Consider the following 227857-nt stretch of genomic DNA (forward strand, 5'->3'; position numbering starts at 1 on the left):
TGAGACTGGTCCATTGGTGCGGGGGGGCGCAGGAGCGGGGCCCAGGTGGGGCCGCGTGTTAGCCGCCGTTGCTGGCGGCTGCGCTTCGGACGCAACGGCGGCTAACTCGCGGCCGGGCCGTTACCGCCGCTGCGCGGCGGGACCCTCCTCGAGGTCGGGTCGTGCGGGGCTGGGAGGGTGCCTACCCGCGAGTAGGTAGGGGTTCCGGTGCGGACTATTCTCCCCTGTATGCCGTATTTGGAGCGCTCTGGTGATGTCTTCGTCCTGTACCTCGGCAACGAGGGCGAGACCGACAACGAGAACCGTTTTTCGCCGGACTGGATCGATGCCTTCCACGCAGCACTCGACAAGGTGGAGGCGTCCGAGGGTGCCGCCGCACTGGTCACCGTCGCGACCGGCAAGTTCTACAGCAACGGCCTCGACACCGACTACGTCTTCGGCAACCTGGACAAGATCCACGGCTACCTCGACCGCGTGCACTCCCTCTACACCCGCCTGCTGACCTTCCCGATGCCGACGATCGCCGCGGTCAACGGTCACGCGTTCGGCGCGGGCGCCATGCTGGCCACCTCCCACGACTTCCGGGTGATGCGCGGTGACCGCGGCTTCTGGTCGCTGCCAGAGGTGCACCTCGGTATGCCGTTCACGATCGGCATGAACGGCTTGCTGAAGGGTCGCCTGAGCAACCAGGTGTGCGTCAAGGCGATGACCACCGGCCACCGCTTCGGCGCCGACGAGGCCATCGCCGCGGGCATCGTCGATGCCAAGGCCGACGGCGACGAAGTGCTGCCCACCGCGATCGCCCGCGCCGCCGCGCTCACCAGCCTGCGCAAGCCGATCACGCCGATCATCAAGACCGCGCTGCACGCCGAGACCCTCGCCGCGCTGGCCACCCCGGTCACCCCGGAGAACCTCCCCTTCGGCAACTGACCTGGCTCGCCGGTGCGCCGCTGTCGGGCACTGATGCAAGACTGGGGGTATGGCACCCTCGCGCACCGGCGAACTCACAGCCACCGCCTCCGACGCCGCGATCGTGGCGGCCACCGGCGAGCTGATCGGGCTCTCGCACGCGATCCACGCCGAGCCCGAACTGGCCTTCGCCGAAACCCGTAGCGTCGCCAAGGTGCTCGCGCCGCTGGTCGAGCGCGGATTCGCCATCACCACGGGCGTCGCCGGGCTGTCGACGGCCTTTCGCGCGGTGTACGGCAGCGGCCCGCTGACCGTCGGCATCTGCGCCGAATACGACGCGCTCCCCGAGATCGGGCACGCCTGCGGGCACAACATCATCGCCGCCTCCGCCGTCGGCGCCGCGATCGGTCTGGCCGCGGTGGCCGACACCCTCGGCCTGACCGTCGTCGTGCTCGGCACGCCCGCGGAGGAGAGCGGCGGCGGCAAGGTGCTCATGCTGGAAGCGGGCGCTTTCGACGACATCGCGATGGCGATGATGGTCCACCCCGGCCCCGCCGATATCGTCGGCGCGCGTTCGCTGGCACTGGCCGATCTGGCCATCACCTTCCACGGCCGCGAGGCCCATGCCAGCGCCGCACCCGAACTGGGCCGCAACGCGGGCGACGCGGTGACGCTGACCCAGGTTGCTGTCGGCTTGCTGCGGCAGCATTTGCGACCCGGTCAGCAGCTGCACGGTATAGTGTCCGACGGTGGTGTAGCCCCCAATATCGTGCCCGGACGCGCGGAGTTGCTGTACTACCTCCGTGCTGCCGATTCCGGCTCACTCGACGACCTGATGCGCCGAGCGAAGGCGTGCTTCGAAGCGGGTGCCCTGGCGACCGGCTGCACCCACGACATACGGACGCTCGCGCCCACCTATACCGAGCTCACCCCCGATCCGGTTCTTTCCGCTGCCTACCGCGCGCAGATCACCGGACTGGGCCGGGTGCCGATCGCGCCCGAGCTCGAGGTGCTGCGACCGCTCGGCAGCACCGACATGGGCAACGTCACCAACGTGATCCCCGGTATCCACCCGGTGATCGGCATCGATGCCGGTGGCGCGGCGACCCACCAGCCCGCGTTCGCCGCGGCCGCCGTGAACGCCTCGGCGGACCGCGCGGTGCTCGACGGGGCACTGGCGTTGGCACGTACCGCTGTCGCCGTAGCAGGCGATGAAGTACACAGGGACAGGTTGTTGCAACGGCTGATCGACCGACAGGAGGATATTCGGTGACCATTTCCGGCCATCCGGGCACCGCGCGCGCAGGCTCCGAGGCGCTATCGATGAGTGTGGGTACGCACTCGATCGCGCGGGAGAACGCAGCGTGTCCGACCACGCCGGACACCGAACCAACTCTGATGATGTCGGGAACCGAGATCGTTGACGCATGGCTGGCCGAGCACACCGGTGACCTGGTGCAATGGCGTAGGCACATCCACGCCAACCCCGAACTGTCGCGCGCGGAGTTCGCCACCACCGAGTTCGTCTCCGGCTGGCTGACGAAGGCCGGGCTGAGCTGGGAGGTACTGCCGGGCGGTACCGGGATCCTCTGCGATTTCGGGCCGACCGACCGTCCTCGCATCGCCTTGCGCGCCGACATGGACGCGCTGCCGATGCAGGAATTCACCGGGCTGACCTTCGCCTCGACAGTGTCGGGTGTGTCGCATGCCTGTGGGCACGACGCGCACACCACGGTGCTGCTGGGCGCCGGGCTCGCGCTCGCCGAGGCGCAGGACAAGTTGCCGGTGGGCGTGCGGTTGGTGTTCCAGCCCGCCGAGGAAGTGATGCCCGGCGGCGCGCTCGATGTGGTCGCGGCCGGTGGGATGACCGGGGTGGACCGGATCTTCGCGCTGCATTGCGATCCGCGGCTCGAGGTCGGCAAGGTCGGGCTGCGGACCGGGGCCATCACGTCGGCGGCCGACACTGTCGAGTTGGTGCTCGATTCGCCCGGTGGGCATACCTCGCGACCGCATCTGACCAGTGACTTGGTCTACGCGATCGGAACGGTCATCACCGGGTTGCCCGGACTGCTGAGCCGGCGCGTCGACCCGCGCACCAGCACGGTCATGGTCTGGGGTGCGGTGAGCGCGGGCAAGGCGCCCAACGCGATTCCGCAGACGGGCATGCTCACGGGCACGGTTCGCACCGGTGATCACGCGACCTGGCTGCTGCTGGAACCGTTGGTTCGCGAGATCATCGACGGGTTACTCGCGCCGACGGGCGTGCGCTACCAGCTCAATTACAAGCGTGGGGTGCCGCCGGTGGTCAATGATCCGACGTCGGCGTTGATGTTCGAGAACGCGATTCTCGCGATGGGAGAGGATGCGCTGGCCGACACTCCGCAGTCGGGCGGCGGGGAGGATTTCTCCTGGTATCTGGAAGAAGTGCCTGGTGCGATGGCCAGGCTCGGCGTCTGGTCGGGTGTGGGGGAGCAGTTGGACCTGCATCAGCCGACTTTTGATATCGATGAGCGTGCGTTGGCGGTGGGTGTTCGGACGTTGACGAATATCGTGCTGCAGAGTCCGGGGTTTGTGTAGTCCTGGGACGGGTTGTCTGGCAGAGCTTCGGGGTTTGGGTGGTCCTGGGACGGGTTGTCTGGCAGAGCCCGGGGTTTGTGTGGTCCTGGGATGGGTTGTGTGGCAGAGCTTCGGGGTTTGAGTTGTCCCAGAGGTTTGACGCTGTGTTTTTGGAGCGCTGGCGCGCTCGAGCGCGGCCCCTGGGGGGCCGCGAGTTAGCCGCCGTTGCTGGAGGCTTCGCCTCGGACGCAACGGCGGCTAACTCGCGGCCGGGCCGCTACCGCCGCTTCGCGGCGGACCCTCCCTATGGGTCGGGTGTGCGGGGCTGGGAGGGCGGTCATGGCGGAACAGGGGTGTGGCGGGTGTGGTTGGGGTGCTGGGGTGGGCTAGTTGGGGGGTGTGGGTGTGGGGTGTAGGGCGGGGAGGGGCTGGGATTTCGGGGTGTCGGTGGGGGTGGGGTGGCGGGTGCGGCGGGACCACCACTGCAGTAGGGCGATGCCGATCAGGGCCAGTAGGGCGGTGGTGAGGCTGATGGATAGGCCTGGTGGGCGCCAGGTGATGGTGAGGGTTGCGTTGTGGGTGCCGGGGGGGATGTCGACCGCGACGAAGGTGCCTGCTACTGCTCGGATGGGGATTTCGCTGTTGCCGAGGGTGGCGGTGTAGCCGGGCCAGGCCAGGCGGGACAGTACGATTCGGCCGCCGGTGCCGGAGGAGACGGTGGCGCGGTTGGTGAGGCCTGCTTCGGGCATGACGGTGGCGTGGACGCCGGATTCGTGGGCGATCAGGTCGCCGGGGGAGGGTAGGGGGTTCAGGCGTTCCAGTACCCAGATCTGGTGTTCGTGGCCGGGGTAGCGGACGAATTTCCAACCGGCGGGGGCGGGTTCGTTTCCGGCGTTGGGGTATTGACTGCGTTGTAGGACAACGCGATCCATGCGCATCAGGTCGACGACCGGTGTGTCGGTGGACGGTTCGACGGCGAACACCCGTCGGTAGGCGTCGGGGCAGGTGCCGCCGTCCCATGCCATGCACAGCAGGCCGGCGAAGGCCGCGTGGCCGACGGGGGTGTAGCCGTTCACGTATTGCAGGCCGAGGTTCTTGGCGTAGCTGCCGAGGGCGATGGAGCCGTAAGTGTCTGCGAGCGTGCGCTCTTCGTCGCGCACCATGATGCGGTCCGCCAATTGCAGTGTGCGCCCGTCGAAGTCGGGGAACGCGGCGGTCATTTCCGAGCGCTTCTCGGCGAATCCGTACGACAGCGGGGTCCGCGGTGCCGATGCCACCTGGACGAACGCGATCGGGAAGGTGGCGACGATGGTCAGCGCGGCCGCGGCGGCGATTCCGCGGGTGCGTGCCAACCACACCGCTCCGGCACCGAGTCCGACCACCGCGAACACCGCGAGGGCATGTCGTTCGACGAGTTCCGGTGCGGCCGAGAACGATCGGATGAACAGCAACCCGATCAACGCCCCCGCCGCCGCGTATCGCCGCCGCGAGGGCGCGAAATCCCCGTAGCGACTGATCAGCACACACACCAGCACCAGCAGCGCGATCGCGAGCATCGGCAACACCCGCGCCGGCCAGCGCAGCGGCCCGATCGCTCCGGGCCCGGCTGTCCACATCAGAGTCGCCACCGCGAACAGCGCGATCCCGCTCCACGACGCGGCATGACGGGCCGCGGCCTTCCAGTCGATGAACGCGAGCGCGGGTATCACGAACCACGCGATATAGACCATCGGCAGCGGCTGCACGTGGCCCCACCACCCGGTGAACGCGGGCACGGTGCTCGGCAGGCTCGCATTGAGCGATTCCGACCACGGCACGGTCAGGAAGGGGTCGTTGTGGATGGTGGACACGTCACCGCGCCAGGTGGCCTGTGAGGACAGCAGGATCGGCAGATTCGCGATCATCGACGCGAGTACCGCGAGACCGGATGCGGCGAGCAGTCGCAGCACGGGCGCCCACCGGCGCTGGTACAGGTACTCGCCCGCGGCGACGGTGGCGATCATCAGCCCGGCTTCGACCGCGGGAAAGGCGTATTGGATGGTCAGCGCGAGGTAGAGAAAGACGAACACCGGAATCGGCCCGCTGCGTCCCCGCGCGTAGAGCACGGCCGAGGCCCAGGCGTGCACCAGCCAGGCGGTGCCGGTCTGCGAGGTGAACCAGCTGGCCTCGTCGAAGAACAGGAACCAGCCGCTGAACGGAAACGCCACACCGGCGACGGCGGCCCACGGCGCGCGGGCGCCGTAGGCCAGGCAGATGCGGAACACGCCGAGCGCCGCGATCGCCGAGAACACGAACTTCACGGCGGTCGCGTACAGCGCGAGATTGTCGAACGAGGGCGCCAGCAGGTACACCAGCAACTGCGCGGGGTTGTAGAGCCCGGCTTCCTCGAGGCTGTAATTACCGGCCATCCATTCCCACGGCACCATCGCCGGGAATCGGCCCGCCCGCAATTCGGTACCGAGCAGCTGCCACATCGGCACATATTGTGCTTCGGTGTCGTCGGTATAGAAGTGCCGCGAATCGCCGAGCAACACAGCGAGATACCCGACCAAGACGGCGGCGACGACGACACCGGCCCACTGCGCGATTTGTTTTCGCGGTTCGAGCTCCGCGCGTACCCACACGAGCGCGGGAGCTTAGGGCATCGAGATGAATCGGACAATAGCGCGCCGTATCCACATCGCAGTGGTGGACGTTTGTCCAGCTCAGGTGAGGTCAGTCTGGGGTTTGATAGCATGGCGCAACCCGAGCACGACCTTCGAGAGAGTCATCAATTGCAGTTCGAATTCGTCGAGCGGGACGAGACCTGGGTGGCCGGGCTTCCGGTCCGCAGTCCCAAACGCGCACTCGGTGAGCTGCGCGACCGCGACCTCGAGGCCGCCTGGTCGGCGGTCCTGCACCAGGATCTCGGCGGGCCACTTGCCAGCGCCTACACCGACTACACCGGCGAGCTGAGCACCTACAACACCCAGATCGTGGGTTATCAGTGCGATTCGCTCGAGCAGGTCACCCGGGGACATCTGGCGGCGCGCCTACCGCGCGGCACCTACGCGCGCTTCTCCTCGGTCGGTAACTTCCCGCAGGTGATGACGGATCTGTGGACCCAGATCGCCTACGCCGAAGAGCACAACCAGATCAAGCGCACCTTCACCGGCGATTTCGAGTGCTACCCGCACGCCTACAAGATCGACCTGTACCTGGCGGTCGATCCGCGATGACGTATTCGATCGTGGTCCGTGGCGCGGCGCTGTACGGCGGGCTCGCGGTGCCACGGGTGCATCCGAGCTTCAAGGTGAGCAACAGCGATCTGATCGAGTTCCTCAAGGACCGCCTGCGTGAACGTGGCGGCGGCGAACCGCTGCACACGGTCTACGTCCCCGACCCGGCGGGCAACTGGAACGCGCTGGTCGCGCGCGAATACGCGACCCCCGCCGACGTGCCGGTCGGCGATCTCATGCTGCGCGTCCCCAAGGGCATCTACGCCCGTTTCGCGCCCAACGGCGACTACCACGATCCGGTCGAGGACGTCTGGGCTCAGGTCGACGACGCGACCGCCTCGGCCGAGATCTCGCGCGCCTACGGCGAGGAGATCGAAGTGTGGCACGGCCCTGATTCGGTCGAGCTTTTCGTGTCGATCACCGTTGATAGCTAGAAGTTAGCCGAATTCGAACCGATCGGTCTGGAATCGCCCCGCTCTCGTGTATACACCCGTTCTGACCTGGGATTATTTCAACTGGCTCAGAAGGTTATCGGAAAATTAGCCACTCGTATGGTGCATTCGTTCCGAATGACGGATACTGCACCAGTTGGCATCGGTAGGAAGCCGACCGCGCGCGGGCGTTGAGCACGGAGTAGGAACACGATGGCTGTCGAAGTAAAACTGGCTGGAGTGTGGTTGCGGAGCATTCACCGTCGCACCGAATCGGTCGAGGTGCTCCCGACGCGGGGGCGGCACGCTCGGTGACCGGCCCTGACTATCCGGCGATGGACCACCGCCCCCTCGTCCTCGATCCGACCGACCCCGCCGACGCGGCAACTCTGCGGCAGCTGGCGGGCCAGGCCGACATCCGCACCGACGACCTGCGGGCGGGGCTGCGTGCCGAGCTGGACCGGCTCATCGGCGTGCCGCCCGGCATCGACGCGCGCGAGGAACGCTGGATCTACTACCCGTGGCGGCGCGCGCTGGTCGCGGTCCTCGGGCCCGCGGCGTTCCAGGCGATTCGCTCGGACCGCAACCGCAACAAACTCACCAGGGACGAGCAGCAGCGCCTCGCTCAGTTGACCGTCGGCGTCGTCGGGCAGAGCGTCGGCCACTCGATCGCCTACACCCTGGCTCTCGAAGGGGCCTGCGGGCTGCTGCGCCTGGCCGACTTCGACACGATCGAACTGTCGAATCTGAATCGGGTGCCCGGCGGGCTGTTCGACGTCGGCGTGAACAAGGCGATCGTCACCGCGCGCCGGATCGCCGAACTCGACCCCTACCTGCCGGTCGAGATCTGGCCCGCGGGCGTGCTGGCCGACACGGTCGATGAGTTCCTCGACGGGCTCTCGGTGGTGGTGGAGGAATGCGATTCCCTCGACATCAAGTTCGCGGTCCGCGAGGCCGCGCGCAGGCACCGGATGCCGCTGCTGATGGAGACCAGCGACCGCGGCCTGTTCGATGTCGAGCGCTACGACCTCGAACCCGACCGCGAACCCTTCCACGGCCTGCTCGGCGCGACCACCGGCGAGCAGCTGGCCGACCTCGACACCAAAGCCAAGGCGCCGCACGTGCTGCGCATTCTCGATCCCGGGCAGTTGTCGTCGCGGATGGCGGCCAGCCTCGCCGAGATCGGGGAGACGATAACCACCTGGCCGCAACTGGGCAGCGACGTACAGCTGGGCGCCGCGATCGTGACCGCTGCCGTGCGCCGGATCGGGCTCGGCGCCAAGCTGTCGTCGGGCCGAACGCGCATCGACCTCGACGCCACGCTGGACTCGCTCGCCGAACCCGGCTACCTCGACGACGGCATCGACTCCATCGTCGACGCTCCCGTCGAGCCGCCGCCTGCCGACCCGGCCGAGGCGATTCTCGCCTGCGCCCAGCGCGCGCCGTCCGGCGGCAATGTCCAGCCGTGGCAGCTGCGCGGTGACATCGCGACGATCGACATCACCCTCGATCCCGCCGCGACCACCGCCATGGACCTGCACCTGCGTGGCAGTGCGGTCGCGGTGGGCGCCGCGCTGCACAACGCCAGGGCCGCCGCCGCCGCGCACAACCTGCTCGCGGATCCAGAACTGATCGTCGACGACCCGACGGCACCCTTGATCGCCCGATTGCGACTGCGCGCGGGCACCGACCCCGACCTGGCCGCCGACTACCCGCTCGCCCTCGCCCGACACACCAACCGCCGCCTCGGCGCCCCGATGCGGCTGCCGGGAACGGTGCTGCCCGCGCTGGCCGTCGCCGCGGCGGCCGAGCGGGCGAGCGTGCGCGCGATCACCGGCGCCGACGCGTTGGCCGAGGCGGCGCTGCTGCTCGGTGCCAGCGACCGCGTCCGCTACCTCACGCCTCAGCTGCACGAACAGCTCTACGCCGAATTGCGGTGGCCGGGTGAGGAGCTCAGCACCGGCATCGATGTACGCACGCTCGATCCGGCCCCGGACGAACTGGCGAAGATGCAGGTCGGCCGCCGCACCGATGTGATGGATCAGTTGCGCGAGTGGTCGGCGGGTTCGGCGCTCGGCGAGTTCACCGTCGACCGGGTGCGGGCCAGCTCCGCGCTGGTGGCGATCACCTTCGGTACCGGCGACGGCGAGGCGGATCTGGCCGCCTACGCGCGGGCCGGCGCCGCGGTGGAAAGGGTGTGGCTACGTGCGCAACTGCTCGGTCTTGCGGTGCAGCCGGTGTCGCCGGTGTTCCTCTATGCCGACCGGCCCGATGATTTGCGCAGCGTTTCTCCCGAGTTCACAGATACACTTGCCAGCATTCAGAGACGTTTCCTGGACCTGCTGGGAATCCCTGAGGATGAGAACGTGGCATTGGTTCTTCGTCTGAGCTACGCCGCGGCTGCGAGCGTTCGCAGTCGACGGTTGCCGGTGCCCGGCAGTAGGACTGTGCCGGTGCCCGGCAGTAGCAACGACGGATAGCGCGGATCGGAGACAACGTGCCTCGGCAAACGCTCGACTCACTGGTGACCCAGGTCGCCTCCGAGTTGATGGGTGTCGACGCCACGACCATGGTGGCGGCGAGCGAGCGTGTGCTCGCCTCCCTGGTCGAGCACTTCGATGTCGACGTGAGCTATTTACGCCACACCGACCGTGCACGGCGTTCGACCGTCCTCATCGCGGAGTGGCCGCCGCGCGCCGACATTCCCGATCCCGATCCGCTGCGCGAGGTCGAATTCGAGCACGCCGATTCCGTCTTCCGTGCGCTCGAATACGCCGTCGAACCGATCATCGTGCGCCCCGATACCGACAGCGCCGACTACCAGGAGACGATCCGCAAGTCCTCCGGCATCCCCGAGGTGGCCATGGCCTGCGTGCCGTTGGTCTCGCGCGGTGAGTCGACGGGCGTGCTCGGGTTCGTGAAGATGGGTGACCGGGCTTGGACCAAACGCGAGCTCAACGTCCTCAAGGCGATCGCCGCGCTGTTCGCGCAGTTGCAGGCGCGCGTGGTGGCCGAGGAGAAGCTGCGCTACATCGCCCTGCACGACGACCTCACCGGCCTGGCCAACCGCCGCGCCCTGCTCGAGTACATGGAGCAGCGGCTGCAGCCGGGCAACCCCGGACCGATCGCCACCTTCTTCCTCGACCTGGACCGGCTCAAAGCGCTCAACGACTTCCTCGGCCACAGCGCGGGTGACAACTTCATCCGCACGCTGGCCCACCGGTTGCGCGAGAATCTGGAACCCGACGACATGATCGCGCGCCTCGGTGGCGACGAGTTCGTGATCGTGCCCGCGGCGCCGATGGACGCCGTCGCCGCCGAACTCGAGGCGACCCGCATTCAGGAGCTCATCGGACGACGCGTCTCGGTGGGGCGCGAATCGGTCAGCCGAGGTGTGAGTGTCGTTGTGGCACTTGGCATTCCGGGGGAGACCCTGGTCTCGGATGTGTTGCGCCGCGCCGATCACGCGCTGTTGTCGGCGAAGTCCGGCGGCGGCAACGGGGTCGCGGTGTTCACCGATGCCATGCGCGCGCAGTTCGAACTGCAGGACGACGTGGAGCTGAATCTGCGCAGCGCGGTGTCGGACGGGTCGCTGGTGCTGCACTATCAGCCCGAAGTCGACCTGCGCACCGGCCGGATCGTGGCGCTGGAAGCGCTGGTGCGCTGGCAGCATCCCACCCGCGGACTACTGCCGCCCGGCGCATTCGTCTCGGTGGCAGAGGCCACCAACCTGGCGGGCGAGCTCGGCCGGTGGGTGATCCGTTCCGCCTGTTCGCAATTCGCCGACTGGCGCAGGCGCGGACTGGCCTCGAACGTGGTGATCCGGATCAATGTCTCTCCGGTGCAGCTGGTTTCGGTCGATTTCGTCGAACGCATCGAAGATGTCCTGCGCCTGTTCAATATCGACGGCAGTTCGGTGTGCCTGGAAATCACCGAACATGTTGTGGTGCAAGACCTTGTCCGCACCCGGCTCACCCTGCGCGGGCTCAAGCGGATGGGTGTGCAGATCGCCATCGACGATTTCGGTACCGGCTACAGCTCGCTGTCGCATCTCAAGGCGCTGCCGGTGGACGCGGTGAAGATCGACCGCGGGTTCGTGCAGCGCCTCGGCGACAGCAACGACGACCTCGCGATCGTGAAATCGATTATCGGACTTGCCGGTTCGTTCGGACTCGGGGTGGTCGGCGAGGGCGTCGAGACGGCGATGGCCGCGCGCACGCTCGTCGGACTCGGCTGCTATCGCGCGCAGGGCTTCCTGATCGCCCGGCCGATGCCCGCCGAGGAAGTCGAGGCGCAGCTACGGGAGGGCCGCATCCCGCTGGACCTCGACCTGCCGCGCGCCGGACGTGGCGTGGCGCCGAGCTGATCGCGGACATGTCGCTCGGTAGATGGCTGCTGTTCGAGTCCCTCACCGGGGATCATGACCCCACGCTCGTCGCTGACGACGCCCACATCAAACCGTGGACCGCGCCCGCGCGACTGCACCGCAGCGTCGGTCCGGCGCGCGCCCGCGTAGTGCTCGACGCGGTCCGTCGATGCGCGGCCTGCGGGGACTCCGAGCGCGTCGACGTAGGTGACAGCGTGGTGCTGGCCGAGCCGGTTCGGTGCGCATTCGACGGAATCCACGGTGTCCAGATCTGGGTGGGTCCGGCGGACGCGCCGGTGCGGCCGAGACGGCGGGTCGCCGCGTGGGATTGGGACGCGGTCACCGAACTCGCCCACCACGGGCCCGGTTTGGAGGAACTCGTCTTCGCGAGGGAGTCCGATCAGGTGCAGGTGGTGCGTACGCCGCCGGACGCGTTCGGGCGGATGGTTCGCTTCGACGGCAGGGTCGACTACTTCGAGATGGCTACTCGGCTGGAACCGGGCGGGCACTGGCAGGGCGAGGTCGACATGCTCGGCGACGACGACGGCGTTCGCCGATTCCAGATGGTGACAAGGGCACGGCCCGACCAGCGCAGGGTGAGCGCGTTGATGCACGCGATCCCCGAACTCCGCGACGGCACCACGGCTGTCGACCTCGACGTCGCCATGTTGCGCGCGGTGTCGCAGCGCAGCGGGGTCGGAGTCGGCATCATCCTGTTGTCCAGCGGGGTCATCTACGAATGGGTCGCGGATCCGCCACCGCCCCTCGACCGGTGGGCGGTGGAGCGACCGACCATCGACCCCGCCGACTTCGCCGCGCTGCGCTCCGCCTGCGCTGCTGTCGCCGCAGAACCGGGTGCCACCCGGCGGCTAGACCTTCGGGTCCGGTTCGCCGAGGGCGAGTGGATCCGCGCGCAGGCCGAGCTGGTGACGATCACCACGGCCGCCACCGGGCACGGTTTGCTGCGAGTCCGGTCAGCCGATGGCCGGGCCACCGACGCCTGACGGCGGCCGCCTGTTCTCGTCACTGCGGTCCTGAGATCCGGTTGATCGTTGTCGCGGCTGCGTGCCGGTCTGTCCATTGACCCCGACTATCCCACCACGCGCGGGTGTTGGTGCTGACCGTGTCCATCGCGAGGACGGGCACCGGCCACCCCCCGCTGAGCACGCGCCCGGCGACATCGGCTGCCAATCGCCGCCGTCGACGAAGAACGCCGCGATTCGGTGATGGTGTCGCAGTGGCCGGTTCGTCGCATCTTTCGCCGCTGTTCACTCCTCGTTCCTCGGGCGGGACCCGTAGGTAACCCGTGCGGCGCGACGATCGGCAGGTGCGCATCGTGCAGCTAGCCAATTTCTATGGCCCGCGGTCGGGTGGGTTGCGCACTGCCCTGCACCATCTGGGTGAGGGATATGTGGCGGCCGGGCACGAAGTGGTGCTGATCGTGCCGGGGTCACGGCGTTCGGAAGAGGTACTGCCCACCGGTGCGCTCCGAATCACCTTGCCCGCGTTGGGCATTCCGTGGACCGGTGGTTATCGGGCGGCCGATCCGCGGCGCGTGGCCGATGTGCTGTCCGGGTTGTCACCGGACGTCCTGGAAGTGTCCGACCGGCTGACGCTGCGCGGATTCGGCCGGTGGGCGGGGCGACGCGGGGTGGCGAGTGTGATGATCTCGCACGAACGCCTCGACCGGCTGCTCGGCCAGTTCCTGCCAGGGTCGGTCGCGCGCCGCTGCGCCGATGTCGCCAACCGGCGCACGGCCGACGACTACGACATGGTCGTGTGCACCACCGATTTCGCGCGCGAGGAATTCCTGCGGATCGGCGCGCCCAACGTGGAACTGGTGCCGCTCGGCGTCGACCTCGACCTGTTCAGTCCCCGCCGCCGTGACCTGGGCTTACGCGCCGATCTCGGCGTCGCCGGGCATCCGATGCTGGTGCACTGCGGACGGCTGTCGGTGGAGAAACGCGTTGACCGCAGCATCGAAGCCGTCGGCGCCCTGCACCGCGCCGGTGTCCCCGCCCGCCTGGTCGTCGCCGGTGACGGCCCCCGCCGCGAATCCCTCGAACGCCGCGCCCGCACCCTTCCCACCCTCCCCGGCGGCGAACCCGCGGTCCACTTCACCGGCTTCATCAACGACCGCGCGATGGTAGCGAAACTCCTTGCCACCGCAGACGTTTCACTCGCACCCGGCCCTCACGAAACCTTCGGCCTCGCCGCCCTGGAAGCCCTGGCCGCAGGCACCCCGGTAGTAGCCAGCCGCTCCTCGGCCCTCGCCGACATCGTCACCACCGACTGCGGCGCCATCTCCGCCGACCGCCCCCGAGCCTTCGCCCGAGCTGTCACCGAAGTCCTCGCGATGCCGACCCCCGGCCGCCGCCGAGCCGCCCGCTCCCGCGCCGAACAATTCGGCTGGCCCCGGGCTGTCGCGGGAATGCTCGCGGTTTTGGGACGCTGAAACCACTCAGCTGAGGGTTTCCTCGATGCCTACTTCCAGGCCGCCAGCAGGTTTGTTGCCTCGGTGCCCAGTGCCGCCTGGAGGAAGGGGCCGAAGCTGATGCGGGCTACGCCGAGGTCGGCGAAGTGGGCCTTGACGGGGGTGCCGGGTTGGGCGATCGCGTTGATCGGGAGGGGGAGGTCGGTGGTGAGGCGGCGCAGGGCGGCGTCGGGGTGTCTGCCTACGGGGTACAGCACGTCGGCGCCGGCTTCGGCGGCCAGGGTGAGGCGGGCGATGGCGCGGTCGAGGCGGTCGGATTCTTCGCCGTCCTCGCGGAGGAACAGGTCGGTGCGGGCGTTGACGACGACGTGCACGCCCGCTGCGTCGGCCGCGTCGCGCAGGCCACGGACCAGGTCGGCGTGTTCGGTGGCGCTGCGCAGGCGCTTGCCCTCGCTGTGGACGGTGTCCTCGATGTTGAGGCCGACAGCGCCCGCGGCGAGAAGGCCGTCGATGAGCTGGAGAGGCTCCAGTCCGTAGCCGGATTCGATATCGACCGAGACCGGGATCTCGACCGAAGCGGTGACCTGGCTGACGCGGGTGAGCAGTTCGTCGAAGCTCATGCCCTCACCGTCGGCGCGACCGATCGAGTCGGCGACCGGATGGCTACCCATGGTCAATCCCGAAAACCCGGCCGCCACAGCGATATTCGCCGACCACGCGTCCCACACGGTCGGCAGCACCACCGGATTTCCCGGCTGGTGCAGTTCGAGCAGGGTCTTGGCCTTGGTCGCGAGAGAAGTCATACCGCGATGATGCCCCAGGCCTCCGACAACATCTAGACGCAGCCGGATTTCGGCGGGCAGTTCACCTGAACATCGAGCACGCGCGCGCCGGGGCCTTCCGCGCCGAGCCGGTCGTGCTCGTTGACGAGTTTGCACGAGCCGAGCGAGAGGCAGCCGCAGCCGATGCAGCCGGTCAGGTTGTCGCGCAGGCGGACGAGCTGGGTGATGCGGTCGTCCAGGTCCTCGCGCCAGGTCGTCGACAGATTCTCCCAGTCGCGGCGGGTCGGGGTGCGGCCTTCTGGGAGGCGATCCAGTGCCGAGCGGATCTCACTGAGCGGAATGCCGACGCGCTGCGAGATGCGAATGAAGGCCACCCGGCGCAGGGTCTCGCGAGAATACCGACGTTGATTGCCGCTGGTTCGACGGCTCGATATGAGACCTTCGCGTTCGTAGAAGTGCAACGCGGACACTGCAACTCCACTACGATCGGATAGCTGCCCGGGGGTCAGCTCCTTCGTTTGCCAATCGGCCATCGTCATCTATTAGCTCCTCCCACTTCCACCTAAACAATACTTCAGGTATTCGTGTCCTGTACGAAAAATGAGCGGAACACCTACGCACGACGAGCCGAACCAGCGCGTTGCGGCTCGCAGACACGCCGTCCTCGCATTACGGTTTGCAGATGGGAACCGCCCCCGACTCGCGCCTGACCGTCACCTCCGAGGTCGGCCGACTACGCACCGTGCTGCTGCACCGCCCCGGCGCGGAACTACGCCGACTCACCCCGAGCAACAACGATCAACTACTTTTCGACGGCATCCCCTGGGTCGAACGCGCCCAAGAAGAACACGACGCCTTCGCCACCGTACTGCGCGAGCGCGGCGTGGAAGTGCTGTTACTGGCAGATCTGTTGACCGAAACTCTCAGTGCCAGTGGGGCAGCCAGGATCCAGGGCATCTCCGCAGCGGTCGACGCCCGCAGGCTCGGTCACGGCCTGGCCGACCAGCTCGCCGCCGAACTACGCAAATTCGACGCCCCCGATCTCGCCGACATCCTGATGGCCGGGATGACCTTCGACGAACTGCCGTTCGGTCCCGACGCCGCATCGCTGGTGCGGCGCATGCACCACGGCGGCGATTTCGTCATCGATCCGCTGCCGAATCTGCTGTTCACCCGCGATTCCTCGTTCTGGGTCGGCCCCAAGGTCGCGATAACCTCGCTCGCGCTGCCCGCCCGCAGTCGCGAGACCTCCATCACCGACCTCGTCTACGCGTTCCATCCGCGCTTCCTCGGCGTGCGGCGCGCCTACGAATCGCATACCGCGCCGATCGAGGGCGGCGATGTGCTGCTGCTCGCCAAAGGCGTTGTCGCCGTGGGTGTGGGCGAACGAACCACGCCCGCGGGTGCGGAAGCCTTGGCGCGCAGCCTGTTCGATGACGATCTAGCGCATACAGTGCTGGTGGTGCCGATCGCGCAGAATCGGGCGACCATGCACCTCGACACCGTGTGCACGATGGTCGACACCGACGCGGTGGTGATGTATCCGGGCGTGCGGAAGTCGTTGGAGGCGTTCACGATCCGTCGCGAGGACGGTTTCACCGGACGCGGCGATCTCGAGCGCATCAGCATCACCGGACCCGAACCGTTCCTGCCCGCCGCCGCCGCGGCGATGGGCATCTCCAAGCTGCGCGTGATCGACACCGGTCGCGAAGGGCCCGACGCCGAACGCGAACAGTGGGACGACGGCAACAACACCCTCGCCCTCGCACCCGGCGTTGTCGTGGCCTACGAACGCAACGAGATGACCAACTCGCGCCTGACCGAGGCGGGGATCGAGGTCGTCACCATCAGCGGCTCGGAGTTGGGTTCCGGCCGGGGTGGCCCCCGCTGCATGTCCTGTCCACTCTCCCGAGACGAGGCGTGATGTTCCACGTCGAGCTGTCCACCGATTCCACCCAGCCGCCCTACGAGCAATTGCGAATGGGCGTGATCGAACAGGTCCGCGCTGGCACGCTCACCGCGGGCACCAAGATCCCCACGGTCCGCGCGCTGGCCGCCGACCTCGGCATCGCCCCCAACACCGTCGCCCGCGCCTACCGCGAACTCGAAGCCGACGGCGTGCTCGAAACCCGTGGCCGCCAAGGCTCTTTCATCGCTTCTTCCGGCGATCCGACCCGTGATATCGCCAGCCGAGCCGCCGTCGACTACGTGACGACGATTCGCCGCCTAGGACTCGAGGACACCGACGCGATCGAGTTCGTCGAACGAGCCCTCGACACCTAACGCCAGCTGGGGAGCCAGAGGTGGTCTTGCCAGTTCTGTGGTGTGATCGCCTGACCTGTGAGGATCGGCCACAGCCACACGAAATTCGCGATCACCAAACCCAGATAGATGCTCACGATCAGCAATCCGAGTGCGTATCGCTCGTTCACCGGGGCCGGTAGGTAGGTGCCCGTCGGACTGCGCGGTATCCCCGCGGGTCTGGCCGACCCGAGAGTATCGCCGAGCGCAAGCGCCATTCCCATCACCAGGAACGGCGCGAGCACCACCGCGTAGAAGAAGTACATCTGCCGGTCCAGCGTCAGGAACCACGGCAGCAGCCCGGCGCCGTAACCCACCAGCACCGCCGCGTAGCGCCAGTCGCTGCGCACGACCGAACGCCACACCATCCAGCCGATCAGCGGCAGCGCCAGCCACCACAGCGCCGGCGTGCCGACGGCCATCACGGCCTTCACGCACTGCGCTTCGCCGCAGCCGGTGACCGTGCCGTCGGCGTAGTAGTAGAGCATCGGGCGTAGGCCCATCGGCCAGGTCCACGGCTTGGATTCCCATGGATGGTGGTTGCCCGCCGAATTGGTGAGGCTGGAATGGAAGTCGAGAGTTTCGCCCTGGTAGTACCAGAGCGAACGTAACGCGTCGGGCACGAACGCGAACGCACCGCCGCTGCCGACCTGATTGCCGACGGCGTACCGGAACACCCCGTTCTCGCTGGCGAACCACGCCCAGTACGAGGACAGGTACACCACCAGCGGGATCACCACCAGCGCGTACAGCGCGGGCCCCACATCGCGCACCGCGGTGCCCAGCCACGGCCTGCGCACCCCGTAGGCGCGGCGCGCGCTCACGTCGAAAGCCACGCTCATCAGGCCGAAGAACATGATGTAGTAGATGCCCGACCACTTGGTGCCGCACGCCAGCCCGAGCAGCACGCCCGCGCCGAACCGCCACCAGCGCACACCGAGTCGCGGACCCCAGTCCGAGACGCCGACCCGACCCGCCAGGTCCGCGCGAGCCATCCGCTCGCGGACTTCGTCGCGGTCGACTATCAGACAGCCGAAAGCGGCGGTGACCAGCAGCGACATGAAGATGTCGAGCATGCCGATGCGCGAGGAGACGAAGGTCAGGCTTTCGGCGATGAGCAGCACGCCCGCGAACGCGCCGATCAGCGTCGACCGGGCCATCCGCCGCACGATCCGCACCACCAGCAGCACCAGGATCGTGCCCGCCAGCGCCGCGGTGCCACGCCAGCCCCACGCGTTGTAGCCGAAGATCGCCTCGCTGATGGCGATGAACTGCTTGCCGACCGGCGGGTGCACGACCAGGCCGTAGGCGGGGTTGTCCTCCACGCCGCCGCCGGTGACCATCTGCCAGGCCTGTGGCGCGTAATGCTTTTCGTCGAAGACGGGGGTGCGCGCGTCGGTCGGGTAGTTCAGGTTGGCGAACCTGGTCAGCGCCGCGATGAAGGTGAGCACACCGGTGACCACCCAGCCACGCGCGGTGTCGAGCGGTCCGAAATCGGGGGCCGGGCGCAGTGGCGCCGGACTGACCACCGCCGACACGGGACGCGACGGGGGCATCGCGCGCTCATCGGTCACCGGGATCACGCCCCGATCGTAGGCGGTGACACCCACGAAGTCCGACCCGACACTTGTGCCCCCTCGTTTCCCCACCTACGCGCCCTCGGGCGCGGCTTCCCCGCCTGACACAATGAGCAGGCGCCATCTACTTACGCGGCTTTTCCGGGCAACCGAGTACCGTCCGGCCGCACTCACTCGCCTGCGGGGAGAACTTACCGGAGAGGTCGGACAACACTGTGTTGGTCTTAGCGGCAACCCCCATGGGCGATATCGGCGACGCGTCGCAGCGACTGCGCGACGCGCTCGGTTCGGCCGACGTGGTCGCCGCCGAGGACACCCGCCGCACGAAATCGCTCGCGAAGGCGCTCGGTGTCGAGATCACCGGCCGCATCGTCAGCTTCTACGACCACGTGGAGACCGCCCGCATCCCCGCGCTGCTCGACGACATCGAGAGCGGACTGCAGGTCCTGCTGGTCACCGACGCGGGCATGCCGTCGGTGAGCGACCCCGGTTATCGACTGGTCGCGGCGGCCGTCGAACGCAACCTGCCGGTCACCTGCCTGCCCGGCCCGTCTGCGGTCACCACCGCCCTTGCCCTGTCCGGCCTCCCGGTGGAACGCTTCTGCTTCGACGGTTTCGCCCCCCGCAAGGGCGGCCAGCGTCGAGAGTGGTTGCGCACCTTGGCATCCGAACAGCGAGCCATCGTCTTCTTCGAAGCCCCCCACCGCCTCGCCGACTGCATGGCCGACGCGGTCACCGTCCTCGGTCCCGACCGCCGCGCCGCCATCTGCCGCGAACTCACCAAAACTTACGAGGAAGTAGTCCGCGGCACCCTCGGCGAACTGGCCGCCTGGTCCGCCGACGGCGCCCGCGGCGAGATCACCGTCGTCCTCGAAGGCTCCCAACCGGTTTCGGCCGAACCCGCCGAATTGGTCGACGAGGTCGAAACATTGGTGTCCGGTGGTATGCGCCTCAAGGACGCCTGCGCCGAAGTCTCCGCAGGCCGAGGCGCCTCCCGCCGCGAACTCTACGACGCGGTACTCGCCGCCCGCTCGGAAACCTGAGCGGTCGAAATATGGTTGCGAATTTTTCGAATTTAGGCCATGCTGAAGCCTATGACGGGCGCGCATCGAGAGACGTTGCGGAAGGGAGCGGTGCTCCCTCCGGAGGACTTGCGTGAGCTACTCGATCTCTCCAGATTCCTCGAGCAGCACACCGAGCCCGCAGCACTACTCGGCCCTGACGGCGAACAGATTCCGCTGCCTGTCGAGGTGTACGAGGTGCTGGTCCGGGTTGTCGGCGCCATGCGCAAGCGTCGCGCGGTCACCATCGCACCGCTGGAGCAATACCTGACCACGCAGCAGGCTGCCGACCTGCTCGGGATCAGTCGCCCGACCCTGGTGAAACTGCTGGAGGCGGGCAAACTGCCCTGCGAGAAGCCATCTGGTACGCGACATCGACGGCTGCTGCTCAGCGATGTGCTCGAATACCAGGAACGCCGACGCGCGGAACGCACCGATGTACTCGACCAGTTGGTACGTGAAGCTGAGGAGGACGGCCTCTACGACCCGCCTGCCGAGGACTATCTACAGGCAGTCCGGGAAGCCCGCGCCGCGGTTGACTCCGAGACCTGATGTCAGGATTTCGGGTGGTCCTCGACGCGTGCGTGCTCGTCCCCATCGTGAAATCCGATCTACTTCTCACGCTCGGCAAACGCCATGCGTTCTGTCCGCTGTGGAGTCAGCGCATTCTCGGCGAGGTGTCGCGGGCGGTTGTCAAGGTCAATCCGCAGATGTCCTGGGGCCTGCCGGATGTTGGCGATCGACACGTCGTTGCCGCCGCCGTTCGGGGGAACGCCGCAGCGATTGCCACCGACAACATCAAGCATTTTCCCGACGATGCGCTCCGGCAATGGGGGATGCACGCCATCAGCTCCGATGATTTTCTACTCGATGTGCTCGATCTGAGTCCGAGCATGGTGCTGTCGAGCCTGATCGAGATGGTCGGTCGACGGAAAAATCCGCCCGTCACTGTGGACGATATTCTGCACGCACTCAGCTTGGCGAACGTGCCGAGGTTTGTGCACGAGATACGGGCGATCCTCGACGAGGGAATCTGAACTTGCTGTGGCGCTCCTGTGCGCCACCGGCTCGTTCGGCGATGGCCACCGGGGCGAGGCGCATCTGCTGGGCGTCGAACTCGGTGCGGTACTTGGCGAGTAGACCGTTTGCGCGATTGGGCACGACACGGTCTCATCGGTGATCGCGCAGGTCTGGTCGGCGAGTACCGAGGAGTTTGGATCGGTGGACTGATCAGATCCTGACCGCCCAGCATCGAGGACACCCTTAGCTGAGATTTGCCGTCGGGATTGCCCCGGTACGCGGGGTTCTTGGAGACAGCGTCGAGCGGGCTACCGCGCAACTGTGGCGCACAGTGAAACACCATGCGCCACCGTGCGTTCGACTATTCCTTCGGCTCGAGGTAGCGCGGGAAGATCGGTTCCGGGGTGGGGAGGTCGAGGCCCGGGACCAGGGGAGTCGCGATGTCGGCGAAGGTGCGGCCTTCCTGGGAAAGGAGGTCCAGGATTTTGGCGGCGGAGCCGGGCATGACCGGTTGGACCAGGATGGCGACGATGCGGATGACCTCGAGGGTGACGTAGAGGACCGTGGCCATGCGGGCCAGGTCTTCTTCGGTGCCTGATTTGCGCAGGGCCCAGGGGGCGTTGGCGGAGAAGTAGCGGTTGGTTTCGCCGAGGGTGAGCCAGATGGCTTCCAGGGCGAGGTGCATCTGCTGGGCGTCGAACTCGGTGCGGCACTTGGCGAGTAGGCCGTTCGCGCGGTCGAGCAGGGCGCGGTCTTCGTCGGTGAACTCGCCGGGGGTGGGGGATTTGGCGTCGCAGTTCTTGTTGACCATGGTCAGGCTGCGCTGGACCAGGTTGCCGAACTCGTTGGCCAGGTCGGCGTTGATGCGGCCTGCGATGGCGTCGTTGCTGTAGCTGCCGTCCTGGCCGTAGGAGATCTCGCGCAGTAGGAAGAAACGCACCTGGTCGAGGCCGTATTTCTGGACCAGCTCGAGCGGGTCGACGACGTTGCCCGTCGACTTCGACATCTTCTCGCCCTTGTTGTAGAGGAACCCGTGCACGAAAACGCGCTTGGGCAACTCGATCCCGGCCGACATCAGGAACGCGGGCCAGTACACGGCGTGGAAGCGGGTGATGTCCTTGCCGATGATGTGCAGATCGGCCGGCCAGAGCTTCTTGAACTGCGCCGAGTCCGTGTCGGGGAACCCGGCGCCGGTGAGGTAGTTGGTGAGCGCGTCGACCCACACGTACATCACGTGATCGGGGTCGCCGGGAACGGGCACACCCCAGTCGAAGGTGTTGCGCGAGATCGACAGATCCTTCAGACCGCCCTTGACCATGCTGACGATCTCGTTGCGTCGAGTCGCGGGCTCGAGGAACTCGGGGTTGCTCTCGAACAGCTCGAGCAAGCGGTCCTGGTAAGCGGACAGTTTGAAGAAGTAGTTGGATTCCTCGGTCCAGGTGACCGGGGTCTCGGACTCGGTGGAGATGCGGGTGCCGTCGTCGAGGAGGGTGGTTTCCTCTTCGGTGTAGAAGGCCTCGTCGCGGACCGAGTACCAGCCCGCGTAATGGCCGAGGTAGATGTCGCCGTTGGCGCTCATCCGGTTCCACAACTCGATCGCCGCGATGTGATGGTCGGCGTCGGTGGTACGGATGAACCGGTCGTAGGAGACATCGAGGGCCTTGTCCGTCGCCTCGAACACCCCGGAGTTGCGCGCGACCAGCTCCTGGACGGGAATGCCCTCGGTGGCCGCGGCCTGCTGCACCTTCTGGCCGTGCTGGTCGTTGCCCGTCATGAAGAACACGTCGTAGCCGTCGAGTCGCTTGAACCGGGCGAGCGCGTCGGTCGAGATGTACTCGTACGCGTGGCCCATATGCGGCGCACCGTTGGGGTACGCGATGGCCGTCGTGATGTAGAAGGCGGGCGCCTCGGCGCCTTCGGCTGCACTCATGATGGGAACTACTGTAATCCGGGTGGCAAACACGAATCGTCCGGCTCCGCCAGTTCCCGCGCCGCTCGCACCCCTGATCGACGCGCATACGCACCTCGATGCCTGTGGCGCAACCGATGCCGTGTCGACCACGGCCATCGTGGACCGCGCAGCCTCGGCCGGTGTCGGCCATGTGGTGACCGTCGCCGACGATCTCGCGGCGGCGCAGTGGGCCGTGCAGGCCGCGCAGTGGGATCCACGGGTGTACGCCGCAGTCGCGTTGCATCCCACCCGCGCCAACGCCCTCGACGACAAAGCCAAGGCTGAACTCGAACACCTCGCCGCCGACCCGCGGGTGGTCGCGGTGGGGGAGACCGGCCTCGACTACTACTGGCCCGGCAAGCTCGACGGCTGCGCCGATGTCGAAACCCAGATCGAGGGGTTCCGCTGGCACATCGATCTGGCCAAACGCGTGCGCAAACCGCTGATGATCCACAACCGCGAAGCCGACCACGACCTGCTCACGGTGCTGCTCGACGAGGGCGCTCCGGACACGGTGATCTTCCACTGCTTCTCCTCCGACGCCACGATGGCGCAGGCGTGCGTGGCGGAGGGGTACGTGCTGAGTTTCTCCGGCACCGTCAGTTTCAAGAACGCGCACGAACTTCGCGAAGCCGCCAAGCTGGTCCCCGACGATCAGATCCTGGTGGAAACCGACGCGCCGTACCTGACGCCGCACCCGTATCGCGGGGCGCCGAACGAGTCGTACTGCCTGCCGTACACGGTGCGCGCGCTGGCCGAAGTGCGCGAGCAGGACCCGCAGGAGCTGGCCGAGATCACCACCGCCAACGCGCGCAGGCTGTATCGGATTCGATAGTCCGTTTCGTCTGGTCGGAAGGGGGCTGGACATTAAACGTGTTCCGGCTCACATTTAGCCCACCTGGCCGTTATCTACCAGCGGCGTCTATATCGAATCGTGATCTGCAGTCCCGCTGATCGGGCAGTTGGTGTTGTCTGGCGCCAACCTTGTCGTTATCGTTCTGTAACCATGTCAGCTTTCGCACGGATCAACTCGTCACGTTCACCGCTGCTGTTCGCAGCGGTGGCGGCCATGCTGCTGATTCTGCTCGTCGGCGCCTCACTGGCCATCGTCAATCACAAGACGGTCGCCCTTGTCGTCGACGGCGAACGCACCGAGCTCACGACCATGTCCCGCGATGTGCGCGCCATTCTGGCCGACGCGGGCTACGAGATCGCCGAACACGACGAGGTGATTCCGGCCGCGAGCGCCAAGGTGGGCGACGGCGCCACCATCACCTTCAATCGTGGCCGCGAGATCACGGTCACCGTCGACGGTGTCGAGCGCAAGGTGTGGACCACCGGCACCACCGCGGGCGACGCGCTCGTGGCGATGCAGATCCCGTCCGACACGCACGTGTTGCCCTCGCGCACCGAGAAGCTGCCGCTGGCCGGTGCTGCGCTGAGCGTCTATACGCCGCGCAACATCTCGTTGATCGACGGTGCCGCCGCCCCGGTCGACGTGCGTCTGGCCGCCGCGACCGTCGGTGAATTCCTCACCGCCGCAGGCATTCCGCTCGCAGCCGAGGACTTCTCGACACCTGCCGCCCATACCCCGCTCGCCGAGGGCATGCAGGTTGTCGTCACCCGCCAGCGCATCGAGCACCGCACCGAGACCCTGCCGCTCGATCCCGCCGAAACGGTGATCGAGGACGTGACCATGAACATGAGCCGCACGGTGATCGAGAACCCGGGCTCGGCCGGTCTGCACGAGGCGACGTTCGCGGTGAAGATGGTCAACGGGGTGGAAGAGTCTCGGGTGCAGGTGCATTCGAATGTGCTCACCCCCGCCCAGCCGAAGACGATCCGCAAGGGCGCCAAGCCCGGCACCGAGGTGCCGCCGGTGCGCGACGGTGCGGTGTGGGATGCGCTGGCGCAGTGCGAGTCGACGGGGAACTGGGCCATCAACACCGGCAACGGTTACTACGGCGGAATCCAGTTCGACGAGAGCACATGGGCACGACAGGGTGGCCTGAAGTACGCCCCCCGCGCCGACCTGGCCACCCGCGAAGAGCAGATCGCGATCGCGGAAGTGACCCGCGCCCGCCAGGGTTGGGGCGCATGGCCCGCGTGCACCGGTCGTTTGGGGCTCAGCTGATTTCGCAAGTACCTGACCCGGGCACGCCAGGGTTGGGGCGCGTCGCCCGCGTGCACCGCACGCTGGGAACTACGCTGATTTCGCAAGTACATGGGTAACTCCCCAACCCCCTCCAACCAGGTGCGCACTGTCCGCGAGGCCGAGAACTAACGGTTGAGCTACCGGACGGCACGCTGAATACGCGGAGAGGCGGAACAGCGGCGACGGGTGGTTTTCTGATGCGTTCGAGTTCGGCGTGGTTGCGGGCGGCTGTTGCCGCAGCGTTGGCGGCGGGTGTCGGGCTCGGTGGGGCTGCTGTCGCGCACGCCGAGACGCCAGGAGTGGTGATCGCGGTCGAGCGGGCCGACGGGTTTCGGGGGATGGGTGAAACCCAGATCATCGACTACTGGACTCGGGGCGTCGGTGGGGTTGCGCAGCCTGCCAGTGGTGCGGTGTTCGTGCCCGCGGGGCAGGCGCCGGCGGGCGGGTGGCCGATTGTCGCGTGGGATCACGGGACGACGGGGCTCGCATCGGGGTGTGGGGGCATGTCGAATGCGGGTGGGACCGCTTGGCCGGTGACTCAGGACGAGTTCTTGCGGCGGGCGGTGAGCAAGGGGTTCGCGGTTGTCGCGCCCGACTATTTGGGGCTGGGACGGTTCGATACCGGGCCGCATCCCTATCTCGGGATCGACACCGAAGCCACCGCCACCATCGACTTGTTGCGGGCGGCGCGGTCGGTGCGATCGGATCTGTCGCCGGTGTGGGTGGCGGCGGGGATGTCGCAGGGTGGTCAGGCGGCGCTGGGGACGGGGCATCGGCAGGCGAGTTACGCACCGGAGCTGGATTTCCGGGGGACCATCGCGATCGACCCGGAATCGGATGTGGAGAAGGTGGCCCAGGTGCTCGTTCCGGGTAATCCGGACCGGCTCGGCGGGGGCATTCTCGGGTTCTCGGCGAGCATTCTGGCGGGGATGCGGGCGTCGCGGCCGGATGCGCAGGTGGACAGCTTTCTCAGTCCGCTCGGTCGGCAGGTCGTCGACGAGATCGGCACGATGTGCCAGGACGACATCGATGCGAGGGTCGCGGGTCTGACCTTGGGTCAGTTGCTCGCGAAGCCGCTGGGCGAGGAGCCGATGCGGTCGGCGATGGCCGATTACATGACCGTCCCGACCAGTGGGTACGACGCGCCGATTCTGCTGCTGGTCAATGCCACCGACGAAACGGTGCCCTCACCGCTGCACGCCTCCCTGGCCGCACAGTTCACCGCGGGCGGCGTGAACTACACCCCGGTGGTCGGATTCGGTCGTCACTGCGACCTGAACCCAGCGATGTGGTCAGAGATCGATACGTTCCTGGATCGGGTTCACTCGTGAATAGCGCAGACCTTGGATTTTCAGAGATCGATACGTTCCTGGATCAGGCCCACTGACTACTTCCATTGCGAGTCACCTCACAGCTTGTCAGCGTTACTGAGAATTTCTCAGACGGCCCACCACTCGACATAACTCCTGGACGGACCCCCATTTCGGGGGTTGCCGAAAGGTTGCGAAGGACTCTTTTCTCTCAGGATCTCTCCTGTACGGTCGTCCAGGTCAATGCGCCCGATCAACCCGAAAGACGTCTCCCGATGCCGAAAACCCTGAACCGCGCTGCGTTCGCAGCCACCCTCACCGCTGCCGCGCTGGTGACCGCCACCTATGCGCCCGCGTCGGCGGAGCCGGGTGGTCTGCTCGCCACCGAAACGCAGCCGGCGGACTGGCACAACGGACTCGGCGGCTCGGTGATCGAGTACACGACCACCGATTCGAGCGGTGCCGAGCGCCCCGCCAGCGGCGCGCTGTTCCTGCCAGAGGGCGATGCGCCCGCCACCGGCTGGCCGATCATCGCCTACGACCACGGCACCCTCGGTTCCGGACCGAGCTGCGGTGGCCAGGCCGATCCCGATCTCGCCCCGCTGCCGGTCAACCGGGCCGCCGAGGACGAGCTGATCGCGCGCCTGGTGGACCAGGGCTTCGCCGTCGTCGCGCCCGACTACCTCGGCTTGGGCCGGTTCGACACCGGTCCCCACCCGTATCTCGAGGTGCGTAGCGAGGCGACCGCCACGATCGATCTGGTGCGTGCCGCCCGCGCGTCGAACGCCGACCTCTCGCGCACCTGGAGTGCCGTCGGCGCCTCGCAGGGTGGGCACGCGGCGCTGAGCACCGCGTCGGTGCAGGCGAGCTACGCACCCGAACTCGACTTCCGTGGCACCGCCGCGGTGGACCCGGCCTCCGACGTGGAGAAGGTGCTGCCGCTGCTCGGACCGGGGATCCCGGCGATGGAGGGCACCGCGGGCCTCACCGGTTTCACCGTCAGCATCCTGGCCGGTCTGCGCGACACCCATCCCGAGGCGCAGGTCGACTCCTACCTCACGCCCAAGGGCAAAGAGGTCCTCGACGCGGCAGGCGGCCAGTGCATCGACGAGATCGTCGCCGACGTGAAGGGCCTCGGCCTCGGTGACCTGTTCGCCCGGCCGCTGTCGGACGGCCCGCTGCGCGCGGCTCTCACCGAGTACATGACGCTGCCGACCACCGGTTACGACGCGCCGATCCTGTTGCTGGTCAACGCGACCGACACGGTGGTGCCCTCGCCGCTGCACGCTGCGCTGATCGCCCAGTTCGCGGTCGGTAATGTCGACTTCGAGACGGTGACGGGATTCGGGCAGCACACTGTGCTGACGTCGGAGATGTGGACCGCGCTCGACAGCTTCGTCGAGCGGATCAACGCCACGCCGCCGCAGCGCTAGTCAGCGAAGGACGCTGACCTGTAGGGAGACGAAAAGTTGTGCTGAAGAACCCGATCCGGACGACGGTTGTCGCCACGTTGGCCGCGAGCGCGTTGGCCGCCGCCTGCTTCGCGCCCGCGACAGCCGAAACCCCCGGTTCGCTCATCTCGGTGCAGGCCGAGCCCGCCGGCTGGCACGGGCTCACCAAGGGCTCGTCGGTCGAGTACTGGATGACCGACTCGGCAGGCGTGCAGCGCCCGGCCAGCGGCGCGATGTTCCTCCCCGAAGGTGACGCCCCGGCCGGCGGCTGGCCGATCGTGGCCTACGCCCACGGCAGCACGGGTGCCGGTCAGGGGTGCGGGGGTCAGGCCAACCCGGAGATCGGGCCGCTGCCGCTGCACCGCGCCGCCGAGGACCGGCTGATCAAGCGGTTCGTCGACCAGGGCTTCGCCGTGGTTTCCCCCGACTACCTGGGCCTCGGCCGTTTCGACACCGGCCCGCACCCGTATCTCGAGGCGCGCAGCGAGGCGACCGCGACCATCGATCTGGTCCGTGCCGCCCGTGCCGCCAGCCCTGAACTGTCGCGGACCTGGAGTGCGGCGGGCACTTCCCAGGGCGGTCACGCGGCGATGAGCGCGGCGCACGTGCAGGCCGAATACGCCCCCGAGCTGGACTTCCGTGGGACCGTCGCCATCGATGCGGCCTCCGATGTGGAGAAGGTCCTGCCGTTGCTCGGGCCGAATGTTCCGCCGGTGCCCGCGCTTTCGGGCACCACCGCGTTCGTCGTCAACATCCTGGCCGGGCTGCGCGCCACCCATCCGGAACTCGACGTTGACTCCTATCTCACCGAGCGTGGCAAGGGGCTTGTCGACGACGGGGGCACCCAGTGCCTGGACGAGATCGTCACCGCCACCACGGGTGTGACCGCGGCTGATCTGCTGGTGCGCCCACTCGCCCCGCTGCGGGACGCGCTCGCCGCGTACATGACGCTGCCCTCCAGCGGCTACGACGACCCGATCCTGTTGTTGATGAATGTCACCGACACGGTCGTGCCGTCCCCGCTGCACGCGGCGCTGGTGGCCCAGTTCGCGGCCAACGGCGTCGACCAGCAGGTGGTCGTCGGTACCGGCAGGCACGGCTCGGTCTCGCCCGAACAACTCGCCGCCATCGACGGTTTCCTCGCGCGCGTCAACGCGGCCCCGACACAGCGCTGAGCTGCCCCATCGGTGAGGTTGGTAGGTTCTAGCAGTGTCCGAACCAGAGAATTCCGCTCGAGGTAACCGTGCCGCACTGCTCGGTCCCGCCGAGGTGCGGACGCTGGCCGAACGTTTCGGCGTGCGACCGACCAAGCAGCTCGGACAGAACTTCGTGCACGACGGCAATACGGTGCGTCGCATCGTGTCCGCGGCCGGTGTGGGTGCGGGTGACACCGTGCTCGAGGTCGGCCCTGGTCTCGGCTCGCTGACGTTGGCGCTGCTCGACGTGGTCGACCAGGTGGTCGCCGTCGAGATCGACCCCGTGCTCGCCAACTACCTGCCCGAAACTGTTGCCGATCGCGCGCCCGGCCTGGTCGACCACCTGAAAGTGGTCGAAGCCGACGCGCTGCGGGTGCGTCCGGAGCAGCTGCCCGCCGTGCCGACCGCGCTGGTGGCGAACCTGCCGTACAACGTGGCGGTGCCGGTGCTGTTGCACCTGCTCGCCATCTTGCCGAGCATCATGGTGTCGCTGGTGATGGTCCAGGCCGAGGTGGCCGATCGGCTGGCCGCCGAGCCCGGTAACCGGGTGTACGGGGTGCCGAGTGTCAAGGCCGGTTTCTTCGGCAAGGTCCGGCGCGCCGGCCATGTGGGGACGCAGGTCTTCTGGCCGGTGCCGCGGGTGGAATCGGGTCTGGTGCGGATCGACCGGTATGTCGAACCGCCGTGGCCGATGGACGAGGCGCATCGTCGGCGGGTGTTCGAGGTGATCGACGCGGCGTTCGCGCAGCGGCGAAAGACGTTGCGGGCGGCGCTGTCCGGGTGGGCGGGTTCGCCCGCCGAGGCCGAGCGTCGGCTCGTCGCCGCGGGTATCGATCCGACCGCGCGGGGCGAGACCCTCGAAACCGCGGCATTCGTCCGGTTGGCGGCGACGACTTAACTCGGCGAATCGTGGGCTCCCGCAGGGGAACCCGCAGTACACCGGCCGTTCATCGGGGCAGCTCGCGTGGCGCCTGTGAAAGCAATTGTGGACAACCGGTTTTCGCCGCGTCTGCAGTTGATCATGATCTGCGGGCAGCGCTCCCGGTGGCGCCCCGGAATCGGTGTCTCACCAGGCCTGGGGAGCGCTGTGGATGATTCTGTGGATGATTCGATCTGCGTCAGCGGCAAGGGTGAACCGCTGGTGAACGTAGCGGTGTCGAGCAGGCGCGCCACTGTGCTGGGCGAGAACGCATCTCGCCCAGCACAACCTCGCGTCGGCGGTCGTGCGATCACGCGCTCAGTGCGTAACCCGCTTCGTCGACCGCGGCGGCCACCTCGGTGTCGGCGAGTTCGCTCGCGCTGTCGACCCGGACGAGGCCGCTGGCGAGGTCGACATCCACGCTGGTGACGCCGTCGATCTTGCCGATCTCCTGCTTGACCGAGCTCGCGCAGTGTCCGCAGGTCATCCCCGTGACGGTGTAGGTGCTTGTGGCCATGGCCGACTCCTTCGCTCATACGGTCCAGGGGTATGTCCCCGACGGGAACGAACATACCCCCCATGGGTACCGAGCGCAACCCCGAGACCGGGCGGTGCGCGTTCGGCGTACGTACTAGTCGGTAGAACCTATTACGCTTGGCAATCGTGCTGTCAGTTGTGCCCAGCCCGGTCGTCGTGCGAGCTCCGTCGAAGGTGAACCTGCATCTCGGAGTCGCTGATCTGCGCCCGGATGGATACCACGACCTCACTACCGTTTTTCAGGCGTTATCCCTGGCCGACGACCTGCGACTGGCCCCGGCCGCCTCGCTCACCGTGCGCGTCACCGGTGAAGGCGCGGCCGAGGTGCCCACCGACCGCACCAACCTGGTCTGGAAGGCCGCGGTCCGGTTGGCCCATCTGGCAGGCAGGGCCCCGCTGGTCGAGATCGCCATCACCAAGGGCATCCCGGTGGCAGGCGGCATGGCGGGCGGCAGCGCCGACGCCGCCGCGACCCTGGTCGGCCTGAACGAATTGTGGGATCTCGGCCTCGGCCGCGACGAGCTGTCCACCATCGCCGCCGAACTCGGCAGCGACGTCCCGTTCTCCCTGCACGGCGGCACCGCGCTCGGCACCGGCCGCGGCGAACGCCTGCTTCCGGTGTTGTCGCGCAACACTTTTCACTGGGTGCTCGCGCTCGCCAAGGAAGGCCTGTCGACACCGTCGGTCTTCCGTGAACTCGACCGCCTGCGCGCCGAAGGTGAGCCGCCGCGCCTCGGCGACCCCCAGAAACTCATGCAGGCACTGGCCGCGGGCGACCCGCACACCCTCGCCCCGCTGCTCGGCAACGACCTCCAGGCCGCGGCGCTGTCGCTGAAACCGGAATTGCGCCGCACCCTGCGCGCGGGCGTCGGCGCGGGCGCCCTGGCCGGGCTGGTCTCGGGGTCGGGCCCCACCTGCGCGTTCCTCTGCGAATCCGAGGAAGCCGCGATCGGTGTCGCCGCCGAACTGGCAGGCGCGGGCGTGTGCCGCAGCGTGCGCACGGCGAGCGGTCCGGTTCCGGGCGCCCGCGTGCTCGACGGTTCCTGACCAAACCCTCATTCGGAGCCAAGCGGTTCTGAAAAATACGTCCATACCTTGGTGTTCGTCGAAGCGATCAACGTGTTCGGCGCAAACCGAAGGAGCAATGGATATGCGTAAGACCCTCACCACAGGCACCGTTCGTCGTCGCGTCGGAATGGCCGCCCTCGGCGCCGCCGCCCTCGCCGCAGTGGCCGTTCCCGGTGCCGCATGGGCGAACGACGACGCCGCGAGCCCGGTGGCGCAGGACCACAGCGTGACCATCGACAGGGGTGAGAACGTCGACTTCCGAGAAGGAACCGCGGCCAACGCGAAGCCGCTGGACATCTCGCCCGAGGAATTCCAGCAGATGATCGCCGACGGGCAGTTCCGCTCGGCCACCCCGTCCGTCCAGGGCGACGAGTACGGCAACACGAAGGTGCTCGAAGTCTCCGCCGAGGAGTTGGAGCGGATGATCGCCGACGGCGAGGTCGTCCCGGCTACCCCGCTGCGCTGACCGACCGCAAGGACGCGAATCGGTGCCGCGCGGGCTGTTAGCGCAGCGCGCGCGGCAACGCGTCCGATACGGCAAGTAGGCTCGTCCAGGCCGGATAGTCACGCGAAAGGCGGGCGAGCTTCACTTATGTCGAACCTGATCAACCTCGAACAGGTCTCCAAGAGCTTCGGCGTCAAGCCGCTGCTGGATGACGTCTCCCTCGGCATTCACGCCGGGGAACGGATCGGGGTGGTCGGCCTCAACGGTGGCGGTAAGACCACGCTGCTCGAGGTCCTGACCGGACTGGAGCCGCCCGACAAGGGCCGAGTCAGCCGGGTGGGTGGACTGCGGATGGCCGTGGTCACCCAGCGCGGCGTGCTGCCCGAGGGCGCGAGCATCGGTTCGATCGTGTTCGCCGGGCTTTCCGACGACCTGTCGACCGCCGACATCGCCGACCACCAGTGGGCCGCCGATTCGCGCGTGCGCTCGATCCTCGAGGGCATCGGCATCGCCGATCTGGGCCTGGACACTCTCGTCACGAACCTCTCCGGTGGTGAACGCCGCCGCGTCGCCCTGGCGGCCGCCCTGGTGCGCGACCTTGACCTGCTGGTCCTGGACGAGCCGACCAACCACCTCGACATCGAGGGTGTGCAGTGGCTGGCCCAGCACCTGGTCGCCCGGCGCACCGCGCTCGTCGTCGTCACCCACGATCGCTGGTTCCTCGACACCGTCGCCAACCGCACCTGGGAGGTCGTCGGCGGCAAGGTGGAGGTCTATGAGGGCGGCTACGGCGACTGGATCTTCGCCCGCGCCGAGCGTGCCCGCCAGTCCGACGCCTCCGAAGCTCGCCGTCAGAACCTGGCCCGCAAGGAACTGGCCTGGTTGCGTCGCGGTGCCAAGGCGCGCACCTCCAAGCCGCGCTATCGCGTCGAGGCCGCCGAGGCCCTGATCGCCGATGTGCCCGCGCCGCGTGACTCGGTCTCGCTGGCCGCGTTCGCGCGCAAGCGCCTCGGCCGCGTGGTGATCGAACTCGAGGATGCCTCCCTGACCACCCCCGACGGCCGCGTGCTGGTCGACGACCTCACCTGGCGGCTCGCGCCGGGCGAGCGGGTCGGCCTGGTCGGCGTGAACGGGTCGGGCAAGACCACCCTGTTGCGCGCGCTGGCCGGGGAGACCGAGCCCGCCAAGGGCAAGCGGATCCAGGGTCAGACCGTGCAGATCGGCTGGTTGCGTCAGGAACTCGACGACCTGCCCACCGATATGCGCGTGCTCGAGGCCGTGCAGCAGGTCGCGCAGCGAATCATGCTGGGCGACAAGGAGATCTCCGCCGGTCAGCTCGCCGAACGGCTCGGTTTCACCCCGGCCCGCCAGCGCACCCCCGTCGGTGATCTCTCCGGTGGCGAACGCCGCCGCCTGCAGCTCACCCGCATCCTGATGGCCGAGCCGAACGTCCTGCTCCTCGACGAGCCGACCAACGACCTCGACATCGACACCCTGCAGCAGCTGGAGGATCTGCTCGACAACTGGGCTGGCACGCTGGTGGTCATCAGCCACGACCGCTACCTGGTCGAGCGCATCTGCGATTCCACCTGGGCCCTGTTCGGCGACAGCAAGCTCACCAACCTGCCCGGCGGCATCGATTCCTACCTGGCCAAGCGCGCCACCATGGCGGGCAACACCAAGCCCCTCACCGCGAAAACCGGTGGTACCTCGACGGATTCGTCCGATCGTCGCGCGGCCCGCAAGGAACTGTCGAAGGTCGAACGCAGCATCGCCAAACTCGACGAACGCGAACAGAAGCTGCACAAGCAACTGGCCGATGCCGCGACCGACCCGGACAAGCTGGTCAAACTGGGAGCAGAGCTGAAGGAAGTTGTCGCCGAGAAGGAAGCGGCAGAAGAGCGCTGGATGGAATTGGCAGAAGCCGCCGACCAGTGATCTCGTACGCACATGGGTAACTCCTGGGGTACGGGCTGAACCGGCCAGGAGACCTGCTGTCAGCCGCCGACGCTGCGTGACCCCGCGCTCGGGTCTGGCCCGAAGTCGCGGAGAGGCGGATCAGCGATGACGACCGGTATACATGTCTGGACGAAATCGGCGCCGAATTCGGTGAGGACGATGCTGCGGTAGCTCACCTTCGTCCCGAAACCGGGGCGCTTCATCGCTTCTCGCACCTGCTCCTGGGCCTCGATGACCTGGTAGCGGTGCGGGTTGCCGACCGGTTCGCGGGTGGTCTCGATGAGCCCCAACCGGCGCAGATTGGGCAGGTACTGCGGCACCCGGTTCGGAAACCGAAGGCCCGCATGCTCACCCAGCATCGTCAGCCCGCTGATCAGCCGCTCGCCGCCGAACGCGCGCTGGCGGCCGGTGCGCACGTCGAGGGACGGCTGTGCGCCGTCGACGTGCAGAAACCGCAGGATCCGGGCCTCATCCGGGGTGATCTCGGCGAGGATGCCGGGGTAGGCCGGATGGGTGTCGGGCTGGGTGGCATGGGTGCTGACGGACAGTCGCAGCAGTTCGGCGCCCTGTTCGCGCAGAGTCGGCATACCCGCGTCGCCGGCCTGTTCGGTGCCCGACGGTAAGCCGAGCGCGTGCCGAAGCCGTTCGCGCACTTCGGTTTCCGCTTCGGCGAGCACCTCGTTGGGCGGGTTGCCCGCCATGCTGCCGCGCAGGACCGTGGCGGTCACGCCGAGGGCAGTATCGAGGGTCCACAGCGTCATACCCGAGGCGGCGGTGAGGGCGACCCGGGCGACACCGGTCGCCACCCGCACTGTCCGTACCGGCGAGACCGGGAGCAGCCCGCGCTTGTCGCCGGAGACCTCGAGCGGCGGTACCGATCGTCGCACCATATCGGTGGACGGGGTCCCGTCGTCTACATCCATGTCGTAGCTACTCCTGTGCCGAAGACCAGGATATGAGCGTATCCGGCGAGCAGTCCCAGCGCGCCGCCGTGGACGAAAAGCAACCATTCGTCCTGTTTGATCGCCGAACGCAGCATGTCCACGAAGTCGTGCGGCGAAAGTGCGGACATTTGCCGGGCGATGTACTCGTTGACCTGCCTGCCCTGTTGGGCGTTGAACGCGGGGTCGGCGAAGGCCAGCGGCGCGATCGCCATGGCCTGCGCGGTGAGTGTTGTTTGCAGCGTGTCGTATTCGCGGCTGCCGAGCATGAACTTCACCGCGGGCCGCGCGGGTCCGAGGGCCCGATCGGCGGCGGGGCGCAGGGTGTCCTCGAGCATCTGCAGCGTGCGATCCGAGCGCGGGCCGTTGAGCAGTTCGTCGCCGATATTGGCGACGGTGACGACCTCGGTGGACACCAAAGCCGCATAACCGGCGGTGATTTCGGGCTGACGCTTGATCAGCAGACCCTGCCGCCACGGGCACCACCACTTCGGCGTGGCGGGCGCGAAGATCATGTTGATGCCGACCCAGTTCACCACCCAGCCGATGATGATCCCGCCGACCGGCAGCACGATCAGTGGCGAGAGCCCGGTGGTGTGCAGCGCCAGTACCAGCAGCAGCCCGCACGGTGCGCCGAAGTAGAAGCCGAAGTTCTGCATGAACCGCAGTTCCTTGGCGCCGAGTACCTCGAACAGTTGGTTGAGCAGTTGCGGTCGGGCCTGGAAGTAGCGGATCACCATCTGCTTCACATCGAGCAACTGGTCGATGTTGGCGCCGAGCTCGATCGTCAAGTCGCGCAGAATCTCCGGCAGTTGCGAGCGCACCCGCTCGTGGATCATCTCGCGCACGCCCGCGGGCAGGTTGTACCAGAGCTGCGGATGTTCGCGGCGCAGGATCACCTCGACGATGTCGCGGATCTGCGCGTCGGCCACCTCGGCCAGATGTTCGGCCAGCTTCTCCGGATCGAGCTCGCGGTAGAAGTCGGAAACACTGCCGAGCTTGGACAGCCCCTTGTCGACCGCGATGCTGGCCATCTTGTCGGCGCGCGAGGGCACGATGCCCTGCCAGCCGATCCGGCCGTCATAGCTGAGCAGCGGCAAAATCTGGATTCGCTTGGGCAGATAGGGGAAGACCGCGCGCAGACCGGGCAGCCGGAAACCGTGGAATTGGATCGGCTGGAACAGCATGAGAATGCCGGACCAGTTGGTTATGTAACCGATAATTCCTGTGAAAAGAGGAATGGTCAGAATTTCCAGCAGGAGTGTCGGGTGTAACCCGAACACACTCTCCAACACGACACGCCCTCCTGCCGATACCCGGTGACCACCGCCTCACCGAGAACCAAAATTTATCACCCCCGCGGCGAGGTGACCCTACTGTGAGATGGGGAACTGGGTCCATTCGTCGTGCGTCAGGCCACAGGGTAGTGTCTGAGACATCAGTCACAGAACCTGTCCCGAATGCCCTACTCGCCCTGGCGAGTCGGACACAATAACCACCACCACCTTTCGTGACAGGCCACAAATATCGTGCAGAGGGGACGCGCGATAGCTGGCAGCACTGTTCACATGGCGAGACTTCGGAGTAGGACGTGACAGACGACAGGACCGGACAGGACCTGGCCCGTGCCGGTACCCGCGCCGTCGAGCGCAGCTCGGATGTCGAGCAGCGCCAGATCAGTAATGAGGCACGGTTGATCCGTGGCGTCTTCCGCGCCGCCGGATTGGCCGCCGGTACCGCGGTGCGCGGCAGCCAGTGGGCTGTCGGCACCACCTACGAGGTCACCAAGGAACTCGCCCAGGCCGCACTCGACGGGGAATCCTCCGCCGATATCGCCGAGCGCACCGGCAATGCCCTTCGCTCCATCGCGCGCAGCGCACTCGGCGTCACCGAGGGGTCGGTGCGCGAGATCGTCAGCTATGTGCCGACGCCCAACGGCGCGAACCAGCAGGCCATCACCGTCGGCCCGTACCTGCGTTCGGCCACCACCGATGACCTGCGCCGACGCGGTGACGCGCTGCTGGCGCGCTCGGCGGATGTGTACTTCACCGAGGACGTGCACCCGGCGTATGACCGCATCCTCGACGAGGTCGCGCCCGACGAGGCCCGCATCCTGCGGTTCATGGCCCTCAACGGTCCGCAACCCTCGGTCGACGTGCGCACCAACCGTCCGCTCGGCATCGGCTCGGAACTGGTGCAGGGCGACCTGACCTCGGTTCCCGAGCAGGCCGGCGTGCGCTACCCGGACCGTTCGCGGTCCTACCTGATCAACCTCAACCGCCTCGGTCTCACGCTCACCTCCGACGATCCGGTGGTCCTGAGCCGGTACATGGTGCTGGAAGTGCAGCCCGTCGTGGAGCAGGCGCTCAAGAAGGCCGGGCGCGCGCCGAAGATCGTGCGCAAGAGCTTGCGACTGTCGGAATTCGGTGAGGATTTCTGCCGCACCTGCTTCACCATGGGGTAGCCCAGACAGCCGGGGCAGCCGGCGCCGGAGGTCACACTCCGGTGTCGGCAGTGATAGCGATCTGATACAGAACGGGCGGCGAGCCGTTTCTGGTGGGATCGTGGAGAGATGGATCAGGGTCCGGAATCTCCGAACGTGCACGTCGACGAACCTGTCGCGGCCGCGTGGGTAGGCCCTGTGCCGTTGCTGCCCGGTGACGACGAGCCGTTGGTCGCCGGGGCGGACCCGGGGGAGGCGTGGATGGCATCAGCGCCGTCTGAAGACGAGCAACAGCCGACGCCGATCGAGCGACCGCCGGATCACCCCGACGATCTCATCGCGATCAGCAGGCTGAAGTACCGCTACCTGCGCAGCCTCGACACGAAGTCATGGGACGAGTTCGCCGACACGTTGACGCCCGAGGCGACCGCCACCTACAGCGAATACCTGCAGTTCGAATCACGCGAGGCCTTCCTGGCCTTCCTGCGCAACACCCTCGGTCCACACGTGATCACCGAGCACCGCTGCGATCACCCCGAGATCGACGTCGACGGCGACACCGCCACCGGCACCTGGTACCTGGCCGACACCGTGATCATCCCCGAGCACAACATGTGCCTACGCGGCGCCGCCTTCTACACCGACAGCTACGTGCGCTGCGACGACGGGCACTGGCGCATCTCGCATACGGGCTACGAGCGCACCTACGAGGTAGTGCTCTCGCTCAGCGACTTACCGAGCCTGCGGCTCACCGCGAGTCGCTGGGGGATGATCGCGCAGGAGAACCACATCTCCTCGGTGGAACGCAACCCCGGTCCGGCCGCCTGACAGGCGCCGACGCTCAGCTGCGCACGGCCGGAGCGAAGGCGTAGGTACGCGTAGCCGACCCAGACAGCCTCAGTCCGCGGTCGCGACGAGCGGTTCGAGGGTGAGCTTCGGGTGTTCCTTCTCGATGTACTGCAACCGCCACTTGTCGCTGAACAGTGCCAGAATCACGCCGTCGGTGCGGGTGAACACCTCGACCCCGCGCTGACGATCGAGCTCGGCCGCCGACTCGGCATCGGTGCGCCGGGCCAGGGTGAAGGGCAGGAAGTCCAGCTGGGTCTCGACGTTGAACTCGCCCTGCATCCGGGCGGTGACCACCTCGAACTGCATCGGACCGACCGCGGCAAGCACCGGGGTGGCGTCACCGCGGGCGTCGTTGCGCAGCACCTGCACCACGCCCTCGGAATCCAGCTGGTCGATGGCCTTGCGGAACTGCTTGTACTTGCCCGCGCTCTGGGCGCGCAGCGTCGCGAAGTGCTCGGGCGCGAAGCTCGGGATCGGCGGGTATTCCACCTTCTTCTCGACGAACAAGGTGTGGCCCGGTGCGAGCGCGGTGGCGTTGACCAGGCCGACCACATCGCCGGGGTAGGCGGTGTCGACCGTGGTGCGTTCGCGACCGAAGACCGTCAGCGCGTACTTGGTGGCGAAGGGGCGACCGGTCTGCGCGTGGGTCACCACCATGCCGCGTTCGAATTCGCCGGACACGATCCGCATGAACGCCAGCCGGTCGCGGTGGGCGGTGTCCATGCCGGCCTGCACCTTGAAGACCACCGCGCTGAACGGGTCACCGGTCGCGCGTTCCTTGCCGGTCACGTCCTCGCGCGATCCCGGCGCGGGCGCCAGCTCCACCAGCGTCTCGAGCAGTTGGCGCACACCGAAATTCAGCATCGCCGAGGCGTAGATCACCGGTGAGGTCTGGCCCGCGAGGAACATTTCCTGATCGTGGTCCTGGCCCGCGGCCGAGAGCAGTTCGCTCTCCTCGGCGGCGGTCGTCCACGGTTCGCCCTCGCGCGCCTCGGCTTCGTCGGCGGTCAGGTATTCCTCGGGTGCGATGGTCGCGCCACCGGCGGTCCGGGTGAAGTGGATGTACTGGGCCGCCTCGCCCTCGGGCCCGCGGCGCAGCAGACCACGGAAATCGCCCGCGATGCCGACCGGCAGGAAAAGGGGAGTGGGCGTGAGACCGATCCGCTCGCTGATCTCGTCGAGCAGGGCGAGGGGGTCCTGGCCCGGCCGGTCCCACTTGTTGATCACGGTGATCACCGGGATGCCACGGTGACGACAGACCTGGAACAGTTTCAAAGTCTGCGGTTCGAGGCCCTTGGCCGCGTCGATCAGCATCACCGCGGCGTCGACAGCGGTGAGGACGCGGTAGGTGTCCTCGGAGAAATCCGAGTGACCGGGAGTGTCGACCAGGTTGATCACATTGTCGATATCGGACCCGGCGACCCGGTAGTTGAACTGCAGCGCGGTCGAGCTCACCGAGATACCGCGCGCCTTCTCCATCTCCATCCAGTCCGACACCGTCGACTTGCGACCGGCCTTACCGTGGATCGCGCCGGCTTCGGAGATCATCCTGGCGTGCAGCGCGAGTGCTTCGGTCAGCGTCGACTTACCCGCGTCGGGGTGCGAGATCACGGCGAACGTACGCCGACGGGCCACCTCGGCGGGCAACCCGCGTGGGGTGGTGGCGACGACTTCTCCGGACTCGGTCAACGGATGAGACCTTTCGCAGTGGGCGGCAACCTATCCAGCCTAGAGGGCGGGTCTATCGCCAGGTCGCCGGGGTGGTAGCCCTGATTTTTACCGGCGATGCAGGTGCGGTATGGTTGGCGGGTTGTCTCGGCGAGGGTGAGTGCCCGTTTGGTGCGCACACCGTGATCGACGCGGCTCGGCTGAGTTCTTTGGGCCGTCCTCGTTCGTTCTTTCGTCCGACGAGCAGACCTTGACCCCGCCAGGTGGGTCACCCATGACCAAGCCGTAGGAGCGCATTCGTATGTCCGACGCCAATCTGATCGAAGCCGCCGTCCGCACCGAATTCGGTAAGGGCGCCGCTCGCCGTACCCGTCGCGACGGCAACGTGCCCGCCGTGCTGTACGGCCACCACGCCGAGCCGCAGCACCTGTCGCTGGACGCCAAGGCGTTCGCCAAGATCCTGCGTCTGCACGGCACCAACGCCATCCTCAACCTGCAGATCGACGGCCAGCCGCAGCTGGCGATGACCAAGTCGGTCGTCGTCCACCCGATCCGTCGCTACATCGAGCACGCCGACCTGCTGATCGTCAAGCGTGGCGAGCGCGTCACCACCGACGTCAACGTCGTGGTCGTCGGCGACGCCGTCTCCGGCGCCCTGATCACCCAGGAACTCAACACCCTGTCGATCGAGGCCGACGCGATGAACCTGCCCGAGACCATCGAGGTCTCGGTCGAGGGCGTCGCCACCGGCACCCAGATCCTGGCCGGCGCCATCACCCTGCCCGAGGGCGTCACCCTCGCCGGTGACCCGGAAGCGCTGATCGTCAACGTCATCGAGGCGCCGTCCGCCTCGCAGATGGACGACGAGGGCGAAGGCACCGCCGCCGACACCGTCACCGCCGAGACCGCGCCCGCCTCCGAGTAGGACTGCGCTACGGTTCGGCCTGTGACCGAATCCATCGGGCCCGCGCTCGTAGTCGGACTGGGTAACCCCGGCCCCGAATACGAGCGCACCCGCCACAATGTGGGCTTCCTGGTCGCCGATGTGCTCGCTGAGCGCGTCGGCGGCCGTTTTGCCGTGCACAAGAAGTCCGGCGCCGACCTGTTGCAGGCGCGACTGGACGGCCGTCAGATCCTCATCGCGAAGCCGCGCACGTACATGAACCTGTCCGGGCGGCCGGTTGCCGCGCTGGCTAAGTTCTTCTCGGTGCCGGTGGACCAGGTGATCGTGGTCCACGACGAGCTGGATCTGCCGTTCGGGACGCTCAAGCTCAAGCAGGGCGGCGGCGAGGGTGGACACAACGGTCTGCGGTCGATTTCGCAGGCGTTGACCACCAAGGAGTACCTGCGGACGAGGATCGGGATCGGGCGTCCGCCGGGGCGGCAGGATCCGGCCGATTATGTGCTGAAGGCGTTTTCGGGGCCGGAACGCAAAGAGGTTCCGGTGATCGTGGAGCAGGCGGCCGATGCGGTGGAGTTGCTCCTGAAGGTCGGGCTGGAAGCAGCCCAGAACAACTTGCACTGAAACACTCGGCGCGCCAAGGCTCTTGGCGCGCCGAGTGCGTTCTCAGCGCAGGTGGACCGCGGTGGCAGCGCGGCGGAGTTTGCCCGAGGAGGTTTTCGGGAGGGCTCCTGGGCCGAGGACTGCCACCGTGCGGGGGCGTGAACCCACCTCGGCGAAGACCTCGTGGACGATCTCCTTTTCGATGCGTTTCACCTCGTCGGGGTTCTGGTAGTCGTTGGATTCGACTACCACCGCGAAGCTTTCGCGTTTCTCGCCTGCGTCCAGGCGAACCGCCACCGCGTTACCGGGGCGCACGCCCGCCACGCGAAGCGCGGCTCGTTCGATGTCGGTGGGGTAGATATTGCGCCCGCCCATGATGATGACGTCCTTCATGCGCCCGCACACCACCATCAGGCCGTCTTCGGTGAAGTAGCCGATGTCGCCGGTGTCGAGCCAGCCGTCGGCGTCCTGGGCGGGGCGGAAGCCGTCGACGGTGACGTAGCCCGAAGTGACGGCGGGACCGCGCAATTCGATGACGCCGACCGAGCGAACCGGCAGCGGTTGGCGTTCGGCGTCGACGACGCGGCCTTCCAGGTCGTCGACCAGGTGGCCCAGGGTCGGCAGTCTGCGTGGGGTGCCGTGGTGGCCGTCTTCGGCGACCGGCACCGCCTTGCCGACGGCTTCGAGCAGGTCTGCGTCGATCACGTCGAGCACCTGACCGTGGCCGGGGTCGGGGATCGACACGGCCAGGGTGGTCTCGGCCATGCCGTAGACCGGTGTGAGGGCCATCGGGTTGAGCCCGAACTGCTTTCCCGCCGCCGCCAGTGCCGTCATGGTGTCGGGGTCGACCGGTTCGGCGCCGTTCCACATGTAGCGCACGCTCGACAGATCCAGGTTGGCATCCTCGGCCTGCCGCAGTCGCCGCGCCAGCAGGGAATAGGCGAAATTCGGTGCGGCGGTGACGGTTCCGCGATATTTGTCGATCAGTTCGGCCCACAGCAGTGGCCTGGCCAGGAAGTCCAGCGGCGTCACGCACACCACTTCGGCGCCGAATTGCATTGGCACGCTGAGGAAACCGACCATGCCCATATCGTGGAACAGGGGCAGCCAGCTGACCATCACGTCGTCGTCGGTCTGGAACTTGACCCGGTTGAACATGGCGTAGGCGTTGACGTAGAAGTTGCCGTGGGTTATTCGCACCGCCTTGGGCGATCCGGTGGACCCAGAGGTCAACTGCTGCAATGCGATATCGCCCTCGGTGGTGGCCACCGGGTCGGCGTCAGGACCGTTGTGCAGGTCTTCGATCCGCACCACAGTGATCCCGCGTTCCAGCAACACCGGTTCGGCGGCCGCGAACGGCGCGCCGAGAACCACGGCCTTCGCCTCGATCATGCGCAGCACTGTTTCGGTGTCGCGCACCCAGACCTCGAGGTCGGTACGCGGGGTCGGTTGATGCAGCATCGTGATCGACGCGCCACGCATCCAGATGGCCTGGCAGGCGGGCGCGATGTCGACGGGCAGGCCTGCCAGTACGCCGACCGCGTCGCCGTGTCCGATCCCGGCGGCCGCGAGACCACCCGCCATCCGCCGTGCCTGCCGATGAATCTCCCCCCAGGTCTGCCGCAGTGGCGCCTCCGGCTCTCCGGTGACCAGCCCCTTCGAGCTGGTCAACGCTGTGCCAAACATTTCGTCGGTGAACCTGCTCAACGTCGGTCTCCCTTTACGCCAACGATCGGTTACGGCCGTGCTAGTGCAATCCCAACCCTGTGCACTCTCAACAAAGAAATCCCGCTCCGCTCCGCGCGTGTTAATCGGGCTGACACGTCCAGCACCCCTGCTGATCAGCTCTCGACAGCGAAGGAAGCTGCGTAGCGGTCTACATATGGTCTACCCGATAGCGCGGCAATTTCCCGCATCAGCAGATCTGTTGCCACTCTGACCTGGGCATGATGACCTGCTGCGGAATAGCGTCGCGCCGGGTGGACAGTGATGCGTACCTTGGTGAAACGCAACAGTTTCCGACCGCGAGGATTCATGCGATCAGTACCGTCCAGGACCACAGGCACCACCGGTGCCCCGGTGGCCATGGCAACGCGCAGCGCCCCGGTTCGACCACGATAGACCCTGCCATCCCGTGACCGTGTGCCCTCTGGGTGAATTGCCCAGACACCGCCGCGTTCGAGAATTCCGACAGCCGCCGCCAGCGCGTCGGCCGCCGCGTCCCCACCGGTCCGATCCACCGGCACCTGCCCCGCGAGCACCTCGCGCGGCTCAGCTGGTGAGTTCGGCCAGCGTCGCGACGAATCGGTCGAGGTCGTCCTGGCTGACGAAATAGTGCGGGGAGGCGCGCAGGATGGCGGGTAGGGTGCGCTCGGTCATGTCGAGCAGGGTGGAGCCCGCGTGGCTGACGGTGACGGTGATGGCGTGGTCGGCGAGGCTGTCGCGTAGCTGCTCCGGATCGTGGCCGTCGACGGTGAACGAGACGATGCCGCTGTGTTCGATGCCGAGATCGCGCACGGTTACCCCGGGCAGTTCGGGCAGGGTTTTACGCAGGTACTCGGCACGGGAGGCGACCGCCGCGTAGACCTCGTCGGGGCCCTGTTCGAGCAGGTAGTCGACCGCGGCGCCGAGGCCGAGGCGGGCGGCGACACCGCATTCCCAGAATTCGAAACGGGACGCGTCCTGCGCCAGGCGGTATTCGCCGGGGCTCACCCACTGGGCGCTGTGCAGGTCGAGGCGGGCCGGTTCCATCGTCTGCGCCAATTCCGCACGGACATAGAGGAATCCGGTGCCACGGGGCCCACGCAACCACTTGCGGCCGGTGCTCGACATGGCGTCGACCCCGAGTTCGGTGACGTCGATGGGCAGCTGACCGGTCGATTGGCAGGCGTCGAGCAGCACAAGCGCACCGGCTTCGTGGGCGATCGCGGTGGCCTCGGCGATCGGGTTCACGAGGCCGCCGTTGGTCGGTGCGTGCTGCAGCGAGACCAGGCGCACGCGGTCGTCGAGCATGTCGGCGAGTGCATCGGTGTCGAGGCGCCCGGTGTCGTCGCTGGGAATGCGCTCGACCACCGCGCCGGTCTGCTTCGCCCGCTGCAGGGCGGCGATCGCATTGCTGGCGTAATCGGCGCCCGAGATCAGGATCCGGTCGCCGGGGTGCAAGGGGACCGAGTAGGCGAAATCGGCCCATGACCGGGAAGCGCTGTCGCTGAGGGCGATGGTGTCGGGGGTGGCGCCGATCAGGGTGGCGAGCGAGGTCTTCACCTTCGCGAGGTCGTCGAGGCGTTCGTTAGCCGCACGGTAGCCACCGATCTCGGCTTCGCGGTGCAGATGGCCGATCATCGTGTCCAGCACGACCTGCGGGGGTAGGGATGATCCGGCGCTGTCGAGGAAGATCTGACCGTTGGCAAGTCCTGGGGTGGCGGCTCTGATCGCGGCGAGGTCAAGCATGGTGACGACGATAGCGCCGTCGGGCCGTTCGCCTTTTCGTCACTTTTCCTGTCGGTGGTTCTCGCTACTCTGGAATGAGCGAAACGCAGGTTCCCCGGCAGCACACAGCACGCGGAGGTTGGTATGGCGGTCACCCTGGAACGTTCATCGTGGCCCGATTATGCCCCCGACCAGGGCGAACTGTCGTCCAGGGCGGCTGCGGAGGCCTATGTCGGCGGGGTCTGTTTCAAGCTCGGGCCACCCGCGCTGATCGGCGCCGAACTGGAATGGCTCACCGCCGGGCCCACCGGTTCACGGCCCTCGCTCGACCAGCTCGCCGCGGCCCTCGGGCCGCACGCTCCTACCTCCATCGCTCCCACTTCGCCCGCGACACCCCTGCCCGGCGGGAGCCTGGTCACCATCGAACCCGGTGGTCAGATAGAACTTTCCAGCGCACCGTTCGCCGATCCGGCCGCGCTGACCCAGCATCTGCGCGCTGATGCAGCCCGTTTGCGGGACTTGCTCGCCGCCCGAGAGATCAGCATCTTCGCCGCCGCCGCCGACGCGGGCCGTCCCCCCGAGCGACTGCTCCGATTGCCCCGCTACGCCGCGATGGAACGTCGTTTCGACGGCGTCGGCCCGTTCGGCGCCCTGATGATGTGCAATACCGCCGCCACCCAGGTCAGTGTGGACGCGGGCGCCGATCCCGCCGAGGTCCGGGCCCGCTGGACCGCCCTCTACGTCCTCGGCCCCACCCTGATCGCCGCTTTCGCCTGCTCACCGCGCCTGCACGGCGTTCCGCGCGGGGATTGGGCGTCGCAGCGAATGCGCACCTGGTTGCGCCTCGACCCTTCCCGCACCAGACCCCCGGTGGCCGACTGGGCCGACCCGATCACCTCCTACGCCCACTGGGCACTCGACGTGCCCCTGCTGTGCGTGCGCTGCACCGACATCGACGCCGACTGGTCCCCGCCGCCCGGCGCCACCTTCGCCGACTGGCTGTCCGGCGCGCTCGACGACGAAGTCGGCCGCCGCCCGACCCGCGCCGATCTGGACTACCACCTGACCACGTTGTTTCCGCCGGTTCGAGCCTCCGGTCATCTCGAGGTCCGCTACCTCGACACCCAACCCGGCGAAGCATGGACCACGCCGATCCACCTGTTCGACGCGCTGTTGTCGGCCCCGGCGGTAGTCGCCGAGGCGACCGCGCTTGCCGCACCCACTGCGGGGGAGTGGTTGACGTCGGCCCGCTGCGGGCTGCTCGATCCGCAATTGCGCCGCGCGGCAGTCGATGTGCTGGATCTGGCCGCAGCCCATGCGCGAACATCCGCTGCCGCTGCCGAATTGGCGAGCGCGGCCGGCCGATGTCGGGCCGGTCGTAGTCCGCTCGCCGAGGTGGACTCCGCGCGCGACGGCTCGGGCGAGGTCCGATGACTTCGTTGTCGGCCGGGCAACTGAAGCGCTCGGCCGCTGATCGCCTGAAGCGCGCAGCCGATGATCGCCCGTCTCGCACTCGTTGTCGCGTGTCCGCAATTGCGCCGCGCATCCGTGTACTCGGCCTGAGGCCCGCTGCCTCGCTTCCGCCCGAAGTTGTTGTCGACCCGTCTGTTTCGGAGCTTCTCTCGTGACTCTTTCCGTCCCCACCGACCACAGCGACCGCGACCGTACGCGTGCCAGGATCGCCGAGGTCTTGCAGCGTGCTCGCCGCCGGACCGCCTTGCTGACCGACAGCGTGGACGAAGCCGATCTCGTCGCGCAACATTCGCCGTTGATGTCACCGCTGGTGTGGGATCTGGCGCATATCGGAAACCAGGAAGAACTGTGGCTGGTGCGCGATGTCGGTGGGCGCGAGGCGGTTCGGGCCGATATCGACGAGCTCTACGACGCGTTCAAGCACGCCAGGTCCAACCGCCCCGCGCTGCCGCTGCTGAATCCCGAGCAGGCGCGGGGTTACGTCGGTTCGGTGCGCGAAAAGGTTCTCGATGTCCTCGATTCCAGTGATCTGGCCGGTAATCCGCTGGTCGACAACGGTTTCGCTTTCGGCATGATCGCCCAGCACGAGCAGCAGCACGACGAGACCATGCTCGCCACCCACCAATTGCGTATCGGCACGCCGGTGCTGTCGGCCCCGCCCGCGCCCGTCGCGCCGGTGCCGGTCGGTGGCGAAATCGTCATCGAGGCAGGTGAATTCCTGATGGGTACCTCGGCGGATCCGTGGGCGCTGGACAACGAACAGCCCGCCCATCCGGTGCACGTCGACGGGTTCGCGATCGATGTCGCGCCAGTGACCAACGGGCAGTTCCTCGCCTTCATCGACGACGGCGGTTACGACCGTCGCGAGCTGTGGTCGGAGCGTGGCTGGGCGCATCGGCAGGAAGCCGGCCTGGTCGCGCCGCAGTTCTGGGAGCGCGACTGTGACGGATGGACGCGCACGGCATTCGGCGTCCGCACCCCGCTGCGGCTCGATCAGCCTGTGGTGCACGTGTGCTGGTTCGAGGCCGAGGCCTTCGCGCGCTGGGCCGGTAAGCGGTTGCCGACCGAGGCCGAATGGGAGAAGGCGGCGCGCTTCGACCCGGAAACCGGTGTATCGCGGCGCTATCCGTGGGGCGAGGAGCAGCCCGACGCACACCGGGCCAACCTCGGCCAGCAGCACCTCGAACCCGCCGAAGTCGGCGCCTACCCGGCAGGCGCCTCGGCCACCGGCGTGCACCAGCTCATCGGCGACGTCTGGGAATGGTGCTCCTCGGGTTTCGAGGCCTACCCGGGCTTCCGCGCGTTCCCCTACCGCGAGTACTCGGAAGTCTTCTTCGGCGGCGACTACCGCATCCTGCGCGGCGGCTCCTTCGGCACCGACGAGGTCGCCTGCCGTGCCACCTTCCGCAACTGGGATCACCCGATCCGCCGCCAGATCTTCGCCGGTTTCCGCCTCGCCAGAGACCTCCGCGAGGACGAACGCTGATGTGCAGACACCTCGGTTACGTCGGCCCACCGGTCGGCGTCGGCGAACTCGTCATGCGCGGCCCGCACTCGCTCTACGCCCAGTCGTGGGCGCCCACCGACATGCGCGCGGGCGGCACCATCAACGCCGACGGCTTCGGCGTCGCCTGGTGGCGCCGCGCCGACGTCGGCATCGAGAGCGCCCGCGACGCCGTCACCCGCTACCGCAACCAGGCCCCGATCTGGACCGACCCCGCCGTCGCCGAAGTCCTCGGCCAACTCGAATCCCGCTCGGTGCTCGCCGCCGTCCGCTCGGCCACGGTCGGCATGCCGGTCGAACGCTCCGCCTGTGCCCCGTTCACCGACGAACACTGGGCCTTCAGCCACAACGGAGTGATCCCGGATTGGCGAACCACTCTTGTCGCCGTTGTCGCCGACCTGAACGAAGCCTTCGCTGTCGGCGCGGACACCTCGGCCCGATCGGATAGCGGCGAGGTATCGGGGGCTTCTGTGTCGGTCGCGGATGAGATGCCCGCCGCCGCAACGCTCGGCACGGATACATCCGTCCGGATGCGGCCGAGCGCGAGGTCTGCCGATGTGCCGTCGGTGGTGGCCGAATCCGCTGAGGCCGACGCACCGGAATGCGATGGCCTGCCCAGCTCCGCCGTGCTGTTCGGGTCGCCCGCGGTCCTTTTGCGAGCTGAGGCGCTGACGGATTCCGCCGCGCTGTGGGTGCTGCTACGAGGACTCCTCGGGGCGATCGATCCCGACGGCCCGGTCACCTCCCCGGCCGACGCCTTGCAACTTCTCGTCGCGGCTGTGCTCCGGCACCAACCGAAAGCCCGCTTGAACCTGTTGCTCGGCAACGGAATCCAACTGTGGGCCACCACCTGCTGGCATGCATTGTCGGTGCTCGTCGCCGACGACTACACCGTGCTGTCCTCCGAACCCTACGACGCCGACCCGCGCTGGCAATCCATCGCCGACCACCAGCTGGTCACCGCCACGCCCGGCCACTGCACCACCACCGAACTCCCCGCCACCGAAAGGGCTCGTTCATGACCGCGCCGCTGCTGGACATCCACCTCACCGACGACGATCTCACCACGGCCTTGCGCACCGACGCCCGCACCGGCCTCACCGCCATCCCGAAGTCGTTGCCGCCCAAGTGGTTCTACGACGCCCGCGGCAGTGAACTGTTCGAGCAGATCACCGAACTGCCCGAGTACTACCCGACCCGCACCGAACGCGCCCTCCTCGAGCGCGTCGTCGGCGAGATCGCCGCGGCGGCCCATGCCGAGGTGCTGGTCGAACTCGGCTCGGGCTCAGCCGCGAAGACCCGCCTGCTACTGGACGCCCTCACCGCCGAAGGCTCACTGAAAACCTATGTACCGCAGGATGTCTCGGCATCAGCACTGCGCGGCGCCGCCGATGAGATCGCCGCCGAATACCCGAACCTGTCCGTGCACGGCGTGGTCAGCGATTTCACCGACACCCTGCACAACCTGCCCCGGGGCGGGCGCCGCATGATCGCCTTCCTCGGCGGCACCATCGGCAACCTGGTCCCCGCCGAGCGCGCCGACTTCCTGGCAGGCATCCACGAAGTCCTCGAACCCGGCGAACTACTCCTGCTCGGCGCAGGCCTGGTCATCGACCCCGCGATCCTGGTCCCCGCCTACGACGACGCCGCGGGCGTCACCGCCGATTTCAACCGCAACGTCCTACACGTCCTCAACAACCGCCTGGACGCCGACTTCGCCCCCGAGAAATTCGACCACATCGCCCTCTGGGACCCGGAAAACGAGTGGATCGAAATGCGCCTGCGAGCCACCGAACCGATGACCGCCACCATAAAGGCTCTCGACCTCACCGTCGACTTCACCGCAGGCGAAGAAATGCGCACCGAAATCTCCGCCAAATTCCGCCCAGAATCCCTGTCCACCGAACTCCACACCGCGGGCTTCACCCCCACCAACACCTGGACCGACCCCGACCACCGGTTCATCCTCACCCTGGCCGAACGCCGCTGATCAGAAGACGCCAACCGGCTCCCCGCCGACGCCGACAAGGCACCGGTCGGCGCATGACCGGATATCGGTCGCGTTCGCGTCGAAACTTCCCGTCGCCGGGACGGTGCGCCGACGGTCCGGGACCACCGGTCGCCGCGTCGCGGGAACTAGAGGTCGAGTTCGTCGGCGAGGTAGTCGCCGCTGATGAGGTTTTCGTCGCCCTCCAGGTCTTTTTCGACGCCTTCCTCGCCGTCGATGGCATCGTCGTCGAAGAGGTCGCCGTCGACGCTGTCGTCGCCGCGTACACCCATCGCGACTTCCTCGGCGGGACGTTCGTCCTCTTCCATCGCCTCGTGGCGGGAGCCTCGCTCGGTGTATTCCTCGGCGACTTCCTCGTTGATGCCGAGGAAACCGTCGGCGTCGGCTTCGTGATTGCGGATCACGTAGTCGGCGGGTGGGTCCTCCACATAGCGCTCGTATTCGACGATGTCGTCGGCTTGATCGTCATCGCCCATGTCCATGTCCAGCGGTTCACGGCTCATGGTTTCCAGTATCGGCCTCCGATCGCTGTGCGTCACGAGCCACGCTCGGGTGTCGCTCAGGGGCGTCGGCCGCTCGTGTCCTCGGAGACGCCCTCGAGGACGGCGGCGAACCATTCGACGAGCGGGCGCAGCTCGTTCCAGGCGCGGCGGATATGGGTGGCGGCGGCGGGGGTGGTGAGCCAGTCGGGGGCGCCGAATTCGCGATGTACGGTCAGTGATTTTTGGCGGAGCAGGTCGATGCGAGGGTGGTCGATGGGGTAGCCCCTCGGCTTGGTTTTGAGCTTGTCGCCGCCGAGGGTGTAACCGGCTGCGGTGGTCGCGGCCAGGATCTTTTCGAGTTCCGGGCCGCGCACGTCGTCGTCGATTGTGGTGCGCAAGACGGCCAGGGCCGTGGGTGAGGGTTGGAAGCAGCCGCCCGCGACGAACAACCCGGCCGGCCCGATCTGCACGTACCAGCCGACGCCCGGCGACACCCCCGCCACCGCACCCTGACGGGTCTTGTAGGGCAGTTTGTCGGCGGAGAACCGCACATCACGGTAGGGCCGAAAGATCTTGGCCTGCCCGAATTCCGCGGCCAGTTCGGCACACAGCGCGGTCATCGGGGCGCGCACAGCCTCGTCGTAGATGTGTTTGTGCGCGTTCCAGAAGGCCTTCGAATTATCGGCCTCGAGGTCTTCGTAGAAGTCGAGGCCGGCGAGCGGGAATCCGGTGAAAGCGTCCATCGGTGCGGTGATTCTCAGTTCTGTTCGGGGATCAGGGTGGCGTCGAAGAAGAAGATCCGGATCGCGAGCCCGGCCAGCAACGCGGTGAGCGCGGCGATCGCGGACCAGTAGCCGAGTGACTCGCCCTTCTTGTGGGCGTAGAGGCCGAAGCCGATGCCGAGCACGCCGAAGATGATCGGGAAGAACAGCAGCGCGATCACGGCGAACACGAACCCGACCGTCGACCAGGTCTGGCGCTTCGGGCTGTCGGATTCCGGTGTGTCGATCGGCAAGCCACCGTAGTCGACACCGGGTCGACCCTGCGGGTTTCCCTCGTGCGGCTGGTCGGGTGATTTCTCGGTGGGGGAGTCGTCGAGCAGCGAATACGACACCTCGGGCCGGCCCGGCTTGTCAGCGGCGGACTTCGGCGGCGCGTCATCGAAGATCGAAAAGGTCACCTCGGACTGTCCGGCAGCACTCTCCTCGGTCGCCTCGGGCAGTTCTGGTTCCGGTTTGGCGTGGCGGGGCCGGTGCTCGGATTCCGAACCGGGGTCCTGCGGTGTGCTCATCGAAACCTCCCTGGTCGGGGCGATCGGTGTGGCTACCGCTTACCAGTATCGCGCGCCGCGGTTCAGAGACCGCCCAGCAACGCCACGAACACGAGCACGAGCAACGCGGCCAGTGCGGCGATCGCCCCGTTGACGATCGCGGCCCACTTGCCCATCTCCTCGCCCTTGGCATGCCCGACCAGCCCCAACGCGATCCCTGTCGGCGCGGTGACCAGCACCGGCAGCCCACACATCGCCAACCCGCCGAACACCGAAGCCGCGGCGCAGCAAAAACTGAAGATCGACCACAGCGGCGTGGTGTCCTTGTATCCGTAACCCGGCTGCGGCGGATACGGCTGATAGGGCACAGCACCGTACGGCGCCCTGGGATAGCCAGGCACGGGATTGCCTGGAACGGGATAACCAGCGGCGGGATAACCAGGAACGGGAAACACCGGCCCCGGCGGTGGCGGCGGATAAGGCGGCAACTCGACAGCAGGCCCCGGATGTGCGATCCCACCCCACGGCTCCCCGCCCGACGGCTCCGGCGCATCCTGCACCCGAGGCACATCCTTACCGAGTTCGACCCGCCGCTCCGGCTCAGTCCCCATACCGCCCCCTCACATCAATACCCATGCCTACCACGCAAACGGCCCACGCACCACAAACGGCCCCCCGGGCGAATACCGGAGGGCCGTAGGTGAATTCGAAAGACTAGGCGTTGCCGTTGAACAAGCCCGTGACCGAGCCGTTCTCGAAGACCTCGCGGATGGTGCGGGCCAGCAGCGGCGCGATCGACAGCACGGTCAGCGTCGGGAACTTCTTGTCCTCGCTGATCGGCAGCGTGTTGGTGATGACCACTTCCTTGGCGCCACAGGTGGCAAGCCGCTCGGCGGCCGGATCGCTGAGCACACCGTGGGTGGCCGCGATGATCACATCGCCCGCGCCTGCTTCCTTGAGCACCTTCACCGCACCGGCGATGGTGCCACCGGTGTCGATCATGTCGTCGATCAGCACGCAGGTGCGGCCTTCGACGTCACCGACGACGCGGTTGGACTTCACCTGGTTGGGCACCAGCGGGTCGCGGGTCTTGTGGATGAACGCCAGCGGCGTGCCGCCGAGCGCGTCGGCCCACTTCTCGGCGACCTTCACGCGGCCCGCATCGGGGGAGACGACCGCGAGGTTGTCGGACGGGTAGTTGGTGCGGATGTAGTCCGATAGCTGCACCAGCGCGTGCATGTGATCGACGGGGCCGTCGAAGAAGCCCTGGATCTGGTCGGTGTGCAGGTCGACGCTGATGATGCGGTCGGCACCGGCGGTCTTCAGAAGATCAGCAACCAGGCGAGCGGAGATCGGCTCGCGGCCACGGTGCTTCTTGTCCTGGCGCGCGTACGGGTAGAACGGCAGCACCGCGGTGATCCGCTTGGCCGAACCGCGCTTGAGCGCGTCGATCATGATGAGCTGTTCCATCAGCCACTGGTTCAGCGGCGCGGGGAAGCTCTGCAGCACGAAGGCGTCGGAACCGCGAACCGACTCCTCGAACCGCACGAAGATCTCGCCGTTGGCGAAATCGGTCGCGGTCTGCGGCGTGATGTCGACGTCGAGTTCCTTGGCGACCTGCTCGGCCAGCTCAGGATGTGACCGGCCGGCGAAGAGCATCAAGTTCTTCTGGTTGTCGATCGAGAACGCGGTCACTGCTGGTTGCCATCCTTTTGCTCGATTGTCTTCGAAGACGTCTCGTCTGCCGCGATGGCTTCCGCCGCCGCGCGCGCCGCAGCGGTTCCTGGACGGTAGCGCTGCACCCAGTTATCGATAGTTCGCTGCGGACCGCCCGACACAGCGAGTGCACCCGGTGGAACGCTTCTGCGCAGTACAGTACCCGCACCCGTATAGGCGCCGTCACCCACGGTGACCGGCGCGATGAACATGGTGTCGCTACCGGTCCGCACATGTGAACCGACCACGGTGTGGTGCTTGTTCACCCCGTCATAGTTCACAAAAACACTGGACGCGCCGATGTTGCTGTACTCGCCGATCGTGGCATCGCCGACGTAGGTGAGGTGCGGCACCTTCGAGTGCGCGCCGATCGAGGCGTTCTTGGTTTCGACGAACGCGCCGAGCTTGCCTGCTTCGCCCACGACCGTGCCGGGCCGCAGATAACTGAACGGTCCGATGGTCGCGCCGTCACCGATCTCGGCGCCATGGCCGTGGGTGCGGATCACGCTGGCGCCCTCGCCGACGACCACATCGGTGAGCGTGGTGTCGGGTCCGATCTCGGCGTCCTCACCGATGTGGGTCTCGCCGAAGAGCTGGGTACCGGGCCGAAGCACGGCGTCGCGCCCGATCCGAACACTCGCGTCGATCCAGGTCGTGGCGGGGTCGATGATGGTGACGCCCGCGCGCATGTGACGTTCGAGAATGTAGCGATTGAGGGTGGCGCCCGCCTGCGAGAGCTGCACCCGGTCGTTCACGCCGGTGACCTTGTTCGAGTCGATCAGCCGCGCGCCGTGCACGGGATGACCGGCCTCGCGGGCCAGCCGCAGCACATCGGTGAGGTAGAGCTCGTGCTGGGCGTTGGCGGTGGACAGCCGCCCGATCATGGTCCGCAGCACCGACGCGTCGAACGCGTAGACACCGGAGTTGACCTCTTTGATCTTGGCCTGGGCGGGCGTCGCGTCGGCGTGCTCGACGATCTCGGCGACCTGACCGTCGTCGTCGCGCACGATCCGGCCGTAGCCGTTGGCGTCGTCGGGGACGAAGGTCAGCACCGTCACGGCGGGCCGGTCGGCGTAGCTGCGGTGCTCGTCGAGCAGCGCGGAAAGAGTGTGTCCGTCGAGCAACGGCACATCGGCCGAGGTGACGAGGAGGTCGCCGTCGAAGTCCGCCGGGATCGAGCCCAGTGCGCACTGCACCGCGTGACCGGTTCCCAGCTGCTGTTCCTGCAGCGCGCACACGATCTCGCGGCCGAGCTCCTTGCCCACCTCCGCCACGGCGGCGCTGACCTTCTCGCGGTCGTGCCCGACAACGGTGATCAGGTGGGTCGGATCGATCTCGACGGCGGCGTGCAGCGCGTGCGAGAGCATCGAACGGCCTGCCAAGGGGTGCAGCACTTTCGGAGTCTTCGACCGCATTCGCGTTCCTGCACCTGCTGCGAGAACGACGACGGCGGTCTGCGGTGGCATGGATCTCCCTCGGCTGCCTGTCAGCGAGTGTGCTGTGGCGGGTTCGGTCGGTAGATGGTGCGGGCCGACGATACGTCACTGTGTGTCCGTGTGCTCCGCCGCCAGGACTCGAACCTGAACTATCTGAACCAAAATCAGAGGTGCTGCCATTACACTACGGCGGATCGCTACACCAGTGGGCTGTCCTAGCCCACCACTGTGCTACGGCACGCCACAGATCCTCGCACACGATCCGGTCCCCAGGCGAATCTTGTGCACGCCTGTCGCGCACTGCGTTGCGAGGCGTTGCTAGCCTTCTGGAACGTTCGTACAGATCTCGCGAGTACACGGGTAACTCCTCGGGGACGTCCAACAGTTCGACCGCGCATGTCCGTCGGCCCGGCGCGGAACTGGACCAACACGTGAAGACCGGCAAGAGACACGGAGAGGCGGGGGAGCGCTCATGTCCTCTGGTGAGCCAGTTCGGGCAACCAGGCCCAGGATGACCGGTACGCAGCGGCGGCAGCAGTTGATCGAGATCGGGCGCGCGTTGTTCGCCGAGCGGGGGTACGACGCGACCTCGATCGAGGAGATCGCGCAGCGCGCGCAGGTGTCCAAGCCGGTCGTCTACGAGCACTTCGGTGGCAAGGAAGGCCTCTACGCGGTGGTCGTCGATCGCGAAATGTCGATGCTGCTGGAGATGGTCACCTCCTCGCTCACCCGCAATCGTTCGCGGGTGCGATTAGAGCAGGTGGCACTGGCCTTGCTCACCTACATCGAGGAACGGACCGACGGGTTCCGGATCCTGGTGCGCGACCAGCCCGCCGCCAGCTCCGACGGCCGCTACTCGAGTCTGCTCAACGAGGCCGTCAACCAGGTCGCCCATCTGCTCGCCGGCGATTTCGGTCGTCGTGATCTCGACACCAGCCTCGCCACCCTCTACGCCCAGGCCCTGGTCGGCATGGTCTCGACCACCGCCACCTGGTGGCTCGACGAGCGCACCCCGCCCAAGGAGGTGGTCGCGGCGCACCTGGTCAACCTGTGCTGGAACGGTTTGAGTCATTTGGAAGCCGAACCGGGTCTCAGCTCCGAATGGAATACGGGGACTACACCGACCATCGGTGGAGTAACCGGACGTTAGCGCGCGCTGGGCGGACCGAATCCATGATTCGGCAGCCGTTTTGCGGCCTGGTGGTACGGTTCACACATCCTTTTGGGTGCTGCCGGGCGGTATGTCGATCAAATTTCGGGATGTCGGTCTACTTCAGGATGGCTGGATTATTGGATGACAGGCGGATCTGATGGCTAGGCAAGCACGCGCGGAGATCACCCGCGACTCCGTCCTTGCTGGTGCTGCCGATGTCTTTCTCCGTTTGGGCTACGCCAACGCGAGCTTGAGCGAAATCATCGCGCAGTCCAATGTGACCAAGGGCGCCTTGTACTTTCACTTCGGCTCCAAGGAGGAGCTGGCCCGTGCGGTGGTCGATCAGGGCAACGAGCGCCTGATCGGATCCTGCAAGGGCTTCTTCGACTCCCGGGTGCCCGCGCTGGAAGCGGGCATCGGGATCACCTATGTGGTGGCCGATCTGTCGATGAACGATCCGATGGTGGGGGCGATGCTCAAGCTCACCCACCAGATCGGCGACTATCGCGGCGCCCAGGGCGACAATATCGCCAAGACCTGGGGTGAGACCTACCGTTTGCTGTCGGAGCGGGCCATCGCCCAGGGCGATCTGATCGCCGATCTCGATCCCGATGTGGTGGGTGTGCTGCTGCAGGAACTGACCGCGGGCGTGCACATCGTGGCGGTCGGCACCGAGTCGATGGATCAGATGGCGGCGCGGATGGAACGGGCCTGGTATTTCCTGCTGCCCTCGCTGGTGCCGCCGGAGAAGCTCTCGTACTTCCGGGAATTCGCCGCGCGCAGGCTGCGTCGCTACATCGTGTAGTTCAGACGCTGCGGTCGGTGGCGAGCACGGCCCGCACGTCGGCGTCGGCTCCGGTCGCGGTGATCCGGACTTCGTCGCGGCCGAAGGCGTGCAGTAGCAGTTCCGAGGGGGTTCCGGTGAGGACCACCTCGGCGCCGTCGCCGCGATGGGCGGTGATCGTGTCGCCCTGCGGTGTCGCGAGGACGACCGGGAGCGGCGCCTTGCGGTAGGCCGCGCGGGCCATGGTGCGAAGAGTGCGCCACAGGCGATCTTCGTCTTGCTGTGCCAATTGCCTTGGCTCCCAGCCCGGTTCGGCCCGGCGGACGTCTTCGTGGTGGACGAACATCTCGCTGAGATTGGCGACCGCGTCGACCGGGCGCAGCGGCGACCACCACGGTGGGCCGGTGCGGACCAGTTCGAGCAGTTCGGTGAACGGGCGTTGCGCGATCTTCGCCTGAGCTTTTTCGAGGTAGCCGGCCAGCGGGCTCACGACGATGCCGAGCGAAGCGTCGGGCCTGCGTTCGCGGACCACCAGGTGGGCGGCGAGGTCGTGCACCGTCCAGGTGCCGCACAGGGTCGGCGCGGCCGGACCCGCCTCGGTCATCGTTTCCACAAGGGCATGACGTTCACGTCTGGCCAGGCTCACGACTCGACCCTACGTGTGGCGGACTCGACCGGCCCGTGTACGCCGAGCGGATCCGCTCGAGCGTCCGCACGAGGATGCGCCGGTCGGTCGGACAAATCCTCGCGCCCGACCGCGTCTGGGCGGGCGCTACCGGCGGCACGTGACCTGTCGGACCCGGTGGCTAGACTTCGAGACGGCTCGTCCGCCCACTCGTCTGCGCATTCAGGAGCGAACAATGTCCTCCCTTCGTCCCCCGCTCGCCGGTCTGGCCGAGGCGGTCGCGGGTGACGCCGCGCTGCGGATGGTCACCGACCTGGTCGGCAAGTCCGGGGTGGAACTGGTCGCACCGTCGGCGGTGCGGCCGTTCGTCGCCGCGACGATGGCCGATCAGCGCCCGCTCGTGGTGGTGACCGCGACCGGTCGCGAGGCCGACGATCTCACCGTGGAACTCACCGAGATGCTCGGTCCGTCGGTGGCCATGTTCCCGTCGTGGGAGACCCTGCCCCACGAACGCCTCTCGCCCGGCCCTGACACGGTGGGCCGCAGGCTCGAGGTGCTGCGCCGACTCGCCCATCCCGAAGACTCCGTCTATCCCGATCCGTTGCGGGTTGTGGTCACCACGGTGCGGTCGCTGATGCAGCCGATGACGGCCGGGCTCGGCGATATCGAACCGGTCGTGCTGCGGGTCGGCGAGGACTACGACTTCGACGAATTGCTCTCCCGCCTGGTCGAATTCGCGTACACCCGGGTCGATATGGTGGGCAAGCGTGGCGAGTTCGCGGTGCGCGGCGGCATCCTCGACCTGTTCGCGCCGACCGCGGATCATCCGGTGCGCGTGGAGTTCTGGGGCGACGAGGTGAGCGAGATCCGTCCGTTCTCCGTCGCCGATCAGCGCTCGATCGGCGAGAGCACCGTCGATGTCGTGGTCGCGCCGCCGTGTCGCGAACTGCTGCTCACCACGCCCGTGCGCGAGCGTGCCGCCGCGGTCGCCGCCGACAACGAGGCCGATGCCTCCCTGGTCGAGATGCTGGACAAGATCGCCGAGGGCATCCCGGTGGACGGCATGGAAGCCCTGCTGCCGGTGCTGGCGCCGGGCAAACTCAGCCTGCTCACCGAGGCGCTGCCGGAGGGCACCCAGCTGCTGCTGTGCGATCCGGAGAAGATCCGTACGCGCGCAGCCGATCTCGTGCGCACCGGTGAGGAGTTCCTCGAAGCCTCTTGGACCGCAGCCTCTTTCGGTAGCGACGCACCGCTGGGCGCGAAGGGTCTCGACCTGGCCGCGTCCGGCTACCGCAGCCTGACCGAATTGCACACCAGCGCAGACCAACTCGGCCTGCCGTGGTGGACGTTGAGCCCGCTCAGCTCCGGTGACCCGATCGAGGTGAACCTGCCGGTGCAATCGGGGCCCACCGCGCGCGGGTCCGAGGAACTGGTCGCCACCATCTTCGCGTCGCTGCGCGCGCACGTCGCCACCGGCGGGCGCGCGGTCGTCGTGGTGACGGGCCACGGCACGGCGCAGCGTGTGCTGGAACGGCTCGGTGAGGCCGAAGTGCCCGCCGCGCTGCTGCCCGCCGGTGCGGTCCCGGAGCCGGGCGTCGTCGGCGTGCTGTGTGGTTCGCTGCACGACGGCCTGATCTTCGACGACGCGGGCCTGGTGGTCGTCGCCGAATCCGACCTCACCGGCAACCGGGTCACCGCGCCCACCGAGGGCAAACGGCTGCCAGCCAAGCGCCGCAATCAGGTCGACCCGCTGGCGCTGACCTCCGGCGACATGGTGGTGCACGACCAGCACGGCATCGGCCGGTTCGTCGAGATGATCGAGCGCACCATCGGTGGTGCCCGCCGCGAGTACCTGGTGATCGAATACGCGCCCGGCAAGCGCGGCCAGCCCGGCGACCGGCTGTTCGTGCCGATGGAATCCCTGGACCAGCTCTCCCGCTATGTCGGCGGCGAACTGCCGAGTCTGTCCAAGCTCGGCGGCTCCGACTGGGCGAACACGAAACGCAAGGCGCGCAAGGCCGTTCGCGAGATCGCGGGCGAACTGGTGCAGCTCTACGCCGCCCGTCAGGCCGCGCCCGGTCACGCCTTCGCACCGGACTCCCCGTGGCAGCAGGAGATGGAGGACGCGTTCGCGTTCACCGAGACCGTCGACCAGATGACCGCCATCACGGATGTGAAGTCGGATATGGAGAAGCCGGTCCCGATGGACCGCGTGGTCTGTGGCGATGTGGGTTACGGCAAGACCGAGATCGCCGTGCGCGCCGCGTTCAAGGCGGTGCAGGACGGCAAGCAGGTCGCCGTGCTGGTGCCGACCACGCTGCTCGCCCAGCAGCACCTGCAAACCTTCACCGAACGTGTCGCGGGCTTCCCGGTGACGGTGCGCGGCCTGTCGCGATTCACCGATGCGAGCGATTCCAAGGAGATCTTGGCCGGGCTCGCCGACGGCTCTGTCGACATCGTGGTCGGCACCCACCGCCTGCTGCAGACCGGTGTGCGCTGGAAGGACCTCGGCCTGGTCGTGGTCGACGAGGAGCAGCGCTTCGGTGTGGAGCACAAGGAACACATCAAGGCGCTGCGCACCCACGTAGACGTGCTCACCATGTCGGCCACCCCGATCCCGCGCACCTTGGAGATGAGCCTGGCGGGTATCCGCGAGATGTCGACCATCCTCACCCCGCCCGAAGAACGCCACCCGGTGCTCACCTATGTGGGTGCCTACAACGACAAACAGGTCACCGCCGCCATCCGCCGCGAGCTGATGCGCGACGGCCAGGTGTTCTACGTGCACAATCGGGTGTCCTCGATCGACAAGGCCGCCAAGAAGATTCGCGATCTCGTGCCGGAGGCGCGGGTGGTCGTGGCGCACGGTCAGATGAACGAGGACCAGCTCGAGAAGACCGTGCAGGGCTTCTGGGAGCGCGAATACGACGTGCTGGTCTGCACCACGATCATCGAGACCGGCCTCGACATCTCCAACGCGAACACGTTGATCGTGGAACGTGCCGACTCGCTCGGTCTTTCGCAGTTGCACCAGCTGCGTGGACGTGTCGGTCGTTCTCGTGAGCGCGGTTACGCCTACTTCCTGTATCCGCCGGAGAAGCCGCTCACCGAGACCGCTTACGACCGCCTGGCCACCATCGCGCAGAACTCCGATCTCGGCGCCGGTATGGCCGTGGCGATGAAGGACCTCGAAATCCGTGGTGCGGGCAATGTTCTCGGCGCCGAACAGTCCGGCCACGTCGCCGGTGTCGGTTTCGATCTGTATGTGCGACTGGTCGGTGAGGCCGTGGAGGCCTACCGCGCCGCCGCCGACGGCAAGCCGATCGTCACCGAGGAGAACAAGGAAGTGCGCATCGATCTGCCCGTCGACGCGCACATCCCGCCCGACTACATCGCCAGCGACCGCCTTCGCCTCGAGGCCTACCGCAAACTTGCTGCCGCCCAGGACGATACGGCCCTGTCGGCAGTGATCGAAGAACTCGTCGACCGCTACGGACCGCTGCCGGTGGAGGTCGGGCGACTGGTCTCGGTGGCCAAGCTGCGTCTGCTCGCCCGCGAGTACGACGTCTCCGAAATCGTGGTCACCGGTTCGTCGCTGAAGATCGCACCGCTGAATCTCCCCGATTCCAAACAGCTTCGGCTCAAGCGCCTCTATCCCGCCGCCACCTACCGCCCCGCCAGTGGCCTCATCCAGTTGCCACTGCCACGCATCACCGACAGCGTCGGTGCCGACCGGGTACGAGACGTGGCCGTGCTGCAGTTCGTCGCCGATTTCCTCCTCGCGATGGACGGCAAACCGCAAGGGATGGTGGATCTTTCGGTTCCCACGGAAGCCGGAGCGCCGCGATGAGCAGCTCGCAGGAACAAGCCGACACCGCCGTCGTCGCCGCGAGCCTGGCCAACGCCGTCGAGGTGATGGACCGCCTCTGGAACTTCGGCGGCTGGGAACGCACCCAAACCCACGACTCCCTACGCCCCTACCTCCTCGAGGAAACCTACGAACTCCTCGACGCCATCGGAGCAGGCGACGCCGAAACCATCAAGGAAGAACTCGGCGACCTGCTACTCCAGGTCCTCTTCCACTCCCGAATAGCCGAACACGCAGGCGAATTCACCGTCGATGACGTAGCAGCCACCCTGGTGGACAAACTCGTCCACCGCAGCCCCTACCTCACCGACGACACCTTCTCCGAAGGCACCTCGGTAGCCGCCAAGATCGCCGCCCAGGAAAAAGCTTGGGAGGAGCGCAAATCCGCAGAAAAATCCCGCCGCTCCTGCCTCGACGGCATAGCCATGGCCCAACCCGCCCTGGCCCTCGCTGAAAAGATCCGCACCCGCAGCGCCAACGCCGGCCTCCCCGCCGAACTCGTCCCCGACACCCTGCGTGTGATCGAACTCGGCGGCCCCGATTCGGCCGAAGAACGCCTCCGCAAAGCCTCCCTCGACTTCGCCACCGCCATCCGATCGGCCGAGGACTCCGCAGAAGCCGCACGCGGCACCCGCCAGGCGTTGACATCCGACGACTGGCGCGCGTTCTGGCCGGGGTCGACCGACGCTGGTTAGCGCGCGGATCAATCCGACCGCTCGCTGACGGCCCCCTGTGGGGGATGTGGATGAGGATGATGGAGCTATTGGAGTGCGGCCATGTCGCGCTGACGGGAAACTCACGGTTGTGCCGTCATCTGATCAGCGAAACACCGGTGTCCTGTGTACGGCTGTTGACCGGTGTCGGGGTGGATTTCGATCTCGCGTGCGCGGACTGCGCGCCCTCGCCATCGCTGCTCGCCGCGTGCGAGGGATGTGTGGACCGGGCGAAGGAGGAGGCGACCACCTGGCGCGGCACCCCGGAAGTCCGGCACGCCGATCGTGAGGTGAGGGGAACGTGGCACACCATCGCGTGGGATGTGGTGCCGATCAACGAACGCTGTCTGGCTCCGCTGCCCGACAGCTGGCTCGCTCTGACCGCAGACGGTCTTGTCGATCTGCGCTCGGGTTTTGTGTGTACCTCGCCGCTGACCGAGGTGGTCGACGAGGTCGCCCGCAGATGGCACGAACCGGGCCCTGCCGTGCACACCTCGGCAGACGGCCGATTCGCGGCGGTGGTGACGGATTACGGGAATCTGGGCGCGATCATCGATCTACGGTCCGGCGATGTGGTGTTTCGGCTGGACCGCAACCACATACACACTGCGGCCGTGACACCGTTTCCCGTGGTGTTCCTTCCGGGCGATCGCGTCATGGCGGCGACCGGTGTGCGCAGGCTCGACGTGATCGACCTGTCAACCGGCACGGTCGTGACCGAGCGCGAGACCGACGAGGATCTGTATCGAGGGCGGCTGACGCTCGACCCGTCCGGGCGCTGGGTGGTCGATGACTGCTGGGCCTGGGGTCCGAACGGTGTGCCCGCGCTGATCGATGTAGAACAGTGGCTGCGCGGAGGTGGCGATCCGCGGGGCTTGATGTTGTCGCTGCGCGAGTACGCCTGGGATCAGCCTGTCGCGTGGGTTTCGCCCGAGGTCGTGGCGATTGCGCGGATCGGTACCGACGACGAAGCGATGCTCGACGGCGTGGAGCTGTATTCGGTTCCCTCGGGGCGGCAGTTGTCGGCGTTCGCCGGGCCTGCGGGTGCGATGTGGGGCCATGGAGGGCTGCTGTATGTCTGTGCGGCCGAGGGATTGGAGGTCTGGGACCCCGCAGCGGGTGCGCGGATCGGTGTCGTCGCGGGATTTCGTCCGACCGCGCACCGCGGCGGAACGTTCGTCGCGCTTCGGGAGGGCCGTCTCGACAGCTTCGATGTCGATGACCAGCTACCGATGGGCTAACGATGCTCGCGAGTGGCGGTCGCTGTCTGCGCATCTGAGACGTTGCTGAGATCTTGTGGACAATCGTGCGCGTGCCAGCGGGCAAGGGGCGCACCGCTTTAGACTCGAAGGAGCTCGTCGTGCGCGGCGGGGAGCAGGGGTCCGGCGATTGTCGAGGTGGCATTTATGGGTACAGAGGTAGATCCGGCAGGACAGGACGTGATGACCGATCATCCCGAGCTGGACGTGTTGCCGGTGTGGCCGCAGGAGACCATCGCGGTGCTGGTGACCACTGATCCGGCGCCCCACGCGATCCCCGTTTCGTGGCCCGTGCGCGCGGGGGATCGGCGCATTCTCATCAGTTTGAAGTCCGATCGTGGGTCGTTGGCGCGGCTGCGGGCGCGGCCGGAGGTGGCGTTGCTGATTCTGGGCGGCGGCAATGTGGCGTTGTGCGCGCGCGGGCGGGCGACGGTCGTCGCTGAGCAGATGCCGGATGCGCAGGACTACACAGCGGTGCAGCTGGATGTGGACGTGATCGACGACCATCGGCAGTCCGCGTTCGCCGTCGACCGCGGCATCCAGCGCACCGTTCTCGACGACACCGAATTGCGGGCGCTGGAGGGTCGGGTCGAGACCCTGCGAACCTGGGCCGACAACGGACCCGCAGCGTAAGTTCTTCTACGGCACACCATCTGGACAGAAGGGTTCCCATGACCGTCACACTTGCCAAAGGCGGCAATGTCTCGCTGTCGAAGCAGACCGACAACCTCACCAAGGTTGCGGTCGGCCTCGGCTGGGACGTGCGCACCACCACCGGTGCCGACCACGACCTCGATGCCAGCGCGCTGGCCACCGGCACCAACTTGAAGGTGCTCTCGGACCAGCACTTCGTCTTCTACAACAACCTGCGCTCGCCGGAAGGCACCATCGAGCACACCGGTGACAACCTGACCGGTGAGGGTGACGGCGACGACGAGATCATCAATGTCGACCTGGCCGCCACGCCGCCGACGATCACCAACATCTTCTTCCCGGTCTCGATTCACGACGCCCAGGCCCGTGGCCAGTCGTTCGGCCAGATCCGCAACGCCTACATCCGCGTCACCGACGGGAACACCGGCGTGGAGCTGGCCCGCTACGACCTGTCCGAGGACGCGTCCACCGAGACCGCGATGGTCTTCGGTGAGCTCTACCGCCACAACAACGAGTGGAAGTTCCGTGCCGTCGGCCAGGGCTACGCCTCGGGCCTGGCGGGCATCGCTCGCGATTACGGCGTGAATCTCTGACGAACAAAGACTGAGGCGGGCGACATCACGTCGCCCGCCTTTCTCGTGTCTGCCCTTATCGCGATTGGCTGACGGGCACGCGCGGCGGCCGCGCCGTACTGGCCTGATCGAGCAGCGCGAAGTACTTGCGCAGCATGAGCGCGGCGGTGGTCGCCAGGCCTGCCGTCAGACCCCACCACACGCCCGCCGCACCCAGATGCAGCGGAAACGCGAGCAATAGCGCCGCCGGAAGACCCACGCCCCAATAACCGACGAGTGAGAGCCGGAAGCCCGCGGAGGTTTCCTTGAGCCCGCGCAGGAGTCCGGTGCCGATGTTCTGGGCGGCGTCGAAGAACTGCAGCACGATGCCGATCAGCAGCAGGGTGTGCGCGATGGCGACCGTGTCGGTGTCGGTGGCGTCGAGGAACGGCGCAAGCACGATGTCGGGTGCGAGCACGTAGACCACACCGGTGACGATCGCGATCACCGCGGCCATCCGCAACGCCAGCCAGGCCAGCGCCCGCGCATGGCTGTATTCGTCCCGGGCCACGGCATGGCTGACCAGGATCGACGCACCGTGCGAGAGCCCGATCGCCATCTGGAACACGATGTAGATGATCTGGTAGACGACACTGTGCGCGGCCAGCGCGGCGGGCCCGAAACTGCCCATCACCAGCGCGAGCACCGAGAACATGCCCGCTTCGGACCCGTAGGTGAGCGCGATCGGCGTGCCGAGGCGCAGTTCCTCACGCACCGTCGCCCAGCGCACCGGCCACGGCGTCGACGGCAGGGTTCGCCCGAGCTGTTCGTCGTGGCGCACCATCGCCCAGAACACCCCGAAGGTGATCAGGAAAACCAGCGAGGTCGCGATACCCACCCCCGTCAGACCCATCGCCGGAATCCCGGCCCAACCGTGGATGAAGGCCAGCGCGAGCATCAGGTTCAACGCCACCGAACCGAGCGTGACCAGCAGCAACGCCTGCGGACGCTGCATCCCGACGGTGTACTGCCGCAACACCTGGAACCACAGACACGGCAGCAATCCGGGCGCGAGCGCGATCATCATCGGCCGCGCCAGCTCGAGCACCGCCGCGTCCTGGCCGAGCCAGGGCAGCACCCACCCGAGCCCGATCAGCAGCGCCCCACCGAGCAGGCCGGCGAGCGTCGCGATCACAAACGCCGCCCGCACCACCGCGCGCACTTCGTCGTCGGCCGAGTCGCCGCGCTTGCCTGCCGCGCCGAGCGCACCCGCGATCTGATTCCCGGTCCCGGTGATCAGCCCGACGCACATCGTGCGGATCTGGTTGAACAACACCAGCGCCAACCCACCCGCCGCGACCTCGCGCACCCCGAGCGTGCCCATCAGCGCGAGATTGGTCGTCGACACCGCGATCTGCGCCAACTGCGTAAGCGCGATCGGCGTCGCCAGCTTCGCCAGCGCGCTGCCGTCAGCCCGTGTGCCGCTCATCGGGTCGCCCCGACGCTATGCCGGTGGCAGATGGCCGGTTCGCTCCGGCTCGGTGCGGTGGCGCGAGTAGTCACGTTCACCTGGCCGCTCCGGGGCAGATGTTCGGGTGGCGCGCGATCGCGCTCACTAGACCTCCATCAATTCGTCCTGGCGCCGCAGCGGCGAATACCGGCGCAGCATCGTGGTGACCTCCGCTTCGGCGTCGGCGTCGAGCAGGTCGCGCGCGCGCATCCAGTCGTCGTCGAACACGGTGTCGAGGTACTTCTCGCCACCATCACACACGATGGTCACCACGGTGGACCCGGCCGGGAACTCCTCGAGCCGCGCCAAGGCATTGTGCACCGAACCGCCCGCCGAACCGCCGATCAGCAGCCCGTGTGTCCTGGCGACGGCACGGGCGGTGGCGAAGGCGTCGATGTCGCTGACCTTCACACCCTCGTCGAGCAGCGCGTAGTCGACGGCCGTGCCGATGGTCGCGCCGGGCGGGGTGCCCGTACCCGACTGCCAGTACGGTCCGCCTTCGCCGCCGAACGCGATGGACCCGACCGGTTCGACGCCGATCACCCGGGCGGGCAGACCGAGGTCGCGCAGGCGGGTGGCGGTGCCGAACAGCGAGCCGCCGGTGCCGACCGCCGAGAGCAGGATGTCGACCCGGTCGACCTCGGCCAGCAACTCCTCGGCGACGGCGTAGTAGCCGACGGCATTGGCGTCGTTGTTGTGCTGTTCGGTGAAGTACGCGTCGTCGCGGGCGGCCGCCATCGCCTCGGCGAGGTCCTCGCGTGCCGAGGTGGCCAGTTCGTCGCTGTCGTCGTCGGCGACGAACACCAGGTCGGTGCCCATGGCTCGCATCGCGCGCAACTTGTCCTTACAGGCGTGGTTGTCGACCACGGCGGTGAATCGGTAGCCACGTTCGGCCGCGACCACCGCCAAGCCGAGTCCGGTGTTCCCGGACGTCGACTCGATGATATGCCCGCCATCGCGCAGCAAACCCCGCCGCTCCGCGTCGAGCACCATCGACCGGGCCATTCTGATCTTGGCGGCGCCGGTGGGATTGAACTGTTCGAGCTTGAGCAGCAGCCGGGTGCCGGTGTCGGTGACGGCGAGTTCGAACAGGGGGGTGCGGCCGATCAGGTCCGTCACGCGCGTGACGAGAGCCATGGGGTGTTCCTCCATCGGATTTGTCGAGCTCGGATCAGCGGGCGGTGTGGTCGAGACTCCAGCGCAGCCGGTCGGCGTCTGCGCGCAGCACGACCTTCGGCGGGAGCGGGAGTTCGTGGAACGGGGATTCGTTGGAATCCATCTGGTACCCGGCGGTGTTCGGGTAGACGAGCAGGTCGCCGGTTCGCGCGCGGCGGGGTAGCGGGATCCGCCTTCTGCTCAGCAGGTCGGACTCCAGGCAGGTGGTGGCGCCGACGCAGGTGGGGGTGAGATGGCCGGGGGTGTGCGGCCACAGCACGGGATCGGGGAGGTATTCGCTGTCGAACCATTGTTCGGACAGGCTGAGGCTGGTGCCGTCGACGGTGAGGATGTCGTACGGGTTTCCTTGTGTAGTACGGGCTTTGATGCCTTGAACGCGGAAAACGGAGCTGCCCGCACGGTCGAGCAGTGCCCGACCCGGCTCGACAGCGAGTCGTATTCCGTTGTCGCGCAGAAGTTCGGCGAGATCGTTGTGAGCGAGAATCGCGTCGAGCATTGCCGCGCCCGGAACCGGGAAGTGGTAGGGGTAATAGTCGCCGGGCGGGTTCGTGTGAAACCAGTTGTCACTGTGGGCATTCTGGAACTCGGCCCAGGTCGAGGCGTCGACATAGTCGACACCGAAGCCGCCACCGATCGAGATCGTGTTCGCCGGATGGCCGTTGGCCCGTGCGCGCCTGCAGTGTCCGAGCAACGCCGCCGCCTGTTCGGCGCGAGCGACGGCATCGTAGCCGGAGAGGTGGAAACTGAAGCCCGACAGTGTGATCGGCGCTCGCATGGCTTGGATCGCTTGCTCGAGCTCCATCGGATCGAGCCCGAACCTGCTGGTCGAACCTTCGGGAAGCACCCTCAGCAGCACCCGCACCGGCAGGCCGAGAGCAGTCAGCCGGTCGAGTTCATCGAGCGCGTCGATCGCGATCAAGGCCCGCTGCCGAGCCGCCAACCACAGCAACTCATCGGATTTCGCGGGCCCGGTCACCATCAGATCCTCGCCACGCACCCCTTGGGCCATGGCCGCGACCAACTCACCGGTACTGGCGACATCAACGCCCGCACCGTTCTCCGCGCACGCCCGAGCCACACACGCCGCCTTGTTCGCCTTCTTCCCGAAGTACACGAACCCGTCGACGTCCGCCGCGGCGAACACCTGCTGAAAAGCCCTGATATTCAGCGCAACTCGCTCAGGGAACAGCACATGAAACGGCCCGCCGACAGCGTCGGCGATATCTGCGAGCAAGACCGGATCGGCGAGCAGGCGCTGCTCGATTGCCTCGATATACGCGGGCATCGGCGGCGCACAATGCCACGGACGCTCCCGCACCGACGCGGACCGAACCGGGTGCGACGCTGCTGGGTCCGGCTCCGCTGGGCGCGACTCGGCTGAGTCCGGCTTCGCAGGGTCCGGCTTCGCAGGGTCCGGCTCCGCCCGGCGCGGCTCCGCCGAGAGACGCTCCGCCGTGCGCGGCCCGCCGCTGTCACGCGGCTCGGTGCTGTCACGCGGCCCGCCGCTGTCACGCGGCCCGCCGCTGTCACACGGCCCGGTGCCGACTTCGTGCGAATCTGGGCGTATAGGAGTCGGGCGGTGTGCGGGCACCCTGCGCTCGGCAGCTCCGGCAGCTCCGGCAGCTCCGGCAGCTCCGGCAGCTCCGGCAGCTCCGGCAGCTCCGGCAGCTCCGGCAGCTCCGGGAGTTCCGACAGCTCCGGGAGTTCCGGCGGCTCCGGGAGTTCCGGCGGCTCCGGGAGCTTCCGCGCATCCCGTGCCCGCGCCCGCAACCGTGTCATGCGGAGCGAGATCGGCCCCGTCACCGGCTAGTCCCACAGCGGCACCTCGGTACCCCGGCCCTCGGCGATTGCCCTGGCCGCCAACGCGTGCGCGACCGCGATGTCAGTGAGGACCAGCCCGCTGTTGTAGACGAAGATCTTCTCGTCCTCGGTGCGACGAGCCACCGCAGCCCGGGTGAGAATCTGCGGCAGTTCGGCGTCCACCGATCGCATCGTGCCGTCGGGCCCGGCCATGTCGGTGCCCGTCAGCGCCATCTGCGCGGCGCTGGTGGCCACCACTCGATCGGCCTCGACCAGCGTCGACGGCGCTAGCCCGTAACCGACAAGTACCGCCACCGAACCCGGTGCCAGATGCGAGGATTCGAGCGCGACCTCGGTGCCGGGTCCGGCCGTGGCCAGCACCACATCGGCGGTGGCCGCGGCCGCGTACGGGTCGTCGACCACATCCAGCAGCGCGTGCGGCGCCGCGTCGGCCAAGTGCGAATGCACGGCGGCCAGCCCCTCGGGATGCGTGCCGTACACCATCAGCTTGCGCAACTGCGGATTCGCGGCGAGCAAGTGCGGCAACGCATTACGCCCCTGTGTACCCGTGCCGATCAGCAGCACACTCTCCGCCCCACGCCGCACCGTCTCGCGCACCAGTAGTGCCGACACCGCGGGTGTGCGCAACGCACCGACCCGAGCGCAGTCCATCATCGCGATCGGCGCACCGGTGGTGTCGTCGTAGAGCGTGATGGTCGTGTAGTACCGCTTGGTGCTGCGGTCGTGGCCGGGATCGAACTTGTAGGAGGTTTTCATCGCCACCACGCGCCGCCGACCGTCGCGGCCGAGCATGGCGTAGGACACCGATGAGCCGCCCGGATCCGCGACGCTCAGCTTGCGTGGGTTGTCGGATTCGCCCGCCGCGAAGGCGAGGTAGGCCTCCTCGACCGCGCGTACCACTTCGGCGGGCGTGATCGGCACGTCGGCCAGGTCGCTGCGGGAGAGTACGCGCAGCCCGATGCCGCGGTCACGGTTGTTCAACGGATCCTCGTTCATCTGCAATGCCCCGCTCTGCTGTCCGATCAGTGGTCGCCCGGAACGGCGCGACCACTCGTTGGCCATACCCATTCTCGGACGACTCCTGCGCGCGCCGACGGCGTTCGGGCAGCCGGATGTTGACGCGTTTGAGCCAGCGGTCGGTGCCGTCGTAGCGGGCGCGGAACGGCACCCGCCCGTGTACGGCCACGTCGTTGTCCACCAGCAGGAGCTCTCCGGGGGCCAGCGCGGGGGCGTGACTGACCCTGGCCAGTTCGGCGGTGAGCCTGGCGTAGGCGGCACGGAAGACCGCGTCCGCATCGTCGAGCGGAGTGTAGGCGGGGTCGTAACGTGCTGTGGCAGCGCCATTTTCGTCGAGCCACAGGGTCGGTAGCGGCGCGAGCTGATCGAAGCCGGTGCCGTAGGAGACATCGGGCAGGATCGGCAGCGTCGGGGTGGTGAGCGTGTGCACCTCGTCGGCGGACAGGCGAACCTGGCGCACCGAGGAGACCGTGGTGGCGACCCGGTCGGGGTTGCGCAGGCAGGTCAGCATCAGCAGGTTGGCGCGCTGGGCGTGGAAGGCATCTTCGGTGTGCGGGCTCAGCAGGGTGGAACTGCTCGCGCCCGACTGTTCGTCCTCGTGGCCCGCGGCGGGCACGATGTTGTTGACCAGCCTGCCGTTCTGCTGCCCCTGCCAACCGAACGGTTCGCCCACGCAGCGAGCGAGCAGCAACATCGCGATATCGAGTTCGAGCGAACCGCGGTGCGCGTGCTCGGCCGCGGTCTGCCAGTCGGCCGGTGTGGGACCGAAATCGGCATCATCGACGGGCAACCCGCGCACCACGGTCGCGCCCGCCGCGGTGGCGGGGGGTCGAACGGCGTGGCGCACGCTGTCGGGCACTTCGGCGACGCGCTCGACGATCTGGGCGATCCACGCCGGATCGTGCAGAGCGGTGGTGTGGGGTGTGTCACCTAATCGGTGACGGATGTCGGTCGCGAGCGAGCGGAGCGCTGTGGCGGCTCCGGGGTCGAGCTCGCGGTATTCGATGTCGTGCTGGTGAAGCGTCATACGTTCGGAGAGAACGCTTTTCACCGGTTTCCCTTCTTCGCATCAGTCGAACTCGGGTGATCTTCAGGCTCGATGTGCGAAGGTAGTGCCTGCCATCTGATTAGGCAAGACTTACCTAATGTTGCGGCCGGGAAATAGCCGATTTATATAACGTAGCTTTCTACCCGCGTGGCCGCTGTGAGCGCAGACCGGGGTGTCGCGGGCCGCTGCGGTTCGGTGACGGTCGACGGGAAGCTCCCCACCCGGGCCCGGTTTTAGGCTAGCCTCGCCTAGGTTTGCGGCGTCGGGAAAGGGGTTTCGGCGCGCGCGGTTCGAGGAGGAAAACGATGGGTTTCACTCGCAGGCAGCTCTTCCGGTCCGGCGTCGGCGTCACCGCACTACTACTGGCGGCCGGGTGCACCAGCGATGACCGCTCGGGCACCGCGCAACGCGGTGGCACACTGCGCGTCGGCGCGCTCGGCACCGCCGCCCGCAGCGAACGCGACCCGCACGCCAACCTCAGCAACGACAGCGATTTCCTCATCACCTCGCTCGTCTACGACGCACTCACCGTCCCCGGCACCGACCCGACCGTAGCCCCGCGCCTCGCCTCGAAGTGGGAGCCCAGCGCCGACAACCGTCGCTGGACCTTCACCATCGCCGACGGCGCGACCTTCCACAACGGCGCGCCCGTGACCGCCGACGATGTGGTGTGGTCGATGCGGCGCCTGCGCTCGGTCGGTGGCGCGTCGAAGATGCCGGTGGCCGAGAACGACATCGTCGCCGACGGCCCGAACCGCGTCGTGTTCACCGTGCCGGAGCCCAATGCTCAACTGCCACTGCTGCTTCGGCTGATGACCTTCACCGTTCCGAAGGACACCACCGACTTCGCCGCCGCGATCGGCACCGGCCCGTTCAAGCTCGAATCCTACCAGGGCGGCAACGCCAGGCTGGTGCGCAACGAGCGCTGGCACGGCACGCCCCCGCTGCTCGACGCCATCGAGGTCACGATGTTCGACAGCGTCACCGCCCTTGGCAACGCGGCCCTCGGCGGCCAGATCGACCTCGCCTCCAACGTGGGCGCGATCGCCGGTCGCACCGCCGCCGGACGCGGTGACCTGCAGGTGATCCGGCGCGCCGACGACACCATGCTCGGCGTGGCCATGCGCGCCGCCGACGGCCCGTTCGCCGATGCCAGGGTGCGTTCGGCGCTGCGCCTCGGCGTCGACCGGACCGCCCTGGTCAACCAGGTGCACTCCGGCTACGGCACCGTCGCCGCCGACGTGCTCGGCACCGCCGACCCGCTCTACGACACCTCACTGCGCCGCGACCGCGACGTCGAGCGCGCGAAAACCCTGCTGCGCGAAGCCAATTTCGACACCGGACGCAGCTACCCGTTCGTCACCAAAGCTGAGGTGCCCGGCGAGGTCGAATCGGCGAAGGTGATCGCCACCCAGCTGGCCGAGATCGGCGTCCGCCTCGACGTGCAGGTGGTGGAATCGGCGGCGTTCTACGACCAGACCTGGCTCAACGCACCGCTCTACACGGTGTCGTGGGGAACCAACGACTCGGTGCTGTTCCTGGCCGACAAGCTGATGACGTCGGGCTCCAACCGCAACGAAACCGCCTTCCGTGACACCGAATTCGACGCGGCCGACGCCAAGGCACTCGCCACTTCCGGCGACGAATACGAGCGGGCCGTACGCGAACTGCAGCGCATCGAATTCGAGCGTGGCGGTTATCTGGTGTGGGGTATGGCCGACGGTGTCGACATCGCGGCCTCGACGGTGCGTGATCTGCCGACGCTAGGTGGGTTCGCGCGGGTGCAGCTGGAACGCGCCTGGCTGGCGTGACATGAAAACCTTTGCCCTGCCGATGTTCCGGCGGATCGCGCTGCTGTTGTCGTTGCTGGCCATCGTGTTCGTCGCGGTGGACCTGCTACCGGGGAACGCGGCCCGTTCGGCGCTCGGCAGGGAGGCGGATCCAGCCGCACTGGCGGCCAAGGAGCGCGAGCTGGGCCTGGACCGCGCATTGCCGGTGCAGTTCCTCGACTGGATCGCCGGGGTGTTCACCGGAGACTTCGGGCAGACCGCGCGGGGCAATTCGATCGGCGCGCTGCTGGCCGACAAGTTCCCGCAAACCCTGCTGCTCGGCGGGATCGCGTTGCTGCTGACCATTGTGTTGTCACTGGTACTCGGGTGCTGGTGGGCGATGCGGCCGACCGCCACGGTGTCGCGAATGTTGCAGCCGGTCAGCACTATTGCGGTAGCCGTGCCCGAATTCGTCGGTGGCACCTTGCTGATCCTGGTGTTCTCCCTTGCCACCGGATGGCTGCCCGCCGTCACCATTACGGGGCGTTCCGGGTTTCCGCTCGGGCCTGAGATGTTGGTACTTCCGGTGCTGGCGTTGGCGATTCCGCAGATCGGCTGGAATGCGCGCGTCGTGCGCTCGGCGCTGCTCGATGTGTCCGCGGCACCCCATGTGGAAAATGCCGTGCTGGAAGGACTTCCGTCGCGGACGATCCTACTCCGGCACATGCTGCCCTTCGCCGCACCGACCATCGTCGCCGGCTACGCCACCTCGGTCGGCATGCTCTTCGGTGGCGCACTGGTGGTCGAAACCCTCTTCAACTATCCGGGCATCGGCGCCGTCCTCGCCGGATCCGTCGCCGACCGCGACGCCACCATGGTCGCCGCAGTGGTAGCCCTGACCGCGATCGTGATCATGGCGCTCCTCGCAATCGCCGACATAGTCCGAGCCTGGGCCTCACGAAGCGCGCGATGACTACACCCACGCCCCCGAACGAGGCGCACCCCCGACAAGCACAGCGGGATTCCCCGTCCGCAAATCAAGATCAGCATGCCCTGGTGCAGTTGTCCTCTCGGCCGATACTCGCAGGAAAGCATGGTGATCGCGTGTCCAGGTGGGCGGCGGCGTGGTGGTACTCGGTGGCGGGTGGGGTGGGGGTTGTTGTGTTGCTTGCGGTGGTGGGGCCGCTGCTGGCGCCCTATCCTGCGGACGCGGCGGTGGGGATGCCGTTTGCGGGGCCGGGTGGGGGAGCGGTGCTCGGGACCGATCGGTTGGGGCGGGATGTGCTCAGTCATCTGCTCACCGGGGGTACTCAGCTGTTGGTGGTCGCTGCGGTGATCGCGGTGGCGGTGACGGTGTTGTCGGCCGTTCTCGGCGCTGTCGCGGCTGTGCGCCCGCGTGCTGGTAGGGCCATCGAACTCTGTGGTGATCTGGTCATCTTGCTGCCCGCGGTGCTCGGCATTCTGCTCGTGCTCACCGCGTGGCCACAGGGTGGTGTCACCGCGCTGATCGCGGTGTCACTGGTCTTCGGCGTTCCTTACTGCGCCAGAATCTTCGCTGCCTCCGCCACGACCATCGCCACCTCCGGCTACGTCGAGGCCGCCATCGCCAGCGGAGAATCCCTGCCCCACCTGATCTTCCGCGAAATCCTGCCCAATCTGCGCGCCGTCTTCACGACCCAACTCGGCCTCCGCTTCGTAGTCGCCATCTACCTCGTCAGCACCATCGCTTTCCTCGGCGTCTCCGCTCTGGGGCCCGACAACTGGGCGATCATGGTCCGTGACAACGCCTCCGGACTCCTGCTGAATCCTTGGGCGGTCCTCGCGCCGAGCGCTGCCATCGCGATCGTCGCGGTCGGGGTGAACCTGGTGGTGACCAGGGGCCCCAAGAACCGGTCGGCCCCGAAAGCGTCGTCCAACACTGCCGACGCGACCGTTGCGGTTGCAGAGGCAGACGACGGAAGCACGCGTCGCGCTGAGAGCGCCGGAGGTGGACGAGTCAGCGCTGGCAGGGAGGTTGCGAGGGCGGTTCGTGGCGTCGATGGTGCGGGGGAGCTGCGGAGCGCGGTAGGTGACGTGGGGGCTGTTCGTGGTGTCGATGGTGCGGGGGAGCTGCGGAGCGCGGTTGGCGACGTGGGGGCTGTTCGTGGTGTCGAAAGGGCGGGTGCTGGGTGGCGAGGTGGGACACCGGTCGCGGAATCGGGCGACGCGGCGGTCGTGGACGGACTGACCGTTGCAGCGGACAGTGGGGCCGTGTTGCTGGCGCCGTTGTCGTTTCGGTTGAAAGTCGGCACGGTCACGGCGCTGACCGGGGCGTCGGGCGCGGGAAAGTCGACGGCTATGCGTGCGCTGCTGGGGCATCTGCCTGCCGGTGCTCGTGGGGAGGGCGCCGTCCTGGTCGAAGGGCGTGCGGTGTTCGCGCTCGACGCCGGTGCGCTGCGCAAGTTCCGTCGTGAATACATCGCCTACGTCGGCCAGGATCCCGGCTCCGAACTCAACCCGCTGCTCCGTGTCCGGGCGGTGCTGGCCGAAGCGGCCCCGCACAGCTCCGACGCCGACCGCCTCGCGGTCATCGAACAAGTAGGACTCGACCCCATCCACCTACGCCGCCGTTGCGCCCGCCTCTCCGGCGGCCAGCAACGCCGAGTAGCCCTGGCTCGAGCCATCCTCCGCCGCCCCCGACTCCTCGTCCTCGACGAACCCCTGGCCGGCCTTCACGGCAGCCTCCGCACCGAGATCGCGCAGCTGATCTCCACTCTCGCCACCGAGAACTCCGTCACCGTCCTGCTCTCCGGCCACGACACCGAAGCGATCAACGCCATCGCCGACACCGTGATCGAAGTTCGCCCGCCCAGCGAGCGTCCGGTGAATACCGACGCCGCAGGGCGCAATGGCAACTCGGGAGGTCGGCCGCTGAACTCCACTCCCGCCACGGCGGTGTCTCCGATCAGCGATCCGGCGGATGCCCGCGAGACAACTGCCGTGCAGGCCACCGGAATCAACGCTGACGCAGGGGGGCATCGGGTGCTCGATGGCATCGGCTTTCGCCTGCCTGCAGGTGCGGCCCTCGCTGTGGTGGGACCTTCCGGGGCGGGGAAGACCACGCTCGCGCGGGTGATCGCCGGTCTGCATGGTGATGCTGTCGGGTCACTGGAGGTAAGTGGGGTGCCGGTGCCGGTGGGGCAGAAGCGGCGAATAAAGGTTGGCGCCAACGGTATTCAACTCGTCACCCAGAACCCTCGCGCGGCGTTGAATCCTCAGCGCACCGTCGAGCAGACCCTGGCTCGCCCTCTGCGTCGCATCGCGCGAGTGCCCAAGCAGGAAATTCCCACCCGCATCGCTGGCCTGCTCACCGCCGTCGACCTCCCCGCCGATCTCGCCGACCGCCACCCCCACCAACTCTCCGGTGGTCAACGTCAGCGAGTGGCCCTGGCCCGCGCCCTCGCCGCCGACCCGGCTGTCCTGATCTGCGACGAGATCACCACCGCCCTCGACGCCGAGACCGCCGCCGCCATCATGTCGCTGCTCGACCGTGTCCGCGCCGACCGGGGCACCGCCGTCATCCTGATCAGTCACGACATGACGTTGGTCCGCGGCCACTGCACCGACCTACTGGTTCTCGACCACGGCCGAGTTGTGGAATCGGGCGCCCCCGCAACAGTTTTCGCTGCACCCTCCCACCAGGCCACCGCCGACCTCCTCGGCTGACCCGAGCGGGCTTCCCCTCGGTTCTCTCTGTGTAGCTGCGATCTTCGGGAACTCGGCGGTGGCGGGCTCGCGACTCGTACAGCGAGCGGGCCCGCTCCGTCGGTCAGTCGTGCTCAGCCCGAGGGTTCCGATCGCGGCGGCCCGATCGCCGGCACCCTGTAACGGCCGAAGCTTCATCTTCGACTAAATCGGGTTGTCCTCCAAGCGATTTCAGGAGACGTACCCCGATGATGTACCCGCCTCAGCACAGCGAGCCGATGCAGGAGCCCGCCGCGCAACCCCCGATCAGCTCCGCGCGCAGACGGTGGGTGCTGTGGCTCGTGCTCGCGGTCGTCATCGTTGTCGGCGCGGCGGCCGGGGTCGCCGGGTACGTGCTCACCCGCCCTGTACCACCGGCAATGGCGGTGGGGGACTGCGTATCCGATGCCGGTATACCGGTCGAGCACGACTGCGCCGACGAGCGCGCGACCTACCGGATCGTCGCCAAGGAGTCGGCCCAGTGGCCGTTCGGGCTCGTCTGCATGAAGTACGCCAACGCCACCCGCGCCGTCCACGAGCCGCCGCCGGAGCCCGATGCGGCCCTGTGCTTGGCGCCGACCCGCGCCAACAACACCGACCCCGGTGCCTTGATCGCCGGTGACTGTGTCGACGTGAAGAAGGAGTCGCTGAAGCGGATCGCCTGCGACGCATCGAGCCCCACCACCCTCGAGGTGATCGCCATCGAAATCCACGCGCGAGTCCCCGTCACCGAGCAAGCTTGCAAAGCCCACGCCGCGACCCGTGACGCCACTGCCCTGGTCTCACTCGGTGGTCGCGCGATCGTCGTGTGCGCCCGACCCACCGCGAATTCGACCTCGGTATCGGGCGCCGAGGTCGGTGACTGTGCCGCCCAGGCGACGATGACCCTGGCCCCCTGCGACCAACCGGGCGTGCGCCACCGGGTTCTGTCGGTGCGAACCCAGCACGTCGACCCGCCGATGCTGCAATGCCCCGACGACGGCAATGTCACCGCGGTATTCGTCAGCAGCGGCGCGACCACCGATCTGCGCGTGGTGGTCTGCCTCGGCCCGTCGAACCTGGACCACCTGGGCTACGGCAAACCCGGTGACTGCGTGATCGGGTTCGGCGCCGAGAACGGTCCGCCGCCGACGCTCGTCGACTGCGCCGATCCGGCCGCCAACGCGACGGTGGCCGAAGTGCTCCGGGGTCCGGGCGCGGAATGTCCACGGCCACCGGGGGCTTCGGGCTCCCTCACCATGAAGCAAGGCGCAGGTTCAGGGTTGGCGGTTTGCTACGTCCCACTCTGAGAAGTGCCTGTGAGATGTGCACAAATGGCTCTGGATCTGGATGATTGAGCAGGTGACAGTGCAAAAAGTCGGCGTGCTCGCCGCAGTCGCGATCAGCGCCCTACTCGCGGGGTGCAGTTCGCTCGCGTCGATCCCCGACGACATGCCGCCGGGACCGGGCGTAGCACTGCCAGTTATCGATGTCGACGCACCGGGTCGCGCGTCCGAGCAGCTACGAGGCTGGGCCGACGAGCAGTCCGGCGCGGTCGGCATCGAACCGATCGCACTCGAGGCCTACGGCTACGCCGCGGCCGTGCTCGCGAAGTCCAAGCCCGAATGCGGGATCGCCTGGACCACCATCGCGGGCATCGCCAGTGTGGAGAGTGGGCACGGCACCCATCGCGGCGCGGGCATCGATGCCGACGGCGTGGTGCGCCCGGCGATCATCGGCGTAGCGCTCGACGGCACCAAGAACAATGCCGACATCCGCGATACCGACGGCGGCGCCCTCGACGGCGACACCACCTACGACCGGGCCGTCGGACCGCTGCAGTTCATCCCCGAAACCTGGAAACGCTGGGGCGTCGACGCCAACGGCGACGGCGTGGCCGACCCGCAGAACATCGACGACGCCGCCCTCACCGCCGCCCGCTACCTGTGCACCCGCGGCGGCGACCTGACCTCGGCAGACGGCTGGCAGCGGGCCCTGTTCGCCTACAACCAGTCGAACAAATACATGCATGTGGTGCGCGATCGGGCCGCGATATACAGCATCGGCCGCCGCGTGTAGTTGCGCACGCACCCGGAGTGCCGGTTACTCCACACTCGGCCGAGACGATAGGCTCGCCAGTGCACGGCCCTTTCCCGTGATACCTACCGTGCCTTCCGTCGTAAGGAGCAGTTTTCGTGGCCATTATCGAACAGGTCGGAGCTCGCGAGATTCTGGATTCGCGCGGCAATCCCACTGTCGAGGTCGAGATCGCCCTCGACGACGGCACCCTGACCAGGGCAGACGTGCCGTCCGGCGCGTCCACCGGCGAGCACGAGGCCGTCGAGCTGCGTGACGGCGGCGACCGCTACGGCGGCAAGGGCGTCACCAAGGCCGTCGAGGGTGTCCTCGACGAGATCGCGCCCGCCATCATCGGCCTCGACGCCGTCGAGCAGCGCACCGTCGACCAGGTCCTGCTGGACCTGGACGGCACCCCCGACAAGTCCCGCCTCGGCGCGAACGCCCTGCTGGGTGTGTCGCTGGCCGTGGCCCGCGGTGCCGCCGAGTCCTCGGGTCTCGAGCTGTTCCGCTACCTGGGCGGCCCGAACGCCCACGTGCTCCCGGTGCCGATGATGAACATCCTCAACGGTGGCGCGCACGCCGACACCGGTGTGGACGTGCAGGAATTCATGATCGCCCCGATCGGCGCGCCCACCTTCCGCGAGGCACTGCGCTGGGGCACCGAGGTGTACCACACGCTCAAGGCCGTGCTGAAGGAAAAGGGTCTGGCCACCGGGCTCGGTGACGAGGGCGGCTTCGCCCCCGACGTCGCGGGCACCATCGAGGCCCTCGACCTGATCAGCATCGCCATCGAGCGCGCGGGCTACAAGCTCGGCACCGATATCGCGCTGGCTCTCGACGTGGCCGCCACCGAATTCCACACCGAGGGTGAGGGTTACAAGTTCGAGGGCAAGATCCGCACCGCCGAGGAAATGGGCGCGTTCTACGCGGACCTGCTCACCAAGTACCCGCTGGTCTCCATCGAGGACCCGCTCTCGGAAGACGACTGGGACGGCTGGGTCGCCCTCACCGACTTGATCGGTGACAAGGTGCAGCTGGTCGGCGACGACCTGTTCGTCACCAACCCCGAGCGCCTCGAAGAGGGCATCGCCAAGGGTGCGGCCAACGCGCTGCTGGTGAAGGTCAACCAGATCGGCACGCTCACCGAGACCCTCGACGCTGTCGAGCTGGCGCACCGCAACGGCTACAAGACCATGATGTCGCACCGTTCGGGCGAGACCGAGGACACCACCATCGCCGACCTCGCGGTCGCCGTCGGTTCGGGCCAGATCAAGACCGGTGCCCCCGCGCGTTCCGAGCGGGTCGCCAAGTACAACCAGCTGCTGCGCATCGAGGACGCCCTCGGTGATTCGGCACGCTATGCGGGTGACGTGGCCTTCCCGCGTTTCACCGGCGAATTCTGAAAGCAGTACAGGGGCGGTAGCGAATGACCGAGCGACGTGCGCGTGGGACCAGTCCGGGTGGACGAGGTAACAGGCGCACGTCGCGCACCCGCCCCAAGCTGGACGCGCCCGGTCGTCCCACCACGGCCAAACGCCCTACGCGCCGTCATCCGGAAGCCGCGAAGCGCAAGTCCAGCGGCAAGCTCGAACGCGGCGAACACACCATCCTCGGTCTCTCGACCGGAAAAGCGGTGATCCTGGCGGCCGTGCTGTGTGGCCTCGCACTGACCTTGGCCGTGCCGACGCGCACGTATTTCAGTCAGCGCGCCGAAGCCGTGGCACTGGCCAAAGAGCGGACCGAACTCGAAGCCGACCTGGCCGGTTTGCGCGATCGTCGTGCGCAACAACAGGATCCGGCCTACATCCGCTCCGAAGCGCGCGACCGCCTACGCCTGGTGATGCCCGGCGAAACCCCCTACATCGTGCAGATTCCCGGCATCGAAGCACCAGCACCGCCGCCGATGAGCACCCGAACCGCGGCGCCCGACCCCTGGTACACCGACCTGTGGCGCAGCATCTCCGAACCAGCCCCGGAAGGACCACGGTGACGACACCGAACGCCGACGACCTCGAGATCATCGCGAAGCAGTTGGGCCGCGAACCTCGCGGGGTGCTCGAAGTCGCCTACCGCACCCCCGACGGCCTGCCCGCCGTGGTCAAAACCGCACCCCGCCTGCCCGACGGCACCCCGTTTCCCACGCTCTACTATCTGACCGACCCGCGTTTGACCGCTGAGGCGAGCAGGCAGGAGTCGGCCGGGGTGATGCGTGAGATGACCGAACGCCTCGCCACCGATCCCGAGCTGGCCGCCGCGTACCGTCGTGCGCACGAGAGCTATCTGGCCGAGCGCAACGAAATCGAGTCGCTCGGAACCGATTTCACCGGTGGTGGTATGCCCGACCGGGTCAAATGCCTGCATGTGCTGATCGCGCACTCCCTCGCCAAGGGTCCCGGCCTGAACCCGCTCGGTGACGAGTCGGTCGCCCTGGCCGCCGCTGCGGGCTTCCGCGGCACCGCAATCCCCGCCGACTGGCCCGCGGCCCCTGGCGAACAGGCATAATCGCGGGAGTGCCCGGCACAGATCGCTGGAGTGCCCCGGCACAGATCGCGGGAGTGCCCGGCGCACGAAACCTGGAGGACACCATGAGTGAGCGCATCGCCGCAGTCGACTGCGGTACCAACTCGATCCGCCTGCTGATCGCCGAAGTCGGCGCCGACGGTGGGCTCACCGATGTGCACCGGGAGATGCGGATCGTGCGCCTCGGCCAGGGGGTCGATGCCACCGGTCGGCTCGCGCCGGAAGCACTCGACCGCACCCGCCGCGCCCTCGGCGATTACGTGAGCATCATGTCCGAGCACAAGGTTTCGCGCGTGCGCATGGTCGCCACCTCGGCCACGCGGGACGCGGAGAACCGCGACGAGTTCTTCGAGATGACCCGTTCGCTGCTCGGCCTCGTGGTGGCCGGCGCGGTCGCGGAAGTGATCTCGGGCGACGAGGAGGCGCGGCTCTCGTTCGCCGGCGCCGTCGGCGAATTGTCCGCCGACGCAGGACCTTTCGTCGTGGTCGACCTGGGTGGCGGCTCCACCGAACTCGTAGTCGGTGACGAAAATGGCGTCCAGGCAGCCTATTCCGCCGACATCGGCTGCGTCCGCATCACCGAACGCTGCCTCCCCGGCAACCCACCGACCCCCGAACAGGTCGCTGCCGCAAGGGAATTCGCCCAGCAGAGGCTCGACGAAGCCTTCCAGAAGGTCCCCGTCGACAAGGTGCACACCTGGGTCGGCGTAGCAGGCACGATGACCACCATCACCGCCGTTGCTCTCGACCTGCCCGAATACGATTCCGCCCGTGTACATCTCACCCGTTTGAGCCTGGCCGAAGTCCACCAGGTCTGCGACCGCCTCGTCGCCATGAACCACGACGAACGCGCGGCCCTCGGCCCCATGCACCCCGGCCGCGTCGACGTAATCGGCGGCGGCGCAGTCATCACCGAGGTCCTCGCCGACGAACTGGCCCGCCGCGCAGGGGTTTCCGAACTCGTCGTCAGCGAACACGACATCCTCGACGGCATCGCCATGTCGATCGTCAACGCCGCCTGACCACCAACGGAGCCTGACGGCGAGGGGTCGAAGTTGAGCGCAGACGACGTGCCTGCCAGATCCGGCCCATTCTGGGATGCGGTGCACGGCCACGCCCCCATGCCACCCGCCGCATCAACCCTCGGCTTCGAATTCGTCAGCTACGACGACACCACCGCCACCATCGAAGTCGCCTTCACCGCAACCGAGGCTTTCACCAACCCCGCAGGCAATGTCCTCGGCGCCTTCCTGGCCGCCATGCTCTACGACACCGTCGGCCCCGCCCTGATCGCCGGCCTCGACCCAGATCAGTTCCAGTCGACTCTCGAAATGAACACCAGCTTCCTCCACCCGGTGAAACCCGGCCGCATCCTCGGCACCGGCCACGTCCGCCACCGCACCGATGACCTCGCCCACCTCGAAGCCACCCTCACCAACTCGGCCGGTGAAACCATCGCCACAGCCACCGCCACCGCGAAGATCATCCCGATCAGCGAAGCGCCGAACGCGGTCTGACCAGGCGGCGACCACAGTGGCCGCTCGGCGGTTCCCGGCACGCTGCTATTCGCCGGTGCGCGCTCGATGTTTGCATCCGGGCCAGCAGCAGGGACGCCGCTGACCTTCCTCCAACTCCTCCTGCGTGCGCCGAATACGCCGTTCACGAGTGGCGTCCTGTTTCGCGTCCTCGACCCAGCAGATGAATTCGTTGCGGGCCAGCGGGGTGATGTCCTGCCAGGATGTCAGCGCCGCGGAATTGGCGAGCAGCGCGTCGCGCAGGTCCGTGGGCAACTTGTGCACCACGCCACCGGCCACCTGTCGGCTACTCATGAGTCGGTTCCGGCATCGCGCACGCCAAACCGTCGGCCATCCCCGTCGGCTGCACCCCCAGCCCCTGATTGAGCCGCGCCCGCTGGTTCTCCCACGCGATAGCCGCGGCCAACTCGGCCACCTGCGCCTTCGAAAAATGCGTGAGCAGCGTTTCGCGCAATTCGTCGATATCGACAGCCGGCGTCACCGTCATCGCCTCGGCGAACGCGATCACCAACTTCTCCAACTCGGAATAGGCGTCGCTGGTCCTGTACCGGTGCAGTTCGGTGAGCTGCCGCTCGCTCAACCCGGCCGTATGCGCCAGCGCCGAAGCAATATCGAGACAGAACTGACAAGCCACCAACCCCGCCGTCTTCAACTCGGCCAACTCTTTGAGCCGAGGATCCAGCTTGTTACTGAACAACAACGCCGTCTCATAAGTCACGGTCGCCGCCGCAATCTGCGGCCGCCGCCCCAACCACCCCACCAAATCCCCACGATGGCGCCGAGCCTGCCCGAGAACCTTGACGTAAGCCCGAATCCGCTTGACCACCCGCATCGATAACACCTCTTCGTGTCGACGGTTCGCCTGCAGTCGAACCTACGCCGCAACGCCGCCGAACCACAGCGTGATCCGCATCGCTCTTCCGATCGACAGGCGCATCGGCCGATCTCGCGGGCGGGCAGACTGTCGTTCATGGTTGGTCTGCCTCCGCTGGCTCGAGTCCTGGCTTCCACGATGGCCCTCGTGGCTGTCGCGTCGTGCGCGCAGCGTGAGTATCCGGGAAGCCAGTCGGAGAAGCTGAGTGCTGATGTGGTGGGGGCTGTTTCGGTTGGACCGCTCGGCTGGGATGACGTCGGCAGGAAGGACCGGACGCGGGTCTATCTCTTCGATGCCAAGGGCGAAGTCGTCTCGCGATTGGACGGTGCCGCGATCGCCAACAACCGACTTCTCGTCTCCCCGCAGCGCGTGGTCACCGCTGCGGGAAACACTGTGACAGCGCTCGACCACACCGGCCGATTCACGGCTCCGATCGATCCGGAAACCATCGTGAAGGCCGCTGCCAATAATCCTGACACGGGTGCGGCGACCATCTGGTTCCACAGAGCGCTCGAGACCCGATACGCGTCGATCGGCCCCGACCGCACCTCGCGAACCGGGCTCGTGCCCGGCACCGTCGGGATCGTCGGGTATTGCGGTGACAAGCACTTCGCTGTGGTCGGTGACTCTTCGACACGGACTCGCCAGCGACTCTACGAAATTCCATTCGATGGCGACCCTGTGGTTGTCGGTGAATGGCACCACGACCCGGAGTTCCAGCCGATATCTTGGGCAACCTGTACCGGGCGTGGGCAACTGCTCGCCCTGTACGCGTCCGAGGGGACTACCGCCACTGACAAGGGCGGCCCGAATCCGACGCTGGTCAGCATCGACACCACCGACGGTTCACGGACCGAAACCTGGCTGGACATGCTCGACGACACCTGGCGCACGGGTTCGGGAACGCTCACCGTCGTAGGCGACCGGCTGTACTGGATCACCCACGAAAACGACGTGTTATCCGTTGCGTTGCATGGATCGTCCACGGTACGCAAAGAATGGAGCTTGCCCGACCTCGGCGACGAAACATCGGTGTCGGTCGAAGGCACCACTGTCTCCGCTATCACCCATCGAGAAGTCCCGACGTTCACCCAATACGACCTGCGCACCGGGCGCATAACACGAGAGCCGGTGGCCCTGCCGTGGCTCGCATCGCTTCAGGGCGTGGTATCCGACAGTGGCGGCACCATTTACACCATCGACGCGTCCGCCGGCATGGTCGGATGACTTCGTAGCTCGCCCTTCACCTCAACGTCGCGTCAGGAGAACAGATGCCCACTTCGGAGTCACCCGTCTCCACACACCCACCGACCTGGAAATTCGACTACCCGATCTTCCACGCCGAGACGCGGACCCAGTGGCGAACCTGGCTCACGCACAACCACGCGTCGGTCCGCGGAGTGTGGCTGTGCTCCTGGCGCAACACCACAGGCCGACCACGCTGCCCGTACCCCGAGGCCGTCGAGGAGGCCATCTGCTTCGGCTGGATCGACTCCACCACCACCATCCTCGACGAAGAACGCGGCTTGCAGCTGTTCACACCGCGTCGACCCAAAAGCGCCTGGACCCGGCTCAACCGCGAACGCGCGGCCGAGATGGAGAAGCGTGGCCAGATGACCGACGCTGGTCGCCACGCCATCGCCGCGGCGAAAGCCAATGGCTGGTGGACGATTTCCGACCAGGTCGAAGATCTCATAGAACCACCTGACTTGACCGCGGCGCTGGACCGAGACCCGCGAGCTCGAAGCAACTGGGACGGTTTCGCACCCAGCGTCCGCAAGCAGATGCTGTGGTGGATCGTCAGCGCCGCACGAGACGCGACACGGTCAGGTCGAATCGCGGAGATCGTCACCAAAGCCGCCGACGGCCAACGCGCCCGTGGTTGACGATCTCAGCGCGGGTGCGGCACCGCGCATCACGGATCATCGGAGGCGTCGGCCGCCGCCCTTGTCTGTCACGCCGGGATGGCCTGTAGCAGCTGTGGTGATCCAGAGGGTGCGCTGATCATCATCGATGGCGTACCAAATCCGGCCGCCGCCGGTGACCTCGTACTGCCATTGGTCGAGTTCTGTCTCGCCGAACTTGACGGCCTTCAGGTTGGCTTTCAGTTGGTGCTGGCGATGTGGGTTCGCCATGCTACGCGGGTCAGCCGTGATGTCCGTCCAGGCACGGTCCAGCGCATCAATGACGCTGCGCTGCAACTCGATCCACCCGCGCGCGGCTTGCGTGTTCTGCGCGATGACCCGCCACGGTTTCGGTCGTGGCAATTCGTCACCGCGCTTGACCCCGCTCACTCCGCCGCCTTGGGTCGACCGATCTCCCCATGGTTCGTGCGCTCGAACGGTCCGCTGAGATCGCGGACGATCGCCGGATCGGTGTAGATCTGCGCGGTGTGCTTCCATGCGATCAGGTTTCGCTGGAATGGCAGATAGAAGCCGGTATCGGCGCCGGCGACGAGGTCGTCCAGCAGTTCGCGAACGGCTTCGGCACGGTGTTCTGAAGGCAACCATGTGAGCCAGGGGAGTTCCTCGGCGAACACTTCTTCCGCCATCTGCCGGTTCGCCTTGGCTACCAGCGCGAGAGACCTCGCGGCGATCCGCAGCGCGCCGTCCATCGCCTGGTAGCGCTCATCACGCATGAGCACAACGTTCTCGGCGTCCCGCCGTTCAAGCGTGACATCGGACTCGGCCAACAATGGAAAGACCGACGTTTGTTTACGGATGAGCTCGCTGAACGGTAGAGACTTCATCGCCCCAGACTACTCCTAGTGCTGAACTAATTCAGCACAGCAGTATGGCAGGTCGCGTCAGTGGCAGCTGTTCGGTGCGGGTTCCCCGCGGAGGCGGGCGTCGATCCACGCCATCGAGCCCGGCCATCCGCCGAACAAGCCGATGATGTGTTCGCCGAAAAGGGGCTGGTGGAACACGGTGACGCCCAGTTCACACTGCTTGCGCTGGAGGGCGAGGCCCTGTTCTATCGGCACGCCGAAGTCCAGCGACCCGTGATAGATGTACATCGGCGCGACGGCTTTGCGTGTGGTGAGGTCGACGTGTTCGAAATAGCTCTCGATGAAGTCGGACCGCAGCGGGTCGGCCACGTTGAGGCCCACATCGATCGGCAGTCCGAGGACACCGAGAGGGCCGTTGCTGTCGCCGCAGGTGTCCTTGATCGGCGAGATGGCCACCCATTGCGCGAGGTTGTTCAGATGGGCGAGCATCTGCGGATGCTCGCGGGCGATCGCCAGGCCGGCGGCCATCAGAATGCCGGACGCGACATTGCCGTTGAACTTCTCGGCGATAGCGCGATAGTCGGTGATCAGCCCGCCCATCGACATTCCGGCGACGACCGGCGCCAACTCCGGCGCGTACTCACCCAGCAGCATCGCGGCGCCGTAGGACGCGATGGCCCCGCCCGAATACCCGCTCACCGCGAAGCGGCTCTCGCCGAACTCCACGGGCAGCTGATGCCGCACCGCGCGGACGGCGTCGAGGACGGCGTGCCCGGCGACGATCGGTTCGCCGTACGCCATCCGTGGCCCTTCGTGGTCGGGGACCAGCACCGCGTACCCGCGCTGCACCGCCCACGCCGTGGTGGGCGGAATCAGGTCGCCCATCGAGAACTTCTGATGCAAGCCGTGCGCCAGGGCATAGGAGGGGGTGCAGGTCCGGCCGAGGGAGTTGATCGGCAGCGCGTTGACCACGACCGGACGGCTGCCGGCGCCAGTCCATTCGGCGGCGGGCACGATCAGGGTGGCGGTGCCGAAGGACGGCTTGCCGTAGGAGTCCGAGCTGCGGAACTTCAACAGCAACGCCCGCCGGATGGGGACGACGACCAACGGTGCCGCAGTCGCGGTGACATCACGCCATTCGACGATCTCCCCAGGGGCGCGCCCGGCCAGATCCTCGGGCCACCTGTCGAAGATCGGGTCGCCTGTCGGTGAGGCCGACACCGCATTCCACAACGCGGACAGTTCGGGGGAGAGGACGCGTTCCGGAGGTGAGGCGGCAGGTGGGAGGCCCGGCGCGGGCACCACGTCATCGATCCACTGTTGTGCCGGCGACGGCCCCGGCTCGTCGGCCCACGCGTAAGTCTGTCCGCTCAGCAAGGCGCCGACCACGGCGATCACGCCGACGACAAGTCGGATGTTGGGCATTTCGCAACGCTCCTTCGAACCCCCGGATGCGACTACCCACCACCCTGCCCTTGTCTCACCGTACGAAGCTGTTCGTTGAACGAATTCGGTGTCAGCTCACCATCAACGACGGGATTTCCCGTTGTCGAGGTTGACATCCACCTCAACGGCCGGCGTGGCGCCGAGGCCACCGCGATCCAGCACTTTCGCGCTGCTTTCGGGCCGTGTCGAAGCTGTCGGTACAGCGGGTTAGTGTGTCGCGGTGAGCGTGGATATACCTGGGGCGATGCGAGTCGCGACGGCGGCGGCGGCATTCGATTGGACCTGGTCGGCCGGTGACATCGCGCGGTTCGCCGCGTCGCTGGGGTGGGGTGAGCCAGGGTTCGATGATGAGGATCCGTCGGTGATCATGATGGTCACAGACTTGGCCCACGGGGACAACGTGGCGATGTTCGGTATCGACGATGACGGCGAGATCAGTCTGGGGGCGGTCTTTCTCGCGGAGCTGCCCTCGCGGCGCACCAAGGCGGCGTTGGCTGAGGTAGTCGCGCATATGGTGCGTTCGTGGGGTCCGCCGACGAGTCCAGCGCAGGCGGACGGCAGTGGGGCGGCATGGGTGCTGCCGCGTGTCGTGGTCAAGGTGTCCGGCGGCAAGACTGTCGAGCTGACGGTACAGAACCCCGCGCGCTGGCAGGCCCCGCAGCCCGAACAGGACCAGTACAGCGTGGAGGAATTGGCGACAGCTGGTTCGGGGTTCCTGGAGTATCTGCTCACGGTCATCGGTGCGAATCTGGGCGACCGGCTCGAGGCGGAGAACGAGCGGTCGAAGCTTCGCAAGGTTTTCGGTCGACGATCCCGGCGCGGCACGTGGTCGCGGCGCGACATCGACGAGATCCTCCGAACCTTTCCCACGCCCCCGAAGCCAATGGGCGAGGGCAGCCTGATGGCCAGCCATGATGACAAGGTCGGCTTGATTGCAGCCAAAACCTATGACGATCAACAACAGTACGGATACGGCGAGTTCTGTGAGGTCCGGCTGTTCGAGTTCGTACCACCCGCGGCAGCCGACATTGTGTACGCGCGAGCGCTGCGGATCTGTATCGAGCGGCTCGGCGACCCACACCTGGTCGGCGGACCGAACGCGTTCGCGATGTGGCGTTTCGACCACGACACCATCAAGTTGACGCGCACGCAGAACTCCGATTCCCGACTACAAGTGTCGCGGAAACCATCGGAACCGTCCGAATGGGAACAGAGCGCGAATCCCTACTGGGATCCCGACATGGAGCCACAGGATATTTGGCGCGCGGTTTCCGATCTCCAATACTCCGGTGAGGCGCTGGAGGGCATCTTGTTCGATCCGGGCGACAAGGCCAAGAATTGGGGCGAGCTCTACACGATGCTGTGCGCCGCTTTCGGTTCGCTGGCCGCGGACGTCCCGCTCTTACACACCTACACCTCCGATATCACGTGGAGCATCATCGAAGCGGGTAAGCCAGGATTCCTGGCGCGCGGGCAGTTTTCCGCCGACGGCTGCTCTGTGGAAACGATGATCCGCGGACAGGCCCAGCAGCACGGTTTCGCGCCGGGGCGCCTCAGCGGAATCGAAGTGGCCGAACTGGTCATGGACGCAGTCGAGGCGGCGAACCTGCGCACGCCGGACAACCTGCGCTACACCGCCGCAACGACGCAGCCGCCACGTGAGATCTGGGACGTCAATTTTGGTGTGCCAGAGGATTTCGACGACTCCGAGTTGTCGCCGACCCAGGCCTATTTCAAGTCCGAGACCACCTACGAGATGATCGACGGCGAGTTGATCGAGATCTCACACACCGACTACGACCCGCCCAGGCGCGCCAGATGACCCGATGCCTGAGGATCACGCGGTCGGCCCCCGCAGCTCCATTCTGCCTCGTTCAGGGAATTCAACAGTGATCATGTAGATTTCGATCTTCGCATCAGTTATTTGGAGTGTGGCATGGGGATTGGTGGCGGGCGGATGGGCCAGCGGGGAACGGCACAGGATGCGCAGGAGATGTGGCCGAGTGTGGCCGCGGAGTCGTGGCAGTGGTTCGCCGAGGAGCTGACGTGGCTGCTCTTCACGATGCCGTCCTCCGCCTGGATCGCCTTGGACGGCACCGGTATCCGGTATGCCCGCTTCGGCTGGGATGGCGACGGTTTTCGATGCGAACTGGTCAGCGGCCCGCGTCAGTTTTCTCCCCAGGGCTGCGACTTCCTCCGGGCGAACGGCTGGACGCCCCCATCGGCCGATCACCCCGAGACCTGGGTTCAGTCCCTGTCGTGGCCGATCCGATACGACGTGTACAACGGCCTGGTGAACACTGTGGCGGCCGTGCTGCGCAGCGAATTCGGGTTGGGGCTCGCCGTCGAAACCGCCGCCGTGGGCTGGGACGACGACGCTGACGAAGCGCTCGACACCGGCGGACTGGCGGGCTTGCTCAGTCGCGAGGATCTGAACGAGCAAGGCCCGCGGCCGGTCAGCGAATTTCTCCAGGCGCGCCGTGCGGAAATCGCCGCCAAGGTCACGTTCGCGAGGCAGGCGCACGAAGCGCGGATGGACGCGGCCCTGCGCTTCTGCGCCCACCACGGGTACACGGTTCTGACCGGCGGTGACAAAACCTGGCCGGTGCGCGACCGGACCGCCGACATCATCGCTCTCGCCGAACCCGATGTGCTGGTGGTGATCGATGTCTATCTCGACATCGAGTCGATGGCGGACTATTCGTCGTTGCAGGTGGATGCCGGCGAAATGGGACACGACCAACTGTTCGCCATGGTCGAGGCTGATCCCGATCTCGCCGCACGACGGCCCGACGTGCGAGAAGGTGTGGCGTCGGGCCGAATTCAGGTTCAGTACGTGCGCATGATCATCGACGAAGACTGGGACTGCCAGGTCGCGTCGTATCCGCCCGCCTCCGCCGTCCGTGGTTCGCAGACGGCAGAAGGGCCGTGGTATCCGCTGCTGAAGCCCGCCGACTGGGAACATCGCCACCGGATCACCCATTGGGCCACCACGGCGGGCACCGTTCCCATCATTGTGCTCGCCGTCGACACCGACTCCGGCTACCAGGTAGAGGGTTTCGGCGACGACGTCGACAGCAACGCTCTGCTGGCTGAAGCGATGGCGAATCTCGCTGCCCTGGAATACGACTGGGAGGTGTCAGAGCTCGACGGTCTCCCGCTCGCCACGTCCTCCGGTAATGACTTCTCTGCGGAGAAGGTGCTCGACCCGAAGCACATGCTCCGCGCGCACCACGCTTTGCGCACGGACAAACTCTTGGTCGCCGTCCCTCGGCGAACCTGCCTGATGGCAGTTCCTTACGACCTCGAGCCGCAGCAGATCATGCTTTTCGAGCATCTTGTCCGGGTGACCTATGAGGACGATTCCTACGGCAACGCCCCCATTACGAGCGGCGTCTACATCGTCGAAAACGGTCGGGCGGCGAGTTTCTTGGCGGACCTGTGAGGCCGCTTCTCGGTCACCACAGCAATCGCCGCAGGGGCGCGGGCACACGCTTTTTGAGTTCGTCGAGGCTTCCCCAGCCTTCGTAGACGAGGTTGGGCGCGTAGAGAAACAATTCCACCGCGACGTCGATCGGCTTCGTCATATTCGTCAATGGCGATCCATGCGTCAGCCCAGTCGAATCCGTCGTAGTCGCGATCCTCTTCGGTCAGCACGTGAGCGCTGTGAAGCTCCGGGTCATGGGCGTCGCGCGGTCCCTCGGCGTCGCGTGGCCCCGCGACCCTGGCGCGTTCCAGCCATCTCGTCCGTCCTGCGCGGCTGCCGCGGCGATCCGTTGGTTGTCCGCAGCAGTCAAACATTCATCGATGCTCCCCAGCAACAGCGGCCATAGTCCGGTGCGCTCGTATACCCCACGAACCCGCTGCCACAAATCGGTGGCCGGATACCCGGGCTCGACCGCGCACGTCCACACCGTGCCGCCAGTGACGGTCCTGCTCGCTGGTGTCAGCGGCGGCAACTCGACCCCGAGCGAGGCGAACAACGCAGTCGGATCGTCGTCCCCAACTTCCACGTCAACGGACGCGGCCGACACCGGATCCGGTCGAAATTCAGCTGCCCCGAGCACCGTGACCATGGCCCGATCCAAGCGCACCGCACCGACTTACGACCGAGCATCATCCACGCCCACCCAGCCGGAAGTACGAAGCGTATGGCTAGCTCCCACCCGTCAACCGGCGTGGGAAGCTGATTCGGCGGTAGGCATCCCGGAGGTCCACATGGGTGACCAGTTCGCCGGTCAGGAGCTTCTGCGTGATGCGTGGGATGATTCCGTTGACGTGGCTGCTGTGCGTGAAAGCAGCTTCCACATTCTCACGGGTCATCGAAAATGCCTCGACCAATTCGTAGTTCGCATCAAAAATGATCACGAGCACGGTGTCGTAGTCGGTGTCGCGGATGGCGCTCAGCGCGGTGCGCTTGCTGCCGGGCGTACGTCGCATTCCTTTGACCTGGATCCGCTCACCTGCCGCTGTACGAATGTCCCAGCCCTTCTGGCTGAAAGACCCTCGCTCACCGCCGAAGTGCTCGTGTGCGATTGCCTCGGCGAGGTCTCCCACGGGGTTGTTGCTGGTCCGGAGCAGGCCGCGCGCTTGGAGTTCCGTCATGCTGTCAGCCCAGAGTCTGAGCAGTTCAGGAGCAGTCAGCGCGGCGAGGTCCGTGTCCATGTGCGGCATTTTGCCAGCGGGCTCCGGTACTACTCCGTCGAAAGCTGGAACTCGGGAGCGAGTGCGGATCGACCAACCGCGTGTGCGCCAGGATAGCGACTTCGGATTTGCGCGGTGACCTGCACCGCGACCCATCTACCTGCGACGAATGAGTGCCCCCACAGGGACTCGAACCCTGACTGTGCGGATTTTAAGTCCGCTGCCTCTGCCAATTGGGCTATAGGGGCGTCCCGGACAGCGTAGCGAATCGTACGGGTGTACCGGAATCGTGTTGGCCTACAAGGTCGGCCCGGCGTGTCGGAACAGACCACGCCGGGACCGATCATGTCATCGAAGGGGCTGGTCAGTCTTGCTTCGCGGCGGATTTGCCGAGGATGGAGTGGCGGCGGCCGTAGGCGAAGTAGACGACGAAGCCCAGTGCCATCCAGAGCAGGAAGCGCAGCCAGGTTTCCACCGAGAGGTTCACCATCAGCCACAGGCAGGCCGCGACGGCCAGGATGGGGATGAGGGGGACCAGGGGGACGCGGAAGCCGCGGGGCAGGTCGGGACGGGTGCGGCGCAGGATGATCACGCCGATCGAGACCAGGACGAAGGCGAACAGGGTACCGATGTTCACCATTTCTTCCAGGGTGCCGAAGTCGACGAAACCGGCCAGCACCATGCAGACCACGCCGACGATGACGGTCAGCCGCACCGGGGTGCCGCGCTTGCCGGTGTGGGACAACCAGCGCGGCAGCAAGCCGTCGCGGGCCATCGCGAACCCCACCCGGGTCTGGCCGAGGAACAGCACCATCACCACGGTGGTCAGACCGGCCAGCGCGCCGATGGAGATGACGTTCTTGGCCCAGTCCACGCCGTGGATCTCGAATGCCGTTGCCAGCGTGGCATTCTCGCCCGCCAGTTCGGTGTAGGGGACCATGCCGGTGAGCACCAGCGTCACCGCCACGTAGAGCACGGTGACGATCAGCAGCGAGCCGAGGATGCCGCGCGGGACGGCCTTCTGCGGGTTCTTGGTCTCCTCGGCGGCGGTGGCGACCACGTCGAAACCGATGAACGCGAAGAACACCAGGCTGGCCGCGGCGAGTAGGCCGTACCAGCCGAAGTTGCTGTCACCGGCGCCGGTGACGAAAGAGAACAGCGACTGGTGCAGGCCGCTGTCACCGCCGTCGCTGGCCTCCGACGGCGGGATGTAGGGGCTCAGGTTCGAGGCCTTGAAGTAGGTGATGCCGAGCACGAGCACCAGGGCGATGACGGCCAGCTTGATCGCGACCGCTACCGCCGACACTCGCGAGGACATCTTGGTCCCGAGCGCGAGCAGCACGGTGAGCACGGCGAGCAACAGCACCGCACCCCAGTCGAACGTGACCGAGCCCAATTGGGCTGTGGCCGAATCGAATCCGAATACCGTGCCCAGATACTGTGACCACCCCTTCGCGACCACCGACGCGGCAAGGGTGAATTCCAGGATGAGGTCCCAGCCGATGATCCACGCCACCAATTCACCGAAGGTGGCATAGGAATAGGTGTAGGCACTACCGGCCACCGGCACGGTCGAGGCGAATTCCGCATAACAGACCGCGGTGAGACCACACGCGATCGCGGCGAAAACGAAAGCCAGCGACACCGAGGGGCCCGCCACATTGCCCGCGGTGCGCGCGGTGAGGGTGAAAATACCGGCGCCGACGACGACGGCGACACCGAAGATCGTGAGATCCCAGGCGGTCAGATCTTTGCGAAGTTTGGAATCGGGTTCATCGGTATCGAGAATCGACTGTTCCACCGATTTGGTGCGGAACAGCCCGCCCCCTCGGCGGGGCGATCGACCCACCCCTGGAGCGTCCTGCGGTGTCGGCACGGTATTTCTCCTTCTGCTGCGAAAAACGTAATCGGGGGTTACCCGTAAATTGGGTCAGTGCACGCCCTGCATGTGGCGCTTGATCCAGGGCGCGCAGGCGACCACGACGAGGCCCGCCGCGATGGCGGCGCCACCGCTGAACCCGAAGTAGGCGGCTTCGCTGTCGGGGCTGTAGAAGCGGGCCAGCGTGCCCGCCATCGACGTGCCGATACCGACCGAGAAGAAATACAGCGCCATCATCTGCGAACGGAACGCGGCGGGCGCGAGATGGGTGGTCACCGCGAGACCGATCGGCGAGAGCAGCAGTTCCGAGATCGCGAAGCCGCCGAGAATGGCGAAGACCGCGAGCACCGGGACGGTCTTGCCCTCGAAACCGCTCAGCAGCGCGAACAACCAGAACGCCACGCCCATGCCGATCACGCCGAGCGCGAACTTGATCGGCGTACTCGGCGCGCGGTTGCCCAGTTTGGTCCACATCAGCGCGAACAGCGGCGAGAGCGCGATGATCCACACCGGCTCGACCGAACCGATCCAGCTCGCCGGCGCCTCCCAGCCGAAGATGCGCCAGTCGACGCGCTCGTCGGAATACACCGCGAGCATGGTGAACATCTGCTGGAACAGCGACCAGAACACCGCGTTGGCGATGAACAGCGGGATGAACGCGACCACTCGGGTTCGCTCGATCGGCGACACCTTGGCGCTGCGCAGCATCACCGCGAAATAGACGATGGAGGCGACCACGATGACGGCGGTGGTGACGTCGGAGAGGTTCTCCAGGGTGATCAGCTCGAGCGCGACGGCGACGGCTACCACGACGGCGGCGACGGCCACCCCGATCAGCACCGGGGTCAGCTCGCGGCGAGTGATCGGGTTGGGCACCTCGCGTCCGTGGGTGCCCAGATTGCGGCGGAAGATCACGTACTGGGTCAGGCCGAGCGCCATGCCGACGGCCGCGGCGCCGAAGCCGACGTGGAAACCCCATTCGCGCTGCAGCAGACCCGTCAGCAGCGGGCCGCAGAACGCGCCGATGTTGATGCCGAGATAGAACAGCGTGAATCCGCCGTCGACGCGGGCGTCGGTCGGCGAGTACAGCGTGCCGAGCAGCGACGACGCGTTCGCCTTCAACGCGCCACTGCCAAGCGCCACGAGCACCAGACCGACGCCGACCCCGACCATCCCGGGCAACACCGCCAGCGCGATGTGACCGGCCACGACCACGACACCGCCGTAGAAGACGGTCCGCTCCATCCCCAGCACCCGGTCGGCAATCCATCCGCCGAGCACCGTGGACAGGTACACCAGGCCGCCGTAGGCGCCGACGATGCCGAGCGCGGTGCTCTGCGCGATGCCCAGGCCGCCCTCGGTGGTGGAGTAGTACAGGTAGTAGCCGAGGATCGTGAGCATGCCGTAGAAGGAGAAACGCTCCCACAGCTCGACGCCGAACAAGTTCGTCAAACCGATGGGGTGACCGAACAGGGTGCGTTCGGCCGCCGGATCGGCGGGGTCCGGCAGGTAACCGGCCCGTGTTTCTTCCGTGGACATTGCGGAAGTTTCCCACGTCGAAACGGCCGACAGCAATTTTCCCGCATCGTCGCGGGTTCGGCGTGCCGCGGGCGTTGTACGCCGCAAACCTGTCCGGCGGTGCTCGCCCACACGAATTACGCTGGGGTAGTCGGTAATCCCGCGACGGACGAGGTATTCAGACGTGCTCACAGCCGAGGTGACCGTGCCGGTGCCTGCCGAGCGGGCGTTCGCGACGCTGGCCGACGGCTGGCTCTACGCGAGCTGGGTGGTCGGTGCCTCGCACATCGGCGAGGTCGACGCGGACTGGCCCGCCGTCGGCAGCCGCATCCACTACCGATTCGGGCTGTGGCCGGTGCTGATCAGCGACACGACGGTGGTGCGCACGATCGACGCGCCGCACCGGCTGGAGCTGGAGGCGCGGCTGTGGTCGATCGGGTCGGCGTGGATCACCCTCACCGTGGTCGAACAGCCTGCCGGGCACGCCACGATCCGGATGGTCGAGCGGGCCGTCCGCGGGCCCGCGCGGCTCATCCCAGGCCCCGCCCAAGATCTTCTTTTCGCGGCACGCAATCAGGAATCCCTCGACCGATTGGCCGATTTGATTCGTGCTCGTTCGCAAAATGAATGACTCGATTCAAATGCCGACCGGTATGTATTTCGCGATGCTGAGGATTTCGCACCGAAAGAATTCGATCGAATTCACCGACATCGTGTAGAAGTCGCACCTCTGGTTTAGTCTCTGATCCAATCGAAATGTGTAGGTCAGGGGACGCGCGTGCTGCATATCGAGCATTTCAACAATGGCTGGATGAATCCGGTACTGGCCTTCGGGCTGTCGTTCATCGGCTCGGTATTGGGTCTACGGTGCGCGGTGCACGCCAAGTCCTCGTCGACGCCGCTCGGCTGGCTCATCGCCGCGGCCGTCGCGCTGGGCGGTGCGGCGATCTGGGTCATGCACTTCACCGCCATGCTCGGGTTCAGTATCGACCGGATGCCGGTCCGCTACGACGTGCCGTTGACGCTGCTCAGCGCGGTGATCGCGATCGTGGTGGTGCTGATCGGGCTGACCATCGTCACCGGGGGCGGCAACGAGTGGGTGACGCTGCCGTTCGGCGGCGCGATCACCGGACTCGGCGTTGCCGCCATGCACTACCTGGGAATGTGGGCGATGCGCGCGCAGGTCGTCATCGAATACGACCCGGCGTTGGCCGCGCTGTCGCTGGTGATCGCGGTGGTCGCGGCTACCGCGGCACTGTGGTTCATGCTGCACGTGCGCGGGCTGCTGATGACGATCAGTGCCGCGCTGGTGATGGGAATCGCGGTGTGCGGCATGCACTACACGGCGATGGCGGCGATGCGGGTGCACCACGGTGACGCGATGGCCGAGGTCGACGGAGTCACGCCGGTGCAGTTGCTGCTGCCGTTGATCGCGACGGTGTCGCTGGTGATCACCGGTTTGGTGATCGTGGTCGGTTTGGCGGAACTGGAAGGCACAGGGGAGGACTGGTCGGAATCGGCGCTGCTGCGCACGCGGGGCGGCGTGATGACCAGCACGGATCCGGCCACGCTCGCCGACAGCGGAAAGCAGTGGCCGCGACTGCCGAATTGACCGCCGTGGCCGAAGATTTCGGCCACGGCGGTTCGGGTCAGCTGGGCTGCGGCAGTTCGCAGTTGTCGACCTGCGGATTGACGCCCGCGTAGTTGAGCGGGCCCGCGATGATCGTGACCGCGATGGTGCCCAGTGTCGCGCAATTCTGGTCGCGTTCGGTGTAGTAACCACGCTGGCCTGCGGCGAGAATGCCGATCAGCAACCACACCAGAACGACGATCGAAACGATGCGAGGTGTATTGCTCGACATGGTGCTTCCTCTTGTTCTGCGGATTCTACGCATGATCAGTAGTAGTGCCGACGGCCGCCGACCGGGCGCCCTAGGCCACCGATCAATGCCAGCGCCACGCCGACGACGAGCAGGATGACTCCCACCGTATTGAGAAGCGGGATGCCGAAAACGAGTCCGGCTATGAGTAGGACTGCGCCGAGAAGAATCATTAGAGCTCACCTTGTTCGGTGTCGGGACTGTGGATACCGGTGGGCACCCACAATCACCGCTTGCCCGCAATCGGCGAACCGAAACAGGCTGTGGCACAAAAGTCCCCGACCGTGACCGAACCCGGTCCGCCGTGACCTGACGTGTCGGTCGTGGCGGACCGGGGGTGGGTCAGCGGCCGAAGATGGGCAACGCCGCCGAACCGGTCGAGGGTCCGCCCGAGCCGAAGTCGGCGTCGAAGGAGCCGGTGCCGCTGCCGACATCGACCGAGCCCATCGAGCTGCCGGTGGGCGGGCCGAGTTCGACCGAACCGGATCCGAACAGGTCCCAATCGGCGCCGCCGATCGCATTGGCGGTGCCGGAGCCGAGCAGGGTTCCGGCGGCGAGCAGGGCCAAAAGACCGGCCCGAGTGGTGGATTTACGGATGGACATGGGGTGATACCTCCGAGCGCTTCGCTGTGATAGCACTGGAGACGTTAACTGAAATATGCATGCTTCACACCGGATCGGGTGCGTCAGGCCTGGGGCCGCTGACCCACTTCCATCTGCACCCGATAGCGATCGCAGCGATACCAGCTGGCCGTGTGCTCGATCGGCAGCTCCGCACTGAACGACACCCGGTCGAAATGCAGTACGGGAGCGCCCTTCTTGATGCCGAGCAGCGCCGCGACGCCTGCCTCGGCGGCCTGGGCGTCGACGGTCTGCACCGCGCGTTCGATCGGCCTGCCGTAGCGGTCGGCGGTGGTTCGGTAGATCGACCCGGTGAGGTTGTGCGAGATCAGGCCGGGCACCAGTTCCGGGTTGAACCAGGCGTCGTCGACGCTGACCGGATCGTCGTCGGCCAGCCGCAACCGTCGCACGTGATAGGCGAGCGCGCCCTGCGGCAGCCGCAGCGAACGGGCGGTGGCCTCTGGCGCGACCGCCTCCTCCGCAACCAGGACCAGCGTGGTCGGATGATGGCCGAGCGCGCGCATCTCCTCGGTGAACGAGGCCAGGTGCAGCCGCGATTGCACCGGCCGGTGCGCCACGAAGGTGCCCTTGCCGCGCACCCGGACCAGATACCCTTCGTTGACCAGTTGGCCCACCGCCTCACGCACGGTGATCCGGCTGACGCCGTAGTCCTGCATCAGATTGCGCTCGCTGGTCAGCAGATCGCCCGGCTGTAGCTCGCGCGTGCACTTCTGCAGCAGAATCGCGCGCAGCTGTTCGTGTTTGGGCACTGCGCTGTCGCGCAGCGGTGCGGGCATCGCCAGTGGCTCCTTTTTCTGGTAGGCCGACCGGTCCCTACTGGTCCTATCCGGTTGATTCGAGCGTACGCGACCGGCGCCGTGGAGCCCAGAGATCTCCGCGGTGATCAGCTGCCGTAGGGCCTGCACACGTCGATGGCGATGTCCTTGGAGTCGTTGAAAGTATCGATCACACCGTTGAGTTCGTCGGTGGGCACCCGGCGTTCGAGGGTGTCGGCGAGGGTGTTGGTCTTGGCGATGTAGTCGCGCAGCGGCCCGGACAGATCGGGAACCACATCGCCGGTGATCTGGCGATCGAGGCCAGTGGCGCTGTTGCGCAGGGTGGTGACCGCCTCGGTGGCCTTGGCATCGGCATCGGGCGCCTGATCGTTGGAGGCCTCGATGTAGGCGTTGAACGAGCCGACCGAGGTCTTGTTGGCCGAGCGAAGGCCGTCGCACGCGGTGTCGTTGGCCTTCTCGATCTTGGCCGCCCGCGAAGACGATGCCGCCGCCGACGACGCCGCCACCTCGGAGGTGTACGAGGCGAGCTCGCCCTGGTTGACCTCGGCGGTACCCGGCACCTGCTTGGAGCAGGCGCCGATGAAGATCACGCCGGTCGCGGTGGCCGCGAGCGCGGTCCCGAGCCCCAGCCGTTCCAGTACTCGCATTTCTCTCTCCTGCCTCGAAATTGCAGGCACCGGTTGGGCCGGAGCCGAACATATCGACCGTACTGTCTGGTTCCGGGTGACGTCAGGTGGCGGTGGCGATTTCGATGACGAAACGAGACGCGGCGCCGGAGGGTTCGCCCCGGCGCCGCACCCGATCAGTTCTGTCCGAGCATCCCACGCATGGTGGCGATTTCGGTCTCCTGATCAGCGATGATCTTCGTCGCGAGCTGACGCGATTCCGGGTTCACGCCGCTGTTCAGCTCGGCCTGTGCCATCCCGACCGCACCCTCGTGGTGGGAGATCATCATCTCCAGCCACTGCTTGTCGAAATCGGCGCCGTTCGCGGCATCCAGGCTCGACATCTGCGCGCCGGTCATCATGCCGGGCATGTCGTGCCCGCCGTGGCCTTCGGTCGCGCTCGGCGCGGGTTTGCCGAAACCGGTGAGCAGGTCGGTGATCTGCTGCATTTCCGGCGCCTGTGCCTGCTCGATCTGGGCGGCAAGGGCGATGAGCTGCTGGTTCTGGGTGTGGCTCGGCACCATCTTCGACATCTCGACGGCCTGTGCGTGATGCGGGTACATCATCTGTAGAAAGCTCACGTCGGCATCGTTGAAGTCGGTGCTGGCGGCCGCACTGGTCGTGGTGGTGGTCGAGTGCTCGGTGGTGTGGGTGGTGGTGCTGTCGTCGCTACAACCTGCCGCGAGCAAGACGGTGGCGAGCGCGGCGACGAGAACATGGGTACGGCTGATGGACATGGTGATCCTCCTGGGGATTCGGGTGAGGTGTCGAAACCGGCGGGGCACAAGCGGTGCCGCGCCTGTCAGATCCGCAGAATCGCCAGTTGGGACAGGGTGAGAACGGTCCACGGTGGTGGGCGCGCACGGCTGCCACGCCAGATTCTGGGGGTGCGCCGGGCGGCTTCGGCGGCGTCGCCGAGGCGGTAGAGCAGGACCAGGGTCAGTGCGATGGCGAGTGCGGCGAGGATGAAAACGCAGCCGTGGACGGCGGTGTGCTCATCGCAGCCCGCCGCGCCGCAGCCGGTGTGCGGGTCGGCAGGGGCGGCGATGGGGAGTGTGAGCGTCGAGTCGGGTGGAGTTTCGGCGATGAGGGTCGGGAAGTGCTCGGTGGTGTGGGTGGGGGCCGCTTCGACGGCCATGGCGTCTGGGTGGTGCGCAGTGTCGATCGGGTGGGCGCGATCCAGGTGGGTGACTGGGTCCACCCCGACGGCCGAAGCTTGCGGGCCGTGCGCACCGTCGGTCGCGTGTGCGGTGCCGAAGACCGCGGAGTGCATGGCGATGATCCCGGCCAGCAGCGTCAACACGGCGAGCGCCCTGGCGATGCCGGGTGCGCGCGCGGGACGCTTCTCCATCACGACGGCCAGTCTAGCGAGTGTCGTCGTGATACCCGGTAGGGGTAGGAACTACTGGGTGGCGATATCGACGACCAGGCGCGGGGGATCGGCCAGCGTGGTGACGGCGAAGGGCGGCTGATCAGCGTCGATGCCGATGAACGACTGGGTGACGCCCTCGTAGACCAGCTTCTTGTAGACCCCGGTGATGGCGGGCGCGCCCGGATCGGTCACCGGATCCGGCCCGGCGAACGGGGGAACGGTCGAATCGAACGGATACGCGGACCCGAGGATGCGCACCTCGAGAATCGCGCGGCCCGCCACGTCGACGGTCTTGCCGCTGCCGTCCTGCACCGCGCTGTCGGTGTAGGAGACCTGCCAGCCGGGAGACCCGGTCCCGCCGAGTGCGAAGACCACCCGGTCGAAACCGGGCTGACGGCCGATCCGGATATCGCTGACCGTCAACGCCGCGCCGGGGGAAGCCGCGCCGGACTTCGGTCCCGCGTCGGTGGGCACCTCGCCGGTGGCGTCGGCGAAGGTGCTGGTGGTGCTCGTCGTCGTCGACGGCGTCGCGACCGGTGTGGTATCGGTGCCGCAGCTGGACACCGAAACCGCGGTTGTGGCGATCAGCACGAACACGAGGGCGTTGCGCATGAGGCTGATGCTACGCAGAGACGGCGGCGTGGTGGGCGAAGGAGAGCGGGGTGTGTTCGGGCTACGGAAAGTTTGCTGGCGGCCGGGAAATGAGCGCTGTTCCGGTCGATGCGCGCAGGTCGCGGTAGGGATTTTCGGTGAACGCGTACCAGATCTGCAGTTAGCGCCACCTGCGGCGATCGGCCGTGGCCGGTATCGATCGAGGGTCGCCGACAAAGTATTGGGGAACAGTCGAATTCGTGAATTCCGCGAACGTCACGCAATCTGCAAGGATGGCGCAAATCGATGGAACCCGTTAGTGCTCAGCGAAATACATCCCACGACGCCTCTTTGTTCGCCGACCCGCCGATCGATACCGGGCCCGGATGTGACGCTGGGGCAACGATCTAGCACACTTGCCGGGTGGACAGTGTTGAGGACGTATTCGACCGACTGCGCCGGTATCCGGATGTGGAGGCGCCGAACCTCTATGCCGTCGATGCCGCCGACCGACTGATCCTCGACACCGCCGCCGACGCCCTCGCGGCCGCGGGTAGCGGTGAGGTTGCGGTGATCGGCGACGCCTACGGCGCGCTCACCCTCGGCGTCGCCGCGCAACACGGACTCACCGGCCTGCGCGTGCATCAGGACCTGATCACCGGCGAATCGGCGCTGGCGGCCAATGCCAAAACCCTCGGGCTCACCGACCGCTACACCACCCACCCGCTCGACGCCGACCTGCTCGCCGGCGCGCGCGTGGTCCTGATGCGGTTGCCGCGCATGCTGTCGGGCGTGGGCGAGATCGCCGAGACCATCGCCCGCTACGCCGCCGACGATGTGGTGGTGTTCGCGGGCGGTCGCGACAAATACCTCACCCCGGCCATGAACGAAGTGCTCGCCGAATCCTTCGCGCGGGTCAGGGCGGGCCGGGGCAGGCAGAAGTCGCGCGTGCTCATGGTCAGCGAGCCGCTGCCGGTGGGCGAGCCCCGGTTTCCGGTGAGCGAGCACGTCATCGAGATCGACGGCGATGTCGTCGCGTTCGGTGCGGCGTTCTCCGGTTCGCGACTCGATATCGGCACCCGCTTCCTGCTCGAACACATGGACCGGATGAAGCCCGACGCGCGCGACGCCGTCGATCTCGGTTGCGGCACCGGCATTCTCGCGGTCGCACTGGCCAAATCGCGCCCGCACATCCGGGTGGTCGGCACCGACCAGTCCGCCGCCGCCGTCGCCTCGGCCAGGGCCACCGCCGAGGCCAACGGGGTCGCCGACCGGGTGACGGTGGTGCGCGACGACGCCATGTCCTCGGCCGCCGACAACAGCGCCGACCTGGTGCTGTGCAATCCGCCGTTCCATGTCGGCGCGGCCGTGCACACCGGTTCGGCGATCAAGATGTTCGTCGAGACCGGGCGCGTGCTCCGCCCCGGCGGCGAGCTGTGGACCGTGTACAACTCGCACCTGAACTACCGCGGCGTGGTGGAGCGAATGGTCGGGCGCACCGATGTGATCGGCCGGAACCAGAAGTTCACGGTGACGCGGTCTGTCCGTGGTCTGCGCGACGTACAACGATAGGGCGACCCGAAAGCGGTAGAGTCCGATTTGTCCGAACGGGCGGCGATGTGGGCAGAGACCGGATCGCTGGGAACTTTGTCCGATCGTGGCGCGTTGAACAGGGCAGTTGGAGCTTCACAGCTACTCGTAACTCCAAGAAAGGCGCACGGTGCGTACCTCATCGAATCCGGTGTTCAAGAACCTTCCTCGCCAGGAGGGTGTCGGCGGTTACGCGAACTTCGGTTCGGGCGTAGCCGGCGCAGGTCAACTCGGTAACCAGCAGTACGGCGAATACGGGCAGCAGTACGGCCAGCAATTCCAGCAGGCCCCCGCCACCCGCGCGATGACCATCGACGACGTGGTCACCAAGACGGGCATCACCCTCGCGGTGCTCACCGTCTCGGCGATCGCCTCTTACGCGCTGTCCACGGCGAACCCGTCGCTGGCACCGCTGTTCGTCATCGGCGGCGGCATCATCGGCCTAGTTCTGGTCCTCATCGCGACCTTCGGTCGCAAGATGGACAACCCGGCCATCGTGCTGTCCTACGCGGCCTTCGAGGGCCTGTTCCTCGGCGCGCTGTCGCTGATGTTCACCGACGTCACCTTCGGCGGTGTCGGCGGTAGCGCCCTGATCGGCCAGGCGGTACTCGGCACGTTCGGCGTGTTCTTCGGCATGCTCGTCGTCTACAAGACCGGCGCCATCCGCGTCACTCCGCGCTTCACCCGCATGCTGATCGGTGCGATGGTCGGTGTGCTGGTGCTGATGGTCGGCAACCTGATCGCGAGCTTCTTCACCGACGGCGGCTTCGGCCTGCGCGACGGCGGCCCGCTCGCCATCGTGTTCAGCCTGGTCTGCATCGCCATCGCCGCGTTCAGCTTCCTGCTGGACTTCGACTCCGCCGACCAGCTGATCCGCGCCCAGGCCCCCGAGAAGGCCGCGTGGGGTGTGGCTCTCGGCCTCACCATCACCCTGGTCTGGCTCTACGTCGAGATCCTTCGCCTGCTGAGCTACTTCCAGCGCGACTGAGTCAGTCGGTCAACAACAAAAGCGGCTCCCCACGATGTGGGGAGCCGCTTTGTGGTTGTACGTTCCTCAGTGGCCGATCGAGCCGGTGCTCAGGAAGCCGAGCAGATCGTGTCGGGTGATGACGCCGACGGGCTTGCCGTCTTCGACGACCATCAGGGCATCGGAATCCGACAGGGCCTTGGTCGCGGTGGAGAGGGGTTCGCCCGCGCCGATCAGGGGGAACGACGGGCTCATGTGCTGGGCGACCGAGTCGGTGAGGTTGGCGCGGCCTTCGAAAACGGCGGAGAGCAGGTCGCGTTCGGTGACGCTGCCCGCTACTTCACCGGCCATGACCGGGGGTTCGGCGCCGACGACGGGCATCTGGGAGACGCCGTATTCGCGCAGGATCTCGATGGCGTCGCGCAGGGTTTCCGACGGGTGGGTGTGCACCAGGTCGGGCAGGGCGCCGGACTTGCCGCGCAGCACGTCGCCGACCAGCGGTTCCGGGCCCGCTTCCAGGGGCGTCTGGAGGAAGCCGTAGGAGCTCATCCACTTGTCGTTGAAGATCTTTGACAGGTAGCCGCGGCCACCGTCGGGCAGCAGCACGACCACCACGGCGTCGGGATCGCGGCGGGCGACCTCGATCGCGGCGACCACGGCCATGCCGCAGGAACCACCGACCAGCAGGCCTTCCTCGCGGGCCAGACGACGGGTCATCTCGAAGGAGTCCGCGTCGGAGACCGCGATGATCTCGTCGGGGATCGACGCGTCGTAGGCGCTCGGCCAGAAGTCCTCGCCGACACCCTCGACCAGGTACGGGCGACCGGTGCCGCCGGAGTACACCGAACCCTCGGGATCGGCGCCGATGATCTTGACCTTGCCGCCGGATACCTCTTTGAGGTAGCGGCCGGTGCCGGAGATGGTGCCGCCGGTGCCGACGCCCGCGACGAAGTGGGTGATCTTGCCCTCGGTGTCGGCCCAGATCTCGGGACCGGTGGTCTCGTAGTGGCTGTCGGGGCCGCCCGGGTTCGAGTACTGGTTGGGCTTCCAGGCGCCCTCGATCTCGCGGACCAGGCGGTCGGAGACGTTGTAGTAGCTGTCGGGGTGCTCCGGCGGCACGGCGGTCGGGCACACCACGACCTCGGCGCCGTAGGCACGCAACACGTTGCGCTTGTCCTCGCTGACCTTGTCCGGGCAGACGAACACGCACTTGTACCCGCGCTGCTGGGCGACCAGCGCCAGGCCCACGCCGGTATTACCCGAGGTCGGCTCGACAATCGTGCCGCCGGGCTTCAGCAGTCCGTCCTGCTCGGCCGCGTCGATCATCTTGACGGCGATCCGGTCCTTGGAACTGCCGCCGGGGTTCAGGTATTCGACCTTCGCGGCCACCAGGCCCGCGTTGGGGCCGACCACCGAGTTCAGCCGAACAAGGGGGGTGTTGCCGATGAGGTCAACGACATGATCCGCGATGCGCATAGCCCCATCGTTGCAGAACCCATGATCTCGCGAGTACATGGGTAACTCACCGGGCACGGGCCAACTCAGCCCCCACTCGAACCCCCAGCCGCGCGCGGTGCTCCCGGGCACCTGAGTCTGGCTATGAGGCGCGGAGAGGCGGAACAGTCCAGAGGCTCGGAGAGGCGGAACAGCGTCGTAGAATTTTCGAATGTGAGCGCACCTCGGATCAGTTGGCGTACCGCTGTTGTCACCGGAGCGACCACGGTGCTCGCCGGATCGAGCGCCGGAACGGTCTCCTGGGCGACGTATCGATTGCTGATGACGCAGGCAGGCGCGGCGCGCGCGGTGATCGGGCGCGATACCTCCAAGCCACCCGAGGCCGACGGCGTGTACGCGCCGGGTGCCACCATCCCCGAACCGTGGCGCAAGACCACACCCTTCGACCTGCACCTGATGATCTTCGGCGACTCCACCGCGGCCGGACTCGGCTGTCTCGGCGCCGCCGATGTACCGGGTGTGCGAGTGGCACGTGGCCTGGCCGACGCCACCGGCATGCGAATCCGCTTGAGTACCAAGGCAATCTCCGGTGCCACCTCGAAAGGCCTGGCCGGACAGGTCGACGCGATGTTCGTCGCGGGACCACCGCCGGACGCCGCGGTTATCCTCGTCGGGGCCAACGACATCACCAAGAAGCACTCCATCCGGGCCTCCGCGCGCAGGCTCGCCGCCGCGGTCTCGCGACTGCGTGAGGCCGACGCGCTGGTGGTGGTCGGCACCTGCCCGAACCTGGGCACGGTCACCGCGATCCAGCAGCCGCTGCGCACGATCGTCGCCAACTGGAGTGTGCGCCTGGCCAAGGCGCAGACGGTCGCGACCACCATCGCGGGCGGTATCGCGGTGCCGATGGGTTCACCGCTGGTCGCGTCCGAGTTCCGGGCCTCGCCCGAGATCCTGTTCGCCACCGATGGTTTTCATCCGTCCGCGGCCGGCTACGAATTGGCCGCCGCGCAGCTGCTTCCCGTGTTGATCGCCCAGGTGCGCGACCGCCCTGCTCTTCCCGTGGGTCAACTGGAGACGTAGATTCGAAGACGACCGGCATGTAAACAGCCGTTCACATCAATCCACGCGAAAAGGAGTCCTCATGCCCGAGGCCGTCATCGTCTCCACCGCCCGTTCCCCCATCGGCCGTGCCGTCAAGGGGTCACTGGCCGGCATGCGCCCGGACGACCTGACCGCGCAGATGGTGCGTGCCGCGCTGGCCAAGGTGCCCTCGCTGGACCCGACGCAGATCGACGACCTCATCCTCGGCACCGGTTCCCCCGCCGGTGAGGGCGGCTTCGGCATCGGCCGCAACGTGGCGGTCCAGCTCGGCCTCGACGTCGTCCCAGGCACCACCGTGCAGCGTTACTGTGCGTCGTCGCTGCAGACCACCCGGATGGCCTTCCACGCGATCAAGGCGGGCGAGGGCGACGTGTTCATCTCCGCCGGTGTGGAGACCGTCTCGCGCTACGCCAAGGGTTCGGCCGACAGCTGGCCCGACACCAAGAACCCCGAATTCGCCGAGGCCGAGGCCCGCACCGCCGAGGCCGCCAAGGGTGGCGCCGGTGTGTGGCACGACCCGCGCCAGGACGGCCTGCTCCCCGACGCCTACATCGCGATGGGCCAGACCGCGGAGAACGTCGCGTCGCTGACCGGCATCTCCCGCGAAGACCAGGACCGCTGGGGCGTGCGCTCGCAGAACCGTGCCGAAGAGGCCATCAAGGCCGGTTTCTTCGAGCGCGAGATCACCCCGGTGACCCTGCCCGACGGCTCGATCGTCAGCAAGGACGACGGCCCGCGCGCCGGCGTCACCTACGAAGCTGTCAGCCAGCTCAAGCCGGTCTTCCGCCCCGACGGCACCGTCACCGCCGGTAACTGCTGCGCCCTCAACGACGGCGCCGCCGCACTGGTCATCATGAGCGACACCAAGGCCAAGGAACTGGGCCTGACCCCGCTGGCCCGCATCGTCTCCACCGGCGTCTCGGGTCTGTCGCCCGAGATCATGGGCCTGGGCCCGGTCGAAGCCGTCAAGCGCGCCCTCGCACTGGCGGGCAAGTCGATCTCCGACATCGACCTGTTCGAGATCAACGAGGCCTTCGCCGTCCAGGTCCTCGGCTCGGCCCGCGAACTGAAGATCGACGAGGACAAGCTCAACGTCTCCGGCGGCGCGATCGCCGTCGGCCACCCCTTCGGCATGACCGGCGCCCGCATCACCACCACCCTGCTGAACAACCTGCAGACCTACGACAAGCAGTTCGGCGTGGAAACCATGTGCGTCGGCGGCGGCCAGGGCATGGCCCTGATCATCGAACGGCTGAGCTGATCCGCCTCCCCGCGTCTTTTGGCCGGACTCGGGTGCCGCGAGGCATTCGACGCGGCCAGACTTCGGGGGCGGTTGGGTCAGCCGGTTCCCGGTGAGTTACCCATGTTCTCGCTGAACAGGGTCGAGCGGCTCCACGATTTTTGTGGGGCCGCTCGATTGTTTTGTCGCCGTTGCGATTTCGGTGGTGCGGTGAGCTACTCGGTTTCCTGCGTAGCGGTCTGAGGTACCGGGGTGCGGAATTCGGTGGCCAGGCCCTTGGCTGCTGCGGCGGTGCGGATGGCGTCTACTACCAGGAGCAGGGCGGATCGGCCTGCTGAGTTGGTGCGGTAGGCCAACGAGACTGTGCGGGCGAGGGGGTCGGTGAGGGTGACGATGTCTACGCCGGGTGGGCGTAGGGCCAGGCCGAGGTCCGACACCAGGGTGACGCCGAGGCCGGCGGCGACCATGGCCATGGCGGTGGCCTGTTCCTCCAACTCGTGGTCGATGCGGGGACGCAGGCCTGCGGATTGGAAGGCCAGGCGGGCCGCGTGGCCGAAGTGGGAGCGGGCGGGGGCGATGATCCAAGGGTGTTCGGAGAGTTCGGCGAGGGTCACGCTTGCTGCGGGGACCGCGCCCGCGGGGACGGCGGCGTGGATGCGTTCGACGCCGATGATCGCTCGTTCCAGGCCGCGGTCCCAGGTCATCGGGTAGTTCGAGTAGTCGAGCACGAACGACAGGTCGAGGGCACCGTCGCGGACCGCGGCGGCGGTCGACTCCGGGGCGAGTTCGGTGGTGCGCACCAGAATGCCGGGGTGTGAGGCGGCGAGGGTGTTGAGTGCGTCGGGGAGCAGGCCCGCGGCCACCGATGCCCACACTCCGGCGGTGATCGTCGTGGTCACCGAGCCGCCCGCTTCCTCAAGCGCTTGGGTCGCGCGTTCGACGGCGGCCAGGATCTCCTCGGCGTGTTCGGCGAGCACGATCCCGAGGTCGGTGAGTTGCACTCGACGCCCGCGTCGTTCGAACAGCCGAGTGCCCGCGTCGCGTTCGAGTTGCGCGAGCTGTTGGGAGACCGCCGACGCGGTGTAGTGCAGGGCCGCCGCGGCGGCCGTGATCGTCCCGCGCCGGTGTAGTTCGCGCAGCATTCGCAGGCGGGCCAGTGACAGGTCCATGCCATCGAGGGTAAGGAATGTGCAGCAATGGTGAAGGGTGCCGTGAACGAACCGTAAATAGACGCGCGGTCAGAGGGTGCCGCAGTCTGGTGCTACCAGGGACGACGAGGTCCGCTACGGCCATGAACGAGGAGGTGGGCACCATGACGATGCTGAACCCGGGTCCGAGCACATCGCAGGCTGTTTCGGGAGTACCCACTACTCGTCGTTGCGAACCATATATGCGTCTGCACTGGACGGATTCGGCCACCGATGCGGTCGGCTACCTCGTCGTCCACACCCTGCGCGGTGGCCTGGCCACCGGCGGCACCCGGATGCGAGCCGGTTGTTCCTTGACCGAGGTCGAGGACCTCGCGCGTGGCATGGCCAACAAGACCGCCACCTTCGACCTGCCGATCGGCGGTGCCAAGGGCGGCATCGACTTCGACCCCAAGGACCCGCGCGCCGTGGAAGTGCTCGAGCGATTCTGCGAGGCGATGCGCCCGTGGCTCGACGCGCACTGGGTGACCGCAGAAGACCTCGGCGTTCCACAGCACCTGATCGACGAGGTCTTCGAAAAGCTCGACCTCGGCCAGAGTTACCACGCCGCGATCCGCCGCGCCGCCGACCCGGCAGCCACTTTGGAGCGGGTCCGCAACGGACTCAACGCCGCCGTCGACGGCGGTTTCCTGCTCGGTGACGTCATCGGCGGTTACGGCGTCGCGCACGCCTGCCTCGCCACGGCGGTGCAGTGGGGCCAGGCACCTGCCCAGACGACGGCCGCGATCCAGGGCGTCGGCACGATGGGCGGAGCGGCGGCCTACTACCTGCACGAGGCAGGCATGAAGATCACCACCGTCGCCGACGCCGCGGGCACCCTGTACTGCGCCGACGGCCTCGACATCCCGGCCCTGCTGGATCTGCGCGACGGCTACGGCGAGATCGACCGCTCCCGCCTGCCCGAGGGCATCGAGCAGCAGCCGCGCAACGCCATCATCGCCGCCGACGTCGATATCCTTGTGCCTGCGGCGATTTCGTACGCGATCACCCCGGACAACTCCTACGACATCCGGGCCCGCGTCATCGTCGAAGCCGCCAACGCCGCCACCACCCCCGAAGCCGAAGCCATGCTCGCCGCCCGCGGCATCCCGGTCCTGCCCGACTTCGTCGCCAACGCGGGCGCGGTGGCCTGGGCCTGGTGGCTGCTCCTCGGCGAAGTCGACGACACCCCCGACACCTCCTTCGACCGCCTCCGCACCACCATGCACAACAAGGTCGCACAGCTACTGACCGCCTGGACCGACGAAGGCGTCAGCCCGCGCGAGGTCGGCCACCGCTGGGCCGCCGACCCGGCACCCCTCACTGGACCGGTCGTCATTCCCTGATAACACCGAAGACGCGACTTCCCGCCGGACTGGTCGACTCGTCCGGCGAGTTCGTCGCGGGCCCGAAGCCCGCGGCTGCCTCGGAACACAGAGGCGGTGCTGTCTCGAAACAGCAGACAGCACCGGCTCTCGATCATCGCGTGAGCATCGAGTGCACGTCCACCCACTGATCCGGGTGAACGTAGGCGACCACGGTGTCGTCGGCGATACCCGCCGCTGCCAGGGCTTCGTCCGCGCCGTGGTAGCGGGTGCGCAAGGAAGCGCGGACTGTGCCGCCTATTCCCGAGAAGGCGGTCCGCACGAGTTCTGTGTAGGAATCACGATGGGAGACAAGGGGTTCCGCTCGACGCGCGATCCGCACGATCGCTGAGTCGACCGACGGAATCGGACGGAAGCTGGTGCGTGGCACCTGCCCGTGGAGTTCCCAGGTGAACCACGGCCAGGTTGTCGCGGTCAGGAGACTCCAGCGCCCGTAGTCGCCGGTGCGTTTGCGGGCGTATTCGCGTTGGGTGAGCAGGGTCGCCGACGTCAGTGCCGGTGCGGTCAGGCACCAGTCCACGATGTCGGCCGTCGCGGAGAACGGGATGTTCCCGACGACGGCGAAGGGCTCGCGGGGAGCCTTGGCCTTGGTGAAATCACCACGGACAACACGTATTCCGCCCTCGGAACGAGTCTGCGCCGAGAGCTTGGCCGCGAGCAGCGGATCGATCTCGTACGCGGTGACCTGCGCACCCCGTCGAGCAAGGGCACGTGTCAGAATGCCTTCGCCCGCACCGGGTTCGAGGACGATCCCCGTCGGATCGGCCACGGTCACCATCGAGTCGACGGCGCCACGATCCACCAGAAAGTTTTGGGAGAGAGTCCTTCTCGCGTGATCACGTGCGGTGCGCCCGCCACCTTTACCGGTGACCTTGCGCTGAGTGTGTGAGTAGTTTCGGTGTGCGAAATCCTGCGCCACGGCAGTTGCCCCTTCGGGTCTTCGAGTTGTTGGAGGCTCGAAGGGCCCTTGGCGCGCCGGTGGACGCCGATGAAGTTATCCGCGTCCGCTAGCGGGCCAGAGCCCGGTTGTGGCGGAGGCGAATGAAAAAGTGGCACGACATGAAAACGAACTCTAGGAATCGAGCGAACCGCGGCGCAACCGAATTTTGACAAGCCTGGGTCCGATCGATGCCGCGAAACGTCGATCGGACCCAAGGTCCTAGGCGGTGTTCGCGCGAGTACTGGAGACTGCGCGCACAGCCGATGCGGCAGCGGTGATCGCACTGTTGATGGAGATCTCACCGCGCATGCCGGGCGCGGCGACCATATCGCCCACCAGGTAGATGCCGTCACCGCGATCGATGGCGGGCCGGTCACGCCACGTGGTTCCTGGCAGATCCAGCGCGCCGGTGCGGCCTTTGGCGGTGGACGTGCGACGGAATGTGTTGCGTGCGCGCCAGTCCGGGATGGTGGCATCGGCGAAGAGTTCCAGACGCCGATGGGCATCGTCACGAGACTCGTTGTCGCGCAGCGGCATCTGGAGTTGGTAGAGGGATTCGCCTGCGGGAGCGATGGTGTCGTCCTGCATGGTGTAGCTCTCGTGGAAACCGCCCTCGTCGAGATCGAAGACAATGCTGCGGTCTCGGCGGTCCTTGGTGACGCCGAGGTCGAGAAGAGCCGCGAAGCCGCTGGTGCCCCGCAGGGTGTCGTCGCCGAGCAGGCGCCGAGCGGAGTCGAGGTCGGTGGCGACGATGACCGGTCCACCGGTGGGCAATTCGGTGATCCGCGAACCGGTTTCGATATCGACGCCGAGTTCGGTCGCACGGTCGACCATGCGATCCATCGTCTGCTGCCAGCCGCCGCGCACCCAGCGCACCGCTGGCACCACGGGGCCGAGTACGCGCTGGAACAATCCCCAGACGAAGGCGGCGGAGAGCCTGCCGGTGTTTGCGTCGTAGGTGGCCACGCTGATCGCATTGGCGAGGTGGGTGGCGGTGCGCTCACCCCAGCGCTCGGTGGCCCAGGTGTGGAAGTCGACGTCGACCGGTGCCTGCAACCATTTGCGTGACTGCGCCCGCAACATCCCGAGCGGTGGCACCCGCCGGATCACGCCGTCGGTACGGAACCCGAGTTTCGTGGCATCTGCGAGCCCCGGCCAGCCGAGTCCGGAAACGAAGCCGCGCTCCTTCAGCCAGGTGTAATGCGGGCCGTCGGCGTAGAACACGTGCGCCCCCTCGTGCGCCACGTGCGGCGGCGGTGTCGCCCGTCCCCGCCCGCCCAGCGTCTGATGCGCCTCGAAAAGCCGTACCGGAACTCCGGTTTCAGCCACTGCGATCGCGGCCGTGAGACCGGCAATTCCGCCCCCGACCACGGTGATGGGTGTATTCATCTTGGGTCCTCTCCTTCGGAATCCGCCCAGTCGAGCCGGGCGGCGATCATCTCTGCGGTGGCTCGCAGGTATCGATCGGTGTCGACGTCGGCCGGGTGGTCGCCGTCGAAGATGTCGCGCATCATCCAGAAATGGGCCATCGCGCCGACCAGTACCGCCGCGGTGGCGTCCCAGTCCTGCTCGCCTGCCCGGTCCCCGGCGAGCTCGACCAGCCCACGGGTGACCGCCCACATCACCACCACGTACTCCTGCTGCCGGAAAACCTCCAGCAGGGGAGCGGGGATCGAGTTGTCCCGCAACAGAATTCGGGTGACATCGCGATCGTGGTCAAGGCGTGCCAGGCCGATCCCGCACAGCGCGACGATCTTGTCGACGGTGCTGCCGGACGGCGCGATCGCATCGAGCGCCGCCGCGATCGAAAACGTGGGTTCCAGGAGCTGTGCCCACTCGCCCCGATCGGCCAGCCGCGCGTCCACCGCCTGTACCAGCAGCTCGTCCTTGGACTTGAAGTGCCGATACAGCGCTCCTGACCCACCGGACAGTCCCGCCGCCCGCTCGATCTGCGCGACGGAGGTCTTGGCGAAGCCCTGTTCCCCGAACAGGCGCAGTGCCTCGGTCATGATCCGCTCCCGCGACGTGGGTGACTCGCTGTAAGTAACCACTTACTTACAGTGGCTCGAGCGCGCGACGAGCGCAAGACCCGATGCATCACTGTGCCGCTGACCGGCCGTGAGCGAATTCGTCGCTACTCGGCGGATTCAATGAGGATTGCCTGGGTAACCACCAAAAACAGGTGCTTCGGCAATTCAGCCGCACTGATCGGTATGAGCGAAAGGAAAGGCCGTGGATACCTCCGTCATTGCGATAGATTTCCAGCAGGGCTTGACCGACGCGTGGAGTTCGGTCGCGCAGTTCGTCCCCAAAGCAGTGGCATTCATCGCCATACTTCTCGTCGGCTGGATCATCGCGAAGGTGGTCGCCAAGATCGTGAAGGCGGTGCTCGAGCGCGTCGGATTCGACAAACTGGTCGAACGCGGCGAACTGCGGAAAATGCTGTCCCGCAGTAAATATGATGCTTCCGGCATTCTCGCCAAGATCGCCTATTACGCGATTCTGCTGATCGCGCTGCAGGTCGGTTTCGCGGTGTTCGGGCCGAACCCGGTGAGCGCGTTGCTCACCAGCATCGTGGCCTGGCTGCCCAAGGCCGCGGTCGCGATCGTGATCGTGGTGATCGCGGCGGCCATCGCCCACGCGGTGAGCGAACTGGTCTCCAATGTGCTCGGTGGGCTGTCCTACGGGACCATGCTCGGCCGGATCGCGGCGGTGTTCATCTGGAGTATCGGCATCATCGCCGCGCTGAACCAGATCGGCGTCGCGACCTCGGTGACCACCCCGATCCTGATCGCCGTGCTCGCCACCATCGGCGGCATCCTGGTGGTCGGCGTCGGTGGCGGCCTGGTCCGGCCGATGGAACAGCGCTGGAACGGCTGGCTGGGCAATCTGGAATCGGAGATGCCCGCGATGAAGGGGCATGCCGAGGCCTACCAGCGTGGCCGTGAGGACGCCGCGCGTCAGGGCTCGCAGGTGGCGCCGAGCGCGACCCAGCGGGTCACCCCCGGTGCGAGCGAGCCCGGCTGGGGAGGCGAAACAGCTCGATGACCAACCGGCGCCGGCGCACCGTTACCTTCGGGTGGCGGGGCGCCGCCGCCGTTCTACTCGGCGCACACCGCGGCAAGACGTAACTGCAACCAGTCGGCGGTGAGCCAGTTATCCGGTGCGCCCGCGATGAATCCGTCGGCGCTCTCGGCGAAATGGTCGAGAAGCCCGCGCACATAACCGGCGAGCAGAATAACGTGGGGAACCCGAGCCGAATTGTCGACACCGAGGTCGAGAATGTCACGCACCGCCGCGGCGTGCTGATCCAACTGAGCAGACAGTGCGGGCACCACCGCGGCGACAGCTGCCGCGGGCACACCGAACTCGGTACTCAACTGCTGTATTTGTCGTTGCGCCGAAAGTTCGAGCAACGCCGGACCTGGCGCAAACATTGCAATATGATAGCAATCTGCCCAGCAAAGTTGAAATTATCTTGTTTCAAGATCAATGACGCCGCCGAGCGAATATGACGCAACATCTAATACGCTCGATCGAATTCCGTTGAGCGCAACCATGGTCGCGATCCGAGCGCCCTGCTGGACTGTCGAACATGGGCAGCGAACGTCCCGGCTCTTCGGCACGCTCGACCACCTCAGCAACGGCCGCGCGGCCTGGAACGCGGTGACCTCCTCGGTGGGCGAGCAGAACTACAGCGACCACGACCTCCCGAGTCCCGAGCAGCGCTACGCCCGCGCCACGGAATCCATCGAGGTGGTCAACGCGCTGTTCGACAGCTGGCAGCCGGGTGCGCTGCGGCCGGACGGCAGCGAGGGCGCGGTCCTCGACGAATCCCTGGTGCGCCCGATCGACTTCGCCGGACAGTATTTCTCGGTACGGGGCCCGCTGAACATCCCGCCGCTGCCGCAGGGCAGGCCGGTGCAGTTCCAGGCCGGCCAATCCGCCGGTGGCGTCGAACTCGGCGCGCGTTTCGCGGAGGTGGTGTTCACCTCGCTGCCGACGCTCGAGGACGCGATCACCTATACGAAGAAGATCCGCACTCGCGCAACCGAATTGGGCAGGTCCGACGGTCTTCCGCTCATCTTCAGTTCCTTTCACGCCACCTACGGCGCGACGGAGGAAGAAGCCCGCAGGTTGGTGCGCGAGGCGGCCGAGGCCACCGATTTCGAGGCGGGCCGCCGTCAGCTGGCCGACATGCTGGGCGGCGGCCTCGACCTGTCCGAGCTGCCACTCGACAAGCCGATCCCGGAAACCCTGTTGCCGCAACCGGACTCGGTGCATCGCCGACGCGGCCGAGTCGAGATCTTCGGCAAGCTCGCCGCGTCCGGCGCCACTCTGCGCGAACTCGTCATCGCCGCCAAGGACACCGGCCACTGGGCCGCGGCGGGCACGCCCGAACAGTTGGCCGACGCCATCGAGGAGCGCTATCGCGCGAATGTGCTCGACGTGATCTCCCTCGGCGGTCTCACCGAGGAGCGCACCCGCGATTTCGTCGTCAACGGTCTGCTGCCGGAGCTGCGTCGCAGAAATCTGCTCGACACCGACTATCTGGGCGGCACCTACCGCGAGAACCTGGAACTTCCCCTGCCGACGACCTAGCCGACGAGATCTGATCGAGACTTCTCCAGTTGCGCGAACCGGGCGCCCGATGGACTCTGAGTGGGTATAACCGATCCGAGACAACTTTCGGCAAACTGGATCGGCGAGCGAGAGGATCCGCAGTGCAGGTCACCGACCCGGCCGTTCAACTGGTCGGCATGAGTCCGGTTATCGCTGCCAGCGCAGGGTATTCAGCACAGACGAAGATCGTCGACGCCTGGCATCGCTCGCCTTACGCACCGCTGCTCGGACGCCTTGCCGCCGCGATCATTTGGGGTTGCGGCAGTGTCGCCGGGCTGACCGTGATCGGGATTCCGGCAGCGATCACCGTGCCGATCGCGCTGACCGTGCTCACGGTGGTGGTCGTGATGCTGGCCGCGGCCTTCGCGAGCGGCATGATCAGGCCGCGACCGGCCGGGACCTGACCTACCGGAACGCGTTGGCGTCGGTGAGTGCCTTGCCGATCACCAGCTGGTGCACCTCGGCGGTGCCCTCGTAGGTCAGCACGGACTCCAAGTTGTTGGCGTGCCGCAGGACGGGATAGTCGAGGGTGATTCCGTTGGCGCCCAAGATGGTTCGGCATTCGCGCGCGATCTTTATGGCTTCGCGGGTGCTGTTCAGCTTGCCCGCGCTGATCTGCTCGCCGGTGATCTCGTGCCGATCCTTCAATCGGCCCAGGTGCAGCGCGAGCAGCTGTCCCTTGCCGAGCTCGAGTGCCATATCGGCCAGCTTGGCCTGGGTGAGTTGGTAACCGGCAAGGGGCTTGTCGAAGACCTCGCGAGTGCGGGAGTAGTCGATCGCCGCGGTCAGGCAGTCGCGGGCGGCGCCGAGTGCGCCGAAGATGATGCCGAACCGCGCCTCGCTCAAACAGGCCAGTGGTGAACTGAGCCCACGTGATTCGGGTAGCACCGCATCGGCAGGCAGGCGCACGTCGTCGAAATCGAGTGCGGCGGTGATGGATGCGCGCAGCGAGAGCTTGCGGTGGATCTCGCGCGTGGTGAAACCCGGTGTGCCGGAAGGGACAAGGAAACCGCGTACTCGTGGCTTATCCGTGCCGGGCTCGTCGGCGTAGGCCCAGACGACGGCCACATCGGCCACCGACCCGTTGGTGATCCACATCTTGGACCCGTTCAGCACCCAGTCGTCACCGTCGCGGCGCGCCCGCGTGCGCATCCCGCCGGGGTTGGACCCGAAGTCGGGTTCGGTGAGTCCGAAGCACCCGATCACCTCGCCGGCCGCCATCGCGGGCAGATACTGCTGCTTCTGCTCCTCGGACCCGAAGAAGTGGATGGCCGCCATCGCCAGCGAGCCCTGCACCGACACCATGCTGCGCACCCCGGAGTCGATGGCTTCGAGCTCCTGACACGCGAGTCCGTACGCCGTGGCCGACGCGCCCGCGCAGCCGTAGCCCTCGAGGTGCATGCCGAGCAGTCCGAGCTTGCCCAGTTCCGGCGCGATCTCACGGGCCGGGAAGGTGCCCTGTTCGAACCAGTCGGCCAGGTGCGGTCGCAGCCTGCGTTCGCCGAATCGCGCCACCGTGTCGCGGATTTCGCGCTCCTCGGACGAGAGCAGCGGATCGATGGCGAACAACTCTTCGACAGTGACCATGGCGTGAGCTTAACCGCAGTACCACGCCCGAATCCGACACTTCGACCATGCCAATACCCCTACGAAAGCACGCGAAGCGAGCCAACTAGTCTGGGGCAATGAGTGAGCTGGGATTCTCCACCAGGGCCGTGCACGCCGGATACGAACCCGATCCTCAGACCGGTGCGGTCAACGTGCCCATCTACGCGAGCTCGACCTTCGCCCAGGACGGCGTCGGCGGCATGCGCGGTGGCTACGAGTACGCACGCACCGGCAATCCCACCCGCACGGCACTGGAAGCCAACCTCGCCGCCCTCGAATCGGGCAGTTACGGGCGCGCCTTCGCCTCGGGCATGGCCGCGACCGACTGTGCGCTGCGCGCCATGCTGCGCCCCGGCGACCACATCGTGATCCCCGACGACGCCTACGGCGGCACCTTCCGGCTCATCGACAAGGTCTTCAGCCAGTGGGGCATCGAGCACTCGCCCGCCCACATCGCCGACCTCGACGCGGTCCGCGCGGCCATCCGCCCCAACACCAAGCTGGTGTGGATCGAAACCCCCACCAACCCACTGCTGAGCATCGGTGACATCCCCGCGCTGGCCGATATCGCCCACGAGGCCGACGCGAAGCTGGTCGTGGACAACACCTTCGCCACCCCGTACCTGCAGCAGCCGCTGCTGCTCGGCGCCGACGTGGTGCTGCACTCGACCACCAAGTACATCGGCGGCCACTCCGACGTCGTCGGCGGCGCGCTGATCACCAACAGCGCCGACCTCGACTCCGACTTCGCGTTCCTGCAGAACGGCGCGGGCGCGGTCCCCGGCCCGTTCGACGCCTTCCTCACCATGCGCGGCATCAAGACCCTGGCCGTGCGCATGGAGAGGCACTGCGACAACGCCGAGGTCATCGCGAACTTCCTGACCAACCACCCGGCCATCTCGCAGGTCATCTACCCGGGCCTGCCCACGCACCCCGGTTACGAGATCGCGCAGAAGCAGATGCGTCGCAGCGGCGGCATGATCTCGGTGCGCCTGGTCGGTGGCCGGGAAGCGGCGCTGAAGTTCTGCTCGCGCACGGAAATCTTCACCCTGGCCGAATCGCTGGGCGGCGTCGAATCGCTCATCGAACACCCCGGCGCGATGACGCACGCGAGCACCGAGGGTTCGGCTCTGGAAGTTCCCGCCGACCTCGTCCGCCTCTCGGTCGGTATCGAGGACATCAGCGATCTACTCGCCGACGTCGAGCAGGCGCTGAGCTGAGCAGGGCTCGAGCTGAGTAAGGACGCCCGAACATGACGAAGCGGCCGCATCCGAGTATCGGGTGCGGCCGCTTGCGTTCGGGTTCTAGATCTTCAGCGCGCTCAGCTGTGGTACGGCTCCGCGCTGACCAGCGTGACCTTCATGGTGTTGCCATTGGGGAGTGTGTACTCGCGGGTCTCGCCCACCTTGGCATCGATCAGCGCGCCGCCCAGCGGCGAATTCGGCGAGTAGGCCTCGAGGCCGGTGGCGCCCAAGCCCTCTTCGCGCGTCGCGATCAGGAAGGTCTCGGTATCGCCCTCGTCGCCGTCGTAGTAGACCGTGACGACCGAACCCGGCAGTGCCACACCGGATTTGGTGGGGGCGACGCCGACCTTGGCGTTGTTCAGCAGTTCCTGCAGCTGGCGGATGCGCGCCTCCTGCTGACCCTGCTCTTCGCGCGCGGCGTGGTAGCCACCGTTCTCCTTGAGGTCGCCTTCTTCGCGGCGCTCGTTGATCTCGGCGGCAATGACCGGACGATTGGCAATGAGCGAGTCGAGCTCGCCCTTGAGCCTGTCGTGCGACTCCTGGGTAAGCCAGGTCACATTCTCGGTCATCTCGATCACTCCCTAGTAGTTGTTCCCGGCGCACCGGGATTCCCTGAAACCGGCGCTATCCCTCCCGGAGGAGGGCATGCACCAGCCCGACGGCTGGAGCGATCCTGGGGGTGAACCCGATACCCGCAAACAGCACCGCTGGCCGCCAATGCAGCAAACACGGCTCCGAACCCCGGAACCGTGTATCAGACCATTTTAGCATGTCTCACAAATATGCAGGTCAGGCTAGTCAGGCGGGCTTTTCGGGTCGAAGGTAGCCCGGAATCTGGTCGCTGCAACCATAGATATCGCCCGCCGAAGCGCGTGCTGATGACTTGACCGTAGTGCTGATCTGGATGCTGGTCGAATCCGAGCCGGGCACTAGAACTTCGCGTCGCCCGACCTCGGCCCCGTCGCGATCCATCGCCCTGACGAAGCAGACCACGGCCTGCTGGGGGTTGTCGCGGGTGACCTTGACCCGCATCTCCAGGGTCGAATCGTCGACGACTACATAGCCGAGCTGCTCGGTCTCGACCGCCTTCGGGCCGTATTTCTGGAAACCCAGATAGGCGACCGCGAACCCGGCCGCGACGACGCCGACCCCGAGCAAAACCAGCACCCACAGGCGACGCACGGGTGGTTTCGTACCGTATCGATCGGCGTGTCGCGCTGCTGCGGCAGCCGAGTCGGGGGCGGGTTCGGTCATCGGTTTCGCGCTCCCGGGGGTGGTCGGAACAAACAGGGGGTCGGATGGAACTATAGGTAACGACATCTGACACCCGCGAGCGAGAGCGACGGTGAACGAGAAGTGAGTGGCCTTCGCCTCATGGCAGTGCACGCCCACCCCGACGACGAATCGAGCAAAGGCGCCGCGACGATGGCGCGCTACGCCGACGAGGGTGCCGAAGTGCTGGTCGTGACGTTGACGGGTGGGGAACGCGGCAGCATTCTCAATCCGGCGATGGATACCCCCGGCGTCCTCGACCGCATTCTGGATGTCCGCCGCGAGGAGATGGCCGCCGCGGCCGCCGCGCTGGGGGTGCGTCAGCACTGGCTGGGTTTCATCGACTCGGGCCTGCCCGAGGGCGACCCGCTGCCCCCGCTGCCCGAGGGTTGCTTCGCGCTGGTTCCGCTCGAGGAGTCGACCGAGGCGCTGGTTCGAGTGATCCGCGAGTTCAAACCGCAGGTCATGACGACCTATGACGAGAACGGCGGCTACCCGCACCCCGACCACATTCGCTGCCACGAGGTGTCGATGGCCGCCTACGAGGCCGCCGGTGATCCCGAGGCGTTCCCGGATGCCGGGCCGCCGTGGACGGTGTCCAAGATCTACTACGACCACGGTTTCTCGGTGAAGCGGCTCGCCGCGTTCGCCGCGGAATACGAGGCCAACGGCGAGCCCTTCCCCCTGCAGGAATGGCTGGACCGGATGCGTGAGTTCGGCCGCGAGGACATGTGGGGCCGGATCACCACCCAGGTCGAATGCTCGAAATACTTCCCCCAGCGTGACGACGCCCTGCGCGCCCACGCGACTCAGATCGATCCCAACGGCGCGTTCTTCGCGATCCCGTTGGAGATGCAACAGCGGCTGTGGCCGACCGAGGAGTTCGAATTGGCCAAGACCAGAGTGTCCACCGCTATCCCGGAGACCGACCTGTTCGCCGGCATCGAGGACGCTGACCGGTGATGTTGGTCTACCTCGCACAGCAACCCACCGGCCCCGAATTCGGCAAGGCCTCCCCGCTCGGCCTGCTGGTCATCCTGATCCTGCTGGCAGGCACCGTGCTGCTGGTCCGCTCGATGAACAAACACCTCAAGGGCCTACCCGAAACCTTCGAACCCGAGCACCCCGAACCGGACCAGAAGGCCGACGAGGGCACCGAGCCCGGCGTGATCGCGGCCGAGGATGCCGAACCGAAGACGAGTAGTTAGCGCGCTGCGGCGAGATCGGCGACGAGTTCGCCGACCAGGTCGCGCGCGGCGGTGGCATGCTCGGCCACCGACCGCGGCGCTCCGCTGGCGTTGAGTTCGATCATCGTGTTCATCAGACCGAACAGGGCGATGAGACGGCGCAACGCGGCGCGACGCTCCGATGCGGTCATGGGCGCGGTGGTTACGGGCATGTTCACAACTAAGGCATCGTCGCAGGTCGCGGTAGTGTTTCGCGCTTTATCAAACCGACGCCTCGGCAACCATCAGCCGTGCGTAAGAGAATCGGTTGGTTGACTCGTCACCAATCGATGAGGTCGAGTTCGTGCAGGCGGCGGAAGACCATCATCGAGCCTGGTGCGACGTGTTCCATGGCCTCGTACTCGCTGCCGGTGAAGTAGCGGAATTCGGCGATTTCGCCGGTGGCGTGGGGTTCGCCGGTGAGTTCGGCACGGAAACAGGTCATGTGCAGACCGGTGTTCCTCGCGTGCCCGTAGGCCTCCGCCTCGAAGATTCCGAGCTCGGCGACACTGGCAAGGCCGACGCCGAGTTCTTCCTCGATCTCGCGATGTAGCGCCTGTAAAGGGGTCTCGCCGGGGTCGATCTTGCCGCCCGCCATGTAGAAGACCTCTTTGCCTTCGGGGCGCGTCTGAATCAGCCTGCGGTCGCGGACGTGGGCGAGGGCGGCGGTGCGGATCATGGGTTCACTCTAGGGAGCGATCGGCTTCGGTTCATGTCGAACCGCTCTGGTGTCTGGGTCAGTTCACGGTCACGGCGTGATGGTCGGGGTGTCGGGGCCGGTCAGCGCGCGGGAGGTGTCTTTGAGGTCGACACCGGAGCGCCCTAGTGCCCGCGCGCCCGCGACCAGGCCCGCCACCACGCGGGCGGCGTCGGCGTAGGTGAGGCCGTCGGGTGGGTGGATGTTGGAGATGCAGTTGCGTTCGGCGTCGGCGCGGCCGGGGCGCGGGAGGTGGGTGAGGTAGATGCCGAGACTGTCGGCGACCGAGAGGCCGGGGCGCTCGCCGATGATGACCAGGACGGTGCGCACGCCCATGGCTTCGGCGATGTGGTCGCCGAGTGCGACTCTTGCCTGGGTGGCGATGACCGGCGGGGCGAGGGTATAGCTGTCGCCGAGTTCTGTTGCGAGAGCGTCCAATAGGCCGGCGGCGTGTTCGGCCAGCGCCAACGGGGACAGGCCATCGGCCAGGACGAAACCGATATCGGCGCCGGTGTTCGGGACTGCTGTCAGGTCGTGTGGCAGTCGGCCGAGGTCGGGGCGGCGCAGGTATTCGGCACGGTCGGCCGCCCGGCTGGCGACGGTGACCGAGGCGCCGAGTCCGACTGCCGCGATCTGCTCGGTGAACGTCGCGACATCCAGAGGCAGATGCACGGCATCGCGAGCTGCGGCATGGGCGGCGCGCAAAGCGAGGACATCAGTCGTCGGTAGCGCGTCACCGGTGCGGCCGAGCCCGATCCGGGCTTGCGTGCTGCCGCGCAGGTCGCGCCAGAAGTCCTGGACTACCTCGGATTCCGATGGCCGACCCGTGCCGGACTGGATCGCGCTCTCGGCGGGCGGGGGAGTCGCTGGATCGTGCGGCGCCGCTACGCCATCCACATTCGGCATCTTCGCCTCTCCGGGTTCGATAGTCGAGATGCTGACAGTGTCGGCATCGTCGGTTGAGGTGCTGGTGTCAGCGTCGTCGGCTGGTTTCCAGTCGTGTGGAAAAGGTTGGGCCGCAGTGTGTTCTGGTTGGTGCGTGATCATCATCGGGTGGCAGTCAGGGCGCGCAATGGCGACGACAGCGGTTCTACCTGTCGCACACGGCCGTTCGCGTCGAGCATGCCGAGGCTCGACAACCACGCCTCGAATTCCGGTGCGGGGCGCAGGTTCAGGACCTGCCGGGCATAGAGCGCGTCGTGAAACGACAGGCTCTGGTAGCCGAGCATTACGTCGTCGGCCCCGGGCACTGCGATGACGAACGCGCAACCGGCCGCGCCCAACAGGGTGAGCAGGGTGTCCATGTCATCCTGGTCGGCCTCGGCGTGGTTGGTGTAGCAGACGTCCACCCCCATCGGCAGGCCGAGCAGCTTGCCGCAGAAGTGGTCTTCGAGCCCGGCGCGGATGATCTGTTTCCCGTCGTAGAGGTATTCGGGTCCGATGAAACCGACGACCGTATTCACCAGCAGCGGTTGCAGATCCCTCGCGACGGCGTAAGCGCGCGTTTCGAGTGTCTGCTGGTCCACCGGCCGATCACCCACGCCCAGATGGGCATTCGCGCTCAACGCCGATCCCTGCCCGGTTTCCAGGTACATCACGTTGTCGCCGACCGTCCCGCGACCGAGCGAGCGCCCGGCTTCGTTCCCTTCGCGCAGCAGCGAAATATTCACGCCGAAGCCGGTATTCGCGCCCTCGGTACCCGCGACGGACTGGAATACCAGGTCCACCGGCGCGCCCGCTTCGATCAATCCGATGGTCGTGGTGACGTGGGAGAGCACGCACGACTGGGTGGGAATGTCGAAGCGCAAGCGCACCTCGTCGAGCAGGTGCAGTAGATCCGAGGTGGCCTGCGGTGAATCCGTGGCGGGGTTGATTCCGATCACCGCGTCACCGCAGCCGAGCAGCAGGCCGTCCAAGGTGGCGGCGGCGATCCCGCGCGGATCGTCGGTCGGATGATTGGGCTGCAATCGGGTGCTCAACCGGCCGGGTAATCCGATGGTGGTGCGGAATCCCGCCGTCACCTCGGTAGCCTTGGCCACCGCGATCAGATCCTGATTGCGCATGATCTTGCTGACCGCGGCCACCATTTCCGGCGTCAGCCCCGGCGACACCGCGGCCAATGTCACCGCCGAATCCTCGGTAGCGGCGACCGCGAGCAGCCAGTCGCGCAGCCCACCGACCGTCAGATGCGAGATCGGCGCGAACGCCACCCGATCATGGCTGTCGATGATCAGCCGGGTGACCTCATCGGTTTCGTACGGCACCAGCACGTCGTTGAGGAACGTGGTCAGCGGCACCTCGGCCAAAGCCCATTGCGCCGCAGCACGTTCGGCGTCGGTCTCGGCCGCGCATCCCGCGAGTTCGTCGCCGCTGCGCAGCGGCGTGGCTTTCGCCATCAGCTCGATCAAGCCGTCGAAGGTGTAGGTCGTGACGCCGATTGTGCTGCGGTACACGGTCATCCCTTTCGCTAGATTTCATCGGCCGGTCGAAACCCGGCAGCGAACGGTGCCGCTGCCGGGCGACGACTACTCCAGTTCCGATTCCGCCTTGGCGATCGCCGCGAACTCCTCGTCCGGCGATTTGGCGACCAGGTGCTTGCGACTGTAGAGCCCGAAGTAGGCCATGAAGGCCACGAACACACCCAGCGTCCACAGCGCAGCGGTCGGGTCGACCAGGAAGGTCGCCGCCACCGAGGCCGCCGCGATGACCAGCGCGAATCCGGTGGTGATGATGCCGCCGGGCGTGCGGTACGGGCGCGGCATGTTCGGTTCACGCTTGCGAAGCACGATGTGCGACACCATCATCAGCACGTAGCTCACCGCCGCGCCGAACACGGCCATGTTCAGCAGCATCGCGCCCTTGCCGGTGAGCGAGAGGGCGAAGCCGATGACGCCGGGCACGATCAGCGCCAGCACCGGCGCCTTGCGCGAGTTGGTGATCGACAGGACCGTGGGCAGGTAGCCGGCGCGCGAGAGGGCGAAGGTCTGGCGGGAGTAGGCGTAGATGATGGAGAAGAAGCTGGCGACCAGACCGGCCAGGCCGATGTAGTTGACTACCTTGGCCATCGAGCTGTCACCCAGCGCTTCTACCAGCGGGTTTCCCGAGGAAGACGCGGCCTGGGCGCCGAGCGCGCCGGTCACCAGGAACAGCACGACCGCGCCGGTGACACACAGCACCAGCATCGCCACGATGATGCCCTTTGGCACGTTCTTTTCCGGCTCGCTGGCTTCCTCCGCGGCCAGCGGCACGCCTTCCACGGCCAGGAAGAACCAGATCGCGAACGGGATCGCGGCCCAGATGCCCAGGTAACCGAACGGCAGGAACGCCGACGAACCGGTGGCCGCGGGGTCGGCGGCGATATTGGTCAGGTTGGCCGCGTCGAACTTGCCGACGGCCGCGAACGCGAAGATCACCAGGCCGACCAGCGCGATCCCGGTGATCACGAACATCGCCTTGAGCGCCTCACCCGCACCGGTCAGGTGGATACCGATGAACAGCGCGTACACCGCCAGATACACCCACCAGCCGTCGGTGATCCCGAACAGGTTCAGCGATTCCACATAGGCGCCGATGAAGGTGGCGATCGCGGCGGGTGCGATCGCGTATTCGATGAGAATGGCTGTGCCGGTGGCGAATCCGCCCCATGGTCCGAGCGCGCGCCGGGCGAAGGTGTAGCCGCCGCCCGCCGCGGGCAGTGCCGAGGACATCTCGGCCATGCCGAGCACCATGGCCAGATACATCGCCGCGATCACGACCGTGGCGATCAGCAGACCACCGAAACCGCCTTCGGCGAGACCGAAGTTCCAGCCGGAGAAGTCGCCGGAGATCACGTAGCTCACGCCGAGGCCGGCCAGCAGCACCCACCCTGCTGTTCCCTTGCGCAGAGTTCGTTTGGCGAGGTAGTCGTCGACTGGTGCGCCCTCGCCGGTGGCGGGGCTGGCTTCTGTACTCACGTGGTGCTCCTCATCAACAAACGAAATGCGCGTTCGGCCGCAACGGTGATGGTCGAGGGTTGAAGAATGGTTGACGACTGTTACGGCCGTGGATCGGACAGGTCAGCGGTGCGTATCCAGCACTGCTGACCTGCCGAAATGATCTGATTACGCGTGTTTCAGATCACCTAGTGCGCGGTGTTGCCGGTGGGCAGCGGCGCCGGGTCCAGCGCCGCGGTTTCCTCGTCGGTGAACAGGCGTGAACGGATCAGGAACCGCACGCCCTCGGGGGCTTCCAGGGAGAACCCGCCGCCGCGACCGGGCACCACGTCGACGGTGAGATGGGTGTGTTTCCAGTATTCGAACTGGTCCGCACTCATCCAGAACGGCGTCTCGCCGGGTAGGTAGCCCAGCAGCACGTCGGAGCCGCCCACCCGGAATTCGCCGCGCGGGTAGCACATCGGCGAGCTGCCGTCGCAGCAGCCGCCGGACTGGTGGAACATGACCGGGCCGTGTTGCCCGGTCAAGTCCCGCAGCAGCGCCGCCGCCTTCTCGGTGAGGTCGACGCGCTGCACCATCAGAAGAAGCCGAGCTTGTTCGGCGAGTAGCTGACCAGGATGTTCTTGGTCTGCTGGTAGTGATCGAGCATCATCTTGTGGTTCTCGCGGCCGATGCCGGACTTCTTGTACCCGCCGAACGCGGCGTGCGCGGGATAGGCGTGATAGCAGTTCGTCCACACCCGACCGGCCTTGATGCCGCGACCGAGTCGGTAGGCGGTGTTCATATCGCGCGTCCACACGCCGGCGCCGAGACCGTAGAGGGTGTCGTTGGCGATCGAGAGAGCTTCCGCGGTGTCGTCGAAGGTGGTGACCGCGACGACCGGGCCGAAGATCTCCTCCTGGAACACGCGCATGTCGTTGGTGCCCTTGAAGATCGTCGGCTCGATGTAGAAGCCGTCGGCCAGCCCGTCGACGCTGCGGACCGCGCCGCCGGTGAGGACTTCGGCGCCTTCCTTCTTGCCGATGTCGATGTAGGACAGGATCTTCTCGAACTGGTCGTTGCTGGCCTGGGCGCCGATCATGGTCGCCTCGTCGAGGGGATTGCCACTGATGATGGCCTTGGTGCGTTCCACGCAGCGGGCCATGAACTCGTCGTAGATCGACGACGCGATCAGCGCGCGCGACGGACAGGTACAGACCTCACCCTGGTTGAGGGCGAACATCACGAAGCCCTCGATGGCCTTGTCGAGGTAGTCGTCGTCTGCGGCCATCACGTCGGCCAGGAAGATGTTGGGGCTCTTGCCACCCAGTTCGAGGGTGACCGGAATGATGTTCTCGCTGGCGTACTGCATGATCAAGCGGCCGGTAGTGGTTTCACCGGTGAACGCGACCTTGGCAACGCGCGGGCTCGAGGCGAGCGGCTTACCGGCTTCGACGCCGAAACCGTTGACCACGTTGAGAACTCCCGGCGGCAGCAGATCCGCGACGAGTTCGATGACCTTCATGATCGAAGCCGGGGTCTGCTCAGCGGGCTTGAGCACCACCGCATTTCCCGCGGCGAGGGCGGGTGCGAGCTTCCAGGTGGCCATCAGGATCGGGAAGTTCCACGGAATGATCTGTGCGACAACGCCGAGCGGCTCGTGGAAGTGGTAGGCGATGGTGTCCTTGTCGACCTCGCTGATGCCGCCTTCCTGCGCGCGCAGCACGCCCGCGAAGTAGCGGAAGTGGTCGACGGCGAGGGGAAGATCGGCCGCCAGGGTCTCGCGGACCGGCTTGCCGTTGTCCCAGGTCTCGGCGACGGCGAGGGCCTCGAGGTTGGCCTCGATCCGATCGGCGATCTTGTTCAAGATGTTGGCGCGCTCGGCAGGGGAGGTCTCACCCCAGGCCGGGGCGGCGCGGTGGGCGGCGTCGAGGGCCAGTTCCACATCGGCGGCACTCGAGCGGGCGATCTCGCAGAACGTCTGCCCGTCGACCGGGGAGGTGTTCTCGAAATAGCGGCCTTCTACGGGCGGAACCCACTTGCCGTCGATGAAGTTGTCGTACCTCGGCGCGTAGCTGACGATGCTGCCCTCGGTGCCCGGCTTGGCGTAGATCATGTGCGGTGGCTCCTCGCTGTGTCCGGTGAAGCGTGACGCCCATCACTATCCGCCCAATGGGTTGATGAAACGTTGAAGCCTGACCGATCAGGCTGGATGTGTTGCGAGGACCGTAGGAATGGCTATGCCCGGAGGGCGCTGTGCAGGCGTGCCGTGGCGACGGCGCGGCGTGCGTCGCGGGCGGGGAGTAGAGCTAGCGCGTGTTCGTGGACGGCGATATCGTCCGGCGCTGTTTCGCCGTATGCCAGTGCATGATTCGCGTTCGGGCTGTTCAGGACGGCGTTGCGCATGGCGACTTCGAGGTAGTCGCGCCATTGGCTGATGCCCGGTGTATCCGAATCCGGAAGCAGCGGACCGTGATACAGGCGTACGGCGGTATCGACATCGCCCTTTTTCAAGGCGTGCAACATGTCCACCGCGTCACAGGACAGAGGAGTGGTGAATCGGTATATGCGACTGGTGATCTCACCGCCGGTTGCGCGCCGCAGGTACGACATCTCCGACTTCAGTGTGCTCGCCCCGACTGCGCGATCGCCGTAGACCGCGTAGTGCAGGCGCTCATGGTTGTAGCCGTCGTCGTCGAGCGCGAGCAGGGTCAGGATCTCGAGTTGCCGCGGCCGCAACCGGATCTGCTGGCCATCGCGTGTCAACCGCCCGGTGCCGAGACAGGTCAGCCGCATCCCGGCCGGCGCGGGCATGGCGGCGTGCAGCTTCGCTTCGATCGCGCTGGTCATCGTGCGCACGGTCGCCATGGCCAGCGGATGCGAGCGTTTCCAGGTGGTCGATAAATCGAGCACCCCGAGCAGCGTCCCATCGGCCGCCCTGATCGGCGCGCAATAACAGACCCACCCGTGCAGCGCCGCCACCAGATGCTCGGCCGAGAACACCGTGTGCGGCTGATCGGTCCGCAACGCCAACGACAACGCGTTGGTCCCCATATGCGCCTCGTCCCACCGCCCACCCGGCGCGAAGTTCACCTGCTCGGCCCGCCGCTGCATCACCGGCCCGCCATAAGTCCACAGAATCGTCCCCGAAGCATCGGTCACCGCCGCGACATACCCCGCGTCATCGGCCACACTGTGCAACTGCTCTTTCAACTCCGTCACCGGCCCCCGCAACGGCGACTCCGCCCACCGCGGCCCGATATCGGTCTCACTGACCGGCGCGTGATCACGCCCCGGATCCACCGTCCGCAACGACCGCAACCAACTCTGCGCCACCTCGTCCCGCACCCCCGACCCTGAACCACCCCCCGAAATCTCACCCCCACCGGGCACCCGCAACGCCCACTCCCGCTCCAACGCAGCCCGCTGCGCGGAAAGCGTGAGCTGCACCATCCCGGCTCTTCCTAACTAGACGAACTCGACAACGATCCCCCTCCCCATCATGCCCCACATCCTCCCGCTGAACAGCAGTTTCGTCAGCCAGCAGCAGCTCCATACACTTTCCGCATGGAGCCACCAGAACGCGCGCAGCGGTACAGCGCGGACGAAATGGTCGCGCGCCACCGAGCGCTGCCTCGGGTGGATTGCGCGTCGATGCGACAGGAAGCGGAGGAGTTCTTCGGCTCGGAGGACCGGATCGGCGACGACACTGGGCGGTGAGCGTTATCGCCCTCTGATCTCAACTGGGCGCGATGATGCGGGGGCCGAGGTCGAAGTGGATGCCTGCGCCGAGCATTTTGGTGGCGGGCAGGCCGATCATGGCTCGGAAGGATTCGCTGAAGTGGGAAGGGGTGGCGAAGCCGGCGTCGATGGCGGAGCGGGTGAGGTCGTGGCCGTTGACGGCGTTGGTGATCGCGGAGACCATGCGGTTCCAGCGTTGGTAGCCGCGGAAGGTGGTGCCGCAGTGCTGGGTGAACAGGTGTAGGAAGTGGCCGGTGGACAGGCCCAGGTTCGCGGCGATCTGGTCGGCGCGCAGGGCGTCGGAGGGCTGGTCGCGGATGGTGGCGGTGAGCCGGGCGATCCGGGGGTCGGTAGGCAGGGGCGGGCCTGCGATGGCTCGCTGGTAGATGCGTTCGGGGTCGACGACGGGTTCGCCGCACAGTTCGACGAGTTCACGCTCACGGCGGTGCCGAAGGCCGAAAGTTCCTGCCGCGTCCGTCATCTCGTCGGCGATCATGGTGGCAGGCGCGCTCGACGGGTCGATGAACAACACCAGAATCCACCCTTCGGTGGCGACGACACGGTGCGCGGTCCGAGCGGGCGCGAACGAGCTGCCGGTGCGAATCAGCCCGCGCGAGGTGTGCACGATCAGCGGCCCGTCCAGCCCCACGGTGAGCATCGCGACCGGCGGCGCGTGCGTATCGGGTCGCAGATCCGGCCCGACGTACCCGATATGCCCCGGCCGGGTCCACGCGGTCGGCATCCGCACCGGCCCGCGAATCTCCGAATGGAGGTTGATGCTCACCTTCCCGAGGATATCGACGTGCCGCCGATCGTGCCGCCGCGCTATTTGTCCCCAGGTGTGTAGGGGATTCCGTCTGCGGCGGGTGCTACGGCTCGGCCGATGAAGCCGGCGACCATCACCAAGGTGACGATGTAGGGGAGCATGCCGAGGAACTCGGTGGGGATCGGGTTGCCGGGCATGGTGTTGAGGAAGCGTTGTAGGGCGCTGGAGAAGCCGAAGAGCAGGGCCGCGGTGAGGACGCCGAAGGGGTGCCAGCGGCCGACGATCATCACGGCAAGGGCCACGAAGCCGAGGCCCGCGGTCATGTTCTTGCTGAACGACACATTGTTGGCGATGGTGAAGAACGCACCACCGAAACCGGACAGCGCGCCCGCGACTGTGACGTTCCAGAACCGCAACCGGTTGACGTTGATGCCCGCGGCATCGGCGGCGGCGGGGTGTTCGCCGACGGCGCGCGTGCGCAGGCCCCAGCGGGTGCGGAACAGCAGGAAGGAGACCGCGAAAACGCAGGCCAGCGCCACGTAGACGAAGACGTTCTGGTCGAACAGCACCGGCCCCAGGATCGGGATGTCGGGCAGGAAGCCGAGCGAGTCGCCGAGTTTCTGCACGCCTGCGGGCTGGTTGAGGGAGCCGTCGGCGCGCATCAGCCGCTCGTAGAGGAAGCCGGTCAACCCGAGTGCGAGCAGGTTGAGGATGATGCCGGTGACGACCTGGTTGACCTGGAATCGGGTCGCCAGCCAGGCCAGGAGCAGCGTCGAGCAGACACCGCTGATGGTGGCCGCCAGCATGCCGACGTAGGCGTTGCCGCTGACCGATGCCAGCAGTGCCGCGGTGAACGCGCCGGTGAGGAACTGGCCCTCGATCCCGAGGTTGATCACACCGGAGCGTTCCGCGACGACACCGGACAGGGCGCCGAAGATGAACGGCAGCGACAGGAAAAGGGTTGTCGCCAAGACGAATTCGATGGGGAACCCCACGCCGGGAGTGACGGTCCACGATAGCGCGGCGATCACGAGTGAGGCGGCCCCGCCACCGATCGCTACCCCACCGAACCGCGGCAGGAGCGCGTCCGGCAGTACCAGTAGCGCGATACCGGCCAGTGCGGCAAGCACACTCAGCGTCACCACGACCGGGAGCGTTCCGACCGTCCAACTGCTGTCGACGGTCTGGTCCAGCCGGTAGGTGGTGGTTCGCCCTGAATCGATCAGCAGCAGGCCGAGCCCGCCCAGCGCGACGGCCAGGCCGATCAGGCCGTAACCCGCCGAGGTGTAGCGCCGAGAGACCTTGTCGGGCACCGCAACCTGAGCCTGTGTACTCACCAGCCCCTCGCTTCCAGAGTATTGAGTCCGCCGCGCGGCGTTCGCAGCCGCAACAGCGTTTTGACCAGGGCGGGCGCTGCGACGAACAGCACGATCACCGCTTGCAGCAGAGTCGACATCTCCACCGGGATGGCGGGCTGCATGTGCAATGTGCCGGACTTCAACGCACCGAAAAGCAAAGCAGCGGCGACAATTCCGCCGGGATGCGCGCGCCCGAGCAGCGCCACAGTGATCCCGTCGAACCCGTACTCGACCGCGGTGCCCGGGTTCAGCGTGTACGGGCTCAACCCGAGCGCGATAGCCGCGCCACCGAGCCCCGCGAGCGCCCCGGCCACACCCATGGTGGTGGTGAAGGTGCGCCCGATATCCATGCCCGCCGTCTGCGCGGCACGGTCATTGGCACCGACCGCGCGAATGCGAAAACCGAAGGTGGACTTGCTGAGCAACCACCAAGTAGCGCCCGCCAAAGCGAGGCCGATCAGCAGAGCGAGACTCACCCGAAGCCCCGATCCGGCCCACCCGAGCAATTGCGGCAACCGCGCCGACTCGTCGACCGGCTTCGACACCAGCTCCTGCGAAGTGACCGACCCGATGAACGTGGTGCCCAGCGCCCAGATCAGAAAATAGGCGGCGATATTGTTCAGCATGATCGACGAGATGACCTCGTGCGCACCGGTTCTCGCCTTGAGATAACCGGGAATCGCGCCGAACAGACCACCCGCGAGAGCACCGGCCAACAGTGCCAGCGGCAGATGCACCACGAACGGAAGATCCACCGCGAAGCCCACGATCAGCGCCCCGAGCATGCCGAACACGAACTGCCCTTGCGTACCGATATTGAACAGCCCGGCCCGAAATGCCAGCCCCACAGCCAATCCGGTGAAGATCAGCGGGGTGGCGTAGGTCAGCGTTTCCGAGATGGGCCGCAACACCTGCGCCAAGGTGGCATCGCCGGCGAAGAACAGTTGCAGGCGTCCGAAGTCCAGGATCGAGCCTTCGAACAGGTCCTGATACGCGGTGGAAACGGCGTACCAGGAGGCGCTGAGGGCGTCGCCCGGCCGCGCGAACAGGTAGCTCCAGGTGTCGCGCACGCCGGGATCGGAGACGATGATGAGCACCGCGCCGATGGCGAACGCGAGCACCAGCGAATAGACCGTCACCATCACGCTGTTGGCTTCGGTCAGATAGCGAACGAAGGTGGGGCCGAACCCTTTTCGTTCCGTCTTGGTCTCGGTTGTAGTGTTCACACGTTCTCCGGAGAAGGCAGATGGCCGATCATGAGCTGGCCCACCTCGGACCGAGGACGGTCAGGTGTCACTTCGCCCACGATCCGGCCGTTGAAGATCACCGCAACCCGATCGGACAGGGCCAGAATCTCGTCCAGTTCCGCCGAGATGAGCAGGACAGCCGTACCGGCGTCGCGTTCGGCGACCAGCCGGGCATGGATGAACTCGATGGCGCCGATATCGACGCCGCGAGTCGGTTGCGCGGCCACGAGAACCTTTCGGGGCCGGGAGAATTCGCGCGCGATGACCACCTTCTGCTGATTTCCGCCTGACAGTGCCGAGACGTGTTCGGTCGGTCCCTGCGTGCGAATGTCGAACTCCGAGATGGCTTTTGCCGCCACCTCGCGCACCGCCTTGTCATCGACCACTCCGCGATGGGACAGCGGCGCCTCCCGATACTGGTTGAGCACGATGTTCTCGGCGACAGTGAAGTCACCGACCACACCGTCGCGCGCCCGATCCTCCGGGATGTAACCGAGTCCGGCCGCGATGCGCCGGGCGGGGTGCCAGCCCGTGATCCCGGTGCCGAGCATGTCGATCGACCCGCTCGCCGGTGCGACCGTGCCGAGGACGGCGCGCGCCAATTCGGTCTGACCGTTGCCTTCCACTCCGGCCAGCCCCACGATCTCCCCGGCGCGCACCGTCAGATTCAGCCCGTCCAGGACCGGAAGGCCGCGATCGTCGAGCACGGTGAGATCTTTGATCTCCAAGGCCGTCGCTCCCGGTGAGGCGGGTGTCTTGTCGACGGTGAGCGTCACCTCGCGCCCCACCATGGCGGCAGCCAGTTCCGCTTCGCTGTCGCTGGGGGAGGCCTCGGCGACCACCTTGCCGCGCCGGATCACCGTGATGGTGTCGGCGACCGTTTTCACCTCCTTCAGCTTGTGGCTGATGAAGATGATCGACATCCCCGAATCCGCGAGTTTGCGCATGATCGCCAGCAATTCGGCGACCTCGGGCGGGGTGAGCACCGCCGTGGGTTCGTCGAGAATCAGCAATTCGGTATGACCCGACAGTGCTTTGACGATCTCCACCCGCTGCTGCACCCCGACCGGCAGGTTCTCACAGAGCGCGTCCGGGTCGAGGGCGAGCCCGAACCGCTGCGACACCTCCTGCACCGCCCGCCGGGCCGCGGCACGGTCGAGAATCCCGGCCTTGGCGTGCTCGCGACCCAACTGGACATTGTCGGCGACGCTGAACGGGCCGACCAGCTTGAAATGCTGGTGCACCATGCCGATACCCGCCGCGATGGCGTCACCGGGCGATCGAAACCGCACCGGCGAGCCATCGATCAGGATCTGCCCGTCGGTGGGTTCCAGAATCCCGTACAGCATGTTCATCAGCGTGGATTTGCCCGCGCCGTTCTCACCGAGAACAGCGTGGATCTGGCCCGGCGCCACCACCAGATCGATGGCGTCGTCGGCGACGAAGTCACCGAACTTCTTTGTCAGGCCACGTAATTCGAGACGCACTACTTCGGGGCTGCGGGGGAGGCGACCACCACGGTGCCCGCGACGATATCGGCGGCCAGCTTCGACAGCTCCTGCTTCAGCGCGTCGGGAACCTTGCTGTCGAAATCGTGGAACGGCGCCAGCGCCACGCCCTTGTTGTTCAGGGTGCCCACGTAGCGGCCGTCTTTCGCGCCGCCGGCGACGGCGTTGTTGATCGCGACCTGGATCGCCGAGGAGATGTCCTTCATCGACGACGACAGCATGATCTGCTTGTACTCCGGAACCGCCTGGTAGCCATCGGAATCCACCCAGATCATGGTCGCGTTGCCCTTGTCCTTGATGGCAGAGGCGCCACCGAGACCGACCGGGCCCGCGACCGGGTGCACCACGTCGGCGCCCTGGGCGAGGAAGTTCTCGGTGAGCGAGCGGCCCGCGCTCGTGTCATCGAAATTGCCGGTGAACGAACCCTTTTGGGCCACCGTGTCCCAGCCGAGGACCGCGGTGGTGGTGTTGTGCACCTTGTTGTACTCGGCGACCCCGGCGGCGAATCCGTCCATGAAAATGGTGACCGCGGGAATCTGCATGCCGCCCCAGGTGGCGACCTTTCCGGTCTTGGTGGTGCCTGCCGCCAAATAGCCTGCCAGATAAGAAGACTGGGCCGCGTTGAATTCCATCGAGTACACATTCGGCAGGTCGACATGGGAGTCGACGATCGCGAATCGCTTCTCGGGATTCTCCTTGGCCACCGCGGTGACCGCGTCGGCCATCAGCCCGCCGACCCCGATCACCAGGCCGCACTTCTCGTCGTCGGCCGAGGCCCGCAGGTTGGGCTCGTAGTCGGCGCTGCTGTTGGACTGCCGGTAGCTACCGGAGATGGCGGGATTGGCGTCGATCGCCGCCTTCACACCACCCCAGCCGGATTCGTTGAACGACTTGTCGTCGACACCGCCCGCGTCGGTCACCATGCAGGCCCGGAACTTCGCGTCCGCGGATCCGTAGGTGTTGCCGGAGGCGGCGGCGTCCTTGCCTTCGGGCGGTGAGCCGCAGGCGGGCAGCAGTGCGAGGGTGATGGCGGCACCGCAGGCGACGGTAGCCCGCAGGGCAGTGGCAGTTCTCATTCGTCACATTTACCCGATTTCGGACCGCCGTGATTGGAAATGAAACATTGATTTACCTAATCGGCGCGCGACCATAACCGCACAATATGAACAATATTCGGACCAGGGCTTTCGGCCAGACCTCATTGTCGATCGGCGGCCGCGGGCAAACGGGGGACCGAGGCGACGAGCCGGCGGGTGTAGTCGTGGCGGGGCGAGCGCAGCACCGTGTCCGCCTCACCGGATTCGACGATCCGCCCGTCCTTCATCACCAGGACGCGGTCGGCCAGGTGGTGCACTACGCCGAGGTCGTGGGAGATGAGTAGCAGGGCGGTGCCGAAGTCGGCTCGCAGTTCGGCGAGCAGGTCCAGGATTTGGGCTTGGACGGAGACATCGAGGGCCGACAGCGGCTCGTCAGCTACCAGCAGGGCGGGGTTGGGAGCCAGGGCTCGGGCGATGGCGACGCGTTGGCGTTGGCCGCCGGAGAGGGTGCGGGGGTGGCGGGGGAGAAGATCGCGAGCGAGGCCGACCGCGTCGAGGATTTCCCGGACCCGGCGTGCTCGGGCGCTGCCGCGGATATCGACGGTATCGAGGCTTTCGCCGATGACGCGCTCCACGGTGTAGCGGGGGTCGAAGGAGCTGAGTGAGTCCTGGGCGATCAATTGCGCGGCCCCACGGAGTGGCCGTAATTCCGTGTCCGAGAGCTCACTCCACGGTTCGCCGTCGACGACGACCTGACCCGAGGACGGTGTGATGAGCCGCAGTGCGAGTCGGACCGTCGTGGTCTTACCCGAACCCGATTCGCCGACTATGCCGAGGGTTTCGCCGGCGAACAGGTCGAAGTCGACGTTGTCGACCACCGTGCGAGCCGCTGCTCCGGAGCCATAGGTCTTGCGCAGGTTGCGAACCGAGAGCACGACCCTGGTGCTGTCCACCACGCGCGGCGGCAGCGGTGGACGCACAAATGCCTCAGCGGGCGTCGAATCGTCGGGCGATTGTGGCGACTCCCGCTGCGGTGCTTCGGCTGTCGCCGTCGGCCGTGCCGGTTCGGACGGCGACAGCCTCGACCCGCGTGACGCCGCCGAGGGTACGGCCGCGAGTAGCTTCTCGGTGTACGGATGCCTCGGCCGGGTCAGTACGTCATGGGTGCTGCCCTGCTCGACGACCTCCCCGTCCCGCATCACCAGCACGCGGTCGGCCACCTCGGCGACCACTGCCAGGTCATGGCTGATCAACAGCAACGCCGTGCCCTCGGCTTTGCGGGCGCGCAGTAGTTCCAGGATCTGTTGCTGCACAGTCACATCGAGTGCGGTGGTCGGCTCGTCGGCGATGATCAGACGCGGATCACCTGCGAGCGCGGTCGCGATCAATACGCGCTGGCGCAGCCCACCGGACAGCTCGTGGGGATATTGGCGCAGCCGCCGTTCGGGTTCGGGGACGCCGACGTCGGTGAGCAGTCGCACGCTGCGTGCGGTGAGCGTCTTGCCGCGCAGTTCGGTCAGCGCGCGTTGGGCTTCGGCGAGTTGGCTGCCGATCGAGCGCAGCGGGTCGAGGGAGACCAACGCGTCCTGGAGCACGAAGCCGATGTCGGAGCCCCGGATTCGCCGCCACTGCCGCTCACGATGACCGCGCGCGTCCTGTCCGAAGAGTTCGAGACGGTCGGTGCGCACTGCGGCACCCGACCCCACCAGACCCACCAGCGCGCGTGCCGTCACCGACTTGCCCGACCCGGATTCGCCGACGAGGGCGACAGCCTCGCCGGGCTCGATCCGCAGATCGATGCCGTGCACCACTTCCTTCCCCGCGAACCCGACCCGCAGATTCTCGACCGCGATCAGGCTCATGCCGATGGCCTTCCGTCGTAGTGTCGCTGCCAGTGCCTGCCGAGCGAGCTGACCGCGATGACCGTGGCGGTCACCGCCACCCCGGGCAGCACGGCGATCCACCAGGCATTGCGCAGGTAGTTGCGTCCCTCGGCGAGCATCGCGCCCCATTCCGGTTCCGGCGGTTGCGGGCCCATCCCGAGGAAGCTCAGCCCGGCCGCCCCGAGAATGGCGGTGCCGAGGCCGATGGTGGCCAGGATCGGGACCTGCGCGACCGCGTGCGGCAGAACGTGCCGTCGGACCAGCGTCGCCCTGGTGAGTCCGAAAGTTCGTGCCTGTTCGACATATCCGGACCCCTGCACGACGAGGGTCTGCGCACGCACCACCCTGGCGAACCGGGGGATCGAGGCGATGCCGAGCGCGAAGATCAGGTTCGTGGTGCCGGGGCCGGTGAACGAGATCAGGACCAGTGCGAGCAGCAGGTCGGGGAATGCCGAGACCACGTCGAGGAACCGGGTGATCAGCTCGTCGAGTGGCCCGCGCGTCAACCCGGACAGCAAGCCGAGCGCGGTGCCCGCCACCACGGCGATCGCGACGGCGGTGATGCCGATGAGCAGCGAGTAGCGCGCGCCGTGGATCACTCGGGTGAGTACGTCACGCCCCAGGTGGTCGGTGCCGAACCAATGCCGCGCACTCGGCGGGAGTTGGGCGGCAAGGGGCTCGGCGGCGAGCGGGTCGGCGTCGGTCAGCAGAGTTGGAGCGACTACCGCGATCGCGACCAGTCCCACCGTCAGTGCTGCCACGGCTACACCCGGTGTTACGGCGAAAGCCCTCGCGCGCAGGCTGATACGGTCGACGGCCGCGCGCGGAAGATCTGCGATCGTCATAGCACCACTCCTCGCCGGAAGCCAGGCAGTGAGCGTACAGATGTTGTGCGGATGCCGATGTCGGTCATCGTTGTCCTTCGGTACCTGAGTCGCGACGCAGCCGGGGATCGAGCCAGAGGTAGAGCAGATCGACCGACGTACTGATCACGACGTAGACGAACGCCGACAGGATCGCCACGGCCAGGACAACAGGAAGATCCTGTGCGAGAACAGCTTCGACGGTCACCCGACCGAGTCCCGGTCGCCCGAAAACCTCTTCGATGATCACCGCCCCGCCGAGCAACCCGCCGACCAACCAGCCGGTCAGGGTCACCGCGGGCAGGGCGGCGTGACGCAGTCCGTGGCGCAGTCGCAATGCACTCTCGCTCACCGACCACGACCGCACCGTCACCGCGAACGGTTCGTCGAGCGCCCGCTCCAACCCGTCGCGCAGCACCTGCGAGATCACCGCGCCCAGCGACAGGCCGAGCGCGAGTGCGGGCAGGACCAGGGCCGACAGCCCCTTGTTCGCCGCCACCGGAAAGATCTTCAGCTGGAAGCTGAACACCGAAAGCAACACGATGCCGAGCCAGAACGCGGGCGTCGAAACGAGGGCCAGTTCAACAGCATTCGCGATGGCTCGCGATCGACGCCGCTGTGCTGTGGTCGTCGCGACGACGACCGCGAACACCAGTGCCACCAGCAACGCGGCTCCGGTCAACGCCAAGGTGGGCCCGGCCTGTGAGCCGATGACTTCCGACACCGGCCGCTGCAGCACATAGGAACGCCCGAAATCCCCCTGCACCACATTCCACAGGTAGCGCGCGTACTGGACGACGGCCGGACTGTCGAGACCCCATTCGGCGCGGATGGCCGCCTCGACCTCCGGGGTGCGTGGCTGCTCACCGAGCAACACGTCGACCGTATCGCCCGGCGCCAGCCGCACACCGAGGAACGACAGCGTGGTCGCACCCCACAGCACCCCGAAACCCGTGATCAACCGCAGCGCAATGCGTTTGGCTGTACCGGTGCGAGCACTGTCGTCCGTGGCGGCGGTCACGATGTCCGGTGCGATCGCTTCCGCCGTCATCGCCGCGGCGCCGATCCGAATGCGCTATCCACGATCGACCCAGATGTCGTACGCGTTCTCCGGAAGTTGCTTGTACGGACGGTATCCCGCGCCGTACACGTGGGCCGCCGTTGCGATCTGGTTCTCGGGAATGTAGAGCGGCAGCCCGTAGGCCTTGTCGACGAGGGCGAACCGCTGCAACTGCGCGTACTGCTTCGCCCGCTCGGCGGTGTCGGTGGTCGAGGCGGCGTTGCGCAGCCAGGTGGACAGTTCGGGATCGGTGGCGCGGCTGTAGTTCAACGTGCCCAGCGGCGTCGGCGGGTACCAGTGGTTCTCGATGTCGATGCCGCCGGTGATGGTGTCGGAGTTGGCGATCGAGCCGAAGGCGTTCTTCTTTCGGAGCTCGGCGTAGGTACCGAGGTCGACGTAGGACAGCTTCAGATCGATGCCCGCGTTCTGCTTGGCCTGTGCCTGCACCGCCTGCAACAGCACCTCACGTTGATCACGCACCGTCGACTGGGCCTGCACCAGTTCGACGGTCAGTCGCTGGCCGTCCTTGGTCCGGAAACCGTCGGAATCCTTTGCAGTCCAACCGGCTTCGTCGAGCAACCGGTTCGCTGCGGCCTTGTCGGCGCCGTAGGTGCCTTCGATGCTCTTGTCGTAGAACAGTGTGTCGACGCTGGAGGCAATACCCCAGCCGCGGGTGCGCTCGCCGCGATAGATCGACTGCAGCACCGCGTTCACGTCGACGGAGTTGTTGATCGCCTTGCGTATTCGCACATCGGTGGTGGGTCCGAAGGTCGAGTTCCAGTACAGCGTGTACGGGCTGCCGTTGTTCAGCCCGGTCGAATACGTGAAGTCGGGGTTGTCCCGGAACAGGGAGGCGTCGTTACCGGAGACGCCCTCGATGAGGTCGACCTGGCCGGAGGTGAGCGCGCCGGTGCGCACCGACGACTCGGGCAGGAAACGGTAGGTCACCTCGTCGAGGTGGGCCGGGCCCTGATGCTTCGCGTTCTGCGGCGCCCAGTTGTAGTCGGGGTTCTTGCGGAAGTGCAGTTCCTGCCCCTTCACATAGCGGTCGAGGATGAACGGACCGGTACCTGCGATCTCGGGCCCACCCGCCTTGAGCTGCGGTTTGTCCCACGCGGCCGGGGAGATGACGGGGAATCCGGCGGCGAAGTCGAGGAACGGCGCGTATGAGTCCTTCAGGGTGAACACCACGGTGCGCTCGTCGCGGGCGGTCACCGCGGCCAGGTGCGACAGCGGCCCGGCGGACCAGCCGCCGGAATAGGACACGTCCTGCATGGTGGTGAAGTTGCGGACCACGGCGCTCGCGGTGAGCGGATTGCCGTCGGTGAACTTCACGCCGTCGCGCAGCGGGAATGTGTAGGTGAGCCCGTCGGACGAGATCTCGTGGCCGGTGGCCAGCCACGGCACGAAATCGCCCTCGGCGGTGCGCGACAACAGCGACTCGAACACGTTGCGCAACATCAAGTGGGTGTTGCTCTGCCCGTTGAGGTGCGGGTTGAGGGTGGTCGGCTCGGTTTCCACCCCCCAGGTCAGCGAGCCGCCGCTCACCGGTTGTGCCGATTCGCGTGCGGCAGTGTCGGTTCCGCTGCACGCGGACACCAGAATGGCCGTGGCCGCTATCAGAACTGTCGCTAGTCGGCGTGTCCGCATCACAGCGCGGCGCCCCTCTCTTCGATGAGAAACAATGATTGAGCTGTGGTGACCACGGCACCCTCGGCCGCGCTCACGGTGACGATCCCCGCATGGGTGGCGGTCAGTTCGTGTTCGAGCTTCATGGCCTCGACCACGCCGAGCAGCTGTCCCTTCTCGACCGGGTTGCCCGATTCGACGTGGAGCCGCACGAGGGTGCCCGGCATGGGCGAGCGGATCTCGGGATCCGACGCGGTGGTGCCGAGTGAGCGGTATTCGGCGTAGCGCACCTGCCGGGAAACCCCGGCCACCTGGCATATCCAGCCTTCGCCCGCGCGTCGCACGACACACGGGATCGAGCCGACCGTGATCGTGTCGCGGGTGGTTCGCCGGGCTGCGACCCCCGTCTCGATCTTCGGCGCGACGTCTGCGCGGACGAGCACTGCATCGCCGTCGTAACCGCTGACCCACACGGTGAACGCGCGTCCGTCGACGGACAGGTCCAGGCTGCCGAGATCGCGGCCGACGGGGTCGAGCCAGGCCCGATCGCCACCGGGAGCACCGGTCGACCACGGTGTCGCGCGGTCTGGCGCGGTGTGCGCGGCGGCCACCGCGAGGGCACTCAGCTCGTCGGGATCGGCGAACTCGACGACCGGATCGATCCGGTCGAGGTAGGCGGTGTCGTGCTCGACCGCCGCGACGATCGGGGCGGCCAGGACACGGGCGACGAAACCGAGGTTGGTCGAAATACCTTGCAGGCGCAGGTCTTCGCAGGCCCGGCGGGCGACGGTGAGCGCCTCGTCGCGGGTGGCACCGGTCGCGACGAGTTTGGCGATCATCGGATCGAACCCGCCGGTGACATCGAGGTAGCGGTCGAAGGCGCGTTCGACGCGAACATCCGGCCAGTGGGTCACCTCGAGTTCGCCAGGGCACGGCAGGAACGACCGGAACGGGTCCTCGGCGTACATCCGAACCTGCACCGAAGCACCCGAATACGCGATATCGGCCTGGTCGGCGGGCAGTGGTTCGCCCGCGGCGACCCGCAACTGCCACTCCACCAGGTCGACGCCGGTGATCTCCTCGGTGACGGTGTGCTCCACCTGCAACCGCGTGTTCATCTCGATGAAGAAGAACTCGGCACCTACCAGCAGGAACTCGAAAGTACCCGCGCCCACGTACTGCAGCGCCTTCGTCCCCTGCACCGCGGCCTCGAACATCGCCGCGCGCACCGCATCGGGAATTCGCGGGGCAGGCGCCTCCTCGATCACCTTCTGATGCCGCCGTTGCAACGAGCAGTCGCGGTCGAAAAGGTGCACTGCGCCACCGAATTCGTCACCGAACACCTGCACCTCGATATGGCGTGCGCGCTCTACGTATCGCTCCAGATGCAGGCGCCCGTCGGCGAAAGCCGCTGTCGCGGTGCGGGAAGCAGACGCCAGCGCCTCGCGCAGTCCTGCGGCCGAACGCACCACCGACATGCCCTTGCCGCCACCGCCGCCCGCGGGCTTGACGATCAGCGGGTACCCGATGGTGGCTGCCACGCCGACCAGCGCGTCGAGTTCTTCGCTCGCCCGCACGGTGCCGGGCAGCACGGGCACACCGGCCTCGGCCATGACCTGGCGCGCGGAGGACTTGTCGGCCATCGTCTCGATCACCCGCGAACTCGGGCCGACGAACACCAATCCGGCCGCACGTACCGCACGCGCGAAATCGGCGTTCTCGGAAAGGAATCCGTAGCCGGGATGCACGGCATCACAACCGGTTTCGGACGCCGCACGAATCAGTGCGTCGATATCGAGGTAGCCGCCCGCGGTTGCGGTTTCCGGGCGATCAGAGCCGGGCGAAGTATCGGCACCGGTGGCTGCCGCGGCCCGGCCGTCGCGCTCGGGCAGCGACACGGTCGTCACCGCCGAGGCGTGATAGGTGAGCGCCCGATCCGCCGCGACACTCACCGTCACGTACTCGATGCCGAGCCGATCGCAGGTACGGGCGATCCGGGCGGCGATCTCGCCCCGGTTCGCGATGAGCAGTCGCGAGATCACAGCCGGAACACCCCGAACTTCGCACCAGCGGGTTGCGGCCGATCCCAGCGCTCGTGGGCCAGCGACAGGCACCGCGCCAACCACGACCGGGTGTCCTCCGGTTCGACCACGGCATCGATCCACATGCGTGCCGCGATGTAGGTCGGCAGCGATTGGCGTTCGAAACTGTCGATGATCGGCTGCTTGATCGCGGCCTCCTCGGCTTCGCTGAGCTCTTTGCCTTCGCGGCGCAACCGGTCACGCTTGAGGATCGCCATCACCGCCGCGGCCTGCTCACCACCGACCCCGGTGGAACGGGCGTTCGGCCACATCGCCATGAACTGGCCGCCCATCGACCGCCCCGACATCGCGAAATTGGCGGCACCGAAACTGCCGCCGATGACAAGCGAGATCTTCGGAACCGTGGCGCACGAGACCGCGTTCACCATCTTCGCGCCGTGTTTGGCGATCCCGGCCCGCTCGTACTCCTCGCCGACCATGAACCCACTCACGTTGTGCACGAACAACAGTGGGACGCGGCGCTGCTCGCAGATCTGGATGAAGTTGGTGGCCTTGAGCGCGCTGTCGGGGAAGATCACGCCCTGATTCGCGATGATCCCGACCTCGTAACCGGCGATCCGGGCGGTCGCGCACACGATCGTGATGCCGTAGTCCTTGCGGTACTCGACCCACGAGGCGGCGTCGACCACGCAGCGCAGAATCGCGCGGACGTCCATCTCCTTCTTGGTGGTAGCCGGAATCAGATCCGGGAGTCGCGCCGGATCGTCGGCGGGCTCGAGCGCCTCGAACGCGGGCGGATGCACGCGGTCACCGGGGGTGCGGGACACGATGTCGCGCACAATCGCCAACGCTTCCAGTTCGTTCGCCGCGAGATGGTCGGCCACCGCGGTGTCGCGCACGTGCAGATCGGCACCGCCGAGAGTCTGCGCGTCGACCACCACGCCCGTAGCGGCTTCCACTAGCTGTGGACCGCCGAGGAAGACGGTGCTGAGGTCGGCGACCATCACCGTCTCGTCACTCATCGCGGGGATGTAGGCGCCGCCCGCCGTGCAGATGCCGAGCACTGCCGAGATCTGCGGCAGCCCGAGCGCCGACATCTCCGCGATATTGCGGAACATCTTCCCGAGGTGTTCCTCGTCGGGGAAGATCTCCTCCTGCAACGGCAGGTAGATCCCGCCCGAGTCCGCCAGATACACGCACGGCAGCCGGTACTGCCTGGCCAGTTTCTGCCCGCGCAGGTGCTTCTTGATCGTGAGCGGATAGAAGGTTCCGCCCTTGACGTGCGGATCGTTGGCGAACACCATGCACGGCCTGCCGTGGATGGTGCCGATCCCGACGATCAGCGCGGCGGCGGGCAGATCGGTGTCGTAGACCCCGTGCGCGGCGAGCCTGCCGATTTCCAGGAACGGTGTGCCCGGGTCGAGGATGCGGTTGACCCGTTCGCGCACAGGCAGTTTCGCGTCTCCATGGCGCCGGCGCGGTGCCACGATCTCGGCGTTGTGGTCGCGCAGCAGGGCGCGTTGGGCTTCGAATCCGATGGTGTTCTCGATGACGGCGGTCATGCTGGTTGTTCCTCCCGGTCCTGATGGGCGGCGAGGCTCGCGCTCAGGGTGTCGGCGAAGCGGCGGATCGTGTCGGGCGCGAGATCGGCGCGCAACATCAGGCGCAGGCCCGCGCTGCCGCGGCGGATGATCGGGAAGAACACCGGTGAGGTGTAGAAACCGGCGTCGAGCATGTCGCGCGCCACGGCGACTGTGACGTCCTCGCGGCCGATGCTCACGAACCGGATGGGCAATCCGTCACCGGCGAGGTCGGTGTCGACGAGCGAGTCGAACAGGCGGACCCGTTCCTGGAGGGCGATCTGTAGTCGGTCGACGGTGCCGTCGTCGTGGAGGTCACACGCGGCGATGATCGCACCGAGTCCGGCGGTGTTGACGCGCTGCGACCACATCAACGGGCCGCTCGTGCGCAGGAGGGTGGGTAGGCGGGTGGCGTCGTCGGCCGCGCCGAAGAAGATCACGCCGCCGCTGGCGCCGAAACCTTTGTTGAGCGAGGCGATCACGAGGGTCCGCTCACGCCAGCCTTCGTAGGCTCCGAGGACGAACCCACGACCGTGACGACCCAGTGTCGAAATGCCGTGTGCCTCATCGAAATACAGGAACAAGCCGTATCGATCCTGGAGGCGGTGCAGCTCGGCGAGCGGTGCGCCACCGCCGGTGCTGTAAACACCGTCGGCGACGTAGGCCACGTGAGAATGCGTGCGGCACAATTCTTCCAAGGTCGCGATGTCATTGTGCTCGATCGTCACCAGCTCGGTCTCGTCCGCGACCAGCGGCTTCATCGCGTTCAGGCAGAAGTGCGCGTTCTTGTCGAAGACCACCAGCGGCGGGTGCCCGTCGGTGAGCTCACCGGAGGCGAGCAGCGGCAAGGTCGCCCAGGCGGCCGCTGCGCACGACGACACTGTCACCGCGTGCGCGTCGAAGGTCCGGGTCAGGCGTTGTTCGGCTTCTTCCAGCAGGCCGAGCCGGATTCGCATGCGGGAAATCGAAGAATTGATCGTCGCGGCGACGTCGAGTCCACGATGGGCGCCCTCGATGATGCGCGCATCGCTGTCAAGGCCGAGGTAGGAATAGGACGAGAAGTTGACGATCGTTCTACCGTCGCGGGAATGCACTGTTCCGTCGCGCATGTCGTCGGCGATGATGTCGACAAGGCCGTGCGCGGTGCTGTCGTCCCAGAATGTGTTGCTCAGTTGCAATTGCCTGCGGATATTCGCGAATTGGTTGGCCATTGGCGTTCATTCCTTTGCTACGACGAGCACATTGACAGCGGCGAGCACGGTGATAGCGATGGACCAGGCCAGCAGCCCGGACAGCGTGGGGCCGGCCAGCGAGGCGATGCCCGCGAGGCCCTGCTGGATCAGCGCGCACCACGAGACGGCGATCGCGGCCCCGGCGGCGAGATGGCTGACGGCGTGCGCGGCGCTGTTGGGGAACAGCGTCGCCTGGCCGAACGTCGTCGTGACGTATCCGGCGAGGAAGATCGGCAGCGCGATCGCCCGTGGCAGCTCGATGGCCCATACGACGGTGATGAGCGCGCAGCCCGCGAACATGATCCAGGCGCCCTGGCGCATCATGGCGCGCGCGCCGACCTGTCGCACGCGCTGTCGCACGTAGGTCGCGCCACCGAGGTAGGCCGCGCCGTAGAGCACGCCGAACAGGCCGAACACCCAGGGCGAGAGGGAGAAACGGTCGGTGAAGATGAACGCGGACTTCTGCTGGATCATCACGATGACGGCGAATCCGATACCGCCCGCGACCGCGCTCACCACGAAGACCCGGTCGGTGAAAAGGCGCCGAGCTGTGCCTTTGTCCTTCGGGCCGGGTTCGCGCCGGGGCAGTGAGATGCGAAGGGCGAAGGCGACCGGCACCGCGGCGAGCACGGCGAGCACGACGAATCCGTACCGCCACCCGACCGTCGAGGTGACGATGCCGCCGATCACCTGACCGCCGCCGAGCGCGACCACGAACGCCATCGACAACAGCGCGAGTTGGCGCGCGAGCTCGGCGCCGGTGAACAGGTCCTTGATCATCATCCGCCCGACGACCGCGATGCCGCCCGCGCCGACCGCCTGGACAACGCGCAGCCCGAGCAGCTCCGGCGCGTTCGTGATCAGTGCCAGACCGGCGCTGGCGAGGACGAACAACAGCCCGGCCGCGACGAAGGCGGGCACCCGCCCGAACCGCTCCGCCGCTCTGCCCCACGCGACCACCGGCAGCGCGGCGAACACCACGAACACGGCCACCGACAACTGCAGGACGCCGTCACCGGCACCGATATCGGCGCCCAGCGCGGGCATGCTCGGCAGATAGATGGTGGTCGCCATTTGCGCGACCGCGACCGCGGCACAAGCCGTTGCGACAACTGCTCGGCGTGTCGTCGCGGATGCCGGGTTCTCGCCGGTTTCCGCTTGCACGAACAATGCACTCCCCTAAGGCCGAGCGAATCACGCGGGACGCTTGATCCGACTTATAGATATACGGCCAGGGGAGTTGGCCGAACACCGTTGCGATCGTGTTGATTTCAGCCGGAAAGACCAGTGTCGGAGGCTGGGATCTCGGCTGATCGAACGACAGGTCGTCGGGCGGGGTCGCGGACGGTGCACGGCACGTGTGGCAGGGTGGAACTGTGAACCGATTGGCCGGTGCTACCTCGCCCTATTTGCGTCAACACGCCGACAACCCCGTGCATTGGCGGGAGTGGGATGCCGAGGCGCTGGCCGAGGCCGCCGAGCGGAATGTGCCGATCCTGCTGTCGATCGGGTACGCGTCATGTCACTGGTGTCACGTCATGGCTCACGAATCCTTCGAGGACCTGGCCACGGCCGAGCAGATGAATGCCGACTTCGTGTGTGTGAAGGTGGATCGGGAGGAGCGGCCTGATCTGGATGCGGTGTACATGAATGCCACGGTGGCCATGACCGGGCAGGGCGGCTGGCCGATGACGTGTTTTCTCACGCCCGACGGTGCACCGTTCTACTGCGGGACGTACTACCCGAAGCAGCCGCGTGGGGGCATGCCGTCGTTCACGCAGTTGCTCACCGCGGTGACCGATACCTGGCGCAATCGGCGCGAGGACGTGGACAAGGCCGCGGGGCAGGTGACCGAGGCGTTGCGGGCGCAGGCTTCGGGGCTGCCCGATGCCGAATTCGCTATCGGCCCTGAGCTTCTCGACCAGGCCGTGCTAGCGATTGCCAAGGACGAGGACCCGGTGCACGGTGGGTTCGGTGGGGCGCCGAAGTTTCCGCCGTCGGCGATGTTGGAAGGGCTGCTTCGGCATTGGGAGCGCACCGGGGACCAGGCGGTGTTCGATCTCGTCGAGCGCACGGCCGAGGCGATGGCGCGCGGCGGGATCTATGACCAGCTACGTGGCGGATTCTCGCGCTACTCGGTCGACGCGGGGTGGCTCGTGCCGCACTTCGAGAAGATGCTCTATGACAACGCGCTGCTGCTGCGCGCGTACGCCCACCTCTCGCGTCGAGCGCCCGCGACGCCGTTGGAGTCGTTGTCGCACAGGGTGACTAGGGAGACGGTCGAATTCCTGCTGGGCGACCTCGGGACCGCTGAGGGCGGTTTCGCATCGGCGCTCGACGCGGACACCCACGTCGAACCGGGTGGTCCCGGCGTCGAGGGCGCCACCTATGTGTGGACGCCCGCCGAGCTGATCGGCGAACTCGGCCCCCTCGAAGGTATGTGGGCCGCAGACGCTTTCGGTGTCACCACCGCGGGCAACTTCGAACAGGGCACCTCCGTGCTCACCCGGCACAGCGATCCCGTCGACGCCGAACAGTCTTCGCGCTTCGATCGACTGCGCGCCCAGCTGTTCGAGATCCGCACCAAGCGCCCACAGCCCGCCCGTGACGACAAAGTGGTCACCGCTTGGAACGGGATGGCCATCACCGCGCTCGCGGAATCCGGTGCGGCACTGGAAGAACCGTCGTGGGTCGCCGCCGCCGTGCGCTGTGCCCGCTACCTGCTCGACGTCCATCTCGTCGACGGCAGGCTGCGCCGCGCCTCCCTCGACGGCGCCGCGGGCACCCCGCCCGGCGTCCTCGAGGACTACGCCTGGTTCGCCACCGGCCTACTCGCCCTCTACCAGGCCACCGGCGAACCCGACTGGCTCGCCGCCGCACAGTTGTTGCTGGACAACACAATCGACCACTTCGCCGACCCCGAACGCCCCGGCAGCTGGTTCGACACCGCCGACGACGCCGAAACCCTGGTCGCGCGCCCCCGCGACCCCGTCGACGGCGCCACCCCTTCCGGCGCGTCCGCCCTCGCCGAGGCCCTGCTCACCGCCTCGGCGGTCGCCGACCCCGAACGCGCCGTCCGCTACCGGGAACTCGCCGACCGGACCCTCTCCCTCGGCGCGATCCTGCTGGCCCGCGCACCCCGCACCGCGGGGAACTGGCTCTCGGTCGCCGAAGCTACGGTTCGCGGCCCGTACCAGGTAGCGATCGCCGCCACCGAACAGTCCTCCGCCGCAATGGAACTCCTCGCCGCTGCCCGCGATGCGGCACCCGGCGGTTCGATCGTCCTCGCGGCCCCACCGAACACCGCACCACTGCTCACCGACCGTCCCTTGGTCGACGGCGCACCGGCCGCCTACGTCTGTCGAGGCTCGGTCTGCGACCTCCCGGTCACTGATCCCCTCGCGCTGACAGAATCACTGCGGCGGTAACCGCTGGTCACCTACCCGGTGCGATATCGGTCCAGGTGCGGGTTCGGCCGGGGATGCCGCGCAGGCGTAAGTCCTTGTAGCGCTTCCACTTCGACCGTTCGGCTGGCGTAGCCGCCTGCCACACCGAATCGCTGACCAGCACGCGCCGCGGTGCCTCTTTGGCGACGGTCGTGAGCCGAGCGGCTTCGTTGACCGCGTCGCCGATCACGGTGAACTCGAGCCGGGTGTCGGCCCCCACATCGCCGGCGAACACCTGCCCGCGCGCCACCCCGATGCCGACGTCGAGTTCCCCGGTCGCGACCACTTCGTCGCGGATGCGGCGGGCGGCGCGCAGGGCGGGGGTGGCGTTGTCGTGCAGGGCGGACGGCGCGCCGAAGATGCACAGCGCCGCGTCGCCGGCGAACTTGTTCACCAGGCCGCCGTTGTCCTCGGTGGCCGCGACGACCGTGGCGAGCAGCCGGTTCAGCTTGTGCACGAACTCTTCCGGCGCCATCTCCGCCGACAGCTGCACCGACCCGGTGACGTCGACGAACAGCGCCGAGACGATGCGCACATCGCCGGTGAGGTCGGTGCTGCCCGACAACGCGCGTTCGGCGACGGTGGAGCCGACGTGCCTGCCGAAGACGTCTTCGGTGTGCATCTGATCGCGCAGGGTGGCGGCGAGTTCGTTGACGGAATGTTCCAGCCGCCCGATCTCGCTGGCGCTGCCGACCGGCACCCGCACATCGAGTTCGCCGCGGGTGATGCGGTCCAGCGCCCGATACATCGTGCGCATCGGGGTGGCCACCGAGCGGGCGAGCAGCGCGGTGGCGAGAGTGCCGACGGCGAGCGCGAGGATCGAGAACATCCAGGCCGCGCGCACCCGGTCGTGCGCCGAGGTGGTGCGGTCGCTGAGAACGACGATGATGATCAGCCCCGGCAGCGCGCTCGACACCGCCCAGGTGACGAGCACGCGCACCAGCACGGTCGAACTCGGATGCACGGTAGGTCCGAGCACCGCGGCGATGATGGGGACCGCGGGCCGGATCAGCCGGTCCAGGATCAGGTAGATCGCCCCCGCCGCTTCCAGCCCGCCGAGCGTGAATCCGGCCAGCAGCACGGTGAGGTTGTGATAGTCGGTGAACTTGTCGACCAGCCACGCGGTCAAGATGACGCCCGGTGTCCACAGGATGATCGCGCGCACGGTGATCGCGGCGGGCAGCCGGATCAGGACTCGCGCTTCCTCGGGCGTCGGTTTGCGATTGTCGTCGAGCCAGCGCATGTATCGGCGTCGGTCGTAGAGCGCGATGCCGACACCGACCAGCAGGGCGACCACCGGATAGATGAGGATCAGCGGTGCCGCGTCGTCCCAATCGGCGCCGACCCGGCTGAAAACCCCGCCTGCCCAGCAGACCAGGAAGATGGCGGTGACCCCGACCATATTGGCGGAGATCACCACCAGCGCCAGTCCCCAATAGGACCGCAGCGCCCACCGGACCAGCCGGTTCACCGCGCACGTCCGACCCCGGTGCCCGAGGGCACCCGGGCATCACGAGCTGCGCTGACGGGTGACACAACTACTGAGCATAGAAGGCGCGCAGGTCGGTGCCGCGCGCCCGCGCCGTTCATCCCAGCACTACCAGCCAGATCGCGATGTAGTGGCACAGCGCCGCCACCACGGTCATCGCGTGGAAGAACTCGTGGTGCCCGAAGTCCGGCCACGGATTGGGCCACTTGGTCGCGTACAGCACCGCCCCCACGCTGTAGATCACCCCGCCCACCGCGAGCAACACGAGCGGCGCGACACCCACGTTGTGCAGCAACTCGGGAATCACGGGCACGATCGCCCACCCCAGCAACAGGTACAGCGGCACCCCCACCCACGCGGGCGCGGTCGGCCACAACAACTTCAGCGCCACCCCGGCGATGGCCCCCGCCCACACCACCACCAGCAACGTCTGCCCGGTCCGGCCAGGCAACCCGAGCAGCGCGAACGGCGTGTAACTGCCCGCGATGAACAGAAAGATCATCGAATGATCCGCCCGCTTCATCCGCACCCGAGTCTTCACACTGGCCCAGGTAACCCGGTGATACACCGCACTCACCCCGAACAACGCACACACCGACACCCCATAGAGCAGCGTCGACAACCCCGCCGTCAACGACGTGAGAAACCCGAACACCACGAGCACCGTCACCGCAACAGCGGAAACCCCGACAGCCCACGTATGAATCCACCCACGAAACCGCGGCTTCACGTGCGCCCCGGCCCCAGTCGCAACCGCCTCCACGAAACCTCCCAGGACTAAACCTACGGTACCGTAGGTTACGTACGAACCGTACGGCAATACCCCACCTCAACACCACAAAAGTGCCCACAACCACACCCACAGATCTCGCAAGAACATGGGTAACTCCCCGGGCACGGGCTAACCCACCCCGTCCGCAAAGCTTGCCGCGTCGCCAACCCACCCCGCGCCTGAGTCTGGCCAAAAATACGCGGAGAGGCGGGGGAGTAGGGTGCGGGCGTGGAGTTTCTTGGTCGGGTGCGTGGATTGCCGTACCGCATCTACGAAGCCAGGCTGTCGCAGCACCTGGCAGACAAGCAGCACCCTCGCCATGTCGCAGTCATGTGCGACGGCAATCGCCGCTGGGCGCGCGAGAACGGGTTCACCGATGTCAGCCACGGTCATCGCATCGGCGCGCTGAAGATCGCCGAGCTGGTCGGCTGGTGTTCGGAGCAGGGCATCGAGATGGTCACCGTCTATCTGCTGTCCACCGAGAACCTGCGCCGCGATCCCGAAGAACTCGAGACCCTGTTCGAAGTCATCACCGACGTCGTCGAGGAACTGTCCGCCCCCGAGCAGAACTGGAGCGTGCGGATCGTCGGCTCGCTCGAAGGGTTCCCCGAGCTGATCGCCAAGCGGCTGAAGGTGGCCGCCGAGCGCACGAGTGGGCGCGACGGCGTGCACGTGAATGTCGCGGTGGGGTACGGCGGTCGTCAGGAGATCACCGACGCGGTGCGTTCGCTGGTGCGCCAGGAGATCGCCTCGGGCGAGTCGGGTGAGGATCTGGTGCAGTCGATCACCGTCGACGCCATCGGCCAGCACCTCTACACCTCCGGCCAGCCCGACCCGGATCTGGTGATCAGAACCTCTGGTGAGCAGCGACTTTCGGGTTTCCTGTTGTGGCAGAGCGCCTATTCGGAGATCTGGTTCACCGAGGCGTACTGGCCGGAGTTCCGCCGCGTCGACTTCCTGCGCGCACTAAGGGATTACGCCGCACGTCACCGCCGTTTCGGCGTTTGATGTCATAGGGGTCGCGTACTCTGCGGTCAGTGCAACCCGAACAGCCGTCTTACATCAGCTATGAGGAATTCGGCAGGCGTTTCCTGGAATACGCCGTCTCCGAGCAGCGTATCGCCGACGCGTTCGGCCAACTCACCGGAGCCGCTTTCGATTTCGGTCCGATCGGCGTCGGCCCGGGGCGGCTGGCGAAGGTCACCGCGCAGGTGGAGCTCGGGCAGCCGCGGATCCTGCGCTTCGTCGACGCCTTCATCTCCTTCGAACTGACCATCCCGTTGCACGTGGACCTGGTGCTCGATCTGGCGGTCGACCGCTCCCGCTTCCGTGTCGACGGCACCGTGCACCTGCACCTCACCGCGCGCACGGCCGACCCGTTGCGGGTGGTCATCGATATCGCCGAGCCGCGTCCCGGCGATGTGCGGGTGAATGTCGCCAGCAGTTCCAAGCGTGGCGAGTTGCTGCGCGTGCTGGCCAGCGTCGACCACGAGATCCGCCGGTTCGTCGCCCGGTATATCGCGCAGGAGATCCGCAAGCCCGAGATCGCGGCGGTCCGCAATATCGACGTCGCGACCAGGCTCGACGCGGCCTGGAAGTTGTAGGCCCGCGGCCGTGCGCGTTTTGGACGGCTGCGCCGACTGCGTGGTCTAGGCTCTGCGCGGGACCGGCCCGACGACACAATTGCAGGCAGGCAAGGCAGGGGTGCTAGCTGTGGGAGTTGCGATGAAGGCGAGCGGATGGCGTGCGCGGATCGCGGTGATCGGTGCGGTGCTGGCGGTCGCCGGGTGCGGTGGTGTCGACAAGCCGGCGCTGCCGCAGCTGACGCCCGCCGAGGAACAGGCCGCCAAGGGCGCTGTTTTCGCCTATCGCACCCAGACCGAGTTGGCGGTGGTGCGCGGCACCGAAACCGTCCGCGCGCCGGGCGGTTTCGGCTATTCGTCGGGGCCGGTCTCGTTCACCAGGGACGGGCACTTCGCGTTCGCGGTGGAGTCCAGCAGCAAGACGATCGTCGCGTTGGGCGTGCGGGACGGGTCGGTGACGCGCATTCCGTGTGAGTGCACTGATGCCGTGGGGTTGCGTGGGTCGGTGGTTGCCTGGTGGCGGGAGCCGGGGCAGATCATGATCATGGACCTGGCCGGGAACGAGCCGCCCGCCCCCGAACGCGAGATCGTCCTGCCGGACTCGCCGAGCCCGCTGACCGGCGGTAGCTGGGACGGCGCCGAACTGGTGGCGGCCACCGACGAATACGTGCTGCTGGCCAGGGTCGAGTCGCGCGGGCTGTGGTGGGAGAAGAGCCACCTCTACGCCATCGGCGCCGAAGCGATCCTGCCGCTTGGCCGCGTGCCCGGCATCGACGCGGGGCTCTCGGCCGCCGCCGGACCCGACGGACACACCTTCGTACTCGCCGGCGCCACGGCCCGCAGCGCAACTTGCGGCAGCGGCAATGTGGCGACCATCGATGCCGCCACCAACGGTGTTCGTGCGCTGCCCACCCTGCCGGGCGAGTGCTCGGCGGCCTACAGTCCGCGCTGGAGCGCCGACGGTTCGATCACGATCGCCGCCCGCAAGTGGCCTGACATCACCAACGCGCCGAGCATGGTCGACCGACTGCAGTCGGCGGCGCAGGGCTGGGCGCCGGTCGGGGAGTACCCGGTGGTCGACATGCTGCCGCGCACGCCGGAGTCGGCGATCGAGGTGGTCGCCGGTGAGCCCACCGCCGCGCGCGGCAATCCACACGGGGTGTTGGTGGTGCACAAGGGCGGTGCCCGTGAGGAATTGGCGACGCAGGTCGTTTCGCTGGGTGCGCCGACCCCCGCCGCCGGGTAGGCGATCCCTCGCGGAGTTCAGTGCGGCGTCTCGCGAAAGCTGTTGGTGCGCAGGCTGATCAGAGCTTGCGCAACCGCAACCGGTTGATCGTGTGGTCGGAGTCCTTGCGCAGCACCAGGGTTGCGCGCGGACGGGTCGGCAGGATGTTCTCCACCAGGTTGGGTCGGTTGGTGGAGTTCCAGATGTCGCGCGCGGCGGAGGTGGCCTGCTCGTCGCTGAACGCCGCGTAGTGGTGGAAGTGGGCGTCGGGGTCGGCGAAGCCGGTCTTGCGCAACGCGAGAAAGCGCTGCACGTACCAGTTTTCGATGTCCTCGATGCGGGCGTCGACGTAGATGGAGAAGTCGAACAGGTCCGACACCATCAGCCGCGGACCGGTCTGCAGCACGTTCAAGCCCTCGACGATGAGGATGTCGGGCTGGCGCACACAGTGCTTCTCGTCGGGCACGATGTCGTAGGACTTGTGCGAATACACCGGCGCGCACACCTCTTCGGCGCCCGACTTCACCTCGGTGACGAACCGCAGCAGCTTGCGACGGTCGTAACTCTCGGGAAAGCCCTTGCGGTGCATGATCCCGCGGCGGGTGAGTTCGGCTGTGGGATAAAGGAATCCGTCGGTGGTCACCAGGTCGACGCGGGGGTGATGATCCCACCGCGCCAGCAGCGCCTGCAGCACGCGCGCCGTGGTCGACTTGCCGACCGCCACGCTGCCCGCGACACCGATCACGAACGGCACCTGCTTGTCGGGATGTTTCTCCCCGAGGAAGGTGGCGGTGGCGGCGAACAGCCGCTGCCGCGCCGCGACCTGCAGATGGATCAACCTGGCCAACGGCAGGTAGACCTCGGCGACTTCCTCGAGGTCGATCTGCTCGCCGAGACCGCGCAGGCCGGTGAGCTCGTCCTCGGTCAGCACCAGGGGAGTCGACTTGCGCAGGGTGCGCCACTGGCTTCGATCGAACTCCACATAGGGGCTCGGTTCACTCATCCGTGCCACCTACCCGACCCTCCGTCCGGGCGCATCCGCACAGCTTGGCTGCCCGTCTGGTGAGATCCGGGATAACTCTGACCGCATAGCGAGATTGTGCTCCGTACTCGCCGTCCGCGCGCAACGGGGGGTTTGGCTACCGGCCGGTAACTAGCAACAATGCCGAGGTAAGGCGCCATTTTCCGACCGACCACGTAATGTCGGTCGGATGGGGTCCCATCCACTTGTCACTGAATACCTGCGCCTGGGTTTGGCTTTCGACCGTCTGGAAGACGGCTTCGTCGACGCCTATACCGGCGACCCGCAGCTGCGTCGCGATGTCGAGAACGCGCCGGTCCCCGAGCCCGCCGACCTGGCCCGGCGCGCCGTCGACCTGCGCGCGGCCCTGCCCGATGCCGGCCTCTCGGCCCAGCGCACCGAATTCCTCGACGCCCACCTCGTGGCGATGGAGTGCTCGGCCCGCAAATTCGCCGGCGAGCAGATCGGCTTCGTCGACGAGGTCCGCGCCTACTTCGACGTCGACATCGCACCCGGTGACCCCGACGACTACCGCGAAGCGCACCGCCAGATGGACGAGGTGCTCGGCGGCGACGGACCCCTCGCAGAACGCGCCGCCGCCTTCCGTCGCGGCGACGAGATCCCCCCGGAAAGGCTCGCTGTCTGCGTGGAGGCGTTCTCCAGCGCGCTACGCGAGCGGGTGCGTGACCGGTATCCGCTGCCCGACAACGAGCACGTCACCTACGAGGTCGTCGGCGACAAGCCGTGGTCCGGCTTCAACTACTACCTCGGCAATTTCGCCTCGACGGTCGCGATCAACTCCGACCTCAAACAGCACATGGGCAACCTGCCCGCGCTGATAGCGCACGAGGCCTACCCCGGCCATCACACGGAGCACTGCCGCAAGGAAGCCGGACTGGTCGCGGCGGGCGAGGACGAGCAGACGCTGTTCCTGGTCAACACCCCGCAGTGCCTGATGGCCGAGGGCCTCGCCGACCTGGCCCTGCAGTCGATCGTCGGACCCGGCTGGGGTGTGTGGGCGCAGGAGATCTACGCCGACCTGGGCCTTCGTTTCGACGGTGAGCGGGCCGAACGCTTCTCGATCGCGTCGGCGAAATTGCTGAACGTGCGTCAGGACGCCGCACTGCTGCTGCACGATCAGCATCGCAGCGAGGACGAGGTGGCCCTGTTCCTGCAGCGGTGGATTCTGGCGACGCCGGAACGGGCACGGCAGTCGCTGCGGTTCCTGTCCTCGCCGCTGTGGCGGGCCTACATCAGCACCTACGTCGAGGGGTACCGGCTGCTCGGCGGCTGGCTCGACGGTGCGACCGACGCCCAGGATCGGGTGGAGCGGTTCGGGCGTCTGCTCGACGAGCCGCTCACACCGGGGGCGATCCGGCGGATGAGTGTCGTTACTGGATGACGGCGCAACCACCAGGGTTCATCAGATTGCAGACCAGGTAGCTCAGGTGCAGCAGCAACGCCTCGATCGGATTGGACGGGGCGACGGCGGGGGTCACAGCGAACATGAGAGGTCCTTAGGTCAGAGGGATCAGGTGTAGATCACGCAATTCTGGCCGCCGGTCATGGTGCAGATCAGCTGCTGAATCGCCATCAGAAAAGCTTCGAACGGGGTGACCGGTGCGAAGTTCATACCTGTGTCATCGGTCACCGACGCACGAGTCGTTACGTGTTCGACGTCTATCGAACCTGGTCAGACCGGCTGTGACCCCGGTCTCCCGGGTGGCGGCCGCGAAGGTGTTGCGGTATCCCCGTGCTCGGCGCGCACACGGTCGGCAATAGACTCAGGTCCGTGACGCAGACGACCGCTTCGGTGAATACCCAGTCTCTCGGTGAGCTCGATCCCGAGTTGGCCGCCGCGATGGCGGGCGAGCTCGCCCGCGAACGCGACACCCTCGAGATGATCGCCTCGGAGAACTTCGTGCCGCGCGCGGTCCTGCAGGCGCAGGGCTCCGTCCTCACGAACAAGTACGCCGAGGGCTACCCGGGCCGCCGCTACTACGGTGGCTGCGAGGCCGTCGACGTGGTGGAGACCCTGGCTCGCGACCGTGCCAAGGAGCTCTTCGGCGCCGAATTCGCCAACGTGCAGCCGCATTCCGGCGCGCAGGCCAACGCCGCGGTGCTGATGGCGCTGATGAACCCGGGCGAGACCCTGCTCGGCCTCGACCTCGCGCACGGTGGTCACCTCACCCACGGCATGCGCCTGAACTTCTCGGGCAAGCTCTACGACGTGCACTCCTACGGTGTGTCGAAGGAAGACCACCGCATCGACATGGACGAGGTGCGCGACATCGCCCTCAAGGCCAAGCCGAAGGTGATCGTCGCCGGTTGGTCCGCCTACCCGCGTCACCAGGACTTCGCCCGCTTCCGCGAGATCGCCGACGAGGTCGGTGCCTACCTGTGGGTCGACATGGCCCACTTCGCCGGCCTGGTCGCCGCCGGGCTGCACCCCTCGCCCGTGCCCTACGCCGACGTCGTCTCCTCGACTGTGCACAAGACTCTCGGCGGCCCCCGCTCCGGCCTGATCCTGGCCAAGCAGGAATTCGCCAAGAAGCTCAACTCCGCGGTGTTCCCCGGTCAGCAGGGCGGCCCGCTCATGCACGTGATCGCCGCCAAGGCCGCCGCGTTCAAGATCGCCGCCACCGAGGAGTTCGCCGACCGTCAGGTGCGCACCCTCGCGGGTTCGCGCATCCTCGCCGAGCGTCTCACCGGCGCCGACGTCAAGGACAAGGGCATCTCGGTCCTCACCGGCGGCACCGACGTGCACCTGGTCCTGGTCGACCTGCGCAACTCCGAGATCGACGGCCAGCAGGGCGAAGACCTCCTCCACGAGGTCGGCATCACCGTCAACCGCAACGCCGTCCCCTTCGACCCGCGCCCCCCGATGGTCACCTCCGGCCTGCGCATCGGCACCGCGGCCCTGGCCACCCGCGGCTTCGGCGACACCGAGTTCACCGAGGTGGCCGACATCATCGCCGCGACCCTCGCCGGCACCTCCGACGTCGAAACCCTGCGCGCCCGCGTCTCCCGCCTCGCCCAGAGCGTCCCGCTCTACCAGGGCCTCGAAGACTGGCGTCTGCTCGGCTGAGCCCGAAGTTCTTGTGCGGCAGTCCCGTTGGTTCCTAGGAGCCTGCGGGACTGCCGTTTTTTGTCGCGGAATTGTGGTGCAGTTCGACCGGCGGCGCTTGCGGCAACAGGGGCCGACGTGCTGCGTCGGGGCGACAGGGGTCGCGGAATGTGATTGTCGGAACACACAAAGTTCTGGGGAATTGCCAACGGGGCGGACGATATACGGAATGGTCAGTCCGTATGGAATATCGACGTGAGCTCGCGCGTGCGGTCGGCGGGGAGGTGCACGCGTTCGAAATGCTGTCCGAGGCAGAGGCCAGGGAGCTGATCGAACTGTTCCACGCCGCGCGCGACAATGAGGGGCGGGCGTTGCGCAGAGCCATCGACGCCGCACTCACCGCGATGCCCGTTTCGTTGCGCAAGGTCACGCGCAGAATCATTTTCGGTAGCTGAACCGATGATCGAAACCGAACTGGAAGCCCAGACCCAACTCGTCGTCCTCGCGCGGACCCTGCAGGTGCCGCCGCAACACCTCGCCCCGCTGGCCCGCCTCGGTGCGGTGCATCTGTCGGCGATCCATGAGCAGATGCTGCGCGCCCTGCACGCCGAGCACGCCGCTACCTTCCGGCGGGTCAGTCCGGTCGTGCCGATCTTCCCGGTCGCGCTCGGCGTCAACCTGTTCGAGCGGGTGGTGCCGCCGGTACTGGCGGCCAGGTTCCTCGGCGCCATCGGCGTTCGCCACGCCGAGAAATGCGCCCAGGCCCTGTGCATGGTCGACGCCATCTACGCCGCCGACGGTGCCCCCTTCCTCGACCCGAACGTGTTCGAAGTGTTGATGCGCTACGGCAAGCCGGAGCCGATCACGCTGATCATCAACGAACTACTGCGCCGACGCGATTATGTGACCGCGGCCCGGTTCCTGTCGGTGGTCGACGAACGGATCATCGCGGAACTGGAACGCAACGTCCTCGACGACGCCGGACTGATCTTCACCGCCGCCTACGCCTACCCCGCGCACACCCTCACCCGAATCGTCGAGCAGTTGCTCGCGGGCCCGCGCCAGCGGATACCGGGGATGCTCCAAACGGTATTGGCCGGTCCGCCTGCCCTGCACCACGCGATGCTGGCGCTGCTGTGCAAGATCGATCCGGCGGTCACCGCCACCCTCGGCGATATTCTGTTCGGTCGCGGTTCCGTCCACGAAGTCGGCCGATTCCTGCTGACCGCGGTGGATCGCAACGCGTCGGCCGCCCTGCTCACCGTGATCGGCCGTCTCCATCCTGTTGCCCTGTGGGCACTGTCGACCAACCCGCAGTTCGCCGACTTCGGCATCCTGGACGCGCTGGTCCGCTCACTGGACGGCAGGGTCGAAGCCGACCCGTGGCGCGGCCTGTTCGCCCTCTCCGCCCGCCTGAGCGAACCGGCCCGGCGCCACATCGCCGCCACCCTCACCGAACTCGACGAGAACTCGGTAGCGGCCCTGCCCGCCCACGCCACCGACGCCGCCTACTGGCCCGCCCTGCTCCAACTCCTCGCCGAATCCGAACCGGCCGCCCAATCCCGCGTCGCCGCGATCTGGTCGCGCCTTTCCCCCGAATGGCAATCGGGCATCGAGCGCCACATCCACGAAAACCGCTACGACACCCGCCTGAGCCGCATCACCGAAGCCCTCACCACCATCACCCCCGAGGAAGTCTTCTTCCGCCGCCGCCAGCAGATCCGCCAACGAGGAGAAGACCACTTCGCGTCCTGGTAAGGGCCGCCGATGGCCGAGCTCGCTACCTCCTCGAGTCCGTGATGAAGTCGCGATTCAGGTCGAGTAGAACGTGGTCGGCGGTAAGGAGTTGGAGCCCTTCGTAGTTCGCTTGAGAAACGATCAACTGGTCGAAGGGATCGTGCTTGGCCAGTTCTGGGAACTCGCGCAGGCCCTCCGCGTGTTCACCGGTGACGTCGAGAACGCTCAGGCCCTGAGCGGTCAACAATTCGGTGAAGGCAGCCGGAATGCTGAGCTTGCCGAGCATCGACTTGATTGTCAGCTCCCACACGGACGCCGCAGAGACATAGACCTCCACAGTTGTGGAAATCGACTGACGAGCGGCGGCTCCCAGTCGAGGATTGCCATCGAGCGTCCACAGTGCGGTTTGGCTGTCAAGCAGAAGCATCGGCGTCGTCTCCGTAGAACATCCGCTGAATGTCTGCGTCGACATCGAACGCCGAGTCGTCGTAGGTGAGTTGGCCACGCAGTCCGCCGATGGTAACCGGGGCGCTTCGATGCGGCACAAGGTCGGCGATGGGCTGACCTGCTTTGGAGATCACGATCCGCTCGCCTTTGGACACCCGCTCGAGCAGCCTCGACAGGTGTGTCTTCGCTTCGTGGATGTTAACCGTGGTCATACTTCGGATTCTACCGGACTTAGTTCAACTTAGTCTATGCAACAAGAGGGCGCAGGGTTCGGCCGATCTGGTCGACGACGCCGGGTTCGTGGCCGTTGGCGACCATGTTGACGATGATGCCGTCGATGCCATGGTCGAGCACGCGGGCTTGGATCTGTTCGGCGACTTCGGCTGGGGTGCCGGCGAATTGGCGATCGGCGAGGCTGGCGAGGCGTTCGGCTTCGGTCATCGTGGACAGGTCGATGCCGAGACGGGACAGCATGGTGGACTGCAGTTTTCGGGCGCGGTCACCGTCTTCGTCGGCGATCACGAAGGCGAGGAAGCTGGTGTCGAGAGTGGCGGGATCGCGGCCTGCCTCGTCGCAACGTTGGTGCAGCGCATCGAGTTTGCGTGGCAGTTCGGAAGCGTTGCAGATGATGTTGAGGTGATCGGCGAAGCGGGCGGCCAGCCCGAAGGTCTTCTTCTCACCGCCACCACCGAGCAGAATCGGCAGGTCGTCGCGGATGCGCGGCTCGTTCATCGCGTTCTCGGTGCGATACCACTTGCCGTCGAAGGTGGAACGCTGCCCGCGCAGCATCGGCGTGATGACCTGCAACGCTTCCTCGAGCCGCTCGAACCGCTCGGTGAACGTCCCGAACTCGAACCCGTACTGCTGATGTTCCAGCTCGAACCACCCCGCCCCGATTCCGAGCACCGCCCGCCCACCACTGACCACATCGAGGGTGGTGACAGTCTTGGCGAGCAGCGCCGGATTTCGATAGGTATTCCCGGTCACCAAGGCCGACAACTGAATTCGCTCAGTAGCGGTAGCCAACCCCGACAGCGCCGAATACGCCTCGAGCATCGGCTCCTCAGGCTCCCCGATCACCGGCAACTGATAGAAGTGATCCATCACGAAAGCGGCATCGAACCCCGCCCCCTCGGCCTCCCTGGCCTGCGCGATCACCGCGGGAAACAGCTCCCGCACCGAAGCGGTGTTGCTGAAGTTGGGCATCTGATAACCGAGTCGAATGCTCATGTCATCGACGATAGAACCTGGAGTGCACTCCAAGTCAAGGGGTAAGCATTCGAGCGTCAGGTCCTCCTCGGCAGGGTCCCAACCTATAGGATTTGCTATAGTCGGAGGGTGGATTGGGACATCTATCAGACCGACGAGGTCGCATCATGGATCGACCATCTGCGACGCACAGATCCGGCGGCTGCCGAACATGTGGAAGCCGCAGTAGATGTTTTGGCTGAGCATGGCCCTACCCTTGGGCGGCCACTCGTGGACACCCTCATCGGATCGAATCTCGCCAACCTCAAAGAGCTACGGCCCCGTCAGACGATGATCAGAATCCTGTTCGTTTTCGATCCGTGGCGGTCTGCCATTCTTTTGGTCGGTGGCGATAAGACTGGGCGGTGGAAGTCGTGGTACGAGCAGGCGATTCCGCACGCCGAGACGCTCTATGAGATTTACCTGAAGGAACGAGCCGAGGAGGAAGGCGAACGATGAGTGGTTTCAAGAAGTGGGATCGGGATGCCTACCGTAAGCGTGTGGGAGAGGACGAAGCCGCACGTCGCCGCGGTGCGATCATGGCTGAGCAGTGGGGCTATCAGCTCGCCGAGGAGCGAAAGCGGCTGAATTTCACCCAGGCCGGGCTGGCTGAAATCATGGGTGTCAGCCCAGGCCGGGTTTCTCAGATCGAACGTGGAGAAGTCGCCACGGTGGCAGCGATCGCTACCTATGTCGCTGCTCTCGGTGGCAAGCTCGAACTGCTCGCCGATATCGGTGGACATCTACTCCGTATGCCGGCTGATCCTGCCGCATAGGCAGGGCGATCGAACTTGTAAGGCAGTTCCGTCGAAGGTTGGCCGAGCCCTACGCCTCGACGAGGTGATGCGGAGCCTATCCGCGGTCGTTGTTTTCGATGATGCCGTCGCGCACGATGCTGTGGTATTCGTCGGCGTCGAGTGGTCGATCGAAGTCGAGTACGGGAATCGCCATTGGTGCATGCGCCGCGGAGGTCGTGCTGTGATCGGGATTTGTCAAGAAAGCGTTCATGTCCGGACGGCGCACGGCAGGCAGCAAGTATCGCTCAGGTCGTTCGGCGGCCTCGAGTGGAATCAAGGTGATGGCGAAGACCCCGTACACCCACACCCCGAGCAACCAGCGGAATCGCGGATAGCGGCCGGTGTCGCGGTCGACGATCACCAGGTCGAACATCAGCTTGCCTACCGTGGAGTGGGAAAACGTTTGCAGTACAACGCGATCGAGGAACGAGACGGCAAGGAAGGCCGCGATCGCGATCCGCGGGTCCACCGGTGGGAGATCGCCCGTGCGTGTGGGAGCCGTCATGGTCTCGATGGCGAGGGCGATTCCGGCGGCGAGAGCCAGGTGAATCGCGACATCGGTCGGATAGGCCAGCCAGCGGCGGAGCTTTCGCGGGGTCGGGTACCGGGTGTCGTCGAACCCGCCGAAGTCGGGTGGGAGCTCGACGGTGGGAGAGCCGGGTGGCGGCACCATCCGCAGGTGGCCGTCGACCCGCTTCGCGGTGAACCCGTTCGCGGCCACAGACTCGGTTGGCGCAAGTCCGTGTTCGTCGTTGGCCGGAACGTTCGCCGGATATTCGTGCTGGTCGGGCATCGCTCGGCGCTGTGGGGCGCCTTCTTCTGCGAGGTGGGCGCGGATTTCGAAGGTTGTCGGCATGGACGCCCAGCAATAGCGCAGATCCGCGCCACCGGGGCGTGAGAGAACCCCGCGTCGCAGCGGATCGCCGGCGAACCAGACGTGTGTGGTCGACTCGTCGAAGAGTTGTCCGCGCACGGCGGGCCAGGTGTTGAGCTTGTGGGTTCGGACCGCTTGCCCCTGCTCGTCGATCAGCGTGATGTATTCGTTGTTCCCACACCAGTATTGGACCTGCCAGCGGGTCCACGGTTCGCGCAACGCGCGCCGTCGTCGCTCGGCGATCCACATTCCGAAAGGTGCCACAGGTCCACAACAAACCAGCACGAGAAACCCCACGCCTACACCCAGATTCGCTGCCGCACGGCTTATCTGGCTGTTCGGCGCTGGGGCGCTGAGGATGAACCAGATCATCGGCACGCACGCGACCGTCGCGACGAACACCAGCCACCAGCGCAGGGTGATCGAGATGTAGGCCGAACGCGTGGCTGCCAACTTGTTCGCCGGTCCCGGCGGCGGGGAGATGTCGATCGTCAATTGGCGCCTTCTGTCGCACTGGTCGACCGCTGGCACGCGGCACTCACAGAGTAGTCGCGACGGTGATCAGCTGGAACCTTCGATGGAGTGCCAGCGATCTAGTGAGGATTCTGTTCCGAGCTCTACTCGTAACGCAGGATTCGCGATGTAAAAATCAAGGTAGCGGTACAGGGTGATGCTGTCGACAGCGAGCCTTGGGCATTCGATAACAATCCAATGTGAATTCGATAGCTTGTCCCAGTTCCACAGTCGGCTCGGATTATCGGAAGACTTGGAGAATGGGCGGTTATAGCGGTGTATCCATTGTGCGGAGCTGAGTCCGGCGATATTGAGCAGCCGCTGCACGGGTTGCAGATTGAACGACGCATGAAGTCGGTTGATGTCATCCCATGCGAGCGCGGTCTGTGTGCTCCAGCCGTGTTGGACGATTGAATCAGCAGACAGGGCCAACTTCTCGGGTCGGAGCATACCGGTGGCGGCAAGAACTAGTGGAATAGTTGAAACTGAACCGAGAGCGGTGAATATGATGAAGAGGGGCCAGTGTACGCCTTCGTTCGACGTAGCGGATCCGTATGAAGCGAGCAGAAACATCATCGCGAAGCTCAGATACATGGCTTGGGGTAGCCAGAAGTAAACCCTGGATCCGGGCACAATCAGCACGGGCTGCCCATGCTCTTCGGTGAGACGGAGAGTGCGTTTGAAAAACGGTCCTTGTTGAGGCCTGAGCGCAAGTGCGAGCATCAGTGCTGTGCTGATCCCGAAAAGTACGACATACTTTGCAGCGCCAACAGCGGTGGGATCGCCGCTACGCAGAATGGAAATGCTGATACCAGTGGTAAGAATCGTGAGAATTAATGCGACCAAGATTGAGAGTATGCGACGGCGCACGAAGCCTCTTGGTTCAACGAACCATGGGTCTGCTACCGCTCGATTCTCAGAATATTGCATTCCAGCCTTTCGAGACCGCGTCACCACTACGTCGAAGGGCCGATGATGCCATCTCCGACGGACTCTCGGCGTCTCTGGACGTACGATTGTTCAGATTCGGGACCCGAGGGGTTCGTGGTTGTGTCAGTGGGCGGAGTCTCGACGTTCGGCGCGCCGGCTCGCACATCGCGACGGCGGACCGCGGGCAGCATGTACCGCTCGGGGCGTTTCGGGGCGATGCCGCCGAGTTCGATGAGTGCGAACGGAAGCTGAATCGCCAGGAGACCGCTGACCAACCAGGAGGCCAGCAACCAGCGAAAACGTGGATAGCGGCCGGTATCGCGGTCGATTATCACCAGGCCGAAGACGGCCTTACCGACTGTGGTGTGAGTGATCGCCTGGAGGACTACCCGGTCGATGAACGAGGCGAGCACCGAGCAGCAGATCACCGCGAACCAATCGATCGGCAGGTTGTGCCAGTCCTGGTTGCTGATCGCGAGTCGTAGCGCCGGGGTGACGGCGAGATAGATGCCAGAGCCAATCGCCACGTGGGCAACGATGTCGAGCAGGTAGGCGAGCGTTCGTCGAAGTTTGCGGGGGGAGGGGAATCGGTTGTCGTCGAGTCCGCCGTGAAGGGGGCTCTGGGGATGGCCGGTCGGCGGTCGCGTGACCGTCTGACCGCCGTCCCGTTCGAGGGTGAATTCGCTTGGCGCCGCGCTCGGCTCGGGCTTGGACAGCATGGTCGGCTCTGCCCGCGACTTGACCGCACTGCCGAACGCAGGCGCTGTGTAGAACAGTGATCGGTATGCCAGCCGGGTACGTGCGCCCCCGGGTTTCGCGACCAGACCGGCCTTGTTCGGATGGCCGGCGAACCAGACGACCTGATCACCGGGCTCGAAGGTGCGCGAGATCCACTTCCGCAAGACGAGGGTGGCGGTAATGGTTCCCTGATCATTGATCAGATGAACCCATTCCTGGATTTGTGGACGATGGGTTTCGATGTGCCAAAGCTGCCAGCGGTGCCGTGCTGCCCACACGCGGCGAAGCGATGTACGCACCATGACCAAGCCGGTAATGGTGAGTGGAAGAAACGCGAAAAAGAAGAAGAGCGCGGCACGGTTGCTGGATTCACGTTCTGCTGCGCGATAGGCCGATTCGGCCTGGACGACTGACTGGTACCACGCGAACATGCACGCAATGCCGCAGGCGAGAACCGTCAGCGAGCGCAGCGTTGTCCAAATCAGGCTCCACAGGGTTCCGGGGGTAGCCCATGCTCTTGGAAGCAGCCGATCCGGGCTTTCGGTATGCATCACAGGTTCAAGCTCGATGTCACCTGTGGTCCGAACTTCACCGATCGCGCCATATCGGAAATCATTTTGCGACAGGCGATTCCGCGTTCGGTATCCGGTGTGGCGAATTCGATCGCGACCAGCGAATTGCCGTCCTCTGACGGGACAACGGCTTGGAGTTGGTACACGGCGGGAGCCTGGTTCTCCTCGGACTGACCCGGCATCGCGGAGCCGACCTTCTCGGTGAACAGCACCGGGTGGGTGTCGGTTTCGACCAGTGCGGAGAGCCCGAGAGTGCCGTCGGCGCTTCTTGATCGAACGAGATCTGACAACACCAGGCGTGGATTGCGTGGGCCGCCGACTGTATCTCGCACTGTGACGGTCAGGCAGGAGTACAACGGGTCACCGTCCGGGAGGCGGTGAGCGCCGATTCCGCAATACCTGGTGCCGTTGTCCACGAGTGTGCCGGTCAGTGCGGTGAGAGCGGAAACAATTGACGGCGTGCCCGCTGTCGTTTGTGGGCCGAATTCATAGAGGTGCTCGCCATTTTCGACGATGTCGGCCAAGGGTAGGGCAGCGTAGCCCTCGGGAATCGCGACGGAGATCGATTGCTCACCCATTGAGCAGCCAGTCGGAAATCATCGAGGTGCCGGTTGCGGCACCGAGTCCACCTTTGGCCGCGCGATTGATCATTTCGATTCCGCCGACGGTGGTCCCGATGCTCTCCTCGTGTCGGCTTGCTCGGCTGAAATCCACGAGAACGTCAGTTATTTCGGAACCGCCGAATCTATCCGGTATTTTCGACACAAGCGGGTCCAATATCTTGTTCGACAGAATTCCTGGGCTCTGCGCGCCATCTGTGAATCCGTCCATGACCTGCCTGAATTTTGTCGACGATCCGGCGACGTCGGCGCCCGCATTAGCAACCGATAGGGCGGTGTCGGCCTCGGAGAACAGCGCCTTGCCTCCCTTGATGACGCCACCGGCGCCGGGAAGCACCGACAGCGTATCGGTGGTAAGCGTCGCAGCCATACTCCCGATTGCTCCCTTGTCGAACTGGCCGTTCATGATGTCGCCTACGGTGTCTTGATATTCGGGGTTCAACGCATTCATACCGAGCGCTCCGAGCCCGCTTGCCAGGGCGACCAAGCCTAATACCGCGCTAACGGGCGGCGGCGTGACAAGTGCGAGCAGTCCGGTTACCGCCGAAGTTGCGGCGAGCGCATCGTGGATCTCCTCTTGGTTGTCCTTGAACCAGTCCGCGATGGTGTCCCAGATGCTCTTGTCCGGTTCGCTCGGGGAGAAGTTGGCGGCGGCGTCGAGTTCGGTGGCGATGGCTCTGGCCTTCGCGGTGTGGTTGGTTTGGAGGCTGGTGGCGCGGGCGATGATCGCGTCGATGGTGGATTGGCAGTTGTTGACTGCGGTGGCGGCGGTGCTCAGTTTCGTGCTTGCCGCGTCGAGGCGGGACTGGGCGGCGGCCAATTGGGCTGAGTCGGTGAAGGTTTGGTTGGCTAGGCCGAGGTCTGGGTTGGTTTTGGCCTGTTGGAGGGCTGTGACGGCTGTGGCGTGTTCGGCGCGGGCGGCGGCGGCTTCGGTTTCCAGGCCTTTGGCGGCGTCCTGGAAGCCGATGAGGTCGGCGTGCCAAGTGGTGATCAGGGTGGATGCCCCTTGGAGGGCTGACTGGGCGCGATCGAGGTCTTGGGACAGGGTCGCGTCGTAGTTGTCGCGAAAGGCCTGGCCCGCGTCGCCTTTCCAGACATCGTCGTTGTTGTTGCGGACGCGGTTGAGCAGGGCGTTGGTTTCGGTGACGGCGTCGGCGGCGGCCTTGACCTTGGCTCCGAGGGTGGCGACCTGGGTCGCGTCGCCGGGGGCTGGGTTGAAACCGATATTCGGGTACGGGTTCCCTGTCATCGTCCTGTCACCCCCGGTGTGGGAATCGCTGGGTTGAGCTGGTCGCCCGCGGTGCCGATGATCCCCGCCATCGTCCTGTCGAGTTCCTGGTACGCGGTGCTGCATTGGGCTATGCCATCGGCGGTGGAGGCGGCGGATTCGCAGATGCGTTCGATGCCGTACTCCCAGCGGCGCTGGAAGTTGTCGGCGGACTCGTTGAGTGTGGTGGTGCCGATGTCGGCGTTGCCGTCTTTGGACATCGCTTTCATGGCGTCGGTGAGTACCTGTTCCGAGCCGCGTAGTGATTGGACGGTTTTGTTCAGTAGGTCTATGTCGGCCTGGAAGATTCCTGCCATGTTCCCTCCCCTTTTCTGTTATTTCGTTGGTAGAGCGGCTTCGACGGTGCGGGCGGCTTCGTCTATGTGGTCGCAGCCGACCCAGGTAGTGAAGGCGGCAGTGCTGTCGACGCGCACTTCGATTGTTGCGTCAGGGCCTGGAAACGCGATGTAGCAGGACTCGGCGGAACGTGTGCGGTGGAACAAAGCTTCCTTTCCGTTCACAGTCGTGGGCCCGGCCCCTTCGTAGTTGCGGGCTCGCATCTCATCGAGGCTGACGTTCGTCGAGGAGACAGTCAGATTGCCGACATCCAGCTGTTGACCTCGGACATCGCCCTTCCGTGAGAATTCGCAGCCGATGAATGCGTAGTCATCGAAAACGAAGTCACTTCGTTTTCTCGTCATCGGATCGAAGCCCAGCGCAGCGGGAACGGCGTCATCGATTCTGGCGCAGGGGTCGAACGTAACCGGTTGACGCGCGCCCGATGGCTGGTTCGGTGCAGGTGAAACTGGCGAAGCGATCGCAACTGGGGAGTCGGTGTCAGTGGGGCCACCAGTCGGCGCGGGCGTTGTTGGTGAACACCCGACAATTGCCATGCCGCAGATCAGAGACGCTGCTAGAGCTGTGTGGGTCCGCATGGGCAATACCCCCCTAGGTGGTTTCGGGCTGGAGCATTGCGAGGCGTTGGCCGTTCAGCGTGTCGGCCTCCTGAAGCTTGTTCGCCGCGCGCAGAAGACCCTCTTGCATCTGCATTGCCGCATCGATCAGTTGAGTGATCACACCGTGACCGTCGGTTGCCTTCGTCGCGAACCCATGCTGCAACTCCACAGATGAGGGGAATCCGCCGAACCCACTGACATTTTGGGCCTTGTCAAAGCTTCGTCGAACGGCTGTTAAGTCTTGAATCATCTTGTCGTACAACGACACAACCGCCATCGCCGCAGTCGGTTCAAAACTGAACTCACCTGCCCGCGCGGACTGCGTGAACGCCTCGATCTGCGCTCGGCCGTAGTCGATTTCGATAGTCATCGGTCGTCCTGTCTTTTCGGCGGGGCGTGGAAATGGCCGCGTTTGCTGATTTCGCGGGCGACGGTTGTGGGGGAGGCTGGGGTGATGGTGGTGTCGTTGTCGTCGACCTCGATGAGGTAGCGGCCGCTCGCGTATTGGCCTGGGGGGATGTCGATCCAGCTCAGGTATTGGATGGGGCGGGTGCCTGGGTCGCGTTCGATGACGAAATAGCCTTCGGCGCTGCGGCGTTTGCGCATGAGCGTTCGGATGCGTTCGTCGACGGGGAGGCGGCCTTGCGCGTCGCGGGTCCAGTGGGTTTGGGATACCTCGCCTCGGACTCGTGGTGTGTAGCCGAGCATCGGGCCGGCGCCGCCTGGTTCGGCTTTGGGCAGGATCGCTGAAAGATGGGCGGGCACCAACGCGCGGGAGACGAGGGCGAGGCGGACGTCGCCGCCGCCTTCGTTAGGGGTGAAGTGTTGTGCGGCAACGACACCGAGGCCGTCGAGTGCTGCGCCGTGGCTGCGGATCTCGCTGTTGCCGACAGTGCTGACACTGGCTACTCGGGTGTCGGCGTTGGACAAGATGGTGAACACCGCGGACAGGCCGCGGTCACCGCCTCGGGGAAAACGTTCGCGCAGGACGGTTCGCAGTTTGTCGGCGTCGGTTTCGGTGGTGGGGGTGGTACGGACGGCGAGGGGGTCGGGGTGGTCGTAGGCGTCGTCGAAACGGGTTTCTTGGCGCCAGACCCAGTCGAATTCGTCGCAGGTCAGGGTCCAGGTCGGGGGTTTGGTCATCGGGCGGTGCGCTCGTTCCCGGCGGACGTGGGCTCCGATGTGCCGTGTTCGGCGAGCAGCGCCGCGACTTCGGGTGGCAGGGTCGGCGCGGTGGGTTCGATCGACGACTGGCTGGGTGCGGAGGTGGTCGGTGCGCTCGCTGCTTCGGCCGGCTGATCGAGCAGCGACGCAACCGGGGGTGCGGCGAGGGCTGATGCGGTGACGTTCGGTGCGGATTCGCTCAGCTCGTCTGTTGGATCGTCGCCGATGACGCCGGCGAGAACGTGTGTGGTGTCGAGCAATTCGGGTTGAACGCCGCGTAGGTAGTCGGGGGAGCTGTGTTCGTCGTCGGCGTCGCCGGGCTTGCGGCCCGCGCCTGCCCCGGCGCCGGGCATCATGCCCATACCAGGTGCACCACCGACACGCGATCCCGCCGCGGACCCGCCAGATGCGAGAGTTGCTCCGACACCGGGTGATTGGGGCTGACCTGGTACCGCCGCACCTGCTCCGGGAGCCGCGCCGGGGGAACCGAGACCGCCGGGTGAACCGAGACCGCCGGGTGAACCGCCGCTGCCGAGCGGTGAACCCGTGCTGCCCAGCGGGGAGCCGGAGCCTGCCGGGGTCGAGCCGGCGGGAGTGGTCGACGCGGGCGTGGTGCTCGCGGGAGACGTGCCCTCGGTATCCGTCGGCGTCGTGCTGGGACTCTCCGCAGTGGACGAATCGTCGTCGGTCGTGGTCGCGGCGGGGCTGGTCGGTTCTTCGGTCGCGGGCGTCTCTGGCTCCGTTGGTGTTTCGGCGGTCGGGCTACCTGCCGATGGTGAACCCGCGCTGGGCGACCCGCCGGAGGGCGAGCCACCCCCGGAACCGTCCGGGCTGCCGCCGGAGCCGGGTCCGCCGGGCACCACCGAGTACGACGGCACACCCGAACCGGTCGGTGGGATCGTCGGGGTGTAGATCCGGTTCATGGTCGCCTGTGCGTCCAGTTCCGCTTGCCGCTGGGCTTGCCGGTCGACGGTCGCCACCACGGGATTGGTCAGGCCGGGGATGACCTGGATGTAGTTGTCGTCGGGTTTGGCGGCGACGATCTGCGCGGTCGGAGCCTGCACGGCCATCCGGATCGCCTCCACCGCGGGGCCGACGATGTCGAGGCGGGTTTTCATCGCCTCGCACACCTGGGCCATCTGCTGGATCGAGGTATTGAGCGCGGTGATCCCGGCCCGCACGGCATCACCGCTCGCACCTGCCCATTCGCCATGCGCTAGTAGGGAATTGGCGCTCGTCTGGTGAGTGGTAGCGATCCGGGTGAGCTCGGCGTCGATGCCGCTCCAGGTTTCGCGCAAGGTGTTGATGGTGGTGATACTCATGCCACCTTGACCGTCCTTGCCGTGGACGCCCTCGTATATCTGCTGGTGGGAGAGCCCGTCGAACTGGTCGATGGTCTTCACGTAGTCGGGATCGGTCCCCGCCAGCTTGTCGCGCAGCGCCTGATCGATCGACTGCGTCCGCGACAGCGCGTCGATGACTTTCTGATTGTTCGGAAACACCGCGTTGAGTGCCGCCGGGTCCAGATTTATGTACGGAAATATCGGATTGTCACCGGTCATTTCTTGCCCCTCCCACAGGTGATTCGCTCAGACGCTCGCGGCAAGCCGATCGACGATCGTCGTCCGGACGGTGCGGAGCAGCGACTCGCCCGGGCGCCGCCCCCGTTCGACGATCACGCACCCCCACCAGCAACAGGCCATCTATAGATGGCTTTTCCCAGACGCGCACATAATGCCATCTATAGATGGTCGACGCGAGCACGATGCCTCGGAAACCTCATTGAGATGTCCGAGTCCGCCGTTGAGAAGCAGCTCATGGCGATTTTGGGGCAACACCTGGCGACTCTGCGCGAGGCAAGAGGCCTCACTCAGGAGGCGGTGGCGGACGCTGCGGGCATCAGTCGGAACTACTACCAACTACTCGAGAACGGCATGGGCAATCGCAAGACCAAGAAGCCGCCGAACCCGAGGTTCTCGACGCTGATGGGCCTGAGCGAGGCCCTCGACACGACGGTGCCCGACCTCGTCGACGTGATGTTCGGTCGCAGCGCGAGCTGACGCCGAGGCTTTCGGTGGACTACAGCACGAGGTCGGTCAGCTGGTCCCAATCCAGGTTGATTCGGATGGGCAGTTCGACGGCGAACGCGGTGCCGGGCTTCAAGATTCGGGCGAGGCGGTAGTGGCCTACGCCGTGGTCGAGAGCGTAGGTCTCGATGGAACTGACATCGGCGTCGGTGATGCTGACGAGCCAGTACCAGGGGATGCCCGCGGCGGCGTATTCGCTCATCTTCTCGAGGCGGTCGGTCTTCACATGGCTCGGTGAGATGACCTCGACAGCGATTTTCAGGTGGCGGGCAGGCACCGGTCGTACCTCGGATGGCACGCAGTCGAACAGTGCGATATCCGGTCGTCGGATCGTGGCCCGAGGTATTTCCCAGAGCACCACGTCGAAATCATGATTGGTGTCGAGGCAGGACGACGGGTCCTCGGACATGTATTCCTTGGCCGCGGCTTCGAACATCGCGAGCAATCGATGGACGGCTTTCTGATGTGCCCGCGTCGGTGACTCGCAGCGGACAGCGTCGCCGTTGACAACCTCGACCAGGCGGCAGAACTCTTCGGGGAGTTCGCGCCAGATATCGAGGGTGATCGGCTCGGGCTGAACGTTGTCCGGCCGCGCCCAATCGAAGATCGCTGACATGGTCAGGAGTCTATCGAGTGTGGCGGTCGGTCGGGCCCGCGATTGTTCTGTGCCGACCCTTCACTCCTCGGTCCATGTCGTCCAGCTGTCGGTGGTGAGGGTGCGGTGGAAGGGAGCGGGCAGTTCGATTGGTTCGCCGAATTTCCACTGGCGGTGGTTGTCGTAGGTGCCTGCGGTGCGATCGGGGGACCAGAACAGGGTGGCGCAGCCGGCCTGGGGGTCGCGGTCTATGAGGAGGTAGAAGGGGACGCCCGAGGCCGCGTAGCCGTTCCATTTGGTGCGGCGGCGGCGTGGGCGCAGGCCGGGTGGGCGGTCGTCGGCGGCGTTGGAGGGGGATGTCACCTCGACGGCGAGGGCCAGTTGGGCTGGGTAGACGCGTGGCGAGTCGGCGGCGAGTAGGGCCGCGTGGGTTTCCCGGTCCAGGAGGAACAGGTCGGGCACGTAGCCGTCTTGGATCTCGATCAGGCTCAGGTCGACATTGGTCGCCAACTGCCAACGAAACGATTCGTCGGCGAGTTCGGCGGCGTATACGGCCCGGGATATCGACTGAACCACGTGCCCGTGGCCGAACCTTGGACAAGGTGACACGACTACTTCCCCCCCGATGATTTCGACGCGACTGCCATCCGGGACGTGGAGATACTCGTCCAGCTCGCCGCGCTCCCACATCGCGAAAGCCGAATCGGGCATCTTCATGGGTCCACGAACCTCTGCGGTGGTCATTGCGGCCAACCTCCTCTTACAGCGTGTCTGAAAACCAAGTGGTTTCAGATACCGCCCTTCTCGGGCGTCGTCGGTTCACGCCACAAGTGTGGCGTGAACTTCGGTTCCCGCGTCAACCGGGACGGTTTCACCGACACCCGCAGGGTGTCGGTCAGCGCCTTCCCGTCGGCGGACATTTGTAACCCGGCCTCCTGCTCGGGGGTCCGGGGATCGTGAAAAGTCCTGCTGCATTGTCGGCCACAGCGCAAGATTGATCGCCGCGTTGCGGTCACGGTCTACACGAAAACCACATCCACAGAAGAACACTCGATCCGCCAACGACAAGTCGGCGTTGATTGCCCCGCAGGCCGAGCACCGTTTACTCGACGGATACCAACGATCCGCGACAGTCACCGTGCCACCACGCCAACCCTGTTTGTAGACCAAAAGGCGAGCGAAGTCGGCCCATCCGGCATCGCTGATCGCACGAGCCAAACGGCGGTTACCGAGCATCCCTGTCACATTCAGCTCTTCGATCACGAGCCGGTCGTGGGTTTTGACCAGCTGGTTGGCGACCTGATGCGCGAAATGGCGGCGAATGTTGGCGATTCGGTGATGATGACGGCCCAACTTGGCGACTGCGCGCTGACGGTTGCGTGAACCTTTCTGTTTGCGTGACACCGACTTCGCCAGACGGCGTTGCCCGGCCAGCCGGGTAGTCAACGGTCGCGGCATGGTATCGATACGGGCGACCTCGGTTCCGTCGCTGGTCGCGGCGACCGCAAAGACGCTCAATCCGCGATCGATCCCCACCCACCTGTCGGCGTCGTCGGGTTGACGTGGTCGGTGGTGGTGGTTGGGGTGCAGGTCGGAGGCTTCGACTGTCAGGCTGATCCACCACTGACAGGCACGGAAGGTCACGGTGGTGTGGAGGATTTTCGCCCGGTCCTTGGCGAGCATGCGGCGCAACCGGCGGGTGTCCTCACGGACCCTGATCGCACCGATCCCGGGCAACGTCACCGACCGCGCGGACTCGGTGTCACCGACTCGGATCCCCGCCCGGCCGGTTTTCGCGATTCTGTTGCGGAGCCGAAAAGAGGGAACCGATTTGTCCTTTTTCTTGAAGCGAGGGAATCTGACTGGTCTGCCCGCGCGTTTACCGGTCCGTGAGTCCGAGAACGCGGTAAGAGAGCGACCGCAGTCGACGGCGGCTTCCTCGAAAACCTGCTGGCATACCTGGGTTCGCCAGTCCAATCCGGTGACCTGCACTTCGGTGTCCCCATTGGTGCTGACTGCGAAGACTCGGCCTGCGGCTTCGGTTTTCTTCCAGGTGTTGAACGTGTTGATCAGGTCGAACCCGGTCCACGGCACCCGGTGGTCGGGGCAGCTTTTGCGGGTGGTGAGCGCGGCTTTCACGAAAGCCAGGCTTTGGTTGAACGCGAACCGCGCTGCCCCGGCATGCCGTTTGAGCACGATGGACTGCTCGACTGTGGGGTCGAGGCAGTACCGGAAGGTGGTGTGGCGGCTCATCATCGATGAGTGTGACACAAGCCACCGACATCAATAGTTCGCGAGCTCGCTGCCGTCTATCCCCTCGGGGTTCTGTGGATAACTTCGGGGTTGTGGATAGAGCTCAGTTCACCTGCGGCGTGGATTCGAGCAGGGTTGGGTAGTCGAGGAGGTCGATGTCGTTGGCGGCTTTGTCGCCGTATTTCAGCATGAGGGTGAAGAGGCGGGAGCCGAGGAACCAGTTGCGGGCCTTGATGCCGCGGGCGGTTTTCGGGGCGAGGAAGGGGCCTGCGTTGCTGTTGCCCGCTATTTTGGCGTAGCGCTTCATGATTCGGTCGTAGTTAGCGAATGCTTGGGCGTGATCGCCTGTGGCGCAAGCTAGTTCGCCTGCCAGGACGTAGGCGCCGACGATCGCGAGGCCGGTTCCGAAGCCTGCCAGGGTGTTTCCGTAGGCGGCGTCGCCGATGAGGGCGGTGCGGCCTCGGGTGTAGGTGCCGTTCATACGGACCTGGCTGATGGAGTCGAGGTGGATGTCGTCGAAGTCGGCGAGGTCGGTGAGCATGCGGGGGGCGTGCCAGGTCATGTCGGCGAAGGTTTCGGTGATGATGCGGCGTTGGGCGGCGGGGTCGTTACGGGGGTAGTCGAGCTCGGGGGCGGCGAACAGGTACATCTGCTGGGCTTTCGGGCCGCCGTCGATGGCTAGTTTGCCGGGGGTGTTGTGGGCGTAGCCGGTGGCGCGTTCGCGGGGAGTGGCCGTGTCGCTCGCACCTGCGACGCAGTAGTAGTAGCCGAGGTGTTTCACGTAGTCGGCTTCGGGGCCGAACGCCAATTTCCGTACCCGCGAATGGATTCCGTCGGCGCCGAGGACGAGGTCGAAGGTGCGGGGTGGGTTGTGCTCGAATCGCACGGCCACACTGTCGCCGGTGTCGTGCAGGTCGGTGATGGTGTCGCCGAAGAGGTATTCGACGGTGGCGGCGGTTGTGTCGTACATGATCTCGGCCAGGTCGCCGCGCAGGATCTCGAGGTCGCCACCGGTGAACTCACCCGACATCAGGCCGAGCTCGCGCCCGTTGTCGTCGACGAACGCCATGTCGGTGGTGCCGGTGCGACGGGCGCGGACTTCGTCGAGGATACCCATTCGCTCGAGCACTTTCAGGTGGGTCTTGCCCTTGAAATCCACCGCCTGACCGCCTGCTCGAAGTGCGGGGGCGCGTTCGACGACGGTGACGGAGAAGCCGTAGCGGTGCAGCCAGTAGGCGAGGGCGGGCCCGGCGATGCTTGCGCCGGAGATGAGGACAGTACGCATGGGGGAACTCCTGGGGATCTGTGTCCGATGGAATCTGTATCCGGTGGATGCAGATCAGAGTATGGTAGACACAGTTTCGCGTCAAGACGAAAGGATGAGCGGATGCCGACCACTGTCGAGCTGCTGTGGGGGACCGCGCAGCGCCCCAAGCGCGGGCCCAAACCCGCGCTCACCCTCGACGGGATCGTCGCCGAGGCCATCGCGCTCGCCGATGCCGAGGGGCTGGCGGCGCTCTCGATGCAGCGGCTGGCCGAACGGCTCGGGTTCACCAAGATGTCGCTGTACCGGTACGTGCCGGGCAAGGAGCAACTGACCGCGCTGATGCTCGACGCGGCAATCGGTGAGCCGCCGAATTCCGCAGATGTGCAACAGGATTGGCGTTCGGGATTGCGGGACTGGGGTACGGCGATCTTCGCGCGCTACCTCGCGCACCCGTGGGCGATCGAGCTCACCCTCGGCGTGCGCCCCTTCGGTCCCAATGAGATGGGGTGGACCGAGGCCGCGCTCATCGCGTTGGCAGGCACCGGCCTCACGGGTTCGGAAAAACTCGACACGATCGTCCTGCTCAACGGTCACGCCCGCAATCTGGCCCAGCAGGTCGCGTCGATGAGCGGCGAGGGCGAAGTGCAGTTCACCGAGCAGTTCACTGCGATGATGACCGCCGCCGCGGGCCGCTACCCGGCGGTCGGCGCGGCCTTCGCCGAGGAAGCCGCCGCGCCCGCCGGGAAAGGCGGCCCGGACGACGCCCTGCGTTTCGGCGTCGACCGCATCCTGGACGGACTCGCCGTGCTGATCGACCAGCGAAACTGAACGGACCCCTGGTCCCGCCGCGATCGGCACCCTAGGCTCATCCCATGACCGATCAGCTGCCGGAGCCCGCCGTCACCATCGTCCGTGAGTTCTTCGGCGCGCTCGAACTCGGCGTGGTCGACGAGGCGCTCGACCTCCTCGATCCCGCGATCGTCTGGAAGAACACCTCGCTGCCGACCCTGCGCGGCAAGAACCGGGTCGCCACCGTGTTGCGCGGCTTGGATCGGCCGAAGCTCGGGTTCTCCGCGGACATACACCACATCGCCGCAGACGGTGACATCGTGCTCACCGACCGCACCGATTACCTGCACGTCGGGCCGGTGCGGATCGGCTTCTGGGTGAGCGGCACCTTCGAACTGCGCGACGGCCGAATCGTGCTGTGGGACGACCACTTCAGCAAGGGCAATGTCGCGCGCGGCGCCGTCGTCGGCGTGGTGAAGGCGATCACCGGGCGCTGACTACTCGTGCTTGCGTAAGTAAGCCAGGTAGGTGGGGCGCAGCACGTCGGCCAGCTTGCCGTCGCCCGCGTGGATGTAGTCGTCGATCATCGGCACCACGTATTTGATGTCGGCCGAGCTCTCGCCGAGGTCGCCCGCCTCGGCCTGGGCCGCCGGAATCGACTTCAGCAGTTCCCACAGGAACTTCACGTCGCCGTGGCGCACGGCCGTCTTCACCGCGCGGTCGTGCAGTTCCTTCGACGACAGGTTCTCCAGATCATCGGCCATGGCATCGACTGTAGCGCTCGGCGGCGCACACACGCCGGATCCGCCACGACAGTGGTGGTTAACGACAAATTCACGGACACGTGCGCCGGTCCAGCAGCGCCGTCGCGAATTCGGCGGTAGCGTCGTAAATGCGAGTCGCGTCGGTGTGATTCGTACGGGAGGTCCTGACCGTGACTGAGCTACTCAGTGCGAGAGGGCCGGCACCTGGCCCTCGGGGCGGTTGATCCAAACTGCCCACAAGGACGGACCGGTCCAGCGAGATCGTTCGCGCGGGTGCCGTGCGAACACATAAGGAGCCCCCCGTGACTGCTGCACGCTCCGTTTCCGCTTCCGCGAAGCACACGGCCCCGGCCTCGGCCCAGAAGAAAGGGGCTCGCCCCTCACGTTCCGGTCGCAAGACTTTTATCGTCGACACCTCCGTACTCCTGTCGGATCCCTGGGCCGTCACCCGGTTCGGGGAACACAGTGTGGTCCTACCCCTGGTCGTGATCAGTGAGCTGGAGGCGAAACGGCACCACCACGAGCTCGGGTGGTTCGCCCGTGAGGCACTGCGCATGCTCGATGACCTGCGGGTTCAGCACGGCAGGCTCGACCAGGCGCTGCCCATCGGCACCGAGGGCGGCACCCTGCAGGTGGAGCTCAACCACACCGATTCGTCGGTGCTGCCCGCCGGATTCCGTTCCGACACCAACGATTCCCGCATCCTGGCCTGCGCGCTGAACTTCTCGGCCGAGGGCGAAGACGTGGTGCTGGTGTCCAAGGACATCCCGCTGCGCGTCAAGGCGAGCGCGGTCGGATTGGCGGCCGACGAGTACCACGCGCAGGACGTGGTGACCTCCGGCTGGAGCGGGATGGTGGAACTCGACGTCGCGGGCGCGCAGATCGACCAGCTCTACACCGATGCGGTGATCGACCTCGACGAAGCGCGAGAGTTGCCCTGCCACACCGGTGTTCGGTTGCTGGGCAGCAGCTCGAGCGCACTGGGCCGGGTCACCGCCGACAAGCGGATCCAGCTGGTTCGGGAGCGGGAGGCCTTCGGTCTGCACGGGCGTTCGGCCGAACAGCGCATCGCGCTCGATCTGTTGCTCGACGAGAGCATCGGGATCGTGTCGATGGGTGGGCGCGCAGGCACCGGAAAGTCGGCGCTGGCGTTGACCGCCGGGCTGGAAGCGGTGCTGGAGCGGCGGACTCAGCGCAAGGTGGTCGTGTTCCGGCCGCTCTACGCGGTCGGCGGGCAGGAACTGGGCTATCTGCCGGGTTCGGAGAGCGAGAAGATGGGCCCGTGGGCACAGGCCGTCTTCGACACTCTGGAGGGGCTGGCCAGCAAGGAAGTGCTCGAGGAGGTGCTCAGTCGCGGCATGCTCGAAGTGTTGCCGCTGACCCACATTCGTGGCCGGTCGCTGCACGATTCGTTCGTGATCGTCGACGAGGCGCAATCCCTCGAGCGCAATGTGCTGCTCACGGTGTTGAGCCGCCTCGGCACGGGCTCGCGGGTGGTGCTCACCCACGATGTCGCCCAGCGCGACAATCTGCGGGTCGGCAGGCACGACGGTGTGGCGGCGGTGATCGAAAAGCTCAAGGGGCACCCGCTTTTCGCGCACATCACCCTTACTCGCAGCGAGCGCTCGCCGATCGCGGCGCTGGTGACCGAGATGCTCGAGGAGTACGGACCGAACGCGTAATCGTCGGCAATCGGGCCGCGTCGCGGCCCGAATCCGTTTGATTACCGCAAACAGTGGGTATTATCCGCTCCGACACCAATCCAGCAACGGCTCGGCGAACTACGTTCCGCCGGGCCGTTGCGGATGTCGGCCAGGCTGGCGAGGGTGCGAGCCCCGCGAGCCACTCGCGAGAGGATGGATATGAACCACTTCGCTCGACGTACTGCCGCCGGAAGCGCCGCGGTCCTGGCCGCAGCGGGTCTGCTGCTCGCCGCGGGCTGCAGCGACGACAACACGGACAAGGCCAAGGACGCGGTCGCCTCGGTGACCTCCGCCGTCGGAGCCCCGGGTGGCAGCGCCACCACCGAACCCGGCGCGGGCGGGATGACCACCACTCCCGGCTCGGAAACCACCTCCGGCTCGGAAACCACCTCCGGTGCGGCCACCAGTGGGGCGGCAGGCGAGTCGACCACCATCTCCACCCCGAACGGTGACATCACCGTCTCCGGCGAGGTGTACAAGAAGTACATGGCGGCAGGCGGCGCGAGCAGCCCGCTCGGCGCACCGGAGGAAGCCCAGGAAGCCGGTCCCAACGGCGGCGAGTACCAGGACTTCACCGGCGGCACCGTGTACTGGAGCAAGGACTCCGGCGCCCACATCGTGTGGGGCGATATCCGCGAGGCCTGGGAGGAGAACGGCGGCGCCAACGGCACGCTGGGCTACCCGACCAGCGACGAGAAGGACATCACCGGCGGCAAGCAGAGCGACTTCACCGGTGGCACCATCACCTGGGTCAACGGTCAGACCACGGTGACCCCGAAGTAATACCAGCTCAGCGTTGCCTTCCGCCCAGCGCGGGGACCACGGGTTCACCCCGTAGGTCCCCGCGCTTGCGTAGGAAGTACTAGGTTGTCGGGGTGCAGAAAACTTTGACCGACCGCGAGCTGCTGGATTCGCTCGCGGACGAGGTGGAACTGAACCTCCGTCGCCATATCGAGGTGGCCGACGCCTGGCAGCCGCACGAGCAGGTGCCGTGGTCGGACGGGCGTAACTTCGCCTTCCTCGGCGGCGAGGACTGGACCCCGGAACAGTCCGAGCTCAGCGACACCGCCCGGCTCGCGCTGACCGTGAGCGTGCTGGTGGCCGACAATCTGCCGTCCTACCACCGTGAACTCGGCAAGCACCTGCGCACCGGCCCCTGGTGGCGCTGGGTCGGCCGGTGGACGGCGGAGGAGAACCGCCACGAGATCATGATCCGCAACTACCTCATGCTCACGCGTGCGGTGGACCCGATCGCGCTCGAGCGGGCCCGCATGCAGCACATGACCGACGGTTTCAACCGTCCCCCCATGCACCTGATCGACGTGTTGGCCACCTGCGCGTTCGAAGAGGCCGCAGCCGCGATCCGGCACCGCAACACCGCCGCGATCGGCGAGAACCCGACCGTCACCGCGATGGCAGAGAAGCTGGCCGCCGACGACGAGCTGCAGGCGGAGTTCTTCGCTGTGCTCGTCGCCGCTGCTCTCGACCTGGTTCCCGATCAGGGCGTGCGTGCGATCGCCGACCGGGTCGCCGACTTCCGGGTGCCGCACGTGGATCTGCCAGGTGGTGGATCGAGTGACGAGGCGCTGGCCGAGGCGGGCATCTACGATCCTGCCAAGGAGGGTGAGCTGGTGTTCAAGCCGCTGCTGCAGCGCTGGAACATCTTCTCCCGCACCGATTTCAGTGAAGAGGGCGAGAAGGCTCGCGCGGAACTCGCGCACCTGGCCTGAGTTTCTTCGCCGAACGGCCGTCACCTGAGGGTGGCGGCCGTTCGGCGTTTTTCAGCGATCGACGTCGGCCATGGCCAGCACGTCGAGCTTGCGGTCGAGCTCTTCCAGGGAGAGCTTGTCCGGGACGAGCCCGCGATCGATGACGGTCTGGCGGATCGTCTTCTTTTCGCGCAGAGCCTGTTTGGCGACGGCGGCCGCTTCCTCGTAACCGATGGCCGAGTTGAGCGGGGTGACGATCGACGGCGACGACTCGGCGAGGGTGCGCAGGTGATCTTCGTTGGCGACCAGCCCGCTGACGCACTTGTCGGCGAACAGCCGAGAAACGTTGGCCAGCAGGCGAATCGACTCGAGCAGGTTGCGCGCCATCACGGGGATGTAGACATTGAGCTCGAACGCGCCACTCGCTCCGCCGAACGCGATCGCCGCGTCGTTGCCGACCACCTGCACCGCTACCTGCGTAACCGCTTCTGGCAGAACAGGATTGACCTTGCCGGGCATGATCGAGCTACCCGGCTGCAGGTCCGGCAGCTGCAATTCGCCGAGCCCGGTCAGCGGGCCCGAACCCATCCAGCGGATGTCGTTGGCGATCTTGGTCAGGCTCACCGCGATCGTGCGCAGCGCACCCGAAGCCTCGACGAGGCCGTCGCGCGCGGCCTGGGCTTCGAAGTGGTCGTGTGCTTCGCGCAGTGCGTCGATTCCCGTGGTACGCACCAGTTCCGCGACGACTTTGGTGCCGAATCCGGCGGGCGCGTTCATGCCGGTGCCGACCGCGGTACCGCCGATCGGCAGTTCACCGAGGCGCGGCAGGGTTGCCAAGGCGCGCTCGATGCCCGCGGCGATCTGACGGGTGTAGCCGCCGAACTCCTGGCCGAGGGTCACCGGCACCGCGTCCATCAGGTGGGTGCGGCCCGACTTCACGACGGTTCGCCACTGTTGTGACTTGTCGAGCAGGGCCAGGCGCAGATGATCAAGGGCTGGAACGAGTTCGGTGATCACGGCCTCGGTGGCGGCCAGGTGCGTCGCGGTGGGGAAGGTGTCGTTGGACGACTGCGACATGTTCACGTCGTCATTGGGGTGCACGGTCACGCCGTTGCGGGCGGCGATCGAGGCGATCACCTCGTTGGCGTTCATGTTCGAGCTGGTTCCCGAACCGGTCTGGAACACGTCGATGGGAAATTGGTCGTCGTGCTCGCCATTGGCGATCTCGTTCGCCGCGGCGATGATCGCGTCGGCCTTCACCGGATCGAGCAGGCCCAGATCCTTGTTGACCTGCGCGCAAGCGGCTTTCAGCAGCCCGAGCGCCCGGATCTGGGCTCGCTCGAGTCCTCGTCCGCTGATCGGGAAGTTCTCGACGGCCCGCTGTGTCTGCGCCCGCCACAGGGCGTCGACGGGGACGCGAACTTCCCCCATGGTGTCGTGTTCGATCCGGTACTGCCCGTCGTCGTCAGCCATAGTTCGACCCTAGGACTACAACGCCGCGAATGGTGGCCACACACCAGCGCGAAATCCCACATCCGTGGCAGGAATACTCAGTCGGTGGGCCACACCGCGCGCACCTCGCTGGCATAGTGCTCGGCCTGCGCGCGTCCGGCGCGCGCGGCATCGTCGACGCGCACCGGGTCCAGCTCGTTGGGTCCGATGGCCTTGCGGCAGGTCCCGTTCGGAGTGATCACCGTGACCTTCGCCGAGCCGAGATGCGCGAGCTGGCTGGCGATCCGGCCGCTGCGGCGCGGGGTGAGAATGTTGGACGCGAGCCCGACGATGCGGTCGTAGCCCTTCGCCAGATCCAGATTCAACGGCGAACGAACCCCGCCGTCGAGGTAGGTGTGGCCGTGTACCGATGCGGCGGGCCAGGCGAACGGGATCGCGCAGCTCGCGTTGACCGCCTCGGCGAGTGTCACGTGGCTGTCGCTGTCGAAGACCTTCAGTTTCCCGGTGTCGGCATCGACCGCGGTGATCCACAGCGGCCGCTTCGGCCAGGTGCGTTCGGGCAGTCGCGAGGACACCGCGGCCAGTCGGAGCACCGGGTCGACGGTGGACTTGCCGCGCGAGGCCTTCGCGATCCGGCGCGCGGCGCTGGTCTCGTTGCGCGCGGTCCGCCCGACCAGCCCCCAGGTGGCCAATTGCGCGACCGTGAGCCGGTTCGGGATCTCGGCGAACAGTGGCTTCAGTTGTCTCTCGTAGAGCTCGTCGATGGTCAGCTTGCTGCGGATTTGCGCGCCGACGACCGCGCCCGCCGACGTGCCGATCACCAGATCCGCCGACCGCAGGTCGATCCCGGCCTCGGCCAGACCCGCGATCATGCCGATCTGCCAGCCGATACCGACGATGCCGCCGTTGCCTAGGACCAGGGCGGTGCTGGGCGTTCCCATAGTTCGACTATAGGGACGCCCAGCCCCGGATCACGGTAGCGGCGGGTTCGCGCTGTCGTCGCCGTCGAAGTCGACCGAGGAGTACTCGCGCAGCTTCGTGAGGCGGTGGTAGGCGTCGATCATGCGCACGGTGCCCGACTTGGACCGCATCACGATCGACTGGGTGGAGGCGCCGCCGGCGTAGTAGCGCACGCCGCGCAGCAGGTCGCCGTCGGTGACGCCGGTGGCGCAGAAGAACACGTTGTCGCCCGAGACCAGGTCGGTGGTCGAGAGCACGCGGTCCAGATCGTGGCCGGCGTCGATCGCCTTCTGGCGTTCCTCGTCGTCCTTGGGGGCGAGCATGCCCTGCAGTTCGCCGCCGAGACAGCGCAGCGCGGCGGCGGCGATGATGCCCTCGGGGGTGCCGCCGATGCCGACCAGGATGTCGACGCCGGACTCGGGCCGCGCGGCCGCGATGGCACCGGCGACGTCGCCGTCGGAGATGAGGCGGATGCGGGCACCGGCGTCGCGGGCCTGCTGGATGGTGTCCTCGTGGCGGGGACGGTCCAGGATGCACACGGTCAGGTCGGAGACCGAAAGGCGCTTGGCCTTGGCAACGCGGCGGATGTTCTCGCCGATGGGGGCGGTGATGTCGATCGAGCCGGCGGCGTCGGGGCCGACGGCGATCTTGTGCATGTAGAACACCGCGGAAGGGTCGAACATGGCACCGCGCTCGGCGACCGCCAGTACGGAGATGGCGCCGGGGGAGCCCTTCGACATCAGGGTGGTGCCGTCGACCGGGTCGACGGCGAAGTCGACCTCGGGGCCGGTGCCGTCGCCGACGAGCTCGCCGTTGTAGAGCATCGGCGCTTCGTCCTTCTCGCCTTCGCCGATGACGACGATGCCCTTCATCGACACCGAGCTGACGAGCTGACGCATGGCGTCGACCGCCGCGCCGTCGCCACCTTCCTTGTCGCCACGGCCGACCCAACGGCCACTCGCCATCGCGCCTGCCTCGGTGACGCGGACCAGCTCGAGTGCGAGGTTGCGATCGGGTGCCTCGCGGCGGCTGGGAACGGGCGAGGTGGGCGTCATTGCGGAGTGCCTCCTTGGCGTTGGTGATACGGGTGCATTGTCGCATTCCGAAACGGCACGCCCGTGCACGACCTCCTGCGACGACCCCTGAGCGGCCTGGTCACGGCTCGAGTGGATACTGATAGCCGTGTCCCAGAAGAAGCACCGCATTTTCAACGACTACCGCGATCTGTTCTGGTCGTTGATCCCGTTGGTGCTGGCCGCGGTCGTGCTCGCGGGTGCCGCGAGCCAGTGCTCGGTGGCGACGAACGGCCCCACCCAGGGTCAGATCCCGCATTTCGACGCCACTGCCGCCCTGAAGTCCGACGCGAAGACGCTGTCGTTCCCGATCCGCCAGCCCGCATTGCCGCAGGGTTGGGTGTCGAACTCGGGTAGCCGCGACACCATCGCCGCCGCCGGTGGGGGCGATGTGAGCACCGTCGGCTACATCACACCGCAGGGTACCTACATGCGGTATACGCAGAGCAATGCGTCCGAGGAGGCGCTGTCGCGGCACGTGCTGAAGTCGCGGTATCCGACCGGGACGACGGACGTGGCGGGCCAGAAGTGGGTGGTCTACGCCGAGCCGACCGAGGAAACCGGGTGGATCGCCGACCTCGGCGGGGTGCGGATCCTGATCACGGGTGCGGGCAACGAAGCCGCGTTCACCACGTTGGCCACGGCGATCATCAACGCCCAACCGCTGGCCAAGTAAGCCCCGACGCTGGGCAGCCTTCGGAATCGCGGGCTGCGCACACCAGTCGAGCTCAGGTGCTGAGCCGGTAGGACCACCCGTTGTTGGGGAGCGCGGTCGAGGCGTTGATGGTGTCCTCGGTGTCGTCGGACTTGCCCTGGGCCAGCAGGCCGTAGGGGTCGAATTCGCGTTTGGCGGCGATCTCTTTCGGGCCCCACGGCTTCATGCCGCCCGCGCCGAGGACCGGGGTGTGGGAGTTCGCGATGAACAGTCCCGCCCGTTGCAACCGCTCGGTCACCTCGGCCAGCTGCTCTTTGCACACGAATTCGAACACCGGTGAACCCTGGCAGGACAGGCCGCCGTCGATCCGCTTCATCTCCACGTGCAACGGGCCGAGCTCGGCGAAATCGCGGTGGACGCCGACGATCGTCTCGTACAGGTTCTGCTGCGGGAACAGCGCCATCAGGCCAGTGAGCTTGTCGTTGTGGCGCTGGTAGCGCAGCATCGAATGTCCCCAGGTGAACTCGTACAGGGGCGCGCCGTAAGTGCCCTTGCCTTCGAGACAGCGGTAGCGGATTCGGCCGCCGTTGGCGTGCACCAGGTCTTCCACATTCGGCACCGACTGGACCGCCGCCATCAGCAGCACCATCGACTCGCCGTCGGGGATCAGTCCGGCCAGCTCGGGGAAGTACTGGGGGAGTGGATGTGCGTGCGGTGACACGACTTTCGTCAGGATGCCGTCGCTGCTGCCGATGTCGACCGAGAAGCGCGCCGCCTGCTCGAATTCCGGGAACGAGACGACCAGCTCGTGCCATTCCCAGGCCGGGGCCACCGGCAGTTCGACCTCGGTGATGATGCCGTTCGCGCCGTAAGCGTGGTGCACGGTGTTCACATCGCGCCCGCGCAGCTCGATCAGTCGCGGGTGCTCTTCGACCGCCATCACCTCCAGCGCGGTGATGTTGCCGGTATCGCGCAGGATGCCCCAGCGACAACTACCGATGCCCGCGTGCCCGCCCGCGATGTAACCGCCGACGGTGGCTTGCCGCGCGGTCGACGGGTGCATCCGCAGCTCCCAGCCGGACGGGCGGATCGCGGCATCGATATCGGCGACGACGGTGCCGGTGAGCGCGCGCACCGTGGTCGGCAGGCGTCTGCCGGGCTCACCGTGCCAGCCGAGGACGCCGCTGAGCGCGGTGACGTCGATGACCGCGCCACCGCGCAGCGGCACACCCTGACCGAACTGCCCCGACCCCGCGCCACGCACGGTGATCGGGATGCGGTGGCGCGCGCACGCGGCTACGGCAGTGCGCAGCTCGTCTTTGTCGCGTGGGGCGATGAAGATCTCGGCGTTGCGACCGCGGAGCAGATCGCGCAGAACCGGACTCTCGGCGAACCGGTCACGGCTCTTGGTGCGCAGCTTGCGGGTATCGGTGGAGAAGGCGATGGATCCCAGGTCGTCGCGCAGGTTCGTCAGCGAATCGGTAGGTGACATCGGCCGCACTCCGTCTCGGGCTCTTCCGTGCGCCGCACGGATGGCGATCCATCAGCAGATCGACCGGAGAACAGCGTGCCCGACCAGTATTTCCTCGCGGTTACGCGGTTCGGGGAGCCTGCTGTCGGGACGTGGCCGGACGCGTCGGCCCACCTCGGGCGCGGATGACCTCGTCGCCGGTCCCTATTCGGCGGTGTCGAGATCGGCGCGGGAGAGTGCGTCCTCCACGCGGCGGCGGGCGCCGGCGAGGTGTTGTTCGCAGCGGTTGGCCAGTGCTTCGCCGCGTTCCCACAGGACCAGCGAGTCGTCGAGGTCGAGGCCGCCCTGTTCGAGCATCTTCACCACGTTGATGAGCTCGTCTCGGGCGCGCTCGTAGCCGAAGGCCGCGATCTCGGCCAGGGTGTCGGTGTTGTCGGAACCGGCGTCGGCCACGGTCACTTCCTCTTCTCGTCGGTGGATTCGGGGGTCAGTCGTTGGGCGCCGAGTGCGGCGGCGGTGACGGCACCGTCGGCGACCCTGATGCGTAGCTGGCTGCCTGCGGGAGAGTCCTCGATCGAACGGACGACGTGTCGTTCGGGACCGGCCACGCGCTGCACGACAGCGTAGCCACGGGCCAGCGTGGCGGCCGGACCCACCGCGGTGAGCTTCTCGCGCAGGTGCAGGGTGGTCGTCGACTCGCTGCGCAGGTGCTGTTCGATATTGCGCTGCGCTGCGGTGCGTAAGCGTTCCAGCTCGTCGTGGCGGTGGGTCAGTTCGCGCAGGGGGTCGGAAAGGACCGGGCGGGAACGCAATTGGGTAAGGGTGTGTGTTTCGCGCTGGACCCAGCCGCGCAGGGCGGCGGCGGACCGGGCGCGCATCTCGCGGACACCGGCCAGTTCGGCGGCGGCGTCGGGGACGATGCGTTTGGCGGCGTCGGTGGGGGTGGCCGCGCGCAGGTCGGCGACCAGGTCGAGCAGCGGGTTGTCGGGTTCGTGGCCGATGGCGCTGACGACCGGGGTGCGGGCGGCGGCGACCGCGCGACACAGGGCTTCGTCGGAGAAGGCCAGCAGATCCTCGACGCTGCCGCCGCCACGCGCCAGCACGATCACCTCGACATCGGCGTCGCGATCCAGTTCGGCCAGGGCTTCGAGCATCTGCGGCACCGCAGTCGGACCTTGAACTGCCGTGTTTCGGATGACGAAACGTACTGCGGGCCAACGCTTCTGGGCTACCGACAAGACATCACGTTCGGCCGCACTCGCTCGCCCGGTGATCAGCCCGATCGTTCCTGGCAGAAACGGCAACGGACGCTTGAGTCGGGCATCGAACAACCCCTCGGCCGTCAACAGGGCTTTCAAACGTTCGATCCGCGCCAGCAACTCGCCGATGCCGACCGCGCGAATCTCGGTGACCCGCAACGACACCGTGCCGCGGCCAGTGAAGAAGTGCAGCTTGCCGTAGACGACCACCCGGCTGCCCTCGGTCAACGGCACCCGCAGCTTGCGCAACAGCTCGGGATCGCAGGTCAATGACAGCGACATGTCCACCGAGGCGTCGCGCAGCACCAGAAACGCTGTGCGGGTGCCGGGACGCGCGTTGATCTGGGTGACCTGCCCCTCCACCCAGATACTGCCGAGCCGTTCGATCCACTGGGCGACCTTCACCGCGACCGAACGCACCGGGTACGGCTGCTCCGCCGAATTGGCGGCCGCGACGTCGTCCTGAGTCATACCGACAGTTCTACGCGGGGCCACCGACACAACCAAAAGGCGGCCGCGTCCTCGAAGGACACGGCCGCCTGGGATGAGGTCTCTTACTTCGCCTGCACGGTGGCGATGCGGTTGGTCAGCATCGTGACGAAGGGGGCGCGGGCGCGCGTCTGCTGTTCGAACTCCAGGAGCTGACCCAGCTCCTCGATGGTCAGCATGCGCAGGCGGGCGCGCAGCTGGGCCAGCGTCATCGCGGGGTAGTCGTAGCGGATCGCGACCTCGGGCGCGACGACCTCCTCGACGGCAGACTCCGCGGCGGGCTCGATGACCTCTTCCTCGGTCTCGAGCAGCAGCAGCGGCACGGGCACGACCTTGCCGTTGGTCTGCGCGGGCTCTTCGAACAGGTCGAAGCTGCTGGTGTGGCCGTTGGTGGCCGGTGCGGGCTCGATGTCCTCGTCGAAGGTGGCCCACTCGGGCTGCTCGGCCGGGGCCGAACCCAGCCGTTCGAACACACCGTCACCCTTGAGCGCGAGACTGGTGACGAACTGCTGCACGTGCATCGTGGTCTGCAGCACGCGACTGAGCGCGGTGATCGGGAAATTGACCGCGGCGACAGGCAGTCGCCGGGTCTCTTCTAAGGCATAGACGGCGGCGCCGGCGGCCACCCTGGCCAGGAACGGAGGTCGAAACATGCCCCCAGCCTGCCCCAAACCGGGTGTGATGCAAAGGTCCAGGCCCCTGTTGTGTGACTTTCGCCCCTTGATCCGACCTGATCGGGCCCGTCGCGCGCACGTAAGCTGTGGGATATGACCTCGGCAATCCCCTTGAACGTCGGTATCACGCGCTCCGCGGGCGCGAATGCTGCCGGTGGCAAGCGCGTGCTGCTGGCCGAGCCGCGCGGCTACTGCGCAGGCGTCGACCGTGCTGTCGAAACCGTGGAGAAGGCTCTCGAGAAACACGGCGCCCCGATCTATGTGCGCAAGGAGATCGTGCACAACCGCCACGTCGTGGAAACGCTACGTGAGCAGGGCGTGATCTTCGTCGACGAGACCGACGAGGTGCCAGAAGGCGCGCTGGTCGTGTTCTCCGCGCACGGTGTCGCCCCGATCGTGCACGAGACGGCCGCCGAACGGAACCTGCGCACCATCGACGCCACCTGCCCGCTGGTCACCAAGGTGCACCAGGAAGCCAAGCGTTTCGCCCGCGACGACTACGACATCCTGCTGATCGGCCACGAAGGCCACGAGGAAGTCGAAGGCACCGCCGGCGAGGCACCGGAACACGTGCAGCTGGTCGACGGGCCCGACTCGGTGGACAACGTGGTCGTGCGCGATCCGTCGAAGGTGATCTGGCTGTCGCAGACCACGCTCTCGGTGGACGAGACCATGCAGACGGTCGAGCGACTGCGCGAACGCTTCCCGACGCTGCAGGACCCGCCCAGCGACGACATCTGCTACGCCACCTCCAACCGTCAGACCGCGGTGAAGGCGATGGCGCCGGAGTGCGATCTGGTGATCGTGGTGGGTTCGCGCAACTCGTCGAACTCGGTGCGGCTGGTCGAGGTGGCCCTCGGTGCCGGTGCGAAGGCCTCGTATCTGGTCGATTACGCCCGTGAGGTGGATCTCGCCTGGCTCGAGGGTGTGCAGACGATCGGCATCACTTCCGGCGCTTCGGTTCCGGAGATCCTGGTGACCGGGGTGCTGGATCTGCTCGCCGAGCACGGGTTCGGCGAGGTTCAGCCGGTGACGACGGCCAACGAGACTTTGGTGTTCTCGCTGCCGCGCGAACTGCGCCCCGCGCGTCGAGACGCCTCCGCCTAGAGCTGAGCTGTTCCGCCTCTCCGCCTCCTCGAGCCAGGCTTGGGCGCGGGGAGGCTTGCGTTGGCGGCCAGACGGCGATTGTGGATGGGTTGGCCCGTACCCGGTGAGCTGCTCATCCGCCTCTCCGCGAACTTCAGCCAGATTCAGGTGCCTGGAGAGTTGGCGACGCGGCAAGCTTCGGCGTCGGGCCGGTCGAGGCCGTACCCGGTGATTTACCCATGTTCGTGCTGGATCAGTTCGCAAAAAATCCCCGCCTTTAGTGGCGGGGATTTTCTTGTCTAGACGTTGTCCGGGCGGCGGCGTTCTGTTCGGGCTGAGTCGGCGCGGTCGCGGTAGCGGACGTTGGGCTGGGGGTGGGGCGGTGCTTCGCTGCGGCGGCGGGGGATGCGGGCCGGTTCGGGTTCGCGGGGGGCTGCGGCGGCGCGGGCCGGGCGGGGTTCACCGCGTGCGGCGCGGGGCTCGCGGGGGCGGCCTGCTGCGGGTGCCCGTTTCGGGTCGGCGGGCCGGGCGGGGCGGCGAGCCGGGCTCGCCATGTCGACCTCGGTGTCGGGCTCGTCGAGGACGGCCGTGCCGCGGCGCGGGCGCTTGCGGGCGGCGGTGGCGAGGTCGGGGGTCGGTTCGGGGCGACGGCGCTTGGTCGGCTGACGTTCGGTCTTGGGTTTGGCGCGACGCTCCGATGCACCCGGACGGGCCGTCTGGGGCGTGCGCTTGGCGATCGCGATCCTGGCTCCACCGATCGCCAGGACCAGCACGGTCGCCAGCGCCATCGTCGGGAAGCGCTCCACCAGCGGGATGATCAGATTGATCAGCACTTCTTTGATCGAGAAGGTGGCGCGACCGCCCAACATCTGGCAGGCCACCGGCACCGCGACGAACAACAGCAGCGGCGGCATCACCATGGTCGAGAACAGGCCACGAAAGCGCACCGCGCAGACGGCGAGCACACAGCCGAGCACATACAGCGCCGAGAACGTGCCGGTCGGCAGGGTCTCACCACCGAACGCGTCGATCAGGAACCCGACGCTCGTCACACCCACGGCGAGCAGAATCGCGGCCCAGGCGGGGATGCCGGGTACCGAGGGCACGATCGAACGTTGCGGCGCGGGCACCCGGGGTCGCGCACGTTGGGAAGCAGCCACACTATGACACTAACTGCACATCGCCCCCGTGGGCGCCACGGCACGAGGATCTCAGAGGCGATCCTCAGCGTCCGCCAATGCCACCACACGCGGCCGGGCCTCGGTCAGCCGGATTGCCGGGAGCTCGGAATCGGCGATCCCGAGATCGTGCATCCGGCGCGCGGTGACCATCACCCGCGACTCCACCGAACCCACCGTCGCGTTGAAAGCAGCTACGGCCTTACCGAGATTCACGCCCAGATTGTCCAGATGTTCGGAGACCTTGCCCAGCCGGGTGTAGAGCTCCTTGCCCAGTTGCTGCACCGTTGCCATGTCGCGGGACAGCGCTTCCTGGCGCCAACTGAACGCCACCGTGCGCAGCAGCGCGATCAAGGTAGTGGGGGTTGCCAGAATCACGTTCCGCCCGAACGCGTACTCCAAGAGGTCGGCGTCGGTGGTGAGCGCGGCGTCCAGGAACGGGTCGCCCGGCACGAACAGCACCACGAATTCCGGTGCGGGGTCGAACGCCGCCCAATACGCCTTGTCGGCCAATTGGTCGACGTGGGCGCGCAGGTGCTTGGCGTGGCGGGCCAGTAATTGGGTGCGTGCGCTGGGATCGTCGGTGGTGGCCGCGTCCAGGTACGCCGAGAACGGCACCTTCGCGTCGACGACGATGTGCCTGCCGCCGGCCAGCCGCACCACCATGTCGGGGCGGACCACGCCGCGATCGTCGCCGCCCGGCCGCGACACCTGGGTGTCGAAATCACAGTGCCGGGTCATACCCGCGAGTTCCACCACGCGTTCCAGTTGGATCTCGCCCCATCGTCCGCGCACCTGCGGCGCCCGCAGCGCGGCGACCAGCTGGCCGGTTTGATCCGAGAGCCGATGCGAGGTGCGTTGCATGCCCGCGACCTGCTCGCGCAACCCCGAGTACGCGTCGATCCGGTGGTGCTCGACCTGCCTGATCTGCTGTTCCAAGGCTCCGACCGCGTCGCGGAGCGGATCGACCATCGCGCCGATCGCGGCCGAATGTCGGCGCGCGGCATCCTCGTTGGCCGAGTGCAGCGACCGCTCCAGCAATCGTTGATTGTCACCGGCCGCGGCGAGTCTGGCCTCCGCGGTGGCGGCGCGTTGCCCACCACGGGCGGAATGCCCCAACCAGCCCAGACCGAAGCCTGCGGCGAATACCAGGACGAGCGCGACGAGCATCGAAGCGGTCATGGCGGCGATACTGCCCGAGGCCACCGACAAGTTCGCAATTCCCGGGCAAACCGGGCATTTCCGCGACGGCTACAGACCGGATATCTGTCGGCGGGGCCGGCGGGCACGCCACGCCGGTGAATTACATGCGTGTGGTGCGTCGATTGAATTCTGTCGGTGGTCTGCCCTACGGTTCGCGACATGCGGATCCTGCACACCTCCGACTGGCACATCGGGCGCACCTTTCACGGTGTCGACCTGCTGGCCGATCAGGCGCGCGTGCTCGCGGCGATCGCGGAGCTGGTCGCGCGCGAATCCGTCGACGTGGTGGTGGTGCCCGGCGACATCTACGACCGCTCCATCCCCAACGCCGATGCCATCGGGGTCTGCAATCGCGGCTTCGAGGCGATCCGGGCCGCGGGCGCGACGATCATCGCCACCTCGGGCAATCACGATTCGCCCGCCCGGCTCGGTGCCGGGGCCAGTTTCGCCGCGGCCGGTGGCTTGCACCTGTGCACGAGGGTCGCCGATGCAGGTCGGCCGATCGTGCTGTCCGATACCGACGGTGAAGTGGCCTTCTATGGCATCCCATATCTGGAACCAGAGATCACCCGCACCGAACTAGGTGTGCCGCAGGCGCATTCGCATGCCGAAATCCTCGATGCGGCGATGGAGCGGATTCGCGCCGATATCGCGGGCAGATCCGGGGCGCGCACGGTGGTGCTGGCGCACGCGTTCGTGATCGGCGGCGAGGCGACGGGTTCGGAACGGTCCATCTCGGTGGGCGGGGTGGAAACGGTGCCGATGCAGGCCTTCGACGGCATCGATTACGTGGCACTCGGACACCTGCATTCGCCGCAGACCTTGTCGGAGTCGGTGCGCTACAGCGGATCTCCGCTGCCGTATTCGTTCGGGGAGAGCTCGCATCGCAAGGCGGTGTGGATCGTTGATCTCGAGGCCTCCGGCCTGTCGGCGGTGCAGCGCCACGATCTGCCGCTGGTGCGCGGGCTCAGCAGACTCACCGGCACTCTCGAATCACTGCTCGCCGACACCGAATACGCTGCGGCCGAGGAACATTACGTCTCGGCCACGCTCACCGACACCACCCGTCCGGTGGACCCGATGCGTAAGTTGCGCGGGCGGTTCCCGCACGCGGTGCACGTGGAATGGGCACGGCCGGAGGGCAATCCGGAGCTGCACTACCGCGAGCGGGTGCACGGTCGGCGCGATGCGGAGGTCGCGGCGAGCTTCCTGACCGACGTGCGTGGCACACCGAGCAAGGGGGAGATGGCGTGGGTGGAGCGGGCGCTTGCCGCGGCAGTACGCGAAAACGACTCGGTATCAGCCGAATCCAGCCCGGAGCCGACAGTGTCGAAGTTGACTGCGTGATACCCCTGATGACGATTGCGACGGGCGTCCCCGTTCTTCGTGTCCGACAGGGTGATTCGCGGCGCGGGGCCGCTGCGCGTGCAGTGGCGCCTCTCGGCGGTGTCGCGTGAGGCTGCATCGGCTCGAACTCACCGCGTTCGGTCCTTTCGCCGAGACCACCGTCGTCGACTTCGACGCACTCGGCGCCGACGGGCTGTTCCTGCTGCACGGCCACACCGGCGCGGGCAAGACGACCATCCTCGACGCCATCGCCTTCGCCCTCTACGGCAAGGTGCCAGGTGCGCGCGGTGAGAGCAAGCGCCTGCATTCCGATCATGCGGATCCCCAGACGCCGCCGAGCGTCGTGCTGGAGGCCACGCTCGGTGGTCGCCTCCTGCGCCTCACCCGCTCGCCCGAATACGAGCGCCCGAAGAAGAACGGCACCGGCACCCGGCTGCTGCAACCCCAGGCCACCCTCACCTGGCTCGATGGCAGCGGCGAGAATCTCTCGCGCATCACCGATATCGGCGACGAGGTGCTGCGTCTGCTCGGCATGAGCGCCGACCAGTTCTTCCAGGTGGTGCTGCTCCCGCAGGGCGATTTCGCCAAGTTCCTGCGCGCCGAGAACGAAGACCGCGAGAAGCTGCTCGAAAAGCTCTTCGACACCCAACGGTTCGGTACCGCCGAGCAGTGGCTGTCCGACCGTCGCCGCACGGCCGCCGCCGATCTGGAATCCCGTAAACAGGGCATAGACCGCCTGATCACCAAAGTCGGCATGGCCGGTGGCTACGGCGGCGCGGAATCGGTCGGCGTGCTCGACGCGGTGAGTTGGTCCCAGGAACTCCTGGCCACCGCACGGACCGAGCTGGCCGAGGCGACAACGAATGCCGAACTGCGCCAGAAGGAGTCGGCCGAAGCCCGCACCGAAGCCGAGGAACAACGCCGCATCACCGACCTGCACGCCCGCATGGCGGCGGCCCGCGCCGAACTGGCTACGTACACCGAATCAGCGCCCCGCCGCACCGAACTCGAACGCGAACTCGCTCAAGCCCGTCGCGCCGAACCTGTCGTCCAAGCCATCGACGAAGCCCGCTCCGCGGTCCGCGCCCTGCGTCGCGCGCAGAGCGCTACCCGCAGCGCCGCTGCCGAACTCGCTGATCAACTGCTGGCACCGGCGGCCGCCGACATCACAGGTGTCGACCTGCTGGCCGTGGTGACGAACGAGCCGATCGACCCGAGTGGTGGGAGCCCGGACGGCGCAGGCACCGGTCACGACAGGCTCGACCAGCACCTTGGTAAGCCGGGCGGCGAAGCGGTATCCGGGAGCGGTCACGGCAGGCTCGAGCAGCATCTCGGTAAGCCGGGTAGCGAAGCCGAATCCGGTGTCGGCCGTGAACCGAACTCTGGCGGTGACGGGTCGGGGCGTCGCTCGTCGTCGAGCGCAGGCGTTGTGGATGTTCGAGGTGATCTCGATGCGGCTGTCAGTCAGTGGAATTCGCTGCTCGGGGTGCTCGGGGAGGTGCGGGCCGACGCGGTAACCGCGCGTCGGCTCGCCGACGAACTCGCCGCTCACGAGAGTGAATCCGCACGGCTCACCCAGCGGTCGGCCGAACTGGGTAAGCGACGGCTCGAACTGCCGACAGCGATCGCCTCCGTGCAGGAACAGTTGCGCGAGGCCACTGATGCGGCCGCCGCGCTGCCCGGGATTCGCAACGAGCTGAGCAAGTGGCAGGACTCTGCCGCCGCTGCGGTCGAAATAGCCCGGCAGCGACCGGCTTTGGACAAGGCGCAGGCCGAATTCGATGCCGCGCGCCGCATCCACCTCGATGCCAGGGAACGCGTGCTAGACCTGCGTGCCCGCCGTCTCGCGGGCATGGCCGCCGAACTCGCGGGCGCGCTGACCGACGGCGCACCGTGCACGGTCTGCGGTTCCGCCGACCACCCCGAACCGGCGCAGCCCACCGATGACGCGGTGTCCAAGGACGCCGAGGACACCGCGCACGCCGCCGAACAAGCCGCCGAGGCCGCACGGGACCGGATCGCCGACCGCATCAGCGTCATCGAACGCGAGATCGAAGCGCTGACCGCCCGCGGCGGCGACGCCGACCCCGTCACCCTCGCCGACGCCGTCCGCACCGCCACCCACCGCTTCGACGACACCGCCGAAGCCGCCGAGCGCACCCCCGCCCTGACCACCCGCCTCGCGGCCCTTCGCACCGAGGAAACCGCCCTCCACGACCAGTCCCGCGACCTCGATGCCCGCCTCGCCACCGTCACCACCACTATCACCACCACCGGCGCCCGCCTCGACGAACTCACCACCCGCCTGCGCACCGCCGCAGGCGCCGACACCACCGTCGAGGCCCGCACCACCCGCCTCGAATCCCTCATCACCGCCGCCACCACCCTCCGCACCGCCCGCACCGACGAATCCGCCACCCACGACGCCGTCCACACCATCGCCACCCGCGTAGAAAACCTCTCCCGCACAGCAGGTTTCGTCCCCGCAGGCTATGAGGTCCCCGACACGACGACCTCCGCACACGACGGACCATCGGCTGGCGTGGGTGAGGACACCGACGCCGCGACGGCTGATGCCGCGACCGCTGACGCCGGGACCGCTGATGCCGCGACGGCTGATGCCGCGACGGCTGATGCCGGGACCGCTGATGCCGCGACCGCTGATGCCGGGACCGCTGATGCCGCGACGGCTGATGCCGGGACCGCTGACGCCGGGACCGCTGATGCCGCGACTGCTGCCGCCGGGACGTCTGACGCCGCGACCGCTGCCGCCAGGACCGCCGGTGTCGGGATCGCTGACGCCGGGACCGCAGGTATCGGGATCGCTGACCCTGGGACCGCTGACGCTGGGACAACTGACGCTGGGACCGCCGACGCCGCGACCGCGGGTGCCGGGACGACCAGCGGCGCGACTGGTCCCGCGGCTTCCGCTGACGCCACGACCGCAACGGCATGTGTCGAGCCGTCCAATGGCACGGCCGCGCGTGAGGGGCGTCCGCGCACAGTTCGGGCCGAGCCTGAAATGCCTAGTCTGTTCGACCTTTTCGATGAGGATCCCACTGGCGAGGAACCTGTCGAGGAGGATCCCGCCGACGAAGTCCCTGCGGCCGAGCCTGCAGCGCCTCGTGACGACATCGCACTGCTGACCGCCTACGCCCGGGTCGTCACCACCGTCGCGCGGACCGCGCAGCAGCAGGCCGCGATCGAGGCCGAACTCACCGCCGCTGACCGGGCTCGTGCGCATTCCGAGGCGGTGCTCGCCGAACCGCAGATCCGGGCCGTCGCCGAGCAGATCCCGGGTGATCTCAATGCGCTCGAGCAACGCTTCGTCGAAGCTCAGCGCGCGCTCACTGCGGCGGTGGCTACCCAGTCGGCGGCCGCTGAGCGGGTCGGCCAGCTCGAACAACTGGGTACGCAATTGTGGGGCGAGGTCGAGCGGATCGCGCCCAAGCAGCGTGATTTCGACGAGTTGGCGGGGCTGGCGGAAGTGGTCGCGGGGCGTGGGGAGAACAACCGGCGAATGTCGTTGCGGTCCTATGTGCTTGCCGCTCGGCTCGAAGAAGTCGCCGTCGCGGGGTCGTTGCGGTTGCGCCGAATGTCGGGCGGCCGTTACGAATTCGTCCACTCGGACAAGGCGGGCCCGCGCGGCAGACGCGGTGGCCTCGGCATCGACGTCCGTGACGACTACACCGGTGCCATCCGCTCCGCGAAAACCCTCTCCGGCGGCGAAACCTTCATGGCCTCATTGTCTTTGGCCCTCGGCCTCGCCGATGTGGTCGCCGCCGAAACCGGCGGACTGGTCCTGGACACCCTGTTCATCGACGAAGGCTTCGGCAGCCTCGACGCCGATACCCTCGATGCCGTCATGGGAGTCCTCGACGAGCTCCGGGCCGGTGGGCGGGTGGTCGGCGTCGTCAGCCACGTCGACGAGATGCGCCAACGCATCCCCAGCCGCCTCCACGTCCTGCGCGGCCGCACGGGCTCCCACCTCGAGGCCACGGTCGCGTAGCCGGAAGGCGCGCGGGATCGGTCAGCGGCGGACCGGCGTAATCACGCAACCGGGCTTCCTGGAATCAGTTTTCTGATTATTTCTGAGCCGTTTGCGTGATTTCGCCGGATGTCGGCCGAGTATCGACGTCCGGTTGCCCGGATCCGACGTGGAGGGGCGTGAACCCGGGCAGCTTTCCGTCGACGAGCGGGATCATCAGCTGGACCAGCGGCCCGATCCCGAACGCGTAGACCAGCGTGCCGACCCCGACGCTGCCACCGAGCAACCATCCGGTGGTCAGCACCGTGACCTCGATACCGGTACGAACCGACCAGATCGGCCAGCCGGTCCGTGCGACCAGTCCAGTCATCAGTCCATCACGCGGCCCCGGACCCATGCCCGCACCGATGTAGAGCACCGTCGCCGCGGCATTCACCACCACGGCCCCGCCCATCGCCAGCACGCGCAGCCACAGGCCGTCCACCGCGGGGATCAACCACAACCCCACATCGACCGCGATCGCGATCACCACCACATTGCTGATGGTTCCGAGCCCCGGTCGCTGACGTAGCGGAATCCACGCGAGCAGCACGGCGATCCCGGTCAGCGCGGTCACCACGCCGAAACTCAACGGCACATGCGAGGCAACCCCCTGGTGGAACACATCCCACGGATCGAGCCCGAGGCCCGCACGGATCATCACCGCCATGGAGGTGCCGTACAACCACAAACCGACATACAGCGCGACCAGGCGACGAGTGAGCATAGGTAACAGAGTCCGGCCTACTGGACCTGAAAAAAAGAGCCAATCAGTTATCACTGGCCTGATTGCAGGCTCAGGCGCTGCGAGTCGCACTCCTCGACCGTCGAACCTGAAGGCTGCGGTCCGCAGCGCGGTCACCCCTCGTGCGTGAGCAACCAGGCCTTGGCCTCGAGTCCCCAGCGGAACCCGCCGAGCGCCCCGCCGATCCGCAGCACACGATGGCACGGCACGAACAACGCCGCGGAGTTACGCGCGCAGGCGTTGGCCGCCGCTCGCGTGGCCGCCGGACGTCCGGACAGTCCGGCGAACTCGGTGTAGGTCACCGGCTCGCCGGCAGGCACCTTGCGCAGTACTTCCCACGCGTGGACCAGGAATTCACCCGACTGCTGCCGCACGGGAATCGCATCGATCGCGGTCAGGTCGCCCGCGTGATAGTCGACGACCGCTTTGGTGACCGCGCCGAGCGAATCCCGTTGCCGCAGTTCGGTCGGGCGCAAAGTGGCATGGATCAGGCCGGTCAGCGTGGACGCGTCACCGGTCCAGCCGGAAGCGAGCACGGCGCCGTCGGTGTCGACGATGGTGGTGAACGGGCCGATCGGGGTGTCGACGGTGGCGACATCGGCGAGACGAAGAGTGCTGTCAGACATGAGTTTTCGCTTTCTGGCTAGAAGGTTCGAGCGCGCCACGATGTTCGAGCGCGGTTTTCCACAGGTGCATGGACAGGTAGGAGCGCCAGGGTGCCCAGCGGGCGGTCGTGCCGAGATCGATGTCCGCCAGCGCCGCACCCTGGCGAACCACCAGGTCGGTGTCGAGCAGGATGTCGGGATCGGCCAGCGATCGCATGATGACGTAATCGGCCGTCCACGGCCCGACACCGTCCAGCGCGAGTAGGTCGCGCCGCAGGTCAGCGGTGGTGCGGCCGGAGTGCAGCACCAGCTCGCCGTCGGCGATCGCGCGGGCGGCGGCCACGATGGCGCTCACCCGGCGCGCGGGTCCGGTCAACACCTCGGCACCGTGTTCGGCGATCGCCTCAGCAGTCGGAAACAGTCGCGGCACCGGCCCGTCGATCGGCTCGCCGAGCGCATCGACCAGCCGCGCGATATGCGTTCCCGCCGCCCGCACCGAGATCTGTTGCCCGATCATGGTGCACAGCAACAACTCCGATCCATTGACGCAGCCAGGCACTCGAATCCCCGGCGTGAATCGCGCGGCCGCGTTCGCAACCCCCGTGGCGTCCGATTTTTCCGCGGCATCACGCGAGCCCGCGATGCCGGGCGTCCGGCGGCCACCGGGGACGCCGTCACTCGCTGTGTCAACGCCGCCGTGATCTGCGGCGCCGCCCGCCCGGCCGATGCCGAGGGCCGCATCGATCCCCATCGGATCGGCGTCCAGGTCGAGCAGATGCCGCACCCGTGCCACGGTCGGCGCCAGATCGCGCATATCCCGCAACGCCAACTCGGCCCGCACATGCCCCGGCTGAAACGACAACCGAACGGTCGCGTGCCCGTGCGGAGTGCGCAGGCTGCGCGTGTAGACGCCGTCCTCCCACAGTTCCGTCCCCGCCACCGCGTGTGCGGAGAGGAACCAGCTCAGCCAGCCGGTATCGAGCGGTTCGCGATACGGCAGCCGCAGCGTGAGCAGACCGGGCGTGCCGGGCGCGACAACATCGACGCGCGGCGATCGCCGTATCTCGGTCCGCATCGTGCTCGGGCTGACCGCGAACACCTCGCGCACAGTGTCGTTGAACTGCCGAATGCTGGCGAACCCCGCCGCGAACGCGATGTCCGACATCGGCATGTCGGTCGTCTGGATGAGCAGCCGCGCGGTGTGCGCACGGTGCGCCCTGGCCAGGGCAAGGGGCCCGGCCCCGAGTTCGGTGGTGAGCACCCGCGTGAGCTGACGCTGTGAATAGCCCAAGGTGGCGGCCAACTCGGGCACCCCACCGCGCTCGATCACCCCGTCGCCGATCAGCCGCATGGCCCGCGCGGCCAGATCGGCCCGCACATTCCACAGCGGCGAACCGGGCGCGGCATCGGGCAGACACCGTCGGCAGGCGCGATAACCGGCCTGCTGCGCAGCCGCGGCGGTGGGCAGGAATGACACGTTGGCCCGCTTGGGCGTGATAGCCGGGCACGACGGGCGGCAGTAGATGCCGGTCGTGCGGACCGCGGTGAAGAACTGCCCGTCGAAGCGGGAGTCGCGGGTGGAGACCGCCCGGTAGCAGCCCTCGAAGTCCAAAGCAGTGATGGTCACGAGTTCCACAATGGCACCCACCCGGACCGGGTGCTAGCGGAAATCGGCCACCTATCCCGGGCCGCCGTCGCCGGACATGGTGTCGGCCCGCCGGGTGTCAGCAGCAGCGGTTGGTTGGATTCCGTTCGGCCTCGGCATAACGCTCGCGCCAGTAGTCGCGTACGGAGGGCACCGGGGCATCCGGGTGATTGCGGCGCAGGTGGTCGACGTAACGCTGGTAGTCCTGGCCGCCGTTGATCGCGCTGTACCAGTGGGCGACGCCGCGCGCCCCCGTCCACACTCGACCGAGGACCGCTCGCACGCGAGGGCCCACGGGAACAGCCGAGTTCGCGGGGGCTGTCGTTTCGCTCGGCGCTGCGTGGTCGACCCTCACCGCAGGGTCGCGGACGGCCGATCCCTCGAACCGGCCGTCCGCTTTCCTGACCACACTCAAGAGACGTGCGCCGATCCGGGCGCGCTCACCTTGCCCTCGGCGATCAGCACATCCCATTCCTTCTGCACGTCCTTCTCCGCCGCCGTGGCGACAAAACCGCTGGGGGAGAAGATCTTCGACGGCTGCTCCTCGGATTCGGAGCTGGTCACCGTGCCCGTGCGAATCGCCTTCACACACACCAGCACACCGACGACGGTGACGATCAGCACCAGCACCGCGAACACGATCGAGAGCGTGCCCTGGATGAAGGTGTTGCGGATCGCGATGTCGACCTGCTCGGGCGTCTTGGCCGTCAGGCAGGCCTTGCCCGCGTCCTTGGCGGCCTGGCACAGGCTGTGCTGCTTCCAGTAGCCGAGTTTGGGATCGTCGGAGAAGATCTTCTGCCACGATGCGGTCATCGTGACGATCAGGTCCCAGGCCAGCGGAATGCCGGGAATCCACGCCCACTTCCACTGCCCGCGTTTGACGATGATGACGAGCACCACGGTCAGCGCGATCGCGGCGAGCAGTTGATTGGCGATGCCGAACAGCGGATACAGCGCGTTGATGCCACCGAACGGATCGTTGACGCCCATCAGCAGCACGCCACCCCAGCCCGCGACCACGATGAGCGAGCACAGCCACGCGCCGACCCGCCAGGACGGATCGCGGAACTTCTTGAACCCGCCGCCGAAGTTGCCGAGCGCGTCGGAGACCAGGAAGCGCGCGACCCGGGTGCCCGCGTCGATGGTGGTGAGGATGAACAGCGCTTCGAACATGATCGCGAAGTGGTACCAGAACGCCTTCATCGACGAGCCGCCGAGGAAGTTGGAGAAGACCTCGGAGATGCCGACGGCCAGCGTCGGGGCGCCACCGGTGCGCGAGACGATGGAATTCTCACCCACATCCGAGGCCGCGTCGGCGAACAGTTCCGGCGTCGCGGGCGGGCCGGACAGGCCGAGCGAGTTCGTGAACTTCGCGGCGCCTTCCGGCGTCCCACCCGTGAGGCCCGCCGAGGCGTTCATGCCGAAGTACAGGTGCTGGTCGATGATCGAGGCGGTGATGATCGCCATCACCGCGACGAACGACTCCATCAGCATGCCGCCGTAGCCGATCATGCGGGCGTTGGATTCCTTGGCCAGCAGTTTCGGCGTGGTGCCCGAGGAGACCAGCGCGTGGAAACCCGAGAGCGCACCGCAGGCGATGGTGATGAACAGGAACGGGAACAGACTGCCCGCGAACGCCGGACCCGCGCCGGTGTGCGCGAATTCCGAGACCGCGGGGGCCTTCAGCACCGGCATCGTGATCAGGATGCCGACGGCAAGCAGCACGATCGTGCCGACCTTCATGAACGTCGACAGGTAGTCGCGCGGGGCGAGCAGCAGCCACACCGGCAGCACCGAGGCGACGAAACCGTAGGCGATCAGCGCCCAGGCGATGGTGGTGCGCGAGAGCGTGAACCAGTCCGCGCCCCATTCGGTTTCGGACACCCAACCGCCGCCGATGATCGCGGCCAGCAGCAACACGATGCCGATCGCCGACACCTCGCCGACCGCGCCCGGGCGCAGATACCGCAGGTAAACACCCATGAACAGTGCGATCGGGACGGTCATCGCGATGGAGAACACGCCCCACGGGCTCTCGCCGAGCGCGTTCACCACGACCAGTGCCAGCACCGCGAGCAGGATCGTCATGATCACCAGAATCGCCACGATCGCGGCGACACCACCGACCACACCGAGTTCGTCGCGCGCCATCTGGCCGAGGCTGCGACCGCGTCGACGGGTCGAGGCCCACAGCACCAGGTAGTCCTGCACCGCACCGGCGAACACCACGCCGACGATGATCCAGATCGTGCCCGGCAGGTAACCCATCTGCGCGGCCAGCACCGGCCCGACCAGTGGACCGGCGCCCGCGATGGCGGCGAAGTGGTGCCCGTAGAGCACCCGCCGGTCCATCGGCATGAAATCCTTGCCGTTGTCATAGATTTCGGCGGGCGTGGCCACGTCGTCGCGCGGCTTGGTGATCTTCCACTCGATGAACCGCGCGTAGAAGCGGTAGGCGATGATGTAGGTACAGACCGCCGCGATCACGATCCACACCGCGTTCACGGACTCGCCGCGCACGAACGCGATGATCGTCCACGCGATGGCGCCGAGCACGGCGATCCCCGCGAACACAGCCTTTTTGGCGGGCGTGATCGGCGTGCGATCGACGACACCGACCGGAGGCAAGTCCGGATCGGTCCGCAGATATTCGATGGTCGCCATTGACTCAACTCTCCTGTACAACGCGCAGAGCCTCGGGTGAAGCAATCGACAACGTAGCCGATCGCCGAACTGCGACGGAGAGGTTCGCACACCATCGTGCGCAAGTTGAAATTTTGTTCAGGCGCCGCGGTAAGTGCCGAAGCTCCAGAGGTTGCCTTCGGGGTCGGCGGCGCTGAAACCGCGGGATCCGTAGCCCTCGTCACGTAGTTCGCGGATGATCGTCGCGCCTGCGGCCACGGCGCGGGTGTGGAGGGCGTCGGGGTCGTCGGTGACCAGATACAGGTTGGCGACGCCCGGTGGGCGGGTACCGAACGGGCTGTCGTTGCGTCCGGTGGAGCCGAACATGATGCCGCCGCCGCCCGGCCAGCGCAGTTCGCCGTGTTCGACGATGCTGTCGTCGTTTTCCCTGGCGTAGACCGCGGTCGCTTCGAAACCGAAGGCGGTGGTGAGGAATTCGATCATGGCGCGGGCGTCGTCGAAGGCGAGGCAGGGCCAGATGCCGGTGCTGGTTGCTGTGTCCATGTATTCAGCCTCGCGCTTCGTCGGCGTTCGGGTCTTGGACGGATGGAATCTCCTCGGCGAGCCAAGCGGTGGGCGCCACGCCTGCCAGTTCGGCGAAGTCGCGGTTCAGGTGGGCCTGGTCGTAGTAGCCGCAGGTGTTCGCGATCTGGGCGATGGAGATATAGGAGGGGGTGCTTGTCAGCATGCGCTTGGCTCGCTCGAATCGGATGATCCGCGCGGCCAGTTTCGGGCTTGCGCCGAATTCGGCGGTGAACTTGCGGGTGAGGTGCTGACGGGTCCAGCCGATTCGGTCGGCGAGCGGGTTGATCGGGCAGGTGCCGCCGGTTCTGACGAGAGCGTGCCAGGCCCAGGTCAATTCGGGTCCGGCGAGGGTTTCGGTTCGTGCTGCGGCGATCAGGGCCCGATCACATGCGGTGAATCTGCTCGGCCAATCCTGTTGTGCATGAACGGCATCGGCGAGTTGATCGCCCAGAGTGCTTTGCGCTTGGGAACATTCGATCGAGATGTCCCACAGTTCGCTCGCGGGCATCCCGAACAGCACCCGACAACCCAGCGGGGTCAGCTCGATGGCCACGCCTTCCTGAAAACCGTTGTGCGCGATCATCGCCGGACTCGCCTGCAGGCCGCTCAGGACGCAGCGATAGTTGGCGGGGGCCTGGTGCGGATCGGTCTGCTCGACGACATCTATGGTCGGGCCGACGGCGACGATGAACGTCATGTGCCGTGACGGCAGGCCGCGGTGCAAGCCGGGCTCGAAACCCGCCATGCGATAGCCCACGTACCGGTCGATGAACGCTGCCAGCATCGGCGCGGGCGCCGCTGTCACCACCTCGGTGGTCGCCTCCATTCGTGCAACGCTACGCCGAGAACGCCGGTGGCGACCAGGTCATCCGCGCGATCTTCGCGGGCGAACTCGCTACGAGCGCGCCCACAAGTCGACGAGTACCGGAAGTCGGCACCGAGATTGCGCGACGCACGCCGAAGGCCGCCGCGGCACGCGCTTGCCGACCCGCCCGGCCGGGGTGTGGCATTGCCCACGCGTCTTCGTCTCCGAGGAAGGGTAATCCGTATCGGAAGGTGCTCTCCGCAACGCGGGGGGCGCGGTGAGATTTCGCACTCACGGGTCTTCGGTCTGTGGAAACGCGAGGTCAGCCGGTTAATCTTGCGCCTTCGCTCAACTTATGTAGGAGGTGTCATGCGGCGGGTTCAGTACGAGCGCGGCAGTGGTTCGGAGGCGCTCGAAGTCGTCGCGGCCGAGGTGCCGGTGGCCGGTGCGGGTGAGCTGCTGGTGCGGGTCGAGGCGATCGGGGTCACCCTGTCGGCGATCCGCCGGATCAGCGGCGATGCCGAGCAGGTGCGTGCGGAAGTGGCCGGTGAGGTCGTCGCGGTCGGTGACGGGGTCGACGGTTACAGCGCCGGATATCGCGTCGTCGGGTTGTGTACCGCTGATGCCTACGCCGAGTATGTAGTCCTCGCGGTCGACCAGGTCTCGGCCATCCCCGACGGCGCTTCGGCTGTCGACGCCGTCGCCCTGATGCGCAGTGGCCTCGTCGCGCTCGGTGCACTCGACACCGCCGCCCCGCGTGAAGGTGAAACCGCGCTGGTCACCGCCGCCGCGGGTGGTGTCGGGCACCTCGCGGTGCAGCTGGCCCGGGTGCGTGGCGCGAGCTGGGTGGTCGGTGCGGTCTCCGACGAGTCCAAGATCGATTTCGTGCGCGAACTCGGCGCCGACGAGGTGTTCACCTACGACCAGCTGCACTGCGGCAAGCAGGCCGACTACGCCCTCGACGGCGTCGGCGGCACCGGTCTCGGTGGCACTCTCTCGGGTCTCGCCGAAGGTGGTCGCGCGGTCACCTACGGCACCGGCGGCGGCCTCATCGACACCGAAGATCTCCTGGCGGGCGGCAAATCCCTCACCGGTTTCCGCATCGGCCGTCTCGCCCAGCGCGACCCCGCCCGCTACGAGGACCTGCGCCAGGAAGTCTGGCAGTACTACGCCTCCGGCCTACTGCACCCGGTCGTGCACGCCGAGTTCGCCCTCGACGACGCCGCAGCCGCCCACGCAGTCATCGAGCAACGCGCCAACCTGGGCAAAGTAGTCCTGGTCCCCTGAACATTGGACAATTGATCACCATGTACTCACGCGAGTATCGCCCGAGAGCGAGCCTGCACCAGAGCATGGTGATCAATTGGCCAGTTCGGGCGCCGGGCGCCGAGTGTGGTGCGGTGAGTGCCGCGTAGACTTCTCTTCTCGTGAGCCTTACCCTCGGAATCGTCGGCCTGCCCAACGTCGGAAAGTCGACGCTGTTCAACGCGCTGACCAAGAACGACGTGCTGGCCGCGAACTACCCCTTCGCGACCATCGAGCCCAATGTCGGCGTGGTCCCGCTGCCCGACCCGCGCCTGAACAAGCTCGCCGAGATCTTCGGTTCCGAGAAGATCGTGCCCGCCGTGGTGTCGTTCGTCGACATCGCAGGCATCGTGAAGGGCGCCTCCGAGGGTGCGGGCCTTGGCAACAAGTTCCTCGCCAACATCCGTGAGGCCGACGCCATTTGTCAGGTCGTGCGCGTGTTCGCCGACGACGACGTGATCCACGTCGACGGCCGGGTCGACGCCGCCGCCGACATCGAGGTCATCGAAACCGAGCTCATCCTCGCCGACCTGCAGACCCTCGAGAAGGCCATCCCGCGCCTCGAGAAGGAAGCGCGCGTCAAGAAGGACCGCAAGCCCCTGCTCGACGCCGCGAAGGTCGCCGAGGGTTTCCTCAACGAGGGCACCACGCTGTTCGCCGCGGGCAAGAAGATCGACGCCGACCTGCTGCGTGAGCTCTCCCTGCTCACCATCAAGCCGTTCCTCTACGTCTTCAACGCCGACGAATCCGTCCTCACCGACGAGGCCAAGATCGCCGAGCTGAAGGCCTCCGTCGCCCCCGCCGACGCCGTCTTCCTCGACGCCAAGGTCGAAGCCGAGCTCCTCGAACTCGACGACGAATCAGCCATGGAGCTGCTGGAATCCATCGGCCAGACCGAACCCGGCCTGCACGGCCTCGCCCGCGCCGGTTTCCACACCCTCGGCCTGCAGACCTACCTCACCGCAGGCCCCAAGGAATCTCGAGCCTGGACCATCCACCAGGGCGACACCGCCCCCAAGGCCGCCGGCGTCATCCACACCGACTTCGAACGTGGCTTCATCAAGGTAGAACTCGTCGCTTTCGATGATCTGGTCGAAGCAGGGTCCATGGCCGCTGCCAAGGCCGCGGGCAAGGTCCGCATGGAGGGCAAGGAATACGTCATGCACGACGGCGACGTCTGCGACTTCCGCTTCAACGTGTAATTCGTTGCGCCTGAGGACAATCGAGGGTGCTCCATGATCGGCGAACGTAGCGCCCCTGGGATCCCGCCGTGGTCGATGGCGGTCGCGGCGATGCTCGCCGTGCAGCTCTCCAGCGCCCTCTCGGTCCCGGTGATCGAGCAGGTCGGCGCAGCAGGGACCGCCTGGCTGCGCATGTGCTTCGGGGTGATGTTCCTCTGGATGATCGCCCGCCCGGCGATCCGATCTCTTCGTCGCAAGGATCTCCCGGCGCTGCTCGCGCTCGGCGTGGTGACGGGGTTCATGACGACCTTCTTCCTTTCCGCCGTCGATCGCATCCCGCTCGGCACCGCGGTCGCGATCGAGTTCCTCGGCCCGCTGACCGTGGCGGGGCTGATGAGCAAGCGCCGCAAGGCGCTCGTGTGGCCGCTGGTCGCCTTCGTCGGCGTCGTCCTGCTCACCGAGCCCTGGCGCGGGCACATCGATCTCGCCGGCGTCGGATTCGCCTTGGCCGCGGGTGCGTGCTGGGGGCTGTACAACGTACTCACCCAACACGTCGGCGACCGGTTCTCCGGCATCAGCGGGCTCTCGCTCACGATCCCGATCGCTGCGCTGGCCACGCTGCCGGTCGGGCTACCGCAGGTCATCGGCGGTGATCTCACCTGGTGGGTGCTGCCCGCGGCCGCCGGGATCGCGCTGATCACCCCGGTGATCGCGTTCGCGCTCGAGATGCTCGCCCTGCGGCGGATGACCCACACCGCGTTCGGCACGCTGCTTGCCATCGAGCCCGCCTTCGGCCTCCTCATCGGGTTGCTCGTGCTCGCGCAGACGCCCACGTTCTTCCAACTGCTCGGCATCGCCATCGTGATCGTGGCCGGCGGTGCCGCACAGCGCGGCGGCGCTCGAACAACGGCCGCCATCACCACCACCGACCTGCCGGCTTCAGCGACGAAGCAGACCCTGTGACCGCCAGGACATGCGTGTCGTCGTGAGTTCGGTGACGCTGGTCGAAGCCCGGGACCCCGAGACGAGTCAGGCGCGCTACGACTACACGGTGTCCCGGGTGAATCAGCCCACGCCGCCGCCGGGCGGGATCATCGGGGCGTCCTTGACCGCGAACTTGACCCTTGTGCTGCCCTGCCAGGCGCCGACGGTTGCTTGGCCGTCGGGTTTCAGGATGGTGCAGTAGACGTCGCCGTGGGCGGTGCTGCCCGGAGGGGCAGGCGCCTGGAACGAGTCGCTGATCAGTCGGCCTTGGTGATTGGGCGAGCCGCCGACGGCGGTGTAGTCGAACTCGCGGTATGTGCCGGTGGTGTTGACGCTGTTCTCGACGACCATGTCGCAGGCCGCGGTGCTGCCTGCGGGAATGTAGACCCGCCAACTCAGAGTCACCATCCCCGCAGCTGGGCTGACGATGGCTCCGTCTACCCCGTTGGTCGCGTTCGCCGCGGGCGCGGTGGTTGCGACAACGGCGGCCAGACCTGCGACGATCAGCGTCGTCGCAGTGATCTTCTTGACGGTGGGCGGCTTCGGCATCGGTGCTCCTATGGTCGTTGGGTTGTCCTGAAGACAATTCAACGAGATAGGGGCATGCCGAGCCACGAACCCGAGGGGTGGTCGGCTATCCCTCAGGGGTGGTAGTTCGCCACCTCGGGTGTGACCAACGAACCCTCATCTGACCAGGCATGATCCATGAGCCGACGCCCACAGGAACTCCCCGAGGGATCCCGTCATCGCTCGGCGGGGGCAACGATCGGTTACGCCGACTTGGCGACGGCGAGGGCGGAACTGGGGCGGACTTCGCCTGATGCGGGGTGGTGGAGGTGGGCCAGTTCGGTGAAGCCGAGGTCGGTGAGGAGGTCGGTGAGGGTGGTGGTGGGCCAGCGGTAGGCGGTGGTCACCTTGTGGGGGAATGGGTCGACTGTGTCGGGGGACTCGAAGTAGCCGATTACCAGGCGGCCACCGGGCGTCAAGGCGCGGTGGAATTCCGTCAGGACGGCGGGGAGTTCGGTGGGGGTGAGGTGGATGAGGGAGAACCAGGCGAGGATGGCGGGGACGGAGGCGGTGGGGGCGTCGAGAGTGCGCAGGGAGCCGAGTTCGAAGGGGATGCCGGGGTAGGTGCTTCGGGCGTGGGTGATGAACTCGGGGACCATATCGATGCCGGTGGCGGGGATGCCCGCTTCGGTGAGGAATTTGGTGAAGTGGCCGGGGCCGCAGCCGAGGTCGAGGACGGGGCCGGGGGACAGGTGGGTGACGGCGAAGGTGGTGTCTTCGGGATCGAGGAAATCGAGGTGGCCGCAAACCTCGATGTAGCGGGTGTGGAGGGCGGAATAGGCGGCTTGAACGGTGTCGTCGGGCACCCAGCCGACACTAGCCACTGGGCAGGGCATGCCCCGTTTCGTCCATCGTTTGTCATTGCAAGACCCGGGTAGTCGAATGTAGGGAGCCGTTTTCCCAGTCGTAGACACGAAGGGATCGACGATGCCGATCAAGCCTGTTCGACGCATTGCTCGCGCGCTGCTGGGGACCACTTTCGTGGCCGCCGGGGTGAACGGGTTGATGAATCAGAAGCCACGTGCCGCCGCCGCTGACGCGCTCGCCGAGAAGGGCAGGAGCGGCCTGCCCGACGCGCTGGCTGCGCGGGTGCCCGACGATCCGAGTCAGTTCGTGCGCGTCAACTCCGCGGCGCAGGTGGTCGGTGGGTTGTTGCTGGCGAGTGGGCGGGCGCCACGGCCTGCCGCGGTGCTGCTGGCCGCGACGGTGGTGCCGGGGACCGTGACCGAGCAGGACTTCTGGGCCGAGAACGATCCGGATCGTAAGGCCGCGAAGCGGGTGGGATTCCTGAAGGACCTCGGACTGCTCGGCGGACTGATGATCGCGGCGGCCGATACCGAGGGCAAGCCGTCGCTGGGATGGCGGGCGCGCAGGGCGTTCCGGCGTGAGGAGCCCCGCATCGCGGCCGAAGGCGCTGCCATCGCGGCCGCGGCCAAGGTGCGTGGCGCGCAGCTCGCCGATGTCGCCCACGAGCAGGGCGAGCACCTGGCCGAGATCGCCCGGGAACGTGGGCCGCAGCTGGCCGACGCGCTGCGCACGCGCAGTGCCCACCTGGTGGAGGTGGCCAAGGATCGTGGCCCCGAGGTGGCCGAAGCGGTTCGGACCCGAGGTGCGCACTTGGTGGAGGTGGCCAAGGATCGCGGTCCAGAGGTGGCCGAGTCGGCCCGCACCCGCGGTGCCCAGATTGCCGAAGTCGCCAAGGAAAAGGGGCCTGAGCTGGCCGAAGCCGCGCGCGAGCGAGGCACGTATCTGGTTGATACGGCCCGCGAACGCGGCGCGGAATTGGCGGCGGCGGCACGGGAACACGAGGAAGCCGCCGCGCCGGCCCGTAGGTGGTCGCGGCGATAGAAATCTGGATGCCCCGACAATCGTGGTCTGGCCACCCCAGTTGATTGTGGCGCACCATAGATCCGGGGCCGGACACACCGACGGACTCACCGCGTAAACCGAACATCGGGGTCAATCCCGGCGAAATAGGTTTGGCGGTGAGTTCTGGTGTGAATACTGGGCATTCGCAATGCATTTCGACAGAGTGGGATCTATCTGATGTTTTCCGGTCGTGAAACGCGCAAGCCTGCCGCCGTTCGAGTCGCAGTGGTGGGAGCGGCGGTGATGATCGGACTGCTCGGATCGACGGGTTCGGCTGCGGCACTTCCCGGCTCGGGTTCGGCCAGCGGGTCCGCGGATCTGGCGTCCGGCTCGGCATCGGGTTCGGCCGCGGCGTCCGGCCCGGCCGCCACCTACTACATGTGGCAGACATCGCAGCTCATCCACAACACCCTGCGCGTGCTGCTGTCGATTCCGATGCGCAACGGCTAATTCCAGGCCTTGTCCCAGCGCTCGGCGGCCCAGTCGCGGACTTCGCCGCTGACCAGAATCGCGGGCAGCAGTAGTGCGAAGCCGATCAGCAGGATCGCCAGCCGCACCCACACGCTGAGTTCGCCGAGGGCGCGCAGCAGCGCGGGCAGAATGCACACCGCGGCGAGCACGACGAGAACGATCGCCGCGACTTTGTGTTCGGGCCCGGCGATCAGCGCGGCGCAGGTGCCGAAGCACAGGCCGAGGACGAGTCCGCCGACACCGACGAAATAGTTGTCCCAGGAAAGCCAGCTCGGGCGGGTAGACCGGTGAGTGACCACGCCGCGCAGCTTAACGCGATCAGCTGTCGCTGCGCGGCGGTCTCGGCCACGGATTTTCCTCGAGCTGTTCGACCGACCGGTTGAATTTACGCATCAGCCTGCTGAGCTCGGCGACATCGTCGGCGGGCCAGTCGGCCACCACCTTGCCGATGTCGCTGCTGCGGTGGCGCCGGTCCGCCGCGAGGGCGGCCGAGCCGTCGGTGGTGGCCTTGATCTTGCGCGCGACGCCGCCGTCGGGATCGGGAACCCGTTGCACGAGTTCCTGTTTCAGCATCGCTCCGACCTGGCGGTTGATGGTGGAGATGTCGAGCTGGAACGCCTCCGACAGCTCGCGCAGGCTCAGTGGTTCGCCGAGGTCGAGCCGGGTGAGGATGAGGAACGCCGATCGGTCGAGCAGGAAGCCGGGTCGCCTGCGGGTAGTCGTGGGGAAGTGCCGCGCGATCAGGTTCAGCTCGAACACCAGGCGAGTGAACGGGGTGTCGTCGGCGGCGCCGGAATCGGACATGTGCCAACTATGTCGTGTGGGTCACCGCTGACACAAATTGTGCAGTATGCACATGCTGTGTAGCGTGCACATTTGTGTCTGTTACCGACGCCGACGTGTCGCCGGCTCCTCCCGAAATCCGTCGCCCGTCGTCGGCCGTACTCATCGCGGTGCTCAGCACGGTCGGCATCGTGGTCTCGCTCATGCAGACGCTGGTGGTCCCGCTCATTCCGTCGCTGCCCGGACTGCTGAACACCTCGGCGTCCAACGCCTCCTGGGTGATCACCGCGACCCTGCTGGCCGGCGCGGTCTCGACACCGATCGCCGGAAGACTGGGCGACATGTTCGGCAAGCGGCGAATTCTCGTCACCGATCTCGGTTTCATGATCGTCGGTTCGGTGGTCTGCGCGACCGCGAATTCACTGCTGCCCGAAGTGATCGGCCGCTCGCTGCAGGGCATCGCAGTGGGAGCGATCCCGCTGGGGATCAGCATCATGCGCGACGAACTCCCGCCCGCGAAGGTGGGCGGCGCGATAGCGGTGATGAGCGCGACCCTCGGTGTCGGCGGTGCCATCGGCATGCCGTTCTCGGCGCTGATCGCGCAGAACGCGAACTGGCACATGCTGTTCTGGACCGCGGGCGCGATGGGCTTGCTGTGTGCGGTGCTGGTGGTCGTGTTCGTGCCGGAGTCGCCGGTGCGTACGCCGTCGCGCTTCGATTTCGGCGGCGCGATCGGGCTGACGATCGCCCTGCTCGCGCTGCTGATCGGCATCACCAAGGGCGCCGACTGGGGCTGGACGAGTGGTTCGATCCTCGCGCTGTTCGGAATGTCGCTGCTGAGTTTCCTCGGCTGGGGCGCCTATGAACTGCGCCGATCCGCGCCACTGGTCGACCTGCGCGTATCGGCGCGCCCGCGCGTGCTGTTCACGAATATGGCCTCGATCGCGGTCGGCTTCGCGCTCTACGGCATGACGCTCACGTTCCCGCAGCTGCTCATGGCCCCCGAACAGACCGGATACGGATTCGGGCTGTCGATGGTAGTGGCCGGGTCGGCGATGGCGCCGACCGGTCTGGTGATGATGATGCTGTCGCCGGTGTCGGCGCGGTTGTCGGCGAAGAAGGGGCCGAAGTTCACGCTGATGCTCGGCTCGGCCGTGATCGCGATCGGCTACCTGTGCGCGGTGCTGATGATGGATACCGTCTGGCAGATCATGCTGTCGTCGATGATCGTCGCGGGCGGTGTCGGTCTGGCGTACGCGGCCATGCCCGCGCTGATCATGGGCGCGGTGCCGTTGAGCGAGACCGGTGCCGCCAACGGCCTCAACTCGCTGATGCGTTCCATCGGCACCTCGACCTCGGCGGCGGTGATGGGCGTCGTCCTCGCGCACATGACCATGCAGCTCGGCCCGCACCTGGTGCCGACCCGTTCGGCGTTCCACACCGCGTTCTTCATCGCGATGGCGGGCGCGGTCGCGGCGATCGTGCTCACCGCCTGCGTCCCGATGCGTCAGCGCGACTGACCCTCGTCGGGCACCGGGCAGAACACGACAAGGGCCCATTCGCGGCGAGGAATCATCGATTCGAGGGCCTGCATGGTCATCGTGGCGACCGCACCCGAGTCCGGCTCGCGGATCCGCTGCACCGGGCGGTCGAGGTGGGTCGGTGCGATGGGCTCGGTGGTCCAGAACTCGGTCCATTCCGGCGCTTTCGAGCAGGCCGCGACGAGTTCGTCGATGCGCTTCTGCGGTACGACCCCGGGGCTCATCACCCGAAAACCGTAGACGCACAGGTGAACCTGGAGGTGCCAGTCGATCATCGCGATGCGCGCTCGCGGATCGAGCAACATCCACTCGAGCAGAGTCGTGCCGGGAACCAGGCCGGGGAAGTAGTGAGTCCACGCCGCGTTCGTTGCCAGGATGTCGAAGGTCGAATAGCCCTGCAGGCTGGCGGGATAGGGGATCGCGTCGAGCAGGATGCGATCGGTGTCGAGCACGTCGATGTTCGGTTCGGGCGCTGAGCTGTCGTAGCGATCCGAGAGCGAGAGGGCCACGAGATGGTCGCGGAACAGGTCGGGCACTTCCAGCGCTTCGAACAGTGCGGTGAGCGCCTCCAATGTCGGTGTGCGCGTGCCCTGTTCGATCTTCTGGATGAGTCCGGCGGAGATGCCCGCGATGGTGCTGAGAGCAGCACGGGTCAGCCCGGCCGATTCACGGCGTTCGCGCAGGTAGCGCGCGATCGGCGGATGCGGGTGTTCCACGCAGTGACTCTCTTTCGAAGGGGTGGGACAAATTGGGACAGTTGTCTAGCTTGACCGAGGGTAAAGGGTTCGCAAAGATCATGGCAGCCGGGCGGGAGATCGCACGGCCGCCCGCCCGCTGTGCCAGGTCGATTGTCGGACTTTGTGCTGGTCGGGCCAGTGTGTTCCGGAGCGGAAAGTGTTCGACACCACCTCTGCGCTGACGACTGTCGCCGGAGGGGACGGCGTGCGCAGTTCTTGCGCGCGCCGAGAGCGACGAGCCGTGCTGAAACCCGGGTGGCGCAGGGGTCCATCCGGTGGTCGCCGGCGTCCGCTTCGGAAAACACGCGTGAGCGGGAACCGAATACCCTCGCGATTCGTCCAATAGGTCAGAAGGACGAACGAGAGTGGGGGGCGATGACGCAGATTCGAACCGAACGGCCCGGACGACGCACGTCCTGGATCATCGGAATCTCCGGCCTGTTGGCCGCGGCGACCGTGGTAGCGGTCGGGCTGGTGTGGTGGCAGCACGATTGGGGCGACCAGTTCCCCGCGCTCGACAGCGAACAACTCGACGAACAGCAGATCGTGCTGGTCGACGTGCTGCGCCGCGAGTTCGAGCAACCGGGCGAGGGCACCAAGTACGCCGAGGGTGTGCGCGAAGCCTGGTGCGCCGATTTCGTCAGTTGGACGATGCGCGAGGCGGGCAGGCCGCTGGCCAACCCGAACTCCGGTTCCTGGCGCATCCCCGGCGTGTACACGCTGCAGGAGTACTACCAGCGGGTCGGCCGATTCACCCGCGCCGATGTCGGTTACCGCCCACGTGCCGGTGACGTGGTGCTCTACGGTCCCGACAGTCCGCTCGGCCAACACACCAACATCGTGCTGAAAGCCGAGGGCGACACGATCACCACCATCGGCGGCAACGAGATGGGCACGGTCCGGGTGCGCACCATCACCCCGGCCGAAACCGCCGATCTGGTCGGTTACGGGCGATTCTGAAATCGATTGTCGCTCAAGACAACTGCGGCGATCCTGGACGGCGGTACCACGCTGATGCCCGTACCATGGAGGTCGCGGCGCCCGGCAGCGCCGTCGCCGACTCCTCCGTCCTGCTTCCCCCTCATCGGCAGGACGGGGGAGTTGTGCCACCGGTAGCGGGTTCGCCGACGTCACGTACCGTGTTCGATGTGCGTGTGAAGGTGGACGAAATGCCACGTCGTGACCCGATGGGGATCGAGTACGCCGATTTCGGCGAACGGTTCGTCACCTACGCGGTGACCGAGGAGCGCATCACGGCCGCGGTGTCGGGGATGACCGGGCGTGGCGTGAAGATCGGGCCGTTCTCGCTGGGTCCCGCCGGACTGGCCGGTTTCGTGGCAGAGGGCACGCTGGGGACCCCCGTGGTCACCCGCACGCCCGGTGACGCGTTGAGCTTCGGCGTGCGCATCCCACTGACTCTCGCCGTGAACCTGGTTCTCGGCGGCAAGAAACTGCGCCTGGCCGCCGTGGTGGAGATCGGGCTCACCCTGCACGCCCGCACCGCCGCTCCGCTGCTGGTCATCATCGATGTCGCCTCCGTGACGGCCAAGGACGTCAGCTTCACGCTGCGCGCCGAGGCCATCGACACCGCGTGGGAGATGCTGCTCGACCCGATCGCGGGCCTGGTGCAACGCGAGGTCGCCAACCGGGTCAACGCCATCGTCGGTGATCCGAAGATCCGCTCGGAGCGGGTCTTCGACATCGAGGCGATCCTCGACGGCTACCCCTCACCGCATCGCAACGACACCGTCTTCGACTGGATCGACTACCGCGAATTCGGGCTGCGCTTCTTCACCACCATCGTCACCAGGGACCGCGTGCACGGCGTGGTCGGCCAGATGGCGGGCAGCGAGATCGAGATCGGCCCGCTGGCCGAGGGTCCGCGGGGCGCCGCGACGGTGACCGTCCGCGGCGCGATCGAGCAGCCGAGGGTGATCGATCGCGGCCTCGGTGCGCCCGGTGACCTGCGGATCTTCGATATGACGGTGCCGGTGGGGCTCGATATCACCGTCGACGTGCTCAAGGCCAACCACTACCGCGCCGACCTGGAGATCCCGCTGGTTCTCACGGCACGGGCCGCCGAGCCGTTGCAGATCGTGATCGAGGTGCCGCCGCCCGCCCTCGCGGACATCTCGATGGAATTCAAGGCCAAGGGCCTGCGCGCGGCCACCCTGGCCCGGCTGGCCGGGATCAAGAAGCAGATCGTCGCGCAGGTTGTCGCGGCGGTCAGTGCCGAGCTGGCCGATCCGACCGGCCGCACGATCGATGTGGGCGCGGCGATCGACGGCGCCACCTGATCCCTGTGACTCGTGGGGCGAATGTTGCCGATGGTTCTGGCGGTTCCCCTGGTGTTGTGGTGCAATGAAGCGCACGTTCTAGACTCCCGGCGCGCGTTTCTCACCGAAGGCGCGTCGGGTTCGCTTGCCGGTGAAGGTTGCGCGAAGGAGTCCTGCGATGCGTTCTGTTCCGGTGTCCCGGCGGAAGTTCTTCGGCTTCGCCGCCGCCGCGGCCACGATCGGTGCCGGCCTCGCCGCCACCCCTGCCCGCGCCCAATCCTTCGGCACCATGGTCGACTACGCCGCCGGAGTTCCCTCCGCCGCGTCGATCGCGGCCGAAGGGCACATCGGCGTCATCCGCTACGTCTCCGAGCGCAGGCCGGGCGCGGAGTGGATGGAAGGGAAACCGCTGCTCGCCGCCGAGGTCGAAGATCTGTGGGCGCACGGCCTGTCGATCGTGTCGAACTATCAGTTCGGCAAGGGCCCGACGGCCGACTGGCGCGGCGGCCTCGAAGCAGGCAAGCAGCACGCCGAGCGCGGCTGGGCCATCCACGCCGCCGCGGGCGGACCCGACACCGCGCCGATCTACGCCTCCATCGACGACAACCCCTCCGACGAAGAGTTCGACGAGATGATCGCGCCCTACATCGAGGGCTGGCAGTCGGTCCTCGGCCCCGACCTCGTCGGTATCTACGCCAACGCGCCGACCATCGACCGCGCCCTCGACGCAGGCCTGGGTTCCTGGTTCTGGCAACACAATTGGGGCACCGAGCGCGGCTTCGTGCACGACTCCGCGCACCTGCACCAATTCGAGATCGACAAGCGCGCGATCGACGGCATCGGCGTCGACCTGAACCGGGTACTGGTCGAGGATTACGGCCAGTGGTGAGCTAGGTCTGGCAGTGGCAGGTCGCTCCGCAGCGAATATCGTCTTCGTCGTCGGGCATCACGCACAGCGGTGTCCTGGTGTCGGGTGCGGAATGGTCCCCGCGCCACGACATCAGCGACCACCGCGACAGCCCCGACAGCGCCGACCCGATACTGGCGAACGACAGCGACGAGAGCCCCGACCCGAACGACCCGATCGACCCGATGGACAGCACCGACCCGACACTCCCGATCGACAGCACCGAATACGCCGACCCGATCGACAGAATCGACCCCTCGGATCGATACGACAATATGGACCGCTGCGACCGCCGACTCCGAATCGACCGAACGTTCCGGGATGAATCGCGCTTGGTCGCCATGCATCCCGGTCTACCACATCGCACAGCCGGAAACCTCTGCGCGAGACAGATCAACGCACGAACATAGGTAACTCACCGGGCACGGGCTGACCCCGCCACGACGATGGTCTGGCCGCCAACGCAAACCTCCCCGCACCCAGGTCTGGCCTGAAGGTTCGGGGAGGCGGGGGGCTCTCAGACTGTGAAGAAGCCCAGGGTCGGCATGAACGTGCAGGTGCGCGGTGCGGCGCCCTCGGCGGCGGTGGTGAGCGAACCCGAGATCACCGCGACCACACGGCCGTGGCCGGTGTTCGCGACGGCCGACAGGGTGGCCGGACCGCCGGGGTTGATCTTGGCCTCGTCGGTGAGCGTCTGGATCGCGGACTGGCGGGTGTCGAGGTTGAGCCACTGCACCGTCATCGGCGGGTTCTGCGTGCCGGTCGGCGCCTTGGTGCCGAGCGCGGTGAACACGAAACCGGCCTGACCGGCGGCGGGGCCGGGCGGGGGCAGCTGCGCCGGACCGGCGACCGCGAGCGCGGTGCCGACCGAATCGGCGCCGTCACCGATGCAGCCCTTGCCGATGGTCGGGTACAGGAACTGCGCGATGGCCGGGCCGTCCTGCGGGAGTTCGGGACCGCCACCGCCGCTGCCGTCGAGGAAGGTGATGATCCGCTCGAGGGTCGACTTGATCGCGGGCGGCAGATTCATGGTGGCCAGCAGGGCGCGCGCCTGATCGAGCAGGGCGGTCTGCGGGCTGGCGACATCGGCCGGGCCAGCGACCAGACCGGCGACGGCGGGGGCGAAGGCGGCCAGCGCGTCGACCGGGACGCCTTCGGGCACCATCGGGACGCTGATCGGTGCCGCCTGCGGGGCGGGCGCTGGTGCGGCAATCGATGCAGGCGCGGCGAGCATGGCGCCTGCCGCGATGGCGAGAGCGGTCGTTGCGATCCGCGAACCTCGGCTACGAAGCACTTGTCTAGCCGTCCTTACCTCGATGGTGCGATGGGCGAGGGATGTCGAGCCCAACATGTCGGGGCCACTCTAAAGGACAACGCCGCCGTGTTGTACAGCGCCGGGCCCAACGTGGCGCACCGGCCGAAACCATGTTCATCGACGCTAGTCCGTCATGGTGTTACACCTGGGGATGTTGATGCAACTGTGACCAGTGGTGTCGTCGGGGCGCCAACCCGTGCGCGCATACGCGTGTACGCGCACGGCTATGGTGATCGAGCACTGCGACAGGCGCGCACGCCCGCTCATACGACCGAAAGCCAGGCCTTGAACAGACACCTCCGATGGGCTGTCGCGCTGCTCGGACTGTCCGTGCTCGCCCGGCTGGCCTGGATGATCTTCGCTCCGAACGGCCTCAATGTCGTCGATCTGCACGTGTACGTGGACGGTTCGGCCGCGCTGCTCACCGATCGGCTCTACGACTTCACCTACTCGGAGGTGACGCCGGACTTCCCGCTGCCGTTCACCTATCCGCCGTTCGCCGCGCTGGTGTTCTTCCCGCTGCACTATCTGCCGTTCACCCTCGTAGCGGTCGGCTGGATGCTGGCCACGGTGGCTGCGCTCTACGGCGTGATCAGGATCAGCTTCGAACTGTTGCTCGGCGCGGACAAGGCCAAGCAGACGCCGTGGATCACCGCGGCCGTCGGCTGGACGGCGCTGGGCGTGTGGCTCGAGCCGGTGCGCACCACGATCGACTACGGCCAGGTCAATGTGTTCCTGGTGTTCGGGGCGATGCTGGCTGTGCGCAGTGCGCGCTGGTGGATCTCGGGCACCATCGTCGGCGTGATCGCAGGCATCAAACTGACCCCGGCGATCACCGGCCTGTACTTCGTGGCGCGGCGGCGTTGGGCGACGGTGCTGTGGTCGGCGGGCGCGTTCGGGCTGACCGTCGCTGTGAGCTTCCTCATCAACGCGCACGAGGCGAAGCGCTATTTCGGCACCCTGCTCGGTGACGCCGATCGGATCGGCCCGGTGGGTTCGGTCTGGAATCAGTCGCTGCGCGGCGCGCTGAGCCGCATCCTGGGCTACGACGTGCAGTCGGGTCCGTGGTGGATCGCCGCGGTCGTGGTCACGGCCGTGCTGGCGTTGCTCGCCTGGCGCACGCTCGGCCCCGACGACCGGCTCGGCACCCTGGTGCTGGTGCAGCTGTTCGGGTTGATGATCTCGCCGATCTCCTGGTCACACCACTGGGTGTGGCTCATCCCGACGGCATTGTGGCTGCTCTACGGGCCGCTGCGGGACGAGCGGGTCGCGCGGATCATCGCGGGGTTCTGGGTGCTGACCATGCTGGTCGGCGTGCCGTGGGTGCTCTCGTTCGCCCAGCCCACGATCTGGACGATCCCGCGCCCGTGGCCGCTGGCCTGGCTCGGCGCGGTCGACGTGATCGGCGTGTTCGTCCTGTTCGGCTGGCTGATCTGGCACGGCCGCGACACCCTGCGCAAGCAACTGCCCGGCCGCCGCGCCGAGGTCCCCGCTGGCTGAGGCTCAGCCGACGATGTCGTCGATGGTGTGGGCCATCGCGGTATCGAGCGCGGTCAGCCCACCTTCCGAGTGTGTACTCAAGGTGAAACGCAGTGTGCGCCAACGGATATCGATATCAGGATGATGATCGGCGGCTTCGGCCGCTTCGGCGACCTTGCGCACTGTCTCGATGCCTGCCAGGAAGCTCGGCGCCTTGACGGTGCGGGTGATCGCGTCACCCTCGCGCGACCACTCCGGCAGCGTGGCCAGTGCGATGGTGAGTTCGGGCGGGGAGAGCAGCGGAGTACCCATACCTCGGTTGTACGCTTCGTTTACTTGGCGCGCGCCAGCTTCAAGGCCTTTTTGAGATCTTTACCGCACATTCCGGCGGCCTCTGCCTTCTTCATTCGCATGATGACGACGGGGCATTTGAAGCAGCGCGTCTTCTTCCTGCAGCACTTTTTCTTCGGCTTCAGGCTCGAGACCTTCTTCGCCTTCACCTTGCCCATGTGAGTTAGCCTAGCCTAAGTACAAAGCCTGACACGAGGGTGCCCCCGCGCAACCGGTAGGCTGTAACAGGCCGCGATGCCAGATGAATGCGCGCCAAACACCCCAACAGCAGGAGGATCCAGGCGTGTCGTCTTCACGCGATTTTCGCAACGTCGCCATCGTGGCCCACGTCGACCACGGCAAGACGACGCTGGTCGACGCCATGCTTCGTCAGTCGGGCGCGTTCGCGGAGCGAGCAGAACTGGTCGACCGAGTCATGGACTCCGGTGATCTCGAGCGCGAGAAGGGCATCACCATTCTCGCGAAGAACACCGCAGTTCATCGCCATAACCCCGATGGTTCTCTCACCGTCATCAATGTGATCGACACCCCCGGCCACGCCGACTTCGGTGGCGAGGTCGAGCGCGGCCTTTCCATGGTCGACGGTGTCGTGCTGCTCGTCGACGCGTCCGAGGGCCCGCTGCCCCAGACCCGCTTCGTGCTGCGCAAGGCGCTTGCCGCCAAGCTGCCGGTCATCCTGGTCGTGAACAAGACCGACCGCCCCGATGCCCGCATCGCCGAGGTCGTCTCCGAGTCGCACGACCTGCTGCTCGACCTGGCTTCCGACCTCGACGACGAGGCCGCCGAAGCCGCCGAGCTGGCGCTGGACCTGCCGGTCCTCTACGCCTCGGGCCGTGAGGGCAAGGCCTCGAAGGTGGAGCCCGAAAACGGTTCCGCTCCCGACGCCGAGAACCTCGACGCCCTGTTCGAGGTGCTGATGGACTACATCCCGGCACCGAAGAGCAACAAGGACGCGCCGCTGCAGGCCCACGTCACCAACCTCGACGCGTCGGCGTTCCTCGGTCGTCTGGCCCTGGTCCGCATCTACGCGGGCGAGCTGCGCAAGGGTCAGAACGTCACCTGGATCAACGCCGACGGCGCCAAGACGGTCAAGATCACCGAGCTGCTGCAGACGATCGGTGTCGAGCGTCAGCCCGGCGAGGTCGCCGAGGCGGGCGACATCGTCGCCATCGCCGGTATCCCCGACATCATGATCGGCGACACCCTCGCCGATCCGGACAACCCGATCGCGCTGCCGCGCATCACCGTCGACGAGCCCGCCATCTCGGTGGTCATCGGCACCAACACCTCGCCGCTGGTCGGTCGGGTGCAGGGCCACAAGCTCACCGCCCGCATGCTCAAGTCGCGCCTGGATTCCGAGCTCATCGGCAACGTGTCGCTGCGCGTGCTCGACATCGGCCGTCCCGATGCCTGGGAGGTGCAGGGTCGTGGTGAGCTGGCGCTGGCCATCCTGGTCGAGCAGATGCGTCGCGAAGGCTTCGAGCTGACCGTCGGCAAGCCGCAGGTGGTCACCAAGCAGGTCGACGGCAAGACCCACGAGCCGTTCGAAGAGCTGACCATCGACTGCCCCGACGAGTACCTGGGCGCGATCACCCAGCTGCTGGCCGCCCGCAAGGGCAAGATGGTGCAGATGAGCAACCACGCCGCCGGTTGGGTGCGCATGGAGTTCATCGTCCCCTCGCGTGGCCTGATCGGCTTCCGCACCGTGTTCCTCACCGAGACCCGCGGCACCGGCATCGCCAACGCCGTCGCCCACGGTTACGCCCCCTGGGCCGGCGAGATCCGTGCGCGCCACACCGGTTCGCTCGTGTCGGACCGCGCGGGCACCGTCACCCCGTTCGCGATGATCCAGCTGGCCGACCGTGGTCAGTTCTTCGTCGAGCCGGGTGCCGACACCTACGAGGGCATGGTCGTCGGCATCAACCCGCGTGCCGAGGATCTCGATATCAACGTGACCCGCGAGAAGAAGCTGACCAACATGCGCAGCGCCAACGCGGACACCTTCGAGACCATGGCCAAGCCGTTGCAGCTCGACCTCGAGCTGGCGATGGAGTTCTGCACCGAAGACGAGTGCGTGGAGGTCACCCCCGAGGTGGTCCGTGTGCGCAAGCTCGTCCTCGGCGCCAACGAGCGCGCCCGCGACCTGTCGCGTCGCAAGGCTCGCGACAAGGCCGCCGCGAACTAGTCGGCAGTAGTTTCGAACGGCGTCGGCCGGGTACCGGAAACGGACCCGGCCGACGCCTTTTCGTGGGCCTGATGTGGCCGAACGGCGGGCGATCGAGTGGATGGGTAGAGTGCGCATTGTGAGTTCGGGGCGGCGTGCAGGGTGGCGCGCGATGGTGCTGGCGATGATCGCCTCGACGGCGGTCGTGGCCGGCTGCACGGCGAATCCGCCACCACCGATCGAGTCTTCCGACTCGCCCAAGACCACCCAGGCCAAGCCCGGCAAGAACACCGTGGTCGTCGCGATCGACGACATCGGCATCGGGTTCAACCCGCATCTGCGCTCGGATCAGTCGCCGGTGACCAGCGCGGTGAGTTCGATGGTGCTGCCGAGCCCGTTCCGCGCCGCGCCGAGTCCGGTGCATCCCGGACTGGTCGACTGGGTGCCCGATACCTCGCTGATCACCTCGGCCGATGTGACGGCCCAGGAGCCGTTCACCATCACCTACACCCTGCGCAATCAGGCCAATTGGTCCGATGGCGCCCCGATCGCGGCCGAGGATTTCCGGTTCCTCTGGCAGCAGATGATCAGTCAGCCCGGCGTGGTGGATCCGGCCGGCTACCGGCTGATCTCGGACGTGGCGTCCTCGGGTGGCGGCAAAACGGTCACCGTGACGATGGCGCAGCCCTATCCCGCCTGGCGTGAACTGTTCTCGAATCTGCTGCCCTCGCATCTGGTGAAGGACTCCCCGGGCGGGTTCACCAGCGGCCTTGTCGACGAAATCCCGGTCTCGGGTGGCAATTTCACCATCAAAACAGTCGATCGCGGACGCGACGAGATCCTCCTGGAACGCAACGATCGCTTCTGGGGCACCCCCGCCTCGCCGGATCAGATCCAGTTCCGCCGTGGCGGCACGCCCTCGCAGCTGGCGGAATCGCTGCGCACCGGTGACGCGCAGATGGCGCTCGTGCACGGCGGTGTTGCCACCCAGGCGCAGCTGGCCGCGATCCCGTCGGTGCGGACCACGATCATGCCGCAAGCCCGCGAACTGCAACTCGCCCTCAACGGCCGCTCCGGCGACCTCGCCGATGTGCGGGTCCGCAAGGCGGTGCTCGCGCTGCTCGACCCCGCCCTGCTGGCGACGGTCGGCGCACAGACCGGCGGTTGGGTCGAACCTGCACGCGCACAAGTACTTTCGCCGTCGAGTCCCGGTTATGTGCCCACCGCGCCGCCGCGGATGAGCGCCGAGGAGGCGTTCGCGCTGCTGGCCGAGGCCGGTTACGGTCGCGCACCCGAGGCGACGCAGACCAATTCGCCCACCTCGCCCGCGCCGCGTCCGCGCTCGGTGGCGCGCAACGGCAAGGGGCTGTCGGTGCGGATCGGCGCCGTCACCGAGGACGCGTCGGCGCTGGCCGTGGCCAATACCGCCGCCGACCAATTGCGCAGTGCCGGAATCGATGCCACCGTGCGCGGCCTCGCCGCCGACGAGCTGTACGGCAAGGACCTCACCGAATCCGCCGTCGACGCCATCGTCGGCTGGGAGCTGGCAGGCGGCGACCCGGCCAACGCGCTGGCCTCCCGCTACGGCTGTGCGCCGGTCGAACCGGCCCCTGCCGAAGGCCCCGCACTGGCCGCGGCCGAGGCATATCGTAAGGCGCCGAGCAATATCGGCGGTGTGTGCGACCCGACCCTGCAGCCGTCGATCGACGAGGCCCTGCGTGGCTTCGAGGTGCCGCGGATCCTGTCCGAAGCCGAGCCGCGGCTGTGGGAACTGGCGACGGTGTTGCCGATCGTCCAGGACAACGTCGTCGCCGCGGCAGGCCCGCGCGTCGACGGTGTATCGCTCTCGGGTGCCATTCAGGTCGGCATCTTCGGCGATACCGCGCAGTGGCGGAGGATCCCGTGATCCACGCGATCGGGCCGGTTCCCGTTGCCGCACAGAATAATTGGTGGTGTGCTGCTACTGGATCGATATCCGTTGCGGCACAAGATGACTGGCGGTGGATTCGATGACAGATACCGGCGGCCTGCTCCTGGTTCACGCACACCCGGATGACGAAACCCTCACCACGGGCGGAACTATCGCGCACTACCGCGCCCGTGGTGTCCCGGTGACGGTGGTGACCTGCACGCTCGGCGAGGAAGGCGAGGTCATCGGTGAACGGTGGTCGCGCCTGGTCGCCGCCGAAGCCGATCAGCTCGGTGGTTACCGCATCGCCGAACTCACCGCCGCGCTGGCGGCCTTGGACGCGGGTGAGCCGTGGTTTCTCGGCGGTCCCGGCCGGTGGCGCGATTCCGGCATGGCAGGCACGCCGTCGGCGGCGAACCCGCGGGCCTTCGTGAACTCCGGTGATGCCGCGGTCGACGAGCTCGTCGCGGTGATCCTCGAACTGCGGCCCCAGGTCGTCGTCACCTACGACCCGCGCGGCGGCTACGGCCACCCCGACCACATTCGCGCGCACGAGATCACCACCGCGGCCGTCGCGGCCGCCGCCGAGCAGGGCTGGGACGCTCCGAAGTTCTACTGGACCGTCACCGACGGCGACCTGCTCCGCCAGCACACCGCCGCACTGGCCCGCCGTACCGTCGACGAGCTGCCGGGCGCACTGCCCGCGGGCTGGCGGCTACCGGTCGAAGCCGAACTGGCCGCCATGTCCACCGGTGGCGTGACCACCGTGGTCGATGTCTCCGACGTGGTCTCGGCCAAGCGTGCCGCCATGCGCGCGCACGCCACCCAGGTCACCGTCGCACCGAGTGGCCGGGAATTCGCTCTGTCGAACAACATCGCGCTGCCGGTGCTGCCGGAGGAACACTTCACCCTGGTGCGCGGCAAGCGTGGCCCTGTGGGGGCCGACGGCTTCGAGCACGACCTGTTCGCCGGTCTCGATTGAGTCGCTAGCCACAGGGTTGCCATCGCGGCCCGTTGTGGTTGCCGGTACCGTTCCGGTGTCCGCGTTCTCGGGTGTTTTCGCACGATGGGTGGCGTGTCATGACCGCTGTGGGTGATCGACCGGAACTCGACGCCGAGGACGCGGGGTACCACAAGTCCCTCGGCAGACGTCAGCTGATGATGATCGCCATCGGCGGCGCGATCGGCACCGGCCTGTTTCTCAGTTCCGGCGGCAGGCTGGCCAGCGCGGGGCCGACACTGTGGATCGTCTACGCGGTGTGCGGGGTGTTCGTGTTCTTCATCCTGCGCGCACTGGGCGAGCTGGTACTGCACCGCCCGACGTCGGGTTCGTTCGTCTCCTACGCGCGCGAATTCCTCGGCGAGAAGGCAGCTTTCGTCGCGGGCTGGATGTACTTCCTGAACTGGTCGATGACCGGGATCGCCGACTCCACCGCCATCGCACTGTATTTCCACTACTGGCAGCCGATGACCTCTGTGCCGCAATGGGTGCTGGCGCTGATCGCCCTGGTGATCGTGCTGATCGTGAACCTGGTGAGCGTCAAGGCATTCGGTGAGCTGGAGTTCTGGGCGGCACTGGTGAAGGTGACCGCACTGTGTGCCTTCCTGATCATCGGCACGGTATTCCTGTTGGGGCGCTTCACTATTCGCGGCGAGCCCACCGGTCCGCCGATGATTGCCGAGCACGGAGGCATGTTCCCGACCGGCATCCTGCCGCTGGTGCTGGTCACTTCCGGGGTGATCTTCGCCTATGCCGCAGTCGAATTGGTCGGTACGGCGGCGGGGGAGACCAAGGATCCAGAGAAGCTGATGCCGCGTGCGATCAACTCGGTGATCGTGCGGATCGCGGTGTTCTACGTCGGGTCGCTGCTGCTGCTCGGGCTGCTGATGCCGTACACGGCCTATCACGCGGGGGAGAGCCCGTTCGTCACGTTCTTCGCCGCGCTCGGCGTGCCCGGCATCGGCTCGCTGATGAACATCGTGGTGCTCACCGCGGCGTTCTCCAGTCTCAACGCTGGCCTGTATTCGACCGGCCGGATCCTGCGTTCGATGTCGATGCGCGGTAGCGCGCCACGGTTCACCGCGGTGATGAGCGGCCACGGCGTGCCCTACGGCGGCATCCTGCTCACCTTCGGTATCGCGCTGCTCGGAGTGGCGCTCAACGGGTTCGTGCCGGATCAGGCGTTCGAGATCGTGTTGAACGTGGCCTCGCTCGGCATCCTGTCGTCGTGGGCCACCATCGTGCTGTGTCAGCTGCGCATGTGGCGGATGTGGAAGCGGGGGGAGATCGAGCGGCCCGCGTTCCGGATGATCGGCGCGCCGTACACCGGGTGGGCGACGCTGGCCTTCCTGTTCACCGTGCTGGTCCTGATGGCGATCGACCGGCCGGTGGGCACGTGGACGGTGGCGAGCCTGTTGATCATCGTGCCCGCGCTGCTGATCGGCTGGCGGTTCTCCAGGGCGCGCGCGGCGCAGCGGGCGGGTTCGGCCGAATAGACTCACGCCCATGGTGACCGATCACGATCAGCCCACCGCCGTGCTGCGGTCCGCGCGCCTGCCCCGCGTGGCGGATCCGCTGATCGCGGGACTGATCGTCGTGCTGCTGCTCCTCGACGCACTGATCACCCTGGCCGTCGAAGTGCTGTTCCTGCCCACCTATATCGGCTCGTTCCCCTTTCCCGCGGTGGCGCTGCTGGCCGCGCCGATCAATATCGCCCTGGTCTACGGCATGGAATCGGTGACCGACCGGATCGGGTTCACCTTCGCCCCGATCGTGGTGTGGGTGTTCGGGTTCCTGGTCTGCGCCACGCGCGGGCCCGGCGGTGACATCATGCTCGGCAGCGACGGGCGCACCCTGCTGCTGTTCGCCTGCGGCGTGCTCGCGCCCGCGGGCTACCTGTATTACCGCTCGAACGCCCGCTAGCTGGGGGTCTTCTGCCAG

At 66.9% G+C, this 227857-nt stretch carries 219 protein-coding genes and 2 tRNA genes (1 of these 221 cut by a window edge); 101 read left to right on the top strand and 120 right to left on the bottom strand.

Going from position 1 to position 227857, the window contains the following annotated elements:
* The first annotated feature begins 228 nt into the window (after positions 1–228).
* The 3 genes from ACFW6D_RS07425 (at position 229) to ACFW6D_RS07435 (ending at position 3486) form a co-directional block, all read left to right on the top strand.
* Complete coding sequence (locus ACFW6D_RS07425) at positions 229–930, top strand: enoyl-CoA hydratase-related protein (protein WP_379325752.1); 702 nt, start codon at positions 229–231, stop codon at positions 928–930.
* Positions 931–979: 49 nt separating this feature from the next.
* Positions 980–2182 (top strand): M20 family metallopeptidase, encoded by a 1203-nt coding sequence (locus ACFW6D_RS07430; protein ID WP_379325754.1) that lies wholly within the window; start codon positions 980–982, stop codon positions 2180–2182.
* A gap of 128 nt (positions 2183–2310) precedes the next feature.
* A complete protein-coding gene (locus ACFW6D_RS07435) occupies positions 2311–3486 on the top strand; it encodes a M20 family metallopeptidase (protein WP_379326279.1) in 1176 nt (391 codons plus the stop codon).
* Between the two features lie 365 nt (positions 3487–3851).
* Here ACFW6D_RS07435 and ACFW6D_RS07440 read toward each other — a convergent pair whose 3' ends face one another.
* Positions 3852–6089 carry a hypothetical protein gene (locus ACFW6D_RS07440; protein WP_379325756.1) on the bottom strand — a complete coding sequence of 746 codons (2238 nt, stop codon included), beginning with the start codon at positions 6087–6089 and terminating at the stop codon, positions 3852–3854.
* Positions 6090–6239: 150 nt separating this feature from the next.
* Here ACFW6D_RS07440 and ACFW6D_RS07445 point away from each other — a divergent pair, with 150 nt between their 5' ends.
* The 6 genes from ACFW6D_RS07445 (at position 6240) to ACFW6D_RS07470 (ending at position 13935) form a co-directional block, all read left to right on the top strand.
* Positions 6240–6683, top strand: a complete 444-nt coding sequence (locus ACFW6D_RS07445) for a GyrI-like domain-containing protein (RefSeq protein ID WP_379325758.1) — start codon at positions 6240–6242, stop codon at positions 6681–6683.
* Positions 6680–7117 carry an AraC family transcriptional regulator gene (locus ACFW6D_RS07450; protein ID WP_379325760.1) on the top strand — a complete coding sequence of 146 codons (438 nt, stop codon included), beginning with the start codon at positions 6680–6682 and terminating at the stop codon, positions 7115–7117. Before ACFW6D_RS07445 ends, ACFW6D_RS07450 begins: the two co-directional genes overlap by 4 nt.
* A gap of 332 nt (positions 7118–7449) precedes the next feature.
* Entirely contained in the window at positions 7450–9594 is a 2145-nt protein-coding gene (locus ACFW6D_RS07455; protein ID WP_379325762.1) for an Rv1355c family protein, read from the top strand.
* A 68-nt stretch (positions 9595–9662) separates the two neighbouring features.
* Positions 9663–11480, top strand: coding sequence for a putative bifunctional diguanylate cyclase/phosphodiesterase (locus ACFW6D_RS07460; protein ID WP_379326281.1), 1818 nt, complete (start codon positions 9663–9665; stop codon positions 11478–11480).
* A gap of 8 nt (positions 11481–11488) precedes the next feature.
* The gene (locus ACFW6D_RS07465) at positions 11489–12484 is read left to right on the top strand and encodes a GAF domain-containing protein (protein ID WP_379325764.1); all 996 of its coding nucleotides are present in this window, start codon (positions 11489–11491) and stop codon (positions 12482–12484) included.
* Positions 12485–12807: 323 nt separating this feature from the next.
* Positions 12808–13935, top strand: coding sequence for a glycosyltransferase (locus ACFW6D_RS07470; protein WP_379326283.1), 1128 nt, complete (start codon positions 12808–12810; stop codon positions 13933–13935).
* A 29-nt stretch (positions 13936–13964) separates the two neighbouring features.
* Here ACFW6D_RS07470 and ACFW6D_RS07475 read toward each other — a convergent pair whose 3' ends face one another.
* Entirely contained in the window at positions 13965–14717 is a 753-nt protein-coding gene (locus ACFW6D_RS07475) for an isocitrate lyase/phosphoenolpyruvate mutase family protein (protein ID WP_379325766.1), read from the bottom strand.
* A gap of 32 nt (positions 14718–14749) precedes the next feature.
* Entirely contained in the window at positions 14750–15235 is a 486-nt protein-coding gene (soxR, locus tag ACFW6D_RS07480; protein ID WP_101465780.1) for a redox-sensitive transcriptional activator SoxR, read from the bottom strand.
* 143 nt (positions 15236–15378) lie between these two features.
* Between soxR and arcA the strand changes: the two genes are divergently transcribed.
* Both arcA and ACFW6D_RS07490 read left to right on the top strand, forming a co-directional pair.
* Positions 15379–16620, top strand: coding sequence for an arginine deiminase (arcA, locus tag ACFW6D_RS07485; protein WP_379325768.1), 1242 nt, complete (start codon positions 15379–15381; stop codon positions 16618–16620).
* A complete protein-coding gene (locus ACFW6D_RS07490; protein ID WP_379325770.1) occupies positions 16620–16979 on the top strand; it encodes a GntR family transcriptional regulator in 360 nt (119 codons plus the stop codon). The genes arcA and ACFW6D_RS07490 overlap by 1 nt, the downstream gene beginning before the upstream one ends.
* Here the strand turns inward: ACFW6D_RS07490 and ACFW6D_RS07495 are convergent.
* Complete coding sequence (locus tag ACFW6D_RS07495) at positions 16976–18553, bottom strand: dolichyl-phosphate-mannose--protein mannosyltransferase (protein WP_379326285.1); 1578 nt, start codon at positions 18551–18553, stop codon at positions 16976–16978. The two genes, ACFW6D_RS07490 and ACFW6D_RS07495, sit on opposite strands and share 4 nt — an antisense overlap.
* A gap of 236 nt (positions 18554–18789) precedes the next feature.
* On the opposite strand from ACFW6D_RS07495, the gene rsmI reads away from it, so the two are divergent.
* The 3 genes from rsmI to ACFW6D_RS07510 all read left to right on the top strand — a co-directional run bounded on the left by rsmI (position 18790) and on the right by ACFW6D_RS07510 (position 20672).
* The gene (rsmI, locus tag ACFW6D_RS07500; protein WP_379238936.1) at positions 18790–19617 is read left to right on the top strand and encodes a 16S rRNA (cytidine(1402)-2'-O)-methyltransferase; all 828 of its coding nucleotides are present in this window, start codon (positions 18790–18792) and stop codon (positions 19615–19617) included.
* A gap of 90 nt (positions 19618–19707) precedes the next feature.
* Complete coding sequence (locus ACFW6D_RS07505) at positions 19708–20187, top strand: helix-turn-helix domain-containing protein (protein ID WP_379325772.1); 480 nt, start codon at positions 19708–19710, stop codon at positions 20185–20187.
* 14 nt (positions 20188–20201) lie between these two features.
* The gene (locus tag ACFW6D_RS07510; RefSeq protein WP_379325774.1) at positions 20202–20672 is read left to right on the top strand and encodes a hypothetical protein; all 471 of its coding nucleotides are present in this window, start codon (positions 20202–20204) and stop codon (positions 20670–20672) included.
* A 344-nt stretch (positions 20673–21016) separates the two neighbouring features.
* Here the strand turns inward: ACFW6D_RS07510 and metG are convergent, their stop codons facing one another.
* A complete protein-coding gene (gene metG / locus ACFW6D_RS07515) occupies positions 21017–22585 on the bottom strand; it encodes a methionine--tRNA ligase (protein ID WP_379325778.1) in 1569 nt (522 codons plus the stop codon).
* Between the two features lies 1 nt (position 22586).
* On the opposite strand from metG, the gene ACFW6D_RS07520 reads away from it, so the two are divergent.
* From ACFW6D_RS07520 to rsmA, 6 genes are all read left to right on the top strand, one after another.
* Complete coding sequence (locus ACFW6D_RS07520) at positions 22587–23441, top strand: TatD family hydrolase (RefSeq protein ID WP_379325780.1); 855 nt, start codon at positions 22587–22589, stop codon at positions 23439–23441.
* A gap of 171 nt (positions 23442–23612) precedes the next feature.
* Positions 23613–24740 carry a transglycosylase family protein gene (locus tag ACFW6D_RS07525; protein ID WP_379325782.1) on the top strand — a complete coding sequence of 376 codons (1128 nt, stop codon included), beginning with the start codon at positions 23613–23615 and terminating at the stop codon, positions 24738–24740.
* A gap of 218 nt (positions 24741–24958) precedes the next feature.
* On the top strand, positions 24959–26092 hold the full coding sequence (locus tag ACFW6D_RS07530; protein ID WP_379325784.1) for an alpha/beta fold hydrolase: 1134 nt from the start codon (positions 24959–24961) through the stop codon (positions 26090–26092).
* 254 nt (positions 26093–26346) lie between these two features.
* The gene (locus tag ACFW6D_RS07535) at positions 26347–27504 is read left to right on the top strand and encodes a lipase family protein (protein ID WP_379325786.1); all 1158 of its coding nucleotides are present in this window, start codon (positions 26347–26349) and stop codon (positions 27502–27504) included.
* Between the two features lie 38 nt (positions 27505–27542).
* A complete protein-coding gene (locus tag ACFW6D_RS07540) occupies positions 27543–28697 on the top strand; it encodes a lipase family protein (protein WP_379325788.1) in 1155 nt (384 codons plus the stop codon).
* A gap of 34 nt (positions 28698–28731) precedes the next feature.
* A complete protein-coding gene (gene rsmA, locus ACFW6D_RS07545; protein WP_379325790.1) occupies positions 28732–29616 on the top strand; it encodes a 16S rRNA (adenine(1518)-N(6)/adenine(1519)-N(6))-dimethyltransferase RsmA in 885 nt (294 codons plus the stop codon).
* 331 nt (positions 29617–29947) lie between these two features.
* Here the strand turns inward: rsmA and ACFW6D_RS07550 are convergent, their stop codons facing one another.
* Entirely contained in the window at positions 29948–30154 is a 207-nt protein-coding gene (locus ACFW6D_RS07550; protein ID WP_379238925.1) for a heavy-metal-associated domain-containing protein, read from the bottom strand.
* 146 nt (positions 30155–30300) lie between these two features.
* Between ACFW6D_RS07550 and ACFW6D_RS07555 the strand changes: the two genes are divergently transcribed.
* The 3 genes from ACFW6D_RS07555 (at position 30301) to ACFW6D_RS07565 (ending at position 33625) form a co-directional block, all read left to right on the top strand.
* On the top strand, positions 30301–31221 hold the full coding sequence (locus ACFW6D_RS07555; RefSeq protein ID WP_379238924.1) for a 4-(cytidine 5'-diphospho)-2-C-methyl-D-erythritol kinase: 921 nt from the start codon (positions 30301–30303) through the stop codon (positions 31219–31221).
* A gap of 103 nt (positions 31222–31324) precedes the next feature.
* Entirely contained in the window at positions 31325–31708 is a 384-nt protein-coding gene (locus ACFW6D_RS07560) for a hypothetical protein (RefSeq protein WP_379325792.1), read from the top strand.
* A gap of 126 nt (positions 31709–31834) precedes the next feature.
* Entirely contained in the window at positions 31835–33625 is a 1791-nt protein-coding gene (locus ACFW6D_RS07565; protein WP_379325794.1) for an ABC-F family ATP-binding cassette domain-containing protein, read from the top strand.
* Positions 33626–33684: 59 nt separating this feature from the next.
* Here the strand turns inward: ACFW6D_RS07565 and ACFW6D_RS07570 are convergent, their stop codons facing one another.
* On the bottom strand, positions 33685–34569 hold the full coding sequence (locus ACFW6D_RS07570; RefSeq protein WP_379325796.1) for an Abi-alpha family protein: 885 nt from the start codon (positions 34567–34569) through the stop codon (positions 33685–33687).
* On the bottom strand, positions 34560–35774 hold the full coding sequence (locus tag ACFW6D_RS07575; protein WP_379325798.1) for a hypothetical protein: 1215 nt from the start codon (positions 35772–35774) through the stop codon (positions 34560–34562). The genes ACFW6D_RS07570 and ACFW6D_RS07575 overlap by 10 nt, the downstream gene beginning before the upstream one ends.
* A 404-nt stretch (positions 35775–36178) precedes the next feature.
* On the opposite strand from ACFW6D_RS07575, the gene ACFW6D_RS07580 reads away from it, so the two are divergent.
* Together ACFW6D_RS07580 and ACFW6D_RS07585 are read left to right on the top strand one after the other, a co-directional pair.
* Complete coding sequence (locus ACFW6D_RS07580) at positions 36179–37051, top strand: Abi-alpha family protein (RefSeq protein WP_379238919.1); 873 nt, start codon at positions 36179–36181, stop codon at positions 37049–37051.
* A gap of 282 nt (positions 37052–37333) precedes the next feature.
* Entirely contained in the window at positions 37334–37858 is a 525-nt protein-coding gene (locus ACFW6D_RS07585) for a nuclear transport factor 2 family protein (RefSeq protein WP_379326287.1), read from the top strand.
* A gap of 69 nt (positions 37859–37927) precedes the next feature.
* Here ACFW6D_RS07585 and ACFW6D_RS07590 read toward each other — a convergent pair whose 3' ends face one another.
* Positions 37928–39568 carry a peptide chain release factor 3 gene (locus ACFW6D_RS07590; RefSeq protein ID WP_379325800.1) on the bottom strand — a complete coding sequence of 547 codons (1641 nt, stop codon included), beginning with the start codon at positions 39566–39568 and terminating at the stop codon, positions 37928–37930.
* Between the two features lie 280 nt (positions 39569–39848).
* On the opposite strand from ACFW6D_RS07590, the gene ACFW6D_RS07595 reads away from it, so the two are divergent.
* Both ACFW6D_RS07595 and pth read left to right on the top strand, forming a co-directional pair.
* A complete protein-coding gene (locus ACFW6D_RS07595) occupies positions 39849–40472 on the top strand; it encodes a 50S ribosomal protein L25/general stress protein Ctc (protein ID WP_379325802.1) in 624 nt (207 codons plus the stop codon).
* Positions 40473–40493: 21 nt separating this feature from the next.
* Positions 40494–41072 carry an aminoacyl-tRNA hydrolase gene (pth, locus tag ACFW6D_RS07600; RefSeq protein WP_379325804.1) on the top strand — a complete coding sequence of 193 codons (579 nt, stop codon included), beginning with the start codon at positions 40494–40496 and terminating at the stop codon, positions 41070–41072.
* A 42-nt stretch (positions 41073–41114) separates the two neighbouring features.
* On the opposite strand, the gene ACFW6D_RS07605 is transcribed toward pth, so the two are convergent.
* From ACFW6D_RS07605 to ACFW6D_RS07615, 3 genes are all read right to left on the bottom strand, one after another.
* Positions 41115–42758 (bottom strand): fatty acyl-AMP ligase, encoded by a 1644-nt coding sequence (locus ACFW6D_RS07605; RefSeq protein ID WP_379231719.1) that lies wholly within the window; start codon positions 42756–42758, stop codon positions 41115–41117.
* A gap of 134 nt (positions 42759–42892) precedes the next feature.
* Positions 42893–43312 carry a lysophospholipid acyltransferase family protein gene (locus ACFW6D_RS07610; protein ID WP_379325806.1) on the bottom strand — a complete coding sequence of 140 codons (420 nt, stop codon included), beginning with the start codon at positions 43310–43312 and terminating at the stop codon, positions 42893–42895.
* 10 nt (positions 43313–43322) lie between these two features.
* On the bottom strand, positions 43323–44501 hold the full coding sequence (locus ACFW6D_RS07615; protein ID WP_379325808.1) for an aminotransferase class V-fold PLP-dependent enzyme: 1179 nt from the start codon (positions 44499–44501) through the stop codon (positions 43323–43325).
* A 123-nt stretch (positions 44502–44624) separates the two neighbouring features.
* On the opposite strand from ACFW6D_RS07615, the gene egtA reads away from it, so the two are divergent.
* The 4 genes from egtA to egtD all read left to right on the top strand — a co-directional run bounded on the left by egtA (position 44625) and on the right by egtD (position 49447).
* Positions 44625–45914, top strand: coding sequence for an ergothioneine biosynthesis glutamate--cysteine ligase EgtA (gene egtA, locus ACFW6D_RS07620; protein ID WP_379325810.1), 1290 nt, complete (start codon positions 44625–44627; stop codon positions 45912–45914).
* 190 nt (positions 45915–46104) lie between these two features.
* Positions 46105–47439: an ergothioneine biosynthesis protein EgtB gene (gene egtB / locus ACFW6D_RS07625; RefSeq protein ID WP_379325812.1), complete on the top strand. Its 1335-nt coding sequence runs from the start codon at positions 46105–46107 to the stop codon at positions 47437–47439.
* Positions 47439–48479 (top strand): class II glutamine amidotransferase, encoded by a 1041-nt coding sequence (locus ACFW6D_RS07630; RefSeq protein WP_379325814.1) that lies wholly within the window; start codon positions 47439–47441, stop codon positions 48477–48479. The genes egtB and ACFW6D_RS07630 overlap by 1 nt, the downstream gene beginning before the upstream one ends.
* Positions 48476–49447, top strand: coding sequence for an L-histidine N(alpha)-methyltransferase (gene egtD / locus ACFW6D_RS07635; protein WP_379325816.1), 972 nt, complete (start codon positions 48476–48478; stop codon positions 49445–49447). Before ACFW6D_RS07630 ends, egtD begins: the two co-directional genes overlap by 4 nt.
* Positions 49448–49593: 146 nt before the next feature.
* On the opposite strand, the gene ACFW6D_RS07640 is transcribed toward egtD, so the two are convergent.
* The 7 genes from ACFW6D_RS07640 to ACFW6D_RS07670 all read right to left on the bottom strand — a co-directional run bounded on the left by ACFW6D_RS07640 (position 49594) and on the right by ACFW6D_RS07670 (position 54563).
* Positions 49594–49968, bottom strand: coding sequence for a hypothetical protein (locus ACFW6D_RS07640; protein WP_379325818.1), 375 nt, complete (start codon positions 49966–49968; stop codon positions 49594–49596).
* Positions 49969–50024: 56 nt separating this feature from the next.
* Positions 50025–50690, bottom strand: coding sequence for a DUF2461 domain-containing protein (locus ACFW6D_RS07645; protein ID WP_379325820.1), 666 nt, complete (start codon positions 50688–50690; stop codon positions 50025–50027).
* Between the two features lie 14 nt (positions 50691–50704).
* Entirely contained in the window at positions 50705–51238 is a 534-nt protein-coding gene (locus ACFW6D_RS07650; RefSeq protein ID WP_379325822.1) for a hypothetical protein, read from the bottom strand.
* 62 nt (positions 51239–51300) lie between these two features.
* The gene (locus tag ACFW6D_RS07655) at positions 51301–51828 is read right to left on the bottom strand and encodes a hypothetical protein (protein WP_379325824.1); all 528 of its coding nucleotides are present in this window, start codon (positions 51826–51828) and stop codon (positions 51301–51303) included.
* A gap of 103 nt (positions 51829–51931) precedes the next feature.
* Positions 51932–52912, bottom strand: coding sequence for a ribose-phosphate diphosphokinase (locus tag ACFW6D_RS07660; protein WP_379231695.1), 981 nt, complete (start codon positions 52910–52912; stop codon positions 51932–51934).
* On the bottom strand, positions 52909–54399 hold the full coding sequence (glmU, locus tag ACFW6D_RS07665) for a bifunctional UDP-N-acetylglucosamine diphosphorylase/glucosamine-1-phosphate N-acetyltransferase GlmU (protein WP_379325826.1): 1491 nt from the start codon (positions 54397–54399) through the stop codon (positions 52909–52911). The genes ACFW6D_RS07660 and glmU overlap by 4 nt, the downstream gene beginning before the upstream one ends.
* Positions 54400–54492: 93 nt before the next feature.
* Positions 54493–54563, bottom strand: a tRNA-Gln gene (locus ACFW6D_RS07670).
* Positions 54564–54880: 317 nt separating this feature from the next.
* On the opposite strand from ACFW6D_RS07670, the gene ACFW6D_RS07675 reads away from it, so the two are divergent.
* Both ACFW6D_RS07675 and ACFW6D_RS07680 read left to right on the top strand, forming a co-directional pair.
* Positions 54881–55519 carry a TetR/AcrR family transcriptional regulator gene (locus ACFW6D_RS07675; RefSeq protein ID WP_379325828.1) on the top strand — a complete coding sequence of 213 codons (639 nt, stop codon included), beginning with the start codon at positions 54881–54883 and terminating at the stop codon, positions 55517–55519.
* Positions 55520–55679: 160 nt separating this feature from the next.
* Complete coding sequence (locus ACFW6D_RS07680) at positions 55680–56327, top strand: TetR family transcriptional regulator (protein ID WP_379325830.1); 648 nt, start codon at positions 55680–55682, stop codon at positions 56325–56327.
* A gap of 1 nt (position 56328) precedes the next feature.
* On the opposite strand, the gene ACFW6D_RS07685 is transcribed toward ACFW6D_RS07680, so the two are convergent.
* Positions 56329–56952, bottom strand: a complete 624-nt coding sequence (locus ACFW6D_RS07685; RefSeq protein ID WP_379325832.1) for a TIGR03085 family metal-binding protein — start codon at positions 56950–56952, stop codon at positions 56329–56331.
* Between the two features lie 214 nt (positions 56953–57166).
* On the opposite strand from ACFW6D_RS07685, the gene mfd reads away from it, so the two are divergent.
* From mfd to ACFW6D_RS07710, 5 genes are all read left to right on the top strand, one after another.
* The gene (gene mfd / locus ACFW6D_RS07690; protein WP_379231685.1) at positions 57167–60781 is read left to right on the top strand and encodes a transcription-repair coupling factor; all 3615 of its coding nucleotides are present in this window, start codon (positions 57167–57169) and stop codon (positions 60779–60781) included.
* Positions 60778–61494: a MazG family protein gene (locus ACFW6D_RS07695; RefSeq protein ID WP_379325834.1), complete on the top strand. Its 717-nt coding sequence runs from the start codon at positions 60778–60780 to the stop codon at positions 61492–61494. Before mfd ends, ACFW6D_RS07695 begins: the two co-directional genes overlap by 4 nt.
* A gap of 170 nt (positions 61495–61664) precedes the next feature.
* Positions 61665–62753: a hypothetical protein gene (locus ACFW6D_RS07700; RefSeq protein ID WP_379325836.1), complete on the top strand. Its 1089-nt coding sequence runs from the start codon at positions 61665–61667 to the stop codon at positions 62751–62753.
* A gap of 165 nt (positions 62754–62918) precedes the next feature.
* Positions 62919–63404, top strand: a complete 486-nt coding sequence (locus ACFW6D_RS07705) for a hypothetical protein (protein ID WP_379325838.1) — start codon at positions 62919–62921, stop codon at positions 63402–63404.
* A gap of 38 nt (positions 63405–63442) precedes the next feature.
* Positions 63443–64018, top strand: a complete 576-nt coding sequence (locus tag ACFW6D_RS07710; protein ID WP_379325840.1) for a TerD family protein — start codon at positions 63443–63445, stop codon at positions 64016–64018.
* Between the two features lie 55 nt (positions 64019–64073).
* On the opposite strand, the gene ACFW6D_RS07715 is transcribed toward ACFW6D_RS07710, so the two are convergent.
* From ACFW6D_RS07715 to ACFW6D_RS07735, 5 genes are all read right to left on the bottom strand, one after another.
* Entirely contained in the window at positions 64074–65465 is a 1392-nt protein-coding gene (locus ACFW6D_RS07715; RefSeq protein ID WP_379325842.1) for an MATE family efflux transporter, read from the bottom strand.
* A 126-nt stretch (positions 65466–65591) separates the two neighbouring features.
* Positions 65592–66623, bottom strand: coding sequence for a PLP-dependent cysteine synthase family protein (locus ACFW6D_RS07720; RefSeq protein ID WP_379325844.1), 1032 nt, complete (start codon positions 66621–66623; stop codon positions 65592–65594).
* A 34-nt stretch (positions 66624–66657) separates the two neighbouring features.
* The gene (locus ACFW6D_RS07725; protein ID WP_379325846.1) at positions 66658–67947 is read right to left on the bottom strand and encodes a Y4yA family PLP-dependent enzyme; all 1290 of its coding nucleotides are present in this window, start codon (positions 67945–67947) and stop codon (positions 66658–66660) included.
* A 521-nt stretch (positions 67948–68468) separates the two neighbouring features.
* Entirely contained in the window at positions 68469–69479 is a 1011-nt protein-coding gene (locus tag ACFW6D_RS07730; protein WP_379325848.1) for an ornithine cyclodeaminase family protein, read from the bottom strand.
* Positions 69451–70527, bottom strand: coding sequence for a TauD/TfdA family dioxygenase (locus tag ACFW6D_RS07735; protein ID WP_379325850.1), 1077 nt, complete (start codon positions 70525–70527; stop codon positions 69451–69453). Before ACFW6D_RS07735 ends, ACFW6D_RS07730 begins: the two co-directional genes overlap by 29 nt.
* Before the next feature lie 326 nt (positions 70528–70853).
* Here ACFW6D_RS07735 and ACFW6D_RS07740 point away from each other — a divergent pair, with 326 nt between their 5' ends.
* The 10 genes from ACFW6D_RS07740 (at position 70854) to ACFW6D_RS07785 (ending at position 82135) form a co-directional block, all read left to right on the top strand.
* On the top strand, positions 70854–72359 hold the full coding sequence (locus ACFW6D_RS07740; RefSeq protein ID WP_379325852.1) for an ABC transporter substrate-binding protein: 1506 nt from the start codon (positions 70854–70856) through the stop codon (positions 72357–72359).
* 1 nt (position 72360) lies between these two features.
* Positions 72361–73290, top strand: coding sequence for an ABC transporter permease (locus ACFW6D_RS07745; RefSeq protein WP_379325854.1), 930 nt, complete (start codon positions 72361–72363; stop codon positions 73288–73290).
* 131 nt (positions 73291–73421) lie between these two features.
* Positions 73422–76022 carry an ATP-binding cassette domain-containing protein gene (locus ACFW6D_RS07750; RefSeq protein ID WP_379325856.1) on the top strand — a complete coding sequence of 867 codons (2601 nt, stop codon included), beginning with the start codon at positions 73422–73424 and terminating at the stop codon, positions 76020–76022.
* Positions 76023–76249: 227 nt separating this feature from the next.
* The gene (locus ACFW6D_RS07755) at positions 76250–77329 is read left to right on the top strand and encodes a hypothetical protein (protein ID WP_379325858.1); all 1080 of its coding nucleotides are present in this window, start codon (positions 76250–76252) and stop codon (positions 77327–77329) included.
* Between the two features lie 40 nt (positions 77330–77369).
* On the top strand, positions 77370–78098 hold the full coding sequence (locus tag ACFW6D_RS07760) for a lytic transglycosylase domain-containing protein (protein WP_379325860.1): 729 nt from the start codon (positions 77370–77372) through the stop codon (positions 78096–78098).
* Positions 78099–78214: 116 nt separating this feature from the next.
* Entirely contained in the window at positions 78215–79501 is a 1287-nt protein-coding gene (eno, locus tag ACFW6D_RS07765; protein ID WP_379231657.1) for a phosphopyruvate hydratase, read from the top strand.
* A 23-nt stretch (positions 79502–79524) separates the two neighbouring features.
* Positions 79525–80088, top strand: a complete 564-nt coding sequence (locus ACFW6D_RS07770; protein ID WP_379325862.1) for a septum formation initiator family protein — start codon at positions 79525–79527, stop codon at positions 80086–80088.
* Positions 80085–80600, top strand: coding sequence for a DUF501 domain-containing protein (locus ACFW6D_RS07775; RefSeq protein ID WP_379325864.1), 516 nt, complete (start codon positions 80085–80087; stop codon positions 80598–80600). Before ACFW6D_RS07770 ends, ACFW6D_RS07775 begins: the two co-directional genes overlap by 4 nt.
* An 83-nt stretch (positions 80601–80683) precedes the next feature.
* Positions 80684–81640: an exopolyphosphatase gene (locus ACFW6D_RS07780; RefSeq protein ID WP_379326289.1), complete on the top strand. Its 957-nt coding sequence runs from the start codon at positions 80684–80686 to the stop codon at positions 81638–81640.
* 33 nt (positions 81641–81673) lie between these two features.
* On the top strand, positions 81674–82135 hold the full coding sequence (locus ACFW6D_RS07785; RefSeq protein ID WP_379325865.1) for a PaaI family thioesterase: 462 nt from the start codon (positions 81674–81676) through the stop codon (positions 82133–82135).
* Between the two features lie 45 nt (positions 82136–82180).
* On the opposite strand, the gene ACFW6D_RS07790 is transcribed toward ACFW6D_RS07785, so the two are convergent.
* Both ACFW6D_RS07790 and ACFW6D_RS07795 read right to left on the bottom strand, forming a co-directional pair.
* Positions 82181–82447, bottom strand: coding sequence for a YdeI/OmpD-associated family protein (locus ACFW6D_RS07790; protein ID WP_379325867.1), 267 nt, complete (start codon positions 82445–82447; stop codon positions 82181–82183).
* Entirely contained in the window at positions 82440–82985 is a 546-nt protein-coding gene (locus ACFW6D_RS07795) for a carboxymuconolactone decarboxylase family protein (protein ID WP_379325869.1), read from the bottom strand. Before ACFW6D_RS07795 ends, ACFW6D_RS07790 begins: the two co-directional genes overlap by 8 nt.
* A 138-nt stretch (positions 82986–83123) precedes the next feature.
* On the opposite strand from ACFW6D_RS07795, the gene ACFW6D_RS07800 reads away from it, so the two are divergent.
* Together ACFW6D_RS07800 and ACFW6D_RS07805 are read left to right on the top strand one after the other, a co-directional pair.
* Positions 83124–84254, top strand: a complete 1131-nt coding sequence (locus ACFW6D_RS07800) for a hypothetical protein (RefSeq protein WP_379325871.1) — start codon at positions 83124–83126, stop codon at positions 84252–84254.
* 44 nt (positions 84255–84298) lie between these two features.
* Entirely contained in the window at positions 84299–84913 is a 615-nt protein-coding gene (locus tag ACFW6D_RS07805) for a YdeI family protein (protein ID WP_379325873.1), read from the top strand.
* Between the two features lie 36 nt (positions 84914–84949).
* Here the strand turns inward: ACFW6D_RS07805 and ACFW6D_RS07810 are convergent, their stop codons facing one another.
* From ACFW6D_RS07810 to ACFW6D_RS07820, 3 genes are read right to left on the bottom strand one after another with little or no spacing between them, the layout of a single operon-like run.
* Positions 84950–85321, bottom strand: a complete 372-nt coding sequence (locus ACFW6D_RS07810; RefSeq protein ID WP_379325875.1) for a hypothetical protein — start codon at positions 85319–85321, stop codon at positions 84950–84952.
* Positions 85318–85776 carry a hypothetical protein gene (locus ACFW6D_RS07815; protein WP_379325877.1) on the bottom strand — a complete coding sequence of 153 codons (459 nt, stop codon included), beginning with the start codon at positions 85774–85776 and terminating at the stop codon, positions 85318–85320. The genes ACFW6D_RS07810 and ACFW6D_RS07815 overlap by 4 nt, the downstream gene beginning before the upstream one ends.
* Before the next feature lie 57 nt (positions 85777–85833).
* Complete coding sequence (locus tag ACFW6D_RS07820) at positions 85834–87180, bottom strand: lipase family protein (protein ID WP_379325879.1); 1347 nt, start codon at positions 87178–87180, stop codon at positions 85834–85836.
* 241 nt (positions 87181–87421) lie between these two features.
* On the opposite strand from ACFW6D_RS07820, the gene ACFW6D_RS07825 reads away from it, so the two are divergent.
* Positions 87422–89023, top strand: a complete 1602-nt coding sequence (locus ACFW6D_RS07825; protein ID WP_379325881.1) for a DUF6301 family protein — start codon at positions 87422–87424, stop codon at positions 89021–89023.
* A 114-nt stretch (positions 89024–89137) separates the two neighbouring features.
* Complete coding sequence (locus ACFW6D_RS07830) at positions 89138–90646, top strand: hypothetical protein (protein WP_379325883.1); 1509 nt, start codon at positions 89138–89140, stop codon at positions 90644–90646.
* 13 nt (positions 90647–90659) lie between these two features.
* Here ACFW6D_RS07830 and ACFW6D_RS07835 read toward each other — a convergent pair whose 3' ends face one another.
* The 5 genes from ACFW6D_RS07835 to ACFW6D_RS07855 form a co-directional block, all read right to left on the bottom strand.
* Positions 90660–90788: a hypothetical protein gene (locus ACFW6D_RS07835; protein WP_379325885.1), complete on the bottom strand. Its 129-nt coding sequence runs from the start codon at positions 90786–90788 to the stop codon at positions 90660–90662.
* A 568-nt stretch (positions 90789–91356) separates the two neighbouring features.
* The gene (locus tag ACFW6D_RS07840) at positions 91357–91866 is read right to left on the bottom strand and encodes a DUF6998 domain-containing protein (RefSeq protein WP_379325887.1); all 510 of its coding nucleotides are present in this window, start codon (positions 91864–91866) and stop codon (positions 91357–91359) included.
* A gap of 153 nt (positions 91867–92019) precedes the next feature.
* Positions 92020–92093: transfer RNA gene (locus tag ACFW6D_RS07845), tRNA-Leu, on the bottom strand.
* Positions 92094–92209: 116 nt separating this feature from the next.
* Positions 92210–93721 (bottom strand): APC family permease, encoded by a 1512-nt coding sequence (locus tag ACFW6D_RS07850; protein ID WP_379325889.1) that lies wholly within the window; start codon positions 93719–93721, stop codon positions 92210–92212.
* Between the two features lie 54 nt (positions 93722–93775).
* Positions 93776–95263 carry a peptide MFS transporter gene (locus ACFW6D_RS07855; protein ID WP_379325891.1) on the bottom strand — a complete coding sequence of 496 codons (1488 nt, stop codon included), beginning with the start codon at positions 95261–95263 and terminating at the stop codon, positions 93776–93778.
* A gap of 163 nt (positions 95264–95426) precedes the next feature.
* Here ACFW6D_RS07855 and ACFW6D_RS07860 point away from each other — a divergent pair, with 163 nt between their 5' ends.
* Both ACFW6D_RS07860 and ACFW6D_RS07865 read left to right on the top strand, forming a co-directional pair.
* A complete protein-coding gene (locus ACFW6D_RS07860; protein ID WP_379325893.1) occupies positions 95427–95873 on the top strand; it encodes an SRPBCC family protein in 447 nt (148 codons plus the stop codon).
* Positions 95874–96020: 147 nt separating this feature from the next.
* On the top strand, positions 96021–96854 hold the full coding sequence (locus tag ACFW6D_RS07865) for an MHYT domain-containing protein (protein ID WP_379325895.1): 834 nt from the start codon (positions 96021–96023) through the stop codon (positions 96852–96854).
* A gap of 37 nt (positions 96855–96891) precedes the next feature.
* Here ACFW6D_RS07865 and ACFW6D_RS07870 read toward each other — a convergent pair whose 3' ends face one another.
* From ACFW6D_RS07870 to ACFW6D_RS07905, 8 genes are all read right to left on the bottom strand, one after another.
* Positions 96892–97104 carry a hypothetical protein gene (locus ACFW6D_RS07870; RefSeq protein ID WP_379325897.1) on the bottom strand — a complete coding sequence of 71 codons (213 nt, stop codon included), beginning with the start codon at positions 97102–97104 and terminating at the stop codon, positions 96892–96894.
* Positions 97105–97139: 35 nt separating this feature from the next.
* Positions 97140–97295, bottom strand: coding sequence for a DUF6131 family protein (locus ACFW6D_RS07875; RefSeq protein WP_379231626.1), 156 nt, complete (start codon positions 97293–97295; stop codon positions 97140–97142).
* A gap of 169 nt (positions 97296–97464) precedes the next feature.
* The gene (locus ACFW6D_RS07880; RefSeq protein ID WP_379325899.1) at positions 97465–97725 is read right to left on the bottom strand and encodes a hypothetical protein; all 261 of its coding nucleotides are present in this window, start codon (positions 97723–97725) and stop codon (positions 97465–97467) included.
* Positions 97726–97808: 83 nt separating this feature from the next.
* Entirely contained in the window at positions 97809–98540 is a 732-nt protein-coding gene (locus tag ACFW6D_RS07885; RefSeq protein ID WP_379325901.1) for a GntR family transcriptional regulator, read from the bottom strand.
* 107 nt (positions 98541–98647) lie between these two features.
* Positions 98648–99187 carry a hypothetical protein gene (locus ACFW6D_RS07890; RefSeq protein WP_379325903.1) on the bottom strand — a complete coding sequence of 180 codons (540 nt, stop codon included), beginning with the start codon at positions 99185–99187 and terminating at the stop codon, positions 98648–98650.
* Positions 99188–99342: 155 nt separating this feature from the next.
* A complete protein-coding gene (locus ACFW6D_RS07895) occupies positions 99343–99942 on the bottom strand; it encodes a DUF305 domain-containing protein (protein ID WP_379325905.1) in 600 nt (199 codons plus the stop codon).
* A 65-nt stretch (positions 99943–100007) separates the two neighbouring features.
* A complete protein-coding gene (locus tag ACFW6D_RS07900) occupies positions 100008–100559 on the bottom strand; it encodes a hypothetical protein (protein ID WP_379325907.1) in 552 nt (183 codons plus the stop codon).
* A gap of 48 nt (positions 100560–100607) precedes the next feature.
* Complete coding sequence (locus ACFW6D_RS07905; protein WP_379325909.1) at positions 100608–101189, bottom strand: hypothetical protein; 582 nt, start codon at positions 101187–101189, stop codon at positions 100608–100610.
* A gap of 402 nt (positions 101190–101591) precedes the next feature.
* Here ACFW6D_RS07905 and ACFW6D_RS07910 point away from each other — a divergent pair, with 402 nt between their 5' ends.
* Together ACFW6D_RS07910 and ACFW6D_RS07915 are read left to right on the top strand one after the other, a co-directional pair.
* Positions 101592–102740 (top strand): class I SAM-dependent methyltransferase, encoded by a 1149-nt coding sequence (locus ACFW6D_RS07910; RefSeq protein ID WP_379325911.1) that lies wholly within the window; start codon positions 101592–101594, stop codon positions 102738–102740.
* Positions 102741–102888: 148 nt separating this feature from the next.
* Positions 102889–103746 (top strand): Bax inhibitor-1/YccA family protein, encoded by an 858-nt coding sequence (locus ACFW6D_RS07915; RefSeq protein ID WP_379325913.1) that lies wholly within the window; start codon positions 102889–102891, stop codon positions 103744–103746.
* A gap of 66 nt (positions 103747–103812) precedes the next feature.
* Here the strand turns inward: ACFW6D_RS07915 and ACFW6D_RS07920 are convergent, their stop codons facing one another.
* Positions 103813–105201, bottom strand: coding sequence for a cystathionine beta-synthase (locus ACFW6D_RS07920; RefSeq protein WP_379325915.1), 1389 nt, complete (start codon positions 105199–105201; stop codon positions 103813–103815).
* Positions 105202–105393: 192 nt separating this feature from the next.
* Here ACFW6D_RS07920 and ACFW6D_RS07925 point away from each other — a divergent pair, with 192 nt between their 5' ends.
* Together ACFW6D_RS07925 and ACFW6D_RS07930 are read left to right on the top strand one after the other, a co-directional pair.
* A complete protein-coding gene (locus ACFW6D_RS07925; RefSeq protein ID WP_379325917.1) occupies positions 105394–106263 on the top strand; it encodes an SGNH/GDSL hydrolase family protein in 870 nt (289 codons plus the stop codon).
* A gap of 61 nt (positions 106264–106324) precedes the next feature.
* Positions 106325–107545 carry an acetyl-CoA C-acetyltransferase gene (locus tag ACFW6D_RS07930; protein ID WP_379231607.1) on the top strand — a complete coding sequence of 407 codons (1221 nt, stop codon included), beginning with the start codon at positions 106325–106327 and terminating at the stop codon, positions 107543–107545.
* Positions 107546–107739: 194 nt separating this feature from the next.
* On the opposite strand, the gene ACFW6D_RS07935 is transcribed toward ACFW6D_RS07930, so the two are convergent.
* Positions 107740–108693 (bottom strand): LysR substrate-binding domain-containing protein, encoded by a 954-nt coding sequence (locus tag ACFW6D_RS07935; RefSeq protein ID WP_379325919.1) that lies wholly within the window; start codon positions 108691–108693, stop codon positions 107740–107742.
* A 143-nt stretch (positions 108694–108836) separates the two neighbouring features.
* Between ACFW6D_RS07935 and ACFW6D_RS07940 the strand changes: the two genes are divergently transcribed.
* Positions 108837–110057, top strand: coding sequence for a Glu/Leu/Phe/Val dehydrogenase dimerization domain-containing protein (locus ACFW6D_RS07940; RefSeq protein ID WP_379325921.1), 1221 nt, complete (start codon positions 108837–108839; stop codon positions 110055–110057).
* 133 nt (positions 110058–110190) lie between these two features.
* Here ACFW6D_RS07940 and erm read toward each other — a convergent pair whose 3' ends face one another.
* The 3 genes from erm to ACFW6D_RS07955 all read right to left on the bottom strand — a co-directional run bounded on the left by erm (position 110191) and on the right by ACFW6D_RS07955 (position 113045).
* Positions 110191–111015 (bottom strand): ErmE/ErmH/ErmO/ErmR family 23S rRNA (adenine(2058)-N(6))-methyltransferase, encoded by an 825-nt coding sequence (erm, locus tag ACFW6D_RS07945; RefSeq protein WP_379325923.1) that lies wholly within the window; start codon positions 111013–111015, stop codon positions 110191–110193.
* Positions 111016–111255: 240 nt separating this feature from the next.
* Positions 111256–112425 (bottom strand): NAD(P)-binding protein, encoded by a 1170-nt coding sequence (locus ACFW6D_RS07950; RefSeq protein ID WP_379325925.1) that lies wholly within the window; start codon positions 112423–112425, stop codon positions 111256–111258.
* Complete coding sequence (locus ACFW6D_RS07955; protein ID WP_379325927.1) at positions 112422–113045, bottom strand: TetR/AcrR family transcriptional regulator; 624 nt, start codon at positions 113043–113045, stop codon at positions 112422–112424. Before ACFW6D_RS07955 ends, ACFW6D_RS07950 begins: the two co-directional genes overlap by 4 nt.
* Positions 113046–113268: 223 nt before the next feature.
* On the opposite strand from ACFW6D_RS07955, the gene ACFW6D_RS07960 reads away from it, so the two are divergent.
* Positions 113269–114084: a hypothetical protein gene (locus ACFW6D_RS07960; protein WP_379325929.1), complete on the top strand. Its 816-nt coding sequence runs from the start codon at positions 113269–113271 to the stop codon at positions 114082–114084.
* 53 nt (positions 114085–114137) lie between these two features.
* On the opposite strand, the gene ACFW6D_RS07965 is transcribed toward ACFW6D_RS07960, so the two are convergent.
* On the bottom strand, positions 114138–114473 hold the full coding sequence (locus ACFW6D_RS07965; protein WP_379325931.1) for a DUF6401 family natural product biosynthesis protein: 336 nt from the start codon (positions 114471–114473) through the stop codon (positions 114138–114140).
* Between the two features lie 121 nt (positions 114474–114594).
* Here ACFW6D_RS07965 and ACFW6D_RS07970 point away from each other — a divergent pair, with 121 nt between their 5' ends.
* Together ACFW6D_RS07970 and ACFW6D_RS07975 are read left to right on the top strand one after the other, a co-directional pair.
* Positions 114595–115638 (top strand): LLM class flavin-dependent oxidoreductase, encoded by a 1044-nt coding sequence (locus ACFW6D_RS07970; protein ID WP_379325933.1) that lies wholly within the window; start codon positions 114595–114597, stop codon positions 115636–115638.
* A 122-nt stretch (positions 115639–115760) separates the two neighbouring features.
* The gene (locus ACFW6D_RS07975) at positions 115761–116063 is read left to right on the top strand and encodes a hypothetical protein (RefSeq protein WP_379325935.1); all 303 of its coding nucleotides are present in this window, start codon (positions 115761–115763) and stop codon (positions 116061–116063) included.
* 1 nt (position 116064) lies between these two features.
* Here ACFW6D_RS07975 and ACFW6D_RS07980 read toward each other — a convergent pair whose 3' ends face one another.
* Positions 116065–117246, bottom strand: a complete 1182-nt coding sequence (locus tag ACFW6D_RS07980; RefSeq protein ID WP_379325937.1) for an acyl-CoA dehydrogenase family protein — start codon at positions 117244–117246, stop codon at positions 116065–116067.
* Between the two features lie 98 nt (positions 117247–117344).
* Between ACFW6D_RS07980 and ACFW6D_RS07985 the strand changes: the two genes are divergently transcribed.
* Entirely contained in the window at positions 117345–118487 is a 1143-nt protein-coding gene (locus ACFW6D_RS07985; protein WP_379325939.1) for a cystathionine gamma-synthase, read from the top strand.
* Positions 118488–118588: 101 nt separating this feature from the next.
* On the opposite strand, the gene greA is transcribed toward ACFW6D_RS07985, so the two are convergent.
* Positions 118589–119080 carry a transcription elongation factor GreA gene (greA, locus tag ACFW6D_RS07990; protein WP_056813695.1) on the bottom strand — a complete coding sequence of 164 codons (492 nt, stop codon included), beginning with the start codon at positions 119078–119080 and terminating at the stop codon, positions 118589–118591.
* Positions 119081–119309: 229 nt separating this feature from the next.
* Positions 119310–119765, bottom strand: a complete 456-nt coding sequence (locus tag ACFW6D_RS07995; protein ID WP_379325941.1) for a DUF4307 domain-containing protein — start codon at positions 119763–119765, stop codon at positions 119310–119312.
* A 120-nt stretch (positions 119766–119885) separates the two neighbouring features.
* Here ACFW6D_RS07995 and mca point away from each other — a divergent pair, with 120 nt between their 5' ends.
* A complete protein-coding gene (gene mca, locus ACFW6D_RS08000) occupies positions 119886–120746 on the top strand; it encodes a mycothiol conjugate amidase Mca (RefSeq protein ID WP_379325943.1) in 861 nt (286 codons plus the stop codon).
* Positions 120746–120991, top strand: a complete 246-nt coding sequence (locus ACFW6D_RS08005; RefSeq protein ID WP_379326291.1) for a hypothetical protein — start codon at positions 120746–120748, stop codon at positions 120989–120991. The genes mca and ACFW6D_RS08005 overlap by 1 nt, the downstream gene beginning before the upstream one ends.
* Here ACFW6D_RS08005 and ACFW6D_RS08010 read toward each other — a convergent pair.
* The 8 genes from ACFW6D_RS08010 to ACFW6D_RS08045 form a co-directional block, all read right to left on the bottom strand.
* Complete coding sequence (locus tag ACFW6D_RS08010) at positions 120988–121161, bottom strand: hypothetical protein (protein WP_379231579.1); 174 nt, start codon at positions 121159–121161, stop codon at positions 120988–120990. The two genes, ACFW6D_RS08005 and ACFW6D_RS08010, sit on opposite strands and share 4 nt — an antisense overlap.
* Before the next feature lie 128 nt (positions 121162–121289).
* On the bottom strand, positions 121290–121688 hold the full coding sequence (locus tag ACFW6D_RS08015) for an NUDIX domain-containing protein (protein WP_379325944.1): 399 nt from the start codon (positions 121686–121688) through the stop codon (positions 121290–121292).
* A 69-nt stretch (positions 121689–121757) separates the two neighbouring features.
* On the bottom strand, positions 121758–122612 hold the full coding sequence (gene eutC / locus ACFW6D_RS08020) for an ethanolamine ammonia-lyase subunit EutC (RefSeq protein WP_379325946.1): 855 nt from the start codon (positions 122610–122612) through the stop codon (positions 121758–121760).
* 140 nt (positions 122613–122752) lie between these two features.
* The gene (locus tag ACFW6D_RS08025; protein WP_379325948.1) at positions 122753–124165 is read right to left on the bottom strand and encodes an ethanolamine ammonia-lyase subunit EutB; all 1413 of its coding nucleotides are present in this window, start codon (positions 124163–124165) and stop codon (positions 122753–122755) included.
* 66 nt (positions 124166–124231) lie between these two features.
* Positions 124232–125659 carry an ethanolamine permease gene (gene eat, locus ACFW6D_RS08030; RefSeq protein ID WP_379325950.1) on the bottom strand — a complete coding sequence of 476 codons (1428 nt, stop codon included), beginning with the start codon at positions 125657–125659 and terminating at the stop codon, positions 124232–124234.
* 167 nt (positions 125660–125826) lie between these two features.
* Entirely contained in the window at positions 125827–126216 is a 390-nt protein-coding gene (locus ACFW6D_RS08035; RefSeq protein ID WP_379325952.1) for a DUF779 domain-containing protein, read from the bottom strand.
* On the bottom strand, positions 126216–127733 hold the full coding sequence (adh, locus tag ACFW6D_RS08040) for an aldehyde dehydrogenase (protein ID WP_379325954.1): 1518 nt from the start codon (positions 127731–127733) through the stop codon (positions 126216–126218). Before adh ends, ACFW6D_RS08035 begins: the two co-directional genes overlap by 1 nt.
* A gap of 122 nt (positions 127734–127855) precedes the next feature.
* The gene (locus ACFW6D_RS08045) at positions 127856–129070 is read right to left on the bottom strand and encodes a transcriptional regulator (protein ID WP_379325956.1); all 1215 of its coding nucleotides are present in this window, start codon (positions 129068–129070) and stop codon (positions 127856–127858) included.
* 114 nt (positions 129071–129184) lie between these two features.
* On the opposite strand from ACFW6D_RS08045, the gene ACFW6D_RS08050 reads away from it, so the two are divergent.
* Positions 129185–129337: a hypothetical protein gene (locus tag ACFW6D_RS08050; protein ID WP_379231564.1), complete on the top strand. Its 153-nt coding sequence runs from the start codon at positions 129185–129187 to the stop codon at positions 129335–129337.
* A gap of 19 nt (positions 129338–129356) precedes the next feature.
* Here the strand turns inward: ACFW6D_RS08050 and ACFW6D_RS08055 are convergent, their stop codons facing one another.
* The 13 genes from ACFW6D_RS08055 to ACFW6D_RS08115 all read right to left on the bottom strand — a co-directional run bounded on the left by ACFW6D_RS08055 (position 129357) and on the right by ACFW6D_RS08115 (position 146727).
* The gene (locus ACFW6D_RS08055) at positions 129357–130142 is read right to left on the bottom strand and encodes a helix-turn-helix domain-containing protein (RefSeq protein ID WP_379325958.1); all 786 of its coding nucleotides are present in this window, start codon (positions 130140–130142) and stop codon (positions 129357–129359) included.
* 41 nt (positions 130143–130183) lie between these two features.
* Entirely contained in the window at positions 130184–131461 is a 1278-nt protein-coding gene (locus tag ACFW6D_RS08060) for an ABC transporter permease (protein WP_379325960.1), read from the bottom strand.
* On the bottom strand, positions 131458–132708 hold the full coding sequence (locus ACFW6D_RS08065) for an ABC transporter permease (protein ID WP_379325961.1): 1251 nt from the start codon (positions 132706–132708) through the stop codon (positions 131458–131460). The genes ACFW6D_RS08060 and ACFW6D_RS08065 overlap by 4 nt, the downstream gene beginning before the upstream one ends.
* A complete protein-coding gene (locus ACFW6D_RS08070) occupies positions 132705–134216 on the bottom strand; it encodes an ABC transporter ATP-binding protein (RefSeq protein WP_379325963.1) in 1512 nt (503 codons plus the stop codon). The genes ACFW6D_RS08065 and ACFW6D_RS08070 overlap by 4 nt, the downstream gene beginning before the upstream one ends.
* Entirely contained in the window at positions 134216–135313 is a 1098-nt protein-coding gene (locus ACFW6D_RS08075) for a BMP family protein (protein WP_379325965.1), read from the bottom strand. Before ACFW6D_RS08075 ends, ACFW6D_RS08070 begins: the two co-directional genes overlap by 1 nt.
* 122 nt (positions 135314–135435) lie before the next feature.
* On the bottom strand, positions 135436–137136 hold the full coding sequence (locus ACFW6D_RS08080) for a dipeptide ABC transporter ATP-binding protein (RefSeq protein ID WP_379325967.1): 1701 nt from the start codon (positions 137134–137136) through the stop codon (positions 135436–135438).
* Complete coding sequence (locus tag ACFW6D_RS08085; protein WP_379325969.1) at positions 137133–138002, bottom strand: ABC transporter permease; 870 nt, start codon at positions 138000–138002, stop codon at positions 137133–137135. The genes ACFW6D_RS08080 and ACFW6D_RS08085 overlap by 4 nt, the downstream gene beginning before the upstream one ends.
* A 64-nt stretch (positions 138003–138066) precedes the next feature.
* Entirely contained in the window at positions 138067–139071 is a 1005-nt protein-coding gene (locus ACFW6D_RS08090) for an ABC transporter permease (protein WP_379325971.1), read from the bottom strand.
* Positions 139072–139095: 24 nt separating this feature from the next.
* Positions 139096–140679, bottom strand: a complete 1584-nt coding sequence (locus tag ACFW6D_RS08095; protein ID WP_379325973.1) for an ABC transporter substrate-binding protein — start codon at positions 140677–140679, stop codon at positions 139096–139098.
* Positions 140680–140729: 50 nt separating this feature from the next.
* On the bottom strand, positions 140730–142751 hold the full coding sequence (locus ACFW6D_RS08100) for an acetyl/propionyl/methylcrotonyl-CoA carboxylase subunit alpha (protein ID WP_379325975.1): 2022 nt from the start codon (positions 142749–142751) through the stop codon (positions 140730–140732).
* Positions 142748–144313 carry an acyl-CoA carboxylase subunit beta gene (locus tag ACFW6D_RS08105; RefSeq protein WP_379325977.1) on the bottom strand — a complete coding sequence of 522 codons (1566 nt, stop codon included), beginning with the start codon at positions 144311–144313 and terminating at the stop codon, positions 142748–142750. The genes ACFW6D_RS08100 and ACFW6D_RS08105 overlap by 4 nt, the downstream gene beginning before the upstream one ends.
* A complete protein-coding gene (locus ACFW6D_RS08110) occupies positions 144310–145542 on the bottom strand; it encodes an aminotransferase class I/II-fold pyridoxal phosphate-dependent enzyme (protein WP_379325979.1) in 1233 nt (410 codons plus the stop codon). Before ACFW6D_RS08110 ends, ACFW6D_RS08105 begins: the two co-directional genes overlap by 4 nt.
* A 6-nt stretch (positions 145543–145548) precedes the next feature.
* On the bottom strand, positions 145549–146727 hold the full coding sequence (locus tag ACFW6D_RS08115) for an MFS transporter (RefSeq protein WP_379325980.1): 1179 nt from the start codon (positions 146725–146727) through the stop codon (positions 145549–145551).
* Positions 146728–146939: 212 nt separating this feature from the next.
* On the opposite strand from ACFW6D_RS08115, the gene ACFW6D_RS08120 reads away from it, so the two are divergent.
* Positions 146940–148991, top strand: coding sequence for a thioredoxin domain-containing protein (locus ACFW6D_RS08120; RefSeq protein WP_379325982.1), 2052 nt, complete (start codon positions 146940–146942; stop codon positions 148989–148991).
* Between the two features lie 7 nt (positions 148992–148998).
* Here the strand turns inward: ACFW6D_RS08120 and ACFW6D_RS08125 are convergent, their stop codons facing one another.
* Positions 148999–150480 (bottom strand): adenylate/guanylate cyclase domain-containing protein, encoded by a 1482-nt coding sequence (locus ACFW6D_RS08125; protein ID WP_379325984.1) that lies wholly within the window; start codon positions 150478–150480, stop codon positions 148999–149001.
* Positions 150481–150595: 115 nt separating this feature from the next.
* On the bottom strand, positions 150596–151261 hold the full coding sequence (locus ACFW6D_RS08130; RefSeq protein WP_379325986.1) for a hemolysin III family protein: 666 nt from the start codon (positions 151259–151261) through the stop codon (positions 150596–150598).
* A gap of 237 nt (positions 151262–151498) precedes the next feature.
* On the opposite strand from ACFW6D_RS08130, the gene ACFW6D_RS08135 reads away from it, so the two are divergent.
* From ACFW6D_RS08135 to ACFW6D_RS08145, 3 genes are all read left to right on the top strand, one after another.
* The gene (locus ACFW6D_RS08135) at positions 151499–152278 is read left to right on the top strand and encodes an isoprenyl transferase (RefSeq protein WP_379325988.1); all 780 of its coding nucleotides are present in this window, start codon (positions 151499–151501) and stop codon (positions 152276–152278) included.
* Positions 152279–152307: 29 nt separating this feature from the next.
* Positions 152308–152874 (top strand): hypothetical protein, encoded by a 567-nt coding sequence (locus ACFW6D_RS08140; RefSeq protein ID WP_379231538.1) that lies wholly within the window; start codon positions 152308–152310, stop codon positions 152872–152874.
* A 121-nt stretch (positions 152875–152995) separates the two neighbouring features.
* Entirely contained in the window at positions 152996–154099 is a 1104-nt protein-coding gene (locus ACFW6D_RS08145) for a hypothetical protein (RefSeq protein ID WP_379325990.1), read from the top strand.
* 58 nt (positions 154100–154157) lie between these two features.
* On the opposite strand, the gene coaA is transcribed toward ACFW6D_RS08145, so the two are convergent.
* Complete coding sequence (gene coaA / locus ACFW6D_RS08150; protein WP_379325992.1) at positions 154158–155090, bottom strand: type I pantothenate kinase; 933 nt, start codon at positions 155088–155090, stop codon at positions 154158–154160.
* Between the two features lie 199 nt (positions 155091–155289).
* On the opposite strand from coaA, the gene ACFW6D_RS08155 reads away from it, so the two are divergent.
* The 4 genes from ACFW6D_RS08155 to ACFW6D_RS08170 all read left to right on the top strand — a co-directional run bounded on the left by ACFW6D_RS08155 (position 155290) and on the right by ACFW6D_RS08170 (position 159924).
* Positions 155290–156501: a DUF885 domain-containing protein gene (locus tag ACFW6D_RS08155; protein ID WP_379325994.1), complete on the top strand. Its 1212-nt coding sequence runs from the start codon at positions 155290–155292 to the stop codon at positions 156499–156501.
* A gap of 390 nt (positions 156502–156891) precedes the next feature.
* Positions 156892–158187, top strand: coding sequence for a serine hydroxymethyltransferase (glyA, locus tag ACFW6D_RS08160; RefSeq protein WP_379325996.1), 1296 nt, complete (start codon positions 156892–156894; stop codon positions 158185–158187).
* Between the two features lie 221 nt (positions 158188–158408).
* Positions 158409–158621, top strand: coding sequence for a hypothetical protein (locus tag ACFW6D_RS08165; RefSeq protein WP_379325998.1), 213 nt, complete (start codon positions 158409–158411; stop codon positions 158619–158621).
* Between the two features lie 4 nt (positions 158622–158625).
* Positions 158626–159924, top strand: a complete 1299-nt coding sequence (locus ACFW6D_RS08170) for a hypothetical protein (RefSeq protein ID WP_379326000.1) — start codon at positions 158626–158628, stop codon at positions 159922–159924.
* A 22-nt stretch (positions 159925–159946) separates the two neighbouring features.
* Here the strand turns inward: ACFW6D_RS08170 and ACFW6D_RS08175 are convergent, their stop codons facing one another.
* The 3 genes from ACFW6D_RS08175 to ACFW6D_RS08185 are packed head-to-tail and all read right to left on the bottom strand — an operon-like array spanning position 159947 to position 161580.
* Positions 159947–160330: a type II toxin-antitoxin system VapC family toxin gene (locus ACFW6D_RS08175; protein ID WP_379326001.1), complete on the bottom strand. Its 384-nt coding sequence runs from the start codon at positions 160328–160330 to the stop codon at positions 159947–159949.
* Positions 160317–160562 (bottom strand): type II toxin-antitoxin system Phd/YefM family antitoxin, encoded by a 246-nt coding sequence (locus tag ACFW6D_RS08180; RefSeq protein ID WP_379231523.1) that lies wholly within the window; start codon positions 160560–160562, stop codon positions 160317–160319. The genes ACFW6D_RS08175 and ACFW6D_RS08180 overlap by 14 nt, the downstream gene beginning before the upstream one ends.
* A 34-nt stretch (positions 160563–160596) precedes the next feature.
* Positions 160597–161580 (bottom strand): LLM class F420-dependent oxidoreductase, encoded by a 984-nt coding sequence (locus ACFW6D_RS08185; protein ID WP_379326003.1) that lies wholly within the window; start codon positions 161578–161580, stop codon positions 160597–160599.
* Positions 161581–161688: 108 nt separating this feature from the next.
* Between ACFW6D_RS08185 and ACFW6D_RS08190 the strand changes: the two genes are divergently transcribed.
* Both ACFW6D_RS08190 and ACFW6D_RS08195 read left to right on the top strand, forming a co-directional pair.
* Positions 161689–162057: a type II toxin-antitoxin system RelE/ParE family toxin gene (locus tag ACFW6D_RS08190; RefSeq protein ID WP_379326005.1), complete on the top strand. Its 369-nt coding sequence runs from the start codon at positions 161689–161691 to the stop codon at positions 162055–162057.
* Positions 162054–162374, top strand: a complete 321-nt coding sequence (locus ACFW6D_RS08195; protein ID WP_379326007.1) for a helix-turn-helix transcriptional regulator — start codon at positions 162054–162056, stop codon at positions 162372–162374. Before ACFW6D_RS08190 ends, ACFW6D_RS08195 begins: the two co-directional genes overlap by 4 nt.
* 76 nt (positions 162375–162450) lie before the next feature.
* Here ACFW6D_RS08195 and ACFW6D_RS08200 read toward each other — a convergent pair whose 3' ends face one another.
* The 10 genes from ACFW6D_RS08200 to ACFW6D_RS08245 form a co-directional block, all read right to left on the bottom strand.
* Entirely contained in the window at positions 162451–163764 is a 1314-nt protein-coding gene (locus ACFW6D_RS08200; protein WP_379326009.1) for a hypothetical protein, read from the bottom strand.
* Positions 163765–163830: 66 nt separating this feature from the next.
* A complete protein-coding gene (locus tag ACFW6D_RS08205; RefSeq protein ID WP_379326011.1) occupies positions 163831–164628 on the bottom strand; it encodes a hypothetical protein in 798 nt (265 codons plus the stop codon).
* A 110-nt stretch (positions 164629–164738) separates the two neighbouring features.
* Positions 164739–166001 (bottom strand): RDD family protein, encoded by a 1263-nt coding sequence (locus ACFW6D_RS08210; protein WP_379326293.1) that lies wholly within the window; start codon positions 165999–166001, stop codon positions 164739–164741.
* Entirely contained in the window at positions 166001–166600 is a 600-nt protein-coding gene (locus ACFW6D_RS08215; protein WP_379326013.1) for a hypothetical protein, read from the bottom strand. The genes ACFW6D_RS08210 and ACFW6D_RS08215 overlap by 1 nt, the downstream gene beginning before the upstream one ends.
* Positions 166593–167891: a hypothetical protein gene (locus ACFW6D_RS08220; protein ID WP_379326014.1), complete on the bottom strand. Its 1299-nt coding sequence runs from the start codon at positions 167889–167891 to the stop codon at positions 166593–166595. The genes ACFW6D_RS08215 and ACFW6D_RS08220 overlap by 8 nt, the downstream gene beginning before the upstream one ends.
* Positions 167888–168226, bottom strand: coding sequence for a hypothetical protein (locus ACFW6D_RS08225; protein ID WP_379326016.1), 339 nt, complete (start codon positions 168224–168226; stop codon positions 167888–167890). The genes ACFW6D_RS08220 and ACFW6D_RS08225 overlap by 4 nt, the downstream gene beginning before the upstream one ends.
* 18 nt (positions 168227–168244) lie before the next feature.
* On the bottom strand, positions 168245–168802 hold the full coding sequence (locus ACFW6D_RS08230) for a DUF3558 domain-containing protein (RefSeq protein WP_379326018.1): 558 nt from the start codon (positions 168800–168802) through the stop codon (positions 168245–168247).
* A gap of 55 nt (positions 168803–168857) precedes the next feature.
* Positions 168858–169235 carry a hypothetical protein gene (locus tag ACFW6D_RS08235; protein WP_379326020.1) on the bottom strand — a complete coding sequence of 126 codons (378 nt, stop codon included), beginning with the start codon at positions 169233–169235 and terminating at the stop codon, positions 168858–168860.
* Positions 169232–170008, bottom strand: coding sequence for an ESX secretion-associated protein EspG (locus ACFW6D_RS08240; protein ID WP_379326022.1), 777 nt, complete (start codon positions 170006–170008; stop codon positions 169232–169234). Before ACFW6D_RS08240 ends, ACFW6D_RS08235 begins: the two co-directional genes overlap by 4 nt.
* Positions 170005–171591 carry a hypothetical protein gene (locus tag ACFW6D_RS08245; RefSeq protein ID WP_379326024.1) on the bottom strand — a complete coding sequence of 529 codons (1587 nt, stop codon included), beginning with the start codon at positions 171589–171591 and terminating at the stop codon, positions 170005–170007. Before ACFW6D_RS08245 ends, ACFW6D_RS08240 begins: the two co-directional genes overlap by 4 nt.
* A 225-nt stretch (positions 171592–171816) precedes the next feature.
* Between ACFW6D_RS08245 and ACFW6D_RS08250 the strand changes: the two genes are divergently transcribed.
* A complete protein-coding gene (locus tag ACFW6D_RS08250; RefSeq protein WP_379326026.1) occupies positions 171817–172089 on the top strand; it encodes a helix-turn-helix domain-containing protein in 273 nt (90 codons plus the stop codon).
* A gap of 19 nt (positions 172090–172108) precedes the next feature.
* Here the strand turns inward: ACFW6D_RS08250 and ACFW6D_RS08255 are convergent, their stop codons facing one another.
* From ACFW6D_RS08255 to ACFW6D_RS08270, 4 genes are all read right to left on the bottom strand, one after another.
* The gene (locus ACFW6D_RS08255; RefSeq protein WP_379231491.1) at positions 172109–172732 is read right to left on the bottom strand and encodes a Uma2 family endonuclease; all 624 of its coding nucleotides are present in this window, start codon (positions 172730–172732) and stop codon (positions 172109–172111) included.
* A 60-nt stretch (positions 172733–172792) separates the two neighbouring features.
* Entirely contained in the window at positions 172793–173455 is a 663-nt protein-coding gene (locus ACFW6D_RS08260) for a Uma2 family endonuclease (RefSeq protein WP_379326028.1), read from the bottom strand.
* A gap of 75 nt (positions 173456–173530) precedes the next feature.
* Entirely contained in the window at positions 173531–174967 is a 1437-nt protein-coding gene (locus tag ACFW6D_RS08265; protein ID WP_379326030.1) for an RNA-guided endonuclease InsQ/TnpB family protein, read from the bottom strand.
* A gap of 100 nt (positions 174968–175067) precedes the next feature.
* The gene (locus tag ACFW6D_RS08270) at positions 175068–176249 is read right to left on the bottom strand and encodes an FAD-dependent monooxygenase (protein ID WP_379326032.1); all 1182 of its coding nucleotides are present in this window, start codon (positions 176247–176249) and stop codon (positions 175068–175070) included.
* A gap of 102 nt (positions 176250–176351) precedes the next feature.
* Here ACFW6D_RS08270 and ACFW6D_RS08275 point away from each other — a divergent pair, with 102 nt between their 5' ends.
* Positions 176352–177059, top strand: coding sequence for a TetR/AcrR family transcriptional regulator (locus ACFW6D_RS08275; protein ID WP_379326034.1), 708 nt, complete (start codon positions 176352–176354; stop codon positions 177057–177059).
* A 44-nt stretch (positions 177060–177103) separates the two neighbouring features.
* Positions 177104–177517 (top strand): limonene-1,2-epoxide hydrolase family protein, encoded by a 414-nt coding sequence (locus ACFW6D_RS08280; protein ID WP_379326036.1) that lies wholly within the window; start codon positions 177104–177106, stop codon positions 177515–177517.
* Here the strand turns inward: ACFW6D_RS08280 and ACFW6D_RS08285 are convergent, their stop codons facing one another.
* The gene (locus tag ACFW6D_RS08285; RefSeq protein ID WP_379326038.1) at positions 177518–177784 is read right to left on the bottom strand and encodes a hypothetical protein; all 267 of its coding nucleotides are present in this window, start codon (positions 177782–177784) and stop codon (positions 177518–177520) included.
* A gap of 302 nt (positions 177785–178086) precedes the next feature.
* Here ACFW6D_RS08285 and ACFW6D_RS08290 point away from each other — a divergent pair, with 302 nt between their 5' ends.
* The 3 genes from ACFW6D_RS08290 to ACFW6D_RS08300 all read left to right on the top strand — a co-directional run bounded on the left by ACFW6D_RS08290 (position 178087) and on the right by ACFW6D_RS08300 (position 181217).
* Positions 178087–179466, top strand: a complete 1380-nt coding sequence (locus ACFW6D_RS08290; protein WP_379326039.1) for a PhoH family protein — start codon at positions 178087–178089, stop codon at positions 179464–179466.
* A gap of 180 nt (positions 179467–179646) precedes the next feature.
* On the top strand, positions 179647–180270 hold the full coding sequence (locus ACFW6D_RS08295; RefSeq protein ID WP_379326040.1) for an esterase: 624 nt from the start codon (positions 179647–179649) through the stop codon (positions 180268–180270).
* 92 nt (positions 180271–180362) lie between these two features.
* Positions 180363–181217: an acyl-ACP desaturase gene (locus ACFW6D_RS08300; protein WP_379326041.1), complete on the top strand. Its 855-nt coding sequence runs from the start codon at positions 180363–180365 to the stop codon at positions 181215–181217.
* Between the two features lie 51 nt (positions 181218–181268).
* Here ACFW6D_RS08300 and ACFW6D_RS08305 read toward each other — a convergent pair whose 3' ends face one another.
* From ACFW6D_RS08305 to glpX, 3 genes are all read right to left on the bottom strand, one after another.
* On the bottom strand, positions 181269–182669 hold the full coding sequence (locus ACFW6D_RS08305; RefSeq protein ID WP_379326042.1) for a class II fumarate hydratase: 1401 nt from the start codon (positions 182667–182669) through the stop codon (positions 181269–181271).
* A gap of 77 nt (positions 182670–182746) precedes the next feature.
* Positions 182747–183589 (bottom strand): patatin-like phospholipase family protein, encoded by an 843-nt coding sequence (locus tag ACFW6D_RS08310; RefSeq protein ID WP_379326043.1) that lies wholly within the window; start codon positions 183587–183589, stop codon positions 182747–182749.
* 30 nt (positions 183590–183619) lie between these two features.
* Positions 183620–184663: a class II fructose-bisphosphatase gene (gene glpX, locus ACFW6D_RS08315; protein WP_301903244.1), complete on the bottom strand. Its 1044-nt coding sequence runs from the start codon at positions 184661–184663 to the stop codon at positions 183620–183622.
* 127 nt (positions 184664–184790) lie between these two features.
* On the opposite strand from glpX, the gene ACFW6D_RS08320 reads away from it, so the two are divergent.
* Positions 184791–185357, top strand: coding sequence for a DUF4245 domain-containing protein (locus ACFW6D_RS08320; protein WP_379326045.1), 567 nt, complete (start codon positions 184791–184793; stop codon positions 185355–185357).
* 52 nt (positions 185358–185409) lie between these two features.
* Here the strand turns inward: ACFW6D_RS08320 and ACFW6D_RS08325 are convergent, their stop codons facing one another.
* The 4 genes from ACFW6D_RS08325 to ACFW6D_RS08340 all read right to left on the bottom strand — a co-directional run bounded on the left by ACFW6D_RS08325 (position 185410) and on the right by ACFW6D_RS08340 (position 189208).
* Entirely contained in the window at positions 185410–186828 is a 1419-nt protein-coding gene (locus ACFW6D_RS08325) for an FAD-binding oxidoreductase (protein WP_379326047.1), read from the bottom strand.
* Between the two features lie 183 nt (positions 186829–187011).
* The gene (locus tag ACFW6D_RS08330; RefSeq protein WP_379326049.1) at positions 187012–187260 is read right to left on the bottom strand and encodes an exodeoxyribonuclease VII small subunit; all 249 of its coding nucleotides are present in this window, start codon (positions 187258–187260) and stop codon (positions 187012–187014) included.
* 2 nt (positions 187261–187262) lie between these two features.
* Positions 187263–188537 carry an exodeoxyribonuclease VII large subunit gene (gene xseA, locus ACFW6D_RS08335; protein ID WP_379326051.1) on the bottom strand — a complete coding sequence of 425 codons (1275 nt, stop codon included), beginning with the start codon at positions 188535–188537 and terminating at the stop codon, positions 187263–187265.
* A gap of 83 nt (positions 188538–188620) precedes the next feature.
* Complete coding sequence (locus tag ACFW6D_RS08340) at positions 188621–189208, bottom strand: lipid droplet-associated protein (protein ID WP_379326053.1); 588 nt, start codon at positions 189206–189208, stop codon at positions 188621–188623.
* Positions 189209–189322: 114 nt separating this feature from the next.
* Here ACFW6D_RS08340 and ACFW6D_RS08345 point away from each other — a divergent pair, with 114 nt between their 5' ends.
* Positions 189323–190336, top strand: coding sequence for a 4-hydroxy-3-methylbut-2-enyl diphosphate reductase (locus ACFW6D_RS08345; RefSeq protein WP_379326055.1), 1014 nt, complete (start codon positions 189323–189325; stop codon positions 190334–190336).
* A 278-nt stretch (positions 190337–190614) separates the two neighbouring features.
* On the opposite strand, the gene ACFW6D_RS08350 is transcribed toward ACFW6D_RS08345, so the two are convergent.
* Both ACFW6D_RS08350 and ACFW6D_RS08355 read right to left on the bottom strand, forming a co-directional pair.
* Positions 190615–191475: a DUF6542 domain-containing protein gene (locus ACFW6D_RS08350; RefSeq protein WP_379326057.1), complete on the bottom strand. Its 861-nt coding sequence runs from the start codon at positions 191473–191475 to the stop codon at positions 190615–190617.
* A gap of 51 nt (positions 191476–191526) precedes the next feature.
* Positions 191527–192675: a DNA recombination protein RmuC gene (locus ACFW6D_RS08355; RefSeq protein ID WP_379326059.1), complete on the bottom strand. Its 1149-nt coding sequence runs from the start codon at positions 192673–192675 to the stop codon at positions 191527–191529.
* Between the two features lie 180 nt (positions 192676–192855).
* Here ACFW6D_RS08355 and ACFW6D_RS08360 point away from each other — a divergent pair, with 180 nt between their 5' ends.
* Both ACFW6D_RS08360 and ACFW6D_RS08365 read left to right on the top strand, forming a co-directional pair.
* Positions 192856–194043 carry an exonuclease SbcCD subunit D gene (locus ACFW6D_RS08360; RefSeq protein ID WP_379326061.1) on the top strand — a complete coding sequence of 396 codons (1188 nt, stop codon included), beginning with the start codon at positions 192856–192858 and terminating at the stop codon, positions 194041–194043.
* A gap of 106 nt (positions 194044–194149) precedes the next feature.
* A complete protein-coding gene (locus tag ACFW6D_RS08365; RefSeq protein WP_379326063.1) occupies positions 194150–198052 on the top strand; it encodes an AAA family ATPase in 3903 nt (1300 codons plus the stop codon).
* 76 nt (positions 198053–198128) lie between these two features.
* Here ACFW6D_RS08365 and ACFW6D_RS08370 read toward each other — a convergent pair whose 3' ends face one another.
* From ACFW6D_RS08370 to ACFW6D_RS08400, 7 genes are all read right to left on the bottom strand, one after another.
* Positions 198129–198797 (bottom strand): YitT family protein, encoded by a 669-nt coding sequence (locus ACFW6D_RS08370; RefSeq protein ID WP_379326065.1) that lies wholly within the window; start codon positions 198795–198797, stop codon positions 198129–198131.
* Positions 198798–198928: 131 nt separating this feature from the next.
* The gene (locus tag ACFW6D_RS08375) at positions 198929–199441 is read right to left on the bottom strand and encodes a methylated-DNA--[protein]-cysteine S-methyltransferase (RefSeq protein ID WP_379326067.1); all 513 of its coding nucleotides are present in this window, start codon (positions 199439–199441) and stop codon (positions 198929–198931) included.
* A complete protein-coding gene (locus ACFW6D_RS08380) occupies positions 199434–201056 on the bottom strand; it encodes a DNA-3-methyladenine glycosylase 2 family protein (protein ID WP_379326069.1) in 1623 nt (540 codons plus the stop codon). The genes ACFW6D_RS08375 and ACFW6D_RS08380 overlap by 8 nt, the downstream gene beginning before the upstream one ends.
* Before the next feature lie 88 nt (positions 201057–201144).
* Entirely contained in the window at positions 201145–201327 is a 183-nt protein-coding gene (locus ACFW6D_RS08385; protein WP_379326295.1) for a YbdD/YjiX family protein, read from the bottom strand.
* A 149-nt stretch (positions 201328–201476) separates the two neighbouring features.
* Positions 201477–203729: a carbon starvation CstA family protein gene (locus ACFW6D_RS08390; protein ID WP_379326071.1), complete on the bottom strand. Its 2253-nt coding sequence runs from the start codon at positions 203727–203729 to the stop codon at positions 201477–201479.
* Between the two features lie 117 nt (positions 203730–203846).
* Positions 203847–204251 (bottom strand): VOC family protein, encoded by a 405-nt coding sequence (locus tag ACFW6D_RS08395; RefSeq protein ID WP_379326073.1) that lies wholly within the window; start codon positions 204249–204251, stop codon positions 203847–203849.
* Positions 204252–204255: 4 nt separating this feature from the next.
* Positions 204256–205098, bottom strand: coding sequence for a helix-turn-helix domain-containing protein (locus ACFW6D_RS08400; RefSeq protein ID WP_379326075.1), 843 nt, complete (start codon positions 205096–205098; stop codon positions 204256–204258).
* A gap of 348 nt (positions 205099–205446) precedes the next feature.
* Between ACFW6D_RS08400 and ACFW6D_RS08405 the strand changes: the two genes are divergently transcribed.
* From ACFW6D_RS08405 to ACFW6D_RS08415, 3 genes are all read left to right on the top strand, one after another.
* Positions 205447–206364, top strand: a complete 918-nt coding sequence (locus tag ACFW6D_RS08405; RefSeq protein WP_379326077.1) for a zinc-binding alcohol dehydrogenase family protein — start codon at positions 205447–205449, stop codon at positions 206362–206364.
* Between the two features lie 140 nt (positions 206365–206504).
* On the top strand, positions 206505–207584 hold the full coding sequence (ychF, locus tag ACFW6D_RS08410) for a redox-regulated ATPase YchF (protein ID WP_379326079.1): 1080 nt from the start codon (positions 206505–206507) through the stop codon (positions 207582–207584).
* Positions 207585–207617: 33 nt separating this feature from the next.
* Positions 207618–208526: a DMT family transporter gene (locus tag ACFW6D_RS08415; protein ID WP_379326081.1), complete on the top strand. Its 909-nt coding sequence runs from the start codon at positions 207618–207620 to the stop codon at positions 208524–208526.
* A gap of 102 nt (positions 208527–208628) precedes the next feature.
* On the opposite strand, the gene ACFW6D_RS08420 is transcribed toward ACFW6D_RS08415, so the two are convergent.
* Both ACFW6D_RS08420 and ACFW6D_RS08425 read right to left on the bottom strand, forming a co-directional pair.
* The gene (locus tag ACFW6D_RS08420) at positions 208629–209096 is read right to left on the bottom strand and encodes a hypothetical protein (RefSeq protein WP_379326083.1); all 468 of its coding nucleotides are present in this window, start codon (positions 209094–209096) and stop codon (positions 208629–208631) included.
* A gap of 221 nt (positions 209097–209317) precedes the next feature.
* Positions 209318–209920 (bottom strand): class I SAM-dependent methyltransferase, encoded by a 603-nt coding sequence (locus ACFW6D_RS08425; RefSeq protein ID WP_379326085.1) that lies wholly within the window; start codon positions 209918–209920, stop codon positions 209318–209320.
* A 121-nt stretch (positions 209921–210041) separates the two neighbouring features.
* On the opposite strand from ACFW6D_RS08425, the gene ACFW6D_RS08430 reads away from it, so the two are divergent.
* Positions 210042–210962, top strand: a complete 921-nt coding sequence (locus ACFW6D_RS08430) for a DoxX family protein (RefSeq protein WP_379326087.1) — start codon at positions 210042–210044, stop codon at positions 210960–210962.
* Between the two features lie 198 nt (positions 210963–211160).
* Complete coding sequence (locus tag ACFW6D_RS08435; RefSeq protein WP_379326089.1) at positions 211161–211433, top strand: hypothetical protein; 273 nt, start codon at positions 211161–211163, stop codon at positions 211431–211433.
* Here ACFW6D_RS08435 and ACFW6D_RS08440 read toward each other — a convergent pair.
* Positions 211430–211753 (bottom strand): hypothetical protein, encoded by a 324-nt coding sequence (locus ACFW6D_RS08440; protein ID WP_379326090.1) that lies wholly within the window; start codon positions 211751–211753, stop codon positions 211430–211432. The genes ACFW6D_RS08435 and ACFW6D_RS08440 overlap by 4 nt on opposite strands.
* 19 nt (positions 211754–211772) lie before the next feature.
* Positions 211773–212258 carry a MarR family winged helix-turn-helix transcriptional regulator gene (locus tag ACFW6D_RS08445; protein ID WP_379326092.1) on the bottom strand — a complete coding sequence of 162 codons (486 nt, stop codon included), beginning with the start codon at positions 212256–212258 and terminating at the stop codon, positions 211773–211775.
* Between the two features lie 74 nt (positions 212259–212332).
* On the opposite strand from ACFW6D_RS08445, the gene ACFW6D_RS08450 reads away from it, so the two are divergent.
* Entirely contained in the window at positions 212333–213757 is a 1425-nt protein-coding gene (locus ACFW6D_RS08450) for an MFS transporter (RefSeq protein ID WP_379326094.1), read from the top strand.
* On the opposite strand, the gene ACFW6D_RS08455 is transcribed toward ACFW6D_RS08450, so the two are convergent.
* On the bottom strand, positions 213745–214494 hold the full coding sequence (locus tag ACFW6D_RS08455; protein WP_379326096.1) for a helix-turn-helix domain-containing protein: 750 nt from the start codon (positions 214492–214494) through the stop codon (positions 213745–213747). The genes ACFW6D_RS08450 and ACFW6D_RS08455 overlap by 13 nt on opposite strands.
* Positions 214495–214890: 396 nt before the next feature.
* Between ACFW6D_RS08455 and ACFW6D_RS08460 the strand changes: the two genes are divergently transcribed.
* The 3 genes from ACFW6D_RS08460 (at position 214891) to ACFW6D_RS08470 (ending at position 217680) form a co-directional block, all read left to right on the top strand.
* Complete coding sequence (locus ACFW6D_RS08460) at positions 214891–215475, top strand: CHAP domain-containing protein (RefSeq protein ID WP_379326098.1); 585 nt, start codon at positions 214891–214893, stop codon at positions 215473–215475.
* Positions 215476–215663: 188 nt separating this feature from the next.
* Positions 215664–216812, top strand: a complete 1149-nt coding sequence (locus ACFW6D_RS08465; protein ID WP_379326100.1) for a hypothetical protein — start codon at positions 215664–215666, stop codon at positions 216810–216812.
* Positions 216813–216969: 157 nt separating this feature from the next.
* A complete protein-coding gene (locus tag ACFW6D_RS08470; RefSeq protein WP_379326102.1) occupies positions 216970–217680 on the top strand; it encodes a DUF1906 domain-containing protein in 711 nt (236 codons plus the stop codon).
* A gap of 1 nt (position 217681) precedes the next feature.
* On the opposite strand, the gene ACFW6D_RS08475 is transcribed toward ACFW6D_RS08470, so the two are convergent.
* Positions 217682–218041 (bottom strand): hypothetical protein, encoded by a 360-nt coding sequence (locus ACFW6D_RS08475; RefSeq protein WP_379326104.1) that lies wholly within the window; start codon positions 218039–218041, stop codon positions 217682–217684.
* 174 nt (positions 218042–218215) lie between these two features.
* Positions 218216–218992, bottom strand: coding sequence for a hypothetical protein (locus tag ACFW6D_RS08480; RefSeq protein ID WP_379326106.1), 777 nt, complete (start codon positions 218990–218992; stop codon positions 218216–218218).
* Between the two features lie 306 nt (positions 218993–219298).
* On the opposite strand from ACFW6D_RS08480, the gene ACFW6D_RS08485 reads away from it, so the two are divergent.
* On the top strand, positions 219299–220513 hold the full coding sequence (locus ACFW6D_RS08485) for a mannosyltransferase (RefSeq protein WP_379326108.1): 1215 nt from the start codon (positions 219299–219301) through the stop codon (positions 220511–220513).
* A 3-nt stretch (positions 220514–220516) separates the two neighbouring features.
* Here ACFW6D_RS08485 and ACFW6D_RS08490 read toward each other — a convergent pair whose 3' ends face one another.
* Positions 220517–220804: a 4a-hydroxytetrahydrobiopterin dehydratase gene (locus ACFW6D_RS08490; protein ID WP_379326110.1), complete on the bottom strand. Its 288-nt coding sequence runs from the start codon at positions 220802–220804 to the stop codon at positions 220517–220519.
* A gap of 20 nt (positions 220805–220824) precedes the next feature.
* Positions 220825–221001: a hypothetical protein gene (locus ACFW6D_RS08495; RefSeq protein WP_378907545.1), complete on the bottom strand. Its 177-nt coding sequence runs from the start codon at positions 220999–221001 to the stop codon at positions 220825–220827.
* 125 nt (positions 221002–221126) lie between these two features.
* Here ACFW6D_RS08495 and typA point away from each other — a divergent pair, with 125 nt between their 5' ends.
* The 5 genes from typA (at position 221127) to ACFW6D_RS08520 (ending at position 227839) form a co-directional block, all read left to right on the top strand.
* Positions 221127–223028 (top strand): translational GTPase TypA, encoded by a 1902-nt coding sequence (gene typA / locus ACFW6D_RS08500; protein ID WP_379326112.1) that lies wholly within the window; start codon positions 221127–221129, stop codon positions 223026–223028.
* A gap of 151 nt (positions 223029–223179) precedes the next feature.
* The gene (locus ACFW6D_RS08505; RefSeq protein WP_379326297.1) at positions 223180–224913 is read left to right on the top strand and encodes an ABC transporter family substrate-binding protein; all 1734 of its coding nucleotides are present in this window, start codon (positions 223180–223182) and stop codon (positions 224911–224913) included.
* Positions 224914–225016: 103 nt separating this feature from the next.
* Positions 225017–225898: an N-acetyl-1-D-myo-inositol-2-amino-2-deoxy-alpha-D-glucopyranoside deacetylase gene (mshB, locus tag ACFW6D_RS08510; protein WP_379326114.1), complete on the top strand. Its 882-nt coding sequence runs from the start codon at positions 225017–225019 to the stop codon at positions 225896–225898.
* Between the two features lie 98 nt (positions 225899–225996).
* Positions 225997–227412: an amino acid permease gene (locus ACFW6D_RS08515; protein WP_379326116.1), complete on the top strand. Its 1416-nt coding sequence runs from the start codon at positions 225997–225999 to the stop codon at positions 227410–227412.
* Between the two features lie 10 nt (positions 227413–227422).
* A complete protein-coding gene (locus tag ACFW6D_RS08520) occupies positions 227423–227839 on the top strand; it encodes a hypothetical protein (protein WP_379326118.1) in 417 nt (138 codons plus the stop codon).
* Here the strand turns inward: ACFW6D_RS08520 and ACFW6D_RS08525 are convergent.
* Positions 227836–227857: the final stretch of a DUF1622 domain-containing protein gene (locus tag ACFW6D_RS08525; protein WP_379326120.1), read on the bottom strand. 326 nt of this gene lie beyond the right edge of the window; the window shows 22 of its 348 coding nt (coding positions 327–348); its start codon lies off the right edge, out of view — the gene reads right to left on this strand; its stop codon occupies positions 227836–227838. The two genes, ACFW6D_RS08520 and ACFW6D_RS08525, sit on opposite strands and share 4 nt — an antisense overlap.

The sequence above is a fragment of the Nocardia sp. NPDC058705 genome (assembly GCF_042749305.1).
GTDB lineage: Bacteria > Actinomycetota > Actinomycetes > Mycobacteriales > Mycobacteriaceae > Nocardia.

Bases quoted from the DNA above. Each gene is read 5' to 3' on its own strand.
- ACFW6D_RS07425 (WP_379325752.1), top strand. From the start codon at position 229: ATGCCGTATTTGGAGCGCTCTGGTGATGTCTTCGTCCTGTACCTCGGC.
- ACFW6D_RS07430 (WP_379325754.1), top strand. From the start codon at position 980: ATGGCACCCTCGCGCACCGGCGAACTCACAGCCACCGCCTCCGACGCC.
- ACFW6D_RS07435 (WP_379326279.1), top strand. From the start codon at position 2,311: ATGTCGGGAACCGAGATCGTTGACGCATGGCTGGCCGAGCACACCGGT.
- ACFW6D_RS07450 (WP_379325760.1), top strand. From the start codon at position 6,680: ATGACGTATTCGATCGTGGTCCGTGGCGCGGCGCTGTACGGCGGGCTC.
- ACFW6D_RS07455 (WP_379325762.1), top strand. From the start codon at position 7,450: ATGGACCACCGCCCCCTCGTCCTCGATCCGACCGACCCCGCCGACGCG.
- ACFW6D_RS07460 (WP_379326281.1), top strand. From the start codon at position 9,663: ATGGGTGTCGACGCCACGACCATGGTGGCGGCGAGCGAGCGTGTGCTC.
- ACFW6D_RS07465 (WP_379325764.1), top strand. From the start codon at position 11,489: ATGTCGCTCGGTAGATGGCTGCTGTTCGAGTCCCTCACCGGGGATCAT.
- ACFW6D_RS07475 (WP_379325766.1), bottom strand. From the start codon at position 14,717: ATGACTTCTCTCGCGACCAAGGCCAAGACCCTGCTCGAACTGCACCAG.
- soxR (WP_101465780.1), bottom strand. From the start codon at position 15,235: ATGACGATGGCCGATTGGCAAACGAAGGAGCTGACCCCCGGGCAGCTA.
- arcA (WP_379325768.1), top strand. From the start codon at position 15,379: ATGGGAACCGCCCCCGACTCGCGCCTGACCGTCACCTCCGAGGTCGGC.
- ACFW6D_RS07490 (WP_379325770.1), top strand. From the start codon at position 16,620: ATGTTCCACGTCGAGCTGTCCACCGATTCCACCCAGCCGCCCTACGAG.
- ACFW6D_RS07495 (WP_379326285.1), bottom strand. From the start codon at position 18,553: ATGCCCCCGTCGCGTCCCGTGTCGGCGGTGGTCAGTCCGGCGCCACTG.
- metG (WP_379325778.1), bottom strand. From the start codon at position 22,585: ATGAGTGCAGCCGAAGGCGCCGAGGCGCCCGCCTTCTACATCACGACG.
- ACFW6D_RS07520 (WP_379325780.1), top strand. From the start codon at position 22,587: ATGGGAACTACTGTAATCCGGGTGGCAAACACGAATCGTCCGGCTCCG.
- ACFW6D_RS07525 (WP_379325782.1), top strand. From the start codon at position 23,613: ATGTCAGCTTTCGCACGGATCAACTCGTCACGTTCACCGCTGCTGTTC.
- ACFW6D_RS07530 (WP_379325784.1), top strand. From the start codon at position 24,959: ATGCGTTCGAGTTCGGCGTGGTTGCGGGCGGCTGTTGCCGCAGCGTTG.
- ACFW6D_RS07535 (WP_379325786.1), top strand. From the start codon at position 26,347: ATGCCGAAAACCCTGAACCGCGCTGCGTTCGCAGCCACCCTCACCGCT.
- ACFW6D_RS07550 (WP_379238925.1), bottom strand. From the start codon at position 30,154: ATGGCCACAAGCACCTACACCGTCACGGGGATGACCTGCGGACACTGC.
- ACFW6D_RS07560 (WP_379325792.1), top strand. From the start codon at position 31,325: ATGCGTAAGACCCTCACCACAGGCACCGTTCGTCGTCGCGTCGGAATG.
- ACFW6D_RS07565 (WP_379325794.1), top strand. From the start codon at position 31,835: ATGTCGAACCTGATCAACCTCGAACAGGTCTCCAAGAGCTTCGGCGTC.
- ACFW6D_RS07570 (WP_379325796.1), bottom strand. From the start codon at position 34,569: ATGGATGTAGACGACGGGACCCCGTCCACCGATATGGTGCGACGATCG.
- ACFW6D_RS07575 (WP_379325798.1), bottom strand. From the start codon at position 35,774: ATGCTGTTCCAGCCGATCCAATTCCACGGTTTCCGGCTGCCCGGTCTG.
- ACFW6D_RS07595 (WP_379325802.1), top strand. From the start codon at position 39,849: ATGTCCGACGCCAATCTGATCGAAGCCGCCGTCCGCACCGAATTCGGT.
- ACFW6D_RS07615 (WP_379325808.1), bottom strand. From the start codon at position 44,501: ATGCTTGACCTCGCCGCGATCAGAGCCGCCACCCCAGGACTTGCCAAC.
- egtA (WP_379325810.1), top strand. From the start codon at position 44,625: ATGGCGGTCACCCTGGAACGTTCATCGTGGCCCGATTATGCCCCCGAC.
- ACFW6D_RS07630 (WP_379325814.1), top strand. From the start codon at position 47,439: ATGTGCAGACACCTCGGTTACGTCGGCCCACCGGTCGGCGTCGGCGAA.
- egtD (WP_379325816.1), top strand. From the start codon at position 48,476: ATGACCGCGCCGCTGCTGGACATCCACCTCACCGACGACGATCTCACC.
- ACFW6D_RS07640 (WP_379325818.1), bottom strand. From the start codon at position 49,968: ATGAGCCGTGAACCGCTGGACATGGACATGGGCGATGACGATCAAGCC.
- ACFW6D_RS07645 (WP_379325820.1), bottom strand. From the start codon at position 50,690: ATGGACGCTTTCACCGGATTCCCGCTCGCCGGCCTCGACTTCTACGAA.
- ACFW6D_RS07650 (WP_379325822.1), bottom strand. From the start codon at position 51,238: ATGAGCACACCGCAGGACCCCGGTTCGGAATCCGAGCACCGGCCCCGC.
- ACFW6D_RS07655 (WP_379325824.1), bottom strand. From the start codon at position 51,828: ATGGGGACTGAGCCGGAGCGGCGGGTCGAACTCGGTAAGGATGTGCCT.
- glmU (WP_379325826.1), bottom strand. From the start codon at position 54,399: ATGCCACCGCAGACCGCCGTCGTCGTTCTCGCAGCAGGTGCAGGAACG.
- ACFW6D_RS07675 (WP_379325828.1), top strand. From the start codon at position 54,881: ATGACCGGTACGCAGCGGCGGCAGCAGTTGATCGAGATCGGGCGCGCG.
- ACFW6D_RS07680 (WP_379325830.1), top strand. From the start codon at position 55,680: ATGGCTAGGCAAGCACGCGCGGAGATCACCCGCGACTCCGTCCTTGCT.
- mfd (WP_379231685.1), top strand. From the start codon at position 57,167: ATGTCCTCCCTTCGTCCCCCGCTCGCCGGTCTGGCCGAGGCGGTCGCG.
- ACFW6D_RS07695 (WP_379325834.1), top strand. From the start codon at position 60,778: ATGAGCAGCTCGCAGGAACAAGCCGACACCGCCGTCGTCGCCGCGAGC.
- ACFW6D_RS07705 (WP_379325838.1), top strand. From the start codon at position 62,919: ATGGGTACAGAGGTAGATCCGGCAGGACAGGACGTGATGACCGATCAT.
- ACFW6D_RS07710 (WP_379325840.1), top strand. From the start codon at position 63,443: ATGACCGTCACACTTGCCAAAGGCGGCAATGTCTCGCTGTCGAAGCAG.
- ACFW6D_RS07715 (WP_379325842.1), bottom strand. From the start codon at position 65,465: ATGAGCGGCACACGGGCTGACGGCAGCGCGCTGGCGAAGCTGGCGACG.
- ACFW6D_RS07720 (WP_379325844.1), bottom strand. From the start codon at position 66,623: ATGGCTCTCGTCACGCGCGTGACGGACCTGATCGGCCGCACCCCCCTG.
- ACFW6D_RS07725 (WP_379325846.1), bottom strand. From the start codon at position 67,947: ATGCCCGCGTATATCGAGGCAATCGAGCAGCGCCTGCTCGCCGATCCG.
- ACFW6D_RS07730 (WP_379325848.1), bottom strand. From the start codon at position 69,479: ATGAACGAGGATCCGTTGAACAACCGTGACCGCGGCATCGGGCTGCGC.
- ACFW6D_RS07735 (WP_379325850.1), bottom strand. From the start codon at position 70,527: ATGACGCTTCACCAGCACGACATCGAATACCGCGAGCTCGACCCCGGA.
- ACFW6D_RS07740 (WP_379325852.1), top strand. From the start codon at position 70,854: ATGGGTTTCACTCGCAGGCAGCTCTTCCGGTCCGGCGTCGGCGTCACC.
- ACFW6D_RS07745 (WP_379325854.1), top strand. From the start codon at position 72,361: ATGAAAACCTTTGCCCTGCCGATGTTCCGGCGGATCGCGCTGCTGTTG.
- ACFW6D_RS07755 (WP_379325858.1), top strand. From the start codon at position 76,250: ATGATGTACCCGCCTCAGCACAGCGAGCCGATGCAGGAGCCCGCCGCG.
- ACFW6D_RS07760 (WP_379325860.1), top strand. From the start codon at position 77,370: ATGATTGAGCAGGTGACAGTGCAAAAAGTCGGCGTGCTCGCCGCAGTC.
- ACFW6D_RS07770 (WP_379325862.1), top strand. From the start codon at position 79,525: ATGACCGAGCGACGTGCGCGTGGGACCAGTCCGGGTGGACGAGGTAAC.
- ACFW6D_RS07780 (WP_379326289.1), top strand. From the start codon at position 80,684: ATGAGTGAGCGCATCGCCGCAGTCGACTGCGGTACCAACTCGATCCGC.
- ACFW6D_RS07790 (WP_379325867.1), bottom strand. From the start codon at position 82,447: ATGAGTAGCCGACAGGTGGCCGGTGGCGTGGTGCACAAGTTGCCCACG.
- ACFW6D_RS07795 (WP_379325869.1), bottom strand. From the start codon at position 82,985: ATGCGGGTGGTCAAGCGGATTCGGGCTTACGTCAAGGTTCTCGGGCAG.
- ACFW6D_RS07800 (WP_379325871.1), top strand. From the start codon at position 83,124: ATGGTTGGTCTGCCTCCGCTGGCTCGAGTCCTGGCTTCCACGATGGCC.
- ACFW6D_RS07805 (WP_379325873.1), top strand. From the start codon at position 84,299: ATGCCCACTTCGGAGTCACCCGTCTCCACACACCCACCGACCTGGAAA.
- ACFW6D_RS07815 (WP_379325877.1), bottom strand. From the start codon at position 85,776: ATGAAGTCTCTACCGTTCAGCGAGCTCATCCGTAAACAAACGTCGGTC.
- ACFW6D_RS07820 (WP_379325879.1), bottom strand. From the start codon at position 87,180: ATGCCCAACATCCGACTTGTCGTCGGCGTGATCGCCGTGGTCGGCGCC.
- ACFW6D_RS07830 (WP_379325883.1), top strand. From the start codon at position 89,138: ATGGGGATTGGTGGCGGGCGGATGGGCCAGCGGGGAACGGCACAGGAT.
- ACFW6D_RS07835 (WP_379325885.1), bottom strand. From the start codon at position 90,788: ATGACGAAGCCGATCGACGTCGCGGTGGAATTGTTTCTCTACGCGCCC.
- ACFW6D_RS07840 (WP_379325887.1), bottom strand. From the start codon at position 91,866: ATGGACACGGACCTCGCCGCGCTGACTGCTCCTGAACTGCTCAGACTC.
- ACFW6D_RS07855 (WP_379325891.1), bottom strand. From the start codon at position 95,263: ATGTCCACGGAAGAAACACGGGCCGGTTACCTGCCGGACCCCGCCGAT.
- ACFW6D_RS07870 (WP_379325897.1), bottom strand. From the start codon at position 97,104: ATGTCGAGCAATACACCTCGCATCGTTTCGATCGTCGTTCTGGTGTGG.
- ACFW6D_RS07875 (WP_379231626.1), bottom strand. From the start codon at position 97,295: ATGATTCTTCTCGGCGCAGTCCTACTCATAGCCGGACTCGTTTTCGGC.
- ACFW6D_RS07880 (WP_379325899.1), bottom strand. From the start codon at position 97,725: ATGTCCATCCGTAAATCCACCACTCGGGCCGGTCTTTTGGCCCTGCTC.
- ACFW6D_RS07885 (WP_379325901.1), bottom strand. From the start codon at position 98,540: ATGCCCGCACCGCTGCGCGACAGCGCAGTGCCCAAACACGAACAGCTG.
- ACFW6D_RS07890 (WP_379325903.1), bottom strand. From the start codon at position 99,187: ATGCGAGTACTGGAACGGCTGGGGCTCGGGACCGCGCTCGCGGCCACC.
- ACFW6D_RS07895 (WP_379325905.1), bottom strand. From the start codon at position 99,942: ATGTCCATCAGCCGTACCCATGTTCTCGTCGCCGCGCTCGCCACCGTC.
- ACFW6D_RS07905 (WP_379325909.1), bottom strand. From the start codon at position 101,189: ATGCGCAACGCCCTCGTGTTCGTGCTGATCGCCACAACCGCGGTTTCG.
- ACFW6D_RS07920 (WP_379325915.1), bottom strand. From the start codon at position 105,201: ATGCGCATCGCGGATCATGTCGTTGACCTCATCGGCAACACCCCCCTT.
- ACFW6D_RS07930 (WP_379231607.1), top strand. From the start codon at position 106,325: ATGCCCGAGGCCGTCATCGTCTCCACCGCCCGTTCCCCCATCGGCCGT.
- ACFW6D_RS07935 (WP_379325919.1), bottom strand. From the start codon at position 108,693: ATGGACCTGTCACTGGCCCGCCTGCGAATGCTGCGCGAACTACACCGG.
- ACFW6D_RS07940 (WP_379325921.1), top strand. From the start codon at position 108,837: ATGACGATGCTGAACCCGGGTCCGAGCACATCGCAGGCTGTTTCGGGA.
- ACFW6D_RS07950 (WP_379325925.1), bottom strand. From the start codon at position 112,425: ATGAATACACCCATCACCGTGGTCGGGGGCGGAATTGCCGGTCTCACG.
- ACFW6D_RS07955 (WP_379325927.1), bottom strand. From the start codon at position 113,045: ATGACCGAGGCACTGCGCCTGTTCGGGGAACAGGGCTTCGCCAAGACC.
- ACFW6D_RS07965 (WP_379325931.1), bottom strand. From the start codon at position 114,473: ATGTTTGCGCCAGGTCCGGCGTTGCTCGAACTTTCGGCGCAACGACAA.
- ACFW6D_RS07970 (WP_379325933.1), top strand. From the start codon at position 114,595: ATGGTCGCGATCCGAGCGCCCTGCTGGACTGTCGAACATGGGCAGCGA.
- ACFW6D_RS07980 (WP_379325937.1), bottom strand. From the start codon at position 117,246: ATGGTCACTGTCGAAGAGTTGTTCGCCATCGATCCGCTGCTCTCGTCC.
- ACFW6D_RS07985 (WP_379325939.1), top strand. From the start codon at position 117,345: ATGAGTGAGCTGGGATTCTCCACCAGGGCCGTGCACGCCGGATACGAA.
- greA (WP_056813695.1), bottom strand. From the start codon at position 119,080: ATGACCGAGAATGTGACCTGGCTTACCCAGGAGTCGCACGACAGGCTC.
- ACFW6D_RS07995 (WP_379325941.1), bottom strand. From the start codon at position 119,765: ATGACCGAACCCGCCCCCGACTCGGCTGCCGCAGCAGCGCGACACGCC.
- mca (WP_379325943.1), top strand. From the start codon at position 119,886: ATGGCAGTGCACGCCCACCCCGACGACGAATCGAGCAAAGGCGCCGCG.
- ACFW6D_RS08005 (WP_379326291.1), top strand. From the start codon at position 120,746: ATGTTGGTCTACCTCGCACAGCAACCCACCGGCCCCGAATTCGGCAAG.
- ACFW6D_RS08010 (WP_379231579.1), bottom strand. From the start codon at position 121,161: ATGACCGCATCGGAGCGTCGCGCCGCGTTGCGCCGTCTCATCGCCCTG.
- ACFW6D_RS08015 (WP_379325944.1), bottom strand. From the start codon at position 121,688: ATGATCCGCACCGCCGCCCTCGCCCACGTCCGCGACCGCAGGCTGATT.
- eutC (WP_379325946.1), bottom strand. From the start codon at position 122,612: ATGCCGAATGTGGATGGCGTAGCGGCGCCGCACGATCCAGCGACTCCC.
- ACFW6D_RS08025 (WP_379325948.1), bottom strand. From the start codon at position 124,165: ATGACCGTGTACCGCAGCACAATCGGCGTCACGACCTACACCTTCGAC.
- ACFW6D_RS08035 (WP_379325952.1), bottom strand. From the start codon at position 126,216: ATGGTGCAGCGCGTCGACCTCACCGAGAAGGCGGCGGCGCTGCTGCGG.
- adh (WP_379325954.1), bottom strand. From the start codon at position 127,733: ATGATCTACGCCAAGCCGGGCACCGAGGGCAGCATCGTCAGCTACGCG.
- ACFW6D_RS08045 (WP_379325956.1), bottom strand. From the start codon at position 129,070: ATGGTGCAGCTCACGCTTTCCGCGCAGCGGGCTGCGTTGGAGCGGGAG.
- ACFW6D_RS08050 (WP_379231564.1), top strand. From the start codon at position 129,185: ATGGAGCCACCAGAACGCGCGCAGCGGTACAGCGCGGACGAAATGGTC.
- ACFW6D_RS08075 (WP_379325965.1), bottom strand. From the start codon at position 135,313: ATGAGAACTGCCACTGCCCTGCGGGCTACCGTCGCCTGCGGTGCCGCC.
- ACFW6D_RS08080 (WP_379325967.1), bottom strand. From the start codon at position 137,136: ATGAGCCTGATCGCGGTCGAGAATCTGCGGGTCGGGTTCGCGGGGAAG.
- ACFW6D_RS08085 (WP_379325969.1), bottom strand. From the start codon at position 138,002: ATGACGATCGCAGATCTTCCGCGCGCGGCCGTCGACCGTATCAGCCTG.
- ACFW6D_RS08090 (WP_379325971.1), bottom strand. From the start codon at position 139,071: ATGACGGCGGAAGCGATCGCACCGGACATCGTGACCGCCGCCACGGAC.
- ACFW6D_RS08105 (WP_379325977.1), bottom strand. From the start codon at position 144,313: ATGACCGCCGTCATCGAGAACACCATCGGATTCGAAGCCCAACGCGCC.
- ACFW6D_RS08110 (WP_379325979.1), bottom strand. From the start codon at position 145,542: ATGGCCAACCAATTCGCGAATATCCGCAGGCAATTGCAACTGAGCAAC.
- ACFW6D_RS08145 (WP_379325990.1), top strand. From the start codon at position 152,996: ATGAAGGCGAGCGGATGGCGTGCGCGGATCGCGGTGATCGGTGCGGTG.
- ACFW6D_RS08155 (WP_379325994.1), top strand. From the start codon at position 155,290: ATGGGGTCCCATCCACTTGTCACTGAATACCTGCGCCTGGGTTTGGCT.
- ACFW6D_RS08165 (WP_379325998.1), top strand. From the start codon at position 158,409: ATGGAATATCGACGTGAGCTCGCGCGTGCGGTCGGCGGGGAGGTGCAC.
- ACFW6D_RS08170 (WP_379326000.1), top strand. From the start codon at position 158,626: ATGATCGAAACCGAACTGGAAGCCCAGACCCAACTCGTCGTCCTCGCG.
- ACFW6D_RS08175 (WP_379326001.1), bottom strand. From the start codon at position 160,330: ATGCTTCTGCTTGACAGCCAAACCGCACTGTGGACGCTCGATGGCAAT.
- ACFW6D_RS08180 (WP_379231523.1), bottom strand. From the start codon at position 160,562: ATGACCACGGTTAACATCCACGAAGCGAAGACACACCTGTCGAGGCTG.
- ACFW6D_RS08185 (WP_379326003.1), bottom strand. From the start codon at position 161,580: ATGAGCATTCGACTCGGTTATCAGATGCCCAACTTCAGCAACACCGCT.
- ACFW6D_RS08195 (WP_379326007.1), top strand. From the start codon at position 162,054: ATGAGTGGTTTCAAGAAGTGGGATCGGGATGCCTACCGTAAGCGTGTG.
- ACFW6D_RS08210 (WP_379326293.1), bottom strand. From the start codon at position 166,001: ATGCATACCGAAAGCCCGGATCGGCTGCTTCCAAGAGCATGGGCTACC.
- ACFW6D_RS08215 (WP_379326013.1), bottom strand. From the start codon at position 166,600: ATGGGTGAGCAATCGATCTCCGTCGCGATTCCCGAGGGCTACGCTGCC.
- ACFW6D_RS08220 (WP_379326014.1), bottom strand. From the start codon at position 167,891: ATGACAGGGAACCCGTACCCGAATATCGGTTTCAACCCAGCCCCCGGC.
- ACFW6D_RS08225 (WP_379326016.1), bottom strand. From the start codon at position 168,226: ATGGCAGGAATCTTCCAGGCCGACATAGACCTACTGAACAAAACCGTC.
- ACFW6D_RS08230 (WP_379326018.1), bottom strand. From the start codon at position 168,802: ATGGCAATTGTCGGGTGTTCACCAACAACGCCCGCGCCGACTGGTGGC.
- ACFW6D_RS08235 (WP_379326020.1), bottom strand. From the start codon at position 169,235: ATGACTATCGAAATCGACTACGGCCGAGCGCAGATCGAGGCGTTCACG.
- ACFW6D_RS08240 (WP_379326022.1), bottom strand. From the start codon at position 170,008: ATGACCAAACCCCCGACCTGGACCCTGACCTGCGACGAATTCGACTGG.
- ACFW6D_RS08245 (WP_379326024.1), bottom strand. From the start codon at position 171,591: ATGACCGGTGACAATCCGATATTTCCGTACATAAATCTGGACCCGGCG.
- ACFW6D_RS08250 (WP_379326026.1), top strand. From the start codon at position 171,817: ATGTCCGAGTCCGCCGTTGAGAAGCAGCTCATGGCGATTTTGGGGCAA.
- ACFW6D_RS08255 (WP_379231491.1), bottom strand. From the start codon at position 172,732: ATGTCAGCGATCTTCGATTGGGCGCGGCCGGACAACGTTCAGCCCGAG.
- ACFW6D_RS08260 (WP_379326028.1), bottom strand. From the start codon at position 173,455: ATGACCACCGCAGAGGTTCGTGGACCCATGAAGATGCCCGATTCGGCT.
- ACFW6D_RS08265 (WP_379326030.1), bottom strand. From the start codon at position 174,967: ATGATGAGCCGCCACACCACCTTCCGGTACTGCCTCGACCCCACAGTC.
- ACFW6D_RS08270 (WP_379326032.1), bottom strand. From the start codon at position 176,249: ATGCGTACTGTCCTCATCTCCGGCGCAAGCATCGCCGGGCCCGCCCTC.
- ACFW6D_RS08275 (WP_379326034.1), top strand. From the start codon at position 176,352: ATGCCGACCACTGTCGAGCTGCTGTGGGGGACCGCGCAGCGCCCCAAG.
- ACFW6D_RS08280 (WP_379326036.1), top strand. From the start codon at position 177,104: ATGACCGATCAGCTGCCGGAGCCCGCCGTCACCATCGTCCGTGAGTTC.
- ACFW6D_RS08285 (WP_379326038.1), bottom strand. From the start codon at position 177,784: ATGGCCGATGATCTGGAGAACCTGTCGTCGAAGGAACTGCACGACCGC.
- ACFW6D_RS08295 (WP_379326040.1), top strand. From the start codon at position 179,647: ATGAACCACTTCGCTCGACGTACTGCCGCCGGAAGCGCCGCGGTCCTG.
- ACFW6D_RS08305 (WP_379326042.1), bottom strand. From the start codon at position 182,669: ATGGCTGACGACGACGGGCAGTACCGGATCGAACACGACACCATGGGG.
- ACFW6D_RS08310 (WP_379326043.1), bottom strand. From the start codon at position 183,589: ATGGGAACGCCCAGCACCGCCCTGGTCCTAGGCAACGGCGGCATCGTC.
- glpX (WP_301903244.1), bottom strand. From the start codon at position 184,663: ATGACGCCCACCTCGCCCGTTCCCAGCCGCCGCGAGGCACCCGATCGC.
- ACFW6D_RS08325 (WP_379326047.1), bottom strand. From the start codon at position 186,828: ATGTCACCTACCGATTCGCTGACGAACCTGCGCGACGACCTGGGATCC.
- xseA (WP_379326051.1), bottom strand. From the start codon at position 188,537: ATGACTCAGGACGACGTCGCGGCCGCCAATTCGGCGGAGCAGCCGTAC.
- ACFW6D_RS08340 (WP_379326053.1), bottom strand. From the start codon at position 189,208: ATGTTTCGACCTCCGTTCCTGGCCAGGGTGGCCGCCGGCGCCGCCGTC.
- ACFW6D_RS08345 (WP_379326055.1), top strand. From the start codon at position 189,323: ATGACCTCGGCAATCCCCTTGAACGTCGGTATCACGCGCTCCGCGGGC.
- ACFW6D_RS08355 (WP_379326059.1), bottom strand. From the start codon at position 192,675: ATGACCGCTTCGATGCTCGTCGCGCTCGTCCTGGTATTCGCCGCAGGC.
- ACFW6D_RS08360 (WP_379326061.1), top strand. From the start codon at position 192,856: ATGCGGATCCTGCACACCTCCGACTGGCACATCGGGCGCACCTTTCAC.
- ACFW6D_RS08370 (WP_379326065.1), bottom strand. From the start codon at position 198,797: ATGCTCACTCGTCGCCTGGTCGCGCTGTATGTCGGTTTGTGGTTGTAC.
- ACFW6D_RS08375 (WP_379326067.1), bottom strand. From the start codon at position 199,441: ATGTCTGACAGCACTCTTCGTCTCGCCGATGTCGCCACCGTCGACACC.
- ACFW6D_RS08390 (WP_379326071.1), bottom strand. From the start codon at position 203,729: ATGGCGACCATCGAATATCTGCGGACCGATCCGGACTTGCCTCCGGTC.
- ACFW6D_RS08395 (WP_379326073.1), bottom strand. From the start codon at position 204,251: ATGGACACAGCAACCAGCACCGGCATCTGGCCCTGCCTCGCCTTCGAC.
- ACFW6D_RS08400 (WP_379326075.1), bottom strand. From the start codon at position 205,098: ATGGAGGCGACCACCGAGGTGGTGACAGCGGCGCCCGCGCCGATGCTG.
- ACFW6D_RS08405 (WP_379326077.1), top strand. From the start codon at position 205,447: ATGCGGCGGGTTCAGTACGAGCGCGGCAGTGGTTCGGAGGCGCTCGAA.
- ACFW6D_RS08415 (WP_379326081.1), top strand. From the start codon at position 207,618: ATGATCGGCGAACGTAGCGCCCCTGGGATCCCGCCGTGGTCGATGGCG.
- ACFW6D_RS08420 (WP_379326083.1), bottom strand. From the start codon at position 209,096: ATGCCGAAGCCGCCCACCGTCAAGAAGATCACTGCGACGACGCTGATC.
- ACFW6D_RS08430 (WP_379326087.1), top strand. From the start codon at position 210,042: ATGCCGATCAAGCCTGTTCGACGCATTGCTCGCGCGCTGCTGGGGACC.
- ACFW6D_RS08435 (WP_379326089.1), top strand. From the start codon at position 211,161: ATGTTTTCCGGTCGTGAAACGCGCAAGCCTGCCGCCGTTCGAGTCGCA.
- ACFW6D_RS08445 (WP_379326092.1), bottom strand. From the start codon at position 212,258: ATGTCCGATTCCGGCGCCGCCGACGACACCCCGTTCACTCGCCTGGTG.
- ACFW6D_RS08460 (WP_379326098.1), top strand. From the start codon at position 214,891: ATGACGCAGATTCGAACCGAACGGCCCGGACGACGCACGTCCTGGATC.
- ACFW6D_RS08470 (WP_379326102.1), top strand. From the start codon at position 216,970: ATGCGTTCTGTTCCGGTGTCCCGGCGGAAGTTCTTCGGCTTCGCCGCC.
- ACFW6D_RS08475 (WP_379326104.1), bottom strand. From the start codon at position 218,041: ATGGCGACCAAGCGCGATTCATCCCGGAACGTTCGGTCGATTCGGAGT.
- ACFW6D_RS08490 (WP_379326110.1), bottom strand. From the start codon at position 220,804: ATGGGTACTCCGCTGCTCTCCCCGCCCGAACTCACCATCGCACTGGCC.
- ACFW6D_RS08495 (WP_378907545.1), bottom strand. From the start codon at position 221,001: ATGGGCAAGGTGAAGGCGAAGAAGGTCTCGAGCCTGAAGCCGAAGAAA.
- ACFW6D_RS08505 (WP_379326297.1), top strand. From the start codon at position 223,180: ATGGTGCTGGCGATGATCGCCTCGACGGCGGTCGTGGCCGGCTGCACG.
- mshB (WP_379326114.1), top strand. From the start codon at position 225,017: ATGACAGATACCGGCGGCCTGCTCCTGGTTCACGCACACCCGGATGAC.
- ACFW6D_RS08515 (WP_379326116.1), top strand. From the start codon at position 225,997: ATGACCGCTGTGGGTGATCGACCGGAACTCGACGCCGAGGACGCGGGG.
- ACFW6D_RS08520 (WP_379326118.1), top strand. From the start codon at position 227,423: ATGGTGACCGATCACGATCAGCCCACCGCCGTGCTGCGGTCCGCGCGC.